Origin of the sequence: Psychrobacillus sp. NEAU-3TGS, assembly GCF_029955155.1 — a bacterium.
In the GTDB taxonomy this organism is placed as follows: domain Bacteria; phylum Bacillota; class Bacilli; order Bacillales_A; family Planococcaceae; genus Psychrobacillus.
The window spans coordinates 572,347-803,032 of sequence record NZ_JAPNOZ010000010.1; the positions used below are offsets into that span (position 1 = coordinate 572,347).

Consider the following 230,686-nt stretch of genomic DNA (forward strand, 5'->3'; position numbering starts at 1 on the left):
ATTTGTACCATTGTTTGTTGAATCTCTTTATCTGAAATTGTGCTGATCAATCCGAGTATCGGTAAGTTTAAGATTTCTTCGATATCCTGTTCTGTTTTCATCGTAGTATCTAAGTATTCTAATAGAAATGCGATTCCTACTCCTAGCATCAAACCGATAACAGCTGCAATTGCCATATTAAGCATTGGGTCCGGTTTTACAGGAGTTGGATTTTCTCCAAGTAAAGCTGGTGTAAGTATACTTACATTGTCTACCTTCATTAACTTTTTAATTTCTTCTTGGAATACAGTAGCTGTTGTATTGGCAATATCCACCGCGACATTTGGATTGGCATCTTGCACAGTAATATTCACTACTTGTGAGTTTTGTTCATTTTTGACTGTAATTTGATTGGTTAAAGCGGCTGGCGTGGTGTTAAGATCTAGCTGTTCAATTACTTTACTTAAAATTGCGGGACTCTTAATGATTACATTGTATGTATTTATTAGTTGTAAGTTCGTTTGTATGTCTTGGGAGTTTAATGTACTAATATCTACTTTTTCTTGATTGACTAGAATTTGTGTCGAAGATTGATAAATGGGTGTCAGATAAAGAAAGCTAACAACTCCACTGACTGTTATGGCGATAATGGTTGTCAGTATGATTAATAGTAATCTCTTTTTCAGTGTTTTAAATAAATCCTGGAGGCTAATTGTTTCTTCCATTAACTGATAACTCCTTTAATTTTGATTCTTCTATTTTCGATATAGTATAGCATATGTCGGCATGATACGCCTTTATCTTTAATATTCTATCATAGAGAAGTATAATATAACCACAACAAGTGAAAGATTACCTATTTAGGAGGAAAGGAGGGATTCAGGTGAAATATGGACGGATGATAGCAATAGTTATTTCCGCTATTTGTATTATTTTGCTTATTTCTAGTTATCTTACGTGGAAATCGAGGCTCGAGCATGTTAAAGCAGGTACAAAAACAATCCATTCTACCCAGATAGAATTAACAGAAAAAGAAGATGTCATATTACCTAAAAAAGAGGAATCTGTTGCTTTAAGTAGAACAATTGTCGAAAATTCTATAAAAAATGCGGATAAAAAAGTACAAAACTTACTATTAAACCGACTAGATGCGGGGGCAAAAGTTCAGCTACTCATCGTTGGCTCTAGCTCGATGGAAGAAGGAGCACCAGGCTATGCATCTTTACTTAATAATGCTTTAACAGATACATATGGAGATTTTGTCGAAACAACTGTTTTGCCGTTTGATGGTACGTCTAAACAATTTATCGAAGGAAATATGGCAGACCTTGACTGGGAAAAAGGGTATGACCTTATTCTTTTAGAACCATTTACGCTTAATAATAATGGAAAAGTAAAAATTGAAGACGAACAGAAGCATATTATAGCGATCAAGGATAAGGCTTTAGAAGAAGTCTCCGATGCTGTAATTGTGTTACAGCCTTCTTATCCTATCTATAATGCGAATTTTTATTTAGTACAAATTCGCTCTCTTAAGAATTTTTCGGCTACAAATGCATATCCTTATATTAATCATTGGAGTGCTTGGCCAGATACGACTGACTCTAGGTTGAAATCTTTGTTAACCGAAGACCAGAGACCAAATAGTGAAGGTGCAAAAGTGTGGGCATCCCCTCTGATTACTTATTTTACCGGAAAATAACGGAGGAATGCGATGGAGTCTTCGACTGAAAAGAAGAGAAAAAAATGGCCCAAGATTGTCGGCATTATCGTAGTTAGTATTCTTGGGTTGATAGTTTATGGCTCCATAGTTTACAAAGATTTAACTGAGACGGCAAAACAGATGCATGAACCTATTGAACGCAAAGTGTCCGAGAAACGAAAGGAATCTGTTGCATTTACGAAGAAGGAACCTTTTTCTGTACTTGTTCTTGGAGTGGATGAGCGTAGCAATGATAAAGGGCGCTCGGATACAATGATCGTGATGACAGTCAATCCAACTTCTAAATCTACTAAAATGCTCAGTATCCCTCGAGACACCTACACGGAGATAATCGGTAGAGGTGTGACGGACAAGATTAATCATGCATATGCTTTTGGTGGCATTGAGATGTCGATGAATACTGTAGAAAATTTACTCGATATTCCCATAGACTATGTTGTACAAGTTAATATGGAAAGTTTTAAAGATATTGTAGATGCAATAGGTGGGATTACTGTTACTAATTCTTTAAATTTCACTTCAGGTAGTTATACTTTCCCTAAAGGTGTGAACAAACTTAGTGGAGATGAAGCGCTAGAATTTACTCGTATGCGGTACGAGGATCCTCGAGGCGATTTTGGACGTCAGGATCGTCAAAAACAAGTTATACAAGCAGTATTACGTGAAGGTGCAACTATTAATAGCTTACTTAACTATAAAATATTTTGATGCAATTGGGAAGAATATTCGTACTAATATGACGTTTGATGAAATGGTCGATGTTCAAGCTAACTACCGGGATGCGGTAGGACATGTGGATCAGCTTTACATTAAAGAAGGTCAAGGCGAGACAATCGATGGAATTTGGTACTATAAGATGGATGATGAGGAGCTTTTAGCTATAAGTGCGGCTCTAAAAACTCATTTAGAGTTAAAATAAACAAAAATCCCTTTGGCAGTGAACTTTACTAAAGGGATTTTCGTTTATTATTGGCTTCCAAGTGCTTTTTTTAATATACCATCACGCCGTGCTTTTTTGGTCGCTTCGTATTCATCTTTGAAGCTTTGTGCGTAGGATTTATCGTAGCCATTTGCAGCTAGATCTTTTTCTACTGCACCTATTACTGCGTGGAAAACTGTATCCGTGCTTGCTTCTAGATCGCCTGCTGCTGCAGTGTATTTACTGTAAAAATAACCGAAATCTACTTTTTCTCCACTTGCTTTTTTGCTGTTGTATTCGGTTACTGCTCGTCCAATGAGTGCATTAATCTTGGTATCTGCTTGTGCTTCTAATCCTTCGAATGCCGGTCTGTATTTATCCTTTATCGATGCAACTGTTGGTTTTTCGGTCGAGGATGTTGTTGACGTACCCGTACCGCTTGAGTTGTTTACTGGGCTCGTTGAATCAGTGCTAGTCCCTGCCGTTTTTCCACCTAACTTTTCTTCGTTCGTTGGTGAACTTGTTGCACTAGTATTAGTATTATTATCAGATGCCTCTGTCTCTCCTATAACAACTTTCCCCTGTTCATCGATGACAAGTGCAGTTCCATCCGGGAGTTCCACTTTGTATGGGTCTGCGACAATCTCACTAACTTCTTCATCAGCCACGTCATACTCTTTAAATTTAAACATATAGAGCAAGTAGCCTCCTCCAGCGAGTATGATGACTAAAGCCGCTATTAAAAAGATTTTTAGTTTCTTCATAGGATTCTCCTTTGTCTATCGTAATTCTACCAATAGTTTAGCATGAAGAATAAGAGAAGAGTAGAATAAAGTCAGATAATGCAGAAAATCCCTTCACCTGTTGTCGATGTGAAGGGATTTGTGTATAGATTTTGCTTATTCAAATGTGATTTTAAAGTCAACGTCTAACGCTGAACCATTGTCTACAGTAATTTTAAGCGTCACTGTTTGTCCTTTTAAATCTTTTAGAGTAGCAACTCCTGCTGGGAATGCATTTGTAATATAAGTTACAGCTTCTAGAGATGTAGGATTGTGTCCATTTACTTTAGTTACACCTAATTGTTTCGTAAATGTTTGGTAGAATCCTTTTCCTAAAAAGTCTGCTACTACAAGGTCTTCTTTCACAACTTTAACCGTAAGAGAATTCGAACCAGTTGTTGAAGCTGTTGCTATATTAGATTGCTCTGCATTAAGCAATTTTACTAAACTAGCAACCTTCGTATTTAATACTTCTTGTTGAGATGGTTGAGAAGGTGTGTCATCTCCGCCACCGCCTGTTGCTGGTGGATCAACTGGAGTAACTACTGGTGGTGTCACAGGTGGAGTTACTGGTGTAGTATCGCCCACAGCTGTTTTCACTTTAGCTACTTCTGTTAACAATGCAGCAATGAATTTGTTAGTTGATGCATTTGGAAGACGGTTTAATAGCGCTTCGATTTCTGCAAACTCTGTTTTAGCTTCTGCTTTTTTACCAGCTTTCAATAAATCGTTGATTTCTGTAATTTTCATTGTGATTGTTACAGGCACCATTAATTCATTACGTTTTGCATCTGCTGGTTTTTTGTACTCTTCTAGTAGAAGATCACGAGCTGCTTTACCAGAGAAACGGTATAGAATCGCTGTTCTACCTTTTAATTGATAAGATAATTTGTGGTACCCTTTTTCCACAGCTGCAAAGTCATTTCTTTCTTGTGCTGTTGCGATTTCATTCATGATTGGCACTAAATATTTTGTTGCATAATTGTATGCATCAATATATGGTACTAATCCGCCTGAAATTTTTTCGTTGTAAAGCGTGTCGATTTCTTTCAACTTCGCATTCTTTTGTGCAGAAGATAGTTTAGAAGAGACCACTGCACTTCTAGTAAGTTGATAATTTTTCTTCGCACTGTTTAACGCAGGGTAAAGTGTGCTACTTGGAGCAAGCTTCCCATCTAGTGACGGATACACATAATGTGTCGTCGCTTTGTTCAGTTCAGCCTTTACCTTATTCACCGATTGATCCACGGATGAATTTGTCGCCCCAAATGCAGCGGATGAAAATGATAATACCGATGTGGTAAGTAGTACTGCTGCTGTCGTTTGCTTGATAAGACGTTTACTCATGTAACTCCTCCTCTTTTTTAGTAATAGATTGCCTTTAAATTGACAATATATTTCAACAATTTTAATATTACTATTTAACTGGAAACTATTCAACTTTTTTAATGGATTGGATTTCCAGTAGAAGCTAGCGATTGACAAAATTCTGAATTTTATTAACCTCTCTCCATACCAAAAGACAACAATAAGTGATATGATAAACGCAAGAAAACGCAGGAAAAGAGGAAGCTATAAATGCATCAACATTTGAGCAAGAAGAGAAAGACGGAGCATGTTATTTTAGGAGTCGATATGGGGACTAGTGACTTGATCGATATTCTTAAAAGATCAGGTAATCGGAATATTTCAGTAATAGATTATGAAGCAGAGGCGGACAAGCTTGCATTAGGATCTACCATGTTTTATTCTCCCAAATTAGCAAAGCAAGAACTAGAAGATTCGAAGAAAATAGTGTTCCATAAATACTTGGACCCTAAATTGAGACGCTGAAATTGTTCCCTGTGTAAGGAACAATTTAGCTCTATCTCTCAAATTATCTCTTACGCAGGGACAGCTGAAAACTCTTCAATTTCTTCAAAATACTTTTGAACCGTCGACGTTGATACTTCGAACATGGCTGCTATTTCTTTATTTGTCCATGGGAATTCATCTGCAGATAAACGTTCTTTTGCAAAACGGATTGCACCAGCTGCTGTGGCTCCTGCTTTTCGTGGGTTTGGAGCACATTCGGTTAAGTAGGTACGAAAAATACGGATAAGTTCGTCGTTCTTTATCCCTTTTTCTTTCATCATATCTTCCAAAGCTACGAGCATTTCTGTTTGTTTTTCCGTCATTGTTGGATCTTGTTTCTCGTTATCACTTACCATAGTCTGACTTTCCATATTGACTTTAGGTGTTTCATCCTCGCTTTTTTCACTTACATGGATGAATGTTAAGCAGTCTAGCATATGTTCACAGTAAAACGCTTGTGTATCTAGTTTGCTTTCTGTGGCAAGCTGCTTCACTTGCTTTAAGCTCTCTGAAATTCTATCTGGCAAGAATGCTACACCCGAAAGAATCATAATGCCATTTTCTCCTCGGCGACTATCCGGTAACACGATGCCTACTACATAACTTCCTATTTCAGCTTTTGAATCTCCGCCTAATGTTTCTAACTCATACACATTGCCATCCACAATTTCCTTCAATTGAATAAACGATTGCTGTGTCTCTAATACTTCCCCGATTATCATCATAGGGCTTGTCCACTTCTCTAGTACTTGAATGACAGATGGACGTATTGTTTTTTGCAATTGTTTTTCTACGTATTTTGTCCAAATATCTTGCTTTTGTAATAGTAAATAGTAATCTACCAGTTGCTGCTCGATTCGATTTGATGGCCAGAATCCTTTTAATCTTGCATTCCATTTGTTCAGTAGAAGACGAAGCTCATATATGTCTTTTCGTTCTGGATATTCTTTATAAAAGTTTTCGATGATGGAGCTCAATTCTTTGTCGACCACTTGCTGAAGCGATACGACTTCTTTGCCACCATGACATTTTTTATATTTTTTCCCACTCCCGCACGGACATGGGTTATTGCGTCCTATAGTCATTTCCAATTCATATCCCGCCTTTTTTTACCTATCATATCGCTTAGTTTAGTGGTATTGCAAACGTTTCTTCTAATGTTCTAACATTCACCAAAATCCGACTTTTTTCTATGTTTTTGCTTCCCTGTGTAAGACACAATTCAGAATTGTGTCTTACACAGGGAGTAGATAACGACTGTTTGTTTTAGACAGGATGATACCAATTGGAATATTAGTCCTACCGATCTCATACGATGTATATAAGTGAAACTTCATGCAAGTAGGGGTTTCCTACCCGTTATAGCGGGATTAAAAGAACGCAGGAGGAATTTCATATCGTATGTTCTAATTGTAGTCACGAACAAGCCATTGGGAACTTTTGTGGAATATGTGGTGAAAAATTAGAAGAGCCGAGTGTTGTAGTGAAAAAAAGATCTTCCGCTCAACAGGTTGAACCGAATATCCATATAGAAAAGATTAAAAAGCAGTCCAAAGTGTACAGAGCCTATTTTGTACAGCAATTAAAAAATCCTTCAAGAGCATTTGAGCAAGGAGAAAAGGATTTTACGAACGGCTTGCTTAGCATTATTTTGTTTGCCATTGTGTACACCATTTCTCTATTTTTAGTTGTGAACCGGAACTATTTTGGGGAGTCTTTAGGCTTTTTTCCTTTTTTCTTTCAGGTTATGTTACTTGTATTTTTGCTCTTTGGTATTGCGGTGTTTGCACTTTTTATCGCGAATAACTTTTTTGGTTCTCCAAATTCGGTGAAGGCTATTGTTAGTTTTTATGGAGGGCAGCTGTCTCCTGTTTTAGTGAGTGTTGGGCTCGCGTTTTTGCTGATGGTTATTCAATCTTTTACATATGGGCAGTTTGTATTGGTCGTTAGTTTTATATTTGCTTTGTTTGTGTTGCCGCTGTATTTGGTTAGTTTTTTAGCAACTAAAAAGGCACCTGGCATGGATTCTTTGTATGGTTTTATTCTTTATATTTTGGTGTTTGTTTTGGTGATGTTGATTTTGGTGACTATTTTGGCCGGAACGATGCTGGGGACTTATTTGGACCGGATGATTTATTTGATTTGAATGGTTGTTTGGGGTTTGTCGTTGCTTGCTTTGTCTTTTTAAGCCGTTTATTGGATTTTGGTTGCGCAAAAAGTAAAGCTCTGCAGAGATGTTTTCTTCTCTGCAGAGCTTTTTCGATTACTGGGTCAGTTTTTCTCTCAGTTTTAATAGTAAGCGTTCGCGTCTTTTTTTAATGCCTGGGATTGTTATGCCTGCGCGTGTTGCGGCTTGTTGAAGGGAGATACCTTCGACAAAAATCCAGAGCAACAGCTCGCGTTCATTTTCTGTTAAGTTTTCTAATGCGATTCCTAGTTCTTCGTTGACGAAGCTTGTGACGAGTGACTTTTCCAGTAGAATGGATAGTTTTTCATCCTCCACTACATCGATATATTCTTCCTGATGCTTTTCCTTTTTTAGCTCATCCAGCATTGCCCCGTATATGCATCGATAGGCATATGGTGCGAAATCCCCTTTCACTGCATCGAACTTTACCCAAGCTTTCCATAAAGCAATTCTTCCAGCTTGTCTATAAAGCTCATGATTTTTGTAAATATGCAATTTGCGAATGCAGGCAGAAATCATTGGTTCAAATTGCGGCAGTACTTTTTCAAAAGTGTTCACTATGCGTTCCTTTTGACTCGTGCACGATTCGGTTATTCCTAGGTAGGTTTAGGATATATGGAATTTCGCGAACGTACGAATGGGCATACGCACAGTATGTAGGTTGAAACTACTTGTTTGATAGGGAGAAGTTATTTATTTGTTCTTATCGAAAGTAAAATACTACTACAAATGAATGAACAGAAAAAAGCAGACGAAGTTTTCGACTGCTTTTTCTTTTCAGCTTTTTTACTCTGAATGCTCCATATTGCTAAATATACTGATCGCTGTATGTAATCTTTGTTGTTGTTTTAGTAATACATTTTTGGAGGCTTTTAAGGTCAGGTGAATTCCGTTGTCAAATACGATTTGCGATTTTCCATTACCTAACTCGTTTACGTAGAAGTGATGATTAAATATCCAAACACACTCAATATTTTTGTATGATAATGTTGGGAATGCACCGAACTCATTCGGATTAATGAGTACAGGTGTTTTCTGATTGTAATCCATGACTTCTTTCGTTGCTTTCATACGACCCTCTATTGTAGAGGCATAGCGTATGCAAGCATTGTTAAGTAACTCCAGTACAGATACTTTTGAATAATGAATTCCGTGCGTTGTCGTGATTTTCGATTTGTTTCCATTCGTAAAATACGGTTCAACTGCTAATACTCTTCGATTAATCAACTTGGAATCTTTCTCTTTCAAATCGTTGTTCATTTTTTTCACGTTATTCTCCTTCTTCCCTCCTTTATTCCCCTATCCTTCTACATATTATCAAATATAGGAAACTATGTATAGTTATAATTTACAAATAATAATAAATTTTTTGAAACTTTTGATTCACTCTTTATATAAGACAAATTATTCAGAAAAGTTTGTGCACAAGGATATAAAAATAGTCTATACTATTATGAAACTACCAAACTTAAGGGAGAGGCAGCCAAATGAAAAGGTTCATCGTATTTTTTGCACTTGTTGTTCTTTTATTTTCAAGTTTTAGTAATGTCTCTGCTGCTCCTTTGTATAAGGATGTTGGAGATAATCATCCGGCAAAAGCAGAGCTGGATTTTTTGGCTTCGAAAGGCATTATAGCCGGTGACCCCGGAAGAAACTTCGGAGTGGATGCGGAGATTTCTCGTTTAGAAGCTGCGGAAATGATTGTGAAGTCCCTTGGTCTCGATACATCAAGCCCAGTAGATCCGAATTTTACGGATGTGACCGCTAACCACCCAAGCTTTTCAATTATGGCGACTCTTGTAAACAGCGAGATTATGAGAGCCGATGAGAATGGAGCATTCAATCCAGATGCCCCATTTACAAGAGGAGAAGCCGCTGTCTTTGTTGTAAGAGCTTTTGATCTGAAAGGGGCATCCAAGAAGTCATTTGTCGATGTGTCACCGACTTATTGGGTTGCAGAGTCTATTAGTACACTGCAAGCATTGAACATTGTAACTGGCTATGCAGACAACACATTTAAGCCATTAGCGAACATTACAAAAGTAGATTTTGCTATATTTATTGCTCGGGCAATAAATTCCGAATTCCGAATAAAAACACCGACGGTTCCACCAGTTCAACCTACACCGACCGTTCCTGCTTCTTGCGAAAAACCAAGCAAGACAAAAACAGTGAAAGTGAACGTTCAAGTTACATCTCTTTGGCATAAGCCTGGCATAGATAGAGCCGTAGACCGTCCTTCTATTTCTACTCCAGTAGACATTTCTAAATGGATGAAAACGATGAATCTCAAACAAAAATGGTGGCTTGTAGACAAAACGGATACGCAAGCGTTGTTCGGAGATGAAGTCGTTGTCTTACAAAAAAGTGGCAAATGGTCCAAAGTAGCAATTAAAGACCAGTATGTACCCTATCAAAAAGAAGGCTATCCTGGTTGGGTTCCAACATCGCATCTATATGAAACTACAACAGATACTACCAATTGTTCGATTGCTATCGTGAATGCAAAATCTTCTACTTTATATAGCGATACAAAGAAAAAGAATAAATATATAGATATTAGCTATACAACGATTCTTCCTGTAGTAAAAGAAGAAGGCGAATGGCTACATGTGCTTACTCCTCAAAATGGCATCAAGTACTTGCCTAAAAAGGATGCAAAAGTACACAAGAATTACGCAGCAGTTCCAAAACCAACTCAAAAAGATATCGTGAATAGCGCCAAAATGTTCCTAGGTCTTCCTTATCTTTGGGCGGGTGCATCCTCCTTTGGATTTGACTGTTCTGGCATCATTTACTCTGTATATAAAAACCATGGGATTCTCATTCCTCGCGACTCGTTTTATCAAGCAACGAAAGGAACACCTGTCTCAAAGAGTAAATTACAGCCTGGTGATCTCGTCTTTTTTGCTGGCAACGGCGGAAAAGGAAAGGTGTATCATGTGGGATTGTATGTAGGAGATGGTAAAATGCTTCATGCACCGAACGCTTCGGATAAAGTGAAGATCGAATCTATTTCAGCTGGCGTTTATAAGCGAAACTATGCTGGTGCTCGGAGATATTTGGATTAACATTGGAAAAGGCTAAAACCGAATAGGTTTTGGGCCTTTTCTTTGCTTTGTGTTTTGTTTGTAGAGTTCGCCGGGGAGTTTGCCGTGTGGGCGGTGCGGTTTTTCGTGTTTAGTAGAATTGCACTCTTTTATTCGAACGTTCATTCGTGTATATTTATAATATACCAATTAAAGGAGAATAAATTATGAACTCAATCGATTTAATTCTTTTAAATTTCAACGAAGTACGTAGAAGAAGTATTAAGATTTGGACATCTATTCCCCAAGAAAAATTACATTGGAAACCCGATGACGAAGCAATGACTTGCATTGAAATGGTTAGGCATGTTCTAGAAAGTGAACATTACTACCATCTAGCTATCCAAAATCAAGGTAGTCTGGCAGTCTTTGATTCTCCTTTCGAAAAACAACCCTTTACCACTGTAGATGCAGAATTGAAATTTGCAGAACCATTTAGAAATGACTTCATAGAAACTATCAAGTCATATTCTGAAGAAGATTTGAACAGTATTAAAATTGATCGTTCTGATTCAGGTTACATAAGAAGTTTGGGAGACATGTTGTTAAGAGTCGCCTATCATGAATCCGTCCATACCGGTCAATTGCTAGATTACTTAAGAATGGCAGAGGTTCCAAGAGTACGTATTTGGGATTAATCTATCTTACAGGCGTGATCACTTAGGTGATGCGCCTTTTCTCTTTAGTTACTATGCAATTTAGAGTCAAATGCATAAGGAATATTTTATCTGTATATTCAAAAAAACAGCCTGGGAAAGACCCCGGCTGTTTCTATAGAATTATAAGCTCACACAGCTACAGGAATTGGACCTGCACCTGGGATTAGTGTGTCAATATTTGGTACGTTGTACTCTGGAGTTGGTAGCTTCAAATCGAAATCCGGTGTAACAGACTCTGGGCCTGGTACTAGAGTTTCAGCATTTGGTACAACAGTTTTTAGCGCTGCTTCTTTCACTGTTAAATTGACAGTTAGCTCATTTTTGCCGTATTTTACAGTGATCGCTGTGCTGCCTGCTTTTTTCGGTCTTACTAGACCATTTGTTACGCTAGCTACTTTAGTGTCTCCCACTTTGTAAGTAGCTGCTGTTGTTACGTCTTTTTCAGTTGTTGTGCCATTTAATGTTGTAACTTCTTTAATGTTCAGAAGTACTTCTTTTCCTAGTTCTAGATCAATTTGTGTTTGATCTGCAACTAGTGACACTTCTGCTGCATAAACTGTTACATTTACTGGCACTTCATTTTTGCCATATTTAACAGTTATAGTTGTAGTTCCTGCATTTTTTGCTCTTACTAAACCGTTTGTTACAGAAGCAATCTGACCATTTGCTACTTTATAAGTTGCAGATGTTGTCACATTTTTTTCTGTTGTTTTTCCATTAGCTGTTGTTACTTCTGTAATTTTTAGTTGAGCTTCTTTTCCTGATTCCAACTCAAGTTGCGTATTGTCCACAACTAGTGTTACTTCTGGCGCTGTAACCGTCACGTTTATAGTTAGGTTGTTTTTGCCGTAGCTCACGTTGATTGTTGTAGCTCCTGCTGCTTTTGCTCTTACTACTCCATCAGTTACAGAAGCCACTTTACTATCTGCTACTTTATACTTGGCAGCTGTTGTTACATTCTTTTGCGTTGTTTTTCCATCTGCTCCTGTAGTAGTTTCCATAATTTTCAGTTGAGCTTCTTTTCCAGGTTCTAAGGCAATTTCTGTTGTGTTTGCGCTTAGTGATACTTCCGGCTCTGTTACTGTTACATTTACTGTCACTTCTTTATTGCCGTATTTAGCAGTGATTGTTGTAGTTCCTGCAGCTTTTGCTTTTACTAAGCCATTGCTTACAGTTGCCACTTTAGTATTTGCTGACTTATATGTTGCAAGAGACGTTACATCCGTCTTTTTTGTTTTGCCACCAGCAGAAGTGATCACTTCAGTAATTTTCAGTTGAGCTTCTTTTTGAGGCTCTAGATTCAGTTGAGTATTATTTACTTCTAGAGTCACAACTGGTTCTGTCACGGTTACATTTACCGTTACTTCATTTTTGCCGTATTTAGCAGTAATTGTTGTATCTCCAGCTCCGATTGCAGTTACTAAACCATTGCTTACAGAAGCTACTTTAGTATTAGCCACTTTATACGTCGCTGCTTTTGTTACGTCTGTCTTTTTCGTTTTTCCATCTGCCGTTGTAGTTTCTTCGGTAATTTTCAGTTGGAACTCTTTGCCTGCCTCCAGGTCAATTTGTGTTTTGTTTGCAGTTAAAGTTACCACTGATTCTGTAACCTTCACATTTACCGTCACTTCATTTTTACCGTATTTAGCAGTGATTGTTGTAGTTCCTGCATTTTTAGCTGTTACTAAACCAGCTTTAACAGAAGCAACTTTGCTGTCCGCTACAGAATATTTTGCAGAGTTGGTTACGTCTACTTTTTTCGATTTGCCATCTGCAGTTGTTGTTACTTCTGTAATTTTTAGTTGCGCTTCTTTTCCTTTTAACAGATCAAGTTCTGTTTTATTTGCAACAAGTGTCACACCTGGCTCTGTAACAGTTACATTTACAGTAAGCTCGTTTTTACCGTATTTAACTGTAATTGTTGTGCTTCCTGCATTTTTAGCTGTTACTAAACCATCTTTGACAGTTGCAACTTTGTTATCTGCTACTTTGTATGTTGCCGCTTTTGTTACGTCTTGTTTTTTCGTTTTGCCATCAGCTGTTGTTGTTACTTCTGTAATTTTAAGTTGTGCTTCTTTTCCTTTTTGAAGATCAACTTGTGTTTTGTTAGCAGTTAATGTAACACCTGGTACGATTACGTCCGCATCTTTTACCGTTACATTTACTGTTACTTCGTTTTCACCATGTGTGATAGTGATTGTTGTAGAACCTTTTCCAACTGCTGTTACTAAACCATTTGTAACTGTTGCGATGCTTTCATCTGCTACCACATACGTAGCTTCTGCAGTTACATCTGTATTTGTCGGTGTGCCTTCAGCAGGAGTGGAAGTTTCTGTAACAGCTAGTTGAGCTGTTCCTCCTACCGTTAAATCAAGTGCTGTCGGATTTACAGAAAGCGTTACTACTGCATTTTCTTCTTCTTTTTCATAAATTAAAGCTTCTCCTACATTGCCCGCTGCATCTTTAATGACTACTTTCACAGAATTTGTTGCCGCAGTTACCGGGAATGTGAACGATCCATCTTGCGCTAAATCGAATTCTACTGGATTAGCTGTTTCGCCGTTAACAATATAAGAAGCGTTTAGCTTGTCATTTAAGTCATATTCTAGGCCATATAAATATAACTCTTCGTTATATTCAATATACTTGTCTGTTACTTGGCCAGTTGCTACTCCATCTTTCACAGAACCTGTTACTGCTGGTTTAGTTGTTTTCACTACTACTGGTCCAACGTAGTCACTAACTACTCCTGAAGCAGCAAGTGCTGTAAAGTCAATTGTATATAGACCATCTGGAATTGTTGTTGCCGGAGCACTGCCCCATGGTTTATATTGTCCAGCCACGTTTAGTGTATACGATCCTTTTCCAAGTGAAGAACCTGCATGTAAATAGCCGATGTAGCCATCCCCGTACTCTCCACCTTCAGGATTCATAATATCCCAAAGCTCAATATAGTTTGTTGTCACATCACCTGTTAATGTAAATGAAAGTACCGCTGAATCTTTCACACCATCTCCATTGAAGGAAAGATCCGTTCCAGAAATTTTCATATCTCTAATTTCTGTAGTAGCAACTCCACCAAAATCAGCTGCGAATGGCAATGAAATTTCTGAACCACCACCGTTGATATGGATATATCCTAGAATTTCAGATCCGTTTGGCGCTGTAGCTTTAGAAGCAGTTAACTTAACATTTAACACTTGCTCTCCACTTAAAGTAAATGTCGGCTTATCTACCGTTACTTTAGCATCGCCAAATGTTTTTACCGTATCAACTGTTACTTGATAATTTCCTCCCGTACCCTTCAAGTCTTTAACTAGAATTTGTTTTGTAACGGAAAGGTTTTCATCTTTTAATGATTGTGGACCAAATGTAACTGTCCCTTTTAAGTTTTCTACGATTGCTCCACTACCATCTAGTACTGCTGTATCTACTGCATAAGCAAGTGCAGATGGATGAGCTGCTGCATACGCATTTACACGTCCAGCACCTTGCGCGAATACATCGTATTTAGATTTGTTAAGCACTTTAGCTGTATTGGAAAGCGCTACTTTTACATCGAACGCATTCCAGTCTGGATTTGCTTGTTTTACAAGTGCTGCAATACCAGCGATATGCGGTGTAGCCATCGATGTTCCCGTTTTACGATCATAAGCTGTGTTGTAAACCACTTCTGGGAAATCTGCTTTGTACATTGGAATGGTAGACATAATATTCGTTCCAGGTGCAGTTACATCTGGTTTAATATCAAAGTTAGGAGTGGATGGTCCACGTGAACTTGAATCGTTTACCTCATCCCCAACAGTTGCTGTAGAGTGGAAATTACCAAAGGAAACTTTTCCTGTTCCTCCATTCAATGCTGCACGAATAGCATCTCCATCAGTTTGAGACATATCAAATGTTGGGATAAACGCAAATGAATCACCTAGGAATGTACCAGATGCGTTCGGTGCATTCGTTCCACCTGCAAAGTTATGGATAATCGTTGCAACTGCTCCGTTTTCCTTTGCATACTCGATCTTATCAACAAACGCAATGCTACCACGAGAGATCAATGCAACTTTACCATTCACATCGATTCCTTGGTAATCCTTTGCTTCTCCGTTTCCAGGAACTGCTACTAAGTCAAATTCACCTTGCAATTGTGATGCTAAGTCTTGACCAAAAGTAGTGCCCATTAACTGTAATTGTTTAGTTAGATTGTAATTACCAACTGTAACTTTCACTTGTCCATCGTACATTGTTTCAGGGTTAGTCGTGTTTCCAACTGCAATTCCTAAACGTGCTGTACCTGGAGTTCCCATCGTCCCGCGGTTAGGGCCGTCATTACCAGTTGCGATTACCGCAATTGTTCCAGCCATCATTGCGTTGTTGATTGCAAATGATCCACTGTCTGTTTCTGTATTAGCGCCGCCACCAAGTGATAGATTAATAACATCCATCTCTTCAATAACTGCTGTGTCAATTGCTTTTACGATACCAGAAGTAGCTCCACTTCCATATGCCCCAAGCACTCGGTAAGCGTAAAGATCTACTTTTGGAGCGATTCCTTTAATGCCGTATTGGTTCGCACCGATTGCTGCAATAGTACCCGCAACATGTGTACCATGAGAAGTATAGAACGCACTTCCATTTGCATTAAATTCTGGCGTCCCAGCAGGTCGTTCTACTGGTGAAGTTTCGGATGCATCGTTATCTGCACGTGGTCTTGTATAGGTAGAGGAATTCGGTATAAAGTTCTTTCCACCTTTATAAATGTTTGCAAATTCTGGATGATCTGCATCAATCCCAGTATCAAGTACTGCCACTTTGATGCCTTGTCCTTCTATTCCTTCATTCCAAAGTTGTTCTATTCCTAAGAATGAAATACTTGTGTTCATTTTTGCATCTACTACTTTATCTTTGTTGATCGTAGAAGGTTTAGTCGGTTTCGTTTTTTGTGGTTCTGCCGATGCATGAACGATCGTATCTGGTTCTACTAATGTCACACCTGGAACAGTTAGTAGTTTTGGAAGATCGCTCGCTTTTACAGTTGCTGCAAAACCGTTTAGTACAGTATCGAATGTATAGCCTTGTTTAATCGAGATATTTTTTAATGCTAATTCTTTTTGTACGGAAATTTGTTGGCTTTTTACTTTGCTTCTCACTTGGCTTTTTTGTGAGGCAGAGAATGATTTCCCCTTTAACTCGCTAATTCCCTTTTCTAGGGCAACTGGTTTTTCAGATAAATGTATGATTACCGCAACCTCTTGGTTACCTGTGAGACTCTGTAATTCTTTGTGTAGTTTAGGTGCTCCATCCAATAAATTTAATTGATCAGCGATTGCCGATTTTAGCTGCATCGTGCTTTCGCTTGGGATGTTTTGTTTAAATGGTTTTACAGCCGCGTTCGCAGAAGCTGTTATAGCTGGACTGAACATCGTAAAGACCATAGCTAGTACCATAAATAGGCTAAATAACTTATTTAATGTTTTTTTCTCCAATCATAATTCCCCCATTTTCCCCGAATGTTTACTCTTTGAAACTATAAGTTTGTCCAGCATCATGCTAATGCTTTTTTATAATAATCGCTTCCTTTCTGTTAAAATAATGAGCGTTACATATAAAGTAACCCCCATCATTTCATGCTGTTTTTAATGTATGTGTTAATTCATGGTGCTATGACTTAAGACACGAGTTTTGTTCTATGCTGATTTTTTCTAGATGGAAGAGTGATGTGATAGGCTGAGGAGTAAGATAATAGATTTTTACTTTCTATTATTATAGTATAAATATTCTAAAAATTGAAACACCATTTTATTCCTATTTTTGGATTTATATTAGGATATTATTATTGTAGGTTCGTAAATTATGTCATTAGATTACAATTTTCTACAGATATTGATAAGTATGCAGGAAAACAATGTGATAAGTACCAATTAGTCTTATTTTGAAAGACTAACTGACGTGCGTTCAGGAAACAAAAATGGGTACCCGATTCAACTTTCTTCTGAACCGGATACCCTTTTAATAATTTATTTTATTCTTTTCCAGAAATATAAGTCCACTTGTAGCTATAGTCACCAGTGAATGGGTGAGCGACAATACCATGTACATAAGGTTTTTGTAGCGACATTGTTCCCGTTTGATATAAATTGACAATCGATGCCTCTTCTTCGACAACCACTTTTTCAGCTTCCGCTAATGCTGTCCAACGTGCTGCTGGATCTAGCGCAAGTTCGCCTTTTGCTTTTTCAAGCAGTGCATCGAATTTTTCGTTAGAGAAGGACATATTATTTTGGGATGACTCCGATTGGAATAAATCCAAAAATGTAACCGGATCCTGGAAGTCAGGTGCCCAACCAGTGCTTTGGATATCGTAATCTTGAGCTGCATCTAAATCTAATTTAACATTGAATGGAAGGTTCTTTATATTAAGCGTAAGCCCTTTAAGATTTGACTCCATCTGTGACTTTAAGTAAGCATCTAAGTTTTTAGAAAGCTCGGTGTCACCAGAAATATATTCGAATGTCACCTCTGTCAGACCTTCTTCTTTCAACCCTTCCTCCCATAATTTCGCGGCTTCTTCTGCATTGAATGGAAGCATATCACCGTTTACGTCACGGAAGTCCTGTTTGTTTTCATCGAATGCAAACCCAGTTGGTACAAGGAAGTCTGCCTGAATAGAACCGTTTGCTAGAACAACATCCACCATATCCTTCTTGTTGAAAGACATAGCAATCGCTTTTCGTAACTTCACATTGGAAAGCGGTGTCTTTTCACCATTTCGTTCTTGATTTAACTTCAAATAGTAAACAGTCGGTTTCAGAACTTGCTCCACTTCCACGTCATCCGCGTACTGCATTGCAAATTCCCCAGTCAGTCCAACTCGATCTTTTTCACCATTATTATACAAGTTAACAGCTGTACCTGGTTCTTTAATAACGTCCACATTAATCATATCAAGTTTTACTGTTTCTGCATCCCAATACTCTGGGTTCTTTTCCATGGACCAAGAGAGACCTGTGCCATCCCAGTTTTTAAGGATAAATGGTCCATTCGATATTAAACTTTCTGAATTTGTACCGTAGTTCTCTCCCTGTGCAGTTACATACGCCTCATTTTGTGGATAAAAAGTTCCAAAAGCCATTAGGGAAATAAAATAAGGAACTGGACGTTCTAGTGTCACCACTAACGTTTTGTCATCCTTCGCCTCTACCCCTAGCTCCGATTTATCCAGCTGGCCATTCGCAATTTCTGTTGCATTTTTAATAATACCAGTCATCATATAAGGTCCGTAAGTCGATCCGGTAGCCGGGTCAACCGCACGCTGCCATGCAAACACAAAGTCTTTTGCAGTAACAGGTGTACCATCAGACCATTTAGCATCACGTAATTTAAATGTATATGTTAGACCATCTTCACTAACTTCAGGCTCGCTTTCAGCCATAGCAGGAACCGCTACATTTTCTTGGTCTAAACGGAACAATCCTTCTCCAATATTGTTTAATACATTGAAAGAAACAGCATCATCCGCAAGAACGGAGTCAACAGATGGAATCTCTGCACGCTCCACTAAATTTAATACTTGTTCTTTATCGAGTTTATCGCCTGTTGCCTTTTCTGTACCTTCTGCTTGTTCCGCGTCATTTGTATCGACAGAAGAGTCGGCGTTGTCCCCCTCGCCGCATGCTGCTAAAAAGATACCTAGGACCAAAATCATTCCTAAAAGCCAAAATAATTTGTTTTTCAACATAAACATACCCCTTTTTACTTTCTTGAAATAATGATTTCTCTTTCTATTATACATGATTCTATTTAATAATCTCGGTTTATTTCAGAATAGTTTAAAAGTTGGACGCGCTTACATTTTTATTTGCTATTAATTCAATATTTTTCATTAGAAGACAATACAGATAGTTAAGAGAAATTTCAAAGCAATAATAGTCTTCTAATGTCTGGTTCAGCCACGACACAAGATGCTGTTACTAGATATGGATTGGTGTTTGTATAAGATAAGTTGATTTATAACTATTTATTCCTATAGAAAAAACACCTCCGCATTGATGAATTAGGTATTAATCTACCCGTTTTTCAATGAAAGGTGTTTTATTTGTCTATTTTCTTTAACAGGAAAATCTAAGTTCTCTTTCGATTCAAGAATCTAATGAAAACGAAGTGTATAAGTTATTGTAGTTCCTGTTTCCAATGCCACGGAAATCAATCAAAGAAATCGGTTTTATCAGCACCTTCAATTATTATACTTCCTGTAATTGATGTTGAAGTAATTTTAAATTGGGTTGTGCCTATTTTTTCAGCTTTAGCTTTTACTCCAGCATTTGTTAAACGACTATTTATTCGGTTTACTAAATCATCTATTGTCCCGAATTTTGTTGTCAATTGAATTATTGCTGTATTTGTTCCGTCACCAATTGTAAAGGTGCGATTTTTTGATGTATCTACATCTGTTCCCGTTGCTGTAGAACCCTCAAAAAAGTATGACCAATCTGCACCTAATAAGGTTAATTTTGCACTTGAACCTGTTTCTGATGACATTATATTAAAAACATTTGAATACTCCGGTGATTCCCACGAAGAAGCTGTTATCATATTAAACCCTGCCATACCATACTTTTCTTGCATATGCATTTGAATCGCACTATTCACGATCCCCGACATAGCCGCACCAACCGAGACTTCTCGTGATAATGCCCAGTAAAGAGAGATTGGTATAGTCTCATCGCTATCCGCTGTCTGTATACGCAAGCTGAAGTCCTTACGGTTACCTGTAAAATCAATCACTGTTACGGGTTTACTCACTAATTTTGCTACTGTTGCAGGTGTTGTGGAAAAGTCTAATGTAACCAACTCTTTACTTGTATGACTTATATAATTTTTTTGTTCCACTTTCACTATAAAAGTACCCGTTTTAATAACTTGTCCATCTTTCAGTACATTTACTACTACCGAAGTCTGACCTGTCATAGAGCTACTCGTTATACTAATTACTCCATTTTCTTGATTAGCCCCTAAGGAAATTATTCCATTTGATAGATCATTTGGTGTAACTACTAGTGTTTCATTTGTTTCTAGAACCACTATATTTTCTGTGTTGGTTTCATTCGTAGTTAGCGTAATATTATGAAGGCCGGTAATTTCTTTCACAATGCTATTTTGGAACATGGTCATCGCAGTTTGCAAAGCTATTTCTGCAGTTTGAATTTGTTGTTCAGTTTTACTTGATGCATTATCCAATACTAAATTTGCTGCATTTATAGCGTCATTCAATACATTTTTTGAACCTACCACATATTGACCAACAGCTACTCCTTCTACTGCGTTTGTGTGCAAAGTAGTGGCATTATTGATGGTTATTGACAATCTTGTGGTATCTCCTGCTTTGACTACTTCAGCTTTGAAAATTGTGATTGCTGACGTTAAGGTTGTAATCGCGTTGTCTAGGTCTGCTTGTGTTTGGTTACCCGCATCTGAGTAAATGGCTTTCGCTACCGTTATTGCTTGGCCTAACGTTTCTCGAGCTACAGCCGATGCTTGTCCTACACCTATTCCTTCCTTATGATTTACAAGTAGTTGTTCTGCTTCTGTTATTGCTCTAGTTAATACCGTGGCATCTCCAGCTTTTATCACTTGTGTTTCAAATGTCATAATCGCTGTTGTTAAGATAGTGCTCGCGTTGTCTAGGTCTGCTTGTGTTTTACTTGCAGCATTCGAGTGAATAGCTTTTGCTACCGTTATTGCTTGTTCGAATGTTTCTCGAGCCGAAGAAGATGCTTGTCCAACACCTGTTCCTTCCGTATGATTTACAAGAAGTTGTTCTGCTTCTGTTATTGCTCTAGTTAATACCATGGCATCTCCCGCTTTTACCACTTGTGCTCCAAATGTCGTAATCGCTGTTGTTAAGATAGTGCTCGCGTTGTCTAGGTCTGCTTGTGTTTTACTTGCAGCATTCGAGTGAATAGCTTTTGCTACCGTTATTGCTTGTTCGAATGTTTCTCGAGCCGAAGAAGATGCTTGTCCAACACCTGTTCCTTCCGTATGATTTACAAGAAGTTGTTCTGCTTCTGTTATTGCTCTAGTTAATACCATGGCATCTCCCGCTTTTACCACTTGTGCTCCAAATGTCGTAATCGCTGTTGTTAAGATAGTGCTCGCGTTGTCTAGGTCTGCTTGTGTTTTACTTGCAGCATTCGATTGAATAGCTTTTGCTACCGTTATTGCTTGTTCGAATGTTTCTCGAGCTGAGGCCGATGCTTGTCCTACGCCTGTTCCCACTGCATGATTGTCTAGTAATTGTTCTGCTGTTGTGATTGCTCCATTTAATGCTGTAGCATCTCCCGCTTTTACCACTTGTGCTTCAAATGTAGTAATTGCTGTTGTTAATGTAGTGTTTGCGTTGTCTAGTTCTGCTTGCGTTTGGTTATCTGCATCTGAGTAAATGGCTTTTGCTACCGTTATCGCTTGTGCTAATGTTTCTCGAGCTGCAGCCGATGCTTGTCCAACATTTGTTCCATCCGCATGATTTACTAGTAGTTGTTCTGCTTCTGTTATGTTTCCGTTCAATACTGAGGCATCTCCCGCTTTTACTACTTGTGCTTCAAATGTAGTAATCGCTGTTGTTAGGATAGTGCTCGCGTTATCTAGGTCTGCTTGCGTTTTACTTGCAGCATTCGAGTAAATAGTTTTTGCCGTTCCTATCGCTTGAGTGAGTGTTTCTCTGACTGAGACAGGTGCTTGTCCTACGCCTGTTCCTTCCGCATGCTTATCTAGTAGTTGTTCCGCTACCGTTATTGTTTCATTCAATGCTGTTGCGTCTCCAGCTTTCACTACTTGTGATTCAAATGTGGTAATCGCTGTTGTTAAGATAGCGCTCGCGTTTTCTAAATCTGCTTGAGTTCTATTTGTTGCATCTGTGTAAATAGCTTTTGCAGTGGTGATGGCTTGAGCTAACGCAATTCGATCGACAGCTACTGCTTGACCGACATTTGCTCCTTCTACATGATTTACTAAAAGTTGCTCCGCGGCTATTATAACTTCATTTAACGCTAATGTAGCCGCAGCTTTAGTTTTTACTTGATCTATGGATATCTTTGTTGCTAATAATTCTTGCTCAACTGTTTTTGTAGAAGCTGAATTATTTATGGCACGTTTTCCTGATTCTTTAATTAATAAAATAGTTGACCAGTCTACTTCACTAAATTCAAATTGTTTCCCATATGCTTCTAACTCTACAATCGCATTTGCTTTTGCTATTCGTAATTTACGTTCTGCAGAACTTTCAGAAGGTTCTTCGTTTCCCCCTCCACCTACTGATGGATTGCTCGGAACTTCTGGTGTTGGGGTTGGTGTAGGTATGGGAAGAGTAGAGAAAAGTGCTTCTGCTTCCTTCACTTCTTTGGATAACAAATTCGAATAATTTGTTTTCCCATCGATGGAAGTTTTCGAAGCAAGGGTAAGTACCTCATCCATTACTTTTCTTGCCTCTTCTTTTTTCCCTTCGTTCCATAACTTTAGGACTTCATTATTTTTCATGTAGATTGTTACAGGGATTCGTAATTCGTCTCGTTTTGCATCAGATGGCTTTTTATATTTTTCTAATAATAAATCCCGCGGTGCTTTTCCCGTGAAGCGGTATAAAATAGATGTACGGGAACCTAATTGATACGATAACTTATGATATGCTTGTTCAACGCCTTCCAAATCTCCTGCAGCGTGAGCATCTAACATTTCTTTTAAAATCGGATCCAAATATTTAACTGCATAATTATAGGCATCAATATAAGGTATGACTCCTTTTGTGATTTTTTCCTCATACAATGCGTCTAATTCTTTTATCTTTTCTTTCTTTTCCTTTGAAGAAAGATTCGAAGATTGAATTTGTTGTTTTACCTCTTTATAGTGCTTTTTTACATCGTTCAGTACCGGGTATAGATCCTTGCTCGGCTCTAATACACTTTTCAATGCAGGGTCCACGTAATATAGTGGAGCTTTTTTCATCTCTAGTTTCACCGCATCTATTGATTGCTGGATAGTCGTCTCTTTTCCGTAGGATACGGGAGTAAATGAGAAAATAGAGGATGTAAGCAGGGCCGCTACGACAGTTTGTTTTACTATATTTTTGTTCATTCTAGATGTACTTCTCCTTTTGGGGTTCTAGTCTTTTTGATATGTTCCCTTGTTACCATTATAGAACTTTAGTCTATACATTTTCTGTACACCGCTGACAAAATACGACAAAAAACCACCATATTGGATATAAATAAGGTGGTTTTAAGGTCTATTTTATTATTTTCATTAAATGTTCAAAGCTTTCTTGTGGCTTTGTCCCTAAATGCTGCCATAGAATCGTTTTATAGTTTTCATAGACTTGTATTGCTGCTCTATTGTCTCCATTTTCTATATAATGTTGAACCAAGTATTTGGTATATCTTTCTTCCCAAGGATCTATTTCTATGAGCTTGTCCATCGCTGCTTTTAATGCACTTTTTAATTTTTTTTCCATGTTGTATGTATTAATAAAATTCTCTAAATACTGTACAACACCTTTCAGCAACTGTTCTCGTTCTTCTCTCGCCCAGTCATAATATTCTTCGGCCAGGTAATGATTTTTATATAAATCTATAAGCTTTTTAACGTCTTCAGCGGTGTCTTGCGATAGATTTAAGATATTTTTTATATCTTGCACATCACTCTTTAACTCTACCTCTAGAGAATAGCGTTCATCCACATATTTAATTGAATCATGATATCCATGATTTTTTAGTTCTTTTCGTAAATGGTATACACTTGTGTGCAATGCTACTGAAGCTTTGTCTAATGTACGGTCTGGCCATAGTTCTTCCATAATCTTTTCTCTGTGAACCGGTTTGTCTTGATGGATTAAATAGGCACAGAACTCTTTTACCTTTTTGGTTCGCCACTTGATCGGTTCACGGTCATGGTCAAGCAGTCGAAAGCTTCCTAGAAAATTTGCTTTTAAGAATGGTGTCTCATCAGAAGGTAGTTCACACTGAATTCTACGCTGACTAATTCGTCGTACCGTTTTTTCTAAACGACTTTTTTCGATTGGCTTTAGGATATAATCCACTGCCTGGACATTAAATGCTTCCAGTGCATATTCATCATAAGCTGTAACGAAAACAATATCCGTTTGAAAAGCGACTGTATTCATTTTATCTGCGAACTTTATTCCGTTCATTTCCTTCATCTCAATATCAAGAAACAGAATATCTGGCTTATGTGCTTCCAAACTTTCCAGTCCTTCTAATGGATTTGTAAACTTGCCTATTATTTCGATTCCCCCAATTTCTATTAGCATGGCTTCTAATAACTGGATCGCCAAAATTTCATCATCCACTATTACGGCTTTTAACATTTACTCTCCCTCCTTTTCACTTTGTATGAATGGGAATCTTAATTCCACGATCGTTCCTTTATGTTCCTTACTAGTTATTTGAATGGAAGCATTTTCATAATATTTTAATCGTTTTTTTATATTTTGAAGCCCTACACTTTGACCTGTATCCTGTTGTACATTCCAAATCTGTTGTAGCTTATGTGTAGAAATCCCTGTTCCATTATCTGTTATTTGGAAAACGAGGAAGTCATTTTCTCTTATAACAGTGAGCTTTACAATTCCTTGACCTTCCGTCATTTTTAATCCATGAACTATAGCATTCTCCACGATAGGTTGCAAGATTAAAGGAGGAATAAAACAATGCAATGGATCTTCCATTTGCACTTCCCATACTAACCGCTCTGGAAATCGAGTCCGTTGTATATTTACATAGGATTGAATGAGGGAAAGTTCCTTTTCTAACGGAACAAGACTATGTGTATTTTCAAAGGAAAAACTTCCTCTCATAAAGTTTGCGAAATCTGTAATCATGGTACGGGCCCTGTCCAAATCTATATAACTTAGTGAAAGAATTGAATTTAATACGTTAAAAATAAAATGGGGTTTAATTTGTGCTTGTAAAAAAGCAACCTCCATCTTCACCGCATTTTGGGATGATTCCTTCATAAGTAATAAATTTCTTATTCTAGTTTTTAGCTCTGCTGTATCCAATGGTTTGTGTAAGAAATCATTTGCACCAGAATGGAACGCTGCAATCATATCTTCAGGTCGAACAGCCGCTGTCAGCATTAAAATAGGAAGTTCGGAGGGTAGATAAGATTTTCTCAATTGATGACATACTTCATACCCAGAAACTTCTGGCATCATAATATCTAAAATCACTAGATCAATATCAGGATGTTTTTTCACCTGCTCCAAAACTGCCTTTCCACTATCAACTGCGACAATAAAATAATCCTCTGATATAAGCGTATCAATGAGTACTTTCAGATTAACATGATCATCATCTGCAATGATTATTTTTTTTCGATCCTTATTTCCGTTAACAGAAGGAATAGGAAGTGAAAAAGATTGCTTTGTTGGTTTGTTTAATTGAGTTGCTTTAGGAAGCGTAACCGAAAAGTTAGTTCCTTTATTTACTACAGAATTTACAGTAATAGTGCCTCCTTGAATCTGAACAAGCTCTTTTGTCACACTTAAGCCTAGACCAGTTCCTCCAGTTGCATTGCTATACTGTCGAAAAGGCTCAAACACAAATTTTAAATTCTCTGAAGCAATACCTATACCAGTATCACTAACTGTTATGACTAAATTTTCTTCGTGTTCATCGCACTTAATCTCTATCTTCCCATGCATCGTATATTTAACCGCATTATCTATTAAATTAAATAAAATTTGACGAAGTCTTTCCTCATCCGCCATAACAAATTGCCCTCTTTGCACGTGATTAATCACTTTCACATCTTTGTCTATCATATATGTAAAAGTTTCTACGACAACATGTGTAAGAGCAAACAAATCTACAGGGGTTATGCGAACCCGCAGTTCTCCTTCTTTCAGTTTTGAATAATCCAGTATATCGTTTACAAGCTTAGATAGACGCTGAGCAGTCCCTACTATTAATCCCATTTTTTCTTCTTCCTCTGTCGACAAGGAAGATTTTCTATCTTCAAGCATTGATTGAGAGATCGCTATAATTCCATGTAAAGGTGTTCGAAATTCATGAGAGGCTTTCGCAAGTACACCATCTTTCAACTTATCCACACGTAGTAGAGCATTGGACAACTCTTCTTTTTGTAAGAAGGAATCCATGAAACGATGGGAAATATAAAGCGACAACATCGTTAAACAAATAAAAGGAAATAAAGGAGGCAATGAATTCATCGCATAGTTTGCCGAAACATTTAATGTTCCAACAGTAAAATAAATAAAAATAGTGAAGCTACTAAAGATTAAATAAGAAGCACCAACTGCCCTTTTGGATATCGCAATAATTTGTATATAGATGATATACACTAAACTGATAAATATATAAAGAGAATAGTAGATTTGGAGACTAGAGTTAATCTTAACGGGTAGTAGTGCAGAGCCTGTTAATAACACTCCCACTATATAAAGAAATTTTACGATCCTTTTATTCGCAAATTGCTTTAAAGACGAGTGAAAAAAACATAACATAAACAAACCTATCCAAATACTCGAAACTGATTGGATTCTTTCGAAAAAAGCATAGGATGTAGCAGGGAACAGCTCCAAAAATACCTTCTCTCCATGTGAAACTGCATATAAAACATTGGCAAAACAAAAGAGCGAAAAGAATAGCTGCTCCACGCCAATCCTTGCATGCAAAAATGTACCTAAAAAGTATATAAACATTGTGGAAAAAGCTGCAATTGTTACCCAATCATATGCAAGTGATCTATCCCGAAGGTTTCCTATACCATCTTGATCCCCAATAAAAATAGATCCTAATATTCCACCACCAGATGCATAATCAAAATTAGCCACCTGTACAATCATTTCTAATTCTTTATCGTTCGGAGAAAAATAAGAAACATAAGGGATATTATGAGGTATATAAGTAGAATCTTCTGCTGGAATTCCACTACTTCCTAACAGTTGTCCATCTATATAAATAGCATTAGACATACGGATATTAGTCGTTTTTATCCCTAAGATTTCTGGCGAATCATTTAATAAGATTTTAAGTCGATATGTGCCGCTTGTATACTTCGACAGCTTCTGACCATCTAGGTCATAATTCGTCCACAGCGAGGGTACTTCAACTTGATACGATTGTTGCTTATCAAATGCTGTAGAGTCTACCAGCTTATTCGGAACAAATTCCCACTCTCCGTTCATTTCTATTGGTTCTGCTCCGTCAAATTCATAATTACGTAAATCTAAGACTCCCCCTACTGCTTTTGGGGATACTGTTTTTTCTTTTACAAGTATCGAATTCAGTGCAAATGCACTTATAAGTAAAAGTCCGATTATAGTGATGATTTTTATGTAGGATTTTTTCATGCTTTTATGTTTCCTTGGATTTATTTTATTAAGTTAATTGTATGTGGAAATATTGCTTTGTACAATAACTTTAAAAATAGTGTTATATCCCTGTGTAAAACACTATTCTGAATTGTCTCTTACACAGGGAAAGCACGTAAAACAATTACAAAATCAAAAAGCAACGGCCAAAGTTTTTACTCAGGCCATTGCTTTTCATGTAAGTAGTAATTAAATGGCAGAATTATTTCTTCCACAAGGTCACTACTGGTATATCCTTTAAATTTTATTTAATTGAATACTTACCAAATCCATCTGTACCCTCACCAATGTATTTGATGTTTCCATCTGCTGGGAGTACTTTCTCCGCTTGTTTAGATGATTCGAATACGACATGTGCTTTTGCTGGTAACGCAGCAAATTTCCAGTTGCCATCAGCAGATGGGTCGATCGTTTGCTCGGCTAGTATATAGTCGATGATAATTTCTCGGTTTTCATCTGGATGTATTTCAATTTCTGTTGCATTACGGACACCAGGGAATGTTCCGCTTGCACGGTAGTTATTTGTTGCTACGATAAATGCTTGTTTTAAGTCTATTGGTTTGCCATTGTATTGCAAGTTTACGATACGAGATGCATCTTTGTTTACAAGATTACCGTCTGCATCGTATTTTGCTGGTTGTGTTACGTCAATTTCGTATGTTACGCCATCAATTACGTCATAGTTGTATGAGCGGAAGTCTGTGTTGATCAGTTGTTGCTCGCCAGTTTTAGCTGGATCGATTTGATTGAACTGACCTGCAGACATTTCCAACCATTCTTTTACATCTGCTCCCGTAAGTTTCACTGTTGCTACTGTGTTGTCGTATAGATAAAGATCTGCTACGTTTTTAATAGCAAGCTCGCCTTTTGGAACGTATGTGTAGTACTCAGGGTCGCTTCTTGTTCCTGCTTTAAATGGTGCACCAGCTGATAATACTGGAACGCTTTCATTCGCTGTACCTTTTAGCTTAGCTTTTACATATGCTGTTTGAGCGTCTGTTACAATTTGAATAGATGGGTCATCCTGCACTTGTGAGAAATAACTGTGAATATCCGCTGTAGTTTTTCCAACTGCTTTGCGAACATAAGTGATTGTCCCTTCATGTGCCTCTTTCACTGCGTTCACAACAGATTGATCGACATCCGTAGCATCTTTTGCAATTGTACGTACCTCTGCTTTTGACGAAACTACTTTCCAGTCGTCTCCACTTTTCTTCAGTTTCAAATCGATTACACCTAAATGGCTACCGAATTTACCAGGCATAACAACTGGAACACCATTCATCGTCCCATTTTCGATGTTTACATTTGTAAGTGAAGCATCTACTTTTCCTGGGAATACTTGGTGTGCATGTCCAGTAATAATCGCATCTACACCTTTAACTTTAGTTAATAAATATGTTACATCCTCTTCTCCAACTTCATGTGTTGCATCACCCATTCCAGAGTGAGAAAGTACTACAATTACATCTGCTCCCGCTTTTTGCATGTCAGGAACTACTGCGGATACAGCTTGCACCGAGTCGTCGACTTTCACTTTTCCTTCTAAATTGGTTTTATCCCATTTTAAAATTTGAGGAGGTACAATTCCAGTAACTCCAACTTTAATTGTTGATTTTTTACCTTCCGAATCAACCACTTCTTTGTCGATTAACACATAAGGTTTGTACAATAATTTTCCACTCGCCGCATCCCGAACATTCGCATTCACATAAGGGAAATTAGCGTCATCCATCACTTCGTCTAAATAATCTAGACCATAATTGAATTCATGGTTACCCATTGTAGCCCCGTCATAACCTAAAAGCTCCATCGCTGTTACGGAAGGATGTTCCTCCCCATCAACAAGCTTGTCTACCGATTGTTTATATGAACCTAGCGGAGTACCTTGAATCGCATCTCCATTGTCAAATAATAATGTGTTGCTATTTTCTTTTCGTGCATTTTTGATCAATGTAGCTGTTTTAGCAAGTCCTAAACTATTAGACACTGTATCTTTATAATAATCATAATTCACAATGTTCGTGTGAATATCAGAAGTACCTAAAATACGTAAAGAAACCGTATCTTTTTCATCTGCAGGTGCTACATTTAATGCCGCTACTTTTTCCAGTAACTCCTTCATCATTGGCAAGCTGCTTGTAGAAGGTACTTTATCGAGTAGTGGTTTAATAGATTCGACAACTTTCGCTGCTTCTTCTTTTTTACCAGCAGCAATTAACTTCTCCGCTTCTACTACTTTCATATAAATAGTTACCGGCACCATTAACTGATCACGTTTTGCATTCGCTGGTTCTTTATATTGATCTAATAACAAATCTCTTGGTGCTTTCCCAGTGAAGCGGTAAAGGATAACCGTTCGACTTTTCAATTGAACAGATAACTGGTGGTATAATTTCTCCACCTTTGCCCAGTCTTTTTCTGCTTCCGCAACTTTGATAGCTGCCAAGATTGGATTTAAATACTTGTCCGCATAATTATAAGCATCAATATAAGGGACAATTCCTTTTGTAATACGTTCGTTATGTAAATCCTCTAATTCTTTTAATAGTACGTTTTTGTTTTTGGCATTCGATTTGACGATTGCATTTTTTGCTTTTGCGTAATTTGCTTTTGCTTTATTTAACGCAGGATATAAGTCCTTACTAGTTGCAATTTTCCCCTTTTGCGCTGGTACTACGTAGGCATAAGCCGCCTCTTTCATGTCTTTCCTTGCTTGATCCACCACATTTTGCAACGAGCTACTCGCAAAACCTACATTTGTTGAAGCCAATAATGACGTTGCAAGAGCGACGGCTACTACCGACTTTTTCACTGTATTCTTCTTCATAATTTCCCTCCCGTTTTGTAATAACGTTCCTATTTAAAGATAATCAAAAGAAATATTTGGTACAATGTGAATATTGTAATGTTTTTGTAAAATGTTATATAGACCTTTTTACACCGCTAATAAAAGTCCCTGTGTAAGAAACAATTTTGAATTGTTTCTTACACAGGGACAGTGCGGTTAAATAAAATCCGCCCGGTAATCCTTATCATACATATGACAGTTTACAAATCGACCTGGTACGACCTCTACTTCACGAGGAATCACCTGTTCACAAACAGCCTTTCCAAACTTACAACGGGTATGAAATGCACATCCGGATGGTGGATTGGAGGGGCTTGGAACGTCGCCAGTTAAGATAATCCGTTCCTTTTTAACATCTGGGTCGAGAGAAGGCACTGCTGACATAAGTGCCTGTGTGTATGGGTGGAGCGGTTGTCGAAATAGTTGTTTTTTATCAGACAGCTCTACAATTTTCCCGAGATACATCACACCGATTCGATCACTTACATGCTTTACTACACTCAAGTCATGGGCTATAAAAATATAAGTTAGTCCCAATGTTTCTTTAAGGTCTTGAAATAGATTTAAAATTTGTGCTTGAACGGAGACATCTAAAGCGGAAACTGGCTCGTCCGCAATTATGATTGCAGGATTTACGGCAATCGCTCTCGCTATCCCGATGCGTTGTCTTTGGCCACCACTGAATTCATGTGGATACCGTCCTATATGGTTAGGGCTTAAGCCTACTTTCGATAATAACTCTTTAACTTTTTCTTTTCTTTCTTTAGCACTTTGTCCCAATTGGTGTGTTGCAAGCGCTTCCCCAAGGATAGCTCCAATAGTCATCTTCGGATTGAGTGAAGCAAAAGGGTCCTGGAAGACGATTTGCATGTCCTTTCGTAGCTTTCTTAAGTCTGTTTGGCTTAAGGCTGTTATTTCTTTTCCTTCGATTTTAATCGAGCCTTCTGTAGGTTCGATTAGTCGTAGAATGCTTCTGCCCATTGTTGACTTACCACAGCCACTTTCTCCTACTATTCCGAGTGTTTCTCCTTTATTCACTTGAAAGCTTATACCGTCAACTGCTTTTATAAAGTGTTTTTTCTTATTAAAAAGGCTTTTCTTTATTGGAAAATAGGTCTTCAAATTCTTTACTTCTAGTAGCGGTTGATTCAAACCGACACCCCCTGCTCCTCATACAACCAGCATCTGACAAGCTGTGAGTCTCGCTTAAATAATGGCGGGTTTTTCTTATGACATTTTTCATGGGCATGCTGACAACGAGAACGAAATGGACATCCCGATTTTATAACGCCAAGACTGGGTACGTTTCCATCGATAGGGGTTAGTCTTTCCTCATTTTCACTATCGATGTTCGGAACAGAATTTAACAGACCAATCGTGTACGGATGTTTTGGTTGTTTAAAAAGAGTTCGCACATCTGCTTGCTCCACAATTTGTCCGTAGTACATGACAATCACTCGATCAGCCATCTCAGAGATTACTCCTAAGTCATGGGTTATTAATAGTATAGCGGTGTTATATTCTTGTTGTAAGGCATTCATCAAATCTAGTATTTGGGCTTGAATGGTCACATCTAGCGCAGTAGTTGGTTCATCCGCAATGAGCAGTTTCGGATTACAGGCCATCGCCATTGCAATCATAATTCGTTGTCTCATTCCTCCAGATAGCTGATGCGGATATTCGTCTATAATGCTCTCTGCTCTTGGAATACCTACTTTTTTTAATATGTCGATCGTTTTTGCTTTGCTATTTGATTTATTGGCAAAACCGTGTAAATGAAGTACTTCGCTAATTTGCTTGCCTATTTTATGCACTGGATTGAGAGAGGTCATCGGTTCTTGAAAGATCATGGATATTTTATTTCCCCGTATGGAACGCATTTTCTTTTCGGAATATAAATTAATATCTTCCCCTTCAAACACTATTTCTCCCTCTGTGGTGCTAGTGCCTCTCTCTATTAATCCTATTAGTGATAGAGCAGTCACGCTTTTACCGCAACCCGACTCTCCCACAAGACCTACTGTTTCTCCTTCATTTATATGAAAAGATAGATCCCTAACAGCTGAGATTGTTCCTGCTTCATCATCTTGAAAGGAAATATTGATATTCTCGACTTTTATTAATTCGATTGTCAATGGTCTACCTCCTAGCGCTTAATGGGCGAAACGGGTGATGTCGTTACTCACCGTTCATAAAATGCTGATAGGCAATTTCTGAGATACGTGCGATCGGCTCGTCACCTTTGTACTCTAGAGAACTGCCTGTCGAATAGACCGTAATAACGAATTCTCCTTTGTTATCTGGTAAGTATACGATACCAGTATCGTTGAACATCGTTCCTAAGCTGCCTGTTTTATTCGCCACTTTTTTATTTCTTGGCAATAAACCACCGATCCGTTGCTGAAAATGCTGTTTGGATAGGACTTCACGAATCTCTCTTGAACAATCTGGTGAAACAAATTCGTCTAATGCAATCTTTTCTAATAATAGACTCATATCTTTAGCAGAGCTTACATTGTTTTCTGTACTATCTTGAAAAACGATACTATCCCAATCATAGTCACCTTCTATTAAACGATTTATAATCTCATCAAAAAGCTCTTTACTATAGGGCTGAGATGGGATACCAGCACTTAAGCTCAAAAGCTCCCAACATGTGTGATGAATATAAATATCCTTAAATCCCATTTGTTGCATTCTTTCCTCTACATTATTTGCTCCACCAACTATACTCAGCACCTTATCGGTTGCTAAATTATCACTAACAATGATCATCATCGTTGCCAAGTCTTTTATAGTCGGCTCTATCCCATATTGCATTTCTTGAAATACACCGGAGCCCGGTACATAATCTTCTTCGTTTAATGGAACCCGTTCATGCAGATTAATTTCTCCGTTATACACTTTCTCATATAAAGTAGCTAAAATAGGAACCTTAAACACACTAGCCATCTGAAATAATTGATTTCCTTGAATATTTACTTCCTCTTGTGTCCCCAAATGTTTAATATAAATACCAAAATTAGCATCAATGCCTTCAATATAAGATTCGATTTTTTTTTGAAGTGTCATACAATCTCTCCTTTTATTTTGATCGGGGATCTAAGGCATCCCTTAGCCCATCCCCTAATAAGTTAAACCCTAATACTACTAACATAATGGCTAGTCCCGGAAATAAAGTCATCCACCAAGCTTGGCTTAAAAATGACTTTCCGACGAAGACAAGTGCTCCCCACTCTGGGTTGGGTGGCTGCGCTCCAAGTCCAAGAAAACTAAGTGCAGCTGCAGATAATATAGAACTACCAAATTCTAAAGTTGCTAAAATGATAATAGGAGAAGCAACATTAGGCAAAATATGCTTGCAGATTATTTTCCAATCTTTCACTCCAATTGCTTTGGATGCTTCTACATACTCTGTTTCTCTAATAGACAGGACAGAACCTCTTACAACTCGTACAAAGGATGGGACTACAGAAATAGCTACTGCTATCATGGCATTCGTTAATCCGACACCAAGAACCGCTACAATAGCAATCGCCATAAGCAATGAAGGAAACGTCATCAATATATCGATAAACTGCATGATATAAATATCCAATTTGCGGTAGTACCCAGCAAGTACACCTAAAATAACTCCGATTGTGCCAGAAAGCGTCACAGCAAAAAGCCCCATGAGTAAGGAAACTCGTCCCCCGTAAAGCATGCGGGTCCAAATATCCCTTCCAAATTCATCTGTACCTAACCAATGTGCCATGCTCGGTCCTTGCAAACTATCTTCAAATTTCATTTCGTTGACCGGATACGGTGCTATAAATGGCGCAAAAGTAGAAGTGATGATAAAAAAGAGTAAAATCATGGCTCCAACTACAGCGCCCTTATTTTTTTTCATTTTTTTTATAAAATGTGCTACGGAAGATTGGGTCTTTGTTTCGATATCAATTGGATCTGGATAAACAAGTGAAGTAGGATTGTTTCCCAGCATAATCTCTCCCCTCTAACTCCTATTATTCGTATTGAATGCGAGGATCTAGCTTTGTATATAAAAGATCTACAACAAAGTTTACGATAATAATCATTGCAGCCATAAATAAGAGTAATCCTTGTACAGTCGGAATATCTCGAGTAGAAATCGCGGATACGATTAAACTTCCTAGACCCGGAAGCGCAAATACCGTCTCTGTCACAACTGCTCCCGCCATTAAATAGCCAAATTGCATGCCAATCAGCGTAACTACAGGGATGATGGCATTTTGTAAACTATGTCTAAATATAAGTCGATAAGAACCTGCTCCTTTTGCTTTTGCCGTGCGAATATAATCCTGTTTAATAACATCTAGCATGCTCGACCTAGTCATCCGGGCAATACTGCCCGCAGTACCGAGCCCTAAAGTAATCGAGGGTAGTATGAGTGAGTAAAATCCGCTATACCCCGAAATCGGGAAGATGCTTAGTTGGTACGAAAATAGAAGTATTAAAAACAAAGCAATCCAAAAGCCTGGAGCGGATATTCCTATTAAAGCCAAAACCATTGCAAGTTGATCGTAAATAGTATTTTTTTTCACTGCAGCTACTACCCCAATGATAATTCCAGTAATAGAGCCAAAAATAATACTATATAACGCTAATTGCGCAGTAATAGGAATACGATTTAAAATCTCTTCTACCACGGTATAGCCTGTTATATAAGAGGTTCCAAGATCGCCTTGGATAGCCTGGAACATATAAGAAAAATATTGGACAAGAATAGGGCGATCCAGCCCTAATCTCATCTCCAATTCCTTAATGGATTCCTCAGTAGCGTAATCTCCCAAAATATGATTAACAGGATTGCCAGGAATCAAATGAATAATCATAAAAACAAGGACAGATACCCCAAATATAGTGATAATCATAGTGAATATTCTTTTGAATAAATAGGATGACAAGTAAACGCCCCCTCTGCTTCGGATTAGATTGTTAATTAAATCAATTTCATCATAGGGAAAAACAGTTAAAATCTACAACGATGTGATTCCGCTCCAGGCGGACGCTTTCCGCGGGCTTGGCTTCAGCCTCCTCGTCGCTCCGCTCCTGCGTGGTCTTTAGCTCAAGCTAAACCCGCCGCCTTCCGCTTCAATCAATGTATTTAGAACTCCATATGAATATCTGGATTTTAGTTATAATTAGCGATTGTGACATTAACTCAAATACTTATTTATTCTTTTACCTTCACGCTAGTCCACTCGATCGTGTTATTAATAGGATGAATTTCAAAGCTTTCAAAGTTGCGGATGGCAGTGACGTTTTCCTTTACGTACAATGGGATAAAAGGAGATTCTTCCACAAGCATTTCTTGCGCCTCTTCATACAACTTTGAGCGAGCCTCTTGGTCCATTTCAATAGCTGCTTTGTCTAAAATGCTGTATATTTTCTCATTCTCATAATGTAATCTTTTCGATTTGTCTTTACCGAAAAGTAAAAAGTTCAGTACATCTGCATCCGGCCAACCGTAGCTCCACAACAACATTTCATGTACTCCTTTTGGCGTTTGTTCAATAATTGTTGCGGATTCCTTCACTGCAATATTTATTTTTACCCCTATTTCCATTAACTGATTTTGTATGACTTGTGCCGCTCTTTGGTTGGCTGGATCATCATCCACCCACAACTCCACCGAAAATTCCTTACCATCTTTCATCACGACTCCATCTTTATTCGTCTCATTCCAGCCAGCTTCAGCTAAAAGCTTTTTCGCTGCTTCAATATCTCTTGTATATTTGTCCCGAGCCATTGTCTCAATTTTTTCGCTATAGCCAAACACTGTTTTTGGTAGTGGGCCGAATACTGCTTGCGCTTCACCATTTAATGTGTTGTCGATAATTGACTCTCGATCAATCGCAAGTGCAAGTGCTTGTCTCACTTTTACATCTTGGAAAATAGGTTGTTTATTGTTCCATCCCAAATAACTTAATGTATCACTTTGTACTCTCTTTATAGTTACTTCCGAATCTTTTTCAAGGTCTTCTATATATTGATAAGGAACATTTAACAAGACATCCACATTTCCTTTTTTAAATTCTAAAATTCTTGTTTCCTCGTCTGGAATAAATCTAAATTTTACACTATCAAAACCAGGTTTTTGGCCTTCCCAATTAAAATCCTTATAAGGCTCATATACAAGTGAATCTCCTCTATTAATCTTCACTAGCTTAAGCGGACCAGACCCACTAGGCTCTTTCTCAAATCCTTCCCCTTCTCCATTCAATACGGAGACATCCAAAGGTGCTAAAAATGGAGTCGTTGCATTAATAAAGAACGGTGCAAATTGATTCTTCCATGTAATTTTAAAGGAGTAGTCACTTAATACTTCGATGCTATCAATATCCCCTGCATTCGTACTAAATGGTGAAGAAGAAACTAACCGTTCAAAAGATAACTTCACAGCCTCCGCATTCACCGGTTTTCCCGAATGAAATACTGCATCCTCTTTCAAATTAAAAATAACTTCCTTCCCATCTCCAATTACCTCATAATCTGTAATTAGATTTGGTACAATGTTGCCGTCATTATCAAGTTTCAACAATGTATCATATAGCGGTATATTCGCTTCACCGGTAGAAGATGTCCGATGAATATCCACAGAATCCGGCTCTGAAACCAAACCAACCACAACTTCCCGATCATTGCCTTTTTTAGCATCTGAATCCTTTGAGCGATTACATCCAGAGACGATAAGTACGAAGACAATTAACATCATAAAAACTATAAATCGTTTCCTGTACATGAAAAAATGACCCCCTGTATTTTTTATTTAATTCCTGAAAATGTTGTGAAGAGTGGCTTGTCCTAATGAAATGTTAGGAATTTAAACTACTATATTCCGATTGTTGGAGAGTTATGCGAGGATTTTGGGAAATATTACAATATTGTTACTGGTGCGGACAACAGTAACAATAACTGTATATAAAAAAGAAGTAGCCAACAGTTTGCATTGGCCACTTCTTTTGATATTGTCCCTGTGTAAAACACTATTCAGAATTGAGTCGTACACAGGGACAGAACTAACTTATTTTTCTATTTTAATATATCGACTATAAACATAGCCTTTTTTGCCTTTATAAGAAATCTTATACCAGCCGTTTTCTTTTCCTAGAATTGTTATTTCTGTATTCTTAGAGATTGCTCCCATTGGTTTACTATTGTTGGATGGCTTAGGACGAACATTTAGGAAGTAGGAAGTAACAATTCCTTTCTCTTTAGATAATACTGGTTTCGTATTTGTTGGCTTTGGTTTATCTGTTGTTGTGTTACTTGGAATCGTTGGCTTTTCTGCCGGTTTTTCGGTTTCTTTCTCTTTTAGCGGAGTATTCAAGACTTTCACAAGCTCTTGATAAAATTCTCCTGTCGTTTTTAATTGAGAAAATTTAGTTGAATCTACTTTTGCTTTCTTTGTTAACTCTTCAATTTCTTTTTTAGTTATTGCATCTTTTACATTGATCGAAGCAACATTCGTAAATTTTCCATCTTCTGACGTAGGAATTTCTAAAATACCTTTATTGATGAGTTCAACAGCAGCCGTACGAGCAGCTGATGTTGTATCAACCCCAACAATTTTCCAGTTATTTTGGATCGTAGGTTCATACTTACCGTTCATCTCTTCTGTTAAGTATCTAATTGCTAGATTACGGATAGTACCTCCTGTTTCCCCAAATGCACTTTCCTCTTTAGAAGACCAAATCATGTTAAATTTACGCCCTTCAAGTGCTTGATCTTTTGACAGAAGAAAATCCATTCTATATGAGTTCATTCCAAGTTTCAGCTTATCTTCCATTTCAATAGGTGTTCCATCTATTTTACGGAGATTTTTTATTCTGTTTCCCGGTTTCTCGGTTAAGTCAACTTCATATTTAACATTACCAAAAAAGTCGTTCGTACTATATTTAGAGGAACGTCGTTTTTTATCAAAGCTAATCGTTACGTCCCCATCTCGTGTACTATTAAAGTAACCAACCGCCCATTCCATATAGTCTTTTAAGTCTTTTCCAGTCACTTCATATACAGATACTTCTCCACCAGCAAATTGATAATTGTATGCTATATCTTTTTTCTTGATAGGACCTATATCCAAGAAAGCTCGGTCGTTATCTATCTGATGTGCTACTACATCTGCTTTACTATAATGAAGCATGACCTCATGAAAGAAGTCTGACAAAGGAGTTTCTTGAACTTGTACGGCAGGAACTCCATTAATCTCATTTTTCGGGACAAGATTTGTTCCTTTTAGTTGTGCTACCTCAATATTCGCATCCGCACGAGCAAACTCATGATATGGCTTTAATATCTTTTCTAGTTCTTTATCTGATTCCACAAATGTTCCATCTTCGTTCTTTACTGGGATAGTCGATGCATCTTTATCTTTTAATGTCAGCTGATCTCCTTGACGAGAAAAAGTCAAATCAATCCTTGAAATATGCGTCCCATATTTGTTAGGTTCCGTTATAAGGACTCCATTAACATCTTCTTTATTAATAAGTACATGATTATGACCTGCAAAGATTGCGGCTAGTTCTGGAATCGCGTTAGCCATTTCCTTCACTCCCGTTCCCGGATTGCCGTTCTCATTTTCCAAGCCCATATGCATCAGGCCGATCATTACATCTACTTTACCTTCTAATTCTTTCACTGCTTTTTTCGTCTCGTCTACTGGATTTTTTACAACTACTCCATCTAGATGATTAGTACCCTTCTCATACTCCGTAATCATTGGAGTCACCATGCCAATAATTCCGATCTTAACCCCTTCACGTTCAATAATGGTATATGCCGGTGAATAGCGTTCTCCATTTTCTTTGTATATATTTCCAGCTAGTTTAGGTCCCTTGAATTGACTAGAAACTTTGTCTAATACATCTAGCCCGAAATTAAACTCATGGTTTCCATAAGTCCAAGCTTCATAGCCCATTTCATTGATAGCAACTGTCATCGGAGATTCTGGTTGGTCATTGAATAGTTCAGCAGAATTATCTTGTATCAAATCTCCATTATCCAGCAAAATAGTATTCGGATTATCTTTACGAATACCTTGTATTATTGTATGTAATTGAGTTAAACTCCCTGTTAAATTAGGACCATCTATCGCATAATCCCAAGGCATAAAACGACCATGGATATCCGACGTGGCAAGGAGCGTAATATTAATCTCCTCTTCCTTCTCCTGTGCATTTACAGGTGTTTGCTTTAATAAAACCCCTGATGCAAGAATCAATACCATAGCAATAAGTATTGATATACTTTTACTAAATTTCCTCATTTTCAAATCTTCCCCTCTTATGGTCTGAATTTTAAAACTAACCAGATTAGTATAGCATTCTCTTATTTTTCGCTCAATGTCTTGTTTTTTATCCCTGTGTAAGAAACAATTCTGGATTGTTTCTTATACAGGGATCTTTAGGTTACAGAAGGACTATGTGTCTTATTATGTTATACTTATCAAATAGAACATTTAGCAGAAAGGAACTAACTAATGACAAATACACATAAAACATATAAAACAGAAATCGACTTTTCAACAGATTGGGAAATCCCAGCACAGGAGAAGTATATTTTTCAATACTTTCATCAACAACTAGCAGACTTGGAAGCCAACCAACTTCATGTACATGGGGTTAAATTATATACAGTAAATGACGGTATTGTTGTAACGGCAATAATAAGACATTCTTTACCGAAAAAACTACGTCTAGAGCAAGTAATTTTAGTTGTGAAAGATAAAGAAGGAAAAGAAATAGCGAAAAAACAATTTGATATGGAATTGTTTGGAGAGCTAGAACCATGTACGGCAAGACCATGGAACTTCCTATTTGAAATGAACGATTTGCTAGTTCCTTATGAAGAAATTGAAAATGAAATGGATTTTGAAATGGCATTTGAGTATTACGAAAAAGTAGTAAAAGACTTCGAACTATACTTAGATGAAAATTGGTCGAATGGTCTTTCAGACGATCAAAAAGGGTATGTGCAAAACTTAGTTTCTTCATTAGAACCTATTAAAGAAAACGAAATTTCGGTTGTTGGATTCCACTTCCATGAATCAGAAGAAGCAGTTAATGTATATATCATTATTCGCAATGCGTTTTCTCAATCACTAACAATAGAAAACCTACCAATTCAATTGTTTGATGCACCTGGAGATTTAGTATGTAAACTCGGTTTCCCGATTGGAGAATTCGAAATTGCCTCTAAACAAGCGCGTCCGCTTAGCTTATCATTCTCGAAGGAAGTTTTCTTGAAAGAAAATCCTGATTTCAGTGCTTGGAAAATTGAAATGATTCCACAAACATTATAAATTATTATGTCGTTAAAGGTTCTTCCCTTTAACGACTTTTTTCATGCCTTTTTGTCTTACTTCTCTCAATCTGAGAACTTTCGATAATAGACTTATAGTATAATAGTGGAAAGTGAGGTTTAAAGGAGGAAAAAATAATTGTTTGCAAAACTACATAAGAAAAGAAATGTAATGCTTTCTTTTTTCGCACTTATTCTACTTATTGTTTTACCAACAATGGCAAATGCGGAGGAATTAGAAAGCCATTTAGATGATGCATTGAATGTGAGGCCTGATAAGGTCTGGACGATTACATTCAATAAACCAATTGATCCTGCTAGTGCCAATTCTGACTCCATTTATGTATTAAATTCATCTGGAGAAAAAAAGAACGGTGCTATAACGGTTTCATCAAATCGGAAAAGTGTCTTAGTGGCACCTCCACTCGAAGGTTATACTAATGCGGAGACATATACGCTCCATATGACGAGAGACATTAAAGATGAAAAAGGTGAATCTCTTTCCTCTTATACTTATAAGAAATTTACAATCGGCTCTTCAGCTTCAGGTACATACGATATTGTCTCGATTTTATCTAATGGAACCACTAATCTAGTGAAATCTTACGCTAAGTTTGAAGAGGCTGTTACTAATTTGAAAGCGGATCAAGCTATTCAATATAATGGGGCATTTATTAAAATACCTAGTGGTTTGGTTGTCACAAAAGGGACGGCGTCTAGTGTTCTAACGAATATTTATTCGGACAAGCAGCTAACGAAAGCCGTCACATACGTACCCGCTAACACAGAATTACTTTACATAGACTCAACTGATACATATGTAGAAGTAAATGTTGCCGGCAAAAACTTATATATCAAGCATGAGAATAGTAATCTTCTCCCTTGGAATGCGGTAAAAGGAAGATCCTATTATTCTGTTTCGAATGGTCAGCTCGTGCATTCGATTTACTCTCCTAACACTGGCTCATATGCATCCTATCAAGTTGGCAACGCACCTAACTTCATAAGTTCGGGTCCAACATATTACAGTGTAGACGGTGCATATTTTACAAATGCAACTGGACAAGAAGTCGGGACAAGCTACCCTTACTTTCAATATCTGTCCGCTAGAAGCAAAACGAATTATACTGCTGCAGAACTTGATGCTTATATAATGTCTATGCTTCAAAAGCTAGAAAGTGATTATCCAAGCATCCCTATGTACCAACAAGCAACACAAAAAAGTAAACTAATAGGACTTGGTTCTTACTTGAAACAAGTGGAAGCAACATACCATATCAATGCTTTACACATCCTTGCCTTAGCACAACATGAAAGTGCTTATGGATTGAGTGACAGAGCCCAACAATACAATAACTTGTTTGGACTATATGTAACCGACAACAATCCACTTGCAAAAAATTTCATCACAGTCGAGCAAAATATTAATGAGCTGATAAATGCGTTCTTGAATAAAAACTATTTACCACCTAATGCGGGTTATGCGAATGGTAGTGTCTTCGGAAATAAAGCAATCGGACTAAACGTAAGATATGCATCCGATCCATATTGGGGGGCCAAAGCAGCTGGCCATATGTACCGAATCGACCAAATGATGGGTGGCAAAGATTCTGCAACACCATACAAGATCGGTATCACAACTACTTCGGGGCTCAATGTTCGTACAGGACCAGGAACCAATTATGCTGTAGCCTATAAATATTCAAATACTGGAATGCCAGTTACTATTTTAGATGATAACTTGCCAGCATCTGATTGGATCAAGGTAATTTCTGACTCCACTTCATACGAGGAAGTTTATATTCATCGTTCTTATGTTCAAATGCTTCCGGTGAAATAACAAAAGAAATCCACTCTAAGTAGAATAAACTAGAGTGGATTTCTTTGTAATTTCACATTAAAATCAATTTCTAAAAAATATGCTAGCCTGCATTAGCTATGGTCAGCTATCAATCGAACATGTTTTTATTTTCATCTAATATAATTTTATCTTGCGCTACAATACTTTGCATTCCTATGTTATGTTGCATTTTCTTTAAAAAAACCTTTTCTGCATACTCCGGGTTTGTTAATTGTTTATACCGTTCAGCTGAGGCAGAGGTGGATTCAGATATTCTTTTATTGTTTTCAATAGGTCGAAAATTCTTTAATGCTTCTGCAACAGTTTTCTTCCGAAAGAACATTTTCACTCCCCCTTTTGTATTATTATAACATATTATTAAGTAACGATAAAATAGGCTCTTCTGATGGAATCACTCGTTTATCTACTATGACCTGTAAAATAAAATCAAATTCTCCTTCAAAATCACTAATCATTTTTAAGTGCAGGTCAACATATCGTCTATTCTTCTTTTTCTTATGAGTAGTCGTATTATCTTCCATGTAAAGATTGCTCGATTTAACTTTGCCCTCTTTATGGAGTGTTTTATCTTTTGAGACATAAATGATTAAAGATGGCATTTTATAAAATACGGTAGAGTAATGTACAGATTTAAAAAGTTTCTTTTTAGGAATCTTTGCTTTCCAACTGCCGATAGCTTTAGCGATATTTTGCTCATACCATAATTCATTTTCATCTTCATATTTTTCGCGATAGTACTCATTAAAGTAGTAAAAAAACATTTGTGCTGTATATTTGTCCATTTTCATTTGATTTAATCTTTCGACATTATATCCCATATTGACGTTATTTATATTAGCTATAACATTTTTTTGAATCCATTCGTCTAATGCAATTGGCACTTTTATTTTAATTGGGTTCAATTTGTCAACTTGAGCATATTGGGAGCGTACATCATATACCATATTAAATTGGTATAAACTCTCGTCTGCTAATGTGTGACGCTCGACTCTAAATAAACGTATTGCAATCACACCATCCGTACTTTTTAAACGGTTTTCTGCTTTTCTTTTTAATGTATGTATTATTTGAGCAATCGAATCATCATATTCATCTAAAAATTTGTATTTAAATCGAAATGTAAAAAACGGTTCAAATAATAGGATACCCAAATAAATCATTGTAACAGCGATGAAAAATCCTAGGTAAAATGATTTAGCAAAGACTGGGGTAACACTAATCCAATTTACAATAGATGCTGTTGCCATACCTATTATTGTTAGCAACACAAAAGAGGGAATTGATGTTTTTTTCGAATTAAAAACTAGTAATCGTACTTTTTCCCACACTTTCTCACCATCACTCCCAATGTTTTATCACGATATATAATCATGGCACAAAATCAAGGTCATATAATCTATCTGATACTACTCCTAAGATACAACACTATCATTTGGAAGTAAATTGTTGCATATATACAACAATTTTATTTTCGAAGCAAAAATAAGTCGATAATGGATTTTTAAATCCCATTAACGCTCCAAATCTAAATTTTAGTCTTTTCGGTTGCTGTTTCTACAACACTCTTTAATTTTTTCATATATATAAACCGTAATTCATATACTTCCTAGGTCTTACTAATTATTCAGGGGGAATCATTCTATGTACTTCAAAGATCCAAAGGAAAGAAAAAAGAGGTTAAATAAAATAATAACTTGTACCATTGCTTCAGGAGTTCTTTCCACTACCTTGTTAGCTGGTGGGGTTTCTGCAGCTAGCAATACTAGTGAGGAGACTCCTTCCGATAATAACGTGGTAATAGAAGTTACACAAAATGATAGCCAACCAGCAAACGTAGAACAAAATGCACAAATTACAGAAAATGAAGGAGAAATACCTGGATTCCCTGATGAGTTCTTGGATGAAATACCTGGATACGATCCATCCAAACCATATGTTTTAGTGGAAGAAGAAGGGGTACCTGTTGGAATTCTCTTTGTTAGTGAAGAACTTAAGTATGATGAATTAACGAAGAAGCTTTCTAATGATTGGCAATGGAACCAAATTGCCTTATATACGAATCAATCGAATGATTACTTTGGAACATGGACACTTGTCACTGATCCTAATCATGTATTGAGTTTAGCAGACATACTAGTGAGAGACGAATGGTAGATTACTTTAAGGAGCACATCGATGAAATCAACAATGGTGAAATAATAGATCCTCCTGCAAACTTTGAGCAGAACTTCCTCATTATAGTTCCAGCTTTACCACCTTACGAAGAAAAAGAACAAATTCAATCTAGTGAAGTAATTGAAAAAACTATATTAGATACTTCTATTACACGGGCAGAAGTAAATGCCATCAAAAATGACGTACAACAAAGCCTCCTAACAAAAGAAGACAATGAAAAGCTTATTGCTTCTGTCGAATCAAATCTAAAAGAGATGAATACAACTTCACTAAAATTTGATGCAAAAGGAATAGCAAATTTCGAAGTGGCCATTTCTATTTTAGTAAAAGAAAATAATATTAATAAAGTTGTTGAATTGACTGCCTTGTTCTTAAAAGCAGCCGAAAAGCAACAAGTATCACCAGCTTCCTTAAAAGAATATGCAAAAAAACTTTTCCTCGGTTTAGGGAGCCCAGCTGTTATTAAAAAATTTGTCCCCCTTTTAATCGAGAAATTGGAGAAGGCCAAAGTAGATATATCTTCATTTAAGGATTTACTAGATGAATTGAACTAATAACTTTGGAAGTTGAGAGGAATCCTTCCCTCTGACTTCCTTTTTATTTTACTTAAGCAATGAAAAAAGCTCTCCAGAGATTTCTCTCCGAAGAACTTTTCTAAATTTCTATTTTACTAGTAGTGAATTCGATTCAGCTACATTATATGCAAGCTGATCTTGGTTTACTATTCCAGAAGTTGCTACGATAACAAATGTAGATAAATGATGAGTAAAATCAGGTTGCATCGAAACAAAATCCATAACTTTGAGTGTATGACCATCTACATACTCCACTTTAACAACCGCATTTCTACCAAATCCATCATTAATAGTTACCGTACCTGTTAAACCCTTTTTAAATTCATTTTCATATGAAGGATTAATGAATGCAAAATCTAACGTATCAAAAATAGATAATCCATTATCATTGTTATCATTTAGAGTAACTTTAGATGAAGCAAAGGCACCTTCTTTGATCATCGCAGTTGCTGGTTTAGTCGGATTTTCAGACCCTTCCCCATTATTGCCGTCTTTACCAGGAGCGTATTGATATACTTCAAATGTATTCGCTTCGTTTTGCAATAAACTAATCGAACCTAGTGTCCAATCTCCTTTTTCATCTACCTTCGCTGTACCAATGAAAACACTATTCCGGTAAACCTTTACTGAATATCCTGCTTGAGCAGTTCCACTTATGATATAGCTAGAACCATCATATGTCACTGGTGTATGCGCCGGATTTGTAATCTCCAATTTAGCAGCCTCTGTTACATCGCTAGTTATATTCCAAGTAGAAATATTTTCTGGTTTTATATCATAGCCAGCTGTGACAGAGTCACCATTAGATAGTGCCATTTCAAATGCCTCTTGTGACACTTGTTGCCCATGAATGAAAAACAAATCATTGGTATCCCATTTATATTTGAATCCGTCAGTAATTAGATAGTTTTCCTCCGTAAATATATATGGAGACACGATGTTTAACTCATAAACATTACTACTATTTTGTAACTGGTAAAAATGAGTAAGTGGAGCTTTCTTGCTCTTTTGGTTTCCATCAAGCTTTTGAATTAACGGTTGAACGTAAGTTGCTGAAGTTACGTCAGCTGTTGCAATTATGAAAGTTAAGTTTCCGTTTTGATCGGTGTACACGGTCAATTCTTGTCCCGCATTTCCTATAAGACCGTTTGCAGAGGTAATTACTGCTGCTGTAGAAGTAGTCTCTGTAGCAGGGTTTGCTTCAGTTAAAGTGATCCGGACACGACCTACATATGGAGAACCATCGGAGTTGGTTAAATTAGCTCGATATATATGATTATTAGAAGTTTCCAAGTAAGAAACATCTGTATCATATAATAAAATACCTGTAGTATCAGCAACCGCTTCTGTTTTAAAATTCTTTTTATAGTCTTTCCAAGTGACTGTGTAATCTGTAGAAGGATTTAGATCAGAAGTTGTCAGTATTACTACCTTTTTGTCTTCTGATAATTTAGCACTTTGTATAGTTTCCCCTGAAATTTTAAATTGTCCAGCTTCTAATCCTGCTAATGGTATCGAATATTCTTTTGAAAAATGCACAATTACTGTATTCTGTCCATCAGATGAAACGGCAAGTGGTTGTAATGGTAAAGATGCGTCTATATTTGCATAGCTCTTCTCTAATTGATTTTTGAAAGTAAATTTGTCAGCATTAAAAGTTAAGTAATAATGAGCCTTTTCTAATTCAGTGGCTGCTTCTGCTAGCTTATTCTCATTGATAAATTGAGAAGCTTTTTCTAGATACATTTCCACTGTAATATCATATTTCACTTGCTCAATTAACTTCTCCATAGCAGGTTTTACTGCATTACGAATTCCATTTCTAGTAGATTGCCCATAGACTCGATCTAAAAGTATTACTTGCTTACGATACTCAGCCGTTGCTCTGTGGTATGCAGCATTTACTTTATCAAGGTCCTGAGAATCTATTGCTTGTTGTAGGTTGTTTGTAAGATTGATGATTTTATCACTGGATGTAAGAGCATCGATATATGCCTGAGCACGTCTTACATGAGTTTTAGGTTCTACGAGTCTAGCTTGAATACTTAATTTTTCAGAAGTTGAAAGCTTTGCAGTTGCTATTTCTGCTGCTTGGATAGCCTTTTTGGCGGTATTATATTGATCATATGGACGAGTTACAAAATCAGCAGAGCCTTCAACTGAAATAGCCCATTTTAAAATGGTACCTGCATTTTGTGCATCAGTTACTAATTGAGTTGTATTTGGAGTCGCTTTCGCTCGTTGGGGTGATGATGTAATTAATGCTGCGACGGCAATTGAACATGCTATTTTTAAGACTTTTTTTCTCATATTTTGTGTTCTTCCTTTATAGATATATCTCCACATTTGTTTATCAAGTAGTATCTTTCTATAAGTAAGTCTATCATGAATAGCTTCTGTCCTTTTATCCAATTAAAGATTGTGTTGCTAAAATCATCCTGTTGTAGATTTTCTACATTAGTTAAGCCGTTAAAGGAATTATCCCTTAACGGCTTTTTTAATTCTATCTAGTTAGTACCCCTTGATTTGGAATCCTGTATTTACCTTTAAAATAAAACCATACGCATTTGAAACACCGTCAACTGAAATGACATCTAGCGGGCCAGATAATGTTCCATCCTCTCCATTTTTTAGAATCTTACCAGCAAGTTTATCTTCGACTGTTGGACCGAACTTAATATTAAAGCCCTTAGTAGTGTTGGTGAAGAGTGTACCACTTTCATTGTTTGTAAATTGAACTTGTGTTCCATCTGAATCCTGCACAGTGATGGAGGATGTTTTAGAAATTACCGCTTGATCTTGAGTCACTGTTGTTCCATTTGCACGCGTTATTGGCGCGATATTAAATGCTACTACTTTATTCGATATGTCTTCCTCATTATCATTGCCGGCAGTTATGGAAGATAAATTAAATGGACCTTCTACTACTCTTAATGTTGTTCCATTCCAATCACTAATCGATGGAGTACCTTTTCCAGCTGGTTGTTGTATCATGGTAAAATCCGTTATGTCGTTTTGCGTAACGGTAGTTTTGTATTTCCATGTACCAGTAGAGTTCATTTTAACTTTTGAAAGATAAGCACCATTTTTGAAAAAGAACACTTCATAGTTTGGTTGACCTGTTCCTACCAATTCTATATCTTTTCCAATCATGCGATATCCAGTAGTTCCTGATTTATGTGCAAACTTTGAATCGACAGATAAACCAACAGAATAATGATTTTCTGTAATATTGAATGACGAAGCAGATGTTAATTGATATGTTCCACTGATGGTATCTTCAATATCTAATGCGGATTTGAAGCTATCTGAAGAAACTGCTATTCCTTCATTTCGGTATGTGTCACTTGAACCTTTTAGTTTATATTTAAGTCCATCAGAAGTAACAAAGTAGTTATTGTTGATGTCTACATAATGTATTTTTTTATTAGTCATAGTTCCTGCTTTAGCAGGAGCATAAAAGTTTATCTTTGCTGAAGTTAGTGTATCTATTACTGTATTATTAACCATTTGATTAAAAGAAATCGTCTTATCTATTGCCGCAGTACTCACATCTTTTGCAGTAAAGGTAATTGTCACCTTTCCATTTTTATCGGGTAATACATTTACATTTTTTGCTCCAGAGATGACATTCTCAATGCCATTTATCGTTAATAGTTTAACACCGGCAGGAATATCCACTCTTACTGTATTATTACCATATGAACCTGCAAAGGTAGCAGATAATGCAAGAACTTCCGATGTTTCTCTATGTTGAGTCGTAGTGTCCCCTATTTGAATAGGTACAATACTTCCTGGAACAGTAAAGCTAGAGGAACTACCCTTATATTTAACTGTATATTTAATACTTGGTGTTTGAGCTGACGTAGTTAACGTTGCGGTTAGCCCATCTTTACTTAATATAGCATTAGTTATAGACAAAGCGTTATCAATTGTAAAGTCAGTTGCTTTAATAGTAGAAACTGCACGGTTAAATCTTACAATTATTGTCGTATTATCTGTACGTGATATAGAAGAAATTTGAACTGGCACTGCATTAGTAACAGTGTCTAAACTCTTCTGTAATGTAGTTTCCCAAATCAAAATATTTGCATCAAGAATTGCTTGTGCTTCATTAATTTTTCTAGTCGCTTCCGCTTGTTTAGATACTCGCATATCTTCAACTGCAGCTTTTGTTAACATATGAACTGTAACATCATTTTTCAATTCTTTGATTAACTTTTCTGCCGGTCCTTTAACAGCATTACGAATTTTATCTCGAGTTGATTGACCATATACACGGTCCAATAAAATTGTCTGTTTCCGAAATTCTGCAGTCATCTCATGATACGCTTTTTCAACTTTTTCTAAGTTATTTTCATCCACGGCTGTTGAAAGGGCACTCGTTTTTTCATTAATCTTTGTACTTGCTGTAATTGCATCAAGATATCCTTGCGCTCGTTTCAATTGTATTTTAGGATCTGACAATCGTGCTTCATATGTCAATTGATCCGAAAAACTCAATTTCTTTATTTCCGCTTCTGCTTGAGCAATCGCATTTTTTGCTTCGTTGTATTGGGTCCATGGTTGAGTTACCCCATCTGCTGAACCTTCAACTGAAATTGCCCATTTTAGAACAGTACTTGCATTTTGAACATTGGTCATTAATTTGTCTATATTTGTCGCTGCCGCTGCATTTGTCTGGTTACTTGGTGTAGCTGCGATAAATACAGAAGATGCAATTGCAGTGGAAATTGCTAATTTCATTGTCTTGTTTTTCATTTTATAATCCCCTTCTACAAAACTCATATTGTTTATTATATGATTATACTAAATTACTATGTTCAACATACACTTATTTTGTTGTATTTATGTATTCTACATATACTACTTATTTTCCTTTTTACAGAATTATTTCTCTACTCTATACGTACGTCTTAATACAGTAAAAGTTTCAGTTTTTAAATACATACTGATTAACAAATGAATAATAAAAAAAACTTATGATTTATTTTAAGAATATATCCAAGTAGGGGCTTGCAGAGCATGTACATAATAAACAACTTCGTTATTCAATACTACAATTACAATTATAAAGAAGAAAAGCCCTTAATCAATTCTATGATTAAGAGCTTTCTCCACCATAACTTATTTTTAGCTATTCGAACCTTCACATTTACTCTATAATTTTGTAACGTGATTTGATTTCGATACTATTATATTAAATTAATTAGAAAAAACTTTATGATAGAAAAGAAATAGCACAAGCTTTTAATCGAGCTACCTCTTACTATATTGAACTCTAATTTTGTCAAACAGCAGACACTAAACAAAAAAGCACTATTCCATCATAAATGGAATAGTGCTTTTATTAATACTGGAAATATTTTTTAGAAAGGTTATTTCTAATTAATATTAATAACCAGTAATAGAGTTTGTTACATTAACTTTTAAGCCGTATTCGTTAGTTACACCTGTTACTCCATTAACAGTTACAGTACCGTTAATTTTACCATCTCCACCAGAGATAGAAGATGGAGCACCAAAAGTAATTTCGAAACCAGTTGCAGTTTCTTCAATTGAAGTATTGTTAACTCCGTCAACGTAAGTAGCTTTAGTTAAGTCACCATCTAATAATGTAATTTGTGCTTTTGAAGCGATTTTAACATTATCTTGGTCTTCAGTTTTAGCAGCTGTAAACACTACAGTTTTACCTGTAATTGTTGAACTATCACCAACAGCAGATGGTGCAGCAGCTACATTGTATTTACCAGCTACAACTTTTAGTTCGTCGCTTAATCCAGCTAAAGTGCTAACGTAGTCTGGAGCTACTTCATTAACGCTAGCTGCTTGGCGTGCTTGGAAAGTTACCGCTACAGTTGGGTCTACGTTTAGAGCAACTGACCAAGTACCGTTAGATTTTACAGTAGTTGATGCTACTGGGCGAGTTAGTGAAGTGTTATAGATTGACACTGCTTTACCTGCTTCACCAGTTCCAGTTAAAGTAATAGTATTACCTTCTACACGGAAAGCTGTAGTATCTCCTAAGTATTCTTGATCTAATGAGAAGTCTACTCCAGCAACTTTATCAAGTGCTAACTGAAGTGTAGAACCACCAGTTTTAACGTATGAACCTGTAACTACATCACCTTTAGATAATTTAGCTTTTAAAGCATCTAAAGAAATAACTGCATTGTTTGTATCTTGATATACATTACCAGTTGCTTTCAATAGAATCTTTTGGTTAGCATTATTAACAAAATAGTTATTAGCTGCATCTACATATTTAACAGTTCCACTTGCATCATTAGCTAATGTTAATGTATCAGGTACAGTATAGAAGTTTAATGAACCAGAAGTTTTTGTTTCAATAACACTTCCAGTTACTCCAGTTAAAGATTCAAACTTAACTTTTCCACCTGTTGCAGCATCACCATCAGCTGCTTTTACAGTTACTACTAATTGTCCATTAACTGGGTAGTAGATATCATCAGCAGCAGTTGCAGCTGCACCATTTACAGTTGCTAATACATAGTTTGTATCATCAGTTAATGTAACTCTTACTGGTCCATTATGAGTAGTACCTTGTGTAGTCTTGAATGAAGATGATACAGCAAGTGATTGACCTACTTCAGCATGTAATGCTGTTGCATCTACATTAACGTTTCCAACTGGAGCAGCAGGTGTTTCAAATGAAACTGTTGAGTTTTTGTAAGTTACAGAGTATTTAGTTGCAGCATCTAAAGCTGTAGTTGTTAAAGTTACAGTTTTATTGTCTGAACCAAATGCAGTTTTTGTTACAACAGCGCCATTATCTAAAACAAATTCAGATTCTGATACTGCAACTACTGGTTTAGTTAAAGTTAAAACAACAGTTTTGTTATCAACATAAGTAACAGATTGAACTGCTAATGGAAGAGAAGCAACTACATCATCAACTGATTTTTGTAAAGAAGTTTCCCATGTAAGAACGTTTGCATCAAGGATTGCTTGTGCTTCAGCGATCTTTTTAGAAGCGTCTGCAGTTTTACCTGCTTTAATGTCTGCTGCTGCTGCTTTAGATAACATGTTTACAGTTACTTCGTTTTTAACTGAAGCAACTAATTTTTCGATTGCTGGTTTAACTGCGCCACGGATACCGTCACGAGTTGATTGACCATATACGCGGTCTAAAAGAGCCGCTTGTTTACGGTACTCAGCAGTTGCTTTGTGGTAAGCAGTTTCTACTTTTTCGATATCGTCAGTTTTAATTGCTGCATCTAATCCAGCAGTTAATTCTTTAATTTTTTCACTTGAAGTGATTGCATCAATGTAAGCTTGAGCGCGTTTAACTTGTAATTTTGGTTCTACAAGTTTAGCGTTGATGCTTAATTGTTCAGATGCAGTAGCTTTTTTAGCTGCTGCTTCTGCATTTGCGATTGCTTTTTTAGCAGCGTTGTATTGGTCATATGGACGTGTTACATAGTCAGCAGAACCTTCTACTGAGATAGCCCATTTTAATACTGTACCTGCGTTTTGTGCGTCTGTTACTAATTGGTTTACATTTGTTGCTGCATCAGCTTGGTTTACTGGTGCTGCTGCAACGAATGCTGAAGCTGCTACTGCAGTTGAAGCTGCAATTTTGATAGCTTTTTTCTTCATAAACTTGTGATCTCCCTTCGCTTGTGTGTTGCAATTTTGTAGTGTGTAACGCCGGTCGCTTGATAGCGTCCAATATCATCACCCTAACTAATATATGAGTATACAAAACTCTTATGCTAAAATCAACTAGAAACCTCAAAGATTACCAGTTTATTTTTGAGGATGATGTTTTGAAAGCACCAAGGACTCTATTACATGTTCCATATTACAGGAATATTAAAATTTATGCTACCTTTTTTCTGAATAATTATTACCATTTTTAGAATGATAGAATACCCAGCATTGTTTTTATTAATTCAATTGATTTTTCTTTCTATTTTCTACTGACTAATTTATAGTAGCTTCTTTTAATGAATTAATTTATTTAAAATTTCTTTGTTTAAATGCGTGCATTTTTCAAAATTTATGTTATGATGTACAGTATAGAAGGTTACTTATAGATGTGTAACGCCGTAAACTTGTTTGTACATTCATTAGTGTGCAGCCTTCTACTTCCTTCGTTTTATCGCTCAAGAAAAGAAGCATCTGAACTTCGGATGCTTCTTTTCTTATTTTACGCCTTTTACAGATGTAGAAGGCGTTTTTTTTATAGTCTTACCGCCAATACAAACCCTCTGAACAGATCTACGATAACTTCCATGGTTGTTAGGACATTAGTTTTTTGCTTAGGGTAGGTTGGGCAGTAAGCGTAAGCGTCTAGTGTTTGAATTCTGCTAGTAATTAAGAGCGTTTTATAGTGCCACTCGGATTCAACAGAGCTGATTATTTGGTGTAATTTTGCAATTTTATTAGAGTAAAATAGTTGTATATGATAGTTAAAATGACTTACTGTTTACCTATTCGAACTTTTCAGTAGTATTAAGCTTTAATTACTATCGTAAACGAATAGTAATGTCATATAGTCTTAAAAATTCGTATACATTGTCTATTAGGCAACTTATAACATCTACGAACTTCCTGGAGCGCCCTGATTATTATTAATATTAGGGGAGTTTCTACTATATAAGAGTAATCAATTATGATAGGGAATGCATTAATCAATTATTATTTAACACCAATTTGATTCACAGAAGAAAACCACTAGATCGCTCTAGTGGTTTAATACTTTTGATAAAAAGTCTTGCGCGCGTTGTGTGTCTGGGTTGGTGAAAAATTTGTCTGGTGCTGCGCGTTCAACGATTTTACCATCCGCCATGAAGACGATTTCGTCGCAGATTTCTTTGGCGAAGCCCATTTCGTGTGTTACGACAACCATGGTCATGCCGTCTTTTGCTAGTTTACGGATGGCATCGAGCACTTCGGTTACCATTTCTGGGTCTAGTGCGGATGTTGGTTCGTCAAATAGCATGACGTGCGGATCCATTGCGAGCGCTCTTGCGATGGCTACACGCTGTTGTTGACCACCGGAAAGTCTGCTTGGGTATGCGTCGCATTTGTCCGCTAGTCCAAGCGATGCCAGTAGTTCTTTTCCTCTTTTTTCAGCCGCTTCTTTTGATAGACCTTTTACTTTCATTGGTGAAATCGTGACGTTTTCCAGTGCTGTTAAAAACGGGAATAGGTTAAAGCTTTGGAATACGAAGCCGATATTTAGTCGGGCTTTGTTGATATCCGTTTTTTTGTCATGGATAGATATTCCGTCAACGATAATTTCTCCATTATCGATAGGTTCTAGTGCATTGATTGTTCGGATGAGGGTTGATTTACCTGCTCCACTCGGTCCGATTAGTGCGACTACATTCGATTTTGGTACTTCGAGCGAAACGTCGGTTAGGACGTGGTGGGCACCGAAGCTTTTATTGACATTTTTAATAGAAATCATTTGGGTACACCCTCCTTGCCGTTATGCTTCGCTTTTCGATAATCTTGTTTCGAAGTATCGAATGATTAGTGATAAGCTGAATGTCATGATGAAATAGACAACTGCAACAAACGTCCATACTTCAATGGAACGGAATGATGTTGCTACTAGGTTTTTTGCGTCTAACGTTAACTCGGTCGCTCCGATAATAGATATCAGAGACGAGTCTTTTATTAGCATGATAAATTGGGATGCAAGCGGTGGTAATACTCGTCTAAATGCTTGCGGCAAAACAATGTGAGTCATTGCCTTTGCGTGAGACATACCAAGTGATCGTGCAGCTTCCATTTGTCCTTTTGGCACACCTTGGATACCTGAACGAACGATTTCTGCAATGAATGCCCCAGCAAAAATGGCTAGTCCCCAGATTGACCCCCAATAGGAGCCAAGCTTCAAGAATTGTCCGAGAACGAAGAAAATCCAAATAAGTAATACAAGCAGTGGAACACCGCGGATTATCTCTACATATATAGAAGATATTAATCTAAAAAATTTATTTTTCGAGATACGCCCCATTCCAAAAATAATCCCTATTGGAATTGCAAGTAAGATAGAAATCGCTGAAATTTCCAGCGTTTTCAACGCTCCATAGATGAATACATCCATATTGCGGGTAATAACACTCCAGTCGTACATATACATAGTTGTTCCTCCTCTAGATTGCCAGAGTGTCCTACTCTTCTACTACTTCATCTAACCAGTCAGAAGATTCGAACCATTTTTCGCGAGATGCAAGCTCTGCTGGACTTCCAAGGTAGCTATTTAAAAATGAATTAACCCATTGAATTGTTTCGAAGTCGTTTTTCTTAAGTGCGATCCCTAGATTTTCCGTAGAAATTAAGCCTTCTAATTGTCTAACATTATCTCCATTTTGTAGTTTCCAAACTGCAATTGCCGGCTCGTCATATACGATACCATCTGCTTGCCCTTGTGCTAATGCTGCTGCTGCATCTGGGAAGTTTTCATAATCCACTACTTGTGCATTTTTAAATACGTCTTTTGCAAGTAACGCACCAGTCGTTCCGATACCTACTGCAATTTTTTTGCCTGCTACATCAAGGTCTTGCCATGTTTTAGTCGCTGTATCTGAACCAGGTAGCATTACTGCTTGACCAGTTTGGAAGTATGGATCAGCAAAGCTCACCGCTAGTGCGCGATCCCCGCGAATAGTCATCCCAGCGAAAACCATGTCTACTTCCCCTGTTTGTAGCGCAGGGATTAGTCCGTCAAAAGTAAATTGCTTGTACTCCACTTCTACTCCTAGGGCTTTTGCAAGTGCTTCTGCAGTGTCCGCATCATACCCAACGAATTCACCTTTTGGATCTTTCATATCAAATGGGAAATAACCTGTTGACATCCCAATTACTAGTTTTTTCGCTTTTAGTGCTTTTTGAATGGTTGAGTTTTCTGTCGATACTCCCCCACCTGAATCATTGCTACACCCTGCAATGATTAACATGGTAATCATTAATACTGCTGCTAACCATTTTTTCATGTTTGTGTCCCCCATTTTTCTCTAATTAATTCAGTTCCCCTGTTGAAACTAGTGAATTATTAGTAGTATAGATTATTATTATTCAACTGTCTACATAAAAAATAAATAGTTATAATATTATTATTATTGATTCTATTTGCAAAAAGGTGCAAAATAGAATTACTAATAGATTATATGTGAGCTATTTTTTATTATTATATGTTTTATTATTCTGGTAATTGTATATTTATTCGAAAAGGGGTTTTGTTATGGAGTTTCCAAAAGGAGAGATTGGTAAGCGAATACGCTATTTGCGTAGGTTTCAAGGATTAACGTCAGAAGAGCTTGCTAGACTAGCAGGAGTGAGTCAAAGTATGATTTCCCAAATAGAGAGAGGACTTGTATCACCTTCTTTGGAGACGCTATGGAAGTTGAGTCATAGTTTAAAGGTGCCGATCTTTTCGTTTTTCGAAACGGAGGAGTCGACTGCTGTTTCCATTACACGAGCAGGAGAGGCGAAAGTGGTGAAGCGGGTGCGTCCGACTGTGAGTTATGAGTTGTTGTCGCCAAGCAACGGCAAGCAGATGAGTTTTTTTAAGATGACTGTGGAACCAGGGCAGGATTTGGATACTCCTTTTGTGTTTCATGGTGGCGAGGAGTGCGGGATGATTCTTTCTGGTTGCTTGCGTGTGGAGCTAGAGGGTGAGTGCCACACGCTTTGTCAGGGGGATAGTATTTACTTTGATAGTTCGCAGCCGCATCGTTTTTTTAATGAAGGGGACGAGGATGCGGTGGCGATTTGGACGATGACTTCTAGTTTTTAAGTAATTATCTTATTGATTTATAAATGCCCTTTGCTTTGGCAAAAGGCATTTTTTGCGTCTTATTTAAAAGAGAAGATTATAATTAGCGTTAACCTTTTTGAACTTGAGAGTAACTAATATATTCCTTCCTATATTATTTACAATAGTTCTCTTCCAACAGCAGCTAATGAATGGACTTTATACCACTTTACTTGTATCTTTTAAAGCTTCGGAACGAACTAGCTCCAAAAAGTCATTTACTACTTTATCATTTTGTTTTTGACTCCCCATTTTCGATAAAATGCGTCCCATGAAATTGATACCTTCATTTTGACCGGTGTATATAAATCTCGTTGTGTGCTCATCCACTTTTATCAAAGTGAAACCCGCTTGGATCTTAAATAATTTTGCTAATGTAAACTCGATTTTATTGTGTTTTTTGTGTGCAGTGTTTTCATATTCGATATCAGTTACGATGTACGATTCCGTTCTTTTTCCTTCTCTATAGGTTTGCAGATAGGTGGACCCAACGACGCCTTCTTTTATTTCTAGAGGTTTGTGTTCTACTATGTTTGGCATGATTCTTTGGATGTTGTCGAGGTCAAATAGGTTCCAAATTGTTTCGATTGGTGCTTGAATCGTGGTTTCTTTGTGCCAAGTTAGCATGTTTGCGCTCCTTTTTCGTATTCGGAATAGTTTGTGAAATTTACTAAAGTGTACCATATTATTGGTTGATTACAATGCTTGTTTTTTTAGTGGATCGAGGCGCTGAATGTAGAGTATTTAGGATTATTTCGTTAGTAAGCACAAATATGAGTAAATCTTGGCTAAAAGTTTTTTACTTAGAAAAATGGTTGCTTATAGGATCGATTTGGTTGCTCTCCCGATAGTTTTAGTTGCTCTCCATGGTCGATTGGTTGTCCTTAACCATTTTATGGATTGTTTTATCGGCAAACTACTCTATATTGGGATATAACTTGGAGGTTGCCGCTTATTTTGACAATTGTAAAAAGACCGGCCTATGGGATAGGACGGTCCGGTTGTGAATAGCGGTTCTCTGAGCGCTTTAATTCAAGTATTTTTGTTCTACATTAATATAGAAGAAAGTATGTTTACGGCTTGGTCGATCTCTTCTTTCTTAACAGTTAGCGGTGGCAGAAGTCGAATGACATTTGGGCCTGCAGATACTAGTAATAGACCTTCCTGTTCTGCTTTTTCAATGATTGGTACTACATCTTCTTGGCATTTGATTCCTAGCAGTAAGCCGGAGCCGACGATTTGATGGTTCGGTAGTGCTGTTTTTAGTTTATCCAAAAAGTAGGCAGATTTTTCATTGACTGCATTTAAAAATTCAGTCGTGAACACATTGTCGAGTACGGTTTGCGCGACGGCTACTGCTAGTGGGTTTCCACCGAATGTTGTACCGTGTGTTCCGGGACTGAATGTGTCATACAGTGCACTTGTGCCGAGCATAGCTCCAATAGGGAAGCCGCCGCCGAGACCTTTTGCGAGTGTCATGATGTCCGGTTTTAGAACGGTTTGCTCGTACGCGTAGCGAGTTCCGGTGCGTGCGATACCTGTTTGCACTTCGTCGATGATTAATAGAATGCCTTTTGATTCGCAGATGTCCGCAATTGCTTGTGCGAATTCAGGCGATATTTTGTTTATACCGCCTTCCCCTTGGATGACTTCGAGCATGATTGCCGCTACATCACTGTCGATTGCAACGTCTAGTGCCTGTATGTCATTGAAAGGGATCGTGCGAAACGTTTCTAATAATGGACCGAAGCCTTGGCGTATCTTATCTTGTCCGGTTGCTGACATGGCGCCAAAGGTACGACCATGGAATGATTTTTCAAATGTGATGATAATGTTTTTGCCTGTATGTTTACGTGCCATTTTGATCGCAGCTTCGTTTGCTTCTGCTCCACTGTTGCAGAAAAATGCATGCGAAAGATGCGTATCTTTTACAAGAGTTGCGGCTAGTTTTTCTTGTTCCGGGCTTTCGAATAGATTCGAAGTGTGCCATAATTTTTCGCTTTGTTGTTGAATGGCTTGCACGATTGCAGCGTTCGCATGGCCTAGACTTAGTACTGCGATGCCGCTTGTGAAATCGAGATATTCTTTCCCTGTGTCATCTGTAACGACTGTGCCTTTTCCTTGCACGAGATGAACAGGTCGGCGTGTGTAGTTTTGAAATAATGCACTCATGCGTAAACCTCCTGCTGTAAAATGGTTGTTCCTTCTAATGTTTCGCCGACGATTTGGACGGATGGGATACCTTCTGCAAGACAATCTAGTGCTGCAGTTACTTTTGGAATCATTCCACCGTATATGTCTTCGGATGTGATCCAGTTGTTTATTGCTTTTACGGTTACGACTTGCTGCACTTCTCCGGAGATTTTGATGCCCGGTGTGTCAGTTACTAGTAGCAGGCTTTCTGCTTTGATTGCCAGGGCGATTTTACTCGCTACGATGTCCCCGTTTATGTTGAGCGGTATGCCGTCATTTGAGCAGCCGAAGCAGGAAATGACTGGCATGATGCCGTTTGCAAGCAAGGTATCGAGTAATTGGCTGTTTACTTCTTTTATTTCACCAACGAAGCCATATGTTTCTTTGTCTAGAAATGTGCAAGACAGTAGATTGTCATAGCCGCTTAATCCGATTGCGGTTACTCCGCCTTTATTGAGCTGGTGAACTAGTGTAGGGTTCACTTGACCGATCAAGGTAGACTGCACAATGCTAACTGCTTCTTCTGACGTTACGCGGATTCCACCTACTGTCGTGGAAGTGACGCCATTTTTATCTAGCTGTTTATTGATAGCTGGGCCTCCACCATGCACGATGATGACGTCAATCCCTTGTTCTTGTAAGCTTTTGAAGTTTGCGATATGAGCTTCATTTAACCGTTCAAGCATACTTCCGCCGAGCTTGATAACGATACGTTTAGGAGCGATAGGTTGCGTTGATTTGGACATAGTCATATGTTAAATCGCACCCCCATGCTATCCCTTGGCCGTTTCCATTGTTTAATTCAACGGAAATTTTCACTTCATGCTGCTTTAAATAATTAAATAAATCTTCCTCAGAAAATTGTACTGGTTCGCCTTTTTCGACTACGTTAGCGTCTCCGATTTTGATCTTGATCGCACTTGGATCAATCTGTGCACCACTACGGCCTACTGCAGCGATAATTCTTCCCCAGTTAGCATCGCTTCCAAAAATAGCTGTTTTAACAAGTGGTGAACCTACTACCGTTTTGGCAATTTTATGCGCTTCCTCATCAGACGCTGCTCCATTCACTTCTACTTCAATCAGTTTTGTAGCCCCTTCTCCGTCTTTTGCAATCATTTTCGCTAAATCTTGAGAGACTGCATGGAGCGCCTGGATAAAGTTTTCCCAGTCTGGATGTTCAGGTGTAAGCGTGTTATTTTCAGCTAGACCGTTTGCCATAACGAGAACCATGTCATTTGTCGATGTGTCTCCGTCCACTGTGATGGAGTTGAACGTTACGTCGGTAATCGATTTAAGCGCGGCTTGCAGATGATTCGATTCGATGTTCGCATCGGTTGTAATAAATCCAAGCATCGTCGCCATGTTCGGCTCGATCATTCCAGAGCCTTTTGCCGTTCCAGCAAAGATGACTTCTTTTCCGTCTATCGTTGTTTTGTACGATGTATTCTTGGTTACCGTATCAGTCGTCATAATTGCTTGTGCGAACCCCATTGCCCCTTCGAGTTCGTCGATCGGATGAAGTTTTTGAATGCCTTCTAGTAGAGGTTCCATTTTCATCATTTCACCGATTACCCCTGTGGATGCTACTCCTACTAGGTTTGGTTCGATGCCTAGTTTTTCAGCAGTTTTTTGTTGCATCGTGTAGGCATCAGCCATTCCTTGTTTGCCGGTGCATGAATTCGCATTTCCTGAATTGACGATGATTGCTTGCATTTTACCCGTTTTTTGCACGACTTCTTTGGAGACAAGAAGTGGTGCTGCTTGGAACACGTTCGTTGTAAAGACGCCGGCAACGCTTGCTGGAACTTCACTTACTAGTAAAGCTAAATCTTTTTTCTTGTGTTTAAGTCCACAGTGGATGCCGGTTGCTTTGAAGCCTTTTGGTGATGCAATATTTTTATATGAAATTGATTTCATTGTAGTTACTGTTGTCAAATGAAATTCCTCCTAGTATTATCAAATTCGCCTTGGCGTATTTGCGTCCAGATTTTGCATCGAACTTTTTCGATGAACTCCTAACAAAATCTGTGACATCCGCCGGAGGCATTCATTTAATTCAGCAAGTCTTTTTTTGCTAAATTAAATGAATAAAGGGACTTGCTGGAGGCCTGACGTTTGATCCAAACCGAACTGGACGTTCATGTTTTGAATCGCTTGCCCGGCTGCTCCTTTTACTAAGTTATCGATAACCGAAACGATAGTCGCTCGGTTCGTTCTGGGGTCTAGTCTCACATGTACATCACAGAAGTTGGAGCCGTACACTTGGTTTGTGCCGAATTTGTTTGACTTTTTGATGATTCGGACAAACGGGTGGTTGGCGTATGTTTCTTCTAGTGCGTTTATGAGCTGCTCTTCTGTCACCCCGGAAGTTACTGGTGCATAACTAGTTGTAATAATCCCTCTTGTCATCGGTACTAGATGGGTAGTAAATGTGACTGGCGCTGTTTGACCTGCAAAGTTGCTGATTGCTTGCTCGATTTCTGGAATATGTTGGTGTTCATGAATTTTGTAAATAGCTGTGTTTTCATTTGTCTCACTGAAATGCGTCATTTGGTTCGGCTTGTTGCCTGCTCCGGAAATTCCACTTTTCGCATCGATCACGAGTCCGGATGCATCGATTAGGTTTTCTTTAATAAGTGGCAATACCGAAAGAAGGACTGCCGTTGGATAACAGCCTGGGTTTGCGATTAGCTGCGCTTGTTGAATCGCTTCTTCGTTCCATTCAGTTAGCCCGTATACGCTTTGTGCGACTGCTTCAGCTGAAGCTGGTGTTTTTTTATACCATTGCTCGTATTCCGTTGCATCTTTTAGGCGGAAGTCCCCTGACAAATCGATGAGTTTTGGTCCTGCTCCGATTAATGGAGGCAAAAGTTCGGTGGAAACTCCTGATGGTGTGCTAGTGAAAATGACATCGTAGTTTGCTAGTTTATCATTTTCAATTTTTTTTAATGGCTGATCGTGAATATTCAATAAGTGTGTATATTTATTCGAAAACTGTATTCCCTCTTCCGAAGAAGTGAACAAATCAATGCGTTCAACTTCTTGGTGGTTATGAAGAAGCCGGATCAGCTCTAGTCCTCCATACCCTGTTGCACCAATAATACCTACCTTCATTTTCGTTCACCTCTTCGTTAATGTTAGAGATAAGTATAATACTGCATATTTATAAAGTCAATTGTATTTTTATATATTTCGAAATTCGTAGTTTTTGAGGGCTTATCGTGTTAGAGGCGGGTCAAGTACACGCTCTGTTTTGTATCGTTTAGGATAATTTTTCAAAAAAAGAGGACGACTCGTTTGGGAGTCGCCCTCTTTTTGTGTACTATTGCTTGTTGTTATTGTTTCCTTCTTTATTCTTGTTACCTTGATTATTGGAGTTTTTGTTCTCCTGATTGTTGGTATTATTATTTCCTTGATTGTTATGAGGCTTATTTTCTTTATTGCTGTTTTCATTTCCTTGATTATTATTGTGATTATTTCCCTGATTACCGTTATTTTTCTTCTCTACCTTTTGTTCTTCTTTTTCGTTTTTCTTTTGTGATTTTTCTTCTTGTTTCTCTTGCTTTATTTGTTGTTTCTCTACTTTCGGTTGCGGAATTTCTTTAGGCGGAGCCTGCTGCATATCTTGCTTGGTTTCTGGAGTAGACGGTTGAGCTGGCGCTGGTTTTTGCTCTTTCTTTATTGCTGGTACTTGTTCGGTTTTTCTTAGTTGTTTGATCGTTTGGTTGTTTTTGTTTGCTTTCGTTCGTTCTTCTTCTGTGCTTTCGGATACGTGCCAGGTTCGATTAGTGTGTTCGTTTTGTACGGTACGAACTGCTTCTTCGACGATTTTCTTCGCTGCTGGCTCTTCGTTTTCGTATACCATGATGATTTCTAGTTTTTCTACTTTTGGATTCATCTGGCTTACTGCTTTATCTAGCACAATCGCTAAAGGTAGTCCTTCCCATTCACCCATGGATATCGGCTCATTAGCTAGAGACCTTAGGGAGACGACGTTACCTTTCTGATTTACACCTAGTTCAAGTGCCGTTTCTCCTTCCAGCTGCACGTAAGCTGCTAGTGCACTACTCGTTTTAGGAATGAAAGATGCCACCAAAAATACAAGTAGCACCGCTGCGACAAGTGCTGGTCCGATGAAAAAAGGTTTGGCACGCTTCTGTTGAAGAGCCCCTTTTACTAACTGAAATTCCACTTCCTCCCCAATTTCGGGATTTGGGATGACTGGAATACCACGTAGAAACTTACCTTCTTCCGTCAGGAAAACCGAGTATTTACTTTTCTTCTCGCAAACAATGCCCTTGTATGTGCGCATCATATGATTTCTCCTTTTACGTACTCTTTTATATAAACGAAGTCACTGTTTAACAATAAGACAACGGCAATCATATATTTGCGATGCCGTTCCAATGTTTTTCGAGATACCTCGACAATTGCTTCGATTTCTTTCAATGGTAGTTGTTTGGTTTTCATTAAGTGCTCATAGAATTCTTCCGTTTCGGCGACAATTTGCGCGATTTGAAATGCCGTTTTTCTTGCATCCGCATGCTTTGGTGCTACTTTTGTAAGCTCATCAAATGATAAATTAAATGTCGCTAATAGTTCACGGTAACGAATCAGCTCTTCCCTTCTTGTAGCTATTCGCTGTTCTTCTATGTATGTATGGATAGATTGTTTATCTAATAGAAAATGTTGTTCTGATGTTGCCGCTTCTTCGTTAGCTTGCATGAAGAGCTCTTTCTCGTTTCTTGCAGCTTCTTTTCGGATGAAATCGATCATACGTCTTTTGATGATAAGATGTGCAAATGTTTGGATAGAGGCATCTTTTGAAGAATCAAAAGCCATTACCGCTTCATGAAACCCATTCATCGCTACACTAAACTCCTCATCATGCTCATCAATCGGCCTTTTGCAAATAAAGGATGCCGTTTTTTTTATAAATGGGGTAAAGGCAAAAAGGAGGTCACTGAGAACCTCCTCATCGCCTGCTTTCGCCTTATGAGCAAGCTCGTTCATTGTTTGTTTTGTTTTTGTTTTGAATAATCCTTGAATAATGGACAAAAGCATACATACCCTCCGTTCTCACCTTGACCGGTCGTCCCTTATTGTAATGGGTAGATCGGTAAATGAAAAGCGGTTATTTTGCGAAATGATTAGTCTTCGTTTTTTTTGTTCTTTTTGTTGTCTTGTTTTTCAGCCTTGTGTTCTGCTTGTAATGCTTTTCGTTCTTCTTTGTGCTCTTCTTTCAAAGCTTTACGCTCTGCTTTTTGTTCTTCTTGAAGTGCTTTACGTTGTTCTTTTGTAGATGTCACTTCTTCCACAGGTTTTTCCTCAGTTGGTTCTTCTGCTTTAGGTTGCTCTACTTTAGGTTCTTCTACTTTTGGTACTTCCGTTTTTGGTGCTTCTACTACTGGTTTTTCAGTTTCTGGTTGTTCCACTTCTGGTTGTTCTGTTTTTGGCTCTTCAATTTCAGGAGTTTCTGACTCCGCTTGTTGGGCAGCTTCAAATTTTGCGATTGCACGTTCTGCATTTCGTTTGATCGCCGCTTTAGCAGTTTCATTGCCGGCATTTTCATATGCTTTTGAGAGTGCTTCTAAGTTTCCAACTGGGTAATTTTCTGGAATTTGAATATCCAATCCTACCGTATCTCCCGTTGTTACTTCACTCTTGGAATCTTCTGTAGTTTTTGTAGTAGTTTCAGTTGTCTCTTCTGTTGTTTTTGTTAATTTACTCAAATCAACCGTATCAAATAGATTTTCATTTGCCCATGCGTATCCACTACCTGTTACTGTAAGTGTTGCGACTAATAATGCTGCGCTAGTTTTCTTCCATTTCATCTGCATATTCCAATCACCTCGAATAAAATTTTGTCCTTGTTTCTATGTTCGGACACTCTATTATTCGTAGGCACTTTTCTGTTTATGGGGGTGACGTTAGAAAAAATAATATTACAGATATATTACAGGTGACCGGCACAAAAAAAGAACGACTTTTAGGAAGTCGCTCTTTTTTCTCTATATTTCTTCCACATATCTTCAGCTGCTCCAGATCCGAGCATTACGCCTATTATGATGAGAAACAGGCCGATGAAATGGCGTCCTGTTAATATTTCGCCTAGGAAAATGGCGGATAGAATTAGCGAGAATAATGGATTTAAGTTCATAAATATTGCTGATTTCGTTGCGCCAGCTTTGCCTACTGCGTAGTTGTACATCATGTGGCCGATGGCAGTGCAGATGATTGCCGAGGTTAAGAATAGTACCCAAAACGTCGGATTCGTTTCTGCGAACACGGCGATTCCTCCAGGTTCTTGTATAAAACTTATGATGACTAATACTACTGCACCGATCAACATCATATATGCAGTCAGCAATCGTGGGTCAAGTGTTGCTGCTGCTTTACTCACGACCATATAGCTGAGTACTTGCGCCAAAATAGCGAGAAATACGTAAAAGTCTCCAATATTTGCTCCGTTCGACTCGCCCCCGCCAACTAAAATAGATACACTTACTCCAGCGAGTCCGAATACTAGACCAAGCCACTGAAATTTCGTTGGAAAGTATTTTAATATAATAGCTGCAGATATGGCTGTTAGCATTGGTCCAGTACCTAAAATGAGTCCACCGTGGGTACCACTTGTGATGGATAAACCGATATTTAGGAAATAGTGGTGCAAGACGACATTTGTTAAAGAGCCCAGCAATATATATTTCCACTCTTGTTTTGTCGGTTTACGGAGGAGTTTCATTTTCCATAAGATGATAAATACTGCTAAACTAGCGCATAGTATTCGAATAGCCGTTAAAGAAACGGGTGGTACTACGGTTACTAAATATTTTAATATAGGAAGGTTGGCTCCCCAAACGAACATAACGAACACGAGCATGGCGTAAATTTTCCATTCTTTCACTTGAGGGCCTCCTTGTTAAAAAATGTATTTGGTTTTCTTGATCAATAAGCTACATGCCACATAAGCAAGTAGTGATAAAATAACGGGCAGCACAACTGTGTGCATGCCGAATAGATTGCCGTATGCTTCATTATAAAAGTGTAACGCAATATAGGAAATAATTCCAGTAAGCATGGATGCAATAGCTCCATATTTATTGCCATATGACCAGTACAGACCGAGCACAACTGGCCAGATAAATGCCGCTTCTAATCCCCCAAATGCAAATAAGTTCAGGAAAATAAGTAAGTCAGGAGGATCCAAAGCCAATAAAAAGACGATGGAACCTAATAGAGTTGTTACCCCAAAGCTCAGTCGTTTAATCGATTTCTCGCTTGCATCTGGCTTTATGTAGTTAATATATACATCTTTTACAATAGAGGAACTCACTAAAATGAGTAGCGAATCGACCGTCGACATTATGGCTGCAAGTGGGGCAGCTAGTACTATTCCCGCAAGCCAAGCAGGGAGCACTTTCAGCGTCACAAGCGGTATTACCGAATCCGCGATCTCCACACCAGGTAATATTGGCCGAGCAAATATCCCGATTAAATGCATATTCAGCATGATAAATCCAGTGACAATCGTTCCGATTACTAGTGCTCGGTGCATCGAGCGTGTGTTTTTATAGGACATTGCACGCACTGCCATTTGCGGTAGCCCGACAACACCTACACCGACAAGTATCCAAAAGGACGATACATATGCAGCGGATAAATTTCCTTCATTGCCGTATGGCGTCAAAAGTCTTGGGTTCTCTGCAAGTAGATCCTGTATAATGTTCGGTACACCACCGCCAGCGATTATAACGGCTATCAATAAAATAAGCGTTCCGATGACCATTACGGCTCCTTGCACAGCGTCCGTCACCGCAACTGCTCGGAAACCTCCTATTACGACATACACAAGCACCGATATAGCAAAGATAAATAAGGCCGTCGTATATTGCACGCCGGTTAATGATTCGATCAAACGACCACCACCGACCCATTGTGCGGTCATTGCGGAAAATAAAAAGATAATCATACTAATCGCCGCGAGCAACACAACCACAGAGCTATTATAGCGCACTTTTAAGAAATCAATTAATGTGATTGCATTGTACTTTCGAGCTAAAATGGAAAATTTCTTGCCTAACACAAGCAATATAAAATACCCAGTGACAACTTGTGTCATGGCAAGCAGTACCCAACCGAAGCCCATTGTATAGGCGGTTCCGGGTCCACCTAGAAAACTCGATGCACTTCCATATGTTGCAACCATCGTCATTGCGAGCACAAATCCACCTAGCTCTCGTCCACCTAAAAAATAGTCTTGTAAAAACCCGCCAGTGGGCGATTCCACTTTTTTGCTGGACCATAAGCCAATGATAAAAATAAGTACTAAAAAAATAACAAGCGGAATGATCACCCCGATATTCATGACTCATCCCCCTCTTCCTCAAACGACACATCTTTTAAAATATACTTTGCGAGAACTATCACCGTTACCGATATGAGGATGAACCCGATGATACAGCTATAAAAAAACCAATCTGGGAAGCCGAGGATATACGTGTATTCCTCTACCGGCCGTGAGCCTAGCCCATATGCAAAACCGAACCACCATACAAAGTGAGCAACCGCCAGACCCACTCCGATCCATGCCTCACGGTGGGCGATTTTAAATCTTGGATCCATTAATATCCACCTCTTGCGTTTATATTATTACATTAGTATAGCGAAGTTATTTTGAGTTGTTAAGGGGAGATTTTTGGTTGGAGATTTAGATGAATCGATTGAGGGAGATTGATTGTTTGTCCGAGAAGACTCGGGGATTGTCCAAGAATATTGGTTTGTTGTCCAGAACTAGACTGTGATTGTCCAACTATTTGAGCTGATTGTCCAGGTTTTGCATTGGATTGTCCAACTTCGGGGAGAGATTGTCCAAGTTCTAAATAATTGTCTAACTTTCGTGGGTGATTGTCCAACTATTTGAGCTGATTGTCCAGGTTTTGCATTGGATTGTCCAACTTCGCGGAGAGATTGTCCAAGTTCTAATTGATTGTCCAACTTTCGTGCGTGATTGTCCAACTATTTGGGGGGATTGTCCAGGTTTTGCATTGGATTGTCCAACTTGGGGGAGAGATTGTCCAACTTCTAAATAATTGTCTAACTTTCGTGCGTGATTGCCCATCTATTTGAGGTGATTGTCCAGGTTTTGCATTAGATTGTCCAACTTCCGGGAGAGATTGTCCAAGAGTGATGTTACTGACGCCAAGCGCAAGTAACAACCCGACAACAAAGAAACCAGCTGTTGCGTTTAGTGCAACAGCTGGTTTCTTTTATTTGTAAGTTAAATATCTAGCGTAGTCTTTCCATCCGATTGCTTTGATGCTATTCCAGGATGGAAGGTCGCGTGGGAATGGTAGGAAAGCTGGTGCTTCTTCGGTTTTTGGATCTCCGTTAAGTACGATGCTATCGTTTTGCAAGCCTTCCGATAGAATCGCGTGTTTTTTCAAGTCAAATGGTACTGTTACTTGTGCTCGCATGATTTTTCCATCTGCTGAAAGGGTGTATACTTCGGCAGTTTCATCTGACCGATTTAGGAGCCAGTTTGCTTTCACGCGCACAGCATTTTCCGCTTCATTTGTGATGAGGACGGAGTTGATGTTTGCTGAAAACGGTAATGATTCTAGTTGTTCTTCTAGTTGGATTTGTACTTCGTATACAGGTTCATTTGGATTTTCACCAAATTGCTTGTATGCTTTTAGCCACTTGGATTCGTTTGCTGGTACTTGCGTTTTCGCAAAAACAGTTCCCTCTACTACGCCCTCTCGGTGGGCGGAGTAGTTGTTTACTCGTTGACCTTCGTTGATTTGGTGCCATTCATCTTCTTTTGCATACGTGATGACCGATTTTTCATTTGCATAAATGGTGATGAAATAGCTGCCATTTCGTTCTTCGATTGTAGCAATATTCCCTTCTATTGGGCTTAGTAATGCTGTTTCGCCAGAATTTTGGCTAAGTTGAGTGCTGACAATTTTTAGCTTGCGGTCTATTTCAGCAATTTTTTGTTCTGTTTCAGCAATTGCTTGGGAGAAGTTCCCTTCTGGTGAAACGTTTACGTCGACTTGCACATTTACGGTCGTTTCATCATTCCCCGCTGTTTGGTTGCTAGTCGAGTTGGAGCCTGCTCCGTAGCGCTCTGATTCAAGGTTGTCCATAATTTCATGGAGTTGCGATTGTTCTTCCGTGTACGCCTGTTGCTCAGATTCCCATTGCGCACGCTGTGCATCGGCTGACTGTGTATTTAAAGTAGCAAGCTCCGTTCCTTCTTGTACCATATCTCCTTCTGTCACGACGATGTCAGAAATAGCATCTACATCAACGGTGACTGTCATTTCATTGGTAGGTACGACGACGGATTCTTTTTCCAGTTCTTTCGTATATGTACTTTCGTGTACGCGGTCGTATTCATGGACGTAATACGTTCTTTTTATCTCGCTTTTATCCGAAAATAAAAGAATGGCGTTGGAAGCAACGAATGTAGATACTACGATGGCAATACCAATTGTTATCACTTTATTCATACGGATTGCCCCCCTTCGAACCATGCTTCCAGTGGAAGCACTTGGATTCCCGCTACGAATAAAGCAAGAAGCAGTTGGATCACTAGTAATATAATAAAGAGATTGCGAGCCGACATTTCGGTAAATGCTCTTAAAAAATGAAATTGAATAGCAATGATTAATCCAGTAATTAACGTTAATTCATTGAAAAAGTAAGTAAAGAACTCATTGTTTAAAAATGTTGCAGCAAGCGGTCCGAATGACAAAATGGAAAAGTCCGTTGTATACCCTACGATTGCATATAAGAAAAAAGTAAATGCTTTTTCCATTAACAGCAGTGCTACGACAAATAGCTGGATGACCGCCACTTTCGACAATTCAATTTTCGTTATCTTATGTAATAGAAAGGCAATTCCAAAGAAATGGAACGCCATGTAAAGAAAGGACCAAATAATTGCTCCTATTAAAGATGTCGCTCGCGCAATGACGAATGTATCTTCAAAGCCACCCACAAATAGAGAAGTGAGTCCTTCTGTGTGCATACCCCATATATCACGAAGTGCAAAAAGGAGGACTCCAAGTATTGCGATTAGCCAGACACGCTTTTCAAAGCCGCGCATCTTTGTATCTTCTAGTGACCCTATTAACTCATTTCGGTTAAAAAGGTATTTCCAAAATCGAAATTCAAAAAACATTCCATTGTTCCCCCTCTTATGGCTGGACAGTTACTTCCACGTAGGCACCGTTTTTCATCATTTCTCCTGTTTCTGTTTGGAATGTTGGATGAATGAGCAGTAAGTACGCTGCTCCTTTTTCAAGCGGTGCTATTGGTGATAATACGACCTGATTCTGCGATTTTTGCTTGATGTTTACTTGTACATTGCTCGCAGTTCCTAGTTTAACTAACTCTACTTTTTGCTGTTTGCTTGTTGTTACAGACTTAGAGAATGTAACCGTAAATTCTTTTGTTGTTGGTACATTTTTTAGTGCTGGCATTTTTTTGTAGGTTTTATTTGCTTCGAGAATGGCATCTAGATGTGCTTTTGCTAGTTCGTGTCCGACCGTTGTCGTAATTTGTGGCTTGACGCCGGTTTTATGGATAACCGTTCCTTTTGGTCCCGTGAAGTTTGCGACCGTCAGTTTTAAATAGGAACCATCCGACAACTCGTAAAACGTTTGCATCGATCCTTTGCCATATGTCGTTTGGCCGTATAATGTTGCCGATTTCTGATCGAGCAATGCTCCAGCAACCATTTCTGATGCACTGGCACTATATCCATTTATGAGTACTTTTGTGTTTGCAGGGAAAAGGGATGGTTGCTGCACGGATTTTACTAGCCCATTTTGTTTTTTCATATGGAGTGCATAGGCATAAGGACTTTTTGGAAATAAACCAACAAGTTCCTCTGCAGTATGTACAAAGCCACCGCCATTATTTGTTAGATCCACGATAAATGAAGTTGCTCCTTGCTTTTGGAGTTCCTCTTTTGCTTTTAATACAAGTGTTGCTCCATCATCTGAAAATGTATTGAGTCCAATATATCCGATATTTCCATACAAAAGTTGCTTCGATACGGCGGGAACAGTGAATTTGTTGCGTGTTATTTTGTATGTTTTTGTTAGATTAGTAGATTTCAAGACTACTAGCTGCACCGTCGTCCCTTCCTTGCCAGTTATAAGGGAAGATGCCTGTTGAATCGACATACCTTTTGTCGTCTCACCGTCAACCGACAAAATGATATCTCCTGGCTCTATTCCAGCAAGTGCGGCAGTTGCTCCATCAAACGTGCTCACTATTTGGATTCCCTTTTCATGTTCTTCAATTATAACACCGATACCAGTCGCTGAATTGTTGATAGAGCCTGTGTATGCCTCAAATTCTTCTTTTGTAAAATAAGAAGAATACGGATCCAGTTTTACAATAATGTCATTAATCGAAGTCATGCTCTGTAAATTCGAAGGAAGCTCTCCCATATAATGTTCACTAACTAGCTGCTTCACCTCATCAATCGGCGCAGCCGCTGCTGTCATTGGAGCCAACAACAAACCAATTGTCATCATAATTGCACCAAATGCAGAAAACCTCTTCATACCTATTCCCCCTCTCGTACTCTATAAACCTATATTACCCCAAAACCTACCATTTGCAGAACTTTCTACGAACAATAAATTGGTAATAAATTGTAGCACTCCTACTAGTTATGAATTGGCGCTTTCACCGTTTTCAAACAAAATAATCGTGAATAGGATGCATTCACGATTGTTTTGGAGAATTAATATAGAACAGCTTATTTTAATAGTTGTAGTATGGATTGCGCTTGTTGCATATGCATACTTAGTACGTATTGTCCTGCTTGCGCAAGGATGTTCGCTTTTGTAAGTGCCATCATCTCTTTTGCTATGTCCGCGTCACGAATTCGAGATTCCGCGGCGGTCAAATTTTCTTCCATGTTCACTGCATTATTGTAAGCATGTTCTAATCGATTTGTATATGCGCCCATTCTTGAACGCTCACTTGATACTTTATTTATCGCTTTGTCTATTTCGCCAATTGCATTGTTAGCTGCTTCTCTTGTAGATATAGAAAGATTCTCTATTCCAATTGCGGCTGCTCCCATGTCTCCAATTACCAATTCGATTTGTTGCCCTGCATTTGCACCAGCTTGTATTTTTAATGAAGTCTGAGAACCATCGAGTAATGTCTTTGTGTTAAATTCTGTGTCTGTAGAAATTCTTGAAATTTCTTTCTTTAGCTCATCAAATTCGATTGCCAATTGGTTCCGATCATTATCTGTTAATGTATCGTTGGCAGATTGTACGCTTAGTTCCCTCATTCGCTGCAAGATAGAATTAGTTTCATTTAGTCCGCCTTCTGCTGTTTGAAGCAGGGAAATACCATCTTGAATATTACGAGCCGCTTGACCAAGACCGCGAATCTGTGCACGCATTTTCTCTGAAATAGCAAGTCCTGCGGGATCATCTGCAGCACGGTTAATACGATAGCCAGAGGAGATGCGTTCCATGGACTTATTTGCCATCGCCCAATGTGTATTCATGTTTCTTAAAATAGACAACCCAGTAGCATTCCATTTCCCTAGCATCGACTCAGCCCCCTCCGCGCTTGCATTTCTTTTTATATCGGCAATTTTTACATAATATTGAGAGAGTTTTGTTTCAGGGGTTACAAATGCTTGGTACATGTAACCCCTTTGTAATATGGTGCTAGTAGTTTCGTATAATTTGTTAGGTTTTAGGGGATGTTGCTTATAACTTTTCAAATAATTTTAGACTTACACATTCAATCGAGTTATTTCCCGGGAAATTTACATAGAAAGGAGTCGAAAGGATATGAAAATCGACAAATGGACAGGTTTCAGTTGGGGGGATATTTTGTTTGGGGTGCTTGGATCAAGTGGTTTCGTATTGTTTTTTCACTTTTTCATTTCGTTTTAGAATCACAAAAACACCTATCATTTTTTTGTGTTAGGTGTTTCTATGTGTTCGTATTATTCAATTGGGAAACCCCCATTAAATTCTTTATATTGTTGTAATTTGTTGAATAGGCTAACGTCTCTATGCAATAATGCATAATCAATCATACGTTCATAGTTTTTTTCTTCTAGCTCCTGTATAACTGTTGCAGCATTTTCTAGAGATGAAGAACTTAAATTCATATGGACATTTGTTTCAATGATTGCTTGTAAATGCTTATGAACATCTGAAACGACTAATAGTTGATAGAGTGGTAGACGGATATATCGATTTCCTTTTTGAAAAACAAAAATTTCAGCTAGGTTTTCCACTTGCAATGTTTCTGCATTAACAATGATTTCCTTCCCTTCGACCGGTATGAAATGGAACAATTCATCATCTTTGCGGATGGAGAAGTATTGGTATGCAAAGACTAATTTTATTCGATTGCCTTCTTGCTTTGTGTAAAATGGTTTCATTAATTGTACGAGTAGCATGTCATCCCCTCCTTATATTAGAATTTTCTGATTACTACTAGTTTATCATATTTTTCGTTTTTCGTGTAGTGCATCTCCTGTATTTAGTGAAGTTTCACGCGTAAAAAAAGCAAATGCAGATTGCATTTGCTTTTTTGGTATTTATCTTTTTTCTAATAAAGCAGTCGGTTCATTTCTTCCTTTTGCATAAGAGAAAAATCCCACCTTTGTAGGACCATATCTAATCGCAAACGTCTTAAATACTTTTTGTAAAATTTCCGGTTCGTTTAGATCGTTGTCGTTTTCTAAATAGAACGTAAACGTTTCTGTTTCAAAATCTAACTCCAAATCATAAACTGTGAAATCTTCTGCTACAATTTGTTTAATACATGTTTCTACTTTTGAGGGACTATTACTTAAATACTTTAAATTGCTTGCTTTCGCACCAACTAATTTTATTTTTTCAGATTTCATTGTCGGTTGGTGAGTTAGAATACCAAATAAATTAGGTATATGCAGCTGTATTCTTTCTATTTTCTACACGTCCTTTTTATCAATTTAACCCCATTTCCCTCCTAATTATAGTAACATAATATTTCCTAAATAATACGAAAATTAGGTTAATTATTGTAAATTTTCATCATTTAGTAGATAATGATATCTTGTTCCTTTTCAAGAAGAAGACTATTACCACTGACTTCATTAAAGGAATAGTAAAAAACGTAAAAACCACCTTCCAAATAAACGTACAATTCATTTTAGCTTTTCTCTATTAAATAATAGGTGCGGCTTTTATTCTCGTTCGATTATACGTATAATGGAAGGAAAGCCTTTTTTCTTAGGAGAGATTCCCTTGAACCTTACTTCTTACCAAAAACTTGCCGCGCATTATAAAAAATATATTTACCAATCAATGGACATGATTGAAAAGAAGCTACATCCTGCTATTTTAGAGGACGAAGAGCTTGTTCGACGTGCCACTTTTTTTGTGCGCAATGGGGCAGTTTCTATTTCTAATTATTATCCGCAGGAACACAAAATTGATTTCACGGTTCGAGACGTTAGTAATATTGACGTATCTTATGACCTATTACAAAATCGTTTTAACTGTCCTTGCCCAATGCAGAAGCCTTGTCGGCATATTGTGGCAGCTGTTTTTTATTTGTATCAACAAAATGATTCGTTGTCGACATGGATTTCGGAGTGGCGTGCCAATGATGATATGACCCAGCTAACTTTGTTAAAAGATGAACGTAGTCCCCGAAGTTGGGAGCTAATCGTCGAAAACTTCTTCCGGAAGTTCATTTCTCAATATCCTCCTACTAGTTTTTACTTATTAGAATTCGCCGTACATGATTTGAAAGCGCAAATTAAAAAATCTCGCCCTTTCGAAAGAGAATGGCAGCCGATTTATGATGTGTATGTAAATCTTTCGATCCTTGTTAAAATTTGGCCTTATTTAGAGCCGTTTGCCGATTCAAATATGCGCAATCGTGTTTTTCATTTTTTACATGAGTATGTAGATGAACTGGATGACTCTTTAGCCCAGCTAGCTTCCAAGCCGAGAATGTTCGCAGCAGATCCTTTTTACGACGACATGATGAAACGTGTTCGTTCTTTTTATTTTGAAACGGAGTCCCTTTTTCGTTTTCGAAAGCATGTATATTTAGCATTTTGGGACGCCCTTGTAACGGATAAAAAGACTCGTCTAGAAGAAGTAAAATTTTTAGAACAACTGGATAAAACAGATGAGGATATTCCTTTGAATATCGTGTTACCATACTTCTATCTTACGTTATCGATGACTAATGAGTTGCTTGCAGCGGCTGAGAAGATGGAAACGGAGCAACTATTAGAATGGTTGGAAGTGTGCGAAAAAGCGCTCCACACGACCAATAAAGATATGGTAAATAATCTTGCACGGAAAATATTGCCGCATGTTTCCCGATATCTAAATGAAGTGGTTACCAATCCAACACGCGTTATGCTCATTCGCCGGTTAGAGTTGTTGTTTGCATCAATCCAACTGGAATCAGAAGAACTTGAAAAGCTATATCAATCATTTGGGCTGTATGGGATACAGTCTTATTCGACTTTGTTGTTAAAAGATAAACGTTACCGCGATTGGATGGCGCTACATCAGTCAGCAAATTCATCGCTCGAATATGCGGAGGCTTGTGGCTTGCCTGTTGTTAAGGAAGAAGCTCCAGAAGTATTGCTCCCGCTTTATCATCATTATGCGATGCGTTTTATCCAAGAAAAAAATCGATATAGCTACAAACAGGCAGTCCGTATTTGGAAGAAGATGAAACAAGTAGCCAAGAAATCAAATGACACCGATTATTGGAATGCATATGTTGAAAACGTACGTGAAAAATACAAACGACTTCGTGCATTACAACAAGAAATAGAGAAAGGAAACTTGCCATTATGACCCAGCCTTTATCTATTACAAAAGATTTTTCACTCCATATTCATGCCACTGAGAATGGGAACTTCCATTTAACAACGGCAATCAGCCCGGCAGAACAATGGGTTCCCTATTTATATATAGACCACCGGGAAAGTTATTTCGGACTTAATGCACAAGTGGAAGACAACGCTCTTATTGCTTCACCAGTTGAATTAGTTGAACTTTTTTCCGGAAAAAACACCCTTTTATCACTTTTTCCGGTGTAAACGAGGATTCTAACAATTGGTTACAAACATTTAAAGAAGCAGCAAACATTTGGGCGAGTCCAAACTTATGGGACCAGCTCCAACTTAAAGACAATCGATTTGAAGTGAAAGCGCCGATTGATGAAAAAGCGAAGGTCCTTGTTTCGAATGCTGTGACACAAAAGCTTTATCAAGCCGGTCTTGCGATGGAAGATATACCTGCACTTATCCCGTTTTTTGAACAAGGCGGATGGCCGATCAAATCGCAAACAAAGCATCCAAATATACTCGTTGCATTACGATTATCCGAACCAGAAGCACTTGATGACACATGGTTACTCGAAACTGTCGTTCGTGGAAAGAAAAGCAGTGTATACTGGACACCGGCTTATCGTAAAAAAGCATTACCTATTAAAGAGGCTTTACCTGATAAATGGAGCGAATTTAGCAGTTTTATAGAAGAAATACAGTCGAAAATGTTTTCTCTAATTTCTTCGATTGATAGCTTGAATCCGGACATATTCTTCTCCTCCACTTTATCGGATGAAGAAGTTCGCATATTTTTGCGAGATGACTTAGTTAAACTACAAGCGCTGGGATTTGAAATTGTACTTCCTGCATGGTTAAAAGCAGTAAAAGATACGAAAATGCGCGTCAAAACAATTGCCAAAACAGCGAATACGTATAAAACTACTGCTGGGCTCAATGAAATCTTGCAATTTAACTGGAGTTTCTCTTTAAACGGCCAAGAAATTTCAGCGGAGGATTTTCAGCGTCTTGTAAGTGAAAACCGATCTTATATTCAAGCTGGCAATGAATGGTTCCGCATAGATGCTGCATGGATGCATGAAATACGCGAGCTAATGAAAAAATCAGAGGACGAAAATTGGACAGTGAAAGAGTTATTATTCCGAGAGATACCGGAAGAAATGGCACTGATGCTAGATGATGACGAAGAGTCTGAAGAGGATCCATTATTCCAATTCGAAATGCAAAAATCACTTCAAACACTCATGGAACAACTTTCAGAGAAAAAAGGATTTCCTGCAGTCGCCGTTTCTCCTAATTTACTGACTACGCTGCGCCCTTATCAACAGCTTGGTCTAGAATGGCTTGTTTTCATGCGTAACGAACAATTCGGGGCTTGTTTAGCGGATGATATGGGGCTTGGAAAAACGGTTCAATTAATATCCTACTTATTGCATGTACATGAAAATGAAAAGCGAGAAACTCCTTCGCTCATCATTTGTCCGACTTCCGTTTTAGGAAACTGGCAAAAAGAGTTGGCAAAATTTGCACCTTCTTTAAAAGTACAAACACATTATGGTTCTGCTCGTACAAAAGAAATAGATTTGACTGCAGATGTTGTCATCACAACATTCGGGACTGCCATGCAAGATGCAGAATCACTTGAAGAAATTGTTTGGTCTAGTATTACACTTGATGAGGCACAAAACATTAAAAACATGCATACAAAGCAGTCTCGTGCAATTCGAAAGCTAAAAGGTGCACATCATATCGCGTTAACCGGTACGCCTGTCGAGAACAGATTATCAGAGCTATGGTCTATTTTTGATTTTATCCATAAAGGTTATTTAGGATCGTTCGGTAAGTTCCAGGAAAACTATATCGTGCCGATTGAACGGGATAATTCAAATGCGACTAAACATAAGCTACGGGTAAAAATTCAGCCTTTTTTATTAAGAAGAACGAAACAAGATCCAGAGCTTTTGCTCAACTTACCGGAAAAACTAGAACAACGTGAATATTGTGCATTGACTACCGAGCAGGCTGCCTTATATGAATCGCTTATTCAAGAAACAGTGAGTAAACTAGATACACTTTCTGGTTTTGAGAAAAAAGGACTCATTTTAAAAATGCTTAGTAAATTAAAACAGCTATGTAATCATCCCGCTCTTTATTTGAAAGAGCCGTTCGATGATGCGGAAGATATGCTTGAACGCTCTGAAAAACTTGCGCAAATCGTGACGCTGGCAGGTGAAATTGCAGCTCGAGGTGAGCAATGTCTGATTTTCACGCAATATATTGGAATGGGGCATTTACTGCAGCATTGCTTGACCGAACTATATGAAGTCGATGCACCATTTTTAACTGGAAGCATGCCGAAAAACCAACGTGATCACTTAGTAGCAGCTTTCCAGGCGAAGGAATTTCCTGTATTCCTTTTATCATTGAAAGCTGGTGGAACTGGTTTAAATTTAACTGCTGCAAGCCATGTTTTGCATGCGGACCGTTGGTGGAATCCAGCTGTCGAAAATCAGGCAACCGACCGAGCATATCGGATTGGTCAAACAAACTTTGTGCATGTGCATAAATTTATAACGATTGGTACTATTGAAGAAAAAATCGATAAGCTACTAGAGGAAAAACAAGCATTATCCGAAGAATTGATTCATTCAAGTCAGTGGATCACGGAAATGTCCGATGCGGATATAAAAGATTTATTAACATTGTCGATTTGATTTTATTTAAAACCTGACCGAGCTTCACCGGTCAGGTTTTCCTCTTTTGTAACAGCAAAGTTTTGCGGTCTTCGCTTTCTATACTGGAAGTTGATTGGATTGTGTTGCTGGAAACTCGAAATCGGTTTCTTCATTCTTGGAGTGTTCATGTGTAGCAATCGATTGCATATCATTTTGTTCTTCTTCTCGTTTTTTAGTCACTAGAAATCGGATGTCCTCCACAACTACCTCTGTCACAAATACTCTTGTTCCATCGCCTTTGTCATATGATCTCGTATTTAGCCTACCTGATATCCCAACAAGTGAGCCTTTCCCACAATACTTGACCGTTGTTTCTGCGAGCTTCCCCCAAATCGTGCATAGCACAAAGTCCGCATCATCATTTTTATATCCTTTATTTACGGCAAGGACAAAGCTTGTTTGTAACCTTCCTTCCGATAAATACTTGAGCTGTGGAGCTTTTGTCATTCGTCCGATTATCGAAACCGTGTTCACTTTTGTCACCTCCTTTTGTCTCAATGGCAACATCATAACTTCTCTTTAAAATTGTTAGCAAAAGCCAACAATTTCATTTACCAGGGCTTTCCCTTGTGGAAATGGTATTTTGTATTTCCTTATTAACCTCAGGTACTAATAGACTCCATAAAAGGAAAATCCAAAATACAATTTTGGCATTTCCGTAAGTTTTTTTATGGGAGACAACTGCTATGCTATAATGGGTATTAATAAACCCTGTAAAGGTGGATGGACTGTCTATGAAAACATTCAAAATGATTTCCGTTGATATTATTCTTGAAAGTAAAGAAACGCAGATTGCACTGGAAGATGGAATTGTCATCAACCAGGAGAATACAAGTCGGTCATGGATATTAGAATTATTTATCGATCAAAAATATGAGGACTTTTTTAATGAATTGAAAACCTCTGGCGAATTATTTAATGCAAAGGTGGTTATTTCTTATCCAGAAAACGAACCGGCACATTTTGAAGTAGTAACTTATTCAGTGAAACAAATCGGAGATCATTTATCGGTGTTATTGCGTGGTACGTTGAAACGTGCGAGACGAAAATATGCAGAGTCTCTGCTTTCTGATTTAATCGAAGAAGGATTGTCCGGAGAAGAACTTTTAGCTAAATTTGAACATGACATGAAGACGAGACCTACTTTAAAAAGGGATCAATAATAAATCAAAAAAGAGCTGACTCCCAATAAAGGAATCAGCTTTTTTTATTACTTGTTGTCGTCATCTTTTTGAATAACGCCTTCATTTGTATTCATATCTGCATTATTCCCCGTATCCGGTTGTGCAATTGGACCGTCACTTACATTTGGAACGTTCTCATTTTGCATATTCGGCTGCACATCATTCACACCATTGTTTGCTCCGCCGCCAGTATTACCATTGTTATCAATGTTATTGTTGAAATTATCATTTCCATTTTCGTTTGTTGGCGATGGTGTATTTACATTTGGATCTGGAACTATATTGTCCACACCTTCACGAACATCTTCCATCGGCGTTTCGTTATTATTTGGAACGTTATCATCGTTCATATTACAACCAACTAACAAAACAGAACTAAGAGCCACTACCGGCAAAGCTTTTTTTAGCATTAAAAAATTCCTCCTTCCTGGATTTTGTTCATCACATTTTTGTGACTTACGATAGGTTGTCCAGGAAAAGAAGGAACTATGCCATGGCAAACTTGCCTGTTTTTACATGTTTAACTCACTGTATTTTTAAGCGAATAAAGGAATACTATTATTAAGCATTCTCTACTACTGGACCTAATGCAAATAGAATGTCTGCTTCACAAACAAGCTCACCGTCTACTGTTGCAATACCGTGGCCTTTGCCCATTGCTCCGCGTAATCTTGTCAGTTCCACTTCTAATTTTAATTGATCGCCTGGTTTTACTTGTCGTTTGAAACGGCAATTATCAATGCCTGTAAAGAAAGCGAGTCTTCCTTTGTTTTCAGGAATTTGTAAAACAGCTACCGCTCCTACTTGTGCAAGGGCTTCTACGATCAATACACCCGGCATTACTGGGTATCCAGGGAAATGACCGTTAAAAAAATCTTCGTTAATTGTTACATTTTTCAATCCTACTGCACGTTTTCCTTCTTCTAATTCCAAAATACGATCTATCATTAAAAATGGATAACGATGAGGTAAAAGTGCTTGTACTTGCTCGGTTGTTAACATAGAAACGTCCTCCTATTTCCCATCTTTTATATCTAAAATATGTTGGTATGTTTCCCATTTTAGTGCATCTGTTGGCTTGCCGTCACCTAAAAAACCGTATCCTACCATTAATCCAGCAGCGGCTGCTGCTGCAAAAAGCATGATGCATAGTAGTATACGCAGCCAAATAGGAAACATACGAATTTGTACCCAATATGTTTTTTTAGGCTCTGCTGTTTGATCTTGTTCTTTCTCTAATCGTCGCTGTCGTCTGCCAGAGATTTTTACTTCTTCTGTCATAAGTTTAACTCCTTACGGAAATGATTATCTTATTCCATTGATGAGACCCATCATTTGGTCTGCTATTGTAATGGAACGTGCATTGAATTGATACGATCGTTGCGCCGTCATTAAATCGGTCATTTCCTTTGATATATCCACATTTGACATTTCAAGTACTTGGTTTGTTAATGCAATTTCGCTTCGCTCTGCACCTTGGAGATCCGTCATTACGTCCTCTGCATTTACACCGAGTTCATCAAAATTAGTAGGCATCCCAATATAGGTCGAAGAGATTTGTTCCATTAACTGTGGTTTTTGCAATACAGATACGGCTAGTTCACGCTGAACTGTTGTACCATCTGGGTAGGTCGCTTTAAGAATACCTGTTTCATTGACCGAAAAGCTTGAAACGTTTTCTGGAATTGTAATTGCTTGTCCGGCACTATCTGCTACTGGATAGCCATCGCCATTAACGAGCATTAATTGACCATTTTCAAGTGGTGATACATAAAATGCGCCTTGGCGTGTGTATGCCGTTTGTTGTCCATTTTCGCCTTCTGGCATTAGCACATTAAAATATTGTTTCGGTTCTTGAAAAGCAAAATCTAGATCTCTACCAGTAGATTGCAAGCTTCCTTGTTTCCAATTCATCTGTGCTTGGGCAAGTGAAGCTCCTACTCCATAACGAATTCCTACAGGCGATTGCCTTTCAGCTGTATCTAACTTGTCGTTATTGTATTGCTGGTAAAGAAGCTCTTGAAACTTTACATCTTTTGTTTTATAGCCATGGGTGCCTGAGTTGGAAAGGTTATTTCCGATAATATCTAGTTGGCTTTGTAGCTGAGACATCGTGTTAGTTGCAGTGATCATTGTACGTAACATGTAAGTGGACCTCCTTTCTTCATTAGTTTACTCTTCCAACTTCGTTCACTGCTTTTTGCATGCTTTGGTCGTATGCTTGCAGTACTTTTTGATTTGCTTCAAATGCTCGGTATGCGGTTAATAGTTCTGTCATCGTTTTTTGTGCATCGACGTTTGAACGTTCAATATACCCTTGCTGCATAGAGAAGCTCACGTTTGCTGTATCGTAAGCAGATGGTAGGTTTGTGCCGTCTGCCGTTTGGAATAGACCATTATCTTGTTTTATTAACGTATCTGGCTGCGTTGCAAATGATACACCTATTTGTCCAACGGAAGCATCATTTACAAAAATCTGCCCATCCTCGGCTAATCGAAAATCATCATTTTGCAGTTGAATCCGCTCCCCGTTATTATCCAGCACATATAGTCCTTGTGCATTCGTTAAAAAGCCTGCCGCATCTAACGTGAAATTACCATTTCGAGTGTAGGCTTCTCCTTCTTCTGGATGCTGCAAACGATAAAATACTGCGCCAGTTTGACCAGTTTCCTCGTCTACAGGAAGTGCTCCATCGATCAAGGCAATATCCGTATTTAACTCGGTTTGTTGCAATTGACCTTGTGTTAATAATGCAATTGTCTCTTGCATATATACACCTGTTCCTAGTCCACCAATTTCTGCTGCATACTTTCCATGTATAGCATTTTCCGTTGGTATTTTAGTAGGCCCAAGTCTAGACATCAGCATTTCCGGAAAAGAACGAATCGTCGTTTGATCTGCTTTATATCCTGGTGTATTTGTATTTGCCATATTATTAGTCAGCAACTCTGTTCTACGTTGTTGCGCAATCATTCCCGATGCAACTGTATGAAATCCACGAAACATGAGAAAGCCTCCACTCTAATTTGTTTAATTCTTATGTCTAGTTGCAGCGCCTTGCTCCTGCGCACAGCTCGTCTCAGAAGAACGTTGCCCGTTGTGGCAGAGATAGGCGCTACCACTTTTCTAACTAGCGTCTACTTATTTTATCAATATTATCTAACATAATTCCGGTTCCAATTGCGACACAATCCATTGGTGCTTCTGCAATAAATACTGGTACTTTCAATTCTTCCATGAGTAAATGGTCCATACCATGAAGCAAAGCTCCCCCGCCAGTTATAATGACACCACGATCAATAATATCAGCGGATAATTCAGGTGGCGTTTTTTCAAGCACATTTTTGGCAGCTTGTACAATAACAGAAACTGATTCTCGTAATGCTTTTTCTATTTCTTCTGAATGGATCGTTATCGTTCGTGGAAGTCCTGTTACCATATCGCGCCCGCGAATATCCATTTCTTCCTTACGGCTATCTGGGAAAACTGTACCAATCGTCATTTTAATATCTTCTGCTGTACGTTCCCCGATTAAAAGTTTATATTCTTTTTTAATATATTGAAGAATATCGTTATCAAAAACGTCCCCAGCAATTTTAATGGATTCGGAAGTTACAATATCGCCCATTGATAGCACTGCAACGTCAGTTGTACCGCCTCCTATATCCACAACCATATTTCCGCTCGGTTGGAATATATCCATGCCGGCACCGATCGCCGCCACTTTTGGTTCTTCTTCTAAGTATATCTTTTTACCGCCAGATTTCTCTGCAGCTTCACGGATTGCTTTTTGTTCGACACTTGTAATGTTTGTTGGACAACAAATTAAAATGCGTGGTTTGGACAAAAATCCTTTTACATTCAAACTATTGATGAAATACTTGAGCATGGCTTCGGTTATATCAAAATCGGCAATTACACCGTCTTTAAGGGGTCTAATCGCTACGATGTTACCTGGAGTTCTCCCAACCATTTGACGAGCTTCTTCGCCTACTGCAAGCACTTTTTTGGTATTTCTATCTATGGCTACAACGGAAGGTTCGTTTAATACAATCCCTTTTCCTTTTACATGAATTAGTACGTTCGCAGTACCTAAATCTATTCCAATATCCTTCGCAAACATTAACAGTGTTTCTCCTTCCCTGTCAGAACCTTTTATATGTATATTTCCATACGTCTCTAACTTATTATTTTATCATAGTTTTGTCAGAATTACACTTTTTTTAGTAACGTATTAGGTAGAATTTGTGGGGAATGACTGGGGGAAATAAATTTATGGAGGAGGGTAATTAATTGAGGAGTGGTAGTTGTGTGAAACAGTTTTACGCTAAAGCTAAAAAAGAGATATAACTGGGAAGAACGTCGGTGCATGATTGGAAATGAATGGATAAGGGCAACCAAATCGAGCGGAGAGCAACCAATTGGATCCTGAAAGCAACTAGATCTCTGTGAAAGCAACCAAATCCTATGGTAGAGCAACTAGTTTGTGAGGGAGAGCAACCAATCTAGGTTTTCTCTCTGTTCGATCCATAAGAAAAAGCCGTGATTTTACAAATCACGACCTTTTCTATCTTCCTTTTTTGACTTCCATTTTCTTTTCGTAGCTTCTCCACCTCGCAAATGCCTGACCGATTTATGATACGCAAGAATTTCTTTCACTTCTTTTGCTAGCTGCGGATCTACTAAATGAAGTCTTTCCGTTAAGTCCTTATGAACAGTACTTTTGGAATGACCGGTTGTGCTCGCGATGGCACGGACAGTTTTTTTCGTTTCAATGACCATTTCACCTAAACGTATACATCTATGACGAATCGTTTCGTGCACCAACTCTTCCTTTCGTTAGTAAAGGAACACTTTTCATCACTTTATGCATACGTATAAGGTATTATGAATTAAAAAGCTAGTAATGATTCCGGATTAACAAGTACGCCGTTTTCAAGTACTTCAAATTGCAAGTGGTTACCTGCTGTTGGATTCCATTCATTCTCTGATGTAGATGCAAGAGGCTGCCCTTGTTCTACTTCGTCTCCAACTTTTACTAGAATGCCAGTGACTGAGCGATATTTTGTTTGCATACCATTTGCATGTGATAAGACAATTTCATCTCCTACAAATGGATCTAAATTTACTTCTTCTACTTTTCCACTCATAGCAGCTACTACTTCGAAAGGTTCGCTATTCATAGATAGGGAGACTCCTGTGCTTGTTCTGTAAGTTTGATTGAATACGAGTAGTGATTTTTCACGAGTCGTTTCATCAGCTTCCATGTCGTAATAATGTTGTACAACTTCCACTTTGTCAAACAGTGCTTCTTCAAATGGATATTTCAGCGTTTCTGTTTGAGCATTTGTTTCAATTGCTACTTTATCAGGTTCTTCACCAGTTTTGCTCCATTCAGCATCCTCTGCTGAATCATTGCTCACATAGACATTGTACCCCCAAATCATTCCTACGAATACTACCGAAAAACCAGTATACACTAGTGGCCAAAACCATGGCTTTTTCGGATTGTTTTTCTTCTTCTGAGAAGTCTTGTTTGATTGTTCTTCTCTCATTTTCATCACCTCAATTGCATTGTTGGCAAATCAAGGAGATTTTAAACATGCTGAAAAACTTTTTATTTCTGTTCCTTTATAATAGTGCAATAAAATATCGTGAGCGCTTACTTTATTGTTGGCAAGGACCTCAGCCCCGTACTGGCTCATACCTACCCCATGCCCATATCCCACAGTGTTTACTACCACTTTATCATTCTGAAAAGTTACTGTGAAATCAGTGGAAGGTAATCCAAGTAGAGCTCTAACTTCTCTACCTGTCCATGTTTTGCCGTTCATTTGAATCGACTCCACACGATTTGTATCTGTCTTTGTAACTTGAAAACTAGTTGCTATGTTAGAAGACCACTTTATACCAAAAGCCTTTGCCCACTCTCTCTGGGTGAACTCAAATTGCTTCTTTACATTCGGAGCATATTGTTCTTCCGCCTCGCTTTGTACGGAGACCAAATAAGGAATTGCATATCCACTGTAATTTTCCGCGCTTTCTGTTTGGCCGTTACTAGAAGAAAAGAACATAGCAGTGATCAGTTGATCTTGGTAAACAATAATTTCTCCTTCTGTTGCTGCGATAACCTGTTGAAGCTTGTCCTCATATGCTTCGAAGGAGGCCCCCCATTTCTTCTTGCGGTCTTCGGTTGTTGCGTATACTTGTTTTTGCACTGTTTTGTCGATCGACTTTTCCCCATAGTTTGTTTCTCTTAGCACATACGTCCTTGCAGCGATAGATTGGGCCTTTAATGCTTCTTCATGGAAGGAAACAGGCATTTCTGCAGCCACGACACCTAGTACGTATGTTTCAAGAGGGATTTTCTCCTTGACCCCTTCCACTTCTATTAGTATTGGGCAGTCTACTTCTAATACTTTATCGACTACTGGTGCAGGTTTAGCGTCATGCTTTTCTTTGATCAATAAAAAGGGTAATAACAAGAGACCGATGCATAGGATTAGTAGTAGGATATTTTGTTTCATGGGACAACTATATGCTAAGAAGGAAGTTCTCATGAGTGGATTTTTTTGCGCACAGTGAAGGTTGAACGGAATTAGTAACCAATAACGGCGAAGGGCGACTATTTAAATGACGAAAGCAACCAATATAAAAAAATTTATGGCAAAATTGATTTTTTGATGCTAGTTTCCATTCGGAATGCAAATTCTACTTCATTCCCTTGTAAAAAAACAATGCCAAAACGCTATTTCTGCCGTTTCTAATATCTCCATAGATTATGCTAAGCTATTTGCGAGGTGATATGATGATAGTCAAAAACTATTCGGCTTCGCTATATGCAGAAGCTTTGCAGGCTCTATATTAAAGAACTCCTAAAAACCATTTAAAATTTTCTAAGATTCAGGAGGAATACTATCAAATAGCTGCTGGTAATATTGGAGAGGAAGCTGTGATGAAAATGATTGAGCAGCTAGATTTACCGTATAAATTCTACGTTTTCCATGATGTATTGTTGGATTCCGAAACTCTTTTTCAAATGGATATACTAATTATTACCCAGTACTATGCGTTAATTTTAGAAGTAAAAAATATAAAAGGAGAAATTACCTTTACAGACCAACAAATGATTAGATCACTTGCAACAAAGGAAACACTTGCTTTTGACAATCCATTTCTTCAATTAGAAGAATACGAAATCCAATTGAAACGACTGTTTCAAGCAAATCACATTTCATTACTTGTCTTTAGCGCCGTCGCTTTCCCCTTTTCTTCTAGCATTATTAAAGACCCTCCAAGAAATAAAACGATATTATTCCGAAGAGGAATCAAACCGCATATACGGAAACTCCAAGCTAGTCCTTGCATCCTATCTCCCGCACAGCTAGAAAACTTAAAGTATTTACTTCTAAAAGAAAATATCGATTTTCAGCCATTTCCCTTAACCAATCATTTTGATATAAATCCCAGCTCACTTCGAAAAGGAGTGGAATGTTTGCACTGTGGATTGATTGGAATGAAAAAAGTAATTAGAAATTCGTATTGCCCAAAATGCAAATCCTCTCATCGTTATGCACACGAATCTGCACTAAAAGATTATTTTCTCATCTATAAAAGCACAATATCTAATCAGGAATGCCAACAATATTTACAGCTGAACAATAAGTATGAGGCAACAAAAATTTTAAACAATCCCATGCTAATCAAAACAGGACAGTCCCGAAGCAGAAAATATACGATGAATTTTAATAAATAATGTGGCCAAGCAGGAAAATCAAGTAGCTTCTCTACTAATAAGTGGCAAATGGCAACCAATTCTTCGATCAGAGCAACCAACTAAAGGTAACAACTACACTAGTAGCTAGGCGTTCGGAAAAAGAGGCTCGTCTTCAAATAAGTCGCAAAGGGCAACCAAACTTACTTTGACAGATACCAGTTTATTGTCGAGAGCAACCAATCCCCTAGCGAAGGCAACCAGCTCCCAAACAAAAGCAACCAAACACAAAAAAAGCACCATCCACGAATACATGGATAATGCTTCACATATAATATTACACAAATTGTATTGCTTTTTCAGGGTTCTCTGTTCCAATACGTTCGATGTCTGCACCAAGTGCTGCAAGCTTCTTGTCGAAGTCCACGTAACCACGATCTAAATGATATAGCTCTGTTACACGTGTGATACCATTAGCAACTAAGCCTGCGATGATTAATGCTGCTGCTGCACGTAAGTCTGTTGCACCGACTTCTGCACCTTGAAGATTAGATGGAGACTCCATAATAACGGAGCGACCTTCAATTTTCATGTTGCCATTCATACGGCGAAATTCTTCTACGTGCATAAAACGATTTTCAAAAACTGTTTCTGTAATAATGCCAGTTCCGTGTGCAGTCATCATTAATGCCATCATTTGTGATTGCATATCAGTTGGGAAACCAGGATGCGGCATTGTTTTAATATCAACAGATTTTAAATCTCCACTAGCTTTCACACGAAGGCCCTGTTCCTCTTCAGTGATTTCTACGCCCATTTCTTGCATTTTCGAAATTAGAGCAGTCATATGCTCAGGTACGGCATTTTCGATAATTACATCACCTTTTGTAATAGCTGCTGCTACCATAAAAGTACCTGCTTCTATACGATCTGGGATGATATGGTGTTCTGTGCCGTGAAGTTCATTTACTCCTTCGATACGGATTGTATCTGTACCAGCACCTTTGACTTTACCGCCCATTTCATTGATGAAGTTAGCTAAATCGACAATTTCCGGTTCTTTTGCAGCATTTTCGATAACAGTAGTGCCTTTTGCAAGAGCTGCTGCTGTCATAATGTTTTCTGTTGCACCGACGCTTGGTACATCTAGATAAATTTTGGCACCTTGTAAACGACCATTTGTTTTTGCCTCGACAAAGCCATTACCAAAAGAAATTTCAGCACCCATTGCTTCAAATCCTTTTAAATGCTGATCAATCGGACGTGATCCAATCGCACAGCCTCCAGGTAGCGCAACACGAGCAAAACCATTGCGCGCCAAAATAGGACCCATTACAAGGATAGATGCACGCATTTTGCGCACATACTCAAATTGAGCTTCGCTTGAAAGTCTATTTTGTGAATCAATAATCACTTCATTCTTTTCAGGATTATATACTACTTCTGTATTTAAACTTTTTAAAACCTCGTTTATTGTCAAAACATCTGCAAGTGTAGGCACATCTTTAATAACGTTTTTTCCGTTTGTAGCGAGCAAAGCCGCAGCAAGTACTGGTAGAACTGCGTTTTTTGCACCTTCTACTCTAACTTTCCCGTTTAACGTTTGGCCACCTTTAACAATGATTTTATCCACTTCGTTCCCTCCGCGTTCTTATCCTCATTTGCTTTATATAAAAGAAATATGTATGATGTCATATTTAGGTATTCAAAACAATATTCATCATACAACGTAATTCGACTATATACAAGCATCAAAAACACTATTTTCAATGTCTAATTCAGTATATTTTCTTGTTCTATTATACGTAATACCCAGGCTTTTCGTGTAGATAATTTTCAGTACCCGTTCAAGCGTTGAACAAAACCTATTCGACAAACTATTTCCCAGGAAATACGAGCAGATTCTACATGCTCATACAAACTTGTCCAATATTTGCATGAGCATATAGGATCGGTTTTTTAATTAAATAAAAATTGTAATTGATCTGACCATGCAGTAAGGTTTAAGAAAAAATTTGCGACAGTTGAGCCTATTGTAATGCTAGCCAAAATGAATAAAAGCTGTGCTTGAAACACATGATTCTTTTTAATTATTCTGTCCAGCATAAGTGCCTGTAATGCATAAAAAGAAATTCCGATAAAAAAAATATTTGCTAAAATCGCAAGTACTGCTTGTTCGCTATTTAATAAACTCATTTTTCATCGTCCTCCGTTTTATATTCCTTCGCTTACTAGTTAACTACAAAAAAATCACTAGATTAGTATTATAACATTGCAAACTATGTATTCAAGAAAAAACGGGCAGAACTTTATCTGCCCGTTCCATAATGCAAAATATAGTTAAATGTTACCCTCATAAACGTTGATACGATTCATCGCACGTTTCAAGGAAAGCTCTGCACGATTAAAATCTGTTGCATCTGCTTTTCCTTGAAGACGTTGTTCTGCACGTTTCATCGATTCTTTAGCACGAGCTACATCGATATTGGAAGCAACTTCAGCTGATTGTGTTAGAATCGAAACCTTTTCAGGACGAACTTCAACAAATCCGCCGTTTACTGCTACGTACTCGGATTTCCCATCTTTTTTCAGTTTAACGGCACCTATAACAAGTGGCGCAACTGTTGGAATATGTCCAGGTAAAATACCGATTTCACCGGATGCTGTTTTAGCGATGATCATGTCGACTTGAGAATCGTATACCGGGCCGTCGGGAGTGACAATATTGACTGTAAGTGTCTTCATATTTTTACCTCCTGGTCCGATTTATTATACTTCTACGCCCATGCTTTTCGCTTTTTCAACTACTTCTTCAATACGTCCAACTAGACGGAAAGCATCTTCTGGAAGGTGATCATATTGTCCTTCAAGAATTTGTTTAAATCCTTGAACTGTTTCTTTAACTGGAACGTATGAACCTTTTTGACCAGTAAATTGTTCCGCAACGTGGAAGTTTTGAGATAGGTAGAACTGAATACGACGCGCACGGTTAACCGTTAATTTGTCATCGTCCCCTAATTCATCCATACCTAAGATTGCAATGATATCTTGTAGCTCTCTGTAGCGTTGTAAAGTATATTGCACTTGGCGTGCTACTTCATAATGCTCTTGTCCTACGATTTCTGGTGAAAGCGCACGAGAAGAAGAAGCTAGAGGATCCACCGCTGGGTAGATACCCATCTCAGATAATTTACGCTCTAGGTTTGTTGTTGCGTCTAAGTGAGCAAATGTTGTTGCTGGAGCTGGATCCGTATAGTCATCGGCTGGTACATAGATCGCTTGGATAGATGTAACCGAACCAGTATTAGTAGACGTGATACGCTCTTGTAATTGACCCATTTCCGTTGCAAGTGTTGGTTGGTAACCAGCAGCAGAAGGCATACGACCTAATAGTGCGGATACTTCCGAACCAGCTTGTGTAAAACGGAAAATGTTGTCGATGAATAATAGTACGTCTGCACCTTGTTCATCACGGAAATATTCAGCCATTGTAAGACCAGTTAAGGCAACACGCATACGTGCACCAGGTGGCTCGTTCATTTGACCGAATACCATTGCTGTTTTCTTAATAACGCCAGAATCGCTCATCTCATGGAATAAGTCGTTTCCTTCACGTGTACGCTCACCAACACCAGCGAATACCGAAATACCACCGTGTTCTTGTGCGATATTGTTAATCAGTTCTTGGATAAGAACTGTTTTCCCTACTCCGGCACCACCGAATAGACCGATTTTACCACCTTTAATATATGGAGCAAGTAGGTCTACTACTTTAATACCTGTTTCAAGAATTTCAACTTCTGTTGAAAGATTTTCAAATGTTGGAGCTGAACGGTGAATTGGATCACGACGATCATTCACTGAAATTTCTTCTCCTAAGTCGATAACTTCACCTAATACGTTGAATACACGTCCTAGTGTTACGTCACCAACAGGAACAGAAATCGCTGCACCAGCATCAATTACTTCCGTACCGCGCTTAAGACCATCAGTTGATGCCATTGCAATAGTACGAACAGCGTCATCTCCTAAGTGTAAAGCTACTTCTAGCGTTAACGTAGTAGGCGCTTCGTTTGGACGTTCAATCGCTACAGTTAAAGCGTTATAAATAGCTGGTAATTGTCCGTTGTCAAACTTAACGTCAACAACTGGACCCATTACTTGTAGTACTTGTCCTTTGTTCACTACTGTTCCCTCCTGTCTTACTTTTCTTTCATAGACTATTCAAGAGCCGCTGCACCGCCGACAATTTCCGTAATTTCTTGCGTAATTGCTGCTTGTCGTGCTCGGTTATAAACTAATGTTAAGTTACCAATTAAGTCAGTTGCGTTGTCTGTTGCAGACTTCATCGCGGACATACGCATAGCATGTTCACTTGCTTTACCATCGAGTAATGCACCAAAAATTAGGCTTTCCGCATATTGTGGAAGTAACACTTCTAGAATCGCTTCAGCTGAAGGATCGAATTCATAAGAAGCAGTTGTGCCTGTTTCTACTGCAAGATCCGTAAGTGGCAGTACCTTTTTCTCTGTAACTTCACTAGAGATGGCACTGACAAAGTGGTTATAGTACATATAAAGTTCATCATATGTACCATCCGTGAACATACCAACAGCTCTGCGCGCTATTTCTTTAATATCAGAAAAAGCAGGTTGGTCTGGTAAACCTATTACATCTCCGATTACATTCGAACCACGTTTCACGAAGAAGTCACGTCCCATACGACCAATTGCAAAGATAACATACTCATCCTTCGAAGAATGTCGCTCCGCTATTGCATTAGATGCTGCACGAATAATATTACTATTATACGCACCAGCTAAGCCACGATCCGCCGTTATAACAAGATATGCAGTCTTTTTCACAGGACGAGAAGTTAGCATTGGATGTGCTCCGTCGCTTGTTCCTGTTGCAATTGCACCTACTACTTCTTGAATTTTCGTCATGTAAGGAACGTATGCTTTCGCATTTTCCTCCGCACGATTCAATTTAGAAGCTGAAACCATTTGCATAGCTTTCGTAATCTGACTTGTTTTCTTTGTTGACGTAATTTTACCTTTAATATCGCGTAATGATGCCACTGGTATTTCACCACCTTATCGTTTTTTTTCACTTAGACTTTAGAATTACTCAGATTTAGCGAAAGTCTTTTTAAATGCATTGATTGCATTTGACATATCTTCATCTGAAGGAAGGTCTTTAGTCGTACGAATATGATCTAAAACGTTTGTGTGGTTTGAATCTAACCAGCTATTAAGTTCTGTTTCGAAACGAGTAACATCTTTTACTGGAATATCATCTAAATGGCCACGAGTTAGAGCGTATAAAATCATAACTTGTTTTTCCACTTTGATCGGGTTATTCAAGTCTTGTTTCAATACTTCTACTGTACGCATACCACGGTTAAGTTTTGCTTGAGTTGCAGCGTCAAGATCTGATCCAAATTGAGAGAATGCTTCTAGTTCACGGTATGCTGCTAAGTCTAGACGTAGTGTACCCGCAACTTTTTTCATTGCCTTAATTTGAGCTGAACCACCTACACGAGATACAGATAAACCAGCATTGATCGCTGGACGTACGCCCGAGAAGAATAGGTCAGATTGTAAGAAGATTTGACCATCTGTAATTGAGATAACGTTTGTTGGAATATAAGCAGAGATATCCCCAGCTTGCGTTTCAACGAACGGTAATGCAGTGATTGAACCTGCACCAAGTGTTTCATTTAACTTCGCAGCGCGCTCTAGTAAACGGCTGTGTAAGTAGAATACATCCCCTGGATATGCTTCACGACCTGGAGGACGACGAAGAAGTAATGAAAGTTCACGGTAAGCAGCAGCTTGTTTAGATAAATCATCATAAACGATTAACACGTGCTTGCCTTCGAACATAAATTCTTCTGCCATAGTTACACCAGCATAAGGAGCTAAGTATAATAATGGTGCTGGTTGTGATGCTGATGCAGTAACAACGATTGTATAGTCTAAAGCACCTTTTTTACGAAGTGTTTCAACTACATTACGTACAGTCGATTCTTTTTGACCGATTGCAACGTAAACACAGATCATGTTTTGGTCTGCTTGGTTAAGGATTGTATCGATTGCTACAGTTGTTTTACCTGTTTGACGGTCACCGATGATTAACTCACGTTGACCACGACCGATAGGAACAAGTGCGTCAATCGCTTTAATACCTGTTTGAAGTGGTTCATGAACAGATTTACGTGCCATAACCCCTTGTGCAGGACTTTCGATTGGACGAGTTTTTGTAGTTGCGATTGGACCTAGTCCATCAACTGGTTGGCCAAGTGGGTTTACAACGCGACCAATCAATTCTTTCCCTACAGGAACTTCCATAATACGGCCAGTTCGACGTACTTCATCGCCTTCTTTGATGTCAGTGTATGGTCCAAGGATAACGATACCAACGTTGTTCGCTTCCAAGTTTTGTGCCATACCTAATACACCAGTTGAGAATTCTAAAAGTTCTCCAGCCATGACGTTGTCAAGGCCATGAGCAAGGGCAATACCGTCACCAATTTTGATAACTGTACCAACATCGCTAACTTTCATCTCAGATTCATAATTCTCAATCTGCTGTTTAATCAAGACACTGATTTCTTCAGCTTTGATGCTCATGTATGTCACCTCTCAAAATTCATAATATTAACCGATCAAATTACGTTTTAAACGATCTAGCTTCGTGCTTAGACTGCTGTCGTAAATGCGGTTTCCGATTTGAACACGCATTCCACCAATAATGGATGGATCTACAATGTTTTGAATACGTAAAGATTGTTTTCCGACATTTTTCGCAAATACAGCTGAAACGTTTGCACGTTCTTGTTCTGATAACTCGCGAGTCGTATATACTTTCGCGTCTGCAATACCTTGTGCATCGTTCGAAAGTGCCATAAATTCAGTAATGATATCTGATACTTCACCTAATCTTTTCTTATCAATCAATACTAATAGCGTATTAATGACAATCGGATTAGCATCTTTGAAAATCTCACGAATTAACGATTTTTTCTTATCTAGTGATAGCTTCGGTGAAGTGAATAATGTCTTCACTTCTTTGTTGCCATTCCAAACAAGCTTAAGTTCACGTAAATCATTTTCAACAGATGGAATTTCGTTTTTTTGTTGTGCTAGCTCGAATAATGCGATTGCATATCGTTTTGCTGCAGTTGAATTACTCAATTAGCTTCCCCTGCCTTCGCAATCGTTGCCTCGATTAGCGCACGATTATCTTCTTCCGAAACTTCTTTTTCAAGAACCTTCGACGCTGCAAGTACAGAAAGTGAAACTACTTCTTGTCGTACTGCTGCAATCGCTCTTTCTTTTTCTGTCTCGATTTCACGAACAGCTGATTCTTTCAAACGCGCAGCTTCGGTACGAGCAGTCGTGATAATATCTTCACGAGATGCTTCTCCTTGCTTCTTCGCATTTTCAACAATCGCTAATGCTTCTGTACGCGCTTCTTTTAGTAAGTCACGTTGTTCTTCAAGTAAACGCTGTGATTCTTGGCGACTATTTTCAGCTGCTTCGATTTCACTTGCGATTAACTCTTCACGTTGAGTCATAATTCCCATAAGTGGACCCCATGCTACTTTCTTCAAAAGAGCCATTAGTAATAAGAAGAAGAATAGTGTAGCGATGATATCCCAAATGTTTAATCCGTCATGGCCACTAGCACCAAGGACTAGGTAATCAAAAGACACGATTGTTTCACTCCTTTCAAACGCTATTAAGAGATCTTGCTTTTAAAATCTTGCTTTTATCATGTAAATATTTTATTATTGTTTTCTAATTCATAAAGAGAATGGCGGATTAGTTTCCGCCATTATAGACTTGTCTATGTTTATTATTTGTTTAATACGATGAACGCGATAACTGCTGCGATGATTGGAATCGCCTCAACTAATGCTACCCCGATGAACATAACTGTTTGTAGAGCTCCACGAGCTTCTGGTTGACGAGCGATACCTTCTACTGTTTTTGAAACGATTAGACCGTTACCAATACCTGCACCAAGTGCACCTAAACCGATTGCTATAGCTGCTGCTAAAAGACCAACTGAACCTACCATTGTTTAATTTCCTCCTTGGAATGTTGTTTTGTTTTATTTTGCTTAAAAATCAAGCAATTATATTAATGGTCCGCCGACACTTTGTGCGACATATACACCATTGTTAACATAACGAAAATGAACGCTTGGATTCCGCCTATAAATAGAGAGAAACCTTGCCATGCCATTGCTGGAAGAATTGCTCCAACAAAGCCAAAAATACTAGATGTTGCTAAACCTGCAAGTAGTCCTAATAGAACTTCCCCTGCATAGATGTTACCGTAAAGACGAAGACCGAGTGTCAACGTGTTTGCAAATTCTTCAATAATCTTTAAAGGTAATAGGAATGGTAGTGGCTTTAAGAAGTCTTTCCCATATTCCGACAAGCCCTTCATTTTTATACCATAATAGTGCGTTAATAGAAGAATCATTACTGCTAGTGTCATTGTTACTGTTGGATCTGCGGTTGGAGATTTCCACCAAAGTACTCCGTCATATGAGATAGAAAACGGAAGTCCTAGTACGTTCGCTACTGCGATAAACATGATTAATGTAATACCAAGAATATGGAATCGTCCACCTGTTTGCCAATCGAAGTTACTTTTAATGATGCCCTTCACGAAGTCCATAATCCACTCCATGAAGTTTTGCATACCAGTTGGTTTAAGTTTCAAGTTTCTTGTCGCTATGTATGCGATCAAAAATACGATGAGTGTAGTAACAGCAAGCATTAAAATATTGGACCAGTTACCGTACATCCCTAGAAACTTAAATGTGGGATTTGCATGTTCCACGATTTGTTCACCTCTCTTTCACATACTCATTACTGATTTTTTGAATGAAACATAACTCGTTCTACTAAAAGCAGAACATAGGGAATCATTAAACCAATTACCGTGCTAATAAGATGAATGTATTGTGGAAGGGCAAGTGCAATTGCAACAGCTGCAATACCAGATCCAAAGCGGAATACTGTTCCTAAACCTGCTCGTCCTTTTTCACCAGATAACACTCGATCAAATTTCTCCATTCTACGAGTTAGAATCCAGAAATTATACAAACCAAACAACGAACCTAGTGCTAAGCCTGCAAAAATTGTCGAATATGGGGTGAATCCCCAACCTACCGCACATACTGCGAGCAAAAAAAATATGTATTTCTTCTGCTTCGTAAAAATACGTTGCATTTCTAGCATTGTTCATTAGTCTCCTGAATTATATTTTCGAATGGTAGTAATAAGCGCTAACACACCAGACATAAGACCTAGTAGTAAGCAAATTATTAAAAAAATTGGAGTGGTTCCATATGTTTTGTCTATCCACATTCCTGTGAATATTCCTATTAATATAGAACCTACAAGTTGTGAGAGAATCGCTGAATATAATGCTATCCCTTGTAACGGACGTCTTGTGTGACGCATAAATAGAATCCTCATGTTTTCCTGCATTAAGTAAAAACTGTGAATCTAGTAGAAAGTAGATGTGACAAGGTGTTTCGCGCATGAAACCCCTATCATTGATATCCTTTGTAAGCATACAATAGGGGCAATTTGATGTCAATTGGTAAGAGTGAAAAACTTCACAAATACTTCTTATTTGACATCGGTTTGACAAATTTAAAAGAAATGTGGAAACTACTTACTTGTCAGCGGACCATTTTTATGGTCAAGCTACTTTCATTACTAGTTTTTCACTTAAATAGGGTTGAGTTTTTTATTTTGTTCCGAACAGACGGTCTCCAGCATCACCTAAACCTGGTACGATGTAACCATGGTCATTTAATTTTTCATCAAGTGCAGCTATGTAATATCTACATCTGGATGGGCTTTTTGTAATGCTTCTACACCTTCTGGAGCTGCGATTAAACACATAAACTTAATGCTCGTTGCACCACGGGTTTTAAGAGAATTAACTGCCTCAATTGCAGAACCACCTGTTGCAAGCATCGGATCCACTAAAATGAAATCACGTTCTGCCACATCTGCTGGAAGCTTCACATAATATTCCACTGGTTGTAATGTTTCTGGGTCTCTGTAAAGGCCGACATGTCCAACTTTTGCCGCTGGGATTAATTTCAAAATCCCGTCAACCATTCCAATTCCTGCACGTAAAATAGGCACGATTCCTATTTTCTTTCCAGCTAATACTTTTGATTTTGTTGTTTGTACTGGAGTTCTTACTTCTGTTTCCTCTAACGGCAAATCACGTGTGATTTCGAAAGCCATTAGTGTAGCAACTTCATCAACAAGTTCGCGGAATTCTTTCGTTCCCGTTTCGATATTGCGGATATATGTTAGTTTGTGTTGAATAAGGGGGTGATCAAATACAAATACTTTTGGCATATTTTTGTCTCCTTCGCGGTTTTATTTAAAATTCTATTAATTATAACAAAAAACGCAGGGAACATACTACTAATAGCATATCTTAATATTGCGTCTATTCACACTGGCGTCATTAGTTTGTAAAAAAGTATTTCTTGACCGTGGATCCAAAATATAGCTCGATTAAACGCCCTCTATGATTTCTCCTCTAGCGCCGGAAAATTACTGGCTAAATTAGTATCTTTGCCTCTGAAAATCTTACTATTTATGTAGCTTCTCCAAAATGGTCATATTCCATCCAAAATACGGCTAGAGATTTGGAGTTGCAGGATGCCGGATATGGATCTGCTTGTCCGGTTTGTCGTGTTCACAGTGAAGTTTGTCTCGTTAAACCATTTATTGGCAAAAATTGAGCAGAATCCATGTCTCCTGAAAGCGCATGTACCATAAAAAAAGTAAGCTACCTTTCTATGAAAAAAGGTAGCTTACTTTCAATTTATTGTATTAATTGTACAATGGATATTTATTTGTTAGAGCTGCAACGCGGTCTTTTGCTTCTTGGATTACTTCTGCGTCTTCGTGGTTGTTCAATAGTTTTGCAATGATTGCTGCAATTTCCTTCATTTCCTCTTCTTTGAATCCACGAGAAGTTACCGCTGGTGTTCCTAGACGAACGCCAGAAGTGATGAATGGACTTTGTGTTTCATAAGGAATTGTATTTTTGTTAACCGTAATTCCAACTTCGTCCAGAACGTGTTCAGCTACTTTACCTGTAAGATCAAGTGCAGAAACGTCTACCAGCATTACGTGATTGTCTGTACCACCAGATACGATACGAAGACCTTCTGCTACTAAACTATCTGCTAGTGTTTTAGCGTTTGCGATCACTTGTGCTTGGTATTCTTTGAATGCAGGTTGTTGTGCTTCTCCAAATGCAACTGCTTTTGCTGCGATCACATGCATTAGTGGACCACCTTGAATTCCAGGGAAAATTGTTTTATCAATTTTCTTGGCGAATTCTTCAGTTGTTAAGATTAATCCTCCGCGTGGTCCACGTAATGTTTTATGTGTTGTTGATGTTACAAAATGCGCATGTGGAACTGGGTTTGGATGAAGACCTGCAGCAACTAGCCCTGCAATATGAGCCATATCTACAAATAGGTATGCGCCGATTTCATCTGCTATTTCACGGAATTTAGCGAAGTCAATTGTACGTGAGTATGCGCTAGCTCCAGCGACGATCATTTTTGGTTTGTGCTCTAATGCAATTGCTCGAACTTCCTCGTAATCGATTAGTTCTGTCTCTTTACTTACACCGTACTCGATGAAGTTATATTGAATTCCACTAAAGTTTACAGGGGAACCGTGTGTTAAATGCCCACCATGTGATAAATTCATTCCTAAAATTGTGTCACCTGGTTGCAAAGCTGTCATATAAACCGCCATATTCGCTTGTGAACCTGAATGGGGTTGTACATTTGCATGCTCTGCTCCGAAAATTTCTTTCAAACGATCACGAGCAATATTTTCTACTACGTCCACATGTTCACAGCCACCATAGTAGCGTTTACCTGGGTAGCCTTCTGCATATTTATTAGTTAAAACTGAACCCTGTGCTTCCATCACTGCTTCGGATACAAAGTTTTCAGATGCGATTAACTCGATATTGGATTGTTGACGTTTTTTCTCCGCAAGCATCGCTTCGTATACCGCTGGATCTTGTGCTAAAATTTTCTGCATTTCTCATTTCCTCCTCTAATATCAACCGTAAAATGCACGTTCTCCACCAATTAGTTTCGGACGTGTGTTTGCAATCGTCACGATTGCTCCCCCAATTTGTTTTGTGGACACGCGAATTGGAACAGCTACAGGTTGCAGTTGCATACCAATAAGGGTTTGTCCTATATCAATGCCGGCACGTGCTTGGACTTGCTCGACTACGACTGGGTCTTGGAATTGTGTGTACGCATAAGCAGACATGGAGCCGCCTGCACGAACAACTGGAATAACAGAAACTTCCGGTAATCTATAAAGCTTTTGCGTTTTTCTTTCTATTGTTATAGCGCGATTGATATGCTCACAGCCTTGAAAAGCTAAATGCACACTGTTACGCTTCGCAAATGCTTGCAATGGTCCATATAAGATTTCCGCTACTTCTAAACCACCGGCAGTTCCTATTTTTTGCCCTATAATTTCTGAGGTTGAACAGCCGACAACAAAAAGATCATCTTCGTGAAAGTCAATTTGCTGCTCTACTTCCAGCAGAAGCTGTTCTATTTGCTCTTTCCACAAATCTTTTGCTTCCATCTGAAAATCCCCTTCTTCCTCAGTTTTCTAAAGCGGTTATTTTTTCTACACGGCGCGTGTGGCGTCCGCCTTCAAAATCTTGTGCAAGCCAAGTTGCAACGATTTCTCTTGCAAGTCCTGGACCAATTACTCGTTCTCCCATTGCAAGTACGTTTGAGTCATTATGGCATCTTGTTGCCTTTGCCGAAAATACATCATGCACTAACGCACATCTAATACCTTTTACTTTGTTTGCCGCAATCGACATACCAATGCCTGTACCGCAAATTAAAATACCACGATCAAACTCCCCACTTACTACACCTTCTGTTACCGGTATTGCATAGTCAGGATAGTCAACAGAATCGTCACTCATTGGACCAAAATCTTCATAAGAAAGTCCGAGTTCTTCTAGTTGTTGTATAATTTCCTTGCGAAGATTATTTCCACCATGATCAGAAGAAATTGCAATTTTCAATGTGTTCCCTCTTTTCTGTTTTAGTACTCCACTTCATCATACCATTTATCTGCAAAAAAAAATACAATTCACGTAAAGTGAATTGTATTTAAAGCATCTATTTTGACGAATTTCTGTCAAATTGCGAAATTACCTTGAATAATTCTTCCGATTGTTGCTTTAATCCGAACGATAAACGGTCAATTTGTTCGATTGATCGTGCTTGTTCATCTGTAGCACTTCTTACTTCTTCTGCTCCTGCAGACGTTTCTTCAGCAATAGCAGCTACCTCTTGAGATTGACGGGCAGTATTTTCGATATTCGTTAATTGTTTTTCTACTAATGAAGAAATTTCTGAAACGGATTCCGCCATATGATGGATTTTATCCGACATTCCTTCTACTGCTTCATTCGTTTCAGAAACACGTTTCGCTTCTCCCACTGCAAAGTTTACTTGATTGGTCATTTGATGAACAACCGTTTGGACATCAGTTTGAATGGCGTTGATTAATGAAGAAATCCCTTGAACAGCTTTGCCGCTCTCATCTGCTAGTTTACGAACTTCCTCTGCCACTACAGCAAAACCTTTTCCATGTTCTCCAGCACGCGCAGCTTCGATCGATGCATTTAATGCAAGTAAATTCGTTTGAGCTGCTATATCACCTACTAGTTGAATAATATTTTCCACTTTTCCGGCGTTTACTTCGAGCTGCTTCACATTGACTAAAGCTGCTTCGCTACCAGTAGCAACTTGTTGGATTCCATTCACAAGCGATTGAATGACTTCGGTTGTTTGAGCCAAGCCTTGAATCATTTCCTTAGACTGTACGTTTGACTTTTCTGCCCGCATATTGACTTTAGAGGCCAGCACTCGAACGTCTTCCACCGACTCCACCGTCTCTTGTACAGCGACAGCCGAATGCTCCGCCCCTTCGGAAATTTGTGCAATCGTTTGCGCAATCGCTTCTGCCTGATCAGCGGCTACAGAAGATTGCTGTGATAATTGTTGCACCGAATTATTCGTTTTCTCAAAATTATCTTCAATGCTCTGAACCATATCTCTTAAATTGACAAGCATTGATTGAAAAGCGATAGAAACAGATTGGATTTCATCTTTCGATTTTGGTACTTCCACGTCTACACCGATTTTACCTTCTGACGCAAGTGTTGCTATCTTTTCCAAATGAAATAAAGGTTTAATTATTAATCCACTGAAAAAATAAGCAAGTATACCAGACCAAATTATTCCTAATGCATACATAGCAATCTCAAATGCAAGCGAATTTGTCGCATTTTCAAAAAGTAACGGCTGTACAAAATTGATGAATAATGCACTCGTTGTGTATGTAACCAACGCTAGAACTGTAACAAATAAAACAATTTTCTTTTGAATTCCAAATGAGTAACGCTTTTTTTCGGTTGTCATCCTAATCCCCCTGGAGTTTTTTCACTAGTCCGTCTGTAAGTGTGTTTAGTTCTTGGAATGTGTACTCATATGTACGTAAATCGCCTCCATAAGGATCGGACACATCTTGTGCATTTTCAGGTGTCACAAACTCCTTGTACATATACACTTTGGAAATAGCCTGTGGAAATGAATAAATAATCGCTTGCTTATGTGATGCAGTCATTGTTAGAACGAGATCCGCCCAATCCATTAATGCTTCGTTCATCGCAGCGGACTCATGGGTAAAAGGTATACTCTCTTTCTCCAAGACCTTTTGCCCATTAAGAGACATTTCTCCCCCATCCACCGCATAAATACCTGCGGAACGGACCTGGATGTTCTCTATATCTCTAGCCTTTAAGATTGCTTCTGCCATTGGACTTCGACATGTATTACCTGTACAAACAAACAAAATATTCATCGTAACATTTCCCCATCTCTAGTATATAATAATTAGCCTCAAATATTGTTGTAAATTGTTAAATATTTCGTAAAATTATAACCCCTAATATTAAAATCCCGACTCCCGCCAACTTCATTATAAGTCCTCTATTCAGAAAAGCATGCTTGAAAATTACTTTTTGGGCAATAAATACAGCCAAATAAGAAAATATGCCCGAACTTAAAATGAATAGAAACTTTTCTACTTCAAGCATACCAAATGAAATACTTACTGAAAAGGTATCAATGCTTGCAACAACCGCCAGTAAATAAGGTGATAGAAGCGGCACTTGTTTAGGAGACCTTGCTAAAATCATCTGTAAACCAACAAGTATTAGCAAAAATGAAGATAAGTACGGACTTGCAAATTTCAAATAATTTTGCACGATTGCTCCCGCATAGTAACCAATTAACGGAAAAAGCATATGTAAAGATGCGACCCACGCTGCCAGTGTAAATATTTGCTTCCGATATAGTACGAGTGAAAACAAAATAAGAACATCTACTGACATTAATCCACCCGCGACAATTTCACGCCACAAAAAAATCTCCCCCGTCCTTTTGCATAATTAAATGTATGCAAAAGAATGGAAGAGAATACACCTAGATCATAAAGCAAAGGTCGTACTATATATTTTAAATCTGTTTCTATTGGTTTCGAAGGACTTTGGACAGACATGTTGATATCATTACCGAATGATTTTTCTTTGGCTGCTTTTCTCTCGATAGGAAAGTGATTTTTCTTTCGTTCCCAAATGGTTTGACACTTTGATTACTTGTGCTTTTAGAGAGCGACGGAGGAACTACTACCACACGATTATAGAAAAAATGTGAAAGAGATGCTACTTTATCGCATCTCTTTCACATCAAGGATTCTCGATAATCGTGTAGAACTCGTTCAGTTCAAAGCTCTCCAAAAACACCTATACATAAAGTATCCTGAATGGCATTAAAATAGTTAACTCTCAAACCAATTCCCATTAGCTGCTTTTTCCAGTCTATTCATAATAGCTGTTCCTACACCCTGTTTCGCAAATATTGGGACTAATATAATATGTGCGTCTGTTTCATCACAATTTCTTAGCGCTTCGTATAGCAAGTGAGCAGCATCTTCTAGTTGGTGTTCTTGTCCTAATGAAAAATAATAGTCTGCTTTTGTTAGAGTGAACTGTTCGGTTGCAATTAACGCTACTTTTTTTTCATCCTTATGTATTTGTTCAATCGCCTGTTGTACTGTTGAAATGGATGCTTCTATTAAATAGACAGGAGCATCAGGCGAATAATGCGCATACTTCATCCCTGGTGCACGAGGTGCTTCTCCTTCGTCTGTAAGTTTAGACTCATTTACCGGACCTATTACTTTTTCTAACATTTCTTTCGTTACCCCACCTGGGCGTAAAATCGTTGGTACTTCCGTAGTAAAATCTAATACCGTTGACTCTAATCCAATTCCAGTTGCTCCGCCATCTAATATAAGTGGAATTTTCCCGTTAAGGTCATGATATACATGTGCAGCTTTTGTTGGGCTAGGTTTTCCACTTTTGTTTGCACTTGGAGCAGCGACTGGTTGTTTTAAACGTCTAAGTAATTCTAGCGCTACAGGATGATCCGGCATGCGAACACCAACTGTATTTAATCCAGCTGTCACATTTTTAGCAAGCGAATCAGTTTTAATAGGTAATACTAGCGTAAGTGGTCCTGGCCAAAATGCATCCATACATATTTTGGCTAGACTCGGAACATTTTGTGTAAATGTGGATAGCTCTTCTTTTGAACCAATATGAACAATAAGTGGATTATCCTGCGGTCTGCCCTTTGCTTCGAAAATTTTAGACACAGCATTTTCACTCGTGGCAATAGCACCTAAACCATAAACAGTTTCAGTTGGAAACGCAACTGTTTCTCCCGCACTTAACAAATCCACAGCTTGTGTATAACTAAGATCTCTTGTTAAAAAGTTATCCACACTCATTATTTCAGTTTTCATGTCGTATTTTCTCCTTTCTCTCTACTTTGTCCACAATTTGTTGATAACTTTCTGAAATTTGTGGGTAATTATGTGGAAAACTTCTTTTTTAACCATTCCCACACCCAAAACTTCGGCTTCTCTTCTTTTTCTACTTCTTCTTTATAACAAACCTTAGGAAATAGCGAGCACCACCAGTTATCTCCACGTGCATTTCCAATAGATATTACGATTGATTCGACATTCGTTTGGGAAGTAATTCCTTCATTCCAAACTTTAGGTGGAAATAGAGCCATACCTGTGGATAGATGAATCTCTTCATTTAATTTTTCTGACAACTTATCCACAACTTGTTCTAATTCGTTATATGCTTGTTGCTGATCTAGATTATATTTCAGTAAAATCGGTTCAATTGTTTTTTTGACTTCTTCTTTTATTTGTTGGTCTTGGACGGTATTGCTATTGGCAATTAAACGAAAGCGTAACCCTTCTGCTTCTTCTCCTTGTTGGAAAAGAAAAAATAAACAAAACTGAATAAGTAGCAACATCCATATAAAGAAAATAACTGCATCTATTTGCCCGCCAATTCGCGGTGCTTTTTTTATCTCGTAATCTGGTAACATGTAACATTCCTCCCTTAGGAATATTGTTACCAATAGATTCATAACTTATACATCGATTGTGCAAAAAACAAATCTATTTTTTTGATTAATATCTTTTACAATTTCTACAGTTGCAGTTGGAAAAGCTGTTTGTAGCATACTTTGTACAGCAGGTCCTTGGGCATATCCTATCTCAAAACCTATGAAACTAGGAATTTTCATCATTTGCGGGAGCTGCTCCGCCATTTTTCGGTATAATTGCAAGCCATTTTCTTCCGCAAATAAAGCAAGATGTGGCTCATAATCTAGCACTGTATCGGACATCTCTTTCGCTTCTTCGTTTCCTATATAAGGTGGATTCGATAAGATGATATCCCATTCTTCATTTGCAATTGGGGCAAGTAAATCCCCTTGTTTGAATTCAATTTCCGCTTCTAGGATTTTGGCATTTTGTTTAGCCACTTCCAGTGCATCAGCTGAAATATCCGTTGCTGTAACCCTTGCAGTTGGCATTTCTTTTTTTATCGTAATGGCAATTGCACCGCTGCCAGTCCCAATATCCGCGATTTTCGGTGCCATTTGTGCGCCGAATAGCTTTTTCGTTCGATTTATTACCTCTACTATTAACTCTTCTGTTTCAGGTCGAGGTATGAGGACATGTTCGTTCACTAAAAAGCTTCGGTCATAAAATGTTTCTTGCCCGATAATATATTGGAACGGTCGCCCCATTTTATGGTCCTCCACATATGACCAAAAGGCTCGAAAATGCTCTGTGGATATGTCGTCATATAAGTCTTGCATTAGTTGGGAATAACTTTTTCCTAGGACATGCTGCAGTAGAAAACGTGCGACTCCTTTTTCCCGATTATTCTCCTCTAAAAAAGAAGAAGCCCGGGTAAGGGCCTCATAAATTGTTTTACACATTTGTATCATTCATTCTTTCTAGTTTTTCTGCTTGATCTTCAACGATTAACGCATTAACGATTTCGTCCAGCTTACCCTCTAAAATTTGGTCAAGCTTTTGAATCGTTAATCCAATACGGTGATCTGTCACTCGGTTTTGTGGATAATTGTATGTGCGAATTCGTTCGGAGCGGTCCCCTGTACCTACTGCAGATTTTCGAACCGCATCATATTCCGCTCGCGCTTCTTGTAAGAATTTATCTGCAACACGAGCACGAAGTATTTTCATCGCTTTTTCTCTGTTTTTGATTTGTGATTTTTCATCTTGCATCGACACAGTAATACCAGTTGGTAAATGGGTCATACGCACAGCAGACATCGTTGTATTAACCGATTGTCCCCCTGCACCAGAAGATGCGAAAGTATCAACTCGGATATCTTTTTCGTGAATTTCTACATCTACTTCCTCTACTTCTGGAAGTACCGCAACTGTTGCTGTTGATGTATGAATACGACCACCAGACTCTGTTTCTGGGACACGTTGTACTCGATGCGCGCCGTTTTCATATTTCATCTTCGAATAGGCATTGTTTCCATTGATCATGAAAATAATCTCTTTATAACCACCAAGTCCTGTAGGGGAAGAATCCATTACATCAATTTTCCAATTTTGAGTCTCCGCATAGCGACTATACATGCGGAATAGATTACCCGCAAATAGCGCAGCCTCGTCTCCACCTGCAGCTCCTCGAATTTCCATAATAACGTTTTTATCGTCATTTGGATCTTTCGGGATCAATAAAACACGAAGTCGCTCCTCTAATTCTACGATTTGTGACTCCAGCTCATTCACTTCTTCTTTTACCATTTCTTTCATGTCTGCATCTAGCTTATCTTCTAGCATAAGCTTCGCATCCTGAAGCTGACTTTTTACTTCTTTGTATTCGCGATATACATCTACGGTATCTTGTAAATCGGATTGTTCCTTCGAATATTGTCTCAATTTTTTCGTATCATTTACGACATCCGGGTCGCTGAGTAATTCATTTAATTTATCATAACGATCTTCCACCGACTGTAATCGATCAAACATCGACCTCACCTCGTTCGTTTAAGTCTATATCATTCCTATTATAAAGAAAAAACATCGCTTCCGCTACTTTTTCTATCTTAGGCAACTTAACTGCAAGAAAAAAGAGCAGCTTTAGCCACTCCTGGAATTGTTATTTCTGTAGAGTTGTTGTTCCAACAGGTACTTCATGATGGTGACGGCATCTTGGTTCGTACGCTTCCGATGCTCCAACTAAAATGATCGGATCATCTGCACCAGCAGGTTGTCCATTAATTAGCCTTTGAGTTCTACTTGCTTCAGATCCACAAACTGCGCAAACAGCATGGAGTTTCGTTACGTCCTCCGCCATACATAAAATAGCAGCCATAGGTCCGAATGGCTTGCCACGGAAGTCTTGGTCCAGTCCCGCTACAATTACACGATAACCGTGATCTGCAAGTTTTGCGACAACATCCACTATTCCTTCGTCGAAAAATTGCGTTTCATCTACTGCTATTACATCGATTTCATCTGAAATATGTTCCCATATTTCCTCGGATTGTTGAATCGGAATCGCGATTGTAGATGTTCCATCATGGCTCACGACTGCCTCTTCACTATACCTATTATCAATCATCGGCTTAAACACGGCAATTTTCTGTTTTGCAAATTGCACACGTCTAATACGACGAATTAGCTCTTCTGATTTACCAGAGAACATACTTCCACATATAACTTCTACCCAGCCCATTTGGGATGTAATAAACATTTAAATACTCCCTTTCAAACAGTCTTTACTCATCATACCGAAAAACAAATTAAAAATCTTGTCTTTTATTTATCATAAAAATGTGCTTTAGAAAAATCGGTTTCCAAGCACTTCCACTTCAACATTAATAGTTTATGATTTTTTCTCTATCTATTTATAACATACACAGCTGTACATCTACATTTAAAGAAATATTTTCACTTTTTACTTCAGCGTTATTCTAGCGAATAGCTATACGAGAATATGTATCACACAAATAAAAATACCTGTAAAGCACCATGTGCCTTACAGGTATTTTGTTATTAGTTTTCTTCTTTAATACCGTATTTTTTGTTGAAGCGATCAACACGGCCATCCGCAGCTGCGAATTTTTGACGTCCAGTATAGAATGGGTGACATTCGTTACAGAACTCGACTTTAATGTCTGATTTAACAGAACCTGTTGTGAATGTGTTACCACATGAACATGTTACTGTTGCTTCTTTGTAATCGGGATGAATTCCTGCTTTCATCTCTATCTCTCCTCTCGCCCTGAACCATCTGGAACAGAGTTGGTTATGAAAACTGATACCTTACACGATCCGATTGATGTCAACCGCATATGTAGCAGAAATGTATGATGTTACGTTAAATATAGTATCATCTTTAACATTCACTTGCAACTATTTTATTTTAGGCTCATTAAACTACAATATGGGTTTCCGTTCCAGGTGGACGCTTTCCGTGGGCGAGGCCGAGCCTCCTCGGTCGCTACGCTTCCTGTGGGGTCTCGACTTTCTAGCTTTTCCCGCCGGAGTCGCCACCTTCTACTTCAATCAATTAAAAGGGTTAAAATTAATTATAAATCTAACTCAGTATTAGTTTAAAGCGTTACTTTCCCACTTCGATGTGCTTTCATTTCCTCTGCTAGTTGCTCGAAAAATGCTTCGTTTGTTTTTGTTTGGCGAAGTTTTTTCAAGAAACGCTCTGCAAAATCAGATGAGTCGGAGAATGTTTTGCGGATTGCCCACAATTTATCAAGCTGCTCTTTAGGGATGAGGAGCTCTTCTTTTCTAGTTCCAGATCTGCGAATATCGATGGCTGGGAAAATTCTACGTTCTGCGAGGCTTCTATCTAGGTGAAGTTCTAAGTTACCTGTTCCTTTAAATTCCTCATAGATTACTTCATCCATGCGGGAACCTGTATCTACTAAAGCTGTAGCAAGAATTGTTAAGCTACCGCCTTCTTCAATATTACGTGCCGCTCCGAAAAATCGTTTCGGACGATGGAAAGCAGCAGGGTCAATACCACCAGATAATGTACGTCCACTTGGTGGAATTACTAAGTTGTACGCACGAGCAAGACGTGTAATAGAATCCATTAAAATGATTACGTCACGCTTATGTTCGACCATACGCATTGCTCTTTCTAAAACTAATTCCGCCACTTTCACATGATTTTCTGGCACTTCATCAAATGTGGAGCTCACGACATCAGCTTTTACAGAACGCTCGATATCAGTTACTTCCTCAGGACGTTCATCTATTAACAGAACAATAAGTTCTGCGTTTGGATGATTAGTTGTAATAGCATTTGCGATTTCTTTTATCAATAATGTTTTCCCTGCTTTTGGTGGAGCAACGATTAATCCACGTTGACCGTATCCAACCGGTGCTACTAAGTCCATTATGCGAGTAGATAGCTTTTCCGGAACAGTTTCTAATTTAATATGACGATCTGGGTATAGTGGTGTAAGTCCAGGGAAATGTACACGTTCTTTCGCGATTTCCGGATCTTCTCCGTTTACTAGTTCTACATGTAGAAGACCGTAGTAGCGCTCACTTTCCTTTGGAGGACGCACTTTTCCTGTAACTTTATCTCCGTTACGCAGATCAAATCTTCTAATTTGAGAAGCAGAAATATAAATATCCTCGGAACTTGGAGAATAGTTAATTGGACGTAGGAATCCGAAACCTTCCTGCTGAATAATTTCTAATACACCTTCCATAAAGAAGAAGCCTTCTTGTTCGGCACGTGATTTTAATATAGCAAAAATAAGTTCTTTTTTTGTAAGTTTACTATAAGCAGCCACTTTGTATTTACGCGCAAGTGCATATAGCTCTTTAAGCGTCATGCTTTCTAATTCATTAATTGTCGTTTGTGTCATCGGCAACGCACCACTCTTTATTATATTTTGTTGTGAAGACTTTTTTCGGATTTAATAGGAATGAAGTTTACCCCGGTTTAACATGCTGTGATTCCTCCTCAACTTTTGTGAGAGAAAAATAGAGGGAGAAACAGCCTGTAAATCCCCGATTGGTTTAACTAACCATCAAGTAGGGATGAAGAAAAACCCCCACTAATGGAAGTTTCACTTTATTATGAGGATACCCGGTACATAATGACCGGGTATACTTAAGAGAAGTTTCACTTATAGAACTAAATTCGGTTTTTTGTTCAAGCTATGGCGTCCTTCTACAAATCGAATGGTACCTGATTTTGCACGCATAACGATTGAGTGTGTAGAACTAAATGCACCTTTAAATTGTACACCACGAAGAAGTTCTCCATCTGTTACCCCAGTTGCTGCAAAAATCGCATCGTCGCCTTTTACTAGGTCTTCCATACGTAAAACTTTGTCTACATCAAGACCCATTTTGATACAACGAGCTAGTTCTGCTTCATCCTGTGGTACAAGTTTCCCTTGAATTTCTCCGCCTAAACATTTTAATCCAACTGCTGAGATTACTCCTTCTGGAGCCCCCCCCATGCCAAATAAAATATCTACACCAGTGTTATCAAATGCTGTATTAATAGCTCCTGCTACATCCCCGTCATTGATTAACTTGATACGAGCACCAGCAGCTCTAATTTCATCGATAATCTTTTGGTGACGTGGACGACCTAAAATCGTTGCCACAACATCTTGAATATCTTTGTTTTTTGCACGTGCTACTGCTCTTAGGTTATCAATTACCGGTGCGTTTATATCTACTTGCCCTACTGCTTCAGGACCTACAGCTAGTTTGTCCATATACATATCTGGAGCATGAAGCAGATTTCCGCGATCAGCAATAGCAAGTACTGCTAATGCATTCCAGCCACCTGAAGCTACGATATTCGTACCTTCTAAAGGGTCTACAGCTACGTCTACTTGAGGTCCTCCAGTTCCATGTCCGAGCTTTTCTCCGATATATAACATCGGTGCTTCGTCCATTTCCCCTTCCCCAATTACAACGACACCTTCCATTGGGATTGTGTCAAAAACTGTACGCATTGCTGTAGTTGCTGCATCATCTGCTTCATTTTTTAATCCGCGTCCCATCCAACGAGCTGATGCGATTGCTGCTGCTTCTGTTACTCGGACTAATTCCATTGATAAACTACGTTCCATCTAATTATATGCCTCCCGTTTTACGGTAAATAAAATCCGGTCTATGTTTCTTCCTGCTTTATTGTAGCATATTTTATAAGAAAAACGGAAGCACCTATGTCATGCCAAGGAAGCAGACCTACTCGTTGTTGACTTCTACTTCCTGTACAGTTACACGGCGAATGTCTGCTCCGAGTCCTTGAAGTCTTTCAATAATTGAGCTGTACCCTCGTTCAATATGAAAAATATCTTGAATTTCGGTTTCTCCTTCTGCAAGCAAACCGGCAATAACGAGTGCCGCTCCAGCACGCAAATCACTAGCTCGAACTGTTGCCGCTTCTAGCTTCGCTGGTCCCGTAATGATAGCTGTTCTACCATCGACACGACCATTAGCATTCATGCGTCGAAGTTCATCGATTTGTTTAAATCTGGCAGAATATATGCTATCCGTAATAACCGATGTGCCAGTTGCTTGTGTCATTAACACCGAGAATGGTTGTTGTAAATCGGTTGGAAAGCCTGGATAAACAAGCGTCTTCACATCTACTGCATGTAAGCGGGTTGTTTTTGGAATGAATATCTTTTCTTCATATTCTTCTACTTTTACGCCCATTTCCCGCAGTTTCGCTGTTAATGCTTCTACATGGAATGGGATGACATTATCGATGGTGACACCATCTCCTGCAACCGCTGCCATAATCATAAATGTCCCTGCTTCGATGCGATCTGGAATAATTGTATGCTTTGTACCATGCAGCTCTTTTACACCATCAATACGAATGACATTCGTTCCGGCACCTTTTATGTTTGCTCCCATATTGGATAGAAGCGTTGCAACATCAATGATTTCCGGTTCTTTCGCAGCGTTTTCAATGATAGTTCTTCCTTTTGCAAGTACTGCGGCAAGCATAATATTAATCGTCGCTCCAACACTTACGACGTCTAAATAAATTTTGGATCCTACTAACCCATCTGTCCGCAAATAAATTGCGCCATGCTCATTGGATACAGTAGCTCCTAAAGCTTCAAAACCTTTAATATGCTGATCAATCGGACGTGGGCCGAGATGGCATCCACCCGGCAATCCGATTGCTGCTTTATTAAATTTCCCAAGTAAGACACCCATTAAATAGTAGGAGGCGCGTAACTTTTTAATATTGCCATTTGGAAGCGGTAAATCCACTACTTTAGTTGGATCGATCGTCATCGTTCCGTTCTCAAAAGAAACATCTGCTCCTAGTTCCTCTAAAATTTCTTTTAGCGTCCACACGTCTAATATTTCTGGTAAGCCTTCTATTGTAACAGGTGAATTTGCAAGTAGCGAAGCTGGAATTAATGCAACCGCACTATTTTTCGCTCCATTTACTTTAATCGTACCTTTTAGGCGTTTTGCACCTTTTATCTTATAAACTTCCATACGTTTCTCCTTCGACTTGTTACTCGCTTTTACGATTGTTCCAATCCGCTAGAAACCCTTCAATCCCTTTGTCTGTTAAAGGATGGTTAAATAATTGCTTTAATACTTTAAATGGAGTAGTTGAAATATGCGCGCCATTTAACGCAGCATCTGTAATGTGCTGTGGATGTCTAATAGAAGCCGCAATGATTTCTGTATCGATTTGATGCATTTCGAAGATCTGTGCAATTTTAGCGATCAACTCCATACCATCATGCCCAATATCATCTAAACGGCCTAAAAATGGAGATACATATGTGGCACCAGCGCGAGCTGCAAGCAATGCTTGGTTTGCACTGAAAATCAGCGTTACGTTTGTTTTAATATTTTCTTTTGTGAATACGGCACAAGCTTTTAAACCTTCTGGCGTCATTGGTAGCTTTACTGTAATGTTTGGTGCAATTGCAGCAAGCTCTCTTCCTTCTTTAATCATTCCTTCTGCATCTAGCGCAATTACTTCAGCACTGACCGAGCCATCCACAAGCGCTGTAATTTCACGAAGTCTATCATGAAAAGAAATGTTTTCTTTTGCAACTAGCGATGGGTTTGTTGTAACACCAGATAAAATCCCCCATGCGTGTGCTTCTTTTATTTCTTCAAAATTTGCTGTATCGATAAAAAATTTCATTGTAGTATTTCCTCCTCATGATGGACAAATAGGAGAAGGTCCTTTGGATGAACACTTCTCCCTTATAGTAGTTTGTGTTGACTCGTTTACGCTTTGTTTGAGCTTCCAAATTCACGCATTTTGCCGATTACAGTTGTTTTAATCGCATCGCGTGCTGGAGTCAAGTATTTACGTGGGTCATATTGCGCTTCATTTTCCGCTAAGTATGCGCGAATTGCTTTTGTAGCAGCAATTTGGTTTTCCGTGTTCACATTAATTTTCGCTGTTCCAAGAGAAATAGCACGTGTAATGTCATGTGTTGGAATTCCTGTTCCACCGTGTAATACTAATGGAAGGTCCGCAAGCTGAGAGATTTCTTCCATTTCCTTGAACCCTAAATTTGGTTCTCCTTTGTATGGTCCGTGAACAGAGCCTAACGCTGGAGCTAAACAATCAATTGCAGTACGTTTAACTAGCTCTGCACATTCTGCTGGGTCTGCATAAATAACACCATCAGCTACTACATCGTCTTCTTGACCTCCAACTGTGCCAAGCTCTGCTTCTACAGAAACATTGTGTGCATGTGCATAATCTACCACTTTCGATGTAATTTCTACGTTTTCTTCAAAAGGATGATGAGATGCATCTATCATAACGGATGTAAATCCTGCGTCAATTGCAGCTTTGCATTTTTCAAAACTAGAACCATGGTCTAAGTGAATAGCTACTGGTACTGTTGTTTGGTAGTCTTCCATTAATCCCTTTACCATATGCACTACTGTAGTAAAGCCACCCATATATTTTGCTGCACCTTCGGAAACGCCTAAAATAACTGGAGACTTTTCTTCTTCAGCAGCTTGTAATATAGCTTGTGTAAATTCTAAATTGTTAATATTGAATTGTCCTACTGCATAGCCTTCTTTTTTCCCTTTTTCAAGCATTTCTTTCATTGATACTAAAGCCATTTAAATGGGCCTCCTCTATTCACTATTTCATAATGTGTTTTTACCCTATATCCTTTTCATCATATCAAAAAAAGGCGATGCTTTCCACTGCCTGCTAGGAAAGCTCCTTAATTCAATATTTTAGTTACAGCATCACGCACTTCAAATATATCAAAGGGCTTTGTGAAGTAGAGAGATGCTCCTAAATCCATCGCTTCTTGAATTAAGTTCAATTCCCCATAAGCAGTCATCATCATTACAGGTAGATCGGGCCATTTATCCTTCAGTTTTTTTAAGATTTGAATACCATCCATCCCCGGAATCTTCATATCTAATAGTACACCGTCAATTTGCCCTAAATTTGCAATTTCTAATGCTTCAAAACCATTTGCTGCTAAACTTACTTCGTATTTTACTTGTGAAAAAACTTCTTTTAAGAGCATTCGTATTCCGAGCTGATCGTCTACAATTAAAATGTGTTTCATGATGAACAAACCCCTTTTTTGAATTTCCCACTTTTATACTACTATTCGATACATAGCTTCCTATTCCTCCTTTTTTCCTAATTATTTTTCAAACTTTCATTTGATAGGCATAAAGGCGACCTTTTTTTGACTTTCCGATATAATAGAAAAGAGGTGAATAAAGAATGAAAATGTTAACAACACAACTCACTGGACTTTTTCAGCGTTTAGCAACTTCGGAGGAAGAGAATATAGAAGAAACTGCTCGACTATTGGCACAAGCCGCTGCAAGAGAAGGTAATATCTATTTTGCAACATTTGGAGAAATGGCAAGTATTGCTGTAAATGCCCAATTTGCTGCAGAGCCTTTTCCAAGTATGAAAACTTGGACACCAACCGTTCAGCTTACAAGCGCAGATCGCGTTTGGATTATCACTCGTTCTTCTGAAAATGAGGAAGTAATCGAGCTAGCCGAACATTTAAGCGAGGAATTTATCCCATTTAGCGTACTTGCCGCAGAGCCTGCAAGCGAAGAAAATAAGCTAGCCGATCTTGCCTATACATATATTTCAATGAAGTTAACGAAAGGTTTGCTACCTGCGGAAGATGGATCCCGCATTGTTTTGCCATATGCATTGGCGGCAATGTTTGTGTACGAAGCTGTAAAGATGAAGCTCGATGAAATGCTTTTAGGTGAATAGTGATGGAGAGTGCCCAAAGACATTTCTTTGGGCATTTTTTTGGCTTGGTTGCTCTTGTTGGGGAATTGGTTGCCCTCGCGCTAAATTGGGTGCTTTAACCGCGAATTTGGTTGCTTTCCCACGTTATTCAGTTGCCCTTAGCCATTTTTCTCCAATCCACTGCTCCAATTGGTTTCTTATTGCCAATTATCCCATTATGCACACTAAAAAAGCAGCTCGACTATGTCGAACTGCTTTTTTTATATTATTCACCTACAGATGCTTTGATGAATTCACGGAATAGTGGTTGTGGACGTCTTGGACGAGACACAAATTCCGGATGGAACTGAGAAGCTACGAAGAATGGGTGCTCTGGGAGCTCGATGATTTCGATTAGACGACCATCTGGGCTTGTACCAGAGAATACAAATCCTGCTGCCTCAAATTGTTCACGGTATTCGTTGTTGAATTCATAACGGTGACGGTGGCGCTCATATACAAGTCCTTCTCCATAAGCTTCGAAAGCTTTAGATCCAGGAGTTAGCTTACATGGATATAATCCAAGACGCAGTGTACCGCCTAAGTCTTCTACATCTTTTTGTTCTGGCAATAAGTCAATGATTGGATGTGCTGTAGTTGGATCCAGCTCTGAAGAATGTGCACCTTGAAGCTCTAAAATAGTACGTGCAAATTCCACTGTTGCCAATTGCATTCCTAAACAAATACCTAGGAAAGGCACATTGTTTTCACGAGCGTATTTAGTTGCAGAGATTTTCCCTTCTACACCGCGGTCTCCGAATCCACCTGGAACAAGGATGCCGTCTACATCTGAAAGAGCTTCTGCTACATTTGCATCGTTCACTTCTTCTGCGTTCACCCATTTTACTTCGACATCTGCATCGAATTGGTATCCTGCATGTTTCATTGCTTCTACAACAGAGATGTAAGCATCTTGAAGTTCAACATATTTACCAACTAGACCAATACGTACTTTTTTGATAAAGATTTTACTTGATCTACTAATGCTCTCCAGTCCGTCATATCTGCTTCTTTTGTAGTTAGTTGGAAGTGATCTACAACGATTTGATCTAAATGCTGCGCTTGAAGATTTAATGGGATTTCATATAATGAATCCGCATCGATACATTCGATTACTTCTTCTGGTTTGATATCACAGAAAAGCCCGATCTTGTCTTTCATATCTTGAGGAACTGGTGCTTCTGAACGAAGAACAATTACGTTTGGTTGAATACCAAGGCTACGCAGTTCTTTTACACTATGTTGTGTTGGTTTTGTTTTCATCTCACCAGCAGCTTTTATAAAAGGAACTAATGTACAATGAATGTACATCACATTATTGCTTCCTACGTCACGTTTCATTTGACGAATCGTTTCTAGGAATGGAAGAGATTCGATGTCTCCAACCGTCCCACCGATTTCAGTGATAACGATATCTGCTTGTGTTTCTTTTGCAGCTAAGAATAGACGTTGTTTAATTTCATTTGTAATATGTGGGATTACTTGTACAGTTGCTCCGTTATAATCACCACGACGTTCTTTTCTTAAAACGGAAGAATACACTTTCCCTGTTGTAATATTGGAATACTTATTCAAATTAATATCCATAAAACGCTCGTAATGACCTAAGTCTAGATCCGTTTCTGCACCATCATCTGTAACGAAAACTTCCCCGTGCTGATATGGACTCATTGTCCCTGGGTCCAAGTTAATATATGGATCAAACTTTTGAACTGTTACATTTAATCCTCTATTTTTCAATAAACGACCCAGTGATGCTGCAGTGATTCCTTTACCTAATGAAGATACAACCCCACCAGTAACAAAAATAAATTTAGTCAAAATGTGTTCCTCCTAGAATGTTAATTAGTTCTACAATAACAAAAAAGCGCCCCGCCTGCTAATTTGGCAGGGGAGCGCTATATGCACATGAGTAACGTCTCTTTAAAAAGAGCCCAATAGAATCTTATAGCGATTCTAAGAAGATGTCAAGAATTATTCTTCTTCCTCTTCTTCTTCATCTAATTCTTCGTCATCGATAATGTCGAAGTCTTCTTCATCCTCATCGATTAGATCCTCTTCGATTTCTTCATCGATTTCTTCTTCAAAGTCAACTACGACATCGTCTTCTTCGTCTTCTTCTTCGTCTTCAATAAACTCATCGAATTCTTCCTCGAATACGATTTCATCTTCATCTAAATCTTCTAAATCATCATCATCCACTGCTTTTGCTTTCTTTTTACGTACTTTAACAGTAGGAGCAGTTTCTTCTTCAATTTGTTCTACTGGATACCATTCTCTTAGTCCCCATTGGTTTTCAGCAATTGCTAAAAAGCGGCCGTCGATATTCATATCTGTATAGAATTGTGGTTTACGAGCAGCCATTTCTTCATCCGTGAATCCATTTAATTTTTGTATTTCATCAAATAGATCTGTTAGTGTTAACGCATTTTTCTTATCTTCTAAAATCGCAAATCCTAAATCTATTAGCGATTCTTCTTGTAGTTGTGCTGTTGTCATTTCACGAAAATTCAAATCGTGCACGTCCTTTCTATGTCCGTTTGCATACTTTCCATTATATACAAACCATTATGTTATATGCTACCGTCATTTATTCTTTTTGAAAAGAGAAAACTTTTCTCCTGCCAATAAAAATAAATAAAAAGAGAGCAAGAGTAATGGAATAGAAGCCAGTCTTCTATTATACAAAAAAATAGTAAGTAGTAGGAGTATAATAATTAGCATTATTTGAATTGGTTTTTCACGCTTATTCTCCTCTACTACATAATCTACCTTACTTCATTATACAAAAAAGTGTCCCGATAATACATCGAGACACTAATTCTTTTTACATATTTCTTCGGTACTGTCCGCCTACTTCGTAAAGTGCGTTTGTGATTTGTCCTAAGCTTGCTTTTTGGACTGTGTGCATCAGCTCTTCGAAGATGTTACCACCAGATACCGCTACTTGCTTCAGCTTGGTAAGCGCAACGCTTGCTTCTTCTGCATGCTTTGTTTGGAATTCTCGAAGATTGTTTATTTGTGATTCTTTTTCTTCTGTTGTTGCACGGGCAATTTCCATATTATCGATATCCTCTGCACTTGCTGGATTAGGATTTAAGTACGTGTTAACTCCAATAATAGGTAATTCGCCTGTATGTTTTTTCATCTCGTAGTACATTGATTCTTCTTGGATTTTGCCTCGTTGATATTGCGTTTCCATTGCACCAAGTACTCCGCCGCGATCGTTAATACGGTCAAACTCTGCAAGAACGGCTTCTTCCACTATGTCTGTTAGTTCTTCGATAATGAAAGCACCTTGCAGTGGATTTTCGTTTTTGGATAGACCATGTTCTTTTGTAATAATCATTTGAATAGCCATTGCACGTCGAACCGATTCCTCTGTTGGTGTGGTAATCGCTTCATCATACGCATTTGTATGAAGTGAATTACAGTTGTCTTGCAATGCCATTAATGCTTGAAGTGTCGTGCGAATATCATTAAAGTCGATTTCTTGCGCATGTAAGCTTCGACCGGAAGTTTGCACATGATATTTTAGTTTTTGACTTCGTTCATTTGCACCGTATTTGTCTCGCATTACCACTGCCCAAATACGACGAGCAACCCGGCCAATTACCGTATATTCAGGATCTAGGCCATTTGAGAAAAAGAATGATAGGTTTGGTGCAAAATCATCTATATGCATACCACGACTTAAATAGTACTCTACGTACGTGAAACCATTAGAAAGCGTGAATGCCAGCTGTGAAATCGGATTGGCACCAGCTTCTGCAATATGATATCCGGAAATCGATACGGAATAATAATTTCGAACCTTTTGGTTGATAAAATATTGTTGAATATCACCCATCATACGAAGGGCAAATTCTGTTGAGAATATGCAGGTATTTTGTCCTTGGTCTTCTTTTAAAATATCTGCTTGCACAGTTCCACGAACGACTTGTAATGTGTTTGTTTTTACTTCAGTGAATTCTTCCAAAGTCAAAGTGCGTCCAAGTTCTGCTTCTCGAATCTTCACTTGCTGATCGATTGCTGTATTCATGAACATTGCTAAAATGATTGGTGCAGGTCCATTAATCGTCATCGATACAGATGTCGATGGTGCACATAAATCAAAGCCATCATATAGCTTTTTCATATCATCTAGCGTACAAACACTTACGCCTGATTCGCCCACTTTTCCGAAGATATCTGGACGGTGATCGGGATCTTCTCCGTACAAAGTTACAGAGTCAAATGCAGTAGATAAACGTTTGGCATCATCATCTTTTGATAAATAGTGGAAACGACGATTCGTACGTACTGGTGTACCTTCTCCTGCAAATTGACGTTTCGGGTCTTCTCCTTCTCGTTTGAAAGGGAAAACTCCTGCTGTATATGGGAACGATCCCGGTACATTTTCTTTATACACCCATCTTAAAATTTCCCCGTAATCGGCGAATTTCGGAAGGACTACTTTTGGTATTTTAAGCCCCGATAAGCTTTCAGTACGAAGGATAGTACGAATTTCTTTATCGCGAACTTTTGTGACGAATTCATCTCCAGCATACGCCGCTTTTAAAGTGGCCCAGTTTTCTAATATACGTTTTGATTCTGCCGTTAACTCGTCACGTACACCAGAAGCAAGTGATTCTAGAGAACTTACTAGCACGTCATCTGCTGCTTTTTCTTTTACTGCTTCCAGGGCACCTTCTAATTGGAATAGTCTTCGTGCAAAAGCTACTTGCTCTTCTGACTTTTTATGGTACCCACGAACTGCATCCGTAATTTCACGGAGATAGTAGCGACGCTCGTTTGGAATGATGACATTTTGTTTTTGCGTTTTGACGAACTGCTCGTAGGATGTCTCCCAATCTGTACCCGCTTTATCATTTAGTACTCCGATTAATGCTGCAAATAAAGAATTCGTTCCTTTATCATTAAATTGGCTCGCTATTGTCCCGTAAACTGGCATCGTATCTAAATCAGCATGCCATAATTCGCGGCTTCGTTGATATTGCTTTTGCACTTGGCGAAGTGCATCTTCTGAGCCTTTGCGTTCGAATTTATTGATGACGATTAAATCTGCATAGTCAATCATGTCAATCTTTTCAAGTTGAGACGTGCACCGAACTCGCTTGTCATTACATACATCGATACATCCGATACGTTTGCAATTTCAGCGTCCCCTTGTCCAATACCACTCGTTTCCACAATGATTAAATCAAATCCCGCAGCTTTTACAACATCTAGCACATCCGATATTGCACCAGATAATTCTGTACGAGATCCGCGTGTTGCTAGACTTCGCATAAATACTCGTTTATTGAAAATAGCGTTCATACGAATACGGTCACCAAGTAAAGCGCCACCTGTTTTTTGCTTCGTTGGATCAATAGAAAGGACCGCAATTTTTTTGTTCGGCAAATCATGAAGGAAACGGCGAATTAATTCGTCGGTTAATGAACTTTTCCCTGCTCCCCCTGTTCCAGTAATACCAAGCACTGGTGTACCTTTTGTAATAGTTTTTGCACGCTCAATCATCGCTTTTGCTTCGGCATCTCCTGTTTGGTGGGCTTCTTCTGCAACGGTGATTAAGTGAGCAAGCAATTCTGGTTTTTCCGTTGAAACGGCTTCCACTTCCAGGGTGGCACCCTTCGATTTAGTAGGCACATCACATGCTTCTAGTATTTTATTGATCATTCCTTGGAGCCCCAGTTTTCGACCATCTTCTGGTGAGAAAATACCGGATATTCCGTATTCTTGCAGTTCTTTTATTTCTTTTGGAATGATTACTCCGCCGCCGCCACCAAATATTTGAATATGAGGTGCGCCACGTTCTACGAGTAAATCCTTCATATATTTAAAATACTCTACATGTCCTCCTTGATAAGAAGATATCGCGATTCCCTGAACGTCTTCTTGAATTGCAGCATTCACGACCTCTTCTACGGAACGATTATGGCCTAAGTGAATGACTTCGGCCCCGCTCCCTTGTAAAATACGACGCATTATATTAATCGATGCGTCATGCCCGTCAAAAAGACTCGATGCTGTGACAAAACGAATATGATTTTTTGGACGATATACTTCTACAGAAGACATGTTGCTCCCCCTTTGTTTAGTAACCATTTACTGTCCCATCCCCTTCAGTACATACTGTATTTGCAATTCAGTAAATTGTTCAAGCGTATATTCTTTGCCAAGTGCCCATCTTCTAAATGCCCACATTTGCCCTTGAACGACAAGTGTATGAGCATACAAATTAATCTGTGTATCCGTTAGCTCAAGTTCCCCCGCTTGTTGACAGCCAACAAGAATATTTTGAAAAATTTCAACCATTTCTAACTCTTTTGTAAGTACGTATTGCAGTGCACTTTTAGGCAAAGATTTTGTTTCTTGATACATCACGACGAATTCATCCTGCATGTCGTCAATGACCTTATAATATTGACGGATCGCAGTTTTAAGACCGTGCGTTGTTCCGTTTTGCAAAGGAATTTGCGATAGTTTATCATGCACTTCATTGTAAATACTGTCGCAAACTAAGTAGAGTAAATCTTCCTTTGTCCGAATGTACTCGTAAAGCGTTCCGATACTAAAGCCGGATTCTTTGGCAATTTCTCTTGTTGTCGTTCGGTGAAAGCCTTTTTGTTTGAATAACGTCACACCTGCACGGATCATTTGGTGGCGTCTTTTTTCGATGAGACTTTCATCTTTTATAGATGTCAGTACTTCATGCTTTTTTTCCATAGGCATCTATCACTTCGTTAACATACGAGAAATAACAAGTCGTTGAATTTCTTGCGTTCCCTCGTATATTTGAGTAATTTTAGCATCGCGCATATAGCGCTCAACTGGATAATCCTTTGTATATCCGTATCCACCGAAAACTTGCACAGCTTCTGTTGTTACTTTCATCGCTGTATCTCCAGCCATTAACTTCGCCATCGCGGATTCTTTTCCGTAAGGAAGCCCATTCGATTCCAGCCACGCTGCTTGATACGTAAGTAGTCGTGATGCTTCTGTTGCTGTTGCCATATCTGCTAGTTTAAAGGATACCCCTTGGTTAGCTACGATTGGCTTCCCAAATTGCACGCGCTCTTTTGCATATCCGACTGCTGCATCTAATGCTCCTTGTGCGATTCCAACTGCTTGAGCAGCAATCCCGTTTCGGCCACCATCTAAAGTTTTCATCGCGATGATAAAGCCTTCTCCTTCTTCCCCAAGAAGGTTTTCTTTTGGTATGCGGCAATTATCGAAAATAATTTCCGTTGTAGGTGAAGAACGAATGCCTAGTTTCTTTTCTTTTTTCCCTACCGAGAATCCTGGGAAATCTGCTTCTACGATAAATGCGCTTGTTCCTTTATGCTTCGATTCTGGATCTGTTACCGCAAATACAACATAAATATCTGCAATTCCACCATTTGTAATGAAGATTTTAGATCCATTTAAAACATAGTGGTCGCCATCTAGTTTAGCTGTCGTTTTCATGCCTCCTGCATCTGAACCAGAGCCAGCTTCTGTTAAACCGTAACCACCGATTTTAGTGCCTTCAGCCATTGGGCGAAGATACTTTTGCTTTTGCTCTTCATTGCCATATTTGAAGATCGGCCATCCTGCAAGTGAAGTATGTGCAGATAGTGTAACTCCCGTGGAAGCACAAACACGAGAAAGTTCTTCTACAGCGATACAATAAGCAAGATAGTCAGAACCGATTCCGCCATATTCTTCTGGCCAAGGAATACCCGTTAAGCCAAGTTCTGCCATTTTATCGAAGATTCCACGGTCAAAACGTTCTTCTTCGTCACGCTCCGCCGCTGTTGGTGCTACTTCGTTTTCTGCAAAATCACGTACCATTTTACGAATCATTTCATGCTCTTCTGAAAGTTGAAAGTTCATTGTGTATCCCGCCCCTTTTTTTGGTAGTTCTACTCATTAGCCACTAATTTCCACTTCAGGCGGACGCTTTCCGCGGGCGGTCCGTGAGCCTCCTCGTCGCAAGCTCCTGCGGGGTCTCACCTGGACGCGCTTTTCCCGCAGGAGTCGCCGCCTTCCGCTCTAATCAAATGAAGTAAATATCCATCTATAAATACTCTCTTAATTTATTAGATACTTACTAATAACTATTCTTTGAATTTCACTAGTACCTTCGTAAATTTCCGTTACTTTCGCGTCACGGAAATAGCGTTCTACTGGATAGTCCTCTGTGTAACCGTATCCACCGAACACCTGCACTGCTTCAATTGCTACTTCTACTGCTGTTTTTGTGGCAAATAGTTTTGCCATCGATGCTTCTTTACCGCAAGGTACTCCTTGATCGCGAAGACTTGCCGCTCGGTAAACAAGGAGTTTCGCTGCCTCTACTGCAGTCCCCATATCTGCAAGTTTGAAGCCTACTCCTTGATTCGCAGCGATTGGCTTGCCGAATTGAATGCGCTCTTTTGAATACGCAACTGCTGCCTCGAAGGCCGCTTCTGCGATGCCTAGCGCTTGCGTTGCGATTCCGATGCGCCCTGTGTTTAAGTTCGCCATTGCGATTTTAAATCCTTCGCCTTCTTCACCAAGTCTATTTGCTACAGGAATTTTCATATCTTCAAACGTCAGCTGAACTGTTCTAGAGCCGTGCAAGCCCATTTTTTCTTCGTCTTTTCCAACAATGAAACCTGGCGTATCCTTTTCTACGATAAATGCTGTAATTCCTTTTGAGCCTTGGGAAGGATCTGTCGTAGCAAAAACAATGTTTACATCTGCTTCTCCACCATTTGTTATAAATACTTTGGAACCATTCAGTACATAGTGGTCGTCTTTCTTTACAGCTTTTGTTTTCAATGCTCCCGCATCAGATCCAGCGGACGGTTCAGTTAAGCAAAATGCTCCTAGGTATTCACCAGTTGCAAGCTTTGGAATGTATTTATTTTTTTGCTCGTCATTGCCAAAATAGAGGATTGGGTTTGTTCCAACAGAAGTGTGCACAGAAAGAATTACCCCAACTACTGCGCTTACTTTTGAGAGTTCATTAATTGCAAGGACATAGCTTGTAAAATCCATCCCTGAGCCGCCGTATTCCTCTGGGACCGTAATACCCATTAGCCCTAGCTCCCCCATTTTCCGAATGATCTCACGAGGAAATTCCCCTTGCTCCATGCGGTCGATAAAAGGTTCAATTTCTGTTTTAGCAAAATCTCTGACCATGTTGCGCATCATAAGTTGTTCTTCAGTAAACTTTAGCTCCATCTTATTTTCCCCTTTTACTCGTAAATGTAGAAACCTCTACCTGATTTTTTCCCTAGCCAACCAGCTTTTACATATTTTCTAAGTAGTGGACATGGACGATATTTACTATCTCCGAATCCTTCGTGTAAGATTTCCATAATATATAAACAAGTATCCAAACCGATAAAGTCTGCCAGTTGAAGTGGACCCATCGGGTGATTCATACCAAGTTTCATTACATCGTCTATCGCTTCTTTGGAAGCAACCCCTTCATATAGCGTGTAAATAGCTTCGTTGATCATCGGCATTAAAATTCGATTAGAGACAAAACCCGGAAAATCATTCACTTCGACTGGTACTTTGCTTAGCTTCTTTGTCATTTCTTCGATTGCTGTATAGACTTCATCAGAAGTTGCAAGACCACGAATAATTTCTACTAGCTTCATTACAGGAACTGGGTTCATAAAATGCATTCCAATGACTTGCTCCGGACGATTCGTTACAGCAGCAATTTCTGTAATTGGCAATGATGAAGTGTTTGTTGCTAAAATTGTGTGCTTTGGCGTGATTTCATCTAGTTGTTTGAAAATAGATTGCTTGATTTCCATATTTTCCACTGCTGCCTCGATAACGATGTCCACGTCGCTTGCATCTTCGATTGTTAGTGATTTTGTAATATTATTTAGTACTGCTTGTTTTTCCTCTTCTGTCATGCGGCCTTTTTCCACATTACGTGAAAGATTTTTTGTAATTGTTTGAAGCCCGCGTTCGTAGTATTGTTCTTCTCGATCATTTAGCTTCACTTCAAATCCAGCCTGCGCACAAACTTGCGCAATTCCCGATCCCATTTGACCTGCACCAATTACCATTACTTTTTGAATCGTCATGCGTTATTTCCCCCTGTTTTCGGAACTTCAATCATTATTGCATCCCCTTGCCCGCCACCTGAACAAATTGCTGCAACCCCAATTCCACCGCCACGGCGTTTTAATTCGTACGCAAGTGTTAAGATGATTCTTGCACCAGATGCTCCAATTGGGTGACCAAGTGCTACCGCTCCACCATTTACATTCACTTTTTCCTCATTTAGACCTGCAATTTGGCTACTAACTAGTGCTACTGCTGCAAACGCTTCATTTATTTCAAATAGATCAATATCTTCTAGGCTTTTTCCAGTTTTATCAAGCAACTTATTGATGACGATTCCCGGTGTTTGAGGAAAGTTTTCTGGCTCAATCGAGATTTCTGCGTGTCCAATGATGTATGCAAGCGGCTCTTTACCGAGCTCTTTTGCTTTTTCTTCATTGGTCAAAACGATTGCACATGCCCCGTCATTCACCCCTGGTGCATTTCCTGCTGTGATCGTTCCATCATTCCCAAACGCTGGTTTTAATTTAGCTAGTGAATCGATTGATGTATCACGTCTTGGTGCTTCGTCTTCTTTTATGACAACTGGATCTCCTTTTCGCTGAGGTATTTCTACTGCAACGATTTCCTCTGCTAAAATTCCATTGTCCATTGCTTTTAATGCAAGGTTATGACTTCTATAAGACCATTCATCCTGTTTCTCACGTGATAACTCAAACGTCCCGGCAGTAGAGTTTCCGTATGTTCCCATATGCACCTTTTTAGGATGGAATGAACAAGAAAGTCCATCATAAATCATGCCATCTACCATTTGGCCATCACCCATGCGAAGACCAAATCGACCTTTTGGTAAGTAATAAGGTGCATTTGACATCGATTCCATTCCACCTGCAACGATTATTTCCTCGTCACCAAGTCGAATCAATTGATCTGCTAGCGTCACACTTCTCATACCAGAAGCACATACCTTATTGATCGTTTCCGTTTTCACTGACCATGGAATCCCCGCTTTTGTCGCCGCTTGTCTAGAAGGAATTTGCCCTTGCCCTGCTTGCAATACAGATCCCATAATTACTTCATCCACATCTACTCCGTGTACCCCAGCACGAGCCAATGCTTCTTTTATCGCAATACCCCCAAGATCCGAAGCAGTTAAACTACTAAGTGCTCCACCGAATTTACCAAACGCTGTACGTGCTCCATCTAAAATTACTGTTTTTGTCAACATAGCCACCCCTTTTGTATGCGCTTTCATCATCAATAAAATAAAAAATTAAGTTGACTGAACGCTCGCTCAATTTGACTTGTTAGAAAAAGGGAGTATCAACTACTCCCTTTACTGTTACTTCTAGTTTACGAAACTGTTAAACTATTTGCAATATATTTATCAAACAATTGCTTCTTCTTTTTCTTCCTCTTCGGACGATGGAGTGAATTCACCAAAAATAGATTTCTCCAGTAATTCAGCAATATCGTATGTGCCAACGTTCTCTTCTACTTCTTTTGCTTTTGTACCATCTGATAACATCGTTAAGCAGTATGGGCAACCAGATGAAATAATCGTCGGATTCACTTCAAGCGCTTGTTCAGTTCGAGCAACGTTAATGCGATTTCCTACATGTTCTTCCATCCACATGAGCCCGCCACCTGCTCCACAGCACATGCCTGTTTCACGGTTACGATCCATTTCCACTAATTTCACACCAGGAATTGCTTTTAACACTTCTCGTGGTGCGTCATATACATCATTGTATCGACCTAAATAACAAGAGTCATGGAATGTAATCGTTTCTTCCACTGCGTATTGCGGTTTCAAACGTCCTGCTTTCACTAAGTCATACAGCATTTCTGTATGGTGCAGCACTTCCCCATTCCAACCAAAGTCGCTGTATTCATTTTTAAAGATATTATATGCATGCGGGTCAATAGTGACTATTTTTGTGACACCAGCTTTTTCAAACTCTGAAATATTCGATGTTGCTAGCTCTTGGAATAAAAATTCGTTTCCTAGACGACGTGGTGTGTCTCCAGAGTTCTTTTCTTTATTGCCAAGAATCGCAAATTTCACTCCAGCTTCGTTCATCAAATGTGCGAACGCTAAAGCGATTTTTTGGGAACGGTTATCGAATGATCCCATGGAGCCTACCCAGAATAAGTATTCAAATTCTTCCCCAGCTTTAGATACTTCTTTCACTGTTGGGATATGAATTTCTGGACGAGCATCTCTCCAATTTTCTTTTTCTTTACGGTTTAAGCCCCATGGATTTCCTTGACGCTCAATATTCGTCATCGCGCGTTGTGCATCTGGATCCATTTGACCTTCCGTCATTACTAAATAACGGCGAAGGTCGATAATTTTATCGACATGTTCATTCATAACTGGACATTGATCCTCACAGTTACGGCAAGTCGTACAAGCCCAAATTTCTTCTTCGGTAATAACGTCGCCAATTAGAGACGGGCTGTAGATATCTTCGATGATTGCACCTTCTGCACCAGCAGCCATTGCAAGTTGGTTACCTCTTGTTCCTTGGAAAGCAAGTGCCGGTACCCAAGGTTTAGCTTTTGTTTCTACAGCTCCAGTAAATGTTAAATGATCACGAAGCTTGGTGATTAAGTCCATTGGAGACAGCATTTTACCTGTTCCCGTTGCAGGACACATATTCGTACAACGACCACATTCTACACATGCATAGAAGTCGATCATTTGTGCTTGTGTAAACTCATGGATATTCCCAACACCAAACGATGGCATTTCTTCTTCGTCCGCCTCTTCATCCTCTTCTTCTTCGAAATTGATTGGACGTAATTTCCCAACATTATCTAAACGATGGAAGTAAACGTTTGCAGGACCAGTGATTAAATGGAAATGCTTCGATTGTGGTACGTAAACTAAGAATGTTAGTAAGAATAATAGGTGTACCCACCACATGGCATAGAAAATAGTGGTAGCAGCGGCAGTTGGCAATATTCCAAAAATTGTCGCTACAGATGATGCAATCGGCTCTGACCAAGTTGCTGCGTGATCATGCCAAATCATGCCCATACCGTTACCAACTAACACAGAAACCATTAATCCACCGATGAAAATAAGAACTAGTCCACTTTTCCATCCGCGTTTTAAACGAACTAACTTTTCAATATAGCGTCGGTAGAATGCCCAAACGACCGCTATTAAAATAACAAATGTCACAATTTCTTGGAAAAACGTAAACGCAGGATACAACGGACCTAATGGCAAATGCGAACCTGGCGCTAAACCTTTCCAAATAAAATCAATTGCCCCAAATTGAACAAGTAAAAACCCATAAAAGAACATGACATGAATCGCTCCACTTTTCTTATCCTTTAACAGCTTCTTTTGTCCAAACACATACACCCAAATTTTCTGGAGTCTTTCTTTCACATTATCTTCAAACTCCACTTTTTTCCCAAGTTTGATATATGCATATCTTGTTTTTAACAAATACGCGAACAAACCAATTGCATACAAAGTAACTGCGATAAACAGCACCCAGTTTGCGATTAACAATGGATTCATCTTAATCTCCCCCTTAAAGACGTAAAATGATGTTATGCATAGAATACCATTAGGCTAATAGATTAATAAAGAATTAATTTAATCTTAAAACTGAATGAGCATTCAGTCAACAGTTATTTATTGAAAATTTTTATTTTTAGATAATGGCTTACTCTATTTTAAGAGCCAATTGGACAGTGATATGTACCATTTTTACAGAAAATGGATAAGAGCAACCAATTTACTAAGCAAAGCAACAGAATCATATCGAAGAGCAATCAATTCGGCGGCCTCGAAAGCAATCACAACTTATAATAAAAGGCTATCTCTAAACGAGATAGCCTTTTCCGATTAATTTATTTTCTCAAAATACTGTCCAAAATGCAGTTTTGCTTCTTTCACTCCATCATTTGCAATGCCAAGTAGTACCGAAGTTGCTGGACCTGCCGATTTCTCTGTGTCCCATTCTTTTAACTCGCAAGATAAACCAAGTTGTTCGCATTCTCCTGTAATTCCAGATGAACCAACTGGCCAAACTCTCCGAACGAACCCGCTATTCAGACCGTCCAAAATTTTCTTCATGTCTGCAATTTTCTCAGACTCTGTCATTACTTCTTCACCGACACATGGTTTTCCGTACACATACCACGCATAATTTTCAGAACTCGTTATTTGTTTAGTGCCGATCATTGTTACAGCCATCGCTGATTGCAACGTTTCCATGTTGGATTCTGTGCTGCCAGTAATCTCGGGACACGGCTGATCTATTTCTCCAAATAATTTCTCCATCCCTGCTATATATTTATCCCAGCTTTTATTGCCAGAAAAATTATGTAGTACGATGGAAACTGGATATGCGCCGGCTGCCCACTGCTCAAACAGTGCAACTCTACCTGCAAAATAAGCAACGATTTCATCTGGTACTTGGACAATGTCCGCCTGTTTCTCACCGATTGCAGCTGAGTTATCGGTTGTTAATACAAGCCCATTTGGCAATAATACCGCGTTACGCATGCATTTTCACTCTTTCCATTACTCGCTCTAAGACTGGTGTAACAACTATCGCGATACCAGCGTTCAAAACCGTCGCGATTGTAATTCCCGGTAATGCAGTTGCAAAAAATGCAGGTGAAATAATCCAGTAAAACGGCAGTGTTGCAAGCACACTATTTGCAAAGATGAAAAATACCCATTTCCATACATTTCGGCCTGCTTGATGCAGCTTCGAGAACACGAATAAAATCAAAAACATTTCGATAGCGATAATTATATGCAGTGGCCCTAGAGGAAATCCAGCATATAAAGAAGATGATAGATGTCCAATTAAAGATGCAGCACCAGCGTAAACAGGTGGTAAAAATGCCGTAGAAATAAGTGCTGGCACTGTATCAAGTGCCGCACTCCCTATCCCAACTGGAATTTTAACGAATGCCCCTATCGCCGATAGAGCTGCAAACATTGCTGCAAGTGTAAGTAACCGAAGCTTCACTCTACTTACTCCCCCTCTTTTTTAACGCTTCCTACGTTCTTGAATACTTTTGCACTTCGAACATATTCTACATCTGAAACTTTCATCCGTGCATTAGCCACTCGTGCTGCCGCAAATAAATAGTCAGATAGTCGATTTAAATAGCGTTGTACAACTGTTGGTACATCTTCTTCTGCCTTTGTCAAAGTGACCACCTGTCGTTCTGCACGTCTCGTAACAGTGCGTGCTATATGAAGTGTTGCTGCTGCAGGTGTTCCGCCAGGCAAAATGAAGCGCTCCAACGCTGGGCTCTCATCCACTAGTACATCTATTCGTTTTTCCATTGCTTCAATTGGTTCGTCTGTCATTTTATATACGCGACGATTCGATACATTTGCAAGATCTCCGCCACAATCGAATAGCTCATGCTGAATAGTTTCTAGATCTTCTAGAATATCCGCAAATACAGCGGGATCTAGTTCCGTCACCGCTTTTCCGATAAATGAATTTAGCTCATCGATTGTTCCGTATGCTTCTACACGTATATTATCCTTATCTGTTCTTCCTCCGATTAAGCCTGTTTTCCCTTTGTCGCCAGTTTTTGTATAAATCTTCATCTCCACACATCTCCCTTTATTGTTTGTGCAATTCCATACCAAATACGTGTAACACTTTCCGCCTTTGTAAAAAGTTGTTGATAAAATCGACCGACGTCATCTCTTAATCTACGGGCAGTTGCTTCCATCGGTACAATTCCTCGACCAATTTCAGTTGCGATTACAATAACCTCGAATTTCATATTCCATCGCTCCAAGTGTTCGAGCCATTCTTCCAACTTTGTTTGTACCAAATTTTCTACCCCATAAACAACGACTACTTCTGTATTTGACAATAATACTGGAATATCCTCCTCGGCATTCATCCATTGCACGCTTCGTCCTTGAATCAAGTTCTCTACGTACGCACGTTTTCCATTAAATGCTCCACCGAAAATGACATGCATCGCTTTCCCTCCAGTACGTCTTTTTTACGTGTCCATTGCAACTCGTAGCTGCACCCATGTGGTACTTCCCATTCCCAAAAGCTTTTTTTAATAGGTGCAAATGTCATCAACAAAAAGCGAATGGGACCACCATGTGTAATAATAATGGGATGGTTTACTTCTTCCACTACTTCATAAAAAGCTTGCAATACGCGGTCTTCCATTTGTTCTAACGACTCTCCATTTGGAGGAGCAACTTCCCTTGGATTATCCAGCCAATCCCTATATAAAGTATCTTCTTTTAATTCATTATATGTTTTTTGCTCCCAATCACCAAAGGAGCATTCCCTGAAATTTGCATTTTCCTTATAAGAAATTCCCCTAAATACTTTCGCTGCAGTTTGTTTACATCGCATTAAATCACTGCCAATCACTTGTTTGGTTGTACTAGATAGTTTTTTCGTTAGGATGTCATCTATGATCGGTTCATCGGTCCAACCGATGTATTTTTTATCGCGATTGCCTAGCGTTGGAAGATGCCTTACGAGAGTAACAGTAAAAGCGTCAGCCATAATACCACCTCCGAAACTTCTACACTCGCTCCAAGCAAATCACCTGTAACCCCGCCGAAATTCCTAAGAGCCCAATTGCGAAATAAACAAATAAAACCAAACAACACAACTGCTACTGTAACCGCAATAAGCCAATCCGTCAGCATTCCTAAAACAGCAAGACCCAGTAAAAAGTGACATACAGCTGAAAACAACACAGCCCTCTCATTCATTTTTTGCTTGAAAAAATGAGCGAGTCCACTCGTTTTCGCATTATTTGTGCAAGAGAATAAAACGACAAGTACCACCCTAGAAAAATAAGGGATCAGTATGAGTAAAATCCAATGAAAAGATGTTGCCGCAAGTACTTCCGATACTATAATAACTTTGCCAACGACCAGCAAAACAACAGCCATTACACCAAATGCACCGACTCGCGGATCATCTAATATTTCAAATCGCTTCATACGGTCTTTATAAGAAAAAAATGCATCCGATGTATCGATAAACCCGTCCATATGAAGTCCTCCAGAAAACAAAATGCCAAGCAGTACAATACTAAATCCAGTCATTAATGGACTCCATTGGGCGTAAAGCACGATACAGGCAATGGCTCCGATTACAGCACCTAACCAAGGAAAAATACTATACATCCCCGTAATCTGGCGTCTTTCCATCGGTAAATTTTTGTTCATCGGTATTATAGTGAAAAATTGAAGTGCTAGTAACAAGCTATTCACTTTTGCACCCCATTTAATATGGAGATAATCTTTTCCCATTTTACATGTTTTTTGAAATGGTTTGCCCATTCGTCTATTTGTTCATCAGATGCATTCCCGCCATTTTTCGCTTCGCCGTCTTCTTCCTCTAGTTCATTAGGAAAATAAGGAACGATTCCAATCACATCGATTCCCGTATATGACTCGATAAAATCTATTCCGTCTTGAAATAAGGAAGCATCCCCTCTAAACTTATTGATAATGATTCCTTTTACTCGTGCTCTTTGCGTTTCTGGTAACAGTGCAAGCGTACCGACGATAGATGCAAATACTCCCCCATACTCAATATTTGCTACTAATAAAACTGGGACATCTGCTAAATCAGCTATCCGCATATTTACTAATTCTCGTTCTCTTAAATTCACTTCTACAGGGCTACCGGCCCCTTCTAAAATTAAATATTCATAAGAGGTGGAAAGCTTCTTCAAGCTATTTTTTATCAATAGTTGACCTTCTTCAAAAAACTGCTCCCGGTAATGCATTCCATTCATTTTATTCAGCTTTTCCCCTAAAATAATGATGTCCGATTCCATATTTCCAACTGGTTTTAGCAATATGGGGTTCATTTCTGCTCTATAAGCGGTTTTTGCGGCTCTTGCTTGTAAGGATTGCGAAACACTTATTTCCAAGCCTTCCTCTGTTCGGATACTTAAAGACGACATATTTTGTGATTTAAATGGAGCCACTCGCTTTCCTTCATTTGCTAGGAGCCTGCAAATCGCTGTACATACTAAGCTTTTCCCTACGCTAGAAGCGGTCCCTTGCACCATTAAGCCTTTCATCTGCATCCCTCACTTCCACTGATGACCGATGCCATACTCCATTTCGAAGGCATGATCTGCTTTTGCTACAAGCTTTTGATGGAGTCGACCAATCCACTCTTGATAGAGAGCTGTATATTCATATTTTGATACTGGTTCATCCAGCACTTCATTTGAAACAATAACAAGCACCTGTACTATTTCTAATAGCTTTTCCATTGTCGTAAATAATCGCTTTTCTACTTCTTCCATTTGGCCTTCGTACAGCTCATTTGCAAGCCATGTCGTGACACAATCCCAAAGGATGGCATCTCCTTCTTCAATTTGTGGAAGGATCCGCTCCAAATGTCGTGGCTGCTCAATTGTCACCCATTCGACTGGGTAATTTAGACGATCGTCTTGGTGTCTGGTAATACGTGCTTTCATTTCCTCGTCGACTGCAATACCAGAAGCAATATACACATTTCGTTTTGCTTGCTCGTTCATGACAAGTTTTTCAGCGAAGCTACTTTTTCCGCTCCGCACTCCCCCTGTTATGAAGACAAGTTTTCCTCGAACCATGTGGTCATCTCCCTTTGCAAATACTCCATTTGTGCCTTTACCTTCATGCCAACACGAAACCACTTTCCATCCAAACCTTTAAAGTTTTCTGTATGGCGAAGGACACACCCTTTTGCCAATAAATACTCGAAAAATTCCTTCGAACTTGAAGGTGCGGGCAGTTGGAAACAGAGGAAATTAGTTGTGGACGGCAATACAATGCAATTCCACTTTTCTAGGAAATCGGTAAAGCCCTCCCGCATTTCTTTTGCAAAAGTGATTACTTGCATTCGGTACGCTTCTTCCTGCAAACAATTAGCTCCGATCGTTGTAGCAATCGCATTACTATTCCAATGTGACAACCGGGAGCGGATATCTTTTATGAACGCTTCGCTTCCTACTGCATATCCAAGACGTAAACCTGGGATCGCATACATTTTCGTCATCGAACGCACCACCATCACGTTCGGAAAATCCTTCAAATACGGAATAAAGGATTCTTTTTCATCAATAAAGTCGAGAAATGCTTCGTCTAAAATCACTTCACATTTATATCTTTTTGCGTAGCGTGCAATTTGGATAATTTCCTCTAAAGGTATTAAATAGCCGGTTGGATTGTTTGGTCTGCAAATATAGATGGCCTCTGCAAACTCAATTTCATCGAACACTTCCTCTAAAGGAAGCTGTCCTGTTGCAATTATTTCTTTTATGTATACATGATAAGGAGCAAGTGTCGCCGCATATTCTGAAAAAGTTGGATGAATCAAGACGACACGCTTGTTTTCATATCGTTTTGCAATGCTTGCAAATAGTTCTGCTGCTCCGTTTCCAACGATGATGTTACTAACGGATACGTCGTGATACTTAGCGGCTGCAGATAAAAAAGGCTCTCCAGTCGGATCTGGATATTTTGTGATTAACTCCGCATATGAAGACCATTTTTCCATTACGAAAGCTGGCGGGCCTAATGGGTTTACATTTTCACTAAAATCCATTATTTTTTCTGGCATCTCGATTCCTAGCCGTTCATATACGTGATGTGCATTTGCTCCATGATTAGGTAATGCCATATAAAATTCCTCCAATGACCATCATCCAAAGCCAAAATAGAAATACCGCTGTATTCAAATGCGAGATGGTACTTAATATATGGTTTGGTGATAAAGGGACCTCTCCAATTCCCATGCGGGCACGATTTGAAATGATTCCTTTATATGTATTCATTCCCCCAAGTTGAATGCCTAGCTGGTAAGCAGTTGCTGCTTCTAAATAACCACTATTTGGGCTTGGATGTTTTTTCGCATCAAGCCACCAGCCTTTCATACGCTTGTTAAAAGGCAACTTACTTTCTTTTTTACCCCACAGCATAATAAGATAGCCCGTCAAACGACTTGGTATAAAGTTTGCTATATCATCCAGCTTTGCAGCAGCGTATCCGAACTCTTTGTACTGCTCGTTTTTATAACCAACCATCGAATCGAGTGTATTGATCGCTTTATAAACCCAAAGCCCAGGAGCACCTGCAAACAAGAATGCATAAAAAAGTGGAGCCGTAATTCCATCACTAATATTCTCGGAAACTGTTTCCACGACACCTCGTGTAATTTCTTGTTCACCTAACGTTTCTGTATCTCTTCCGACGATCCACGATAGCTTTTGTCTAGCAGCAGGTAAATCATTTGCAACTAGCGGTTTATATACATCCATCGCTGCTTCTCTTAAGCTTTTTTGGGCTAATCCTGAAGCAATTAAAATACTTTCCACTATAATTCCAACCCACATATGAATGGAATACGCACTTACTAAAAGTGCAATCGTGACAGAAAAGGTAATGCCTACTACGATAAAAACGAGTAGAAACCCTTTTGCTTTCTTCGACCTTCCTTTATTCAACCAAGTGGTTAGCTTTGAAATGAGCGTACCAATAAATCGAACGGGATGCGGCCAATTCGGCGGATCTCCGATTATTCTATCGAGCAAGAGCGCTATTGCAATTGCGATTATATGAGGACCCATTTCTATTCCCAGCCTTTTGCTTTTTTGTAAGTTTGGATTGCCTCTACTGTGCATTCATAGACACCAAGCCCAATTTTTTTTCCTACTTCCGTAATTGGGCCTGCATATGGAATATGCGCTCCTTGTTGTGTTGCTGCGACGAGCACGCTATCTGTCGAGGTTCCAGTCGCAATCGTGCCAGTGCGTGGATCCTTAACTTGTTCGTAGGCTAGTGCTTTTGTTTTCGCTTCGGTTGCAGTAATGACCGCTTGTATAAAGGCTTCCTCTGCTAGTTCCCCGTTTATGATGATCCATGTGTTAATTGTACCGATAGCGGGCATTGCTTCGACTTCATAAGCTTTTGCCACATCTACTGCATTTCCAACTCCTGCAGTCACCATAATAATGACGGAGCCAAAATCTCCATCGTATTGTTTAATGACCGCATCTTTTGTATAAACAGCAGTCATCATTCCTACTGTTTCCGTTTCAGAATACCCGCGATTGGTGAGGAATTGTTGCATTTCTGTTTGGGCGTTATCAATATTATAGTGGGCATCTACTCTTCGATTCACGAACGTTCGATACCAGCCAGTCCCCGCATTTATGACTGCGGATGACCAAGTTTTTAATTGGTGTTCTGCTTGAAATACAACTAACTCCTCTGTCACTTGAAAGTTTTCAATTGTAATGAGTTTCTCCTCACGCCACTCTTTTATATCTGGTAGTATCGTGATTTGAGGTTTTGGACGCTCTGGATGCGGATTTGTGCTAATTCTGGCTTTATATACCGTTTCAATTTGTTCTTTCATAACAACTTCATGCGGTTCTCCAATGACTTTTACTTCTCCTTGATCCATTAATAGGAGCCGGTCACAGTAAAGAGATGCAAGATTGATATCATGAAATATACTGATGATGGTCATCCCGTTTTCATTTGCTTGCGTTTTAATCGTATCTAGCAATTGTTTTTGATGTGCAATATCCAAATGATTTGTTGGCTCATCCAGTAGCAGGATTGGAGCTTGTTGTGCGAGTGCTTGTGCGACAAATACACGCTGTTGCTCCCCACCGGACAATAGATCTAACATATGATGCTCGTATTTTTCTATCCCCATTTGCTTCATCGCCAAGTTTACGGCTGCTTCATCCTTATTTGACCACGAAGCAAACAAACCACTCTGATGAGGGTAGCGACCAAGCGCAATCGTATCTCTCACCGTATGAGAAAATGCGTGACTATGTAGTTGTGGAAGAACCGCCATTTTTTTCGCTAGCTCTTTCGACGAATAAGCATGTAGGGATTTACCATCTATTAATACATCTCCAGATTCCTTATGCAGTATGCCACTGATTACTTTCAACAGTGTGGACTTCCCGCTCCCGTTTGGTCCAAGAATTCCGAGCATCTCTCCTTTTTCAACATGAAAGGAGACATTTTTAACGATCAATTGACGGTTATAACCACCTGAAACATTTTCTACTTGCAACATATTAAATGCCTCCTTTTTTTCGTTGTCTAAAGAAAATAAATGCAAACACCGGTGCACCGATAAATGCTGTAATAACACCAATCGGCAGCTCAGTAGGCGCAATAATCGTACGAGACACTAAATCACAGATGATCAATAACGCCGCCCCGTTTATAAAGCTAAGCGGTAATACATGCCGATTATCCGAGCCAAATAAAAGCCTTGTCATATGCGGAACGACAAGTCCTACAAATCCAATCGTTCCAGATACTGCAACTGCTGTGCCAGTAAGCATTGATCCACCGATCAAAATCATCATTTTTCTCTTTTTCACATTTACCCCTAAATGCTGTGCTCGCTCTTCCCCAAACAGCATCGCATTTAGCTCTCTTCTGTTTAACCATAATAACAGCGTACCAATGAGCACAAAAGGGAAAGCCATTTGCACAAAACTCCAGCCGCGCATCGACACACTACCGAGAAGCCAACTAATAATTTGGCGTAACTCTTCGCCAGTGAGTGCAATCATTAGTGAAATAACGGAACCTAAAAAAGAACTAAAAATAATACCCGTTAAAATAATTGTTTCCATTTTCATCGCACGATCGACTAGCTTTGCAAAAGAAATAACTAGAAACATCGTCACTAATGCACCGATCATACTGAAAACCGGCAACGTGAATATCCCTAAAAATGGTACCGAAATACCGAAAAAGAGCGTAGTCACGGCACCTACCGAGGCACCGGACGACACTCCTAACGTATAAGGATCGGCAAGCGGATTTTTTAACAATCCTTGAAACGCAGCGCCTGCAATAGCTAGTGATGCACCAACTAGCCCTGCAAGTACAACACGCGGCATGCGAATTTTCCAAACAATATTCGATGCGATTGCATCTGCTCCCGTATCCCATAATGTGCTGATCGGTACCTTAACGGATCCGACCGATACACCTAGCCAAATTGCAACAAGTAGTGCTGCAATCGACAAGATGTAGCCGATCATGGCTTTACTCACTAAATGCCTCTGGGTAAATTGCTTTCGCGATTTCTTCTAACCCATCTGCAAGACGCGGACCTGTACGACTTGTTAAGTTTTCATCCACTTGTACTACTGCATCATTTTGAACCGCAGTAATCGTATCGAAGCCTTCACGCGCTTTGACGCTATCTACAATTCCATCTACATAGCTATACATAACGATAATCACGTCTGGATTACGGCTAACAATTTCTTCCGGTGAAATCATAAACCAGCCTTCTTGATCTGCTGCAATATTTTCTGCATTCACCATATCTAAAATTTCTTGCATGAACGTTCCTTTACCAGGTGTATAAATTTCCGGTACATCCGAAGTTTCTACAAATACTGTTTTCTTCGTTTCTACTTTTGCTACTTTTTCTTTTACTTCTTCTACTTTTACTTTCATATCTTCTACAATTTTTTGTGCTTCTTCTAATTTACCTGTAGCACGACCAATTTGTTCGATTGTTGTATATGTTTCATTGAAATCAGCTGCATTTTTCACAACGAATACTTTCACACCAGCATCGCGGAGTTGTTGTAAACCAGCTTCGCCCATTCCTAACATAGACTCATGCGCAAATACGATTTCTGGATTCATCGATAAGATTTTCTCTACGTTGAATTCCTGTCCACCAATTTTCTCTTTTTCTAGCGCTTCTTCTGGATAGTTGTCATAGTCATTTACACCAACGATTTCCTCATTTAATCCAAGTGCAAATAAAATTTCCGTATTACTTGGAATCATGGAAACGATTGTTTTTGGAGCTTCTTCTAAGGTTATTTCATTGCCAACCGCATCCGTCATTGTTATCGGAAATGCAGCTTCATCTACCTCTGCTGGTTGTTCTTGTTGTTGTACATTGTCGTTATTTTCTACTGGTGTTTCTTCTTTTTGGCCACATCCTACTAAAAGCAATACTGCTAAAGCGGTTGTCATCCATAATTGCCATAATTTCTTCATGTTACTTTCCCCCATTTTCTTCTGTGCAAATAAAAAACTCTCGTCCAATGAACGAGAGATAGAATAGGTATAAATCTGCAAGGTTTTCCATAAGCCAAGCCGACTCACACGTTACCTATCCTCGTAGGCATTAAAGTGTTTACACATAAAGGCAGGTTTTCTGACTCATGATAGCGGACTATCACACACAGTGGCGGGACCGTGCTGGATTTAAACCAACTTCCCTTTTAACTTACTAGTTTCATAGCAAGCACCTTTATGTTCAAAATATTTTGTATGCATCGACTTCATTATACATGAAATGATAGTGTTGTCGACAGGGACTTTTAGAGAATAGGTAATTGTCGAATTTTTTGGAGAGTGCGTTTGGCTAGACAATTTGCTACACCCTTACCGTGGAAATTTTTGAGAATCAGGCGAGTTACTACTTCACTTCCCTGATTCTCTTTTCAGTAATTGTATGGTGAATATCGTAGATAAAGACAAGTTTTCAACCTTGTATCCATTGAATACAATACATAAAAAAGCATGGACAAATTGTGTGTCCATGCTTTCATCCTACTTAATACTGAAACAAAGCATTATTTGACTGTGCTGTTTAGTAGATTGGCGCTGCATTTCGGTCTGGTCCAGCTCTATAAAGAATCTGCATGCCTTTTGTAAAATCACTTGCTGCCACCGCAAAAGTTGCCGGTAATTCTACTTAGTTGGTACTATTTGAATCTACGCAAATTGCAAGAAATTTCAACAAATCATTTCGTCAAATTGAGTAATGGCCTCAAACAGTTCGTGCATGAATTGAGTTTTCTGCATTCCAACTCACTTCTCCATATGTCTGATTGCCTTTATAGAAGATGGCTTCAGTTTTAGATGTTCGAGCTACAGCCTCTGCGCTAGAGGTAGCGTTGACGAATACAAACGTTGCTTCATCTCCTACTTTTGGCCATTGCTGTTCTCCCGAAGTAGATAAAGGGGTAACCCCACCTGTAATAAACTTTAAATTACGTGCTAATTGATCTTCTTGAGCCTGGCGATAGACAAGACTATATTTCGTTGATTTTTCAAGTAAACTCCCTGTTCCAAAGGAGGACCAGGAATCATAGAATCCATCGCAACCAAAATGTACCTTTACACCTGAATGATCTAATAAATCAATTGGGGGAATTGAACGAGTTAAAGGTACGGTAGACATAATTGCAGTTTCTGTCTGTACAAGTTCTTCGATCAATGTACGTTGCTGAACTTCCGGAATACTACCCAATGCAAAAGCATGGCTGACAGCTGTTCGACCTTCCCACCCCTGACTCCGAACAATCTCTAAGAGTTTAGATATTGTATATGCACCTATATGTCCTTCATCATGCAAGTGAATATCAACATCCGCATTGTATCGCTCTGCAAGTTGCATCATCGTGCGCAGTGAAGTTTCAATTTTCCCATCAATGCCTGCAGGGTCTAATCCACCGATATGGGTAGCACCTTCAAGCATAGCCTCATGCATTAGTTCAACGACTCCTGTGTTTAACATCCCATGTTGCGGAAAAGCAACGATTTCATAACTCAATTTATCCTTGGATTCCTCTAACGCTTCTCGAACTGAAATCAAATTCTGGAGACCGATGTACGGGTCAATATTTACATGTGTCCGAATATGCGTTGCGCCTTGTGAAGCAAGCAGATCGATCATCGCCAATGCACGTTGCTTTCCTGTCTGTGCTAGCTCCGCAAGTTCGACTGCCTCCAATCTCAGGCGTTCTTTTAAATTTGCAGCTGGCTGAATTGATTTCCAGTCCAACGATAGGTATGTTTTGTCCAAATGATTGTGCATTTCCCTAAATCCGGGCATTAATAACAAACCATTCATCGATTGAGATCGAACATCAGTCGGGAGAGGAACTTCGACAGGTTGAACAGACTGTATTTTCCCTTCAACTATCTCAATGGAAACAAGTTCTGTAATGGTATACAGTGTTCCATTTGCATCTGTTTTTCGTCCAGTCTCAATCTTCACATCGGTTAACCAAAACGTCATGAATGAACGCCTTCTTCCACAACTTGTTTAGGAACAAATATATTTCCCTTCCCATACACAGCGCGAATTGGTTTTCGTCTTGCAATCGCTTCTGCACTGCAGGTAGCGTCAACCAATAAAAATGAAGCATCATCTCCCGCCTTTGGCCATTGTAGGTCTCCAGTTGGTGATAGTGGTGTCACCCCACCTGTAGCGAAACGAAGTAATTGGCTTAGACCAATTTCATCACTAATACGAAAACGCTCTCCCAATAATGCTAATTTCTGAATGGTATCCCCTGTTCCAAATGGAGACCAGTGATCTGTAATACTGTCATGTCCAACTGAAACCGGAACATTGTTTTCCCAGAGGTAGGGAATAGGTATAGTCGGTCGATTGACAGGTACTGTAGTCGTTACATCAATACCAACCTCTGCAAGTCTTTCGGTTACTATCTGTAATCGTGGATCGACAAGATCTCCGAGAGCCAAAGCATGGCTGATAGTTACCTTGCCCTGCTTTCCTGATGCCTCTGTCAGTTCTGCAATTTGTTCCATTTGAAAGGTTCCAAGGGAATCTGGATCATGTAAGTGAATATCAATCGGTGCATCAAATTCCTGTGCAATTGAGAAGACAGTTTCTAAGCTTTTTTCGATGTTACGGTCAACAGTTGCTGGATCGACACCCCCAACATGCGTTGCTCCATTCGCCATTGCTTGACGAACAAGTTCGACTGAATCACTGCGTAATAGTCCGTGTTGTGGGAAAGCTACAATTTCATAGGTGATCAAGTCTTTATAGGCTTCTAGTGCTCTGACTGTAGCTTTCAAATTCTCAATTCCAACGACTGGGTCGATATTACAATGTGTACGTATGTGTGTATGTCCATTCTGAATCAACAATTCGAGCATTTTCTTTGCACGCTCTTCCACCGTTGGCAATTGGTCTTTTAACACCTTTTGTTCTTCTTCAATTCGAGTAAATATTCCATTAATTGCTGGTCTGACTGCCTTCCAAGGTCCCCCGTAGTATGTTTTATCAATGTGAATGTGCATCTCACGGAATGCAGGAATCATCAACGCCCCATTTGCATCTATCATTTCACTTTCAGATGGAGGTGCTTCTGTTGTGACATTGGCAATTTCCCCTTTTTCAATTTGAATATTCACTAGTTCTGTCAATGTTTTAGCGACTGTATTTTCAGGCTTTTCGTATCCTTTTTCAATTCGAACGTTTGTAATCCAATAATTATTCATTTATTTCTTCCTCCTTTAATAGTCAGTGGCAATACCTTGATAGCTGATGCCGAGATATGATGATTATTCAGTAATCTTTACATTCTCAATCATGAGGTAGTTCGATGCGTTTAACCAATAACCAGACACATTTTTGTTGGATACAGCCAAGTGTTCATAGTTACGGATTGGTACATATACTGCTTCGTCTAACTCAATTTGTAACACTTTTTCGTAAAGCGCTTTACGCTCTTCTTGGTCTGTTTCTTGTCTCGCTTGCTCAATTAATTGGTCGACTTCCGGATTAGTGTAATAGAATGAGTTTCCGGCAGGTCCATGTGATGAGGAATGGAACAGATTATATTGATTGTAGTCTCCATCTCCTGTTGCATTACCCCAACCTGAGATAAACATTTCATGTTCGCCGTTGTTCGTCATCTCAATAAATGCTCCATATTCCATCACTTGAATCTCAACATCAATGCCAATGCCTTTTAATTGGGACTGGATGACTTCAGCCATATTAATACGTTCTTTACGGTCACTAGTCAGCAAGGAAATTTTGTAGCCTTCTTCAATACCAGCTTCTTTTAGTAATTTTTTCGCTGCATTTAGATCGTAGGCAAGTGGTTTAGAAGATTCGCTATAACCGAAGACCTTTGGACTCATTGCAGAGTTCGCTAATGTACCGACATCATTGTAGACTCCAGAAATAATAGCTTCCCTTTCAATTGCGTGGCTGATCGCTTGACGTACACGCAAATCATCAAATGGTTCCTTTTCAACATTGAATCCTAGGTATTCAACTGCAAGACCTTCCGTTCGATAAAGTTCCATCGTATCCGAAGCTTCGATTCGTTCTATCTCTGTTACTGGTACTTGGTCGTTAATATGCGCCTCACCAGTCTCAATCATCGCCAGACGTGTAGCGTCTTCTGGCACCACTTTAAAGACTACACGTTCAACAGCAGCTTCCTCCCCCCAATAGTCTGGATTCTTCACAATAGAAACCTCTTGCCCTGAGATCCACTTTTCAAATGTATATGGTCCGGTACCTATCGGATTTTCTTTAAGGGCTTCAGGATTTTCTGTGATAGCTGTTGGACTGATCATACTTCCCTCTTGACTTGCCAAAATGGAAAGCAATGGAGCGTATGGATAAGAGAGATGGAAACGAACCGTCAGTTCATCAACAATCTCTATTTCTTCGATCATTGAAAACTTTTCACGTTGTGGTGACCCTACAGCTGGATCTAAAAGACGATCCATAGTCGCTTTCACTGCATCAGCGTTGAATGGAGTCCCGTCATGGAAAGTCACGCCCTCCTGAAGTTTGAATTCCCAAGTAGTATCATCGATTACATTCCATTCTTTTGCCAGACCGGGTTGAGTCTCAAAGTTCTCATCAGGCCTTACTAACGTTTCATAGACTTTTTGGTACAAAATATTTGCAGATGGGATATCCGTAATAAAATGGGGATCAAGATTTGTAGCATCCGACAGACGTACTACAATCAACTCTTCCGCCGTATTTTCTACCCCATCAGTTTGTTCCTCTGTCCCTGTCGAACCACTAGTCGAACATGCTGCTAATAGTAGCGTGATACTCCCAGCAAGGAACAAATGTTTCATCTTTTTCATCACTCTCATTTCCCTTCCCTTTGAAATTGATGCATAGCATCTATTGGTTACAGTACCTATCGTACTTAAATGTTCCCCATGCGTTTTGCATTATTTTTACAAGTTGTTTTACTATTTCGACTATATATTCAAAACACATTTACTTTTCTATATAATTTGATAATTTTAAGCTAGCTTACTGATTTTAAATTGAAAAAGGAGAGAACATTATGTCAACGATCCAAGAGACAGATACACTTGCTGTCACTCAAGTATTAGGCGCTCCCAAAGAGTCCGCTTGGCGCAATTTTATTTCTCAGTTTTTCCGAAATAAAGCGGCTGTTGTTGGAGCTATTATCATTGCCTTCTATGTTTTTATTGCTATCTTTGCTCCACTACTTGCTCCTTATGATCCTTACGAGATTCAATTGGAGAACAAGCTTCAATCTCCTTCTATTGAACACTGGATGGGTACTGACGACAAAGGACGAGACATATTAAGCAGAATTCTTTATGGCTCTCGTCTCTCTATGGGAGTTGGATTTGCTGCTGTAGCCTTTGGTGCATTCTTTGGAATTCTTTTTGGCTTGATTGCAGGTTATTACGGTAAATGGGTAGATTCCCTCATTATGCGGTGTATGGATGTACTTCTTGCATTTCCAGGTATTCTCTTAGCACTTGCTATCATCAGTGCATTAGGACCAGGAATGATCAATGTAACGATAGCAGTAGGAGCATTTTCAGTACCTCTATTTGCTCGAATCGTACGCGGTTCTACTTTAGAAGTAAAGAAATTAGAGTATGTAGATGCCATTCGGTCATTAGGTGCTAAAGACAGTACAATCATCTTTCGCCACATCTTACCGAACATTCTATCACCGATTATCGTGCAAGGGACATTAAGGATTGCTACAGCAATTTTGTCTGCTGCTGGTTTATCCTTCCTAGGTCTAGGAGCCCAGCCTCCATCGTCTGAATGGGGAACTATGTTAAGCGGCGGACGTGATTTCTTATTCTCTGCACCTTACATTGCTATTTTCCCAGGAATGGCCATCGCCATTCTAGTTCTTGGCTTTAATATCTTTGGCGACGGATTGCGTGATGCACTAGATCCGCGTATGAAAAATTAGGAGGTGCTTACATGATTTGGTTCATTACAAAACGTTTAATGCAGACCGTACCGGTCATTATTGGAGTTACTATTGTAGTATTTGTCATTATGCAACTTGTTCCTGGAGATCCGGCTGTCCTACTTGCTGGTGAAGGGGCAACAAAAGAGACGATTGAAGCACTTCGTGAACAACTCGGTCTTCATCAACCTCTCTATGTACAATACTTCGATTATGTTAGCAATCTACTACGGGGCGATATGGGCTTCTCACTCAAAAATAACCAGCCCGTGTTGCAAGAAATTATGACTCGTCTACCGATTACATTAGAGCTTGCTATTTTCAGTACGCTTATCACTATCGTCCTTGGGATGCTTGCAGGTATCATCTCTGCGATTAGACCGTATTCCATCTTAGATACAGTTGTTATGGTTGTTGCATTACTAGGTATCTCATTACCAAGCTTTTGGTTCGGTTTGATGTTAATGTATTCCTTTTCAGTCAAACTTCATATTTTCCCTGTTGCAGGGTGGGATAGCATGTTACACGTTGTTCTTCCCGCATTCACGCTTGGAGCAGGTGGTGCTGCAATCGTGGCTCGAATGACACGTTCGAGCATGCTAGAAGTTATTCGCCAAGATTATATTCGGACAGCACGTGCAAAGGGTGTTAAAGAGCGTGTAATCATCTACAAGCACGCATTAAGAAATGCGCTAATTCCTGTCATTACTGTTGTCGGATTGCAATTCGGTGCTCTTTTAGGTGGAACTGTTCTAGTGGAGTCCATCTTTGCAATCAATGGATTAGGTCGTATGATTGTCGACGCAATTCGTATGCGTGACCTGCCTGTCGTCCAAGGCGGTGTTCTTGTCGCTTCTCTTGTATTCGTTGTAGTAAACCTAATCGTAGATATTCTATATCGTCTATTCAATAAACGTATCGAACTTAATTAATTCAAGAAAGTAGGTGATTTTCATGTCAAAAGAGGTCATATTAGAAGTTAAAAATCTGCAGACTCATTTCACAACTAAACGAGGTACAAGTAAGGCCGTGGATGGGATTGATTTTACACTTCACAAAGGGGAAACCCTTGGAATTGTAGGGGAGTCGGGATGTGGTAAGAGTATCACGTCGCTTTCAATCTTACGTCTAATTCCTTCTCCTCCAGGAAAAATTGCCGGAGGAGAAGTTCTCTTCAAAGGAAGGAACTTAGTGGAACTTCCTGAATCTGAGATGAGAAAATTACGGGGAAATGAGATCTCGATGATTTTTCAGGAACCAATGACGTCGCTGAACCCAGTACTTCCTGTTGGTGAGCAGATTGCAGAAGCTATCCGCCTTCATCAGAACCTAAATAAAAAAGAGGCTGCTAAAAAAGCAGTAGAAATGTTAGGTCTTGTAGGTATCCCATCTCCCGAAAAACGCGCCAAACAAGAGCCGTTTCAATTGAGTGGCGGCATGCGACAACGTGTGATGATCGCGATGGCACTATCATGTAATCCTGAAGTTCTTATTGCAGATGAACCAACAACGGCATTAGATGTAACTATTCAAGCTCAAATCTTAAGATTGATGAAAGAACTGCAAGAACGATTAGGGATGGGTGTAATACTCATTACACACGATTTGGGAGTGGTCGCTGAAACATGCGATAAAGTGGCCGTTATGTATGCAGGAAACATCGTAGAACATGCAACTACAGAAACGTTATTTGAAACTCCCTTGCACCCATACACGCAAGGACTATTAGCTTCATTGCCAAAAATTGATGAGGATCAAGAAGAGCTTTATACAATTGAGGGAAATGTACCAAGTGCATTCAATATGCCATCCGGTTGCCGTTTTGCTTCCCGATGTCCATTGGCAACAAACCTATGTCGAGAGTATAAGCCTGAATTAATTGAACATGAAAGCGGCTCAAAGGTACGATGCTGGGTTTACAGTAATAAGTGGCAAGAACAGGAGGTAGTTGTGTAATGGTAAATGTCCAAGAACAAAAGGTTCTCCTAGAAGTACAAAATCTTAAACAGTACTTCCCTGTAAAACGAGAAAAGCTATTGCAACCTAAGCTTTCTGTGAAGGCTGTGGATGATATTAGTTTCACACTGCGCGAAGGAGAAACGTTAAGTATTGTAGGAGAAAGCGGTTGTGGTAAATCTACAACCGGTCGAGCGATCCTAAGATTAGACGAACCGACAGCGGGAAAAGTAGTGTATAATGGTAAGAATATATTAGAATTGTCAAAAAAGGATTTGCGGACATTACGAGGTGACTTACAAGTAATTTTCCAAGACCCTTTCGCATCTTTAAATCCACGACAAACGATTCAACAGATCCTTTCTGAAGCGATGTCGATTCAAAACTCCGTTCAGAAAGAGTTAAGAAAAGATCGAATGAGAGAACTTATGCATCTCGTAGGACTGCCTGAAGAAGCATTGTCTCGTCATCCTCATGAATTTAGTGGCGGACAGCGACAGCGTATCGGAATTGCACGAGCATTGGCTGTGAACCCTAAATTGATAATTTGTGACGAAGCCGTATCTGCCTTAGATGTATCAATTCAAGCACAAATCTTAAATTTGTTAAAACGACTACAACGTCAATTGAATTTGACATTTTTGTTTATATCACATGATTTAAGCGTTGTTCGTCATATCTCTGATCGTGTCATGGTAATGTACCTTGGTAAAGTAGTAGAAATTGCGCCTAAACACGCACTGTTTGATCAACCAACACACCCGTATACTCGAGCATTACTCTCATCAATACCTGTACCCAATCCTAAGGTACAAACGGAACGTATTCTTTTATCAGGGGATGTCCCCTCACCAATCAATCCGCCATCTGGTTGTCGCTTTCATACTCGCTGTCCTTTTGCGACAGAATTATGTAGTAGCAAGGAACCGGAGACAGTAGAAGTGCAAAATGGACACTACGTTGCGTGTCACTACGCGAACGATTTCTTCTCTGCTTAACCGATTTTTAAAAAGGAGTCAGAGCATATGTTAACAATTGAGGCTTTTACGATATTCATCGCCCTCTGCATTCTGGCTCCTATTTTAGGAGCGCTTGCCCTATTGTTTTTATTAGCTTACGAAAATCGAATTGATTTACTAGAAAAACAAAAGAAAGAAATGGCTTTAGAACGTGATTTACAGGAAGCACTCTACAATCAACTCAATCAAGAAATACAACCTCATTTCTTTTTTAACACGCTAAATTCCTTGCTGAGTTTAGCAAGACTTGGACGAAAAGAAGAGTTAATTTCAGGAATTGAAAACTTCTCAAAGTTACTAAAACACAAATATATTACTACTGATAGAACACTAACCTTGCAAAAGGAACTTGAATATGTCGAATACTACTTGGCAATACAACGAATCAGGTTCCGTGAACGCCTTGAAATCGATTGGCAAACAGAACAGCAGGTATCGTCTGCTCTTACTATTCCATATTTAGTCCAAACATTAATTGAAAATGCCTTTAAACATGCATTTGAAAAAAATCCAGGGCGAGCTCATTTAATCATTTCTGCAATTCGTAAAGGGTCGCAAGTACAAATAGCTGTCACCAACAATCTTGTCGTTTCTTCAACAGATAAAGAAGATACTACAGGAATAGGGTTATCAAACTTAGAGAATCGTCTCTCGCTCTTGTTTTCGAAAGACGAAATATCTATTGAAAGCCAGATAAACGGGGAATGGATCACCGTATCTATCTCATATCCATTTCAATATTGGGAAGAAAGGAGAAATAAAAATGAACATTTTAGTAGTAGATGACGAACCTCTCGAGATTGAACAGATGGTGTATCTCATTGAAAAGCATTTCCCTACCGCTACAGTGTGGAAAGCCCAAGACGCATCGCAAGCTATTCGTCTTGCCCGAAAGACTTCTATTCGTCTTGCCTTTTTGGATATACAGATGCCCGGTAAAAGTGGATTGGACCTTGCTCAGGAACTTAAAACAGAAACAAAAGCTGATCTGGTTATGGTCACTGCATTTCAAAGTTTTGAATTTGCACAACAGGCTATCAAAGTCGGAGTATTGGATTATTTGACTAAACCGATTATAGAAGAGGATCTAGTGCGTGTACTAAATCATTATACAGCTCATTCTCACTATTCCGAGACGATACGCCGTACGCTTCAAATTATTCATGAAGAATTTGGTGAGCGTCTAACACTTAGCAGTTTAGCGTCCCGTATACATATCAATCCGGCCTACTTAAGTCGAAAGTTTCAAGAAGAAGTTGGAACGGGGTTTGCTGAATACGTGAACCATTATCGTCTCGTCGCAGCCAAGCGAATGTTATGCGAAAAGCCAGATGCCACAATTTCATCTATTGCTGAATGTTGCGGCTTCAACAGCCAGCACTACTTTAGCCAAATGTTTCGCAAAGAATTTAACACCACCCCACGAGATTACAGAGCCAAGGAGCTGTACATGGCATGAACGACAAATGGATGCTCTATATGCGTGGGTCGGTTACCTTTGGATTAGGATTAGCAATTATTACATTACTTGCACGGTGGGTAACCGGAAACACCATCCTTTCTTCTCCTCAGACGCTAATTCAATATGGAATTGCTGGTAGTATCGGGTACGCTATTGCAGGCGGACTCGCTTTCTTTTTTCTTGGGCTTGTGGCAAAACGAGTCCGACGTAGTTTTCCTGAAGCAATAACGATTGGTGATGTGTTAAAAGAAAAGCTTTTGCCTTCTTATTATCATACTTTTATTCTGATGCTACTCTTCATGGGTGCATATGCTCTTATGGTGCAATTTTATGCAGCTGGAACACTGTTTTATTATGCAATTCCTCAGTTACCACTCATTGGTTTTGGAGGATTTTTGCTTTTGGTTATCTATTTTGGCGGGTATGGTGGGTTGAAAAAACTAACCTCCCTCTCGTTCTACAGTGTCGTCATGATATTTCTGACGACTATCCTGCTCCCTATTTATTCGTATCTTCAAAACGGTATAAGCCCCATCTATGATGGGGTCAAACTATATCATCCGTATCTTTTTTTCATGGGAAGTCATGAGACGGTTTGGTTTGTGTCGGCTGCCATCCTTGTATTCACCGGGCAAATTCTAACGGATAGCGCTACTTGGATGCGAATTTTTGTAACAAAACCAGAAAAAATTGGTTTAGCATTTCAATCTACTGGGCTTATCTGGGCCACCGTTCCTATGGCACTATTAGCACTGTTGTTGTTCGCAATATCTGGGAAATCATTTGATCATGTATACCTTCTCATCCAAACAATGTTGCAAGCACTAGATGCATCTTTCTTAATGATTATCTTTGTGTTTTTTGTTTGATAGCAATGCTTACAGCTTCGAGTAGTGAATTGCATGGTTGGACATCTCTTCTCATCAAAAACGTATGGCTAGAAAAATCATTAACGGATAAACAGATTACACAGTATCGTCACCTATCTGTTTGGCTCTTGGCATTTATCCTTTTCGTAATCGTTGCAATTGTTTTCCCTTCGTCTTTTTCCTTACTCTTCTTTTTTGGGAATCTGTACGCTTCTTTGATTCCAGCTGTGATGTATATATTGATAACAGAGCATCGCACGGGACCTGCACCTGCCATAATTGTTGCGATAGGTTCTGTCATAGGAATTGTGAGTCATCTATCACTTCATTCCTTCTTTTCAATATGGGCAAGCTTTTTGTCAGCATGCCTACTTTTTATAGCGTTTTATTTATTTAACCTACAAAAATACAAGAAACCGATGGAATAGGAAATTGACATAATGGCACGTACTGCATCGGATAAACCTTACTAACTGCCACTCGGATTGCTCCTTTCGTCAGTTACTCCGAAAGACAAGGTATACCAGAACATCTCAAACGTCCATCGTCTCATTGGTTGTGGGATTATTTTGTGTACTTGGTAGGTTCTTTTGGCCCTCATTTTTTCTATGATGTCTTTGCATTTCTCAATACCACCTGATTCCTTTCAAAGAAAAAAGCCTTCTTAAGTTAGAAGGCTTTTCCTTAATACATACGTACTCCTTTAGCGATTACTACCTCTCTAGGAGTACGTCGTGCTATAAATTCTGCAGAACACTGAGCAGAAGTTAAAATCATCGAAGCATCTTGACCTACACAGGGCCAAAGTCTCTCACCTTGTTCGGAGAGAGGAGTAATACCGTCTGTGATAAATTTGAGAGACGCGGCCAATGCTTTTTCATTGGTCCATCGATTTTTTTCTAGCAATCTCCCTAATCTTTCTACCAAATCCCCATTTCCTGTCGGCCACCAAGAATCATAAATATTGTCGCTACCTAGATACACACCTATCCCTTGTTTATCTAGCCAATCGACTGGAGGTGCATTTCGACCAATAGGGACTGTTGTAATAATTTGAATTTCCGCCTCTTTCATTGCTTGTATAACAGAACCTAGAGCTTCTGTCGACACATCTCCAAGCCCAAATGCATGGCTCACATAAACACGCCCTTGAAGTCGGTACTCGCAAGTCAATTTTGCTAACCTTTCAATAGTATACGTTCCAAGGTGTCCAGGATCGTGCAAATGTATGTCCACACCGACATTACCTTCTACTGCCATTTCCAGTAGGGTACGTAGAGACTTTTCGATATCTTGATCCACGGTAGCCGGATCAACAGAACCGATAAAGTCAGCCCCTTCTACAATTGCCTGACGCATAGCAGAGATTGTATCGTCGTTAAGAAAACCATGTTGGGCAAATGCCACGATTTCTGTTTGTATTTCAGGATACTTCTCAGTTACTTTTTTTACTTCTCTATAAAAAGAGAGACCAACTTCAGGATAGATGTCCACATGGGTTCGTATGGAAGTGGCACCCATCGAAATTAAATGTTTAAATAAGTTCTCTGCCCTTTTTTCTGCCGTATATTCAGCTTTCTTTAGTATTGACTTTTCCATATAGCTTCTCTCCAATACGGAGGAAGCTGGGATACACGCTTTCCATGGCATACCGAAATAAGTTTTGTCTAAATGCACGTGTTTTTCAGAAATTCCTGGTAATGCCAATCTCCCACCAGCATCTAGCCATCCTTCCGCTAAAGAATCTCCTGTTGTCTCGCTAATCTTGACAATCTTACCATTCTTCCACTCTATATCCACTAGTTCTGTAACTGTTTCTACGCGTTGGTGATCAACTTGACTCCATCCTTTTTCTATTCTTACATTTCTTAGACCTTTCATAAAATACCCTCCTCTAAATGGAAAAGAGGCTTCAAGGAAGCCTGTCTGTAGTTAATTGTTTATACGAGTTGTTGAGAGATCGATATATCCCGCTGGGGTGATATCGAAACCTTTAACATCTTTATGCACCGCAGCCATGTTTTCAATCACACGGACTGGAATGTAGAGAGCATCTTCCATTTGTTTGTGTTGCGCTTTGGAATAAAGCTCGCCTCGCTTGTCACTATCCATCTCTTGTCTTGCCTGTTCAATCCATTCATCAACTTGTGGATCTGCGTAGAAGAATCTATTTCCACCCGGTCCATGTGTACTAGAATGCAAGAGATTAAACTGGTTATAATCGGCATCTCCTGTGGCATTTCTCCAACTCAAAATATACATTTCTGTATTACCGGAATTCGTCGTATCTACAAAGGTACCATATTCTAAAACTTCTATTTCAACTGTAATACCAATACCTTTTAGTTGAGATTGGACCACCTCAGCAAGGTTAATACGTTCTTTGCTATCCATCGTTGTAAGTTTAATCGTCAATCCATCTTTATATCCAGCTTCAGCCATCAAACGTTTCGCTTCATCCAAATTATAGCTATACGGCTGCATCGTATCATCGTATCCGAACACTTTAGATCCTAGAAGTGAATTGGCAACTCCACCAACGTTGTTAAATACTCCTTTTCGAATGGAATCAACCTCAATTGCATGAGCAACTGCTTTTCGTAAAAGTACATTATCGAATGGTTGCTTTGAAACATTAAATCCAAGATACTCCGTACCATAGCTTTCACTTCGATAAAGATTACTAGACTGCGAATTTTCAACTGTCTCCATCATTGTAACTGACAATGGTTCTGTAACGTGCGCCTCCCCGGTCTCAATCATGGATACACGAGTCGTTTCTTCAGGTACTACTTTAAAGATGACTTTCGCTAATTTACTAGCCGATCCCCAATATTCTTCATTTCGTACTAAAACGATTTCTTGCCCTGGTTTCCAATGCTCAAAACGGAATGGGCCAGTACCGACAGGTTCATTGATGAGCTCCTTCCCAAAGCGTTCAATTGCTTTAGGGCTGATGATTCCACTTTCGTGACCCGCCAGAATAGAAAGTAAAGGAGCATATGGTTCAGTAAGAATAAATTGTACAGTATGATCATCAACAGCTTTAATTTCTTGAACCATAGAAAGAGCACCCGCTCGTGGCGACCCTACATTTGGATCTAACAATCGTTCGAATGTTTTCTTCACTGCCTCTGCCGTAAACGGTTCTCCATCGTGAAATGTTACATCTTCTCGAAGAGAAAATTCCCAAACGGTATCACTGATTTGTTTCCAACTTTCAGCTAGAAGTGGCACAAATTCAGAACTTTTATCACGCCCTACTAATCCTTCGTATACCTTCCCATGTGTAACACTCGCCGCATTAATAGTCGACATAAATTGATGATCTAAGTTTTCTGCATCTGACAGACGTGCAATGATTAACGTATCTGCATCTGACGCTTGCGCGTTACTAGATGATCCATCATCTGCCGAAAGCTGTGTAGAGCATCCTGTTAAAAGCAACAGTCCAGTAATAGCCAAACCAAGCCAATGTTTCTTCAATCTCATCTGAACCTCCCATTAATACTGTTTTTTCAATTATACGGATTATTCAGATATTATTTTTTTAGTATTTTGACTTGAATTTGTGATATTTTTAACTTTTTCTTAACAAATAGAATCGTATTGGATAATAAATACTTTGTATCTCCAGTAAGACAATAAAAATGATTTGGGTGCTATTCGTTATATGCATGACATAATAAGAAACTGCAAATATGAGTTTTCCGACAATCAGACTCTACAGAACATGTTCGATGTGAAGTTAGATGAGACACCTGCCGTCAAGGGCAACCGAGGATAGATCGATGAGGAATAGTGCTCGGTCTGTGACTTTTTAAACAATCGGGCTGAATGGAGAAGTGTACAGACTCAAGAAGAACATTGGTCAAATGTGTCTTCATAGAATTACCCATGAAAAGAGCTGTTCGATCATAACTTTACTATTGGTTCTGGATTCTCACAATAAAGTAAGACTAATGTGCTTTCCAAAGCTCTATGGAGATAATAGCGACAATTTGAATATATTTCTCCTCTTTTTTACTTTTACCCCATTTAAGTACTCCTTTCCCTCTAATAAAAAAACACTCCGACCGAGGTCGAAGTGTTCGATATTACATTTTTTCTGGAGCGGCAACGCCGATTAAGCGAAGTGCGTTCGCGATTGTTTGGCGAGCAGATGTAACTAGTGCAAGACGAGCGCCAGTTAAAGCGACATTTTCTGCATCGAGTACTTTATCCGCATTGTAGAAGCTGTGGAATGTTGCCGCTAGCTCTTGGATATAAGTTGCGACACGGTGAGGTGCACGAAGTTTTGCAGCATCTGCTACTACTTGTGGGAAGTCACCGATTTTTTTCAATAGATCTAATTCTTTTTCGCTTTGTAATAAATCAAGTGAATCTGTTGAAGCTTTTAATTGTTGAGTTTCAGCTGCTCGTAAGATGGAGCAAATACGTGCATGTGCATACTGTGCATAATACACTGGGTTTTCATTTGACTGGGAAACTGCTAAGTCCAAATCGAAGTCCATATGTGAGTCGCCTGAACGCATGCCAAAGAAGTAACGAACTGCATCTAGGCCTACCTCTTCTACTAGTTCACGCATCGTAACTGCTTTACCAGTACGTTTACTCATCTTCATTTTTTCGCCGTCTTTATATAGTTGAACCATTTGAATAACGGAAACTTCTAGTTTTTCACGCTCGTATCCAAGTGCTTCAATCGCCGCTTTCATACGTGGGATGTATCCGTGGTGGTCTGCTCCCCAAATGTTGATCAGTTGGTCGAAGCCGCGTACTAGCTTATCTTCATGGTAAGCGATATCTGGTAATAAATACGTGAAAGAGCCGTCACTTTTAATCAATACGCGGTCTTTGTCATCGCCAAACGTTGTAGAGCGGAACCAAGTTGCTCCTTCTTCTTCGAAAATATGACCGTTTGCTTTTAATTTATCTAATGCTACTTCAATTTTTCCATCTGTGTATAAAGAAGTTTCAGAGAACCAATTATCAAAGCCTACGCGGAAGTCGGATAAGTCTTTTTGTAGTTTCGCAAGCTCTACTTTTAAGCCGTGTGCACGGAAAGCTTTATAGCGTTCTTCGTCAGACATGTTCACAAATTTATCGCCATGCTCTTTTACTAGATCCGCTGCGATATCAATAATATCTTTTCCACGGTATCCGTCTTCTGGCATTTCTTTTTCTAAGCCTAATGCTTCGAAATAGCGCACTTCAATAGAAACCGCTAAGTTATGGATTTGATTTCCAGCATCATTAATATAATATTCACGAGAAACATCATATCCAGCAAAATCAAGTACGTTACATAGTGAATCTCCAACAGATGCACCACGCGCATGTCCTAAATGCAAGTCACCAGTTGGATTCGCAGACACGAACTCGACTTGAATTTTTTCGCCAGCACCAGATTTAGTACGGCCATAATCAGCTTGTTCAGCAAGTACTGCTTTTACTACTTCCTGTAAATAATCCTTACGCACGGTAATATTCATAAATCCTGGACCAGCGATGTCGATTTTTTCCATCATTGTACCTGACATATCTAGGTTTTCTACGATAGCGTCTGCAATTTGACGTGGATTTTTTTTCGCTAGTTTCGTTAATTGCATTGCAATATTTGTTGCGTAATCCCCATTTGCTTTGTCTTTCGGTGTTTCTAAATGGATAGAAGGAATTTGTTCTTCTTTTACAAGTTCCGCTTTCACAATTGCTTGTTGTAACGCTTTTTTGATCGATTGTTGTACTTGTTCTACTGCGTTCATTTAATTCGCCTCCGTGTAAATTAGTTCTAATGTATATGTACCAACTACTTCTTCGTTTATCAAGAGTTCATACTCCACTCGAAATTGCCCATCTTCAAATCGTAGTTGTTTCGTATTTGTTGTGATCATCATAGTTCCGTAACCTGGATCATAGCTTCCTGTTTGAAGCTCTCCTTTTACGAATGGCAGTCTCATTTTTACGAAGCCACTTCTAAGAATTAAAGCAGAATCACTATTTAACTTTACGGTCGTTTTGACTGCTTTGTCATTTTGTGTTTCTTCGTAAACCAAATAAGATTGATTCCCTTTTATCGTAAGTTCACCTGTTGTTTGGATATTAAATGTTTCTAATGCGGCATCTGGGTGTTGAATCGTAGATTGTAAGTGGATATTAACTATTTTTTTTATTGGTTGAGACATTGCGTTCATCCTTTAGAGCATTTTAATGTAACCTTTTTATTATAAAGCTAAAAGCATGATAATGACAACTAAACATAGGTAAAACCTAAAAAAAACGTGTGTCCTAAAAGGACAACACGTTTTTAAATTATTTAACCCAGCCTAAAATCATTTCTCGCAGCAGCTTCGAAGCAGTATTGGCAGTTTGTTCCGATGAATCGTAAATCGGTGCAACTTCTACTAAATCGAATCCAACTACATTGACGCCTGAGTTTGCGATCGCATGGATAGAAGCAAGTAACTCACGGCTAGTGATACCACCGCAATCTACTGTTCCCGTACCAGGTGCGTGTGCAGGGTCTAATACGTCGATGTCAATTGTGACATAGACAGGACGACCTTCTAGCGTAGGCAATACTTCTTTTAATGGCTCTAATACTTCAAACTTTGAAATATGCATGCCATTTTCTTTTGCCCAATCGAACTCTTCTTTCATTCCGGAACGGATTCCAAATGAATAAACGTTTTTTGGACCGATGTATTCCGCAATTTTACGAATCGGTGTCGAGTGAGAAAGTGGCTCCCCTTCATATTCCACACGTAAATCCGTATGCGCATCCATATGAATGATCGCAAGATTTTTGTAGTTGTCCGCCACTGTTTTCATAACCGGCCATGACACTAAATGCTCGCCGCCCATGCCAACAGGAACTTTCCCGTCTTGCATAAGTTGGCGAATGAAACCTGCGATTAAATCTAAGCTTTTCGATGCATTTCCAAATGGAAGCGGAATGTCTCCTGCATCAAAATAGTTTACTTCATCTAGCTCACGGTCTAAATATGGGCTATACTCCTCTAAACCAATGGAAACCTCACGAATACGCTGCGGGCCGAAGCGTGAACCTGGACGATAGCTTACTGTCCAGTCCATTGGCATCCCGTAAATAACTGCTTGTGCTTCTTCGTAATTTTGCTTGCTTTTAATAAAAACATTTCCTGAATAAGCTTCATCAAATCGCATCGGCTTACTCTCCTGCTAAGTCCTTCACAAATTTAGGCAATACGAATGCTGCTTTGTGAAGCTCTTTTGTGTAATATTTTGTGTCGATTTCGTGGAACTGCTCGTCCGGCACTTGAAGTGGATCGTATTTTTTTGATCCGATCGTAAAGCACCAAAGTCCACTTGGATACGTCGGGATATTCGCTAAGTACATATTTGTAATTGGGAAAATCTCTTTTACGTCCTTTTGTACTTGGCGAATTAAGTCTGCTTTGAACCATGGGTTGTCCGATTGTGCAACGAACAATCCGTCTTCTTTTAGGGCTTTTGAGATTCCAGCATAGAAACCTTTTGTAAATAGGTTTACCGCAGGACCTACTGGCTCAGTAGAATCTACCATGATAACGTCGTATTCGTTTTCAGATTCTGCAATATGCATGAATCCGTCGCCTACTTGAACGTCTACACGTGGGTTTTCTAATTCACAAGCAATTTCCGGTAAATATTTCTTCGAATACTCAATAACTTTTCCATCTATATCAACAAGTGTTGCTTTTTTTACTTTCGGGTGCTTCATAATTTCACGAATTACGCCACCGTCTCCGCCACCAACAACTAATACATTTTCCGGGTTTGGATGAGTAAATAAAGGAACATGTGCAACCATCTCGTGGTAAACAAACTCATCTTTTTGAGATGTCATAACCATGCCATCTAAAAAGAGCATATTCCCCCACTCTTCTGTTTCTGCCATTTCCAATAATTGAAAGTCTGTTTGCTCCGTATGAAGTGTACGTTTTACCTTCATCGTAATTCCAAAATTCTCGGTTTGTTTTTCAGTAAACCAAAATCCGCTCATCTATCTATCTCCTTTGTGAATACGTTTGTATATAGTGTATCAAAAAAATAATACAAAGAAAGTATAGAGCTTTTTCACAAAAGTGCAATACTTTTTTCTTTTTCCGTTTAATTTGAATCTATTGTTCTCATACTAATAAAAACATCCAAACAGGACGGAGGAGATTTTATTGGGGCGTGCACAATACCGGAAAAAAGCCACTCGATCTAAACGCATGAAAAGAGTTTTTTTACTAAGTATCGTTGCTAGCTTTGCATTAATTGGTGCACTTGTTACGCTCCGGGTTTACGCTCAAATCGTTGGTGCACCTATTATCCAAGTACCTATTTCGTCGGTATTTTTAGATGACCAGGGAAATGTAATTGGGGATCGATTTGAAGATCAAAGGCGTTACTGGGTTTCCCTCGAGGACATGTCACCATTTATTCCTGATGCGATTATTGCAGTAGAAGATCAGGAATTTTATAAGCATCACGGGTTTGATTATACTCGAATTGCTTCTGCCCTTTTGAAGGATATAAAAGCGATGCGAAAAGTGGAAGGCGCGAGTACGATTACCCAGCAATATGCTAGAAATCTATTTTTGACACATGAAAAGTCTTGGACTCGGAAGATCAATGAAGCTTTGTATGCTTACCGTTTGGAAGTTTTCTATGAAAAAGATGAATTGCTCGAAGGATTTTTAAACACTGTTTATTTTGGTCACGGTATGTACGGTGTAGAAGCCGCTAGCCGATATTATTTTGGAAAAAGTGCAAAAGACTTAACACTTGCAGAATCGGCTTTATTGATGGGAATCCCTAAAGGACCTACCTATTACTCCCCATTAGTCGATGAGGAAAAAGCGGGGAACCGACAACAACTGATTTTAAAATTAATGGAAAACGAGCAATTCATTACTGCAGAACAACGGGAACGTGCAGTCAGTGAACATTATGTGTTAAAGACGGAAGATTCGCTTGTGAAGAAAAAAGCGGCTCCTTACTTTTTAGAAGAGGTTTGGAAGGAAGCGACAGCAATTCTTCAGAAAAAGGGTCGCCGAATTGAAGAAGGTGGTTGGACAATCGAGACCACTTTGAACAGAAGTCACCAACAAGCAGCCGAAGAGGTCATCGAAAAGTGGATGCCCGAAGGAGAGCTACAAATTGGGTTTGTCAGCATCGAGCCAAAAACGGGATACGTTACAGCAATGGTCGGTGGACGCGATTTCAGCGAAAGTCCATTTAACCGAGTAACACAAGCGAAAAGGCAGCCTGGTTCGACGATAAAACCATTATTATTTGCTTCTGCGTTAGAAAATGGATTCACTCCTCTGACTTATATGAAAAGTGAACGAACTATTTTCACTTATGATAATGGACGACAGGAATATGAGCCGAAAAACGTCAATGATAAGTTTGCGGAGCACCCTATATCGATGGCACAAGCACTTGCTATCTCGGATAACATTTACGCTGTCAAAACGCTTGAACAAATTGGGTACAAGCCTTTTGAACAACTGATTGAACGGTTTAATATTAAAATGGACATCGATGAAACGCCCGCAACTGCGCTCGGCACTTCAGAAGCTTCTTTGTTGGATATGACGAAAGCATATAATGCTATTTCTGCAAAGGGAATACTAAGAGAACCAACTTATATTACGAAAATAACTGATAACAACGGCAAGGTTCTTTATGATTTGGAAAAAGATAAAAGGAAAGATAAAAAAGTGTTGCTTGAACAAGATGCCTTTTTGCTGTCTCATTTACTAACCGGTATGTTCGATCCGACTTTCAATGATTACTCTCCTGCAACCGGCTTAAGTATTCGTGCAAAACAGACGAGACCATATGCAGCAAAATCCGGGACGACGATTTCCGACCAATATTTAATCGGTTTCTCCCCTCAATTGACTGCTGGTGTTTGGAATGGCTATGACCAAGGAAAACAAGTGAGTGAAGCCGAAGCTCGACAAGTAACAAAACAAGTGTGGATTGAATTTATGGAAAAAGCACATCAAGGCTTACCATCAGAACCATTTATTGCTCCTGCAGGAGTTCGCGGAGTTATTGTGGATATTGAGACTGGTGGAATTGCCACTTCCGCTTGTGAAAAACAACGACTTGTCTATTTAAAAGAGGAAGACATTCCAACTAAGCTATGTACAGATCCAACTTTGAAGCAACAAACATTCGAAGCATCCGATAGCGAGGATACAACACCATGGTCCATATTCCCATTTTCGTTTTTTGGAGAATGAAGTTAGTGGGAATGGATGGATATGAGTAACTAGTTAGCTTAATTGGGAATAAACGGATAAGGGCAACCAATTGCAGACTATAGCAACTAAACCAAAATAAAAAGCTTTCTACTACCTATAAAAGGTAATAGAAAGCTTTTTCTTAGTGTTGCGTTCTGCCAAAATTATGTAATTACAGGATTGGGTTGTCACAATGATTACACTTTCCTAGCCTACTTACGACTCCTAAGTGTCCTAGCATTACTGTGAAGTAAGCTTTAAGTAAATTGTACTTTCTTTTTGGTTTGAATTCAACCTCATTACGAAATTATACCAAATTGTTACTGTTTAATTGGAAGTTACAGCCAGGTCATTATGTAGCTTTTCGTCGCTACGCTCCCACATTTCTCGGTTATGCGTTTGTAAGAAGTCGCTTAAAATATTTTTGGAACGATCATCCATAAATTCTACCATAATATGGCGTTTCATCGATTTGTCCATTCGATTTACGTGGTCTGCAAGTAATTTGTAGCCACGGCGTTTTTCGCGGTTTACTACCATTTCGCATGCAGTAACCCCTGCATAATACGGACCTTCTGCTTTATAATCGATTGTTACCCACACTAGCCAATACGGTTTTCCGCCTTCTGAGTCTTCGCGGTTCGTCGTAAACTTGATACCTTTTTCGGTGTCGCTGCGCGCGTGCATCGCACCAATTTCAATTCTTGCAACATCTTCTTCAACGTCGATAATAACCGGTGACACATTCTCTAAAGATAGAGAACCAATTCCGAATCCTTTATGTCCATCAGTTGGATCATTTTTTATAATGGTGAAGCCGATTTTTTGTTTTGGTTTTTCTTCATTTGCCATCCGAAAGTTCCCTCCGTTCTTTTTTTATATCTAGTTTTTCCTATTACATAATGTGAATTATACTTCCTGAACCCTTGATATATCAAGGATTGAAACTTTTCTTAATCTTATCATAAACGCAACTTAAAGCATAGAAAAGCAGGCTAAGTGGCGCGTATGTACAAAACAGTTGTCGAGGAAAAAAACGCCTAACTTGAGAGCATTAAAAGGAAGGTTTAACACCTTTACTGTTCATACATTTATAGACTATGTTAAAGGTCACACTTCCTATCCCATACGCACTATAAAAGTGCAGCAATGCCTCCATCGTGTACACTTTTCACATTAATGGGATAATGCTGAGTTACTGTCCATTTCCCATTCGTGTATTTCACACCCTCGCGCTCCTTGAATCACATAAGGGTCTTGTTTTGCAAGTTGTTCCACTTCTTCTACCGTTTCAACTCGATAAATGACTAATCCCCCAGTACCATCAGCAAATCGGCCATTGGCAATTATTTTGCCTCCATTGCGCTTTTGCTCTAAATACTGAAGATGCTGTGCGCGGTATTCCATGCTCTTCTCCTGATTTATCATTGGTAATAAAACAGCGAAGTATTTCATTTATAATCATCCTTTCTTTCCTATTACGGTTTCCATTTTCACTTTATTTTTTCATTCGCATGAAGGGTATAGTCCACTATTTTGTTTTGAATATATCTGATTTTTTTGCAAATCACTATGTTATGATACTACTATACAGAAATTTTCACTAAAGGAGGAAATGAAATGCCATATGTAACAGTAAAAATGCTAGAAGGCCGTACTGAAGAACAAAAAAGAGCTTTGGTAGAAAAAGTAACAGCTGCAGTAGTGGAAACAGTGAACGCACCAGCTGAAAATGTTGTCGTGTTTATCGAGGACATGCCAAAAAATCACTACGGTGTTGCAGGGAAGTTATTTAGTGATAAATAATTTTGGAGAGTGCTCTTTGCTTTAGCAAAGGGCATTTTTTGGTTTTATCGCGTTCGGCGCTTGTTTTGTCTCAGTTTGGATTATTGCTCCATAAAAAAAGAACCATCCCTTAGTGGATAGTTCTCATGTTCATTAAATTCATGACGAATTCGTATGCATCTGCAATTTCTTCTTCTGTGAAATTTAGCTTTCCTTTCACAGCGTGGAGCTTTTCTATTTGTTCTTCTTTTGGAAGATGGTCGAAAAACAATAGAGTTGAAACGAGCTCTAGGAAGCGAGAGCTTTTGTTTTTCATTTGTGAAATACACTCGACTAGCGCTGGTGCAGCTTCTTCCAGTTGCGCCATTTGCGTGAAATGCTCGCCTGCGTCCGTCATTTGGTATTTGTATTGGACGTATGAGCCTTTATCCTGTCTGTCTTCCTGTAAAAATCCCATATTGCAAAGCTCTTCTACTCGCAATGTGAGCTCATGCGAATATGGACCATATACATGAAACTCGTACTTTTCTTTATATGGATAGTCTAACTTTTTAGCGATGTACACCATTTTTTGAAGTTTTTTTCTGCCAGTTATTCCGTCTGCTGCTCCGATAAATTGTATGATTTTTGCATGTTCCTCTAGCAATTCTAGCCCCCACCTTTATTTCAACAGATCTAATATTTGTTTTTTTAATGCTTTTTTCTTTCCATCTTCCGTTAAAAAGTCTTCTGGAAAATATAATTTATGATCAGTTCGACGTTTTCCTGAAATCGCTTCTACTACTTCCGATTCACGAGAAAGCTCTCTAATTTCTCCGGATGGCATGAGTAAATGGATAGGAATTCGTTCTCCCTCTTCCCCTGGACGATAAAAATCGTATGGTAAATCCGATGACGAATCAAATACTAAATAATACTCTGGGTCTATACCCGCTTTTTTAAATAATAACTCCAACTCTTTCATCTTCATATAATCTTTTGCTAGGTCAAACTCAATATATTGGAATAGCTTCCGATTGACAAAACGATAGCTTAAATCAGCTAAGATTGGATCCTTCTCGTTCACCCAAAGCTGAAAATAGGTCATTAAGACACCTTCATCTAAAGCTAAATACTCATTTAACGTGAATGTGCCATCGAAAAAACCTTGGAAGTGAGTTGGTTGCTGCGCAAAATCATACCCACTTTTACTTAAAGCTTTTGCACGATGTAAGATTTTCGTTAAGATCACTTCTGCGCTTCTGGAAACGGGATGAAAATACACTTGCCAGTACATTTGATAGCGACTCATAATATAGTCTTCCACTGCATGCATACCGCTAGATTTGATCACGATTTGATCTTCCCTTGGACGCATGACACGCAGAATTCGCTCCATATCAAAATGACCGTAGCTTACTCCTGTAAAGTAGGCATCTCGCTGTAAATAATCCATACGATCGGCGTCGATTTGGCTGGATATTAAGCTAACGACTTGTTTATTTCCATAGGTTTTTGCAATAACGTCTGCTACTTTTTGCGGGAAGTCTTTGCTTACCCTCTTTAATATTTCATTTACTTCGGTTTCCCCAAGTAATATCTTTCTTGTAAATTCCTCATGATCTAGATTGAACACATTTTCGAAAGCATGTGAGAACGGTCCATGTCCTAAATCATGTAAAAGTGCTGCACATAAAACTAAAAGTCTTTCAGAGGCATCCCATTCGGGTCGGCCATTGAAACTATCATCCACAATACGACGGACAATTTCGTAAACTCCTAGAGAGTGACTAAAGCGACTATGTTCTGCCCCGTGAAAAACTAGATATGTAGTTCCAAGCTGTTTAACGCGGCGAAGTCGTTGAAATTCCTTTGCGCCGATGACGTCCCAAATGACCTGGTCACGAACATGAATGTACCTGTGAACCGGATCTTTAAACACTTTCTCTTCTGCTAGTTTCTGCGTTGCATAGCTCATTTGCCCACCTCCGTGAAGTTAAATGTTATTTACCCTTCATTATAAAGAAAAAAACCGCTCATGGTAAGGCGGCAAAAGTTCTGTTTAGTCTTCTAGTTTGGCGCGTACTTTTTCCATTAATTCATCTTCTGTCAAAGCTGCAACAGGACGGTTATTCACAAATGCGAATGTCTTTTTTCGCCCCGGCCCGCAGTAGGATTGACATTCTTTAATTTCAATTTCTGCTTCTGGATCTATTGTTTTAAGCTTTGGAATTAATGTTTTTAAATTAACGGCCTGACACTCATCGCAAACTCTGAAATGGTTTGCCATTCGTCCACAACCCCTTTCATCAATTACGTCTCGACGTAATTGCGTCCAGATTTTGAATTGTGCACGCACAATTGACTCCTTTTTAAAATCTGTGACATCCGCCGGAGGCATTAATCTAATTTAGTTGGTGTCCTTATACCAACTAAATTAGATTAGATAATAGTCTACACGCCATTGTATCTTAAAATATATATTGCTATCAAGTGTATTTTACGTGAATAAAAGAGCGCTATGTTGTCCATGATGTTAATAGAGTAACGAAACTATGAACATGGTAGGAGGAGCAATATGGTAAAAATTAGACAAGACGCATGGATGACAGAAAATGATGAAATGTTAGCGGAAATGGTGTTACGACATGTCCGCGAAGGCAGTACACAACTAAATGCATTTGAAGAAGCAGGTGACGAATTAAATCGAACTGCTGCTGCATGTGGATTTCGCTGGAATGCAGTTGTCCGCCATCAATATGAAAGTGAATTAAAGGAAGCAAAAAAAGAAAGAAAAGAAAAGCTACGTATATTAGGAAAAGATTATAGACGTAGAGGAAACGGTATTTATCTTGCCAAGCCTCAAGAAGAAGGCGAACGCACCACATCGGTTCCAGTTTCTGCTTTATCAATCGATATTATTATTGCCTATCTCGTTCGTTTACAGCATAGCGATTCGGATATTTCTAGATATCGTCATTTAGCTTCTATATCAAACGAGAAAATTCGCAAACTAGAAACTGAACTTGCCAAACTAGAAAAAGAAAATGCAGCGATTAAACAAGATTACGAGCAGTTTGTACAAATTATGAACCGCGCACGACGACTTGTTACATTGAATGATGAAGAAGTGCCAGCAGTACCTGTTTTCCAAATGGAAAAAAACGGAAACCTAGTTTCAAAAGAACCACCAACTATGTAATGCAGTTGGTGGTTTTTCTTATTCCTTTGTAAGCATCTTTTTATTTCGATCGACAACACGTTGCATATAAAACTGATAAAGCTCCATTTCATCTTGCGTGACGGATTGCGATACTATTTTTGTAGATAGCTGTTGTAGAACCTGTTGAACTCGGATGACGATATCCTGAACTGTAAAGGATTCATTTAATAGTTCGTTTAACGAAGCCATTACTTCTGGTTTTATGACCGGGTAGGTGAATTTCGTTTCTTCCCCTTGCACACCGATTTCATAAAACTGGCGAATCAATTCAGCACGCTCACTTCCACTACCTTCTACACATAAGTATATTTGCACAGCTATTCCTTGACGAAGCCTTCGCTGTGATATTCCAGCAAATTTCTTGCCATCAATACTTAAATCATATGAACCGGGGCAATAGGAACCGACAATTTCATAAGCTTCTATTTTTCCTTCTGCTTCTGGAAAGAGAAGCCGGATGAAAGTAAGCATTACGTCATAACCCGCGGAAATATCAACTGACTGCGCTTGTTCAGACAATACGATGGAAATATTCAGCACTCCATCATCCAATACAACCGCGAGACCTCCCGAATTACGGACAATTGGTATGTATCCTTGTGTACGTAGAAAATCTTGTGCTTCTTCTACGAATGGTAATCGGTGATCTTGGATACCTAACACAACCGTCTGATCATGTACCCATGTTCGAACAGTTGCTGGCGACAATCCTTGACCAACTAAATGACAAAGAAGATCGTCCGCTGCAAATGACTCCAATGCGGAGCGACTTTTACCACTTAGTGATTGATCCCAAAATCGCCAAACTTTGTGCTGTAATAATGCTTCTATTTGTGACATATTTCTTACTCCTTAATCTAACGATTGCTCTACTGTTTTCATTAGTTCAAGCATACACGACTTTGTCACATATTGTCATGCAATATCGAGGTCATTACGAGATAAGAATCTTTTCTTGTGATAAACTAAAGATGTAAATTTCTTATATAAAAGGAGTGTCTGATAAAATGAATGAAGCAGCAATTACACTAGACGGCTGGTACGTTTTACATGATTTTCGCCAAATGGACTGGGCATCTTGGAAACAAGTAGATCCAGAACTTCGCAAAGAAGCAACAGATGAATTTGTGGCATTTTTAGACGAACTTCAACAAGCAGATGACGCAAAAACAGGCGCACATGCTTTTTACACGATTGTAGGGCAAAAAGCAGATTTCATGTTAATGACTCTACGTCCAACAATAGACGAACTTCAAGAAATCGAAGCGAAATTCAATAAGTTAACGATTGCAGACTTTACAATTCCTGCTTATTCTTATGTATCAGTTGTAGAATTATCTAACTACCTAGCTGGAGAATCTACGGAAGATCCATATCAAAATCCACATGTACGAGCTCGATTATATCCAGAACTTCAACGTTCACAATATATTTGCTTCTATCCAATGGACAAGCGTCGTAATGGTGAAGACAACTGGTATATGCTTTCTATGGAAGATCGTCGCGCTCTTATGGCAAGCCACGGAAAAATCGGTCGCGGTTATGCTGGGAAAGTAAAACAAATCATTTCTGGCTCTGTCGGATTTGATGATTTCGAGTGGGGCGTAACATTATTCTCGGATGATGTGCTTCAATTTAAAAAGTTAGTGTACGAAATGCGTTTTGATGAAGTAAGTGCTCGTTATGCGGAATTTGGTTCATTCTTTATCGGTACTATTTTAGCAGGCGAAAAACGAGTAGAATTTTTCAACATTTAATAGGTTAATGAGAAAGGAACAAGCGCGCTTTAAAATTAAAACCTGTTCCTATAATTCCCCGTGGGCTTTGGACAAACTTGTTGCTATATCATTACCATTTTTTAGATAGGCTGGTCGTGACTGACGTCACAACCAGCCTATTTTTTCTTGGTAATCTTATGGCATCTGTCTATCCGGCGCCCTCTCTCAACAGTATAAAACAGGTGAAGAACTTTTTGGATAATGAGTGAAAAGATGCTTTCCAACTCATAAAGGAAGCACCCGAAGATGAAATTTCGGGTGCTCAAGTAGCTGCTCTATATAATTGACACTAACTATTTTTGATTCTATACTCTTTGACCAATAAAGAAATTAGAAAAAATGTCTATTTAAAGATTCTTCCTAACTAACAGATCACTCTTTCTTTTTTTGATGGATTTGAAAACAATTAATGGATTGTAACTGTAGGCATTGACGGCTAACCGCTCACACGTAGAAAACATCCATCTCGAGTGTTAAATTGTATAATTTCTTTAAAAAGAATGCGGTCTTTTTTCTGTTCCTCTCTTTTAGCGATATGTATCATTTCTTCTTTCCTAACATAGTGTATATATAGGAGGTGATGCGTTGGCAGTAGTTAAGTCCACTTCAAAGCAACTAGATTTACTAGCAAGGCTAATGCGTGCGGAAGCTGAGGGTGATGGTCAGCTTGGTATGTTATTGGTTGGTAATGTTGGAGTGAACCGGGTTCTTGCCGATTGCTTAGATTTTCGTAATATTCGTAATTTGGAAGAGATGGTATTCCAAAAACCAGGTGGCTTTGTGGCAACAACCCAATCTTATTTTTATCAACGTGCCCGTGAACAGGATCGAAATTTAGCAAGACGCGTTATTAATGGGGAACGTTTTAGTCCCGGCGAACGCTCCTTATGGTTTTTTGATCCAGGTGGCGATTGTCCTCCTCAGTGGTATAACCAATGGAACACCGGACGTTTTAAAACGCATTGTTTTTACTCTCCAACCGTTGCCGAATGCCCAAGTGTATAATTCTATTTCCAGAAAGGATGTATGAATGGTTCAATATTATTGGTATCCTGGAGCTTTTCCACCTCAACAGCAACAACCGATGACTCCTCCTGCTCAACCGCCAAGCCCAGGCCGACAAGAAGAATCGTATATCGAGAACATTTTACGAATGAACAGAGGTAAGCTAGGTACATTCTATTTCACTTTTGAAAATAACAAAGAATGGAACGCTAAAGTGATTAAAGGCTATGTAGAAGCAGCAGGCCGCGATCATGTGATCATAAGTGATCCAAATGGGAAAAGATACTTAATGTTAATGATTTATCTAGACTATGTAACATTTGATGAAGAAATTAACTATAACTTATAAACAAAGAGACTTATCCGAATTTAAGGATAAGTCTCTTTGTTGTGGCTATTACGCTATTCACTTCATTAACTCGCAAACTTCGCAGCAGCAACAATAATCATAATCCATCCAACTAAAAATGCTACGCCGCCGATTGGAGTAATAGCTCCTAAAATGCCAATACCAGTTAAACTCAATACATACAAGCTACCAGAGAATAAAATAATCCCTGCTAGGATTAAATAGCCCGCTGTATTTAATGATGAAACAGGTCCAAGTATCTTGCTACTCATCAAAATACCGATTGCGATTAACGCAAGTGCATGGAACATTTGATATTGTACAGCCGTTTCCCAAATCGCTAAATACTTTTCCGATAGTTTTTCCTTTAAAGCGTGTGCGCCAAAAGCACCAAATGCTACTGCCAAAAATCCATTGATAGCTCCTGCAATAATAAATAATTTCACAATCATTCCTACTTTCTATTTAGAAATCAAATAATGACTCTCCGTTTGCATCGTCTTCTTTTAATGCAACCGGCTGTTGTATTGCTGGGGCTATGGCTACTGCTTGGACAACTGGTGAAGCTTGGGATGATGGCCCGGATTCTAACGCTAAATCGCATAATGCTCGTATTGCAGCGAGTGCCTCTCTTTTCGTTTGTTCATTACCAGTTGTTTTGGCTAGCGTAAGCTGTTTATCTATTTGCATGAAAATATGTTCATTTGAAATCATCGTCTTTGCCCCTCTTCTTGCTTTCGTTCGAATTTCAAGCATTCCATGCCCGAGGTACGCTTTACTAATGCAGATGGGAGCTCTTTCGTTTTAAATCCGTAAGCTTTGCACCCACGTGGATGTCTCGCATCCCATGTAGTAAAAAAGAAGCGGCATTTAAAACAGTTTACTGCCAAATTACTCCCTCGCTTTCCCGTCCATATAATAGCATAATCATAAGCAAAAATCGATTGGTGTCTCTCCCCATGCTTCGAGCTGCGCATTTATCTTAGAATACGGCTTACTCCCAAAAAATCCTCGATGTACACTTAGCGGACTTGGATGTGGAGATTCTAAAATCATATGTTTTTTCGTATCTATTAGCTTTTTCTTCATTTGCGCTGGTCTTCCCCAGAGGACAAAAATAATCGGCTTTTCTCTTTCCGATAGACGCTTAATCACTTCATCCGTAAACGTTTCCCAGCCCATTCCTTTATGGGAATTAGCTTGCCCTGCTCTTACGGTCATTACCGTATTAAGCAATAAAACCCCCTGCTGTGCCCATTTCAATAAATAGCCGTTTGAAGGAACCGGACACCCTATATCATCCGCAAGTTCCTTAAACATATTGCGTAGACTCGGTGGTACCCTTACCCCAGGATTTACCGAAAAGCTCATCCCATGCGCCTGTCCTTCCCCGTGATAGGGATCCTGTCCTAAAATAACTATTTTCACTTCATCAAAAGGCGTTGCACGAAAAGCGTTGCCAATATCCTTTCGCTTTGGATAAATCGTTTGTTCTGCGTATTCTTTATCTAAAAAAGATTGGAGTTCTAAAAAATATGGCTTTTCCCATTCATCTGCTAATACTTCTTTCCAGCTTGGCAATGCGCGTCACTCCTTAAACTGAACTTGTACGTCGTAATCTACTAATTGGAACATCTCTTTTACAGATTTCTCCGCATTTTCTTCCGCTAACTGTAAAATGCCTTGTCCCGTCGCCTCTTCTATCATCATTTTTTGGCCTTTTCCGCCAGCTCATACCCTTCTTTTATATCCGCTTTTTCACGGAATAATCCTTCATTAGAAAATACTTTCGCCTGGTCAAAGAAAATTTCCGTACCACCTAGAATTTGTGGCGCCGGTAATGTGAGACTCGCCGTTTTTTTATCTTTGTCCACTTTTATATCCGATTCCTTCACTTGCGAAAAATCTACACCCGCTCGTACTCTACCCGGCACAACAACGAGCAACTGCCTTTTAGTACCCGGTAAATCCATGCCAATTTCTTTTCCGAATAATTGGTTGTCCTGTTCTTCGATAATTACTTTTGTATACGCTTCAGCGGTCGACAATTCATTTAGTGCCTGTACTCGTTCGACAATAGAACCTTTGTTTTCCGAAAAGGTGCTGCCTTGAATCGCCCAAAATGCGGCAAATGGTAAGGCAGCTAACAAGAGGAGAACAATTATTACAATAAGGATAATCGATTTCGTTCTAAATCTATATAAAGCACGTGGAATTTTCCCAAAGCCAAACCCTTGTCTAGAAGGATTTTCTGCAATCGTTGCAGTTGTTTCGTTTTTTTGCGCTTTTAGTTCTTCTAATAGTTTTTCCATTTCTCGAATTTTGTCATCTTTTCGCATATCATCTCTCTTTTCCTCTTAATCTACTACGTTAACAGTACAAAAAAATTGTCCGTTTCACAACTATTCTATATCTGTTACGATGAAAAAGGGTGATATGTGTATGGCTGATTTACATTATCGGGAGAAACTAAGAAAAATTGAACAAGCTGCTAGTACAAATGAAGTTTCTAACGGTGCGAAAAGTTTTGGACTTGGCTGCTTTACAGTGGGCATGCTACTATTCATTGGCTTTCTTCTATTTTTAGCAATCTCCTTATTTATTAATGATATTATATTCGGATCCGTTATCACTTTTTTCGTCGCAGCTCTTTTCATTTTCATTCTGCTGAAATTATTAACAGCTCCGAAACTTCCTTAATTTAAGTTTCGACTATTGTCTGATATAATGAAAAATATTAACTTTTTATCAAAAGGGGAAACGCTAAAATGTCGATTAAAAAAACACTAACAATTGCAGGCTCTGACACTTCAGGCGGAGCTGGAATACAAGCAGATTTAAAAACATTCCAAGAGCACGGTACATATGGCATGAACGTTCTAACGGTTGTTGCTACAATGGATCCTGATAACGGTTGGAGCCATGGTGTATTTTCTCTTCCAGTAGACGAGATAAAACGACAAGCTAAAACCGCTTTATCGACAAATGTCGATGCGATTAAAACGGGTATGCTAAGTACAGAAGAAATTATCGAAACAGCTGGAAACATCATTGAAGCGTCTGGCACAAACAATGTCGTAATCGACCCTGTTATGGTGTGCAAGGGTGAAGATGAAGTATTAAACCCAGGCACAGTGGATGCGATGATTACTAACCTACTGCCACGTGCTTTAGTCGTTACTCCAAATCTTTTTGAAGCTGGACAACTTTCAGGTCTGGGAACACTTAAAACAATTGACGATATGAAAGCTGCTGCGGAAAAAATTCATGCACTTGGCGCTAAAAATGTTGTTATCAAAGGCGGCAAACAATTAGCACATGATAAAGCGGTCGATCTCTTCTATGATGGACAAGCACACACTTTGTTAGAGACAGAAAAAACAGATACAACTTATAACCACGGAGCTGGCTGTACTTTTGCTGCAGCGGTGACTGCTAACTTGGCAAATGGTTTATCAGTTGCAGATGCTGTTTTTGAAGCAAAAGAATTCGTTTCAGCCGCTATAGCACATGGTTGGAAACTAAACCAATATGTAGGACCAGTTCTTCACGGTGCAAAAGGGAAATACGGTGCACCAGAAGTAACGACAACTACTGTATAAGAAATTATTCACTCGCAAAGTCTCACTGACTTTGCGAGTTTTTCATCTCAATCATTCGCTTCCCAAACTTATTTTCATTATACTTATAAAAGACTTTATGTTAGGAGGCTATATATAAATGGAACTTGTTAATGTAGAACAACTACAAGTACTTTTGAATAAATTTGCAAACGAAGATGTATATATTCATCTAGAAACTACAAATGGTGCATATGCATCTCATTTTGATGAAAAGGTATTCAATGCAGGGGCTTTTATCCGCAATGTCATGCTTCGATATGAGCTTGGAAAAGTAGCAGGAGAAGCACCACATCGTGTCGGCCTTAAATTACCACATGGTTGGGTATACGCTCAAGGCATTACGCATTTCGAATTAGACGAACATGATCGTTTACTAATGGCAGGACATGACCAAAATGGGAAGCTTGCGGTCGCATTAGAAATTAGTAAAACACCATTCACTTATTAAGGAGGACACACAAATGACTTTACCAATGGAACGACATGTACTTGTTGTATTCCCTCACCCAGATGACGAAGCTTTCGGCGTTTCCGGAACGATTGCAACTTACGTAAAACAAGGAATTCCGGTTACATATGCGTGTCTAACTTTAGGCGAAATGGGAAGAAACTTGGGAAACCCACCTTTTGCGACACGTGAAACCCTTCCACAAATTCGTAAAGAGGAGCTACTCGCTTCTGCCAAAGCAATGGGCGTAACGGATCTTCGAATGATGGGGCTTCGTGATAAAACAGTGGAGTTTGAAGATGATGAAAAAATGGTGGAAATGATGGAGAATCTAATTGCAGATACAAATCCGTCGCTTGTTATTACGTTCTATCCAAACTATGCGGTCCACCCTGACCATGATGCAACCGGGCGTGCTATGATCCGTGCAATTCGCCGCATGCCAGAAGAGGCTCGTCCTACCATTATGCACTTGCTTTTTCAAATGATACCAAGGAAGCTTTAGGAGAACCAGATATTGTGCATAATATCAAGGAGTCGAGAGAAGAAAAAATGGGTGCGATGCGCGCACATATTTCGCAAACGGCATGGATGCTAGAAGAAATGGATAAACGCTTAGCAGACGGGGAGCCAGAAGCAGAAAATTGGCTACATTTCGAACGCTTCTATACGTATGATTTCAACAAAGATTTCGAATAATAGAACATCCCTTGTTTTTATAGACTTCTCTATGCAAATGAATTAGTATGTATAAATGACTTGACACTACGCATATTTATTCATTCATAGAAAGTTGGGCAATAACATTGAAGAAGTTTTCTTTATCTACATGGATTTTGTTCCTGCTTCCATCGATTGCAGGAGTTATTATGTTTATGATTCCCCTTCCTACTTCGGAAGGCTTTAAAATTCCGATTGCGTTGTTTTCTAATATGTTATCTAATGCAATTTCTCCATTCGTGCAATGGATTGCATTAGTAATGATATGGATTGCGGCAATTGGATCAGTTGTATTTCTATTTTTACCTAAGCAAAATACATTTATTAACCAATTATTTAAGGTATCGATATTTTGGACCGTTACTCGTGTAGTTGGTGCTGTTTTTGCTGTATTAATCATCTTCCAAATTGGACCGGAAGCGGTTTGGAATGAAAATACTGGTGGAATGCTACTTAGCCCAGACGGTTTAGTATCGTTTTTATTTACGATCTTCTTATTCGCAGGTCTATTATTGCCGTTTTTATTGAACTTTGGATTACTAGAGTTTTTCGGTACAATGGCAGTAAAAATTATGCGCCCGCTTTTCAAGCTTCCAGGGCGTTCTGCAGTAGACGCCCTGACTTCTTGGGTTGGTGACGGAACGATCGGTGTTTTACTGACAGCAAGACAATATGAAGAGGGCTATTACACGAAAAAAGAAGCAGCCATTATTGGTTCTACATTTTCCGTGGTATCTATCACATTTTGTATCGTCGTACTTGATGAGGTTGGTCTTTCTAACTATTTCTTGCCATTTTACTTTACGGTTCTGCTTTGCGGTCTTGTTTTAGCATTCATCATGCCTCGAATTTATCCATTACGTGGGAAACCAGAGGAACACATTGATGGTCGTCCGCTTGACTTAAAAGCTGAAGACTTTCCGGAAGGCTATAATGCTTTTACACATGGTTTAGAAAATGCACTTGTGAAAGCAAATGATAATCGCTCCATCAAGAAGTTTTTCTCAGATGGTATTAAAAATGTAATTGATTTATACATCGGTGTTGCACCAGTCGTACTTGCTTTTGGTACGGTCGCATTAATGCTTGCAGAGTTCACACCAATTTTCACGATTTTAGGAAAACCTTTTGAACCTTTATTAATGCTTTTTGGTATTCCGGAAGCTGCCGAGGCGGCTCAGACAATGGTTGTCGGGTTTGCGGATATGTTCTTACCGACGCTACTAAGCGGTGGAATTGAGTCAGATAAGACACTATTCTTCATCGCCGCAATGTCCGTGACGCAGCTCATCTATATGTCTGAGGTTGGTGGGTTGTTACTTGGTTCGAAAATTCCAGTTAACTTTAAAGATTTAATCTTTATTTTCCTACTACGTACACTTATTGCATTTCCTATTATTGCAGCAGCAGCACATATTTTGTTCTAAGAACAAAAGTGGAAGCGCCTATGTCTGCCCCGACAGGCAAATGAGGAAAAGCAAGGAGGCAGCTACCAAGCCACCACAGCTTTTTCACATTTGACCCCGAGGGCAAGGCGCTGGAGTCTGGATGTAATTGTACTCATAGTAAGCTATCTACATGTGATCAATTTTATAGTCTAAGAAATCAAAAACAGCGAACCCTTTTACAAGGTGTCCGCTGTTTTTTTAGTTGCTAGCTTTTCTAGCATATCTTTCGTCATTGCATCTAAATCATATTTATACGTAAAGCCCCACTCTTCTTTTGCAGCAGTTGCGTCAATTGAATCCGGCCAGCTGTCAGCAATCGCTTGGCGTACATGGTCCACATCATAATCTAAAGTAAATGTTGGAATTACTTTTTTAATAGATGTAGCAATTTGTTCTGGCTCAAAACTCATCGCTGTTACATTAAACGCATTACGGTGATTTAACTTCGACGCGTCTGCTTCCATTAGATCTACTATCGCCTGCAGTGCATCCGGCATATACATCATATCCATGTAAGTACCTTGAGCAATATAAGAAGTGTACTTCCCTTCTGCTAACGCTTTGTAATAAATATCTACTGCATAATCAGTCGTTCCACCACCAGGTAATGTCTCGTTTGAAATCAGCCCCGGGAAACGTACACCACGTGTATCTAATCCAAATTTATGGAAGTAATAATCACATAATAATTCTCCTGACACTTTGTTTACACCGTACATAGTCGTCGGGCGTTGAAGTGTGTCTTGCGGTGTGTTTTGTTTAGGAGTAGAAGGTCCAAATGCTCCAATTGAGCTTGGCGTGAAAAATTGCATATTTAAATCGCGAGCAGTTTCTAGCGCATTCATTAGCCCACCCATGTTTAAGTTCCAAGCAAATAACGGTTTCGCTTCTGCAGTCGCGGATAAAAGTGCAGCCATATGCATAATGGTATCTGCTCCAAAGTTCTTGGCAATTTGATGCATTTTTTCTCCGTCTGTTACATCAAGGATTTCGAATGGGCCACTTTTCGTTGTTTCAGACGTGATTTGTCGAATATCTGTTGCAAGTACGTTTTCTGCACCATATTCTTTTCGAAGTTTGGTGATTAATTCTGAACCAATTTGCCCTAAAGCTCCGGTGACCATAATTTTTTCATGCTGTCTACTCCCTCTCGAAAACAATTGTATTTTTGGAAAGAACACTTTGTATTTATTAACCTTGTTTTAATAGCGTTTATTTTTACTTATTATATGCTGTTCTTTTGGAAAATACAATAAGAGATTTATATGGGGATTTGATATAATAAAAGAAAAAAGAGGTAAATATGAAAATTCTTAGATATGTATTGATTATTCTACTCGGCATTGCATTAACAGTAGTGATGAGCTTTTTAGAAATACCCTTCTGGATTATTTATTTGAGTATCGTGTTTTTGTATATTCTTTTACTCGTTGTTCCTTCGATGTATATTGTGTATAAATCGAATAACCTAGCAAAAATTGAACGGTATTTAGAGGAAAATAAAAAGAAAGTGCTCTTTACATTCCCGCTTGCGGTAAAAACCGGCGATCTTCCAACGATTATTCAAGCAATTAATGACATCTTAAAGAAATATAAACAACCATATATGCAAGAAGTATATAAAGCGAATCTGGCGCTATATGAAAACAATGTTTCTGAATTCAATATACTTGCTAGACAAATAAGTAAAGAACCACTTCGTACATACTACAAAGCATATGCTGAAGCATTACAAGGAAAATTCGTGGAAGCTCGAACATTAAAAGAGAGTCTACAAGCCTCTTGGATGAAGCATTCAATCGAAGCGATTATTGCGAAAGAACAAGGAGATATGGAGACGTTCCGGAAAGAAGCGGATGCTAGTATTGAGAGTGCTAGGGGTATTCAGAAGTTTAGTTTAGTTTACTTTATTCATTTAAGAGATTTGAATGAGACATATAGTAAGAAAAAGCAGCCCTACGTGGCTGCTTTTTGTTTTGGACAATAATTTAATTTGGATTACAGGCCCCTCTAAGAGTTACCTATGATGATTTCATTACTTTATTACCCCAAGCTCTTTCCCAACTCTTTCATAAATCGCAAGTGCTTCATCAAGCATCTCTTTCGTATGAGCTGCTGTTGGCATATTGCGGACGCGGCCAGTGCCTTTTGGTACCGTTGGGAATACGATGGATTTTGCGTATACACCTTCTTCGAATAGTCGTTTAGAGAATTCTTGTGTTAGTTTTTCGTCTCCGATAATACATGGAGTGATAGGTGTTTCAGATGCTCCTATATCGAATCCAAGCTTAGATAGACCTGCTTTTAAATAATCACCATTTTCCCAAAGCTTGTCGTGCAATTCTGTTGAATCGATAATCATTTGAACTGCTGCAGTGATTGCCGCAACGTCCCCTGGTGGTAGTGCTGTTGAGAATAGGAATGGACGTGAACGAACTTTTAGCCAGTCGATTAGGTTCTTTTTACCGGCAACGTATCCACCTACGACCCCGATCGCTTTGGATAAAGTACCGATTTGGAAGTCGATTTCTTTTTCTAAACCGAAGTGTTTTACTGTTCCTTTTCCTTTACCAGTCACACCTGAACCGTGAGCGTCATCTACGTAAGTGATTAGGTCAAATTCTTTTGCGATTTCTACGATTTCTGGTAGTTTTGCGATATCGCCGTCCATCGAGAATACGCCATCCGTGATAACCATTACTTTATTGTATTGGCCCGATTCTGTAGCTTGTTTTGCTTTTGCGCGTAAATCATCCATGTCTGAGTGGTTGAATGGAATGATTTTTGCTTTGGATAGTCGGCAACCATCGATAATGGATGCGTGGTTTAATTGGTCCGATAGAATTGCATCGTTTTTGTCCATTACAGCTGAAATGGCTGCCATGTTGCAATTAAAGCCGGATTGATAGGAAATAGCTGCTTCAGTTCCTTTGAATTCTGCTAGTTTTTGTTCTAGTTTTACGTGAAGGTCAAGTGTTCCATTGATTGTACGAACTGCTCCTGCTCCGACACCATATTTGTCGATTGCGTCTTTTGCGATTTGTTTAAGCTCTTGATTAGTTGCTAGTCCTAAATAGTTATTAGAAGATAAGTTAATAAGTTCCGAACCACGAACTAGAATCTTTGCACCATTTGCTCCCTCAACTGGATCAATTTCGTTATATAATCCTTGGTTTTTTAGTGCATCTAAGTTTTCTGTTAAAAAGTTGTTTAGTACGTTTGACAAGGTCATCTTTCCTTTCAAGCGAAATATTCCTCTCTAGTTTAACATGAATCCTCTTATAAGAGTAAGCTTCTTTGTATGTACTAGTTTCAGACATACTCCATGTTCTTGTACCAAGTACCGTATTTTTCCCTATCCATTACTACTATAAATAACTGTAAGATTCGTGTGCTTTAGCAATTGACTTGCTGGAAAATCTTCTGTAATTATACCTTTATATAATCGCTCTATTGCTGCTACTTTTTTATCTCCAAAGGCGATTAGTACAATTTTTTTAGCATTCATAATCGATTGAATACCCATTGTAATTGCTTGTTTTGGTACATCCTCTAGATTTTCAAATGTTTTCCCCCGATAACTTGATAAGGATTCTTCAGTAATTTGAGCAATCTTACCTTTTCTAATCAAGATTGCCCATTCATTAATTGTCCATTTATCTAGAGCAATTCGAATATTTTGCATCAAAATTTCTGTCATTTCATTCGCCTTCTTAATCTTTTTTCAATTGGTGACTACTTTTGTATTGATTATTAAACTCTCTTACAAACACTGAGCTGATTGGGACCTTTAGAGCAATTAACCCAGCAATGATTGCACCTCCAACTGGTGGAATAAGCGGCTTCTTAAATGAAATATTTAAATGTGATATCTTCGCTAATTCCACCAATTTCGGAATAAATAAATCTGCGTTCAAAAATACCCCACCCGATAACACAACCATTGTTTCTTTATCTTTTAATTTCATTTTGCTATGACAAGCTTTAATAGAAATAAAGAGGTCTTCACAAGCCTTTTGTATGATTGATTGCGCTATTTCGTCGTTACTTAATGCTTCCTCTACTGCATAAACGCCCAACGGTGCAATAATTGAACGGGGATGTTCATCACCATAAACTATTTCAATTATCTCTGGAACTGAGCTAACATTAAAATGACTTAACAATCGCTTAGTCAACGAAGTGGCTAAGCCTCGCCCATCGAATGCTTTAAATACCGCCTTTATTACCCCTATTCCTAAATCGTAACCGCTTCCCTCGTCATCGAATATATATCCCCATCCTGCAGTACGAAACAATTCATGATGCTCGTTAATACCTACCGTTATAGCACCAGTCCCAGCAATTTGAACAATTCCTTCACGGCCTAATGTTCCGGAATATAAGGCATTAACTGCGTCATTTGCAAGTAATATCTCTGTCTTTGAAGGCAAATATTGCTGTAACTCATGCTGAAGCATTCCTTCATAGTTACCTTCTCCAACTCCAGCCATTCCAGCGTAACAATAGGCAAGCTCATTAAATACATTCGGATTTTGGCTTTGAATGTTGAGAAGTACATCTTGTATTACTTTCTTAAATTCTTCCTTTGACATGGCAGTTGGATTACTTCGTCCACCTATTAGTTGGCTATAAATTTTTCCATGCTCATCTGCAATAACTGCAGAAGTTGTTGTGCCACCACCATCAATTCCTAATACGTACATATCCCCATCTCCATTCCCAAAAATCCTTCCCGTTATCCCTAATAAAATAGGGTGAGCTAAAAAGTTGTTTTAAACTACTTTTTAAGTCACCCTTACTATTTTCCTATATTTACTGAAACTACATGGAATCTTATACAAGAGGCAGTTGTTTCAAATTCGATCATCTTTTATCTTTAATTTATATCAAATAACGAATTTTGTGCTTGAATTGCAGCTCCAAGGACAACACCTTGACTACCTAAACTAGAATGGACGATTTGTAAGTTCTTTTTAATCGGTTCCCACATATACCTTTCACACTTTTCTACAATTTGTCCTGTCATTTCAGGCATTTTATCGATTAAGTTTCCACTCAATATAATACATTCCGGTTCGTATAAACACGCAAGATTGCTAATAGCTAAAGCAATATATGTCGCTGTACGATCCAAAATATTATGCGCCCACGATTCTCCATCTCTAAAAGCTCCGAACACTTCATCTATTGAAGAAATATCCTTCATTTTCTTTGCATCTGCAAGTATAGCCCCTTCTGAAATATATGTGCATAAGCACCCGAATTTCCCACAACTACATACATTCCCATTTGGATCTATAACTGTGTGACCAATTTCTCCAGCGTTATTAGATTCTCCACGATGCACTTCCCCATTCAGAAGAATTGCTGCGCCGATACCGGAACCAATACCAACTAGGATGGAACTTTTTGAATCCTTTGCTTTTCCTACTGTATTTTCAGCAATAATTTTCATTTTTAATTCATTATCTATCACAACATTTAGTGACGATAACTTACTTAAATCACGCATAAGATGAACATTTTTCCATCTTAGTTGTTCTGCAAGTCTCACAATACCATTCTCATAATCAATAGAACCTGGAAGTCCAACCGCTAATCCAATAATTTTCTCCATAGGTATTTCATTTAGCTTAATAATATTTTTAACTTTATTATTAATATTTTGCACTGTTTCTTCATATGACTCTAGGGGATTTCTAACATGGGTTTGCAAATCCACCACTTCACCTACATAATTCACAATGCCAATTTTTAAAACAGCTTTATCCAATTCTACCCCGATGGTAAATAAGACATCACCACATATATCAAGTAAGGTAGCCCTTCTCCCAACACCGGAAGTAACTGATTTCGTTTCCTTAACAAAACCTTGTTCCTGCAATTCACCAACAATTCGAGTAATAGATGTAGGACTCATTTTAGTAATTTTTGAAATTTGCATTCTAGAAATTGGAGCCATATTTTTGATTAATTCAAGTACGTATGTTTTATTTTGTTTTTTCATCAAGATTTGGTCTTGTTTTTCCATCAATTATTAACCTTCTTTTGTGGAGATTAGTTTATTACTAATCAACCAAGTATTATTTACATACCTAAACGCATGAAATAATTTATCTTTTCAATTATTAATTGGCATGCTATTTTATAATAATGTACAACCATTTATAAATCTATAACGAGAAGCCTATACTGGATTTCTCACAGGTAGGCTTCCGTCATTCCTCAGAAATAGATTTTATTATAAACTCTACTAATTTTTAAACTTCTGAATATATTGCACTGCATCTGCAATATCTTTAGCTGGATCAATATTTACTTCTCTCTCAATAGTTAGGTATCCACGGTAATTGATTTCTTTCAACGCATTGAAATAGTTTTTGAAATTCACTTCTCCTTGCCCCAATGGTGTTTCTCGAAAATATTCGCCAGAGGAAACCATTTCAGCAATTTTTGCATGGTCTACTCCTCCTCCATATCCTAAGTAGCCGTAAACATCACGAGGATCAACTGCCTTTAGTTGAACACCATCTTTTACATGTGTATGAACAATGTAATCTTTTAGTAGTTTTGCCCCTTCTACCGGATCGTCTCCTGTAACCATTACCATATTAGCCGGATCAAAGTTAACAGAAACACCGTTTGTGCTAAGACTGTCCAAAAATGATTTTAATCTATTAGCTTTTTCAGGACCTGTTTCAATTGCAAAGAATGCATTTAGACTTTTAGCATATACGCCTAATTCTTCGCATGCTTTTTGCATTGCCTCGTAGACCTTGCTATTTTGATTTTCAGGTATTATTCCAATATGGGTAGTAACTATATTTGTTCCTAAATCTACTGCCAAATCTAAGATGCGCTTAGACTTTTCCACCTTTTCTTCATTGAGAATAGCATCTTGAAATCCATGTCCTCCTAAATCTCCGCAAAGTGCTGAAATTTCTAATCCTATTGAATCCAAGAAATTTTTTAACTCTTTTCGTGCCACAGAGCTCATATTTTCCGGTTCCATTCCTCCATCTACTGCATAAATTTGGACACCATCCGCTCCTATTTCCTTCGCTTTTTTTAAGCCCTCATAAAGTGGCAATCTAAGACTATCTACAATCACACCAATTTTGTTGGATAATTTGACTTGTAAGCTCATTACGAAAAAATCACCTCACACTTTTTCTCCGCAGCTTCATAAATACCTTCCAGCATTTTCATCATTTCCACACCATCTTCAATTGGAGCAACTGGTTTCTCTCCCGTTAAACAGCTATTTACAAATGAATCAATTTCACTTTGAAATGCTTTTTCAAAATCAAAAGATAAATTGTCCATTTGTGGATGTATATTTAAAATTGTATTATTTTCTTCACTAACGATAACCAATTCAGGCTCTAACTCAGCCCCACCTTTTGTTCCAAACAGTTTGACGTTAATTTCATCTTTTTTAGCCTGCAAAGTGAATGAAACGTCTACAAACAGAGAAGCCCCATTTTCAAAGGTAATAAGAGCATTAGCTAAATCTTCTACCGTATTTTTGGATTTATCGTAATCAGCCGCTTTATAAAAACTTAAATTTTCTACATTTCCTCTGTTGCCTAGGTTACTATAAGTATTTCCAGAAATAGACTTTACTTTTGGTCGCCCCATTAAATACCAACAAATATCTATCACGTGAACACCTAAATCAATTAGTGGTCCTCCGCCAGATCTTTCTTTATCAGCAAACCATCCTCCTGGATTTCCAAGACGTCTTAGACATGAGGCTTTCGCGTAGTAAATTTCCCCCAACTTACCTGCATCAATAAATGATTTTAATACTTTAGTATTTGTCGCAAATCTTCTCACAAAACCTACTTGTAACACTTTTTCGGACTTTTCAACTGCACCTTGAACCCTAAGTGCTTCTTCAACATTCAAAGACAATGGTTTTTCGACAAGTACATGTTTTCCACTATTAAGTGCTGCAATGGAGATTTCCGCATGTGTATTGTTCCATGTACAAATACTCACTGCGTCGACCTGTGGATCTGTAAATACTTCATCTAAACTCTGATACACATGTGAAACACCATATTGAGCAGCTTTTTGCGTAGCTCTTTCTGATACATAATCGAAAATGCCATGTAGAATAACGTCTGGATTATTTACATATGAGTTGAAATGAAAATCTGATATTGATCCTGTTCCTATTATACAAACCTTTAGTTTTTTCAAAGTTATTTCCCCTTTAAGCTCATTAATTTTTGTTTTCTTACTGTTCAACTTCATTCCATAATCTTCTTACGTTGTCCATACCAATTTTTGAGCCTACTTTACAATCTTCCATACCTTCAAATTCAACCGTAAGATATCCATCATAACCGGAGTTTTTCACTAATTTCATCACTTCTCGAATATTGATGTCCCCGTGCCCTACAATAGCCCCGCGCAAATAGTTTTCATTCACCGTTCTAAACCATACCCCGTCTCCTGGATTTTCATAATAAGGTCGGATATAAAAGTCTTTAAAATGAACGGTTGCAGCATACTTCAAATTTTTCTTCACACCTACAAGTGGATCTTCATCTATACATAGGAAGTTTCCAACATCAAGTGTTGTTTTGAAGTTCTCGCGATTCACTGCATGAATAACACTTTGCACACGATCGCTCGTTTGAACATTAAATCCATGGTTTTCAATTGTAGTAGTAATACCGAATTGTGCAGCATAGTCAGCCACTAATTGACTACCTTTCACGAATTTGGAGAAATGCTCCTCAAAGTAGTGAATGGTCATTTCTTCAGGCTGTAATGTAAATGCCGTCACATCATGACGCATAATTTTAATACCTAGACGGTTCACAATATCCACATGTTGTTTCAAACGAGTTACTTCTTCTTCAAACGCTTCTTCTGTTTCTTGCACAAAATTTGCTGGTAAAGAATACGCAGACAATTCTATTCCAACAGATTCGGCTTTTGCCTTAATCTGATCAGCTAACTCCACATTATCCACAACAGTAAAACCATAAGGAACAATTTCCATATGTTCCCCTCCGTTGTCTGCAATCCATTGGATAACATCCAAAACTGTCATTGTTCCTTCTCTCAATTCTTTTACTAGGCTGTATGTACTTAAACCTACTTTCATTCTCTTCACCTCTTCAATTTGATATGATACTTTTTTCGTTTACTTGATTTTTATTCATTTCTACATTTACGAGCTCATTAAATGACATGAAACGAAATGATTGTCTAATGCCACTTGTGTAACTTTCGGTTCTATAGTTTTACACACTTCCATACTAACCGGGCAACGTGTATGGAATGGACAACCTGTTGGAGGATTCATCGGGCTTGGCAAATCTCCTTTTAGGATAATTCGTTCTTTCCTAAACGTTGGATCTGGTACTGGCACGGAAGATAGCAAGGCCTTTGTATAAGGATGTTGCGGATCAGAGAAGATAGCATCTTTTGGTCCTGATTCAACAATTGTCCCTAAATACATTACACCGATATAATCGCTAATATGTTCTACCACACTTAAATCGTGGGAGATAAACAAATAGGTGATATTGTACTCACTTTGTAAATCCTTTAATAAATTTAATATTTGTGATTGGATCGAAACGTCAAGAGCCGAAACAGGTTCATCCGCAATTATTAATCGTGGCTTCATGATAAGCGCACGAGCAATTCCAATACGTTGACGTTGACCCCCACTGAATTCATGTGCATATCGATCCGCGTGAGATTCGTTTAATCCTACAACTTTTAAAATCTCAGAAACTAAACGTTGCTGTTCTAGTTTTGATAACTTTGTATGAATCAAAAGGGGTTCTGCAATAATATCTCGCACTTTCATTCTAGGGTTTAAAGAAGCATACGGATCTTGAAAAATCATTTGAACTTTTTGTCTCATTTTCTTTAACTGTGATTCTTTCTTTTGAGAAATCTCTTCCCCGTCGATCCAAATTTCCCCGTCACTCGGTGTAAGTAAGCGAGATACAAGACGACCAGTTGACGATTTCCCACAGCCACTTTCTCCTACTAAACTGAATGTTTGCCCTTCCATAATTTCGAAAGATACATCGTTAACAGCCTTTAGTGTCTTTTTCCTCCCGAATACACCACTCGGAATATCAAATGATTTTCTAATACCTGTGACTTTTAGAAGCTTATTAGACATGCGTTTCCCCCCTTTCATGATCATAAAGCCAACAGCTACACAGCCTTTCGTTTTCTAGCATCATACTAGTTGGTTCTTTCTCTAAACAAATTGGCATTACCTGTGTACATCTCGGTGCAAATTTACATCCTATCGGCATATCACTAGGGTCTGGGACATTCCCTTTAATCGAATCTAACTTATCCCTTTTATCACCAATTTTAGGTACAGAGCCAATTAGTCCCTGAGTATAAGGATGTTTTGGTTTTTCAAATAAATCAAATACGTCTGCTTCTTCGACAACTCTTCCTGCATACATAACCACTACTCGATCACACATTTCAGCTACAATACCTAAATCATGAGTTATCAACAAAATAGACATATTCTCTTGCTGTTGAAGTTGTTTCATCAATTCCAATATTTGTGCTTGAATTGTTACATCAAGCGCAGTTGTAGGTTCATCTGCAATTAATAGATTGGGATTACAGGACATTGCCATTGCAATCATTACTCTTTGTCTCATCCCACCAGATAATTGATGTGGATACTCATTTATTACTTCATCCGAACGAGCAATTCCAACTTTCTTTAACATAGAAACCGCGTGCTCTTTTGCCTGCTTCTTATTCAAATTCAAATGAATTCGGATTGGTTCCATTAACTGCTCCCCTATTTTCATCACTGGATTTAGAGAAGTCATTGGTTCTTGGAATATCATTGCAATTTGTTTACCACGCATTTTTCTCATTTCATTTACATTTAAGCTAGTTAAATCCTGCCCATTAAATCGAATGTTTCCACCTGTTATTTCTCCACTTGTTCCTTTAAATAACCCCATGATGGAAAGTGATGTTAAACTTTTACCACAACCTGATTCGCCAACTAAACCTATAACTTCGCCTTTGTTTATATGAAAATTTACTCCATGTAGGATTCTAATTTTCCGCTTATCTTTCGTAAAATCAGTTTGAAGCTGCTCGACTTGCAGTAGTTTTTCGCTCATCCTTTACAAACTCCCTTATTCGTTCTTTGTTTTAGGATCCAAAACATCACGTAAACCATCCCCAATGAGATTGAATGCCAAAACTGTCAAAAATATAGCAATACCAGGCATCATGACGACATGAGAAGCGGTTCCTAAATAATCACGACCCATACTAAGCATTGCTCCCCAGTCTGGTGTTTCTGGACTCGCACCTAATCCGAGGAAACTCAAGCTAGATGCAGCAATTATGGCCCCACCAATTCGCATCGTAACGAAAACTATTAAACCGCTAACTGTTTCTGGAAAAATATGCTTAAACATAATCCGTTTGTGGGGTGCACCCATTGATTTTGCTGCTTCTACAAAAGTATTCTCTTTCGCTTCCAGCGTAGAGCTTCTTACTAATCTTGCAAACGAAGGTACACTAAACACAGACACAGCTATAATTACGTTATTCAGTCCTGGCCCTAAAATTGCCACAATCGCAATGGCCAGTAATAAATCTGGAAACGCAAACATTACATCACTTGATCTCATAATAATTCGATCTAACCAACCACCAAAATACCCACTCATTATTCCTAATACAGTACCTACAACAGCACCTATTAATACAGATGACATACTTACACTTAAGGTAATTCTAGTTCCAACTAGTATTCGACTAAATATGTCTCGACCATATTCATCTGTTCCTAAAACATGTTCACTACTTGGTCCCTGTAATGTTGCATCATAATCTGGTTGATAAGGATCATAAGGAGCAATAGAAGGTCCTACAAACGCAATAATAATTAGTAATAAAATAAACATACTTGCAAAGAAAGCAGTCTTTTGACGCCTGAAATTCACCCAAAACTCTCGGACAGGTGAGTATTTCTTTTTAGGAACAACATGTTTCTTTTCCCTTACTGTACTTGTAAATTCCATACCTACTCTCCTTTATGATTCATATTGAATTTTTGGATTTAGGGTACTATATAAAATATCGACTATTAAGTTCACTAAAATAAATTCAACTGAAAATAACAGTAGTGCGGATTGAATAACAGGGTAATCTCTGAATGCAATCGAATCAATTAGTAAACGTCCCATTCCTGGAAAACTAAAAACAGTTTCTACAACTACCGAGCCACCTAACAAGAAACCAAATTGTAATCCTGCAATTGTAACAACAGGAATTAACGAGTTCCTTAATGCATGCTTTGTTAGTACACTAGATTCTTTCAATCCTTTCGCTCTTCCAGTTCGGATAAAATCAGCTTTTAAAGTTTCAAGTAATGAAGACCTAGTGAAGCGTGCTAGCATAGACATTATTCCTGCTCCAAGTGTAATAGAAGGTAACACATAGCTCTTCCATCCTTCAGAACCACCTGTCGGAAACCATCCTAGTTGCACAGAAAAGATTTGAATGAGAATTAACCCTAGCCAAAATCCTGGTAAAGAAATACCAGATACAGCAGTAACCATTCCCAAATGATCCGGCCACTTATTTTTAAAAACAGCAGACAATGTTCCTATTATTAGACCAATGACTACTGCCCAACCCATGCTTAGCAGGGTTAAATAGACGGATGGCATAAATCGATCTGCAAACATAGTAGAAACCGGTAAACCTGTTTTTAATGAAGTCCCTAAATCTCCCTGAAATAAGTTTCCCATAAATGAAATATACTGCTTCCATATTGGTTGATCTAATCCCAATTCGATACTGACGCGGTTGACATCCTCAAGTGTTGCATCTTTCCCAGCTACTAACCGTGCCGGATCACCAGGAATCATATGGATAAAAAGAAATGATAAAATAGAAATAACTAAAAGAAGTGGTATCATTTCTATGATTCTTTTTAAAATGTATTGGAACAAAAATATTTCCCCTCTCTATAAAAGGTGGATAGAAGTTATTAATATGATTAGTTGAATTATATAGTCGTAATGATTTTATAGTGCTAGGGCGTTTGTACAATCAGCGCCCTAGCTTAGCTGTAAACTTCAATCTTTTCTACTTCTACTTTTTAATCATTTAAAATTTGCGTCATTTACATTAATACCACCACCGGTTTCAACATAAATACCTTCTATATCAGAACGTGAACCGTAGAGCAGTTCATCTACACCAAGGAAAATCCAAGGTGAATCCTTATAAACAGCTGATTGAATTTTTTCATACAACTCAGCTTGTTTACTAGTATCACCTGTAGAATTAGCTGCATCCATCCACTCATCTACTTCCGCATTATTGTAGTAAGCGGTATTCGAACCATTAGGAGGAAATGATTCACTATGGAACAATGGCTTTGTTGCATTTGTTATATCAGATGCATAAGCAGACCAGCTCACATACCACATTTGTAACTTCGAATCTTCTGGTGTTTGTGCACCATAGATTTCATCTGAAAGTGTTCCTTCTTCCATGGATTTAATCTCTACTGTTACACCAATCTCTTTTAATTGTTGTTGAATAAATTGCATGCCTTTCATCGTATCGGAGTTTGTATTACCCCAAATTTCGGCCGTAAACCCATTTTCAAATCCTGCTTCTTTCAGTAGTTCTTTAGCCTTTTCTATGTTTTGCTCATAGACATCTTGCTTAGCATAATAAATTGTTTTACTCGGGATGATAGAATCTAAAGGTAGTCCAAACCCAGAGTTAACTACGTTAATAAAAGCATCCTTATCTACTGCGTAATTGAAAGCCTGACGTACACGAACATCATTAAACGGCTCTTTCATCGTATTTATTGATACATAGCGAGCGATTGTTGAAGGAATTTTACTAACCACAACATCTTTATTAGCTTCAAGTTCTTCAAGATTTTGAGCTGGCAATGGATAAATTACACTTGCCTCACCTGTTTTTAACATCGCAACACGAGAACCATTTTCTGGTACCGGTTTATAAGTTATTTTCTTAACGCGTTCTCCTTTTTTCCAATAATCATCAAATCTTTCAATTGTTAAGTGATCACCTTGAACCCATTCTACAAACTTAAATGGTCCAGTTCCTACTGGGCTCTTCGGAATATCACTACTATTTTCTTTGATTAACTTTGGACTAATCATTTTAGCAGAACCAAATCTAGTTAACATAGCACCATAAGGTTTCTCTATAGTAATCTTAATTTCGTAGTCTCCTAAAATATCTATACTTGTTATTAAATTGAAGCCCCTACTATTTAATCTCAAGCTTTCATCGTTCATAATCCTTTCAACGTTCGTTTTGACAGCTTCCGCATTAAAATCTTCTCCATCATGGAACTTAATTCCCTGATTCAATTTAAACGTAAATTCCAACGCATCTTCACTTACGCTGTACTCTTCAGCCAATACAGGTATTATTTTGCCGTCTTTATCAAACCCCAATAAACCCTCCAACATCGCTGATTGAACAGAGTTTGAATTTGTATCACCAGTGTTATGTGGATCCATTGAAATAAAGTTTTCGTTTACAGCGATCACAATTTCTTTTTCTTTACCTGTTTGCCCTTTCTCGCTATTCGCACTTTTTTCATCTGAACAACCAACAAGTAAAATTGAACAAACTAAAGCGAAAAATAGCATTTTCCAAGAATTTACCTTTCTCATTTCAACATCCATCCCCTTTGTTTATTTTTGGTAAAGCTATAAAATATTTTCGTTTCTATGCATATAAAACAATAAATCGAAAATAATTTTAACCACCGTGTAAATAATTATTAACTCATCATACTAATTATTCGTTAAATTAATACCTTATTACATTAATTTCTCCAATGGTGAAACTAATGTAATAAGATTTGAGTACAAATATTTTTTATATGATTTAAAATATGTAAGCGTTTACGATAGAATACAGAAAATTCCGCCTACGGTCAATATTTTTTATATAAAGTACAAAAATAATTGTTTTTAATCTTTTCAAAAAAAGCGAGCAGAATATTCCCTGCTCACTCGATTGTTGAAATCATTTCATTTTGAAAAGTTGTCCATTTCTCTTCATCTATTGTAGAATCATAGAGCATTCTGATCGTTCTGGAGTCACTTGCATAAGTGGAAATGTAGTCTTGGGCAAGCTCCATTTCATTTGAATATCGTTGTCTTACCTCTGCAATCTTCTTATCCTCTAATAATTCTTGATTGATATGGGACATGAAATCGACAATCTCGTCTCCTTCACGTTCAGGGTCGTATACATGAGGGCTTGTTGCGTCTACCATACATAGTTGCAACTCAGGAATAATAATGCCATCCACACTATTTGCATCTAGCCCGCACCAGATGAAGCGGATATCCAATCCTTGTAGCTTTGCGGCTTCTCCAAACTTTTTCATAAAGGAGGATTTTCCGCTACCAGGTAAACCTTTTATATATAAACGAGACTTTAAGTTTTTAGAAATAGACTTTAACGTATCTTGTGCGCCTACAGGAGTCAGTGACCCCATTAACCGATGCGTCACGTCTGACTTTTTTTGAAGCTGCACATTTCCAAGACATTTCTTTTTGACCGTTTCTAGCAATGCGTTGATGCCATCCCAATCGATTGCCGGAAGGATCAGCTGCTCCCATTCATCATGGATAACTTTAGCTCGTGATAATGTTTGTAACCCTTTCGTCAACCAAACTTCATTGGCAATTTGTTTATCGCGAATTAAAGGAGCTAAATCGTGCAGCTTTCGATCATCATACGTTTCATAAAATGGAACCCATATATGTCCGGCCCCGTAGTAAGTAGGATCAATCGTATCCGCTTGTAAATAGAGCGTTTTCGAATCGATAATATATACAGCTTCTAAAACATCCTCATGTAATGGATCATAGAACCATTCCGTATCTTTGCCTCTGCGAATAGCGGCGTATCCTATTTCTTTCAATACTTCTGTTAGTCGATAAGAAGTCGGTCCTTTAAAAAAATATACTTTTTTAGCTTCCTGAATTAGTTCTTTATAAAAGTTTTTTACGCCTTGTCCTGTATAAGATCTTCCCATATAATGCGTAACTGTACCGCCCAAATTATCACCCTTTCCATCTCTTCGTTCCATGGATACTATATGCGAATGAATTGAAAAAGATGAAAAAAAGTGCCGAAAATCATTTCTGATCTTCCACACTCAGTTTTGTAAAATGCTGCGTATAGCCACTAATATTTAGTAAAATTTTTTGAGACATCGGTAAAGTGTAATGAACAAGTTGGCCGAGAAGGAGTGCTGTTATAACGGTTCCAATACCTACTGGACCTCCTAGTATCCAACCGGCAAATCCTACAATTACTTCAATGCCAGTACGTACTGTTTTAATGCTCCACCCCAACTTCTGTACTATTAAAAGCATCAATGAATCTCGCGGTCCAGCTCCAATATTAGGAGATACATATACTCCAACACCCATCCCCATAATCATAAGCCCTAATAAAAAACTAATAGATTGCCCAGCAAAGCTCTTGAAATCTGGTAACATCCAGTTGAAGAAATCAATAAAAAAACCGATGAAAAGTATATTTAGCCATGTACCTAATTGTGGCCATTTTTTTGTGCCAATCATCGTAGCTAAGACGATAATAATGCCAGTTAATATAGCCCACGTACCAATCGATAATCCTAAGTGATTATACAGTCCAACATGCAAAACATCCCATGGACTAATTCCAAAGCGCTGCCCTTTAATCGTCAATGAAATACCAAGAGACATCAAAAGAATACCGCTAATAAAAAACGTCCAGCGCCATATACATTCTTTGCTCATTTCACTCCTTCTTTCCTACAAAAAACCTTCACCAAAAAGTTATAACGTTCCACAATTAGATATAACTATCCATTATTACTAATTGCAGCTACCTGCCCTTTTGTCATCCGAAGTAAATCAGGTAATGCAAGCTTTACTTGAAGTCCAATTTTCCCGCCACTTACAATTATAAAATCCTGCTTTTCCGCACTTGCGTCCACTACTGTTGGAAATAGTTTTTTCATTCCAATAGGAGAACATCCCCCCCGTATGTATCCAGTAATCGGGAGTAAATCTTTTAGAGGAAGCAATTCTACCTTTTTCTCTCCTACTACCTTCGCAATCGCTTTTAGATTCAGTTCATTGTCAACAGGAATGATGCACACATAATATTTCCCTGTTCCAGCTGTTACAAGCAGCGTTTTATAGACGACAAAAACAGGATAGCCGATTTTGTTTGCTACAGTTACCCCGTCTACTTTGTCACCAGTCAATTCATATTCAATTAGCTCAAAATCTATTTTTTGCAGTTCTAACATTCGAACTGCATTCGTTTTTGGTTTTTTGGCCATTTCTTATTACTCCTAAGCTATATGGAAGAAACTCGGCTCTAAATCGGCAAATCCGTATCTCTTTAAATGTACTTGATACGAATATTTTGCAATCGCTTGTTCTTTCAATCGTTTTTTCTGTAGGTCTACTTGCAACACTTTGGGTGAGGAAAGATCAGAAGGAACGGAGCCGTTCGAAATAGATGCTTCGTCTTCTAGTTGTTGTTTTACTTCAAGCGCAATTTGACGGTTCGCTTCCATATTTAAAGTTATTTGTGCATTCACACGCTGAATCTTAGCGGATGCACTAGCCGCAACACGTAGGTCCTCAGGCGTTGGCTCTGCAGGAGCAAGTGCGGTGCTTCTTACTTTCTCTAATAGCTCCACTGTTTTTTCTAGTGTCGGTCCATCGATTGTTTGCACTGGGATACTAGGACCTTTTATATCAATTATATTCGTTTTTGGATTGCTTGGCGTATCAGTTACTTTTTCTTTATTCCCTAATAGCAACTCTTCTATTTGCGATAGGGTTGGTATTTTGGGTTGGAAATATTCCGCTTGTCTACGGTATGCATCGCCAGCATTATGACGTTTGTGCATTCGTTTTCTTTCTTCAACGTCTGCCCATCGCCCTAGCATGCCATTACCAGTGGATCTTACTAAGTTCAAATGATGCACCTCTTTCCTGCATTTCTATTATAGAATATTTTACCACATTATCAGAATAATCAAACGAACTTTAGTCATAAGCTTATGTATGAAAAATGATACAAAATGCAGTAAAGCTTTTTATAGACAAAACAGGTATAAATAACTATTAGGCTATGGACAATAATAAATGTGAAACTTATATAGGGTTATTCGTGTCAATAACATGTTTCAATCGTTGGTATCTCAATCCAAGTAAACTTGTTATTTTAAGAATTGATTGCTTTCACACGCAATTTGGTTGCTCTCCTGCTATTTTAGTTGCTTTCCAAGTAAAACTGATTGTTTTCAATGGTTGATTGGTTGCCCTTAACCATTTCCTGGATGCATTTATTGAAAAATACTATATGAAATTTTGTTTTAATTGGCAGTCAATGTCTCTAGCATGAATAAAAAAACAACAGCACAAACCAGACATTGGTTTGCACTGCTATTGTAAGGATGCTTTAATTCGGCTTAATTTGTTCCATATTTCCTTTAATTGCTTCATCGCTCATTTCCCCAGTTATGATTTTCTCTATCTTGCCTTCTGGGTTCACAAGCATCGTTGTTGGCAAAGGATTGATATTGTATGTTTCCATGACACTCTTATTGTCGTCTATTAAAACTGGAAATGTTAATCCTTTTCTATCTACATATTTCTGAACAGCAAAATCGGATTCTCCAATATTAACGGCGAGGATTTGAACACCTTGATCTTTGTAATCCTGATAGTGTTTGTCCATGAGTGGAAATTCTCTTTCACATGGTTTACACCAAGTTCCCCAAAAGTTTAAGAAGACGCCTTGCCCTTTGTAATCGGATAATTGATGCTTTTCACCATTCATATCAATAAGCGCAAAATCCGGTGCATTGTCTCCTACTTGTAATATCGCTGTTTTCTCTTTCGTTAAATTCGAATAGATAGTAAAAACGATTGCTACGACTAATAAGGTTAAAATACTTGCTCGAATGTAAAACCGTCTTTTCTTTTTTTCCATAGTCACAATTCTCCTTTCTTACTTCTGTTTCCAGAGTATGAGCATCATGATTGTGATAAATATAAAAGCAATGAGTGCTAAAAAAGGAATCGTCACAAATCCAAACCAGTTAATATATTGTCCAGTACATGGAACTCCACTTGTGCAGCTACTGAATTCATGCATGGAAGGAATCTTTTGCAGCGCATAATGATAGCTAGACATAACGATGCCAATAATCGAAATGGGCAATATATATTTATAAATCTCCCGATCATTTCGATAAAAAGCGATGCCTAGAAATATAACAAGAGGATACATTAAAATTCGCTGATACCAGCAAAGCGTACATGGGATAAACCCCATACGCTCGCTGAAGAACAAACTACCTACCATGGCAACAAGAGAGGTGAGCCATGCAAATAGAAGTGGCTTATTTACCATCGGCAGCCTCTTCTACCCTCTTCGCAAAATCATCCATCGTTGCACCAGTGAATTCCTTCCCGCCTATGTAGATTGTCGGTGTAGAAGCAACTCCTAGATTGTTTGCTATATTCATATCCTTCTGCCATGCATCTTTTGCAGAACTTTCGCTATATGCAAGACTTACCTTTTCTACTTCTTCAGCAGTCGCCACCTCTGCTAATACTGCCTGTAAAAACTCTTCCGTCATTACATTTTCTTGTCCAGATTCGGTTGTCTGATTGGCAAATAATAAGTGATGGAATTCCCAAAACTTTTCATTGCCAAGCTCTTTATACACGGTCTCTGCAAATTGTGCAGAAGTCGTAGAGTCTGGTGCGATGAATGAGTAGTTCATAAAGTAAAACTTCGCTTTTCCTGTTTCCACAAACTGTTCATTGATGAGCGGAAATAATGTACTGTCAAAATCTCCACAATGCGGGCATTTATAATCCCCAAACTCGATAATTTCTACTGGTGCCGATTCTTCTCCAATAAACGGCTGCCCTGCATAATCAATGTCTACCGATTCTTTCTTTGCGTCTGTTAATACGATAATCCCTATAATACATACAGCGATTATTCCAATGATCCAAAATAATTTTTTTGACAATTAAAACACTCCTAATTAAAACTACATCATGTAGTGTAATGGGGTAAAAAATGAAAATATCTTGTTTTCTAAAGCTCACTGCTCGATTTCCCGGAGAATCGAGCGGTAAGCTTATCCAAACAAAAAAATTAACTACGCTATCGCATACATAAAAACGGCGCACATCATGCTAAAAATAGCGAATGATAGCCATGCAACTTTTACCGGAATTTTCATTTGAATTTGTAATGGATTCAATATATATTCAATTCGGTAATTAACCGATGTATCTGCAAAGGATGCATAGGAAAATGGCATTTTTTTAGCCGTTCCCACCTTTAACATTTTCAAAAGTGCGCTACCTAAGTGCACAGATGTTGCTTGTTTTTTAATAGCAAATTCATCCGCTAAAATTTCTTGAATAATTCTAAATTGCTGGTTAAAACATTTTAAAATTGGGATATATCCAATTGTAGATGCACAAAGCGATAATATAAATAACTTTAGTGGATCACGGTTTGCCTTATGGTACATCTCATGTGCAAGGACAGCTTCTAGTTCGTCCCTTGTTAATAAGTTTATCAAGCCTGTTGAAATAACAATTTTAGGTTGCACAAATCCCATGGTAATTGCCATTGGTGTAGGGTGCGAGATGATAATTACATCTTCTTTTTCATTGCTATAGGTTTGATTGAACTCAGTCGTAAGTTTTTTTGCTCTATATTGCTCTAATCGTGTTTTCATACGTGCAGTATGAATTAATTGCGAGCTAATATGCCAAATAGTTAAAAGGAGCGTAAAGATTACGAGTCCGTCCAAAGCATACTCCAGTGAAGATAGACCAACTGCCTTCAACCAGCTATGACATACTACCACGAGATTGAATTTGACGTTCCACCCTACTAGTATAGAGACTGCGTATATAGCCATCTGCAGGAAAATGGTACCTGAAATGACGAGTGCTGCGAGAAATAGAAGCGATGATTGACGTTTGGACATAGGCTATTGTTCCTTTTTCAATTCTTTAATTTTTTGCTCTAGCTTCGCCACAAGGTCATCGTCTACGTCTTCTAGTGCATCCAACATATGACTGACTACAACGTTGCCGAATTCATCCATCAACTCGTTTGTCATTTCTTTCGATTGCGCACTTAAAAACTCATCCCTCGTTTGTACCGGTTTAAAAAGAGAGGACCTTCCTTCTGCTTTCTTTTGCAAAATTCCTTTTTCTACTAGTCTGTTCATGACGGTCATCACTGTGTTAAAATTCGTAACCTTTTCCTTATCAAGCACTTGTTGCACATCTTTAATCGTCATTTCTACGTCGTTCCATAAGATGTCCATAATTTTTGCTTCTAGAGGACCAAAAAAGCGGTTCAATCCACTCTCATTCATTTTAAACTTTCGAATTTTCATAGCTTAACCACCTCACATTACACATTGTAGTTTAAACAGGATTTTCGGTCAAACATATTTGCTCGTATAAGAATATGCGAATAAAATAATTGTATTTTGTAAAGCTCTCTTGTTACACTACAAAATGTAGTTTAAATGAAAAAGGAGAAATTTGCAATGAAAAATAAACGATTCATCATCATAGGTATTGTCTTAATAATAGTGTTTAGTTTACTATTTATACTATTTAAAAAGAACGATTCAACTTATGAAGTATATAATACAGACTCTCCTACTAGAATCGGAGAAGTGCACTTAGTTGTTTCTGATATCGATAACCTTACTGAGTTTTATCAACAAGTAATAGGATTTGATATTTTATCGAAAGAACCAAAAAGGGTAACACTTACTGCCGATGGGAGCACTCCCCTACTTATACTGGAAGAGAAAGAGGACTCTGTGGAAAGACCATTTCCCACAACGGGACTTTATCATTTTGCGATCTTAATGCCTAATCATGCTAGTTTAGGAAATATGATGTTGCATTTAGCACAAACCGAATATCCAATGCAAGGCGCTGCCAATCATCAGTATAGTGACGCGCTTTATTTAGCAGATCCAGATGGCAATGGGATAGAAATTTATGCAGATCTTCCTCCTGATACTTGGGAAAGAGACAAGAACGGTGGTTATGCAGGTGGATCTTATCCGATTGATTTTGAAAAATTAGCGAATGAAGCTCATCCTAATTGGAGCGGACTTCCGGAAAATACACGGATCGGCCATATGCATCTGCAAGCTACAGAACTTGTAATGACGGAAAAATTTTATGTGGATAGCCTTGGATTTGATATTACGAGTAAAGATAATGGTAGTTTATTTTTATCCAAAGATAACTACCATCACCATGTAGCTCTAAACACATGGTCAGGTACTGGGATCCCTGCTCCACCAGATAATTCTAGAGGGCTAAAAAACTTTACCCTTCTTTTTTCAAAAGAAGAATTAGACGAAGCAAAAGCTCGACTGACCGATTTGGATTTTCAGTTTGAAGAGAAAGGTAGCTCAATCATCGTGCAAGATCCCTCAAGAAACACGATTGAAATCATCAGCAAGTAAAAACATACCTTCTATGCTATATTTAACTTTAATGAGTTGGACAAAAAACCAACTCATCAAAGTTAAAGCCTCCGGCGGATGTCACAGATTTGGTAAGGATTTTGTAGAGGATGTTAGCCTAAGTACGTCGCATCCATGCGACAACGGCTACCTTACCTGCGTCACGCAGGCTAAAGCTCAATTCCAAATCTGGACGCAATTACTCCGAGGCATAATTGATATAATGGTTACCGTGGAAAGGATGTTTTATATAGATGAAGAAAAGTGTAGTAATTGCAGAAAAACCATCAGTAGCTCGCGATATTGCGCGTGTATTGAATTGTCATAAAAAAGGAAACGGGTTTTTAGAAGGCGACAAATATATTGTCACATGGGCACTCGGGCATCTCGTAACGCTAGCAGATCCGGAAAGCTACGATGTAAAATACAAAACATGGAATCTAGAAGACTTACCGATGCTTCCAAATGATTTAAAACTAGTTGTGATTAAACAAACAAGCAAGCAATATAATGCAGTCAAAAGTCAGCTAGTTCGTACGGATGTTAATGATATTATTATCGCAACAGACGCTGGTCGTGAAGGTGAGCTAGTTGCCAGATGGATTATTGAAAAAGCAAAAGTAAACAAACCGATTAAACGTCTTTGGATTTCATCTGTTACAGATAAAGCAATTAAAGAGGGCTTTCAAAACTTAAAATCCGGTAAAGCGTACGAAAACTTGTACCATGCAGCTGTTGCCCGCTCAGAAGCAGATTGGTATATCGGACTAAACGCTACTCGTGCACTGACAAGTAAATTCAATGCGCAGTTATCATGTGGGCGCGTGCAAACTCCTACAGTTGCGATCATCGCACAAAGAGAAGATGAAATACGCAATTTTAAACCGAAAACATTCTACGGTGTAGAAGCACATACAACGAATAACCTAAAACTAACATGGCAGGATCGCCAAACTAGTGATATGCGGACATTCTCCAAGGAAAAAGCAGAACAAGTTATTGCAAAAGTAGACAATAAGCAAGGTACGATTATCGATGTCGATAAAAAACACAAAAAGAGCTATGCTCCACAGCTTTATGATTTAACAGAATTACAACGCGATGCCAATAAAATATTTGGCTTCTCCGCGAAAGAAACACTAGGTATTATGCAAACACTGTATGAGCGACACAAAGTATTAACTTACCCTCGTACAGATTCGAGATACCTGTCTAGTGATATTGTAGAAACGTTACCGGAGCGTCTAAAATCTTGTGGGATTGGACAATATAGACAGCTTGCGAACAAAGTGTTACAAAAACCAATTAAAGCAAATAGAGCATTTGTCGACGATAGTAAAGTATCAGATCATCACGCGATCATTCCAACAGAGGAAATTGTCAATCAAGCCAGCTTCACAGATAAAGAACGTAAAATTTATGATTTAGTCGTGAAACGCTTTTTAGCAGTTCTATACCCTCTTTTTGAATACGAGCAAATTACAGTGAAAGCTTCTATTGGTGACGAAACTTTTGTAGCAAGAGGAAAAACGATCCTTTCCTCTGGATGGAAGGAAGTATATGAAAATCACTTTGACGAAGATGAAAATTCGGATGATATGAAGGAACAAATACTTCCTCGTATCGAAAAAGGCGATAAGCTTTCCATCAAATTCGTAAACGAAACATCTGGACAAACAAAGCCACCTGCAAGATTCAATGAGGCTTCTCTATTAACAGCAATGGAAAACCCAGCAAAATATATGGGGACACAGGATAAAGAATTAGCAAAAACGCTCGATAAAACAGGTGGTTTGGGTACAGTTGCGACAAGAGCTGATATTATCGAAAAACTATTCAATTCTTTCCTATTGGAGAAAAGAGGAAAAGATATTTACCTTACTTCTAAAGGGAAGCAATTGCTAGATTTAGTTCCAGCTGATTTGAAAACTCCTGCTCTTACAGCAGAATGGGAACAAAAACTCGAGGCTATCGCAAAAGGTAAATTGAACAAAAACCTGTTTATCGGTGAAATGAAAAACTATACAAAAACAATTGTTAGTGACATTAAAAACAGCGATAAAAAATTCAAACATGATAATATTTCCACCAAGAGCTGTCCAGACTGCGGCAAGCCAATGCTTGAAGTGAACGGCAAAAAAGGCAAAATGCTCGTTTGCCAAGACCGTGAATGCGGACATCGCAAAAACGTATCGAGAGTGACAAACGCTCGCTGTCCACAGTGTAAGAAAAAACTAGAGTTACGCGGTGAAGGTGATGGACAAATTTTCACTTGTACATGTGGTTACCGTGAAAAGCTGTCTGCTTTCGAAGCACGACGCAAAAAAACTTCCGGTGGAAAAGCAGATAAACGCGATGTACAAAAGTATTTGAAAAAGCAAAATAAAGAAGAAGAGCCAGTGAACAATGCACTAGCTGAAGCTTTGAAAAACTTAAAACTATAATGAAAACAAGCCGATTCTTTGTATGAATCGGCTTGTTTATAGTTGGTTGCTCCTGCGCAAAGCTCGTCGCAGAAAGTTATTGCTCCTGCGCAAAGCTCGTCGCAGAAAGTTATTGCTCCTGCGCAAAGCTCGTCGCAGACAGTAATTTCTCCTGCGCGTGAATTGGTTGCTCTCATCCAGAAATTAATTGCTTTCGCCGTCCAATTGGTTGCTTTCACACCTTTTTGGTAACCCTTAGCCATTTACTGTCAAATAAAAGACTCACAAAGTTGGCTTTAAGCAGCTTTGTGAGTCTCCACTTTATCAAAGCGCGTTTCTAGAATCCGTCACTCGATGTTTTATTTAAAATATGCTTCGTCAATAGATAAAAACTTACTTCCGTTTAACACTAAAAACAGAGCAATTACTAAAAATGCAAGATCTAGTTCATAACCAGCCATCTCAGATGTACCTAAAAACCCGATAGCAAATTTCACTTTTATAATTGCGCCAACCATTAATACAACAAAAAATGCAGAAACTACACGAGTTCCAATTCCTAAAATAAGTGCAATGCCTCCTACTAATTCCAATGTAGCTACTGCATAAGCGAAGAAACCTAAAATTCCAATGCTTTCAAACCATCCTACCGTATTTTCAATACCACCTTGAAACTTTACAAGCCCATGTATAAAAAAACTAATTCCTAACACAAGTCTTAATAATAATGTACCAATACCTAATTTATCCACTTTATTTTCCTTCTTTCGTCTATTTTTTATTCACTTAAAAATATTTTATTCATATAAGTGAACTTTCTATTTAAAAAAATATTCTTTTTTGAATTGGGCCCAATCAACTAAAACATGGTTTTCTATTAAGAATATTTATTTCTTATAAGATAACATCGAGTAATAGATATAGTCAATTAAATTGTGTTACGATATAACCAATAAAACTATTTCGGGAGGATTGAACATGGAAATTGGCTCCAAAATCCGGGATATACGTAAACGAAAGAAGATTACCATTGCGCAAATGAGTGATCAAATCGGCTTGTCAAAAGGGTTTATCAGTAATATCGAAAACGATAATACCTCCCCTTCCCTCAATACACTACAAACGATCGCAAACTATTTGGATGTTCCATTGCCTTACTTACTACTAGAAAAAAAGGAACATATGAAAGTAGTAAGGAAGTCCGAGCGAGTGTATACAACACATAATGATATTAAAATTGAACATCTTACCTCTCAAAGCGGACTACGCATGATGCATGTAGAATTAGCACCCGGTGCATCAACCGGAGAAGCAAATGCGCACGAAGGAGAAGAAAGTCATATTGTCCTTAAGGGAACTGTACTCGCAGAACAAGGGGAAGACTCGGTCATTGCAAATGAAGGTGACTCATTCAGTTGGAACGCTTGTGTTCCCCACTTTGTTAAAAATATTGGGGAAGAGAACGCTGTCTTACTGATTGCTGTTTATAAGGAAGAGAGTCGTTAAGGGAATTATATAACCGCCAAGGTGAAGATTTCCTTGGCGGTTTGTACATTTGTGATAGAAAGTCCATAAAAAAAGGATACCACCAACTGAATGGGATATCCTCTGACTAATTTAATGCGTATCAATCGGCTCTTTACAGAGACCTTTGCTCATTTCCGCATACTGTACGAATACACGAGCTAGTTCGCGCAGACGATTATGCACATCTTCGTCCACTATTTCATTGTGCTCATCAAAATGGCTTGAATGGGTGTATACATAATTTGGTGTTACAAGACATCTGAAGTAATCCAAAATCGGCTTCAGCTGATTTTCGATTACTAAGTGATGTTGATATGTCCCACCGTTAGCAACAATAGATACTGGTTTGTATCGCATCGTTTTCGGATGTAAAAAGTCAAAAGCGTTTTTTAGAACACCTGGAATGGATCCTTGGAAAATCGGCGTTGCAATGATATATCCATCTGCTCGCTCGAACTTACTGACCAGCAGCTTCATATCATCATTGTATTGATCCATTGGTCTGCCATCTACAAACTGATGCTCATAATTGGCAAATCGTATAATTTCTAGGGTGTGCTCTGTACTAATTTCCTCTATATAGTCTTTCACTTTTTCAAGAATGACACTTGTTTTCGTGCCGATAATTGTTCCGTCTACGAGTAGAATTTTCATAGTTGTAGAACCTCCTTTACCCGTACTTTATTGTATCAAAGAAGGGGCTCTCTTGTGAGAAAATTGGCATGGTTCTAAAAAAGTTCATTCTTTCGACTGAGAAGATTGTCACTTGTTTGTTCCTGCATTTTATCAGCTTCAGCTTCTACAAAAATATCTTTCCGCTTGCTCCAATCAAATAGCTCTTCTCTAGTAATTGGTTCTTCAACATTCTTTTCAATAGGTCTAGCATATAAAATATCGCTCGATTTATATATATTTACACTCATTGTTCTTCCATGCACTGCATAATGGTACATAGCAAATGCTAGTTGCTTCCCTTCAATTGCCCGCAAGCCTCTAAATGGACCGACTAATATCGGATTGATTAATTGAAAAATCCCTTCTGCTAACCGCTCCCCTAATCGAAATTCTGCCCGTCCCCCCGTCAATAACGAAGGACGGAAAATAAATAGATGCGGTAGCTTTAAGTCAATCAGCTCTTGCTCCATTCTTCCCTTTGTACGGCTATAGAAAAAAGGTGATCTTTTACTGGATCCAGCGGCAGAGATAACATGAAAGTTGGGAATACCACGCTTTTTAGCTAAAGAAGCAATTCTAAGTGGATATTCCAAATCTACTTTTTCGAAGTTTTCTCTTGTTTTCGCTTTTTTCATCGTGGTCCCTAAACAGCAAAATAAATCATCCGCAATTTCAAAATCTCTTTCTTCTAGTTTATCGAATTCTCGAATCTTCACATCTAGTTTTGCATGTGTGTATGTAATGTTTCTTCGAGCAATTATCGTCACTGCAACATATTCTTCACTTTCACATAATTGTTTGACTAAGTGTTGCCCGGTAAAGCCCGTAGCCCCCACTACGATGGCCGTTCTTTTTGCCACCTCAATCCCTCCTCGCTTTTTCCCTTTTGCCTGTCGGAGCAGTGACAGGTGCTTTCGCATTTCTAGTTGTCATATACACCTGTCCTTTTCCATACAATATTAAGAATATGCACAGGAAAGGAAGATGAATAATGAAACTAGCTTATCTATTAAATACATTACCACACCGGGGTTTATACCCTGCTGACCGTGCGAATGCGCTGTTACCTGCTTTGAAAACATCCGATTATAAGGTTTTTGTGCCTAGTACTAATACAAGCCTTCTAAACTATTTAGAAAAAAACATATTAAAACATATACTTTTAATAATAATGCACATTTACTAGAAGAAATGAAATCTTTTAACCCCAATTGTATAATCCATGATAGTGGAAATTCTGAAAAGGATTTAATTCGCCGTTTAAAAGCTTTGAACTGTCCACTTATTCATTTTGACGATCACGGGGATGGCGGCGCTCTAGCTGATCTTGTTTTCCAAGCATTGTATGAAAATCCAAAAGACCTTTCCAAAGAGCATTTTGTTTATGGGCTAACAGGATATATCCCATCCCAAGCAATTGTTCCTAAAAATAATAACACGACACAGAATCCACCACATATTGTTGTCGCGTTTCCACATGAGGATCCAGAAAACTTAACATATCGAACGCTTAGACATCTTGTGCAACTTCATATTCCTTTGCAGATTAGTGTTTTAGTAGATGAGCACTACAAGCATGATATCTTGGATCTTAAACGGTTTGCACTCACTCGAAAATCGATTAAGGTTATCCAGACAGCCACGCCGGATTCTTTTATTACTACTAGTGATATCGTCATAACTTCCGGTTCTTACATGCCTTTCTTAGTAGCACAATTCCAAATTCCATGTATTATCCTTTGTGCACACGAGGAGGAAGTGAATTACGCCTTCCCACAGGAAGGACATGGCTTCGCAAATTTAGGGCTAGGTCGGAAAATAAAACAATCGTACTTACAAAATGCCGTTATGGAAATTATACTGCATGATAATCGAAGAAAAGCTTATATCCAAAAACAAAAAAACTTTGACTTTACTCCTAATTTAGTAGAAGTAGTAGAACTGATTGAACAAACGATTGCAAATAAAAAAGCTGAAGAAGAAATCGCACGTTAAACCCATTTTTATGCTACAATAGGGCAAAAAGCTGAAGGTGATTATTCATGACAAAAGATCAACTACAAGCGGAAATTGCTGAGTTAAAAATGGACTATATCCGATTACAAGGTGACATGGAAAAACTAGAGTCGAATGGCCACCCCACTCAAGTAGAAAACGCCGAACGTAGATTAGCCAAAATGGAAGAAGACCTTGCAGAACTAAACAAACAGCTCGCGGCACTATAGTCCGTTGAGCTTTCTTTTTGGAGGAAATAATATATGAGCTTATTAAATGTAGAAAATTTGGGACATACATTCGGAGATCGTACGCTTTTTAAAGAAGTTTCGTTTCGCTTGGTGGAAGGTGAACACGTTGGACTTGTTGGGGCAAACGGTGTTGGAAAATCGACATTGATGAATATTTTAACAGGGGAAATCATTTACGATGAAGGCCGTGTTGAATGGCTTCCCGGTACACATTACGGCTATTTAGATCAGCATACTCGCCTGCAACCAGGACGCTCAATGTTCGATACATTACGTGATGCATTCTTACCTCTTTATAAGAAAGAGGAAGAATTGAATGAAATCATTGCTAAAATGGCGGATGCAACGCCAGAAGAATTAGAAGTGTTACTAGAAAAAATGGCCGAAATACAAGATGTATTAGATGCCGGAGATTTTTATTCGCTAGATATGAAAGTAGAAGAAGTTGCACGCGGGCTTGGCCTAGATGCTATTGGTTTAGATCGACCTGTGGAAGCACTTTCTGGTGGTCAGCGTACGAAAGTTCTATTGGCAAAACTATTATTAGAAAAGCCAAAAGTGCTTTTATTGGACGAACCTACCAACTATTTAGACGAAGAGCATGTTAATTGGTTATCCAATTACTTGAAGAACTATCCCTATGCATTTCTATTGATCTCCCATGATACGGAATTCATGAATGGCATTGTCGATGTTATTTTCCACTTAGAATTCTCTAAGCTTACGCGTTACACTGCGTCATACGAAAAGTTTTTAGAGCTTGCCGAGTTGAATAAAAGACAGCATATCGACGCTTATGAAAAGCAACAAGAATTCATTAAAAAACAAGAAGATTTCATCGCCAAAAATAAAGCACGCTATTCTACAACTGGTCGTGCAAAATCTCGACAAAAACAATTGGACCGCATCGAACGCATTGATCGTCCAGAAACCGCTGCTAAACCAGAATTCGGTTTTAAAGAATCACGTAGCTCTGGACGTTACGTAGTCGAAGCAGAGCATTTACAAATTGGTTATGATAATCCACTCCTCCCACCACTTACATTTACCATTGAGCGTGGAGAAAAAATTGCACTTGTTGGCATGAATGGTATCGGTAAATCGACCTTACTTAAAACAATTTTAGGTAAGATTCCTGCACTAGGCGGAAAAGTAATCCGCGGGGATTTCTTATACCCTTCTTACTTCGAGCAAGAAGTAAAAGCTGGTAATATTACACCAATTGAATCCATTTGGGAAACTTATCCGAGTATGGAACAAAACCAAGTTCGTGCCGCTCTAGCTCGCACTGGCTTGAAAAGTGAGCATATCTCTCGCCCACTTTCTTCTTTAAGCGGTGGAGAACAAGCGAAAGTGCGTTTATGTAAGCTTATGATGGAAGAAAGTAACTGGTTAATATTCGATGAGCCGACGAACCATTTAGACATTCATGCAAAAGAAGAATTGAAACGTGCGATGAAAGAATTTAAAGGCACAATCGTCCTCGTCAGCCATGAACCTGAGTTTTATGAAGGATTAGTAACGAAAGTATGGAACGTGGAAGAATGGTTCTCTACTGGTAAAGAGGTTGTAGAAGAATAGTATTTTGGTGACCCCAAGCATTTTGCGCTTGGGGTTTTTGGTTGGATATGTGCAGATACTGTGTAGAATTGCTTCGGAATCACCCCATAACGCCCGCGCATTCCTAGCAACTACAAAAAGAAAAACTGCAAGCACCTTTTCCTAATCACTATGGCATGTAGGCATGATGAGTGAAATCTCGTACATGATAGGGATAATACGTCATAAGACAGGGCTATTAAGTGTCCACTGGGATTTTCGCTACAGGGTGGACGCTTTCCGCGGGCACGGCTTCAATCTCCTCGTCGCTCACGCTCCTGTGGGGCTTTCAGCTCATGCTTTTCCCGCCGGAGTCGCCACCCTTTCGCTACAATCCAGTAAGTTTGCTAATTACTAAGAAATGATGCACTAGTTCTCGTACTATATTGTTTTCTATAGGAAAAATCTATGAATAACTGAATAAGACTTACTTTAGTGATGATTAGCAAGTTCGATTGATTGAAGCGCAAGGCGGCGACTCCTGTGGGATTAGCGAGACAGGTGAGACCCCGCACGTAGCCTTAGCGGAGGAGGAGGCTCACCTCTCGCCCCACGGAAAGCGTCCGCCTGGAGCGGAAATCATGGCGGACATCTTAGTATCTTTACGACGCATTATCCCTATACCACGCACAATATACAAAACTCCATATTTTATATTATTAGAGAAAGTTATCCACATACCATTTTTGTTAGTTTTGTAAGCAACAAAAAAAAGCCTCCCCTGCCACTCTCGAACAAGGGAAGCTCTTTCACATTACACTAAAACTAATGAATCTTTTGCAACTTCATCACTCATGATGAGCTCTTTTAGACGTTGCTTCGCTCTAAATAATCTTGATTTTACTGTACCGATGGAAACTTTCATCACTTCTGCAATTTCCATCAGTGAAAATTGATGTACGTAGAAATACATCACTGTTTTTTGGTAGATGCCATCTAATTCAGCAACTTTGGAACGAATAATTTCTCCTACATCTTCTTTCTCCAACTGCTCTTCTACAGATAAAACATCCGCAGCAATTAAATCCAATAAAGAAATATCTAGTTGCTCTGGTTGGTTGGCAACGTATTTGCTACGTCTTACTTGTTTACGGTATCTGTCGCGGAAAGTATTCATACAAATAGTCGTTAACCAAGCTTTTACATGGTCCACTTCTTTCATATAGGATTCGTATCGTACAACTTTCATCCATACTTCTTGCATTAAATCTTCTGCATCTATTTGATTTTTAGTTAGTTTCAAGCATAAGTAATATATGTATCGGTTATATTCTTCGTAAATATTTTCAATTTGAACTTGCATTTTTTATTCCTCCGCTCGGCTTTTCTTTATAACTCTATAATGCCAAATCCGAACCTTACCCTCTATCGTATTCTCTTTCAATATAATTACAATCGTGTAAGTTAAAAAAATGCAAACGCCTATGTCTGCAATAAAATTGGTATGTCGAGCATAATAGAGAAACCGTGCGGTAGTGAGTTGAATGAAGTGTCCGCTAGGATTTCCGCTACAGGGCGTACGCTTTCCGCCGGCTGGAGTCCACGCCCTTTCGCTCCAATCCATCATAATAGCTAACAACTCAACCTTTACTCTTTCCATTCAGAGCAACAAACTAGTCGCTGAAAGTAACTAAATTAGCAGGAAAGCAATCAAATCGTAAAAGAACAAGTTTACTTCTAAAAGCGATAATTATTAAGCGATGCTATCCTAATAAATGGTTGAGTAATTCGAGCTTTATCCTGCTAAATGCGGATACTAAATGAGCAAGAAATTCCTATTGATTGTAGCGCAAGGCGGCGACACCTGCGGGATCAGCGGGACAGGTGAGACCCCGCAGGAGCGTGCGACGAGGAGGCTCACCGCCCGCCCCGCGGTAAGCGTCCGCCTGGAGCGGAAATCAATTGCCTTTGCCGTATCTCTTACGTCGCAGTTTACTTATACTGATCGATAAGCCATAGAACTTTTAATTCCCTAAGCCAAAAGAAAAACGCAAAAGGAAGTATTACTCCTCTTGCGCTTCATCAACTGCTGGTTCTTCTCTTTTTGTAATCGTTAATGTCACAATTCGGCTACGATCCATTTCATTAATCTCGATTAATAAATTCTCGTAAGTAAATTGCTCGCCTTCTACTGGAACATGCCCTAGCTGATCCAGTACGAATCCTCCGATTGTTTCATTTTCGTTTACGATAGATAGATCGAACAGTAAATTTACTTCTTCTATTTCTACGCGACCAGCGCAGATTAGACGACTTTCCGTCATTTCATGAATTAATATTTCTTCATCGTCGTCTGTTTCGTCTTCTATTTCTTGCCCAATCATTTCTTCGATTAAATCTTCATGGGTTACAATTCCAAGCGTACCCCCGTATTCATCTAACACAATTGCCATATGCTTTTTATGCGTGAGCATCAGTTCAAATACTTTTTCCACACTTAAATTTTGCACGACAAACAGTGGTTCCCTATCAATAAGCGTTTCTAGTTTTAACGATGAGTCCATAGACCATTCGATCAGCTTTTTCGAATAGAACATCCCAACTACCGTGTCTAAATTTTCATCATACACAGGATATCTCGTATAAGAATGCTCGAGTATCGTATCTCGCACTTCTTCGTATGTAGATTCTATCGATAATGCCACCATTTCGGTACGATGTGTAAATAATACGTCCGATACATCTTTATTTGGAAAATCCAGTATACCTTTTATTCGCTCGGATTCCTCTTCTTCAAATGTGCCATCTGTAGATGCTATGTCAACCATATTCAACAGTTCTTCTTTCGTAATGATTGTTTCCTTCACGGCACCTTTTGAACCTATACGGATCATCATATTGATAAATGCAGCAACTAAAAACGATAACGGTCGTAGTAAAACGATCAATAATCGAATCATCGGAGCCACAATATACACAATTCTTTCCGAAAAAGTAGCAGCGATTGTTTTTGGTAATACTTCTGCAAATAATATAATAATCACGGTCAGTATGATCACAGACCAAACAATATTCCAACCATGACTTTCCGCAATGAAAATAACTAAGACAGTCATGGCTACATTCGCAATCGTGTTCCCTATTAATATCGTAACAATCATTCGGTCCGACTTTAATAAAAGAACGAGCAATCTTTCCGCTGCTCGGTCACCTTGTTCAGCTCGCAGTCGGACCTTCATCCTATTTACTGTCATTAAAGCGGTTTCACTTCCCGATAAAAAGAATGAAACCAGTAATGCAAATGCTAAAAGTACAAATTCTATGTACAATTTTGTATCCTCCTAAAATAATAACATAGTTCCGTATTTCTTTTTACTACTATAGCACACTACGATTTTAGTTGTCACAATTCTTATGCTATACTATTTCTATTCACGAAATTTCATGAAAAGAGGGATCCAAGTGAGTCATTTAACAGCATTAAATAATTACTTTACAGAAAAACGCGAAGCACATTTAGAAGAATTAAAACAGTTTTTACGCATACCAAGTATCTCTTCTTTATCAGAACATAAAGCAGATATGCAAAAGGGTGCTGAGTGGCTAGCTGACTCATGCACAAAAGCGGGCTTAGAAAATGTAATCATCGATAAAACAAAGGGCCATCCTGTCGTATATGCGGATTGGTTACATGCTGAAGGCAAACCAACAATCCTTGTATATGGCCATTATGATGTACAACCTGTTGATCCACTGAACCTTTGGGAATCAGAGCCGTTTGAACCTGAAGTCCGTGACAACAAGCTATTTGCTCGTGGTGCTAGTGACGATAAAGGTCAAGTGTTCATGCATGTAAAAGCAGTAGAAGCACTTCTTCAAACAGAGGGTGCACTTCCAGTTAACGTAAAATTTTTAATAGAGGGCGAAGAAGAAGTTGGCAGTCCAAACTTAGAAGTCTATATTGAAGAAAACAAAGCCAAACTCGCTGCAGACGTCATCGTTATTTCTGATACTGGTATGCAAGGTCCAGGACAACCTGCTGTATGCTACGGGTTACGTGGTCTTTGCGGCGTTCAAATCGACGTAAAAGGAGCTAAAGGTGACCTACACTCTGGACTTTACGGAGGCGGAGTTCAAAACTCTATTCATGCACTCGTATCGGTATTAGACTCTTTCCGTGACGCTGAAGGTACTATTCAAGTAGAAGGATTTTATGAGAATGTACGTCCCCTACTTGATGAGGAACGTGAAGCGTATAAAGCACTTGGCTTTGACGAAGAAGAATTGAAAAAAGAAGTTGGAGTCGAGGAGCTTTTCGGTGAGAAAGGTTTTTCTCATTTAGAACGTGTTTGGGCTCGCCCAACGCTTGAAGTGAATGGTGTATTTGGAGGATTTTCTGGAGAAGGCATTAAAACAGTATTACCAAGTGAAGCTGGAGCAAAAATTACTTGCCGTTTAGTGCCAGACCAAGATCCGGACGAAATCGTTGCGAAATTAAAAGCGCATATCGAAAAAAATAAACCGACCGGTGTTACAGTTACGGTCACTGAATTTGATAAAGGTAAACCATTTATCACTCCTTTTGATCATCCTGCTATTCAAGCAGCTGGTCGTAGTTACGAAAAAGTGTATCATGTTCCAACAGCATACACACGGGGTGGCGGTTCTATCCCAATCGTAGCTGCTTTCGATGAAATACTTGGCTTACCTGTAGTATTAATGGGCTTCGGTTTATCATCTGAAAATTTCCATGCACCAAATGAGCATTTCCATTTAGAAAACTTTGACCAAGGGCTGAGAGTTATTGGTGATTATTACTACGAACTAGCAGATCTAACTAAAGAGCAACTAAAAAAATAAAGCATCCTATGCTAAAACAAAATAGAGCTATCCCCTGTTGAGGAGATAGCTCTATTTTATTCACCAAATATCGTAATTAATTCATCGACATGTTTTCGTTCTTTCGGTTTTGGCATTTCATCAAAATAGCCAACCTGTAACATACTAATGATGCGTTCCCCTTGTTTTACTCCAAGTGCTTCACGGAATTTAGGATTATCTAAAAAGCCTGGTGTTTTCCAGCATGAACCAATGCCACGATCCCAAGCAAGCAATTGGATGTTTTGAATAAGCATACTTGCAGCAGCATAGTCTTCTAAACGCTCTTTTTGACGTGCATCTTCCGGGACAATAACAAAAATATAGCCTCCCGGACTTTTAAACTTTTTCATTTGTTTTTCTAATTCTTCATCCGACAGCTCTTTCCACTTCGGGATTGCAAATTCTTTCAACACTTCATATAAATCTAAAAGCTCTTTCCCGCAAGCAACGACGAAACGCCAAGGCTGTCTATTTTGATGATTCGGTGCCCAAGTAGAATCTTCCATAATAGAAAGTAAAGTATCTTTTTCAACGGGTTGTCCATTAAATGCCTTGATCGACCTTCTTTGAATAATTGCATCACGAATAGTTAATGATTGTTGCATCATTGTATGAAAAACTCCCTTTTCTATAGCATCCATTATTACTAACATCATACCAATTAAAACGTTATATTAAAAGGCTTGCTATTTTACATAAAAACAGTTTCGAGGTGATCATATGATTCTTTATTGGTTAACCAGTTATTTTATAGGAACCTTTCTTACTGCTTGGTGGATTGGAAAATGGAAAAAAACGGACTTAACTAAAATGCGTAGCGGCAACTTAGGAGCAAGAAATGCAGGTGCTGTTCTTGGGAAAACGGCATTTTTATTGACTTTTTTAGGAGATGCGCTGAAAGGGGTGCTTATCCTCTATATTGGCTTTTATTATCATTTTTCTTTCGAGGTTATTGCCATTGGAGGGTTATTAGGGATTGTCGGTCATATGTTTCCTTTCTGGCTCCACTTTAAGGGCGGTAAAGGAATCGCTACTTTTATAGGAGTAGCACTCGTTTTAGATCCATCGTTATTTGGGGTCATGGCCATATGTTTTGTACTAGTAATCGCATTATTAAGAAGTGCAACATTAAGTATGTCCATCGCCTTTAGTGCATATGCTATTTTATGCTGGATAGTTCCTACTTTTTCCCATCTCTCTCCACTTTCAATTGCAATTCTTCTCATTCTATATCGTCACCGATTGGATATTTTAGAATCTTGGAATGCGCGTTGGTGGAAATCCACGAAATAATTACTATTTGCTTAATAGTATTTTTCTAGAATCATGTGTATTGTAAACGGATACATATGCTATAATTACTTAATAATAAATAATGTATGAGATAGGATGTCAAACATGACTTTGAAAAAAATCGCTTGGGTTGTAGATAGCACTGCTTATGTGAATTCCTTTTTAAAAAATCATCCAGATGTTTTCGAAATTCCACTTAATATTCATTTTGGTCAACAGCAATTTATAGACGGCATAGATTTAACTTCTGATCAGCTATATGAACGTATTCGGAACGGCACAGATCCAGTAAAAACTTCTCAACCATCCGCAGGAGAATTTGCAGAAGTTTATACAAATCTAAGTAAAGAGTATGAGTCTATCATTGCAATACATGTTTCCAATAGTTTGAGCGGAACGATTTCTTCTTCCATAAGCGGCGCGAAAATAGCAGAAGTACCAATGGAATGTGTCGATTCTCTTTCTTTATCTGCTGGTATAACAGGACTCGTGGAAAAAGGTCTGGAGTTGCAAGCACAAGGTCTACCTTTTGATGAAATTGCAGCTTTGTTAAGAAAGGAAACTTCTAAATTTCGGAATTATATCTTAATCGGTAACTTAACTCAGTTATACAAAGGTGGAAGATTGAGTAGTGCCCAATTTTATTTGGGTAGTTTATTAAAAATAAAACCAATTATACAGATTAATAAGAAAGGTGAATTGCAAGAGCTGGATAAAGTTCGCTCTCAGAAAAAAGCAGTTCAATATTTGATCGACAGAGTTGGAGAATCAGTTGAACAAGAAGGTGCCAAATTAGTATATATCATGCACTCTAATGCACTGACCCAAGCTGAAAGTTTAAAAGAGGCGATTTTACTTCAAACACCTCATCTTAAAATCGAGATTGGTGAAATCAGCACCGTTTTAGCAGTTCATGCTGGCGAAGAGACATTAGCTGTCCTTTGGTATGTGCCTTAATAAAACTTTGTTGTAAATAGCTAATTCACGCATTGTAGATAAAAGTGCGGCGTAAGTTGCTCTATTAGGTGTCCACTATGATTTTCGCTTCAGGATGGACGCTTTCCCCCGGGTGAACGATGAGCCTTCACCCTTGTGAAGGCTCATTTTGCTCCCTCATCCGGCTGGAGTCGCCATCCTTTCACGAAAATCAATCGAAATTACTTCTTTATTTAGAGCGGCTTTCCTAAAATAATCATTTAGTACGAAGAGAACTTCGTGCCTACTCACTTGCTAGTAGGCACGTTCTATAGCGAAAGGGCGCGGCGACTCCTACGGGAATAGCGTTAGCCATAGACCCTGGACTGGGCGCAAGCGAGGGAAGCGGCTGAGGCAACGCCCGTGGAAAGCGTCCGCCCTGTAGCGGAAATCCCAGTGGTCACTACGACACATTATCTATATATCATGTATTAAAAAAGGGCAACTAAGTGTATGCACATTTAGTTGCCCTTTGTCTATTAAAACTGATCTTTTACATGGAAAAAGACATACTTCGTATTTGGTGTATGTGCATAGGAATCTGCATAGTTCCAATGCCGGTTTCGACTATTATTTGTATGCGCATTTACATAAGGAATACCATCTTGAACACTCGTTACAATCGTCGAATGGTCGTATCTTCCGTCCCCTTCAAAATCATAAAAAATTAGATCTCCTGGGATTAGTTTAGTCGGTGAATCCACTTGGGTTGCCTGTAATCCGATTGTCGAACCTGCCAAATACCAGCGTAAGGAATGAGGTGTACTCCAACTCAAACTCCAAGTATTATTCCCTAACCACCATCCCCTTTCTCGATTAAATTGTCCTCTCATAGGGGCACCACCGGCAAACAAGCATTGTGAAATATAATTGGTACAATCCACATCAAAAACAGGAAACTTGGGGTTGTAGCTATTCCACCACTTTTGAGCATAAGCTACCGCAGCATCACGGTTATAAGTTGCCAATTTTCAACCTCCTTCTATTTGTTTATATGATTTCAAGGGAATTATATGCTAGTATTGAGTCAATGAATTTCATTTTATTTTTTTTGATGGCAACCTACTTTTTAGAAGGGATGATGGCTAGTGATACAGCATGCAGAAAAAGAAATTACCGAGTCGACATTGCTATGTGATGAAAAAGGTAATTTGAATCCAAAAGCAATTGGATATGCAAAAAAACCAATCATTGAGAGCAATTTAAAAGGTCATTATATGCGGAAGAAAAAGTGGAATTACTGGTGTGTCTTTGGAGATGATATACTCTTTTCTGCAACTATTATTCATTTAGATTATGCTGCAATTTGCACTGTCTATTTTTTAAATTATGAAACACAGCGATATGTTGAAAAAACAGTTACGATTCCTTTAGGCAATAAAGTAAAAATGCCTTCGAACGTTTTAGAAAGTGTTTACCTTCATTCGAAGGAGATGTCTATCCAACTATTATATATACAAAACGAAACGCATATGACTATAACGATACCAGACTTTGATGGAGACTTTTTGCATGCTGATTTACATATTTCACATCCTATAGAAGATGAGTCATTGAATGTCGTTATCCCTTGGAATCGAACGCAATTTCAATTTACTGCAAAGCATCATATATTACCCACTTTTGGATTTGTAAAAATGGGGGATGCTCGTTATGCTTTTCAAGCAGAGGATAACTTTGCTGTACTCGATTACAGCAGAGGAATTCTCCCTAGAGTAGCAACATGGAATTGGGGATTTGCTTCTCAACGGGTCGGTTTTAGACGCATTGGCTTAAACTTTGGTGGTAAATGGACTGATGGTACGGGTATGACTGAAAATGCAATATTCATAGACGGAAAACTAATGAAAATTCATGAGGACTTGTTGTTTACTTATGATACCAATAATTTCATGTTACCTTGGAAAGTGAAAACCAAATTTTCAAAGGAAGTAGATTTAACATTTACCCCTTTTTTCCACCGAACGGCAAAAACGGATATAAAACTTGCTACTACGGAAGTCCATCAAATGATGGGTTACTATAATGGTAAAATTCAATTAGAAGAAGGTCCTCCCATACATATCCGAGAAATGTTAGGCTGTATCGTAGAACGTAAAGCAAAATGGTGAAACAAAAGTTGCCAATCCATTATTTTTCTACTGGATGGCAACTTTTTCTTATCGTCGAAATCTAGTTTTACTTGATTAATTGTAAAACCACTTTTCCAATTAAACGAGCTGCTTGATCAACTTTTTATTTTTTTCTTTGAAAATGTCATTATGAGAAGAGACCATTGCTACTTTATATGCATCAGGTTGTAGGAATTGTTTTGCTTTGTTTACTGCATTTGCTGCATCTTGGAATGTTCCTGCTATTAGATGTAATTTTCCGGGATGTGCCAATATATCACCGGCTGCATAAATACCATCCACAGATGACTCGCTCATACTAGAACCGTCCACATAGAAGTCCTCTACCATTGCAATATCCACATCACTATTTTTGAGAAGTTCCGCTTCTCTTTCATATCCATGATTAATAATCACTTCATCGATTTCTAAGAAGGTTACTTCTCCCGTTTCATGATTTGTTAAAGCCACTTTTTCAACTACATCATGACTTTGGGAAGCGATTAGTTTGGAAATGGAAGTATTGAAAAAGACTGTCGCAGAGCTTGATAATAATTGACTAACTTGTGCTTCGTGACCATTTAAAGCATCTTTTCGATATGTCACATAAACCTTCTTCGCAATAGGCTCTAGTTCATTTGCCCAATCCACTGCTGAATTTCCTCCACCGGAAATAACAACTGTCTTACCTTTAAATCGTTGAATAGACTTTACGGTGTAATTTAAGTTGCTTACTTCGAATCGCTCTGCTCCTTCGATATCTAACTTCAAAGGATTAAGGATTCCCCCACCAACAGCTAAAATAATTGTTTTCGAATAATGCATTTGACCTGAAGCCGTTTTTAAACAAAAAATTTGTTGATCGTCTCTAGTGATAGACTCCACTTTCTCATTTAAAACAACCTCTGGATCAAAAGTAAGACCTTGCTGTACTAATTGCTCGATTAATCGTTCCCCTGGAATTGGAGGTTGCCCCCCTACATCCCAAATCATTTTCTCCGGATAAACATGTATTTTTCCACCTAAATAAGGTTGAAACTCAATAATCTTTGTTTTCAATTCTCGAAGCCCACTATAGAACGCAGAATATAGTCCAGCCGGACCTCCACCAATGATCGTCACATCAAATATATCATTCATTTTTTAGTCTCCTAAAATTTATTGTTGACATTTTGCCATAATTTAAATATAGTTGCTATTGTGATAATGATAATCGTTATCATCGATAATTGCAAGATTAAGTTTGGAGGTTACGGCATGGTCCGTCTTTACACAGATGATTTATCTATTGGCTACGGCGAGCGTTTAATTGTAAAAGATCTGTCTGTACAAATTCCAGATCAACAAATTACAACAATCATTGGACCTAACGGCTGTGGAAAATCTACTCTTTTAAAAGCTATTACACGTATTATCTCTCATCAATCTGGCTCGATTGTATTAGATGGAAAAAGTGTAACTAAAGAAAATACAAAACAACTCGCCAAAAAAATGGCAATTTTACCGCAGACACCTGAAAGTGCGGCAGGTCTCACAGTAGGAGAGCTTGTTTCCTATGGTAGATTCCCCTACCAAACTGGTTTTGGTCGACTTACGACAAAAGATTACGAAGTGATCGATTGGGCGCTTCAAGTTACTGGAACGCTAGATTTTAAATATTTTCCAGTTGATGCATTATCGGGTGGACAACGTCAACGTGTTTGGATTGCCATGGCATTAGCGCAAGAAACCGAAATCATTTTTTTAGATGAGCCAACTACCTATTTAGATATGGCACATCAACTAGAAGTTCTTGAGCTTTTACAAAAACTAAACAAAGAAGAAAAACGTACCATTGTGATGGTTTTACATGATCTCAATCAAGCAGCACGCTTTGCAGACAATATTATTGCCTTAAAAGCTGGGCAAATTGTAAAAGCAGGTAGCTGTGAAGAGGTTATATCAAAAGAGGTACTGCGAGACGTTTTCCAAATAGATGCAGAAATTGGATTGGATCCGAGAACAAATAAACCTATGTGTATTACATACAATTTACTTAAGGGAGAATAACATGTTGAAAAAATTCTTATTGCCAATATTGTTCTTATTTGTACTAGCTTTAACTGCTTGCAATAACGAAACAACTGAAACAAAAACAAGTACTTCATCTGACGATGGAAAAGAAGAGTCCTCTACTATTACCTACCAATCAGAAGAAGGTCCGATTGAAGTACCAGCTGATCCAAAACGTGTAGTGGTTCTTGCTTATGCTGGTCACGTTGCTGCACTTGATGTAAATATAGTTGGCGTGGATCCTTGGTCTAAACAAAATCCACGATATGATAAATATTTCAAAGATGTGGAAGAAGTATCGGAAGAAAACTTAGAGAAAATTATTGAACTAGATCCAGATTTAATTATCGGATATTCTACAGTACAAAATTTAGATAAATTAAAAGAGATCGCACCAACAGTAACATTTACTTATGGGAAGGTAGATTATTTAACACAGGAAGTAGAGATTGGTAAATTACTAAATAAAGAAAAAGAAGCGCAAGACTGGGTCGATGACTTTAAAAAACGTGCGAAGTCTACTGGAGAAGAAATCAAAGCTGCTATCGGTGAAGATGCTACTGTATCGGTAATTGAAAATTTTGATAAACAATTATATGTATACGGCAATAACTGGGGTCGAGGAACAGAGATTCTTTATCAAGAAATGGGCTTAAAAATGCCTAAAAAAAGTAGAAGAGTCCGCTTTAGAGCCTGGATACTATGCTTTGTCTTTAGAAGTACTTCCTGAATTTGCAGGAGATTATGTAATTTTAAGTAAATCAACAGCTGCAGACAATTCATTCCAAAATACAGATACTTATAAAAATATACCTGCTGTAAAAAATAATAGAGTGTTTGAAGCACCAATGGAAGAGTTTTATTTTAATGATCCAATCACCTTAGATTATCAACTTGAATTCTTCCAAGAACACTTTTTAAACAGCAAATAATAGTCGTGGAGGAATTCGGTTTTGGAATTCCTCCCCTCTTATTGTATAGAAAGGAAACGAACGATGAAATCTTCTATTCGTTTTAGCATAAAGTTCATAATTGGGTTATTGTTACTTTTCGCTATATTTATTATTGCAATGATTTTCGGAGCAGCCGAAACTTCCCTACAAGATGTGTGGAATGCTTTATTTTCTAACTTGAAAAATGATCAGATAAATATACTTCGTGAAATTCGTTTTCCTAGAGAAGTGGGAGCAGTCGTTGTAGGTGCGGCACTTGCCGTTTCAGGAGCTATTATGCAAGGAATTACAAGAAATCCTCTTGCTGATCCTGGACTGCTAGGGCTTACCTCGGGAGCGAATGCTGCACTCGCGGTAACACTCGCTTTTTTTCCTATGGTAAATTATTTTGGAATCACAATTGCCTGCTTTATTGGAGCTGCAATCGGTGCCATTATGGTATTTAGTATCGGAGCGATGAAAAAAGGAGGATTCTCTCCCCTTCGAATCGTGCTTGCTGGTGCTGCCGTTTCCGCTTTTTTATATGCTATCGCAGATGGAGTCGGTATTTTTTTCAAAATATCGAAAAACATAAATATGTGGACAGCAGGAGGGCTAATCGGAACAAATTGGAGCCAGTTATCTATTATTATTCCTTTTGTATGTATAGGAATTTTAATCGCTCTCTTACTTTCTCGACAACTTACTATTTTGAGCTTAAATGAAGAAGTTGCAGTAGGATTGGGCCAGAAAACAGTTCTCATAAAATCCATTCTATTTATCGTCATCATACTACTCGCAGGGGCATCTGTTGCACTTGTAGGGAATATGGCTTTTATCGGATTAATGGTTCCTCATATTGTTCGAGCTATTGTTGGAACTGATTATCGCTCGATCATTCCCATGTCGGTCATAGCTGGAGCTATTCTTATGCTAATTGCTGACACGCTTGGAAGAACGATTAACATTCCTTATGAGACACCGGTTGCAGCAATTATTGCGATCATGGGACTGCCTTTCTTTCTTCTTGTTGTTCGTAAAGGAGGAGGCGCATTCCAATGATTCCAAAAGGAGTTATCAAAAAACAACGAGTGCTTGTTGTGATTTTATCCATTTTAATACTGACTACCGCTATTCTTAGTGCTGGTATCGGTTATTCTTCTTTATCATTTGATCGTTTGATACCTACACTATTTGGACAAGGTACATTCAAAGAAGAGTTTGTGTTATTTTCCATTCGTTTACCCCGCATTATTATTACATTACTTGCAGGAATGGCACTAGCTTTGTCAGGTGCGATTTTACAAGGGATTACACGTAATGATTTGGCGGATCCAGGTATTATTGGTATAAATTCCGGAGCAGGAGTAGCAATTTCTTTGTTCTTCTTATATTCTCCTATCGACCCTGGTTCGTTTGTATATATGCTTCCTTTTATGGCATTTATCGGGGCTTTACTTACAGCATTTTTTATTTACATACTGTCCTACAATCGAAAAGCAGGGTTACAGCCTGTTCGATTAGTACTTGTAGGTATAGGATTTTCAATGGCTTTATCTGGATTAATGATTGTCATTATTTCATCAACTGAACGTGAAAAAGTTGATTTTATCTCTAAGTGGCTAGCCGGTAATATTTGGGGGTCTGATTGGCCATTCATCTTAGCATTACTTCCATGGCTAATTGTTTTAATCCCATTCACTTTATATAAAGCGAATAAGTTAAATATACTTGGCTTAAGCCAACCAGTGGCGATTGGTGTTGGGATGTCCCTTGAAAAAGAGCGAATCGTTCTCTTACTCGCTGCGGTTGCACTTGCAGCTTCCGCTGTTTCCGTTACAGGAGGAATTGCCTTTATCGGATTGATGGCACCCCATATTGCAAAAGCAATAGTCGGCCCTAGACACCAATTATTTGTCCCTGTTGCGATTTTAATCGGCGGTTGGCTATTACTATTTGCAGATACAATTGGTCGAAATGTAGTAGAGCCAAACGGGATTCCTGCTGGAATAATGGTTGCTCTAATCGGCGCTCCATATTTTATGTATCTGTTGTTAAAAAAATAAACAATCGCGCTAAAGCACCTTTCTCGATTCCATTTAGCAAGAGGAACAATAAATGTAATAACACACATAATAGAGATAATGCGTCGTAAGACAGAGCTATTAAATGTCTGTTGGGATTTCCGCTACAGGGTGGACGCTTTCCGCGGGCACGGCTTCAATCTCCTCGTCGCTCACGCTCCTGCGGGGCTTTCAGCACGTGCTATTCCCGCTGGAGTCGCCACCCTTTCGCTACAATCCACTAGAACTTGTCGACTAGTAAGAGAGAGAGGATATAAAGTTGTATTTTTCTAAATGATAACTAGTTAGCAAAATGCTACCTACCATTAGTGCTTTAGATCAAACGATTGGAAGTTCTCTTCCTAGCTACTGGAAAAGTTATATTTTATGAAAAAAATGATGGTTTTAAACATGCCGCTACATTGATTTTCGTGAAAGGATGGCGACTCCTGCCGGATGAGTGTGCAGATGAGACTGCACAACGTAAGCGAAGCGTCGGTGCTGGCTCATCGCTCACCCGGCGGAAAGCGTCCATCCTGTAACGAAAATCACAGCGGTCACTAGTCAACACACTACGTCGCACTTTTTCTATATTAAGTAATCTAAAAAATTCCATACCTTATGTAATCCAAAAAAATTATTCACACTTCTAAGTTTTTTATAGTCCTCTATGCAATAAGAAAAGGATGTCTCCTTCGTCAGTCGAGTTTCGATTAAGGGGACATCCTTTAAATATTCTATTTATTCTTTTAAATAGTCGCTCAATTTTTGCGGATAATCTGTAAAAATGGCATGCACTCCTACAGCTTGAAGTATTTTAGCATACTCCTCTTCATTTACAGTAAAAACACGTAGCTGTTTTCCACTTGCGATAATCTCTTTACCCATTTTCCGCAATGCAGTTGGAAAAAAGGCATGGAATGCGTCTGCTCCTACTTTTAGTGCGTATTCCTTTGGAGCAACCATCACTTCCATAAATAAAATAGCCGTTTCGATATGTGGGGCTAGTTTTTTTACCTGTTGAATCATTTCATGGTTGAATGACGAAATAACGACCCTGTCATCCAGTCGATACTGTTTTAACATCTCTATTACTTTCTGTTCCATCCCTTCATAAGGAAAAACATCTGATTTCAATTCAATATTAATATGATGATGTGTTCCTTTAAACACATCTAATACTTCACTTAGCGTAGGCACTTTTTCCCCTTTGAATTGCGTTGAAAACCATGCCCCGTAATCAAAAGTTTGTAATTCTTTAAGTGTCATATCCTTTATGAAACCTCTACCATTCGAAGTACGATCAATCGATTCATCGTGGATGACAACAAGTTCCCCGTCTTTTGTCATATGTACATCGAACTCTACACCGTCTATTGGCAAACTTGCCGCCGCTTTAAATGCGGCTATCGTATTTTCTGGATATGTCCCTGAACAACCTCTATGTGCATAAATTTTCATAAAAATAGCCTCCCTTTAGTATCTTTCTAGCGCCTAAGCTTTTCTAAGTTTATTATACTTTTTTCCAAACGGAAAACGCCATCTCTGCACAAGAGATGACGTAAGTCTATTTACTTCCTAGGCGGAAGCGGGATGTATTTATATCGCGGGGGTCTCGCTTTTTTCATAATGAACCATTGTAAGCTCGTATGTACTTTCTTTCTAATAGAACTAAATTGTAAAGTATTCAACCGTTTGTTCGAAACTTTCATCGTCACATTGCGTTCATTCAAACCCAATAAGTATCTCTCCTTTTCGATTGAACGATCTCTTCACCCTTCATCCTATAGAAAGTTTATGTAGTGCATATTGAAATTATGTTAGGAGATTGTAAAAGGCTGTCTTTTTTCCTCTTGCATTCTGCTTTTTCATCGTTTATTATTTAAATCGTAACCATTACTATTTAAATAAAGGAGAATAAAATGACTATACAAACACAAATTCCAGTTACTGTGTTAAGCGGATATCTAGGAGCAGGAAAAACAACAGTACTCAATCATTTACTTGCCAATAAAGAAGGAAAGAAGATTGCAGTCATCGTAAATGATATGAGTGAAATTAATATCGACTCCCAGCTAATTCAAGATGGTGGGTTTTCTAGAACCGAAGAAAAGCTTGTGGAGCTAACGAACGGTTGTATTTGTTGCACGCTAAGAGAAGATTTAATGATTGAAGTAGAAAAGCTAGCTAAGCAGGGAGATATTGATAATATTGTAATCGAATCAACCGGCATTTCTGAACCAATTCCCGTTGCACAAACCTTTACATATATCGATGATGAAGTGGGAATTGACTTATCAAAATTTTGCAGGTTAGATGCTATGATCACAGTAATAGACTCATTTCGTTTTTGGACTGATTATGAAAGTGGAGAAACATTACTAGAAAGAAAACAAACAGACGATGAATATGATCAAAGAGATGTATCCGATTTATTAATCGATCAAATTGAATTTGCTGATATTTTACTTGTATCGAAAATAGATTTAGTCACTCCTGCTTATCTAGATGCTTTCCAAGCATTCTTGCGAAAAATGAATCCAGATGCAGAAATCCATACAATTGCAAATGGTGTTATCGATACTTCTGTCTTATTGGATCGTCATTTATTTGATTTTGAAAAGGCTTCTAGTGGAGCTGGCTGGATAAAAGAATTAAATGAAGAACATATACCGGAAACGGAGGAATATGGCATTAGCTCCTTTGTTTATAAAAGAAAACGCCCGTTTCATCCAAAAAGATGGGAGCAATGGTTAAACAGCTTCCCACAAGAAGTTGTTCGCTCAAAGGGTTTCTTCTGGTTAGCCTCTAGAAATAATATGGCTGGTTTAATTTCTCAAGCTGGTGCCTCTCTTCAATTTCAAGGAGCTGGATACTGGATTGCTACACTCCCTATTGCACAGCAACAACAGATTTTCGAGGAGGATAATACTGTATCAAGTAGATGGGATGATAAGTACGGTGACCGTCAAACGGAAATTGTTATTATCGGACTGGATATGAATAAAGAAGAAATAGAAATAGCATTAGATGCCTGCCTGCTGACAGATGAAGAGATGAAGGAAGATTGGTCTATATTTGAAGATACACTCCCTCCATTTGTTAGTGCTAATTGAGTTAGTTTGAAAAAAGGATGGCCCAATCGGGTCATCCTTTTTGATAGTAATGTGTATGACGGATTGTTTCAAATCCTGCTTTTTGATAGACAGCTAATGCTTTTTCATTATCTATTTCCACATCTAAATAAATGCTAGCTTTCCCCACATGTTTCGCTTCGTTTTTCGCCCATTCTAGTATGGCAGTAGCGACACCTTTACCACTTGCTTGCTCATGTACGCCAAGTCCAGTAATCCACAATTTGTCAAGATCCTCTACGATGGCAAAAGTACCAACCACTTTGCTTTCTAATGATGCAATCCAAAGCTTTCGATTAGGTGTTTGTGTATTATATGCTATAAAATTACTCACTTCATCCAGCGTATCTCCAAATGCACTAATTAAGACTTCCATTACTTCAGGCTCTTCCGAAGTGTATGGCATGATATTAACTTCACTTTGGACCTCTGTTTCTACAGCCTTCGCCATCATTGTTCTTTCTGTAAAGTCATATACATAGCCAATTTTCTCCAACCATTCCTGTGCTTCTTGCGAATCCTCCGGTACTAAAGCTAAATCGTATGTTGCTTCGCGGAGCGCTAAGTTTCTATCTAACTCTGCTACAAGCCCTGTTCCAATTCCTTCTCTGCGTATAGAAGGTGAAACAACCGCGCTCCACTCAAAGTCTCCTGTTTCCAGTCGATCTATAGAAGTTAATACACCGACTAATTTATCCGATTCATCGTCGTATGCAAGTACACAAAAACCTTTTATATGAGAATCTGTTAACTCGTCTACGCTTAGGAGCGACGCATAATTTACCTTATCTTCTTGCAGTAGCTCCTTTACTTCTTGCATCGTATCACTATCTAAAGGAATAGATACGGTCATGATTAAAATATCCATAAAACTCTCCTTAAATCTTCGTATTCGTTAACATACGATAATATCGTCCTTGTTTTTGAAGCAACTCTTCTTGCGGGCCTGCTTCTACTAACTTTCCATTTTCCATTACAAATATAAGATCCGCTTTACGCACTGTGTTTAAACGATGCGCAATAACGAAGCTTGTCCTGCCTGTCATTAGACGTTCCAGTGCTTCCTGTATTTTTAGTTCAGTAACCGTATCAATACTGGAGGTTGCTTCGTCTAATAGTAGGATTGCAGGATCTGCAACTAGTGCTCTCGCAATGGATAACAACTGCTTTTGTCCTTGACTAATCTCCCCACCGTCTGCCGATAAAGTCGTATCATATCCATTAGGTAACTTCGTAATAAACTCATGCGCATTTGCCTCTTTTGCTGCTTTTATAACTTCCTCATCTGTTGCACTTAATTTGCCGTACCGTATATTTTCCATAACAGTCATTTCAAAAAGAAATGGATCTTGAAGTACAAATGCTGTTTGACTTCGCAACGTTTGTCTTGGCAAACTTTCCAGCTTAATACCATCGATTAATATCCTTCCCCCGTTCACTTCATAAAAACGAGCGAGCAGCTGCATGATGGTCGTTTTCCCTGCACCAGTAGCTCCTACTAAAGCAGCCGTCTTTCCAGCTTCTACATGAAAAGAAACATCCTCAATCGTAGGTTTTTCATCATTTTTATCATACCAAAACGTAACGTCCTCGAAGGTTACATTTCCTTTTATTTTATAATCTTGATGTTCCTTTGCTGCATCTAATTCTTCTGGTTCATCAATAATTGCAAATACACGCTCCGCTCCCGCAATTGCCGATAACACAGTGTTAAACTGGTTTGCTAAATCATTTAAAGGACGCGTAAACTGACGGGCATATTCGGTGAAAATAACGATTTCTCCTATGGTTATATGACCATAAAAGGCAAGTATCCCCCCGGCTGCTGCTACAAGCGTAAAACTTATATTATTCAACAAGTTCATCACTTTGGGGATAAACCCTGAATAAGTAAGAGCCCAAAATCCAGTTCTTTTTAAACGCTCACTTTTTTCTGCAAAGTCTTCTAACATACGCTTTTCTTGAGAAAATGCCTTAACGATTCGCTGCCCAGAAACCGTCTCTTCAATCATTCCATTTAATTCGCCAAGCGCTTTTTGCTGTTCTTTAAATAATTTGGAGGTTCTTCTTGTTATCCAGCGCATTGCAAAAAACATAAAAGGCACAATGATCAATGTGATGACGGTCATCAATGGACTTAACAGAAGCATGACAACCGTTGTTCCAACTAAAGTTAAAATACTTGAAAATACTTGGATAAAAGATGAATTCAACGTTTGACTGACATTTTCAATATCATTCGTCACCCGACTCATCAATTCTCCGTGCTGCCGTTTATCAAAAAACGAGACAGGTAGCTTTTGCAAGTGATCAAACAAGCCTGTTCTTAATCGATAAATCGTTTGCTGAGCAATACCAATCATCCAGTAGCTTTGCAAGTACATCGTAACGGAAAGAAATACATAGACAACTATTAGTAATGCAATCATATTCGCAAGTCCTGCAAAAACACTTTTAGCAATGTATTCGTCGATAATAACACCGATTAAATATGGTCCAAACAAAGCTAAAGCCGAACTAGCTATTACCAATAAAAGGACAATGACCAACAAGAAACGCTGCTCATCAACAAGCTTCCAAAGCCTACTTAGCACACCTTTCCAATCAGATGCTTTCTCCACTTTTTTCTTATGGTCTTTCTTTAAATCTTCCTTGGTCACAATAGGTTCATACCCAAAAGGTTTACGAATGAAGTTCATCAGGTTCTCCTCCTTCCTGTTGCGATTCTGCAATTTCTCTATATAAAGAGGAGCTTTCCATCAGTTGTTCATGTGTACCGTATGCAGAAACTTCTCCTTCTTCCAACAAAAGAATATGATCTGCACCTTTGGCCGTTCTTATCTTTTGCGTAATCACGAGCATCGTAGCATTTTCTTTTTCTAAAGCTTCCCATAGTGCATTCTCCGTAGAGACATCCAGTGCACTTGTACTATCATCTAATAATAAAATTTCTGGTTTTCGCACTAATGCACGTGCAATGGACAATCTTTGTTTCTGTCCCCCGGATAAATTGACTCCTTTTTGCCCGACCCTCGTGTCATATTGAAGTGGAAATTGTTCGATAGACTGATGAATTTGCGCTTGTATCGCTGCTTCTTTAAGAGATTCCTCCGTAGCAGTAGAATCTCCCCAGCCTAAATTATCTTCAATACTTCCTGTAAACAGAATGGATTGCTGTGGAACAAGCCCAATTGCTTGTCTTAGCTCTTTTAGTGGCCACTCTTTTACTTCTACACCGTCAATCCATATTTCCCCTTCAGTCGCATCAAAGAAGCGAGGTATTAAGTTTAATAGCGTCGATTTCCCAGAACCAGTAGCTCCCATAATCGCTAACTTTTCACCAGGTTTAACAGAAAAGGAAACATCCTTTAGTACCGGTGTATCGGTCGATGGATAATGAAAAGAAACGTGCTGAAACTCTATTTCACCTTCTTTAGAAATGAAGTCTTTAGGATCTGAACTTATTTCTTCGGTTCCTTCATCCACCACCAAAACCTCTTCCATCCGTTCGGCAGATGCTTTTGCTCTAGAGAAAAATATAATAATGAAAGAAAACATCGAAAATGCACCAGTCATTCGCATTGCATAGTTAACAATCGCAACAAGATCCCCCATTTGCGTATTCCCTGTTTGTATTTCTTTTGCACCAAACCAAAGTACAGCCATCAAACTCACATTCATAACAAACAAAAGAACCGGTAAAATGAGCTCCATTATACGGAATGCTTTCACATTATCTATTTTTAATGTGTCTGCAACGGATGCAAAACGAGTCGATTCGTAATGACCACGTAAATACGCTTTAATGAGTCGAACCGCTTGCAAATTTTCCTGCATTTTACGCGTCACTTGGTCTACACTTTTTTGCACTTTCCCAAAAAGTTTAAGCCCTTTTCTACTCATGAGATAAAGGAAAAGAAGTAAAATAGGTGCTCCCATCACTAAAAACATGGCTAGATAAGCATGAACAAAAAAAGACATAATAATGCTTCCAATTACTAATAGTGGCGCTCGCAGCATTATACGAAGACCCATGAATATTACGTTTTGTGTTATCGTCACATCGTTCGTTAACCGTGTGATTAAGCTTGCCGAAGGAAACTTTATAAAAGTAGCCATTGTAAAAGATTGCACTTTCTTAAATAGCGCCTGACGAATATCATACCCATAGCTTTGTACTACATGGGAAGCTATAAATGTATTGGTGATTCCCGCTAAAAAAGCAATTACCGAGATTCCAAGCATAATCAGTCCCCAAAAAATAATCGTATGCTGATCCCCTGCGAGTATTCCGTCATCAATGATAGTTGCTATTAACAAAGGCTGCACAAGCTCAACAGAAAGTTCGACTAACATGAGTAATAACGCAATAATGACAAGCCACCTATATGGCGACAAATAAGAAAAAATCGTCTTCACAAATCAACACCCCTGATTCTTCGTTACCCGAATTATTTCTATATACAAACTATTATGCCATAACACGGTTCTTACATATAGAAAAAGATGGCTTCAATTAGCCATCTTTTCTTTTCGTTTCCATTTAATTTCGCCTGCAATTGAAAGCCATGTGACAAATACGATCATTACTACCACCCCGACATATTGCCAAGCTCCAAAAACTTGTCCTAACCAAATAACCGAAATAACCATAGCGGTTAATGGTTCCATACTAGATAGAATACTAGTTTCTACAGGAGATATATACTTCATACTTGTTAAGAAGAGTATAAAAGCGATTGTTCCTACAAGAATAATGATAAAGCTCATTAAGTTGATCGGGTAATTTGTAAGTTCTCCCCATTCATCGGTATGCCAAATTTGCGAAATCAGAGCTAACACTATGCCTCCTATTAGCATTCCCCAGCCAACGATGATAAGGACTCCCCATTCTTTCATAAGCCTTGCAGGGTAAACTGTATAAATAGCAAATGCAACACCGATTGCCAATCCCCAAATAAGCGCTTCATTGCTGATCAATAACTGATCCACTTTGGCATTTGTTAGCAAAAAAAACAATCCAATAAGCGTTCCGATAATGCCAATGATTTGATACCTTGGAGGAAACATCTTGCTCTTCCACGATACAAATATCACAATATAAATTGGCCCCAAAAATTGCAATAATGTTGCAATAGAAGCATTACTTGCCTCAATCGCCGCAACAAATGTGTACTGAACACCGAGCATCCCGAAAATACCAAAAATGATCAATTGCTTTAACCAACTTTGCTCTTTCCATATAGAGAAAATAGGTTTTCCTGTTATTTTTAAATATGCTAATAAACCAACTCCTGCAATAATTAAGCGTACCGTTAGGAAAAAGGAGACAGACAGGCCACTATTTTTAAATACCCACTCCATCATCGGACCGGTCGCTCCCCACAACATTGAACCAAAAACAATTAAAATTATTCCTTTCCATCGTCCCATTTTCACATTACCTCCTTTATCCCCTTATATATACCCACTACTTTATACCTGAAAAATTTTTATCAATGAATAAATTGCTCTATTTTAATGACTAATTTATGTATATTTTATATAATGAATATAAATTATTTAAAGGGGCCGTTAATATGTATCTTAAAGATGAATTATTAGATTTAAGTAACTCTGTTTTTAGTCATTTGCCTTTCCCAACCTTTATGACAGATAAGGACGGCCATATTATTTGGTGGAGCAAGGAAGCTGAAAAGCAATACGGATATCGTTTAGAAGATGTACAAGGTCCAAGAGCACCATTGTTCAATGAGCATACTTACGGGCACTTAGCTGCAAATTGGGAATCGATTCTACATCAAGATGAGCCTATCCGCTTCAGTCCGGTCGTCCTTTATTCAAAAGATAGAAACCCGATAAAAACATCTATTGTCGCAAAATCAATTCTTCTGAACGATGACTATTATGTTTTCTTTCAAATTGAATCTAATACTATACAAGATACAGAATCCTCTTCTTTTTCAGAGTTGCAATTATTAAAAAAAGGTTTATCTAAATCATTCATGGTTGCTTATTTAGACAAAGAAGGTTTAATCCTACACGCAAATGAACTATTTTTAAAAAGAAGCAATTGGACACCAAAACGAATTGTAGGAAAAACTTTTTGGCAGTTTTTCCCTAATTCCTCCCATCATATTGCCATTGCAGATAAAATTATCAACACATTACAAAAAGGTCAAGTTTTCCAGGGTACAGTTGAAAAAATAACAAAAGATGGCGTTACTTATTGGGTTAATATGATCGCATTCCCAATTACTGATACGGAAAATCATACACTATACCATTTGTTATTGGAAGAAGAAATTACAGAAAAGAAATTAATACAAACGCGCCTGGAACAAATTGCATATGTAGATACGGAAACAGGTTTAATGAGTAGACATCGTTTAGAAGAAATAGTGAATGAACACATTCAAAATGACAAATACTTCTCCTTTGTTTTCATTAGT

General features: G+C 38.6%; 208 protein-coding genes, 7 pseudogenes and 1 riboswitch (2 of these 216 running past the window's edge). Of the genes and pseudogenes, 52 read left to right on the top strand and 163 right to left on the bottom strand.

Translation table 11 applies throughout. The features are described from left to right. Positions 1–704, bottom strand: the 5' portion of a protein-coding gene (locus OR571_RS11305; protein ID WP_282242906.1) for a YveK family protein. 22 nt of this gene lie to the left of the window's left edge; 704 of the gene's 726 nt are visible here — the first part of the coding sequence; the start codon lies at positions 702–704; its stop codon lies beyond the left edge, outside the window. Between the two features lie 158 nt (positions 705–862). On the opposite strand from OR571_RS11305, the gene OR571_RS11310 reads away from it, so the two are divergent. Both OR571_RS11310 and OR571_RS11315 read left to right on the top strand, forming a co-directional pair. Then, positions 863–1,681, top strand: coding sequence for an SGNH/GDSL hydrolase family protein (locus tag OR571_RS11310; RefSeq protein WP_282242907.1), 819 nt, complete (start codon positions 863–865; stop codon positions 1,679–1,681). Between the two features lie 12 nt (positions 1,682–1,693). Continuing rightward, positions 1,694–2,621: pseudogene (locus OR571_RS11315) on the top strand (LCP family glycopolymer transferase). A 47-nt stretch (positions 2,622–2,668) separates the two neighbouring features. Here OR571_RS11315 and OR571_RS11320 read toward each other — a convergent pair. Both OR571_RS11320 and OR571_RS11325 read right to left on the bottom strand, forming a co-directional pair. Then, positions 2,669–3,385, bottom strand: coding sequence for a flagellar basal body-associated FliL family protein (locus OR571_RS11320; protein WP_282242908.1), 717 nt, complete (start codon positions 3,383–3,385; stop codon positions 2,669–2,671). Between the two features lie 135 nt (positions 3,386–3,520). Next, positions 3,521–4,750 (bottom strand): hypothetical protein, encoded by a 1,230-nt coding sequence (locus tag OR571_RS11325; protein ID WP_282242909.1) that lies wholly within the window; start codon positions 4,748–4,750, stop codon positions 3,521–3,523. A 231-nt stretch (positions 4,751–4,981) separates the two neighbouring features. Here OR571_RS11325 and OR571_RS11330 point away from each other — a divergent pair, with 231 nt between their 5' ends. Beyond that, entirely contained in the window at positions 4,982–5,236 is a 255-nt protein-coding gene (locus OR571_RS11330) for a hypothetical protein (protein ID WP_142537854.1), read from the top strand. 50 nt (positions 5,237–5,286) lie between these two features. Here OR571_RS11330 and OR571_RS11335 read toward each other — a convergent pair whose 3' ends face one another. Then, the gene (locus OR571_RS11335) at positions 5,287–6,342 is read right to left on the bottom strand and encodes a YecA family protein (RefSeq protein ID WP_282243149.1); all 1,056 of its coding nucleotides are present in this window, start codon (positions 6,340–6,342) and stop codon (positions 5,287–5,289) included. A 398-nt stretch (positions 6,343–6,740) separates the two neighbouring features. Between OR571_RS11335 and OR571_RS11340 the strand changes: the two genes are divergently transcribed. Next, positions 6,741–7,403 carry a hypothetical protein gene (locus tag OR571_RS11340; RefSeq protein ID WP_282242910.1) on the top strand — a complete coding sequence of 221 codons (663 nt, stop codon included), beginning with the start codon at positions 6,741–6,743 and terminating at the stop codon, positions 7,401–7,403. Positions 7,404–7,520: 117 nt separating this feature from the next. Here OR571_RS11340 and OR571_RS11345 read toward each other — a convergent pair whose 3' ends face one another. Next, on the bottom strand, positions 7,521–8,003 hold the full coding sequence (locus tag OR571_RS11345; protein ID WP_282242911.1) for a sigma-70 family RNA polymerase sigma factor: 483 nt from the start codon (positions 8,001–8,003) through the stop codon (positions 7,521–7,523). A gap of 228 nt (positions 8,004–8,231) precedes the next feature. Beyond that, complete coding sequence (locus OR571_RS11350; RefSeq protein ID WP_282243150.1) at positions 8,232–8,705, bottom strand: competence protein ComK; 474 nt, start codon at positions 8,703–8,705, stop codon at positions 8,232–8,234. Positions 8,706–8,932: 227 nt separating this feature from the next. Between OR571_RS11350 and OR571_RS11355 the strand changes: the two genes are divergently transcribed. Together OR571_RS11355 and OR571_RS11360 are read left to right on the top strand one after the other, a co-directional pair. Next, positions 8,933–10,516, top strand: a complete 1,584-nt coding sequence (locus tag OR571_RS11355) for an S-layer homology domain-containing protein (protein WP_282242912.1) — start codon at positions 8,933–8,935, stop codon at positions 10,514–10,516. Positions 10,517–10,701: 185 nt separating this feature from the next. Continuing rightward, positions 10,702–11,172 carry a DinB family protein gene (locus tag OR571_RS11360; protein ID WP_282242913.1) on the top strand — a complete coding sequence of 157 codons (471 nt, stop codon included), beginning with the start codon at positions 10,702–10,704 and terminating at the stop codon, positions 11,170–11,172. Between the two features lie 149 nt (positions 11,173–11,321). On the opposite strand, the gene OR571_RS11365 is transcribed toward OR571_RS11360, so the two are convergent. The 13 genes from OR571_RS11365 to OR571_RS11425 form a co-directional block, all read right to left on the bottom strand. Further along, positions 11,322–16,676, bottom strand: a complete 5,355-nt coding sequence (locus tag OR571_RS11365; RefSeq protein ID WP_481900381.1) for a S8 family serine peptidase — start codon at positions 16,674–16,676, stop codon at positions 11,322–11,324. Positions 16,677–17,212: 536 nt separating this feature from the next. Beyond that, on the bottom strand, positions 17,213–18,928 hold the full coding sequence (locus OR571_RS11370) for a peptide ABC transporter substrate-binding protein (protein WP_282242914.1): 1,716 nt from the start codon (positions 18,926–18,928) through the stop codon (positions 17,213–17,215). A gap of 464 nt (positions 18,929–19,392) precedes the next feature. Then, complete coding sequence (locus OR571_RS11375) at positions 19,393–23,316, bottom strand: hypothetical protein (RefSeq protein WP_282242915.1); 3,924 nt, start codon at positions 23,314–23,316, stop codon at positions 19,393–19,395. Positions 23,317–23,467: 151 nt separating this feature from the next. After that, positions 23,468–24,565 carry a response regulator gene (locus tag OR571_RS11380; protein ID WP_282242916.1) on the bottom strand — a complete coding sequence of 366 codons (1,098 nt, stop codon included), beginning with the start codon at positions 24,563–24,565 and terminating at the stop codon, positions 23,468–23,470. Beyond that, positions 24,566–27,574, bottom strand: a complete 3,009-nt coding sequence (locus OR571_RS11385) for a hybrid sensor histidine kinase/response regulator (protein ID WP_282242917.1) — start codon at positions 27,572–27,574, stop codon at positions 24,566–24,568. Positions 27,575–27,839: 265 nt separating this feature from the next. Further along, positions 27,840–30,425: a bifunctional 2',3'-cyclic-nucleotide 2'-phosphodiesterase/3'-nucleotidase gene (locus tag OR571_RS11390; RefSeq protein WP_282242918.1), complete on the bottom strand. Its 2,586-nt coding sequence runs from the start codon at positions 30,423–30,425 to the stop codon at positions 27,840–27,842. A gap of 177 nt (positions 30,426–30,602) precedes the next feature. Continuing rightward, positions 30,603–31,598 carry an ABC transporter ATP-binding protein gene (locus OR571_RS11395; protein WP_282242919.1) on the bottom strand — a complete coding sequence of 332 codons (996 nt, stop codon included), beginning with the start codon at positions 31,596–31,598 and terminating at the stop codon, positions 30,603–30,605. Beyond that, positions 31,595–32,581 carry an ABC transporter ATP-binding protein gene (locus tag OR571_RS11400; RefSeq protein ID WP_282242920.1) on the bottom strand — a complete coding sequence of 329 codons (987 nt, stop codon included), beginning with the start codon at positions 32,579–32,581 and terminating at the stop codon, positions 31,595–31,597. The genes OR571_RS11395 and OR571_RS11400 overlap by 4 nt, the downstream gene beginning before the upstream one ends. Before the next feature lie 43 nt (positions 32,582–32,624). Further along, complete coding sequence (locus OR571_RS11405) at positions 32,625–33,518, bottom strand: serine hydrolase (protein ID WP_282242921.1); 894 nt, start codon at positions 33,516–33,518, stop codon at positions 32,625–32,627. 13 nt (positions 33,519–33,531) lie between these two features. Then, positions 33,532–34,335, bottom strand: a complete 804-nt coding sequence (locus OR571_RS11410; RefSeq protein ID WP_481900387.1) for an ABC transporter permease — start codon at positions 34,333–34,335, stop codon at positions 33,532–33,534. A 115-nt stretch (positions 34,336–34,450) separates the two neighbouring features. Next, a complete protein-coding gene (locus OR571_RS11415) occupies positions 34,451–35,371 on the bottom strand; it encodes an ABC transporter permease (protein WP_282242923.1) in 921 nt (306 codons plus the stop codon). Between the two features lie 269 nt (positions 35,372–35,640). Next, complete coding sequence (locus OR571_RS11420) at positions 35,641–37,209, bottom strand: ABC transporter substrate-binding protein (protein WP_282242924.1); 1,569 nt, start codon at positions 37,207–37,209, stop codon at positions 35,641–35,643. 282 nt (positions 37,210–37,491) lie between these two features. Then, on the bottom strand, positions 37,492–39,735 hold the full coding sequence (locus tag OR571_RS11425) for a 5'-nucleotidase C-terminal domain-containing protein (RefSeq protein WP_282243152.1): 2,244 nt from the start codon (positions 39,733–39,735) through the stop codon (positions 37,492–37,494). 213 nt (positions 39,736–39,948) lie between these two features. Here OR571_RS11425 and OR571_RS11430 point away from each other — a divergent pair, with 213 nt between their 5' ends. Both OR571_RS11430 and OR571_RS11435 read left to right on the top strand, forming a co-directional pair. Continuing rightward, complete coding sequence (locus OR571_RS11430; protein ID WP_282242925.1) at positions 39,949–40,770, top strand: SLAP domain-containing protein; 822 nt, start codon at positions 39,949–39,951, stop codon at positions 40,768–40,770. Positions 40,771–40,908: 138 nt separating this feature from the next. After that, positions 40,909–42,609 (top strand): glucosaminidase domain-containing protein, encoded by a 1,701-nt coding sequence (locus OR571_RS11435; protein ID WP_282242926.1) that lies wholly within the window; start codon positions 40,909–40,911, stop codon positions 42,607–42,609. Between the two features lie 109 nt (positions 42,610–42,718). On the opposite strand, the gene OR571_RS11440 is transcribed toward OR571_RS11435, so the two are convergent. Together OR571_RS11440 and OR571_RS11445 are read right to left on the bottom strand one after the other, a co-directional pair. Next, on the bottom strand, positions 42,719–42,952 hold the full coding sequence (locus OR571_RS11440) for a hypothetical protein (RefSeq protein ID WP_282242927.1): 234 nt from the start codon (positions 42,950–42,952) through the stop codon (positions 42,719–42,721). 22 nt (positions 42,953–42,974) lie between these two features. After that, positions 42,975–43,895 (bottom strand): hypothetical protein, encoded by a 921-nt coding sequence (locus OR571_RS11445; RefSeq protein WP_282242928.1) that lies wholly within the window; start codon positions 43,893–43,895, stop codon positions 42,975–42,977. A 376-nt stretch (positions 43,896–44,271) separates the two neighbouring features. Between OR571_RS11445 and OR571_RS11450 the strand changes: the two genes are divergently transcribed. Next, positions 44,272–44,784, top strand: coding sequence for a hypothetical protein (locus OR571_RS11450; protein ID WP_282242929.1), 513 nt, complete (start codon positions 44,272–44,274; stop codon positions 44,782–44,784). Beyond that, a complete protein-coding gene (locus tag OR571_RS11455) occupies positions 44,778–45,359 on the top strand; it encodes a hypothetical protein (protein WP_282242930.1) in 582 nt (193 codons plus the stop codon). Before OR571_RS11450 ends, OR571_RS11455 begins: the two co-directional genes overlap by 7 nt. 108 nt (positions 45,360–45,467) lie before the next feature. Here OR571_RS11455 and OR571_RS11460 read toward each other — a convergent pair whose 3' ends face one another. The 6 genes from OR571_RS11460 to OR571_RS11485 all read right to left on the bottom strand — a co-directional run bounded on the left by OR571_RS11460 (position 45,468) and on the right by OR571_RS11485 (position 56,353). After that, a complete protein-coding gene (locus OR571_RS11460) occupies positions 45,468–47,690 on the bottom strand; it encodes a hypothetical protein (RefSeq protein WP_282242931.1) in 2,223 nt (740 codons plus the stop codon). A gap of 201 nt (positions 47,691–47,891) precedes the next feature. After that, positions 47,892–50,141: a hypothetical protein gene (locus tag OR571_RS11465; protein WP_282242932.1), complete on the bottom strand. Its 2,250-nt coding sequence runs from the start codon at positions 50,139–50,141 to the stop codon at positions 47,892–47,894. Between the two features lie 633 nt (positions 50,142–50,774). Next, complete coding sequence (locus OR571_RS11470) at positions 50,775–53,000, bottom strand: hypothetical protein (protein WP_282242933.1); 2,226 nt, start codon at positions 52,998–53,000, stop codon at positions 50,775–50,777. Between the two features lie 1,090 nt (positions 53,001–54,090). Beyond that, positions 54,091–54,819 carry an amino acid ABC transporter ATP-binding protein gene (locus OR571_RS11475; RefSeq protein ID WP_282242934.1) on the bottom strand — a complete coding sequence of 243 codons (729 nt, stop codon included), beginning with the start codon at positions 54,817–54,819 and terminating at the stop codon, positions 54,091–54,093. 21 nt (positions 54,820–54,840) lie between these two features. Further along, positions 54,841–55,500 carry an amino acid ABC transporter permease gene (locus OR571_RS11480; protein WP_282242935.1) on the bottom strand — a complete coding sequence of 220 codons (660 nt, stop codon included), beginning with the start codon at positions 55,498–55,500 and terminating at the stop codon, positions 54,841–54,843. A 31-nt stretch (positions 55,501–55,531) separates the two neighbouring features. Next, positions 55,532–56,353: a transporter substrate-binding domain-containing protein gene (locus tag OR571_RS11485; protein WP_282242936.1), complete on the bottom strand. Its 822-nt coding sequence runs from the start codon at positions 56,351–56,353 to the stop codon at positions 55,532–55,534. A 248-nt stretch (positions 56,354–56,601) separates the two neighbouring features. Between OR571_RS11485 and OR571_RS11490 the strand changes: the two genes are divergently transcribed. Next, entirely contained in the window at positions 56,602–57,156 is a 555-nt protein-coding gene (locus OR571_RS11490; RefSeq protein ID WP_282242937.1) for a helix-turn-helix domain-containing protein, read from the top strand. A 177-nt stretch (positions 57,157–57,333) separates the two neighbouring features. Here the strand turns inward: OR571_RS11490 and OR571_RS11495 are convergent, their stop codons facing one another. The 18 genes from OR571_RS11495 to OR571_RS11580 all read right to left on the bottom strand — a co-directional run bounded on the left by OR571_RS11495 (position 57,334) and on the right by OR571_RS11580 (position 74,287). Beyond that, on the bottom strand, positions 57,334–57,801 hold the full coding sequence (locus OR571_RS11495; RefSeq protein ID WP_282242938.1) for an SRPBCC family protein: 468 nt from the start codon (positions 57,799–57,801) through the stop codon (positions 57,334–57,336). A gap of 420 nt (positions 57,802–58,221) precedes the next feature. Beyond that, positions 58,222–59,346 (bottom strand): acetylornithine transaminase, encoded by a 1,125-nt coding sequence (locus OR571_RS11500; protein WP_282242939.1) that lies wholly within the window; start codon positions 59,344–59,346, stop codon positions 58,222–58,224. Beyond that, positions 59,343–60,119, bottom strand: coding sequence for an acetylglutamate kinase (gene argB, locus OR571_RS11505; RefSeq protein ID WP_282242940.1), 777 nt, complete (start codon positions 60,117–60,119; stop codon positions 59,343–59,345). Before argB ends, OR571_RS11500 begins: the two co-directional genes overlap by 4 nt. Continuing rightward, positions 60,082–61,287 (bottom strand): bifunctional glutamate N-acetyltransferase/amino-acid acetyltransferase ArgJ, encoded by a 1,206-nt coding sequence (gene argJ, locus OR571_RS11510; protein WP_481900388.1) that lies wholly within the window; start codon positions 61,285–61,287, stop codon positions 60,082–60,084. Before argJ ends, argB begins: the two co-directional genes overlap by 38 nt. 162 nt (positions 61,288–61,449) lie before the next feature. Continuing rightward, the gene (gene argC, locus OR571_RS11515; protein WP_282242942.1) at positions 61,450–62,484 is read right to left on the bottom strand and encodes an N-acetyl-gamma-glutamyl-phosphate reductase; all 1,035 of its coding nucleotides are present in this window, start codon (positions 62,482–62,484) and stop codon (positions 61,450–61,452) included. A 208-nt stretch (positions 62,485–62,692) separates the two neighbouring features. After that, the gene (locus OR571_RS11520) at positions 62,693–63,682 is read right to left on the bottom strand and encodes an anti-sigma factor domain-containing protein (protein WP_282242943.1); all 990 of its coding nucleotides are present in this window, start codon (positions 63,680–63,682) and stop codon (positions 62,693–62,695) included. Beyond that, positions 63,682–64,434: an RNA polymerase sigma-I factor gene (gene sigI, locus OR571_RS11525; protein ID WP_282242944.1), complete on the bottom strand. Its 753-nt coding sequence runs from the start codon at positions 64,432–64,434 to the stop codon at positions 63,682–63,684. Before sigI ends, OR571_RS11520 begins: the two co-directional genes overlap by 1 nt. Positions 64,435–64,520: 86 nt before the next feature. Beyond that, positions 64,521–65,210 carry a hypothetical protein gene (locus OR571_RS11530; protein WP_282242945.1) on the bottom strand — a complete coding sequence of 230 codons (690 nt, stop codon included), beginning with the start codon at positions 65,208–65,210 and terminating at the stop codon, positions 64,521–64,523. Positions 65,211–65,359: 149 nt separating this feature from the next. Beyond that, the gene (locus OR571_RS11535; RefSeq protein ID WP_282242946.1) at positions 65,360–66,277 is read right to left on the bottom strand and encodes a DMT family transporter; all 918 of its coding nucleotides are present in this window, start codon (positions 66,275–66,277) and stop codon (positions 65,360–65,362) included. Positions 66,278–66,292: 15 nt separating this feature from the next. Beyond that, positions 66,293–67,738 carry a sodium/pantothenate symporter gene (gene panF / locus OR571_RS11540; RefSeq protein WP_282242947.1) on the bottom strand — a complete coding sequence of 482 codons (1,446 nt, stop codon included), beginning with the start codon at positions 67,736–67,738 and terminating at the stop codon, positions 66,293–66,295. Beyond that, entirely contained in the window at positions 67,735–67,995 is a 261-nt protein-coding gene (locus tag OR571_RS11545; protein ID WP_282242948.1) for a YhdT family protein, read from the bottom strand. Before OR571_RS11545 ends, panF begins: the two co-directional genes overlap by 4 nt. Before the next feature lie 59 nt (positions 67,996–68,054). Then, positions 68,055–68,285: a hypothetical protein gene (locus tag OR571_RS11550; RefSeq protein ID WP_282242949.1), complete on the bottom strand. Its 231-nt coding sequence runs from the start codon at positions 68,283–68,285 to the stop codon at positions 68,055–68,057. A gap of 354 nt (positions 68,286–68,639) precedes the next feature. Then, positions 68,640–69,887: an efflux RND transporter periplasmic adaptor subunit gene (locus OR571_RS11555; RefSeq protein ID WP_282242950.1), complete on the bottom strand. Its 1,248-nt coding sequence runs from the start codon at positions 69,885–69,887 to the stop codon at positions 68,640–68,642. Beyond that, positions 69,884–70,561, bottom strand: coding sequence for a hypothetical protein (locus tag OR571_RS11560; protein ID WP_282242951.1), 678 nt, complete (start codon positions 70,559–70,561; stop codon positions 69,884–69,886). The genes OR571_RS11555 and OR571_RS11560 overlap by 4 nt, the downstream gene beginning before the upstream one ends. Positions 70,562–70,577: 16 nt before the next feature. After that, positions 70,578–71,957 (bottom strand): S41 family peptidase, encoded by a 1,380-nt coding sequence (locus tag OR571_RS11565; RefSeq protein WP_282242952.1) that lies wholly within the window; start codon positions 71,955–71,957, stop codon positions 70,578–70,580. A 197-nt stretch (positions 71,958–72,154) separates the two neighbouring features. Beyond that, positions 72,155–72,967, bottom strand: a complete 813-nt coding sequence (locus OR571_RS11570) for a flagellin N-terminal helical domain-containing protein (RefSeq protein WP_282242953.1) — start codon at positions 72,965–72,967, stop codon at positions 72,155–72,157. A gap of 405 nt (positions 72,968–73,372) precedes the next feature. Next, positions 73,373–73,834, bottom strand: coding sequence for a transcriptional regulator (locus OR571_RS11575; protein ID WP_282242954.1), 462 nt, complete (start codon positions 73,832–73,834; stop codon positions 73,373–73,375). A 141-nt stretch (positions 73,835–73,975) separates the two neighbouring features. After that, a complete protein-coding gene (locus OR571_RS11580; RefSeq protein ID WP_282242955.1) occupies positions 73,976–74,287 on the bottom strand; it encodes a hypothetical protein in 312 nt (103 codons plus the stop codon). Between the two features lie 379 nt (positions 74,288–74,666). Between OR571_RS11580 and OR571_RS11585 the strand changes: the two genes are divergently transcribed. Both OR571_RS11585 and OR571_RS11590 read left to right on the top strand, forming a co-directional pair. Then, on the top strand, positions 74,667–76,247 hold the full coding sequence (locus OR571_RS11585; RefSeq protein ID WP_282242956.1) for a hypothetical protein: 1,581 nt from the start codon (positions 74,667–74,669) through the stop codon (positions 76,245–76,247). Beyond that, positions 76,244–78,954: pseudogene (locus OR571_RS11590) on the top strand (DEAD/DEAH box helicase). The gene OR571_RS11585 and the pseudogene OR571_RS11590 overlap by 4 nt, the downstream one beginning before the upstream one ends. A gap of 78 nt (positions 78,955–79,032) precedes the next feature. Here the strand turns inward: OR571_RS11590 and OR571_RS11595 are convergent. After that, positions 79,033–79,449, bottom strand: coding sequence for a single-stranded DNA-binding protein (locus OR571_RS11595; protein WP_282242957.1), 417 nt, complete (start codon positions 79,447–79,449; stop codon positions 79,033–79,035). Positions 79,450–79,709: 260 nt separating this feature from the next. On the opposite strand from OR571_RS11595, the gene OR571_RS11600 reads away from it, so the two are divergent. Beyond that, positions 79,710–80,138 (top strand): YwpF family protein, encoded by a 429-nt coding sequence (locus OR571_RS11600; protein ID WP_282242958.1) that lies wholly within the window; start codon positions 79,710–79,712, stop codon positions 80,136–80,138. Between the two features lie 47 nt (positions 80,139–80,185). Here the strand turns inward: OR571_RS11600 and OR571_RS11605 are convergent, their stop codons facing one another. From OR571_RS11605 to spoIID, 9 genes are all read right to left on the bottom strand, one after another. After that, entirely contained in the window at positions 80,186–80,569 is a 384-nt protein-coding gene (locus tag OR571_RS11605) for a hypothetical protein (protein WP_282242959.1), read from the bottom strand. Between the two features lie 151 nt (positions 80,570–80,720). Further along, positions 80,721–81,161, bottom strand: coding sequence for a 3-hydroxyacyl-ACP dehydratase FabZ (gene fabZ / locus OR571_RS11610; protein ID WP_142537910.1), 441 nt, complete (start codon positions 81,159–81,161; stop codon positions 80,721–80,723). 12 nt (positions 81,162–81,173) lie between these two features. Beyond that, positions 81,174–81,440: a DNA-directed RNA polymerase subunit beta gene (locus tag OR571_RS11615; RefSeq protein WP_282242960.1), complete on the bottom strand. Its 267-nt coding sequence runs from the start codon at positions 81,438–81,440 to the stop codon at positions 81,174–81,176. Positions 81,441–81,464: 24 nt separating this feature from the next. Next, positions 81,465–82,304 carry a flagellar hook-basal body protein gene (locus OR571_RS11620; protein WP_282242961.1) on the bottom strand — a complete coding sequence of 280 codons (840 nt, stop codon included), beginning with the start codon at positions 82,302–82,304 and terminating at the stop codon, positions 81,465–81,467. A gap of 22 nt (positions 82,305–82,326) precedes the next feature. Continuing rightward, positions 82,327–83,166: a flagellar hook-basal body protein gene (locus tag OR571_RS11625; protein ID WP_282242962.1), complete on the bottom strand. Its 840-nt coding sequence runs from the start codon at positions 83,164–83,166 to the stop codon at positions 82,327–82,329. Positions 83,167–83,290: 124 nt separating this feature from the next. After that, on the bottom strand, positions 83,291–84,283 hold the full coding sequence (gene mreB / locus OR571_RS11630; protein ID WP_282242963.1) for a rod shape-determining protein: 993 nt from the start codon (positions 84,281–84,283) through the stop codon (positions 83,291–83,293). Between the two features lie 425 nt (positions 84,284–84,708). After that, the gene (locus tag OR571_RS11635; protein WP_142537915.1) at positions 84,709–84,984 is read right to left on the bottom strand and encodes a sporulation transcriptional regulator SpoIIID; all 276 of its coding nucleotides are present in this window, start codon (positions 84,982–84,984) and stop codon (positions 84,709–84,711) included. 68 nt (positions 84,985–85,052) lie between these two features. Next, positions 85,053–85,715, bottom strand: coding sequence for a M23 family metallopeptidase (locus OR571_RS11640; RefSeq protein WP_282242964.1), 663 nt, complete (start codon positions 85,713–85,715; stop codon positions 85,053–85,055). 30 nt (positions 85,716–85,745) lie between these two features. Next, positions 85,746–86,687 carry a stage II sporulation protein D gene (gene spoIID / locus OR571_RS11645; protein ID WP_282242965.1) on the bottom strand — a complete coding sequence of 314 codons (942 nt, stop codon included), beginning with the start codon at positions 86,685–86,687 and terminating at the stop codon, positions 85,746–85,748. Between the two features lie 410 nt (positions 86,688–87,097). On the opposite strand from spoIID, the gene OR571_RS11650 reads away from it, so the two are divergent. After that, positions 87,098–87,916, top strand: coding sequence for a nuclease-related domain-containing protein (locus tag OR571_RS11650; RefSeq protein WP_282243153.1), 819 nt, complete (start codon positions 87,098–87,100; stop codon positions 87,914–87,916). A gap of 295 nt (positions 87,917–88,211) precedes the next feature. Here OR571_RS11650 and murA read toward each other — a convergent pair whose 3' ends face one another. The 31 genes and pseudogenes from murA to OR571_RS11805 all read right to left on the bottom strand — a co-directional run bounded on the left by murA (position 88,212) and on the right by OR571_RS11805 (position 115,027). After that, the gene (murA, locus tag OR571_RS11655; protein ID WP_282242966.1) at positions 88,212–89,507 is read right to left on the bottom strand and encodes a UDP-N-acetylglucosamine 1-carboxyvinyltransferase; all 1,296 of its coding nucleotides are present in this window, start codon (positions 89,505–89,507) and stop codon (positions 88,212–88,214) included. A 326-nt stretch (positions 89,508–89,833) separates the two neighbouring features. After that, positions 89,834–90,070: a DUF1146 family protein gene (locus tag OR571_RS11660; protein WP_282242967.1), complete on the bottom strand. Its 237-nt coding sequence runs from the start codon at positions 90,068–90,070 to the stop codon at positions 89,834–89,836. A gap of 144 nt (positions 90,071–90,214) precedes the next feature. Further along, positions 90,215–90,619, bottom strand: a complete 405-nt coding sequence (locus OR571_RS11665; protein WP_142537920.1) for a F0F1 ATP synthase subunit epsilon — start codon at positions 90,617–90,619, stop codon at positions 90,215–90,217. Between the two features lie 24 nt (positions 90,620–90,643). Beyond that, the gene (gene atpD / locus OR571_RS11670) at positions 90,644–92,059 is read right to left on the bottom strand and encodes a F0F1 ATP synthase subunit beta (RefSeq protein ID WP_282242968.1); all 1,416 of its coding nucleotides are present in this window, start codon (positions 92,057–92,059) and stop codon (positions 90,644–90,646) included. A 35-nt stretch (positions 92,060–92,094) separates the two neighbouring features. Beyond that, entirely contained in the window at positions 92,095–92,955 is an 861-nt protein-coding gene (atpG, locus tag OR571_RS11675) for an ATP synthase F1 subunit gamma (RefSeq protein WP_282242969.1), read from the bottom strand. A 45-nt stretch (positions 92,956–93,000) separates the two neighbouring features. Continuing rightward, the gene (gene atpA / locus OR571_RS11680) at positions 93,001–94,509 is read right to left on the bottom strand and encodes a F0F1 ATP synthase subunit alpha (protein ID WP_142537923.1); all 1,509 of its coding nucleotides are present in this window, start codon (positions 94,507–94,509) and stop codon (positions 93,001–93,003) included. Between the two features lie 27 nt (positions 94,510–94,536). After that, positions 94,537–95,073, bottom strand: coding sequence for a F0F1 ATP synthase subunit delta (locus OR571_RS11685; RefSeq protein WP_282242970.1), 537 nt, complete (start codon positions 95,071–95,073; stop codon positions 94,537–94,539). Beyond that, the gene (gene atpF, locus OR571_RS11690; RefSeq protein ID WP_142537925.1) at positions 95,070–95,594 is read right to left on the bottom strand and encodes a F0F1 ATP synthase subunit B; all 525 of its coding nucleotides are present in this window, start codon (positions 95,592–95,594) and stop codon (positions 95,070–95,072) included. The genes OR571_RS11685 and atpF overlap by 4 nt, the downstream gene beginning before the upstream one ends. 143 nt (positions 95,595–95,737) lie before the next feature. Continuing rightward, a complete protein-coding gene (gene atpE / locus OR571_RS11695) occupies positions 95,738–95,962 on the bottom strand; it encodes a F0F1 ATP synthase subunit C (protein ID WP_053590520.1) in 225 nt (74 codons plus the stop codon). A gap of 62 nt (positions 95,963–96,024) precedes the next feature. After that, positions 96,025–96,735: a F0F1 ATP synthase subunit A gene (atpB, locus tag OR571_RS11700; protein WP_282242971.1), complete on the bottom strand. Its 711-nt coding sequence runs from the start codon at positions 96,733–96,735 to the stop codon at positions 96,025–96,027. Positions 96,736–96,764: 29 nt separating this feature from the next. After that, positions 96,765–97,136 carry an ATP synthase subunit I gene (locus OR571_RS11705; RefSeq protein WP_282242972.1) on the bottom strand — a complete coding sequence of 124 codons (372 nt, stop codon included), beginning with the start codon at positions 97,134–97,136 and terminating at the stop codon, positions 96,765–96,767. A gap of 6 nt (positions 97,137–97,142) precedes the next feature. Continuing rightward, positions 97,143–97,361 carry an AtpZ/AtpI family protein gene (locus tag OR571_RS11710; protein ID WP_282242973.1) on the bottom strand — a complete coding sequence of 73 codons (219 nt, stop codon included), beginning with the start codon at positions 97,359–97,361 and terminating at the stop codon, positions 97,143–97,145. Positions 97,362–97,653: 292 nt separating this feature from the next. Next, a pseudogene (gene upp / locus OR571_RS11715) lies at positions 97,654–98,282 on the bottom strand (uracil phosphoribosyltransferase). Positions 98,283–98,765: 483 nt separating this feature from the next. Further along, complete coding sequence (gene glyA / locus OR571_RS11720) at positions 98,766–100,001, bottom strand: serine hydroxymethyltransferase (protein WP_282242974.1); 1,236 nt, start codon at positions 99,999–100,001, stop codon at positions 98,766–98,768. 21 nt (positions 100,002–100,022) lie between these two features. Then, on the bottom strand, positions 100,023–100,568 hold the full coding sequence (locus tag OR571_RS11725) for a TIGR01440 family protein (protein ID WP_282242975.1): 546 nt from the start codon (positions 100,566–100,568) through the stop codon (positions 100,023–100,025). 19 nt (positions 100,569–100,587) lie between these two features. Beyond that, positions 100,588–101,025 carry a ribose 5-phosphate isomerase B gene (rpiB, locus tag OR571_RS11730; protein ID WP_282242976.1) on the bottom strand — a complete coding sequence of 146 codons (438 nt, stop codon included), beginning with the start codon at positions 101,023–101,025 and terminating at the stop codon, positions 100,588–100,590. 97 nt (positions 101,026–101,122) lie between these two features. Further along, positions 101,123–102,430: a methyl-accepting chemotaxis protein gene (locus OR571_RS11735; RefSeq protein WP_282242977.1), complete on the bottom strand. Its 1,308-nt coding sequence runs from the start codon at positions 102,428–102,430 to the stop codon at positions 101,123–101,125. Position 102,431: 1 nt separating this feature from the next. After that, positions 102,432–102,872, bottom strand: coding sequence for a low molecular weight protein arginine phosphatase (locus tag OR571_RS11740; protein ID WP_282242978.1), 441 nt, complete (start codon positions 102,870–102,872; stop codon positions 102,432–102,434). Positions 102,873–102,930: 58 nt separating this feature from the next. Further along, entirely contained in the window at positions 102,931–103,434 is a 504-nt protein-coding gene (locus OR571_RS11745; protein WP_282242979.1) for a manganese efflux pump, read from the bottom strand. A gap of 416 nt (positions 103,435–103,850) precedes the next feature. Continuing rightward, positions 103,851–104,879, bottom strand: a complete 1,029-nt coding sequence (locus OR571_RS11750; RefSeq protein ID WP_282242980.1) for an L-threonylcarbamoyladenylate synthase — start codon at positions 104,877–104,879, stop codon at positions 103,851–103,853. A gap of 68 nt (positions 104,880–104,947) precedes the next feature. Further along, positions 104,948–105,481, bottom strand: coding sequence for a stage II sporulation protein R (locus OR571_RS11755; RefSeq protein WP_282242981.1), 534 nt, complete (start codon positions 105,479–105,481; stop codon positions 104,948–104,950). A 45-nt stretch (positions 105,482–105,526) separates the two neighbouring features. Beyond that, positions 105,527–106,393 (bottom strand): peptide chain release factor N(5)-glutamine methyltransferase, encoded by an 867-nt coding sequence (gene prmC / locus OR571_RS11760; RefSeq protein WP_282242982.1) that lies wholly within the window; start codon positions 106,391–106,393, stop codon positions 105,527–105,529. After that, the gene (prfA, locus tag OR571_RS11765) at positions 106,377–107,456 is read right to left on the bottom strand and encodes a peptide chain release factor 1 (RefSeq protein WP_282242983.1); all 1,080 of its coding nucleotides are present in this window, start codon (positions 107,454–107,456) and stop codon (positions 106,377–106,379) included. Before prfA ends, prmC begins: the two co-directional genes overlap by 17 nt. A gap of 130 nt (positions 107,457–107,586) precedes the next feature. Beyond that, positions 107,587–108,183 (bottom strand): thymidine kinase, encoded by a 597-nt coding sequence (locus OR571_RS11770; protein ID WP_282242984.1) that lies wholly within the window; start codon positions 108,181–108,183, stop codon positions 107,587–107,589. Positions 108,184–108,485: 302 nt separating this feature from the next. Continuing rightward, on the bottom strand, positions 108,486–108,695 hold the full coding sequence (gene rpmE / locus OR571_RS11775) for a 50S ribosomal protein L31 (RefSeq protein ID WP_142537942.1): 210 nt from the start codon (positions 108,693–108,695) through the stop codon (positions 108,486–108,488). A 350-nt stretch (positions 108,696–109,045) separates the two neighbouring features. Continuing rightward, positions 109,046–110,329, bottom strand: coding sequence for a transcription termination factor Rho (gene rho / locus OR571_RS11780; protein ID WP_282242985.1), 1,284 nt, complete (start codon positions 110,327–110,329; stop codon positions 109,046–109,048). A gap of 264 nt (positions 110,330–110,593) precedes the next feature. Continuing rightward, positions 110,594–111,556, bottom strand: coding sequence for a class II fructose-bisphosphatase (gene glpX / locus OR571_RS11785; RefSeq protein ID WP_282242986.1), 963 nt, complete (start codon positions 111,554–111,556; stop codon positions 110,594–110,596). 118 nt (positions 111,557–111,674) lie between these two features. Further along, entirely contained in the window at positions 111,675–112,952 is a 1,278-nt protein-coding gene (locus tag OR571_RS11790; protein WP_282242987.1) for a UDP-N-acetylglucosamine 1-carboxyvinyltransferase, read from the bottom strand. A gap of 19 nt (positions 112,953–112,971) precedes the next feature. Next, a complete protein-coding gene (gene fsa, locus OR571_RS11795; RefSeq protein WP_282242988.1) occupies positions 112,972–113,619 on the bottom strand; it encodes a fructose-6-phosphate aldolase in 648 nt (215 codons plus the stop codon). A gap of 86 nt (positions 113,620–113,705) precedes the next feature. Next, entirely contained in the window at positions 113,706–114,563 is an 858-nt protein-coding gene (locus OR571_RS11800) for a class II fructose-bisphosphate aldolase (RefSeq protein WP_282242989.1), read from the bottom strand. A 107-nt stretch (positions 114,564–114,670) separates the two neighbouring features. Then, positions 114,671–115,027 (bottom strand): response regulator, encoded by a 357-nt coding sequence (locus OR571_RS11805; RefSeq protein WP_282242990.1) that lies wholly within the window; start codon positions 115,025–115,027, stop codon positions 114,671–114,673. Positions 115,028–115,191: 164 nt separating this feature from the next. On the opposite strand from OR571_RS11805, the gene OR571_RS11810 reads away from it, so the two are divergent. Further along, on the top strand, positions 115,192–115,707 hold the full coding sequence (locus tag OR571_RS11810) for a DUF2529 family protein (protein WP_282242991.1): 516 nt from the start codon (positions 115,192–115,194) through the stop codon (positions 115,705–115,707). Between the two features lie 244 nt (positions 115,708–115,951). Here the strand turns inward: OR571_RS11810 and OR571_RS22950 are convergent. The 25 genes and pseudogenes from OR571_RS22950 to OR571_RS11940 all read right to left on the bottom strand — a co-directional run bounded on the left by OR571_RS22950 (position 115,952) and on the right by OR571_RS11940 (position 144,739). After that, positions 115,952–117,546 (bottom strand): annotated as a pseudogene (locus OR571_RS22950) (CTP synthase). A gap of 153 nt (positions 117,547–117,699) precedes the next feature. Next, positions 117,700–118,239, bottom strand: coding sequence for a DNA-directed RNA polymerase subunit delta (rpoE, locus tag OR571_RS11825; RefSeq protein WP_282242993.1), 540 nt, complete (start codon positions 118,237–118,239; stop codon positions 117,700–117,702). Positions 118,240–118,552: 313 nt separating this feature from the next. Beyond that, positions 118,553–121,809 (bottom strand): annotated as a pseudogene (icmF, locus tag OR571_RS11830) (fused isobutyryl-CoA mutase/GTPase IcmF). A gap of 27 nt (positions 121,810–121,836) precedes the next feature. Next, positions 121,837–122,457, bottom strand: a complete 621-nt coding sequence (locus tag OR571_RS11835; RefSeq protein WP_282243155.1) for a TetR/AcrR family transcriptional regulator — start codon at positions 122,455–122,457, stop codon at positions 121,837–121,839. Between the two features lie 9 nt (positions 122,458–122,466). Further along, a complete protein-coding gene (locus OR571_RS11840; protein WP_282242994.1) occupies positions 122,467–123,606 on the bottom strand; it encodes an acyl-CoA dehydrogenase in 1,140 nt (379 codons plus the stop codon). A gap of 198 nt (positions 123,607–123,804) precedes the next feature. Then, entirely contained in the window at positions 123,805–124,941 is a 1,137-nt protein-coding gene (locus OR571_RS11845; RefSeq protein WP_282242995.1) for an acyl-CoA dehydrogenase, read from the bottom strand. A gap of 14 nt (positions 124,942–124,955) precedes the next feature. After that, positions 124,956–125,807: a 3-hydroxybutyryl-CoA dehydrogenase gene (locus OR571_RS11850; protein WP_282242996.1), complete on the bottom strand. Its 852-nt coding sequence runs from the start codon at positions 125,805–125,807 to the stop codon at positions 124,956–124,958. Continuing rightward, positions 125,804–127,012 carry an acetyl-CoA C-acetyltransferase gene (locus tag OR571_RS11855; protein ID WP_282242997.1) on the bottom strand — a complete coding sequence of 403 codons (1,209 nt, stop codon included), beginning with the start codon at positions 127,010–127,012 and terminating at the stop codon, positions 125,804–125,806. The genes OR571_RS11850 and OR571_RS11855 overlap by 4 nt, the downstream gene beginning before the upstream one ends. A gap of 162 nt (positions 127,013–127,174) precedes the next feature. Next, entirely contained in the window at positions 127,175–129,328 is a 2,154-nt protein-coding gene (locus OR571_RS11860; RefSeq protein WP_282242998.1) for a (Fe-S)-binding protein, read from the bottom strand. A 330-nt stretch (positions 129,329–129,658) separates the two neighbouring features. Continuing rightward, a complete protein-coding gene (locus OR571_RS11865) occupies positions 129,659–130,321 on the bottom strand; it encodes a hypothetical protein (protein WP_282242999.1) in 663 nt (220 codons plus the stop codon). Then, entirely contained in the window at positions 130,314–130,796 is a 483-nt protein-coding gene (locus tag OR571_RS11870; protein WP_282243000.1) for an ECF transporter S component, read from the bottom strand. The genes OR571_RS11865 and OR571_RS11870 overlap by 8 nt, the downstream gene beginning before the upstream one ends. Positions 130,797–130,801: 5 nt before the next feature. Then, positions 130,802–131,392 carry a cob(I)yrinic acid a,c-diamide adenosyltransferase gene (locus OR571_RS11875; protein ID WP_282243001.1) on the bottom strand — a complete coding sequence of 197 codons (591 nt, stop codon included), beginning with the start codon at positions 131,390–131,392 and terminating at the stop codon, positions 130,802–130,804. Continuing rightward, positions 131,389–131,778: a bifunctional adenosylcobinamide kinase/adenosylcobinamide-phosphate guanylyltransferase gene (locus OR571_RS11880; RefSeq protein WP_282243002.1), complete on the bottom strand. Its 390-nt coding sequence runs from the start codon at positions 131,776–131,778 to the stop codon at positions 131,389–131,391. The genes OR571_RS11875 and OR571_RS11880 overlap by 4 nt, the downstream gene beginning before the upstream one ends. Then, complete coding sequence (locus OR571_RS11885) at positions 131,730–132,329, bottom strand: histidine phosphatase family protein (protein WP_282243003.1); 600 nt, start codon at positions 132,327–132,329, stop codon at positions 131,730–131,732. The genes OR571_RS11880 and OR571_RS11885 overlap by 49 nt, the downstream gene beginning before the upstream one ends. Beyond that, on the bottom strand, positions 132,299–133,087 hold the full coding sequence (cobS, locus tag OR571_RS11890; RefSeq protein ID WP_282243004.1) for an adenosylcobinamide-GDP ribazoletransferase: 789 nt from the start codon (positions 133,085–133,087) through the stop codon (positions 132,299–132,301). Before cobS ends, OR571_RS11885 begins: the two co-directional genes overlap by 31 nt. Then, entirely contained in the window at positions 133,045–133,869 is an 825-nt protein-coding gene (locus OR571_RS11895; protein WP_282243005.1) for a cobyric acid synthase, read from the bottom strand. Before OR571_RS11895 ends, cobS begins: the two co-directional genes overlap by 43 nt. A gap of 9 nt (positions 133,870–133,878) precedes the next feature. Further along, complete coding sequence (locus OR571_RS11900) at positions 133,879–134,409, bottom strand: bifunctional adenosylcobinamide kinase/adenosylcobinamide-phosphate guanylyltransferase (protein WP_282243006.1); 531 nt, start codon at positions 134,407–134,409, stop codon at positions 133,879–133,881. Then, entirely contained in the window at positions 134,382–135,458 is a 1,077-nt protein-coding gene (locus OR571_RS11905) for a pyridoxal phosphate-dependent aminotransferase (protein WP_282243007.1), read from the bottom strand. The genes OR571_RS11900 and OR571_RS11905 overlap by 28 nt, the downstream gene beginning before the upstream one ends. After that, a complete protein-coding gene (gene cbiB, locus OR571_RS11910) occupies positions 135,445–136,404 on the bottom strand; it encodes an adenosylcobinamide-phosphate synthase CbiB (protein ID WP_282243008.1) in 960 nt (319 codons plus the stop codon). Before cbiB ends, OR571_RS11905 begins: the two co-directional genes overlap by 14 nt. Positions 136,405–136,406: 2 nt before the next feature. Beyond that, positions 136,407–137,876 carry an adenosylcobinamide amidohydrolase gene (locus tag OR571_RS11915; protein ID WP_282243009.1) on the bottom strand — a complete coding sequence of 490 codons (1,470 nt, stop codon included), beginning with the start codon at positions 137,874–137,876 and terminating at the stop codon, positions 136,407–136,409. 1 nt (position 137,877) lies between these two features. Next, on the bottom strand, positions 137,878–138,861 hold the full coding sequence (locus tag OR571_RS11920) for a FecCD family ABC transporter permease (protein ID WP_282243156.1): 984 nt from the start codon (positions 138,859–138,861) through the stop codon (positions 137,878–137,880). Between the two features lie 4 nt (positions 138,862–138,865). Next, the gene (locus OR571_RS11925; RefSeq protein ID WP_282243010.1) at positions 138,866–139,843 is read right to left on the bottom strand and encodes an ABC transporter substrate-binding protein; all 978 of its coding nucleotides are present in this window, start codon (positions 139,841–139,843) and stop codon (positions 138,866–138,868) included. A 133-nt stretch (positions 139,844–139,976) separates the two neighbouring features. Continuing rightward, positions 139,977–140,116, bottom strand: a riboswitch (cobalamin riboswitch). Positions 140,117–140,621: 505 nt separating this feature from the next. Next, positions 140,622–141,875 carry an amidohydrolase gene (locus tag OR571_RS11930; protein WP_282243011.1) on the bottom strand — a complete coding sequence of 418 codons (1,254 nt, stop codon included), beginning with the start codon at positions 141,873–141,875 and terminating at the stop codon, positions 140,622–140,624. Next, entirely contained in the window at positions 141,872–143,110 is a 1,239-nt protein-coding gene (locus OR571_RS11935; RefSeq protein WP_282243012.1) for an amidohydrolase, read from the bottom strand. Before OR571_RS11935 ends, OR571_RS11930 begins: the two co-directional genes overlap by 4 nt. Before the next feature lie 63 nt (positions 143,111–143,173). Continuing rightward, the gene (locus tag OR571_RS11940; RefSeq protein ID WP_282243013.1) at positions 143,174–144,739 is read right to left on the bottom strand and encodes a glutathione ABC transporter substrate-binding protein; all 1,566 of its coding nucleotides are present in this window, start codon (positions 144,737–144,739) and stop codon (positions 143,174–143,176) included. A 200-nt stretch (positions 144,740–144,939) separates the two neighbouring features. Between OR571_RS11940 and OR571_RS11945 the strand changes: the two genes are divergently transcribed. Genes OR571_RS11945 through OR571_RS11980 form a run of 8 tightly spaced genes read left to right on the top strand, consistent with a single transcriptional unit; the run spans position 144,940 to position 151,573 of the window. Then, complete coding sequence (locus tag OR571_RS11945) at positions 144,940–145,839, top strand: ABC transporter permease (protein WP_282243014.1); 900 nt, start codon at positions 144,940–144,942, stop codon at positions 145,837–145,839. 11 nt (positions 145,840–145,850) lie between these two features. Continuing rightward, positions 145,851–146,771, top strand: coding sequence for a nickel ABC transporter permease (nikB, locus tag OR571_RS11950; RefSeq protein ID WP_282243015.1), 921 nt, complete (start codon positions 145,851–145,853; stop codon positions 146,769–146,771). Positions 146,772–146,793: 22 nt separating this feature from the next. Beyond that, entirely contained in the window at positions 146,794–147,795 is a 1,002-nt protein-coding gene (locus tag OR571_RS11955; protein ID WP_282243016.1) for an ABC transporter ATP-binding protein, read from the top strand. After that, positions 147,795–148,793 (top strand): ABC transporter ATP-binding protein, encoded by a 999-nt coding sequence (locus OR571_RS11960; protein WP_282243017.1) that lies wholly within the window; start codon positions 147,795–147,797, stop codon positions 148,791–148,793. Before OR571_RS11955 ends, OR571_RS11960 begins: the two co-directional genes overlap by 1 nt. Before the next feature lie 27 nt (positions 148,794–148,820). Continuing rightward, positions 148,821–149,600, top strand: a complete 780-nt coding sequence (locus tag OR571_RS11965; RefSeq protein WP_282243018.1) for a sensor histidine kinase — start codon at positions 148,821–148,823, stop codon at positions 149,598–149,600. Next, a complete protein-coding gene (locus tag OR571_RS11970; RefSeq protein WP_282243019.1) occupies positions 149,578–150,273 on the top strand; it encodes a response regulator transcription factor in 696 nt (231 codons plus the stop codon). Before OR571_RS11965 ends, OR571_RS11970 begins: the two co-directional genes overlap by 23 nt. Continuing rightward, positions 150,270–151,145, top strand: coding sequence for an SLC5/6 family protein (locus tag OR571_RS11975; RefSeq protein WP_282243020.1), 876 nt, complete (start codon positions 150,270–150,272; stop codon positions 151,143–151,145). The genes OR571_RS11970 and OR571_RS11975 overlap by 4 nt, the downstream gene beginning before the upstream one ends. Then, on the top strand, positions 151,142–151,573 hold the full coding sequence (locus tag OR571_RS11980) for a hypothetical protein (RefSeq protein ID WP_282243021.1): 432 nt from the start codon (positions 151,142–151,144) through the stop codon (positions 151,571–151,573). The genes OR571_RS11975 and OR571_RS11980 overlap by 4 nt, the downstream gene beginning before the upstream one ends. A gap of 256 nt (positions 151,574–151,829) precedes the next feature. Here OR571_RS11980 and OR571_RS11985 read toward each other — a convergent pair whose 3' ends face one another. The 6 genes from OR571_RS11985 to speE all read right to left on the bottom strand — a co-directional run bounded on the left by OR571_RS11985 (position 151,830) and on the right by speE (position 159,168). After that, positions 151,830–153,026 (bottom strand): amidohydrolase, encoded by a 1,197-nt coding sequence (locus OR571_RS11985; protein ID WP_282243022.1) that lies wholly within the window; start codon positions 153,024–153,026, stop codon positions 151,830–151,832. A 51-nt stretch (positions 153,027–153,077) separates the two neighbouring features. Then, positions 153,078–154,637 carry a glutathione ABC transporter substrate-binding protein gene (locus tag OR571_RS11990; RefSeq protein ID WP_142537982.1) on the bottom strand — a complete coding sequence of 520 codons (1,560 nt, stop codon included), beginning with the start codon at positions 154,635–154,637 and terminating at the stop codon, positions 153,078–153,080. A gap of 605 nt (positions 154,638–155,242) precedes the next feature. Next, positions 155,243–156,910 carry an arginine--tRNA ligase gene (gene argS / locus OR571_RS11995; protein ID WP_282243023.1) on the bottom strand — a complete coding sequence of 556 codons (1,668 nt, stop codon included), beginning with the start codon at positions 156,908–156,910 and terminating at the stop codon, positions 155,243–155,245. Further along, positions 156,911–157,330 carry a YwiB family protein gene (locus OR571_RS12000; RefSeq protein ID WP_282243024.1) on the bottom strand — a complete coding sequence of 140 codons (420 nt, stop codon included), beginning with the start codon at positions 157,328–157,330 and terminating at the stop codon, positions 156,911–156,913. A gap of 127 nt (positions 157,331–157,457) precedes the next feature. After that, the gene (gene speB / locus OR571_RS12005) at positions 157,458–158,330 is read right to left on the bottom strand and encodes an agmatinase (protein ID WP_282243025.1); all 873 of its coding nucleotides are present in this window, start codon (positions 158,328–158,330) and stop codon (positions 157,458–157,460) included. Between the two features lie 4 nt (positions 158,331–158,334). Continuing rightward, the gene (speE, locus tag OR571_RS12010; protein WP_282243026.1) at positions 158,335–159,168 is read right to left on the bottom strand and encodes a spermidine synthase; all 834 of its coding nucleotides are present in this window, start codon (positions 159,166–159,168) and stop codon (positions 158,335–158,337) included. Positions 159,169–159,382: 214 nt separating this feature from the next. Here speE and OR571_RS12015 point away from each other — a divergent pair, with 214 nt between their 5' ends. Then, entirely contained in the window at positions 159,383–161,410 is a 2,028-nt protein-coding gene (locus OR571_RS12015) for a transglycosylase domain-containing protein (protein ID WP_282243027.1), read from the top strand. Positions 161,411–161,737: 327 nt separating this feature from the next. Here OR571_RS12015 and OR571_RS12020 read toward each other — a convergent pair whose 3' ends face one another. Both OR571_RS12020 and OR571_RS12025 read right to left on the bottom strand, forming a co-directional pair. Then, a complete protein-coding gene (locus OR571_RS12020; protein ID WP_282243028.1) occupies positions 161,738–162,262 on the bottom strand; it encodes a YwhD family protein in 525 nt (174 codons plus the stop codon). A gap of 324 nt (positions 162,263–162,586) precedes the next feature. Then, complete coding sequence (locus OR571_RS12025) at positions 162,587–162,865, bottom strand: YciI family protein (protein ID WP_282243029.1); 279 nt, start codon at positions 162,863–162,865, stop codon at positions 162,587–162,589. 165 nt (positions 162,866–163,030) lie between these two features. Between OR571_RS12025 and OR571_RS12030 the strand changes: the two genes are divergently transcribed. Then, a complete protein-coding gene (locus OR571_RS12030; RefSeq protein WP_282243030.1) occupies positions 163,031–163,216 on the top strand; it encodes a 2-hydroxymuconate tautomerase in 186 nt (61 codons plus the stop codon). Between the two features lie 109 nt (positions 163,217–163,325). On the opposite strand, the gene OR571_RS12035 is transcribed toward OR571_RS12030, so the two are convergent. The 3 genes from OR571_RS12035 to OR571_RS12045 form a co-directional block, all read right to left on the bottom strand. Beyond that, positions 163,326–163,841: a YwgA family protein gene (locus OR571_RS12035; protein ID WP_282243031.1), complete on the bottom strand. Its 516-nt coding sequence runs from the start codon at positions 163,839–163,841 to the stop codon at positions 163,326–163,328. A gap of 15 nt (positions 163,842–163,856) precedes the next feature. Beyond that, complete coding sequence (locus OR571_RS12040; protein ID WP_142537992.1) at positions 163,857–165,152, bottom strand: HD domain-containing protein; 1,296 nt, start codon at positions 165,150–165,152, stop codon at positions 163,857–163,859. Between the two features lie 84 nt (positions 165,153–165,236). Continuing rightward, the gene (locus tag OR571_RS12045) at positions 165,237–165,464 is read right to left on the bottom strand and encodes a YuzB family protein (protein ID WP_282243032.1); all 228 of its coding nucleotides are present in this window, start codon (positions 165,462–165,464) and stop codon (positions 165,237–165,239) included. Between the two features lie 288 nt (positions 165,465–165,752). On the opposite strand from OR571_RS12045, the gene OR571_RS12050 reads away from it, so the two are divergent. Then, the gene (locus OR571_RS12050; RefSeq protein WP_142537994.1) at positions 165,753–166,376 is read left to right on the top strand and encodes an RsfA family transcriptional regulator; all 624 of its coding nucleotides are present in this window, start codon (positions 165,753–165,755) and stop codon (positions 166,374–166,376) included. 18 nt (positions 166,377–166,394) lie between these two features. On the opposite strand, the gene lipL is transcribed toward OR571_RS12050, so the two are convergent. Continuing rightward, positions 166,395–167,237 carry an octanoyl-[GcvH]:protein N-octanoyltransferase gene (gene lipL, locus OR571_RS12055; protein WP_282243033.1) on the bottom strand — a complete coding sequence of 281 codons (843 nt, stop codon included), beginning with the start codon at positions 167,235–167,237 and terminating at the stop codon, positions 166,395–166,397. A 167-nt stretch (positions 167,238–167,404) separates the two neighbouring features. On the opposite strand from lipL, the gene hemQ reads away from it, so the two are divergent. The 3 genes from hemQ to gerQ all read left to right on the top strand — a co-directional run bounded on the left by hemQ (position 167,405) and on the right by gerQ (position 169,529). Then, positions 167,405–168,154, top strand: coding sequence for a hydrogen peroxide-dependent heme synthase (hemQ, locus tag OR571_RS12060; RefSeq protein ID WP_142537996.1), 750 nt, complete (start codon positions 167,405–167,407; stop codon positions 168,152–168,154). A 606-nt stretch (positions 168,155–168,760) separates the two neighbouring features. Next, on the top strand, positions 168,761–169,180 hold the full coding sequence (locus OR571_RS12065; protein ID WP_282243034.1) for a cell wall hydrolase: 420 nt from the start codon (positions 168,761–168,763) through the stop codon (positions 169,178–169,180). Positions 169,181–169,205: 25 nt separating this feature from the next. Next, positions 169,206–169,529 (top strand): spore coat protein GerQ, encoded by a 324-nt coding sequence (gene gerQ, locus OR571_RS12070; RefSeq protein ID WP_142537998.1) that lies wholly within the window; start codon positions 169,206–169,208, stop codon positions 169,527–169,529. Positions 169,530–169,594: 65 nt separating this feature from the next. Here gerQ and OR571_RS12075 read toward each other — a convergent pair whose 3' ends face one another. The 5 genes from OR571_RS12075 to OR571_RS12100 all read right to left on the bottom strand — a co-directional run bounded on the left by OR571_RS12075 (position 169,595) and on the right by OR571_RS12100 (position 171,868). Next, the gene (locus tag OR571_RS12075) at positions 169,595–169,975 is read right to left on the bottom strand and encodes a DUF423 domain-containing protein (RefSeq protein ID WP_142537999.1); all 381 of its coding nucleotides are present in this window, start codon (positions 169,973–169,975) and stop codon (positions 169,595–169,597) included. Between the two features lie 19 nt (positions 169,976–169,994). Then, positions 169,995–170,285: a YwdI family protein gene (locus OR571_RS12080; RefSeq protein ID WP_282243035.1), complete on the bottom strand. Its 291-nt coding sequence runs from the start codon at positions 170,283–170,285 to the stop codon at positions 169,995–169,997. A gap of 171 nt (positions 170,286–170,456) precedes the next feature. Next, entirely contained in the window at positions 170,457–171,110 is a 654-nt protein-coding gene (locus tag OR571_RS12090) for a uracil-DNA glycosylase (protein ID WP_282243036.1), read from the bottom strand. Positions 171,111–171,116: 6 nt separating this feature from the next. Continuing rightward, the gene (locus OR571_RS12095; protein ID WP_282243037.1) at positions 171,117–171,239 is read right to left on the bottom strand and encodes a hypothetical protein; all 123 of its coding nucleotides are present in this window, start codon (positions 171,237–171,239) and stop codon (positions 171,117–171,119) included. Next, complete coding sequence (locus OR571_RS12100) at positions 171,236–171,868, bottom strand: DUF4230 domain-containing protein (protein ID WP_282243038.1); 633 nt, start codon at positions 171,866–171,868, stop codon at positions 171,236–171,238. Before OR571_RS12100 ends, OR571_RS12095 begins: the two co-directional genes overlap by 4 nt. An 82-nt stretch (positions 171,869–171,950) precedes the next feature. Here OR571_RS12100 and OR571_RS12105 point away from each other — a divergent pair, with 82 nt between their 5' ends. The 5 genes and pseudogenes from OR571_RS12105 (at position 171,951) to OR571_RS12125 (ending at position 175,747) form a co-directional block, all read left to right on the top strand. After that, positions 171,951–172,229 carry a hypothetical protein gene (locus OR571_RS12105; RefSeq protein WP_282243039.1) on the top strand — a complete coding sequence of 93 codons (279 nt, stop codon included), beginning with the start codon at positions 171,951–171,953 and terminating at the stop codon, positions 172,227–172,229. A gap of 68 nt (positions 172,230–172,297) precedes the next feature. Next, positions 172,298–173,131, top strand: coding sequence for a bifunctional hydroxymethylpyrimidine kinase/phosphomethylpyrimidine kinase (gene thiD / locus OR571_RS12110; protein ID WP_282243040.1), 834 nt, complete (start codon positions 172,298–172,300; stop codon positions 173,129–173,131). Between the two features lie 118 nt (positions 173,132–173,249). Then, entirely contained in the window at positions 173,250–173,600 is a 351-nt protein-coding gene (locus tag OR571_RS12115) for a YojF family protein (RefSeq protein ID WP_282243041.1), read from the top strand. A gap of 13 nt (positions 173,601–173,613) precedes the next feature. Continuing rightward, positions 173,614–174,299 (top strand): annotated as a pseudogene (gene bshB2, locus OR571_RS12120) (bacillithiol biosynthesis deacetylase BshB2). A 107-nt stretch (positions 174,300–174,406) separates the two neighbouring features. Then, positions 174,407–175,747, top strand: a complete 1,341-nt coding sequence (locus OR571_RS12125) for a YjiH family protein (RefSeq protein WP_282243042.1) — start codon at positions 174,407–174,409, stop codon at positions 175,745–175,747. Positions 175,748–175,944: 197 nt separating this feature from the next. On the opposite strand, the gene OR571_RS12130 is transcribed toward OR571_RS12125, so the two are convergent. Beyond that, complete coding sequence (locus OR571_RS12130; protein ID WP_282243043.1) at positions 175,945–176,892, bottom strand: L-threonine 3-dehydrogenase; 948 nt, start codon at positions 176,890–176,892, stop codon at positions 175,945–175,947. Between the two features lie 179 nt (positions 176,893–177,071). Between OR571_RS12130 and OR571_RS12135 the strand changes: the two genes are divergently transcribed. Continuing rightward, the gene (locus tag OR571_RS12135; RefSeq protein WP_282243044.1) at positions 177,072–177,755 is read left to right on the top strand and encodes a hypothetical protein; all 684 of its coding nucleotides are present in this window, start codon (positions 177,072–177,074) and stop codon (positions 177,753–177,755) included. A gap of 48 nt (positions 177,756–177,803) precedes the next feature. On the opposite strand, the gene OR571_RS12140 is transcribed toward OR571_RS12135, so the two are convergent. The 21 genes from OR571_RS12140 to OR571_RS12240 all read right to left on the bottom strand — a co-directional run bounded on the left by OR571_RS12140 (position 177,804) and on the right by OR571_RS12240 (position 197,285). Beyond that, positions 177,804–178,994, bottom strand: coding sequence for a glycine C-acetyltransferase (locus OR571_RS12140; protein WP_282243045.1), 1,191 nt, complete (start codon positions 178,992–178,994; stop codon positions 177,804–177,806). A 129-nt stretch (positions 178,995–179,123) separates the two neighbouring features. Further along, entirely contained in the window at positions 179,124–179,468 is a 345-nt protein-coding gene (locus tag OR571_RS12145) for a sugar phosphate isomerase family (protein WP_282243046.1), read from the bottom strand. Positions 179,469–179,481: 13 nt separating this feature from the next. Beyond that, positions 179,482–180,474 carry an N-acetylglucosamine kinase gene (locus OR571_RS12150; RefSeq protein WP_282243047.1) on the bottom strand — a complete coding sequence of 331 codons (993 nt, stop codon included), beginning with the start codon at positions 180,472–180,474 and terminating at the stop codon, positions 179,482–179,484. Between the two features lie 173 nt (positions 180,475–180,647). Then, positions 180,648–181,802 carry an ROK family transcriptional regulator gene (locus OR571_RS12155; RefSeq protein WP_282243157.1) on the bottom strand — a complete coding sequence of 385 codons (1,155 nt, stop codon included), beginning with the start codon at positions 181,800–181,802 and terminating at the stop codon, positions 180,648–180,650. Positions 181,803–182,024: 222 nt separating this feature from the next. Further along, complete coding sequence (locus OR571_RS12160; RefSeq protein ID WP_282243048.1) at positions 182,025–182,918, bottom strand: sugar phosphate isomerase/epimerase family protein; 894 nt, start codon at positions 182,916–182,918, stop codon at positions 182,025–182,027. Beyond that, positions 182,918–183,979 carry a Gfo/Idh/MocA family protein gene (locus OR571_RS12165; RefSeq protein WP_282243049.1) on the bottom strand — a complete coding sequence of 354 codons (1,062 nt, stop codon included), beginning with the start codon at positions 183,977–183,979 and terminating at the stop codon, positions 182,918–182,920. The genes OR571_RS12160 and OR571_RS12165 overlap by 1 nt, the downstream gene beginning before the upstream one ends. Before the next feature lie 37 nt (positions 183,980–184,016). Further along, the gene (locus OR571_RS12170; protein WP_282243050.1) at positions 184,017–184,895 is read right to left on the bottom strand and encodes a sugar phosphate isomerase/epimerase family protein; all 879 of its coding nucleotides are present in this window, start codon (positions 184,893–184,895) and stop codon (positions 184,017–184,019) included. A 66-nt stretch (positions 184,896–184,961) separates the two neighbouring features. Continuing rightward, a complete protein-coding gene (locus OR571_RS12175) occupies positions 184,962–185,933 on the bottom strand; it encodes an ABC transporter ATP-binding protein (protein WP_282243051.1) in 972 nt (323 codons plus the stop codon). Further along, on the bottom strand, positions 185,926–186,918 hold the full coding sequence (locus OR571_RS12180; RefSeq protein ID WP_282243052.1) for an ABC transporter ATP-binding protein: 993 nt from the start codon (positions 186,916–186,918) through the stop codon (positions 185,926–185,928). The genes OR571_RS12175 and OR571_RS12180 overlap by 8 nt, the downstream gene beginning before the upstream one ends. A 15-nt stretch (positions 186,919–186,933) precedes the next feature. After that, positions 186,934–187,830: a nickel transporter permease gene (gene nikC, locus OR571_RS12185; RefSeq protein ID WP_282243053.1), complete on the bottom strand. Its 897-nt coding sequence runs from the start codon at positions 187,828–187,830 to the stop codon at positions 186,934–186,936. Between the two features lie 12 nt (positions 187,831–187,842). Then, positions 187,843–188,766 (bottom strand): nickel ABC transporter permease, encoded by a 924-nt coding sequence (gene nikB, locus OR571_RS12190; RefSeq protein WP_282243054.1) that lies wholly within the window; start codon positions 188,764–188,766, stop codon positions 187,843–187,845. A 153-nt stretch (positions 188,767–188,919) separates the two neighbouring features. Continuing rightward, positions 188,920–190,485, bottom strand: coding sequence for a glutathione ABC transporter substrate-binding protein (locus tag OR571_RS12195; RefSeq protein ID WP_282243055.1), 1,566 nt, complete (start codon positions 190,483–190,485; stop codon positions 188,920–188,922). A 341-nt stretch (positions 190,486–190,826) separates the two neighbouring features. Beyond that, positions 190,827–191,864, bottom strand: coding sequence for a hypothetical protein (locus OR571_RS12200; RefSeq protein WP_282243056.1), 1,038 nt, complete (start codon positions 191,862–191,864; stop codon positions 190,827–190,829). A gap of 103 nt (positions 191,865–191,967) precedes the next feature. After that, positions 191,968–192,618 carry a YczE/YyaS/YitT family protein gene (locus tag OR571_RS12205; protein WP_282243057.1) on the bottom strand — a complete coding sequence of 217 codons (651 nt, stop codon included), beginning with the start codon at positions 192,616–192,618 and terminating at the stop codon, positions 191,968–191,970. A 65-nt stretch (positions 192,619–192,683) separates the two neighbouring features. Continuing rightward, positions 192,684–193,169 carry a Cys-tRNA(Pro) deacylase gene (ybaK, locus tag OR571_RS12210; protein ID WP_282243058.1) on the bottom strand — a complete coding sequence of 162 codons (486 nt, stop codon included), beginning with the start codon at positions 193,167–193,169 and terminating at the stop codon, positions 192,684–192,686. A gap of 12 nt (positions 193,170–193,181) precedes the next feature. Next, positions 193,182–193,817: a hypothetical protein gene (locus OR571_RS12215; RefSeq protein WP_282243059.1), complete on the bottom strand. Its 636-nt coding sequence runs from the start codon at positions 193,815–193,817 to the stop codon at positions 193,182–193,184. A 485-nt stretch (positions 193,818–194,302) separates the two neighbouring features. Beyond that, complete coding sequence (gene resA, locus OR571_RS12220; protein ID WP_282243060.1) at positions 194,303–194,836, bottom strand: thiol-disulfide oxidoreductase ResA; 534 nt, start codon at positions 194,834–194,836, stop codon at positions 194,303–194,305. An 18-nt stretch (positions 194,837–194,854) separates the two neighbouring features. Then, positions 194,855–195,259, bottom strand: a complete 405-nt coding sequence (locus tag OR571_RS12225; RefSeq protein WP_282243061.1) for a disulfide oxidoreductase — start codon at positions 195,257–195,259, stop codon at positions 194,855–194,857. Then, entirely contained in the window at positions 195,249–195,890 is a 642-nt protein-coding gene (locus OR571_RS12230; protein WP_282243062.1) for a DsbA family protein, read from the bottom strand. Before OR571_RS12230 ends, OR571_RS12225 begins: the two co-directional genes overlap by 11 nt. Before the next feature lie 132 nt (positions 195,891–196,022). Then, positions 196,023–196,868, bottom strand: a complete 846-nt coding sequence (locus OR571_RS12235; protein WP_282243063.1) for a M56 family metallopeptidase — start codon at positions 196,866–196,868, stop codon at positions 196,023–196,025. A 3-nt stretch (positions 196,869–196,871) separates the two neighbouring features. Then, positions 196,872–197,285, bottom strand: coding sequence for a BlaI/MecI/CopY family transcriptional regulator (locus OR571_RS12240; protein ID WP_282243064.1), 414 nt, complete (start codon positions 197,283–197,285; stop codon positions 196,872–196,874). A 156-nt stretch (positions 197,286–197,441) separates the two neighbouring features. On the opposite strand from OR571_RS12240, the gene OR571_RS12245 reads away from it, so the two are divergent. Both OR571_RS12245 and OR571_RS12250 read left to right on the top strand, forming a co-directional pair. Then, the gene (locus OR571_RS12245; protein WP_282243065.1) at positions 197,442–198,383 is read left to right on the top strand and encodes a VOC family protein; all 942 of its coding nucleotides are present in this window, start codon (positions 197,442–197,444) and stop codon (positions 198,381–198,383) included. 254 nt (positions 198,384–198,637) lie between these two features. After that, positions 198,638–200,827, top strand: coding sequence for a DNA topoisomerase III (locus tag OR571_RS12250; RefSeq protein WP_282243066.1), 2,190 nt, complete (start codon positions 198,638–198,640; stop codon positions 200,825–200,827). A 338-nt stretch (positions 200,828–201,165) separates the two neighbouring features. On the opposite strand, the gene OR571_RS12255 is transcribed toward OR571_RS12250, so the two are convergent. Continuing rightward, on the bottom strand, positions 201,166–201,558 hold the full coding sequence (locus OR571_RS12255; protein ID WP_282243067.1) for a DoxX family protein: 393 nt from the start codon (positions 201,556–201,558) through the stop codon (positions 201,166–201,168). Positions 201,559–201,784: 226 nt separating this feature from the next. On the opposite strand from OR571_RS12255, the gene OR571_RS12260 reads away from it, so the two are divergent. Then, positions 201,785–202,312, top strand: a complete 528-nt coding sequence (locus tag OR571_RS12260; RefSeq protein ID WP_282243068.1) for a helix-turn-helix domain-containing protein — start codon at positions 201,785–201,787, stop codon at positions 202,310–202,312. Between the two features lie 111 nt (positions 202,313–202,423). Here the strand turns inward: OR571_RS12260 and OR571_RS12265 are convergent, their stop codons facing one another. Then, complete coding sequence (locus OR571_RS12265) at positions 202,424–202,987, bottom strand: NADPH-dependent FMN reductase (protein ID WP_282243069.1); 564 nt, start codon at positions 202,985–202,987, stop codon at positions 202,424–202,426. A 74-nt stretch (positions 202,988–203,061) separates the two neighbouring features. After that, positions 203,062–203,868 carry an NAD(P)H-binding protein gene (locus tag OR571_RS12270; protein ID WP_282243070.1) on the bottom strand — a complete coding sequence of 269 codons (807 nt, stop codon included), beginning with the start codon at positions 203,866–203,868 and terminating at the stop codon, positions 203,062–203,064. A gap of 331 nt (positions 203,869–204,199) precedes the next feature. Between OR571_RS12270 and OR571_RS12275 the strand changes: the two genes are divergently transcribed. Genes OR571_RS12275 through OR571_RS12285 form a run of 3 tightly spaced genes read left to right on the top strand, consistent with a single transcriptional unit; the run spans position 204,200 to position 206,835 of the window. Next, positions 204,200–205,003 (top strand): hypothetical protein, encoded by an 804-nt coding sequence (locus OR571_RS12275; RefSeq protein WP_282243071.1) that lies wholly within the window; start codon positions 204,200–204,202, stop codon positions 205,001–205,003. A gap of 47 nt (positions 205,004–205,050) precedes the next feature. Beyond that, complete coding sequence (locus OR571_RS12280) at positions 205,051–205,233, top strand: SE1832 family protein (protein WP_142538030.1); 183 nt, start codon at positions 205,051–205,053, stop codon at positions 205,231–205,233. A gap of 33 nt (positions 205,234–205,266) precedes the next feature. Next, the gene (locus tag OR571_RS12285; protein ID WP_142538031.1) at positions 205,267–206,835 is read left to right on the top strand and encodes an ABC-F family ATP-binding cassette domain-containing protein; all 1,569 of its coding nucleotides are present in this window, start codon (positions 205,267–205,269) and stop codon (positions 206,833–206,835) included. 772 nt (positions 206,836–207,607) lie between these two features. Here OR571_RS12285 and OR571_RS12290 read toward each other — a convergent pair. Both OR571_RS12290 and OR571_RS12295 read right to left on the bottom strand, forming a co-directional pair. Continuing rightward, positions 207,608–208,156: an RNA polymerase sigma factor gene (locus OR571_RS12290; RefSeq protein WP_282243072.1), complete on the bottom strand. Its 549-nt coding sequence runs from the start codon at positions 208,154–208,156 to the stop codon at positions 207,608–207,610. Between the two features lie 700 nt (positions 208,157–208,856). After that, positions 208,857–210,122: a hemolysin family protein gene (locus OR571_RS12295; protein WP_348775040.1), complete on the bottom strand. Its 1,266-nt coding sequence runs from the start codon at positions 210,120–210,122 to the stop codon at positions 208,857–208,859. 133 nt (positions 210,123–210,255) lie between these two features. Here OR571_RS12295 and OR571_RS12300 point away from each other — a divergent pair, with 133 nt between their 5' ends. Continuing rightward, complete coding sequence (locus OR571_RS12300; RefSeq protein ID WP_282243073.1) at positions 210,256–211,653, top strand: dipeptidase; 1,398 nt, start codon at positions 210,256–210,258, stop codon at positions 211,651–211,653. A gap of 56 nt (positions 211,654–211,709) precedes the next feature. Here OR571_RS12300 and OR571_RS12305 read toward each other — a convergent pair whose 3' ends face one another. Next, positions 211,710–212,282 (bottom strand): nitroreductase family protein, encoded by a 573-nt coding sequence (locus OR571_RS12305; protein ID WP_282243159.1) that lies wholly within the window; start codon positions 212,280–212,282, stop codon positions 211,710–211,712. A gap of 112 nt (positions 212,283–212,394) precedes the next feature. Between OR571_RS12305 and OR571_RS12310 the strand changes: the two genes are divergently transcribed. Both OR571_RS12310 and OR571_RS12315 read left to right on the top strand, forming a co-directional pair. Next, positions 212,395–212,967, top strand: coding sequence for a glycerol-3-phosphate acyltransferase (locus OR571_RS12310; protein ID WP_282243074.1), 573 nt, complete (start codon positions 212,395–212,397; stop codon positions 212,965–212,967). Positions 212,968–213,072: 105 nt separating this feature from the next. Beyond that, positions 213,073–213,924, top strand: coding sequence for a DegV family protein (locus OR571_RS12315; protein ID WP_282243075.1), 852 nt, complete (start codon positions 213,073–213,075; stop codon positions 213,922–213,924). Positions 213,925–214,421: 497 nt separating this feature from the next. On the opposite strand, the gene OR571_RS12320 is transcribed toward OR571_RS12315, so the two are convergent. After that, the gene (locus OR571_RS12320) at positions 214,422–214,910 is read right to left on the bottom strand and encodes an amidase domain-containing protein (protein WP_142538038.1); all 489 of its coding nucleotides are present in this window, start codon (positions 214,908–214,910) and stop codon (positions 214,422–214,424) included. Between the two features lie 120 nt (positions 214,911–215,030). Between OR571_RS12320 and OR571_RS12325 the strand changes: the two genes are divergently transcribed. Continuing rightward, entirely contained in the window at positions 215,031–216,053 is a 1,023-nt protein-coding gene (locus OR571_RS12325) for a DUF2804 domain-containing protein (protein WP_282243076.1), read from the top strand. A 99-nt stretch (positions 216,054–216,152) separates the two neighbouring features. Here OR571_RS12325 and OR571_RS12330 read toward each other — a convergent pair whose 3' ends face one another. Next, the gene (locus OR571_RS12330; RefSeq protein ID WP_282243078.1) at positions 216,153–217,193 is read right to left on the bottom strand and encodes an NAD(P)/FAD-dependent oxidoreductase; all 1,041 of its coding nucleotides are present in this window, start codon (positions 217,191–217,193) and stop codon (positions 216,153–216,155) included. A 117-nt stretch (positions 217,194–217,310) separates the two neighbouring features. Between OR571_RS12330 and OR571_RS12335 the strand changes: the two genes are divergently transcribed. The 4 genes and pseudogenes from OR571_RS12335 to OR571_RS12350 all read left to right on the top strand — a co-directional run bounded on the left by OR571_RS12335 (position 217,311) and on the right by OR571_RS12350 (position 221,103). After that, a complete protein-coding gene (locus OR571_RS12335; protein WP_282243080.1) occupies positions 217,311–218,102 on the top strand; it encodes an ABC transporter ATP-binding protein in 792 nt (263 codons plus the stop codon). 4 nt (positions 218,103–218,106) lie between these two features. Next, a pseudogene (locus tag OR571_RS12340) lies at positions 218,107–219,037 on the top strand (iron-hydroxamate ABC transporter substrate-binding protein). Positions 219,038–219,100: 63 nt separating this feature from the next. Beyond that, a complete protein-coding gene (locus OR571_RS12345) occupies positions 219,101–220,099 on the top strand; it encodes a FecCD family ABC transporter permease (protein WP_282243082.1) in 999 nt (332 codons plus the stop codon). Then, the gene (locus OR571_RS12350; RefSeq protein WP_282243084.1) at positions 220,096–221,103 is read left to right on the top strand and encodes a FecCD family ABC transporter permease; all 1,008 of its coding nucleotides are present in this window, start codon (positions 220,096–220,098) and stop codon (positions 221,101–221,103) included. The genes OR571_RS12345 and OR571_RS12350 overlap by 4 nt, the downstream gene beginning before the upstream one ends. A gap of 738 nt (positions 221,104–221,841) precedes the next feature. On the opposite strand, the gene OR571_RS12355 is transcribed toward OR571_RS12350, so the two are convergent. Beyond that, positions 221,842–222,561, bottom strand: a complete 720-nt coding sequence (locus OR571_RS12355; RefSeq protein ID WP_282243085.1) for a glycerophosphodiester phosphodiesterase — start codon at positions 222,559–222,561, stop codon at positions 221,842–221,844. 467 nt (positions 222,562–223,028) lie between these two features. Here OR571_RS12355 and OR571_RS12360 point away from each other — a divergent pair, with 467 nt between their 5' ends. Next, entirely contained in the window at positions 223,029–224,216 is a 1,188-nt protein-coding gene (locus OR571_RS12360) for a GTP-binding protein (protein WP_282243160.1), read from the top strand. Positions 224,217–224,247: 31 nt separating this feature from the next. On the opposite strand, the gene OR571_RS12365 is transcribed toward OR571_RS12360, so the two are convergent. The 4 genes from OR571_RS12365 to OR571_RS12380 all read right to left on the bottom strand — a co-directional run bounded on the left by OR571_RS12365 (position 224,248) and on the right by OR571_RS12380 (position 229,667). After that, positions 224,248–225,102 carry a GNAT family N-acetyltransferase gene (locus OR571_RS12365; RefSeq protein ID WP_282243087.1) on the bottom strand — a complete coding sequence of 285 codons (855 nt, stop codon included), beginning with the start codon at positions 225,100–225,102 and terminating at the stop codon, positions 224,248–224,250. 10 nt (positions 225,103–225,112) lie between these two features. Further along, positions 225,113–226,933 (bottom strand): ABC transporter ATP-binding protein, encoded by a 1,821-nt coding sequence (locus tag OR571_RS12370; protein WP_282243089.1) that lies wholly within the window; start codon positions 226,931–226,933, stop codon positions 225,113–225,115. Next, on the bottom strand, positions 226,917–228,653 hold the full coding sequence (locus tag OR571_RS12375) for an ABC transporter ATP-binding protein (protein ID WP_282243091.1): 1,737 nt from the start codon (positions 228,651–228,653) through the stop codon (positions 226,917–226,919). Before OR571_RS12375 ends, OR571_RS12370 begins: the two co-directional genes overlap by 17 nt. 93 nt (positions 228,654–228,746) lie before the next feature. Next, on the bottom strand, positions 228,747–229,667 hold the full coding sequence (locus OR571_RS12380) for a DMT family transporter (protein WP_282243095.1): 921 nt from the start codon (positions 229,665–229,667) through the stop codon (positions 228,747–228,749). A gap of 146 nt (positions 229,668–229,813) precedes the next feature. On the opposite strand from OR571_RS12380, the gene OR571_RS12385 reads away from it, so the two are divergent. Further along, positions 229,814–230,686 carry the 5' portion of an EAL domain-containing protein gene (locus OR571_RS12385; protein ID WP_282243097.1) on the top strand. Its footprint extends 1,143 nt past the window's final position, so 873 of the gene's 2,016 nt are visible here — the first part of the coding sequence; the start codon lies at positions 229,814–229,816; its stop codon lies off the right edge, out of view.

What these genes read in the sequence shown, in the direction of transcription:
- speE (WP_282243026.1), bottom strand. Translation starts at nt 159,168, where the DNA reads ATGAGCGGATTTTGGTTTACTGAAAAACAAACCGAGAATTTTGGAATT.
- OR571_RS11615 (WP_282242960.1), bottom strand. Translation starts at nt 81,440, where the DNA reads ATGACAGAAGAAGTAAAAATCTCTGGCAGACGACAGCGACGATTAGAG.
- OR571_RS12305 (WP_282243159.1), bottom strand. Translation starts at nt 212,282, where the DNA reads ATGATGCAACAATCATTAACTATTCGTGATGCAATTATTCAAAGAAGG.
- OR571_RS11990 (WP_142537982.1), bottom strand. Translation starts at nt 154,637, where the DNA reads ATGAGATTGAAGAAACATTGGCTTGGTTTGGCTATTACTGGACTGTTG.
- OR571_RS11450 (WP_282242929.1), top strand. Translation starts at nt 44,272, where the DNA reads ATGTACTTCAAAGATCCAAAGGAAAGAAAAAAGAGGTTAAATAAAATA.
- OR571_RS12355 (WP_282243085.1), bottom strand. Translation starts at nt 222,561, where the DNA reads ATGAAAATTTATGCACATAGAGGTTGTTCAGGGACATATCCAGAAAAT.
- OR571_RS11740 (WP_282242978.1), bottom strand. Translation starts at nt 102,872, where the DNA reads ATGAATATTTTGTTTGTTTGTACAGGTAATACATGTCGAAGTCCAATG.
- OR571_RS11455 (WP_282242930.1), top strand. Translation starts at nt 44,778, where the DNA reads ATGGTAGATTACTTTAAGGAGCACATCGATGAAATCAACAATGGTGAA.
- OR571_RS11520 (WP_282242943.1), bottom strand. Translation starts at nt 63,682, where the DNA reads ATGCGCACATACAAGGGCATTGTTTGCGAGAAGAAAAGTAAATACTCG.
- OR571_RS12195 (WP_282243055.1), bottom strand. Translation starts at nt 190,485, where the DNA reads ATGAGAAAGGTAAATTCTTGGAAAATGCTATTTTTCGCTTTAGTTTGT.
- OR571_RS12380 (WP_282243095.1), bottom strand. Translation starts at nt 229,667, where the DNA reads ATGGGACGATGGAAAGGAATAATTTTAATTGTTTTTGGTTCAATGTTG.
- gerQ (WP_142537998.1), top strand. Translation starts at nt 169,206, where the DNA reads ATGGTTCAATATTATTGGTATCCTGGAGCTTTTCCACCTCAACAGCAA.
- OR571_RS12200 (WP_282243056.1), bottom strand. Translation starts at nt 191,864, where the DNA reads ATGGGAAGATCTTATACAGGACAAGGCGTAAAAAACTTTTATAAAGAA.
- OR571_RS11485 (WP_282242936.1), bottom strand. Translation starts at nt 56,353, where the DNA reads ATGAAAAAATGGTTAGCAGCAGTATTAATGATTACCATGTTAATCATT.
- OR571_RS12040 (WP_142537992.1), bottom strand. Translation starts at nt 165,152, where the DNA reads ATGAGCTATGCAACGCAGAAACTAGCAGAAGAGAAAGTGTTTAAAGAT.
- OR571_RS11465 (WP_282242932.1), bottom strand. Translation starts at nt 50,141, where the DNA reads ATGAAAAACAAGACAATGAAATTAGCAATTTCCACTGCAATTGCATCT.
- OR571_RS12265 (WP_282243069.1), bottom strand. Translation starts at nt 202,987, where the DNA reads ATGAAAATTCTACTCGTAGACGGAACAATTATCGGCACGAAAACAAGT.
- OR571_RS11970 (WP_282243019.1), top strand. Translation starts at nt 149,578, where the DNA reads ATGAACATTTTAGTAGTAGATGACGAACCTCTCGAGATTGAACAGATG.
- OR571_RS12095 (WP_282243037.1), bottom strand. Translation starts at nt 171,239, where the DNA reads ATGATGATAGAAGAGGCGACGGGACAAGGCATTTTACAGTTAGCGGAA.
- OR571_RS11665 (WP_142537920.1), bottom strand. Translation starts at nt 90,619, where the DNA reads ATGAAGACACTTACAGTCAATATTGTCACTCCCGACGGCCCGGTATAC.
- glpX (WP_282242986.1), bottom strand. Translation starts at nt 111,556, where the DNA reads ATGGAACGTAGTTTATCAATGGAATTAGTCCGAGTAACAGAAGCAGCA.
- OR571_RS11850 (WP_282242996.1), bottom strand. Translation starts at nt 125,807, where the DNA reads ATGACGATTCAAAAAGTAATGGTAATTGGTGCAGGTCAAATGGGATCG.
- OR571_RS11410 (WP_481900387.1), bottom strand. Translation starts at nt 34,335, where the DNA reads ATGAAAAAAAATAAGGGCGCTGTAGTTGGAGCCATGATTTTACTCTTT.
- OR571_RS12045 (WP_282243032.1), bottom strand. Translation starts at nt 165,464, where the DNA reads ATGGCAAACCATTTCAGAGTTTGCGATGAGTGTCAGGCCGTTAATTTA.
- OR571_RS12155 (WP_282243157.1), bottom strand. Translation starts at nt 181,802, where the DNA reads ATGGAAAAACAAGACCAAATCTTGATGAAAAAACAAAATAAAACATAC.
- OR571_RS11600 (WP_282242958.1), top strand. Translation starts at nt 79,710, where the DNA reads ATGAAAACATTCAAAATGATTTCCGTTGATATTATTCTTGAAAGTAAA.
- OR571_RS12205 (WP_282243057.1), bottom strand. Translation starts at nt 192,618, where the DNA reads ATGAGCAAAGAATGTATATGGCGCTGGACGTTTTTTATTAGCGGTATT.
- OR571_RS12130 (WP_282243043.1), bottom strand. Translation starts at nt 176,892, where the DNA reads ATGGTCACCGGAGCTTTAGGGCAAATTGGTTCAGAATTAATCACCAAA.
- OR571_RS12240 (WP_282243064.1), bottom strand. Translation starts at nt 197,285, where the DNA reads ATGAAAATTCGAAAGTTTAAAATGAATGAGAGTGGATTGAACCGCTTT.
- OR571_RS11985 (WP_282243022.1), bottom strand. Translation starts at nt 153,026, where the DNA reads ATGAAAGGTCTAAGAAATGTAAGAATAGAAAAAGGATGGAGTCAAGTT.
- OR571_RS11735 (WP_282242977.1), bottom strand. Translation starts at nt 102,430, where the DNA reads ATGACAACCGAAAAAAAGCGTTACTCATTTGGAATTCAAAAGAAAATT.
- OR571_RS11955 (WP_282243016.1), top strand. Translation starts at nt 146,794, where the DNA reads ATGTCAAAAGAGGTCATATTAGAAGTTAAAAATCTGCAGACTCATTTC.
- OR571_RS11330 (WP_142537854.1), top strand. Translation starts at nt 4,982, where the DNA reads ATGCATCAACATTTGAGCAAGAAGAGAAAGACGGAGCATGTTATTTTA.
- OR571_RS11895 (WP_282243005.1), bottom strand. Translation starts at nt 133,869, where the DNA reads ATGAAAGGCTTAATGGTGCAAGGGACCGCTTCTAGCGTAGGGAAAAGC.
- OR571_RS11710 (WP_282242973.1), bottom strand. Translation starts at nt 97,361, where the DNA reads ATGCGTCACACAAGACGTCCGTTACAAGGGATAGCATTATATTCAGCG.
- OR571_RS11360 (WP_282242913.1), top strand. Translation starts at nt 10,702, where the DNA reads ATGAACTCAATCGATTTAATTCTTTTAAATTTCAACGAAGTACGTAGA.
- fsa (WP_282242988.1), bottom strand. Translation starts at nt 113,619, where the DNA reads ATGAAATTTTTTATCGATACAGCAAATTTTGAAGAAATAAAAGAAGCA.
- OR571_RS11925 (WP_282243010.1), bottom strand. Translation starts at nt 139,843, where the DNA reads ATGAAGAAATTATGGCAATTATGGATGACAACCGCTTTAGCAGTATTG.
- OR571_RS11625 (WP_282242962.1), bottom strand. Translation starts at nt 83,166, where the DNA reads ATGTTTCGTGGATTTCATACAGTTGCATCGGGAATGATTGCGCAACAA.
- OR571_RS12115 (WP_282243041.1), top strand. Translation starts at nt 173,250, where the DNA reads ATGGAACTTGTTAATGTAGAACAACTACAAGTACTTTTGAATAAATTT.
- OR571_RS11355 (WP_282242912.1), top strand. Translation starts at nt 8,933, where the DNA reads ATGAAAAGGTTCATCGTATTTTTTGCACTTGTTGTTCTTTTATTTTCA.
- argC (WP_282242942.1), bottom strand. Translation starts at nt 62,484, where the DNA reads ATGAAGGTAGGTATTATTGGTGCAACAGGGTATGGAGGACTAGAGCTG.
- OR571_RS11920 (WP_282243156.1), bottom strand. Translation starts at nt 138,861, where the DNA reads ATGATCGGCTACATCTTGTCGATTGCAGCACTACTTGTTGCAATTTGG.
- OR571_RS11755 (WP_282242981.1), bottom strand. Translation starts at nt 105,481, where the DNA reads ATGTTACCAGATTACGAGATAAAAAAAGCACCGCGAATTGGCGGGCAA.
- cbiB (WP_282243008.1), bottom strand. Translation starts at nt 136,404, where the DNA reads ATGGGTCCTCATATAATCGCAATTGCAATAGCGCTCTTGCTCGATAGA.
- speB (WP_282243025.1), bottom strand. Translation starts at nt 158,330, where the DNA reads ATGCGATTTGATGAAGCTTATTCAGGAAATGTTTTTATTAAAAGCAAG.
- OR571_RS11405 (WP_282242921.1), bottom strand. Translation starts at nt 33,518, where the DNA reads ATGACACTTCAAAAAAAAATCGAATCTTATATTGAAGGCATTGATGCT.
- OR571_RS11660 (WP_282242967.1), bottom strand. Translation starts at nt 90,070, where the DNA reads ATGAGTTTATTAAATAGCGAACAAGCAGTACTTGCGATTTTAGCAAAT.
- OR571_RS12235 (WP_282243063.1), bottom strand. Translation starts at nt 196,868, where the DNA reads ATGTCCAAACGTCAATCATCGCTTCTATTTCTCGCAGCACTCGTCATT.
- OR571_RS12285 (WP_142538031.1), top strand. Translation starts at nt 205,267, where the DNA reads ATGAGCTTATTAAATGTAGAAAATTTGGGACATACATTCGGAGATCGT.
- OR571_RS11545 (WP_282242948.1), bottom strand. Translation starts at nt 67,995, where the DNA reads ATGGATCCAAGATTTAAAATCGCCCACCGTGAGGCATGGATCGGAGTG.
- OR571_RS11490 (WP_282242937.1), top strand. Translation starts at nt 56,602, where the DNA reads ATGGAGTTTCCAAAAGGAGAGATTGGTAAGCGAATACGCTATTTGCGT.
- OR571_RS12135 (WP_282243044.1), top strand. Translation starts at nt 177,072, where the DNA reads ATGAAAATTCTTAGATATGTATTGATTATTCTACTCGGCATTGCATTA.
- OR571_RS11940 (WP_282243013.1), bottom strand. Translation starts at nt 144,739, where the DNA reads ATGAGAGTGATGAAAAAGATGAAACATTTGTTCCTTGCTGGGAGTATC.
- OR571_RS11565 (WP_282242952.1), bottom strand. Translation starts at nt 71,957, where the DNA reads ATGAAGAGGTTTTCTGCATTTGGTGCAATTATGATGACAATTGGTTTG.
- OR571_RS11440 (WP_282242927.1), bottom strand. Translation starts at nt 42,952, where the DNA reads ATGTTCTTTCGGAAGAAAACTGTTGCAGAAGCATTAAAGAATTTTCGA.
- OR571_RS11640 (WP_282242964.1), bottom strand. Translation starts at nt 85,715, where the DNA reads ATGAGAGAAGAACAATCAAACAAGACTTCTCAGAAGAAGAAAAACAAT.
- OR571_RS11845 (WP_282242995.1), bottom strand. Translation starts at nt 124,941, where the DNA reads ATGGAGCTAAAGTTTACTGAAGAACAACTTATGATGCGCAACATGGTC.
- resA (WP_282243060.1), bottom strand. Translation starts at nt 194,836, where the DNA reads ATGGAAAAAAAGAAAAGACGGTTTTACATTCGAGCAAGTATTTTAACC.
- OR571_RS11390 (WP_282242918.1), bottom strand. Translation starts at nt 30,425, where the DNA reads ATGAAGAAGAATACAGTGAAAAAGTCGGTAGTAGCCGTCGCTCTTGCA.
- OR571_RS11860 (WP_282242998.1), bottom strand. Translation starts at nt 129,328, where the DNA reads ATGAATCCATTGTTAATCGCAAACTGGGTGCTGTTTATCGCAGTTACT.
- OR571_RS11350 (WP_282243150.1), bottom strand. Translation starts at nt 8,705, where the DNA reads ATGAACAACGATTTGAAAGAGAAAGATTCCAAGTTGATTAATCGAAGA.
- mreB (WP_282242963.1), bottom strand. Translation starts at nt 84,283, where the DNA reads ATGTTTGCGAAGGATATTGGAATAGATTTAGGTACTGCGAACGTACTA.
- OR571_RS11530 (WP_282242945.1), bottom strand. Translation starts at nt 65,210, where the DNA reads ATGCAGATGAAATGGAAGAAAACTAGCGCAGCATTATTAGTCGCAACA.
- OR571_RS11750 (WP_282242980.1), bottom strand. Translation starts at nt 104,879, where the DNA reads ATGAAAACTGAAATAATGAGTGTGGATAACTTTTTAACAAGAGATCTT.
- OR571_RS11960 (WP_282243017.1), top strand. Translation starts at nt 147,795, where the DNA reads ATGGTAAATGTCCAAGAACAAAAGGTTCTCCTAGAAGTACAAAATCTT.
- OR571_RS11965 (WP_282243018.1), top strand. Translation starts at nt 148,821, where the DNA reads ATGTTAACAATTGAGGCTTTTACGATATTCATCGCCCTCTGCATTCTG.
- OR571_RS11905 (WP_282243007.1), bottom strand. Translation starts at nt 135,458, where the DNA reads ATGGCATTACCTAATCATGGAGCAAATGCACATCACGTATATGAACGG.
- OR571_RS12105 (WP_282243039.1), top strand. Translation starts at nt 171,951, where the DNA reads ATGAAAAAGGGTGATATGTGTATGGCTGATTTACATTATCGGGAGAAA.
- OR571_RS12330 (WP_282243078.1), bottom strand. Translation starts at nt 217,193, where the DNA reads ATGAATGATATATTTGATGTGACGATCATTGGTGGAGGTCCGGCTGGA.
- OR571_RS11500 (WP_282242939.1), bottom strand. Translation starts at nt 59,346, where the DNA reads ATGAGTGCATTATTTCAAAACTACACACGCCGACCTGTTCATCTCGTG.
- spoIID (WP_282242965.1), bottom strand. Translation starts at nt 86,687, where the DNA reads ATGAAACAAAATATCCTACTACTAATCCTATGCATCGGTCTCTTGTTA.
- OR571_RS11385 (WP_282242917.1), bottom strand. Translation starts at nt 27,574, where the DNA reads ATGAAAAAATCCTACATAAAAATCATCACTATAATCGGACTTTTACTT.
- ybaK (WP_282243058.1), bottom strand. Translation starts at nt 193,169, where the DNA reads ATGGCCAAAAAACCAAAAACGAATGCAGTTCGAATGTTAGAACTGCAA.
- atpE (WP_053590520.1), bottom strand. Translation starts at nt 95,962, where the DNA reads ATGGTAGGTTCAGTTGGTCTTTTAGCAGCAGCTATAGCAATCGGTTTA.
- OR571_RS12275 (WP_282243071.1), top strand. Translation starts at nt 204,200, where the DNA reads ATGAAATCTTTTAACCCCAATTGTATAATCCATGATAGTGGAAATTCT.
- OR571_RS12250 (WP_282243066.1), top strand. Translation starts at nt 198,638, where the DNA reads ATGAAGAAAAGTGTAGTAATTGCAGAAAAACCATCAGTAGCTCGCGAT.
- OR571_RS11605 (WP_282242959.1), bottom strand. Translation starts at nt 80,569, where the DNA reads ATGCTAAAAAAAGCTTTGCCGGTAGTGGCTCTTAGTTCTGTTTTGTTA.
- OR571_RS12350 (WP_282243084.1), top strand. Translation starts at nt 220,096, where the DNA reads ATGATTCCAAAAGGAGTTATCAAAAAACAACGAGTGCTTGTTGTGATT.
- fabZ (WP_142537910.1), bottom strand. Translation starts at nt 81,161, where the DNA reads ATGTTAACAACCGAGCAAGTACAAGCACTTTTACCTCATCGTTATCCA.
- OR571_RS11835 (WP_282243155.1), bottom strand. Translation starts at nt 122,457, where the DNA reads ATGGAAAAAAAGCATGAAGTACTGACATCTATAAAAGATGAAAGTCTC.
- OR571_RS12370 (WP_282243089.1), bottom strand. Translation starts at nt 226,933, where the DNA reads ATGAACTTCATTCGTAAACCTTTTGGGTATGAACCTATTGTGACCAAG.
- OR571_RS11495 (WP_282242938.1), bottom strand. Translation starts at nt 57,801, where the DNA reads ATGCTAACTTGGCACAAAGAAACCACGATTCAAGCACCAATCGAAACA.
- OR571_RS12025 (WP_282243029.1), bottom strand. Translation starts at nt 162,865, where the DNA reads ATGAAATACTTCGCTGTTTTATTACCAATGATAAATCAGGAGAAGAGC.
- OR571_RS11770 (WP_282242984.1), bottom strand. Translation starts at nt 108,183, where the DNA reads ATGTTTATTACATCCCAAATGGGCTGGGTAGAAGTTATATGTGGAAGT.
- OR571_RS11480 (WP_282242935.1), bottom strand. Translation starts at nt 55,500, where the DNA reads ATGTATATGTACGACTGGAGTGTTATTACCCGCAATATGGATGTATTC.
- panF (WP_282242947.1), bottom strand. Translation starts at nt 67,738, where the DNA reads ATGAATATCGGGGTGATCATTCCGCTTGTTATTTTTTTAGTACTTATT.
- prfA (WP_282242983.1), bottom strand. Translation starts at nt 107,456, where the DNA reads ATGTTTGATCGATTACAGTCGGTGGAAGATCGTTATGATAAATTAAAT.
- OR571_RS12335 (WP_282243080.1), top strand. Translation starts at nt 217,311, where the DNA reads ATGGTCCGTCTTTACACAGATGATTTATCTATTGGCTACGGCGAGCGT.
- OR571_RS12020 (WP_282243028.1), bottom strand. Translation starts at nt 162,262, where the DNA reads ATGGCAAATGAAGAAAAACCAAAACAAAAAATCGGCTTCACCATTATA.
- rpmE (WP_142537942.1), bottom strand. Translation starts at nt 108,695, where the DNA reads ATGAAAGCAGGAATTCATCCCGATTACAAAGAAGCAACAGTAACATGT.
- OR571_RS11375 (WP_282242915.1), bottom strand. Translation starts at nt 23,316, where the DNA reads ATGAACAAAAATATAGTAAAACAAACTGTCGTAGCGGCCCTGCTTACA.
- OR571_RS12015 (WP_282243027.1), top strand. Translation starts at nt 159,383, where the DNA reads ATGAAAAGAGTTTTTTTACTAAGTATCGTTGCTAGCTTTGCATTAATT.
- OR571_RS11935 (WP_282243012.1), bottom strand. Translation starts at nt 143,110, where the DNA reads ATGAATAATTATTGGATTACAAACGTTCGAATTGAAAAAGGATACGAA.
- lipL (WP_282243033.1), bottom strand. Translation starts at nt 167,237, where the DNA reads ATGTCACAAATAGAAGCATTATTACAGCACAAAGTTTGGCGATTTTGG.
- OR571_RS11560 (WP_282242951.1), bottom strand. Translation starts at nt 70,561, where the DNA reads ATGTTTTTTGAATTTCGATTTTGGAAATACCTTTTTAACCGAAATGAG.
- OR571_RS11840 (WP_282242994.1), bottom strand. Translation starts at nt 123,606, where the DNA reads ATGAACTTTCAACTTTCAGAAGAGCATGAAATGATTCGTAAAATGGTA.
- atpA (WP_142537923.1), bottom strand. Translation starts at nt 94,509, where the DNA reads ATGAGCATCAAAGCTGAAGAAATCAGTGTCTTGATTAAACAGCAGATT.
- OR571_RS11370 (WP_282242914.1), bottom strand. Translation starts at nt 18,928, where the DNA reads ATGTTGAAAAACAAATTATTTTGGCTTTTAGGAATGATTTTGGTCCTA.
- sigI (WP_282242944.1), bottom strand. Translation starts at nt 64,434, where the DNA reads ATGCTTTTGTCCATTATTCAAGGATTATTCAAAACAAAAACAAAACAA.
- OR571_RS12170 (WP_282243050.1), bottom strand. Translation starts at nt 184,895, where the DNA reads ATGAAAGTAGGTTTAAGTACATACAGCCTAGTAAAAGAATTGAGAGAA.
- OR571_RS11915 (WP_282243009.1), bottom strand. Translation starts at nt 137,876, where the DNA reads ATGTTGCAAGTAGAAAATGTTTCAGGTGGTTATAACCGTCAATTGATC.
- OR571_RS12145 (WP_282243046.1), bottom strand. Translation starts at nt 179,468, where the DNA reads ATGACAGAAATTTTGATGCAAAATATTCGAATTGCTCTAGATAAATGG.
- OR571_RS11800 (WP_282242989.1), bottom strand. Translation starts at nt 114,563, where the DNA reads ATGGCTTTAGTATCAATGAAAGAAATGCTTGAAAAAGGGAAAAAAGAA.
- OR571_RS11885 (WP_282243003.1), bottom strand. Translation starts at nt 132,329, where the DNA reads ATGGCTGACGCTTTTACTGTTACTCTCGTAAGGCATCTTCCAACGCTA.
- OR571_RS11805 (WP_282242990.1), bottom strand. Translation starts at nt 115,027, where the DNA reads ATGAAACACATTTTAATTGTAGACGATCAGCTCGGAATACGAATGCTC.
- OR571_RS11810 (WP_282242991.1), top strand. Translation starts at nt 115,192, where the DNA reads ATGAAAATGTTAACAACACAACTCACTGGACTTTTTCAGCGTTTAGCA.
- OR571_RS11470 (WP_282242933.1), bottom strand. Translation starts at nt 53,000, where the DNA reads ATGAAGAAAAAAGCTATCAAAATTGCAGCTTCAACTGCAGTAGCAGCT.
- OR571_RS11580 (WP_282242955.1), bottom strand. Translation starts at nt 74,287, where the DNA reads ATGAAATCTGAAAAAATAAAATTAGTTGGTGCGAAAGCAAGCAATTTA.
- OR571_RS11705 (WP_282242972.1), bottom strand. Translation starts at nt 97,136, where the DNA reads ATGCTAGAAATGCAACGTATTTTTACGAAGCAGAAGAAATACATATTT.
- OR571_RS11790 (WP_282242987.1), bottom strand. Translation starts at nt 112,952, where the DNA reads ATGGAAGTTTATAAGATAAAAGGTGCAAAACGCCTAAAAGGTACGATT.
- argB (WP_282242940.1), bottom strand. Translation starts at nt 60,119, where the DNA reads ATGACTATGTCCAAATCAACGCAACCTATCGCTCCTAAACGTATCGTT.
- OR571_RS11320 (WP_282242908.1), bottom strand. Translation starts at nt 3,385, where the DNA reads ATGAAGAAACTAAAAATCTTTTTAATAGCGGCTTTAGTCATCATACTC.
- nikB (WP_282243015.1), top strand. Translation starts at nt 145,851, where the DNA reads ATGATTTGGTTCATTACAAAACGTTTAATGCAGACCGTACCGGTCATT.
- OR571_RS11555 (WP_282242950.1), bottom strand. Translation starts at nt 69,887, where the DNA reads ATGAATAAAGTGATAACAATTGGTATTGCCATCGTAGTATCTACATTC.
- OR571_RS11900 (WP_282243006.1), bottom strand. Translation starts at nt 134,409, where the DNA reads ATGGTTCGAGGAAAACTTGTCTTCATAACAGGGGGAGTGCGGAGCGGA.
- OR571_RS12100 (WP_282243038.1), bottom strand. Translation starts at nt 171,868, where the DNA reads ATGCGAAAAGATGACAAAATTCGAGAAATGGAAAAACTATTAGAAGAA.
- OR571_RS11975 (WP_282243020.1), top strand. Translation starts at nt 150,270, where the DNA reads ATGAACGACAAATGGATGCTCTATATGCGTGGGTCGGTTACCTTTGGA.
- OR571_RS11325 (WP_282242909.1), bottom strand. Translation starts at nt 4,750, where the DNA reads ATGAGTAAACGTCTTATCAAGCAAACGACAGCAGCAGTACTACTTACC.
- OR571_RS11570 (WP_282242953.1), bottom strand. Translation starts at nt 72,967, where the DNA reads ATGCTAGGGAAATGGAATGCTACTGGGTTGTCTATTTTAAGAAACATG.
- OR571_RS12180 (WP_282243052.1), bottom strand. Translation starts at nt 186,918, where the DNA reads ATGAGCGAAAAACTACTGCAAGTCGAGCAGCTTCAAACTGATTTTACG.
- thiD (WP_282243040.1), top strand. Translation starts at nt 172,298, where the DNA reads ATGTCGATTAAAAAAACACTAACAATTGCAGGCTCTGACACTTCAGGC.
- hemQ (WP_142537996.1), top strand. Translation starts at nt 167,405, where the DNA reads ATGAATGAAGCAGCAATTACACTAGACGGCTGGTACGTTTTACATGAT.
- OR571_RS12000 (WP_282243024.1), bottom strand. Translation starts at nt 157,330, where the DNA reads ATGTCTCAACCAATAAAAAAAATAGTTAATATCCACTTACAATCTACG.
- OR571_RS11460 (WP_282242931.1), bottom strand. Translation starts at nt 47,690, where the DNA reads ATGAGAAAAAAAGTCTTAAAAATAGCATGTTCAATTGCCGTCGCAGCA.
- OR571_RS11620 (WP_282242961.1), bottom strand. Translation starts at nt 82,304, where the DNA reads ATGTTACGTACAATGATCACTGCAACTAACACGATGTCTCAGCTACAA.
- OR571_RS11880 (WP_282243002.1), bottom strand. Translation starts at nt 131,778, where the DNA reads ATGCATGTCATTTTCGGTGGAGCATTTAATGGAAAACGTGCGTACGTA.
- OR571_RS12315 (WP_282243075.1), top strand. Translation starts at nt 213,073, where the DNA reads ATGACTTTGAAAAAAATCGCTTGGGTTGTAGATAGCACTGCTTATGTG.
- OR571_RS12080 (WP_282243035.1), bottom strand. Translation starts at nt 170,285, where the DNA reads ATGCTTGAAATTCGAACGAAAGCAAGAAGAGGGGCAAAGACGATGATT.
- rho (WP_282242985.1), bottom strand. Translation starts at nt 110,329, where the DNA reads ATGACACAAACGACAATTAATGAATTAGAAAGCATGACGCTTAAAGAG.
- OR571_RS11425 (WP_282243152.1), bottom strand. Translation starts at nt 39,735, where the DNA reads ATGAGGAAATTTAGTAAAAGTATATCAATACTTATTGCTATGGTATTG.
- argJ (WP_481900388.1), bottom strand. Translation starts at nt 61,287, where the DNA reads ATGAAATCAATTTCATATAAAAATATTGCATCACCAAAAGGCTTCAAA.
- OR571_RS11865 (WP_282242999.1), bottom strand. Translation starts at nt 130,321, where the DNA reads ATGCGTAACGCGGTATTATTGCCAAATGGGCTTGTATTAACAACCGAT.
- OR571_RS12280 (WP_142538030.1), top strand. Translation starts at nt 205,051, where the DNA reads ATGACAAAAGATCAACTACAAGCGGAAATTGCTGAGTTAAAAATGGAC.
- OR571_RS11430 (WP_282242925.1), top strand. Translation starts at nt 39,949, where the DNA reads ATGACAAATACACATAAAACATATAAAACAGAAATCGACTTTTCAACA.
- OR571_RS12245 (WP_282243065.1), top strand. Translation starts at nt 197,442, where the DNA reads ATGAAAAATAAACGATTCATCATCATAGGTATTGTCTTAATAATAGTG.
- OR571_RS12365 (WP_282243087.1), bottom strand. Translation starts at nt 225,102, where the DNA reads ATGGATATTTTAATCATGACCGTATCTATTCCTTTAGATAGTGATACG.
- OR571_RS12310 (WP_282243074.1), top strand. Translation starts at nt 212,395, where the DNA reads ATGATTCTTTATTGGTTAACCAGTTATTTTATAGGAACCTTTCTTACT.
- OR571_RS11475 (WP_282242934.1), bottom strand. Translation starts at nt 54,819, where the DNA reads ATGATTTCTATTAAAAATGTCAATAAAAGCTTCGGTGCCCACCACGTC.
- OR571_RS12345 (WP_282243082.1), top strand. Translation starts at nt 219,101, where the DNA reads ATGAAATCTTCTATTCGTTTTAGCATAAAGTTCATAATTGGGTTATTG.
- OR571_RS11930 (WP_282243011.1), bottom strand. Translation starts at nt 141,875, where the DNA reads ATGACGTTTTGGTTAACCGATGTGAAGATTGAGACTGGACGAAAAACA.
- OR571_RS12260 (WP_282243068.1), top strand. Translation starts at nt 201,785, where the DNA reads ATGGAAATTGGCTCCAAAATCCGGGATATACGTAAACGAAAGAAGATT.
- prmC (WP_282242982.1), bottom strand. Translation starts at nt 106,393, where the DNA reads ATGATACAAATGTGTAAAACAATTTATGAGGCCCTTACCCGGGCTTCT.
- OR571_RS11945 (WP_282243014.1), top strand. Translation starts at nt 144,940, where the DNA reads ATGTCAACGATCCAAGAGACAGATACACTTGCTGTCACTCAAGTATTA.
- cobS (WP_282243004.1), bottom strand. Translation starts at nt 133,087, where the DNA reads ATGGGAAAAGATTATCTCCATATTAAATGGGGTGCAAAAGTGAATAGC.
- OR571_RS11420 (WP_282242924.1), bottom strand. Translation starts at nt 37,209, where the DNA reads ATGTACAGGAAACGATTTATAGTTTTTATGATGTTAATTGTCTTCGTA.
- OR571_RS11380 (WP_282242916.1), bottom strand. Translation starts at nt 24,565, where the DNA reads ATGTTAAAAGCCGTAATAGTGGATGATGAAATTTTGGCGATCCAGTTA.
- argS (WP_282243023.1), bottom strand. Translation starts at nt 156,910, where the DNA reads ATGAACGCAGTAGAACAAGTACAACAATCGATCAAAAAAGCGTTACAA.
- OR571_RS12225 (WP_282243061.1), bottom strand. Translation starts at nt 195,259, where the DNA reads ATGGTAAATAAGCCACTTCTATTTGCATGGCTCACCTCTCTTGTTGCC.
- OR571_RS12030 (WP_282243030.1), top strand. Translation starts at nt 163,031, where the DNA reads ATGCCATATGTAACAGTAAAAATGCTAGAAGGCCGTACTGAAGAACAA.
- OR571_RS11875 (WP_282243001.1), bottom strand. Translation starts at nt 131,392, where the DNA reads ATGAAGATTTATACAAAAACTGGCGACAAAGGGAAAACAGGCTTAATC.
- OR571_RS11575 (WP_282242954.1), bottom strand. Translation starts at nt 73,834, where the DNA reads ATGCTACTCGTACAATTAATGAAACCATTTTACACAAAGCAAGAAGGC.
- OR571_RS12290 (WP_282243072.1), bottom strand. Translation starts at nt 208,156, where the DNA reads ATGCAAGTTCAAATTGAAAATATTTACGAAGAATATAACCGATACATA.
- OR571_RS11335 (WP_282243149.1), bottom strand. Translation starts at nt 6,342, where the DNA reads ATGACTATAGGACGCAATAACCCATGTCCGTGCGGGAGTGGGAAAAAA.
- OR571_RS12175 (WP_282243051.1), bottom strand. Translation starts at nt 185,933, where the DNA reads ATGTCTAATAAGCTTCTAAAAGTCACAGGTATTAGAAAATCATTTGAT.
- OR571_RS12150 (WP_282243047.1), bottom strand. Translation starts at nt 180,474, where the DNA reads ATGTACGTATTAGGAATTGATGGTGGTGGCACAACAACTTCTGCAGTT.
- OR571_RS12160 (WP_282243048.1), bottom strand. Translation starts at nt 182,918, where the DNA reads ATGAGCTTACAAGTCAAATTATCCAACAAAATTGGTGTGATTGTAGAT.
- OR571_RS11725 (WP_282242975.1), bottom strand. Translation starts at nt 100,568, where the DNA reads ATGGAAGCAAAAGATTTGTGGAAAGAGCAAATAGAACAGCTTCTGCTG.
- nikC (WP_282243053.1), bottom strand. Translation starts at nt 187,830, where the DNA reads ATGGAATTTACAAGTACAGTAAGGGAAAAGAAACATGTTGTTCCTAAA.
- glyA (WP_282242974.1), bottom strand. Translation starts at nt 100,001, where the DNA reads ATGCAGAAAATTTTAGCACAAGATCCAGCGGTATACGAAGCGATGCTT.
- OR571_RS12050 (WP_142537994.1), top strand. Translation starts at nt 165,753, where the DNA reads ATGGTAAAAATTAGACAAGACGCATGGATGACAGAAAATGATGAAATG.